We start from the raw sequence: 230686 nt of genomic DNA, 5'->3' as shown, positions 1-230686 counted from the left end.
CACGGACCAACTGGATGCTGTTTTAGGACAGCCAGGCTTTTGGAAAGCGACGGTGTTCGTGTTGTAACTACAGGGATGTCTGAAAACGATTTCATATTAGGTGCAGGTGAAAAATTAGTCGATACATTAATTGAAGCTTATGAGTTGTTTCATCCAAAACTAATGGGTATTGCAGGCACCTGTGCAAGCATGATTATTGGTGAAGACTTAAAAGAGGCAATAGCAACTGCAGATTTGCCATGCACAGTTATTCCGGTCGAATCTCATGGAGGATCTGGTGAAGGTGACAATACTGTTGGGGCAATTATGGTTTTAGATGCGGCAGTTGAATGTGGTGTAATACCTCGTGAAGAAGCAGACCGCCAAATTGAAATGCTTGAAAAAGCAACAGAAGTCGAAAAAACCCGTGGAATGGCCCAAGGTAAATACATTAAACCTGATTTTGGAGATTCAAAGGAAAATGTTGCTAAAACTGTTGTCAATGCCCTGAAAGACAATAAGAAAGTTGCTTTTGTATTGAACGTTAAGAAAGAAACATCATATTTATTTGCTGATATCATAAATTTCGATTATGAAAAAATCAATCCTGATAATAAGCCTATTTTTGTGGCTAATTTGGATGAAAACATTGGTTTGCCTAGAATCAGGCAGCATGCGGTGAATATTAAAAATCAGCTTGACATGGAACCTGATTTCATCACCGGAGGTCTTGATGAATATCCAATCACAGCCAATAATGCAGCAGAATACTTGAGAGATAAAGATTTGGACTTAATTGTCGTATTTGGTGTTCCTCATGCATTCCCGATTGAAGATTTTGATGCAGAATCAGTTGCCGTAACTGATGGGCCTCGTTTGGTTCAGCCGTTAAAAGAGCTTGGATACACTCATGTTGTTGCAGAGCTTGACGCCCACTCAAAAACTTTAGGAACAGATGAAATAGTATTTTCAGACTTTGGCGGAATGATTAGATCAGCTATTGGATGGTTAGATGAATGATTACGATTATTGATTATAAAAGTGGAAACTTAAAAAGCATTTCAAATGGATTTAAAAAAATCGGTGTTGACTATCAAATCACTGATGATAAGGAAATCATTGCAAATAGTGATTATCTGGTCCTGCCTGGTGTTGGTGCATTTGGAAGTGCAATGGAGAATTTAAAACCATTTGAAGATGTAATTCATGAACATGTTGGTGATGATAAGCCATTTTTAGGAATTTGTCTTGGCCAACAGGTTTTAATGAGTTCAAGTGATGAATCGCCGGGGGTTAAAGGTTTGGACCTATTTAATGGACATGTGGAAATCTTGCCTGAAGGCGTTAAAATACCTCATATGGGATGGAACAAGTTAAATGTAGTAAACGATTCACCGATTTTAGAGGGCATTGATGGAGAATTCTTCTATTTTGTACACTCTTATCATGTAGTGCCTGATGATGAAAGCATTATTGCAGGCATTTGTGAGTATGGCGGTGATGTTGTAGCTAGTTTAAGTCAAAATAATTTATTTTCAACACAGTTTCACCCGGAAAAAAGCGGTGTTGCAGGATTAAAAATATTGAAAAATTTCACTAATTTGGAGATTTAACTATGGATATTGAAGGATTTGTAAGGGCTAGAATTGATGATTATGATTATAATGAACTAGCAGAAATTTTAGCTGTAAGGATTAGAGAATATAAGAAAATTTCTGAAGAAAACTCAGTTGAAATGGCAAAAGCGGTAATTGATGAAGTTTCAACAACTCTTAAATTACAGGAAAGCGATGATGAATTTTTAAAAGAAATTGCCAATGTCAACAAAGCTGATGTCTTAATGGGCGAAATGGGAGTCGGTTCCCGTGGAGCCGGAGACTTCTTTGTTCACAGAAAAATAGCAGAAATCGTTTCATCAACAAACACTGCATCATTGGTCAATCCATCTGAACAGGATGATGGGGGAGTTGTTAAAGCAAAAGCGAACAATGATGAAGTATATATTACAACAGCAGTTGATGGAATCCATTCACGTTTAAGCGAATATCCGTTTTTAGGTGGTTTTCATGTAACTCGTGCTACCTTAAGGGATGTTTGTGTAATGGGGGCTGATCCTGTAGCTATTTTAAGTGATGTTCACCTTGCAGATGACGGTGATGTCGCTAAAATATTTGACTTTACCGCAGGTGTTGCAGCAGTTTCCGAACTTGTCGATGTTCCAATCGTTGCTGGAAGTACCCTTCGTGTTGGAGGGGACATGGTTTTAGGTGATAGATTTGTTTCAGCTGTTGGAAGCGTTGGTGTATCCAATCATCCTCCAACTGCAAGAAAAGGAGCTACAGAAGGGGATATAATCCTTTTGACTGAAGGTTCTGGTGGAGGAACTATTACCACAACCGCTTTATACAACGGATTCTTTGATGTTGTATGGGATACAATGAATGTAAACTTTGTTCAAGCATCACATGCCTTGTTTGAAGCAGATCTTGTAAAAGACATTCATGCAATGACTGATGTAACCAATGGAGGTCTTAGAGGAGATGCTCATGAAATATCAAATACAACTGGCGTTGGTTTAGAGTTCCATGAAGAAGAAATCAGAAAAATGGTCGCTCCAAATGTGTTGAACATGCTTGAATCATTAAATATCGACCCGTTAGGAGTTTCAACCGATTCATTAATGCTGATTGCACCTCCTGAAATTGTTGGTGACATTAAAAAAGCGGTTGCTAAATATGATGTTGCAATATCTGAAATTGGAGAAGTAAACAATTCAGGCAAGCCGATTTTAATTAAAGAGGATTCATCTGAAGAACTGTTAGTTCCATTATTCAGGGAAGCAGCATATACCAAAATTAAAAAATTGGTCGGTGAAACAACCCCTGAAGACTTTGAAGAAATGAAAGAAAAAGTTCAAAGGGCTTCAGATGCGGCAATCGCCAAAAAAGATAAAGTCATCGATTATATTAAAGGAAATTAAATCTAAAAATTGTATGAAGAAAAATTGTGAATTTTTCTTCTTTTATTAATTAATGTTTGTGAAGTGGGATTTTTCACAAAATCACGCTTTCACACTTTGCTATTTTTTATAAATTTTAACATCTAACTCTTGAACATGTTAGATGAAAAAGGATATTTTTACATTATTGATGCAATTCTTGCAGTGGTTTTACTTTTAATCGTATTTTTTGCCGTCAATACGGCTATTTCAATTTCGAGTCCTGATTATTCATATGACTCTCAAGAAATCAAGATAGCTCAGGATACAATGGAAATTCTAACTGGAAAGGTGAATTTCACTGATGAAACGTTTCTGGGTGAGATTTCTAAAATTTTAAGGGAAAATGAAAATTCAAAAGAATCAATTGACAATGTTTCAAGAATCTGCAAAAACAAGTTCAAAAGCATGAATCTTGATAACTATCGTTTTAGCGAAAACAATATTTTAAATGAAAAAGTATTGGCATCATCAGGGGATTATTCAAAAGCCCGTAATGTTTCGGTAGCAACAAGAAGTTATGGCGATTACTCTTATACATTGTCTGTATGGCAATAATTAAATACTATTAAAATCATAATACTATATGTTATCTTATTTTGTTGGCCCTGATGGTGTAGTTTGGATAACACATGGGACTGCGGATCCCATTCCCCGGGTTCAAATCCCGGTCAGGGCATTATATTTCCGTGATTATTATGTTAAATGCTAATACATATGTTACAACTCAAGAAGGTATTGGTGGAACAATAAGAAACCAATATGAAGATTTTTATGTTGAAGAAATTCCTGAAGTCATCCCGGAGGGTGAAGGACCTAACGTTTATGTATGGATTGAAAAATTAGGAAGAACCACCTTGGATGTTGTTTTGGATATCGCTCGTGATTTGCATATTTCAAGAAAGAGAATGGGCTTTGCAGGAATGAAAGATAAAAAGGCAATCACTCGCCAATGGATATGCATTGCCAACATGGACTCAGAGGAGCAATTCAAGCAGGTTGAAAACCTGGATATCTATAAGACTGATTTTTTAAAAATAGTTCGTGGCCGCAAAAAGCTTAGAATGGGCCAGCTTAAGGGAAACAAATTCAAGATTCTTATTAGGGATTTGGATGATATTGAAAAAAGTGCAGATATAGCAAACGATGTTTTAAAGGAATTGGAAGTCACAGGAGTTCCTAACTATTTCGGTTGGCAAAGGTTTGGAAAACCAAGAACAATAACTCATTTGGTCGGTGAAGCGCTTGTTGAAAATAATCTTGAAAAGGCTGTTCAAGTTTATATTGGCAATCCCCAAAGCGATGAGGGTGAAGACAATCAGATGGCAAGACAGGCATTTGATGACGGAAACCTTGAAGAAGCCCTTAATTTAATGGGTAAGGGAATGCGTTATGAAAAAATGATGGTTAAAGAATTGATTAGGGATTCTAAAAAAGGAGAATTAACTGACAAATCTTATATGAATGCATTGCATGCACTTCCTAAGCCACTTCAAAGAATGTTTGTCCACGCTTATCAATCATATTTGTTCAATGAGGCTGTAAGCAAAAGGGTTGAAATGGGAATAAACAAGTATATTGAAGGGGATATCGTAATTGATTCAGAAGAGCATATTGTTCGCGATAAGACTCCTGAAGAATTTCAGGAATTGATTGATAACTTCCAAGCCAGTCCAACATGCCCGTTATATGGTACAAAAGTCCCATTTGCAGGAGGGGTTGTTGGTGAAATGGAAGAAAACATTTTAAAGAATTATAATATTACAAGAGAAGATTTTGAAGTTCCAAAAATGCCTCGTTTGGGAAGTCATGGCCTTAGACGTTCAATGCGATTCCAAATTTGGGATGCATCAGCAAATGCAACAGATGATGGCGTTTTATGTGAATTTTCAATAAATAAGGGATCTTATGCAACTGCTGTTTTAAGAGAAATAATGAAAAAAGATGTGATTTAATTTTTATATAGTTAATAATAAATTAATATATGGTGTTAAAAATGGTTATTTGTCCAGATTGTGGAAAAGATGTGAAAGAAGCAAAATTCTGTTCAAATTGTGGTTCTCGTCTTCCTGATGCAGAACCTGTTGAAGAGGAGCCTGTTGTTGAAGAGGTTGCTGAAGAGGTTGTTGAGGGGCCTGTTGAAGAGGAAGAGGTTGCTGAAGAGGTTGTTGATGAACCTGTTGTTGAAGAGGTTGTTGAGGGGCCTGTTGAAGAGGAAGAGGTTGCTGAAGAGGTTGTTGATGAACCTGTTGTTGAAGAGGTTGTTGAGGGGCCTGTTGAAGAGGAAGAGGTTGCTGAAGAGGTTGTTGATGAACCTGTTGTTGAAGAGGCTGCTGAAGTCATAGATGATACTGCTTCACAAGAGTCTGAAGAAGAAACTGAAAAATCTGAAACTGAAGAAGATACTGTTAAAAAATCTAAATTCTGCAGTAATTGCGGAACAGAAGTTAGTATAGGAACAACTTTTTGCCCTCAATGTGGTTTTAAATTTATTCAAGAAGAAGAACAGAAAACAAAATTCTGCCAATCATGCGGTGAAAAAATCAATATAAATGCTGAAATTTGTCCGCATTGTGGAGTAAGGGTAGCTAATATCAGGTCTTCTGAAGAAAAAAATGTAATATTATCTGCAATTTTAAGTATCATATTCCCTGGTTTAGGACAGTTATATCTTGGTTTGAATAAAAAAGGAATCATATTTATACTTGGTTATATAATTTCATTTATTCTTGTATTTTTACTCATAGGTTTTATTTTAATGCCAATTATTTGGATTTGGGCTTTAATTGACTCTATTAGATCAACAGAAGCTATCAATAGAGGAGAACATGTTGAGGATGAATTATTCTAAGTGATTTTAATGATTAAATGTAGAAATATTGCAAAAGGAAAAGGAAAGGGTGAATTAATTGTTTCATCAGAACCTATTAGCTTTCTTGGTGGGGTTAATCCAGAGACTGGTGTAATAATTGACCCTAATCATGAATTAAAAGGTGAATGCATAAAAGACAAGGTTCTGTTTATCCCTGGTGGAAAAGGTTCTACTGTGGGTTCTTATGTTATTTTCCAAATGATGAAGAACAATACAGCTCCTAATGCGATAATCTGTCTTAATGCAGAGCCAATTATAGCAACTGGAGCTATAATGTCTGATATTCCAATGGTGGACTCACCGGCCCAAACTAAAGATTTGACTACTGGAACTTTAGTTGAAGTTGATGGGGACAATGGAACAATTGAAATATTATAAAAGGAGATAATATGCAAACTCTAATTGAAAATGTAAATGTTATCAATCCACAGGAAGATTTAAAAACTCATCAAAATGTATTGATTGAAGATAATTTTATTAAGGAAATTTCTTCAGATAAAATATCTACAAAAAGCAAGGTTGATGTCATTGATGGGGAAGACAATTATTTGCTTCCAGGATTTATTGATTGTCACACTCACATTTTTGCAAAAGGTTTCCACAAGGAAGAGAATATGGCAAATCCATTAGGAATTCATTTTTATAATGCTGTTCCTCATTCACTACAGACAATCAATGCAGGTGTAACAACAATTAGGGATTGCGGATCTGCTGATTTGGGCTTTAAATTAGCTCAACAGAGAAAATTATTCACTGCTCCTAAAATCCATTTATCCATAACACCTCTTGTCATGACTGGAGGGCATTTTGACTTGCTCCTACCTTCCGGATGGGATATGGAGATAATGTACCCTGGTTTTCCAAAGGGAAGATGTGATGGTATTGAAGAAGTCTTAAAAAAGACTCGTGAAGTTAAAAGAGCAGGTGCTGATTTTATTAAGGTAATGTGCAGTGGAGGAGTTTTAACAACCAATACTTCACCGGAATTTCCACAATTCAATAAGAAAGAACTAAAAACCATTGTATGTGAAGCTAATGCAAGTAATATGAAAGTTTCAGCTCATTGTCATAGTTTAAAAGGGATGAACAACTGTATTGATGCAGGTTTTTCATCAATTGAACACGGAACATTCATTGATAAAAAAACAGCTTGTAAAATGGTTAAAAATAACGTTAGTTTAGTTCCGACCTTATTGGTTCATCAATTTTTATATAAGAATGGGTTCCCTGCTTGGGATAGCTATGCCGATGAAAAGACAGCTAAATTAAAGGAAATAGTTAAGGTTCACAAAGAAAATATTGCTGCTGCTTATCAGGAAGGTGTTAATATTTTAATGGGCACTGATAGTGGTGTTATTCCTCATGGACATAATCTGGAAGAATTGGTTCATTTAACCGACATTGGAATGAGTGAAGCTGAAGCAATGGCTTGCGGAACCATAAAGGCAGCGGAATTTTTAGGTCAAAACAATCTAGGTCAAGTAAAAGAAAATTGTGTGGCTGATTTGATTTTGGTTAATTCCAATCCTTTAGATGATGTTTCCATTTTAAGTGATAATGATAATGTTTTAAATGTTTTCCAAGATGGTGAATTGATTAAATGAAGCTAATAATTGATGAGGAGTTATGTGTTGCATGCAAACAATGCATGCAAGTTTGTATTCGTGACAATATCATTGTAGAAGATTTTGCAGTGGAAACTGGGGGCAATTGCTTCGAATGCGGACATTGTATGGCGATTTGCAAACAAAAAGCCATTACACTTAAGTCTTTTGAAGGTAAGCAAGACAGAATTCAAGATTATAATCCTCGTGAAATCCCTGTTGAATATGAGGAATTACTTCAATTTTTAAAACAGAGAAGGTCTGTGCGTTGGTTTAAAAATAAAAAAATTGATAAGGAAACATTTGATAAATTATTTGAAGGGGCTTATTACTCTCCTTCTGCTCAAAACCAGCAAGATGTTGAATTTGTAGTTTTGGATGAGAAACTTGACGATTTTATGAATCTTGTTTATGAAATCATTAAAGTTAAAGAAGATGAATTTTTTAGAATTAAAGAATTTGGCGATTATTTAAAAGATAACACTACAAAAGAATTCCATCCTTTATTATGGGAAGGAAAACAACTTATTTTAACATTTTCAACCGATAAAACAAGTGCGGTTATTGCAAATGCTCGTTTGGAATTACTTGCTTATTCATTGGGCTTAGGTGGATTTTATTCATTGTTTATTCTCAAAGCTGATGAAATTAATCATGATAAACTAATGGAATTTTTCCCAAAAATCAATAAAAATAAACATATGTATTCTGCTTTTATTATTGGATATCCTAAACTGAGATTTAGAAGAACAATCCCTCACAAGGACATAAATGTTACTTATTTTTAGCATTGCCTAAACTTTTATATTGTTTGAAAGCAATATATTGTTTCATATAATAGAAACGGTTGTGATTCTGGTGAAACATAAACATATGGATTTGCCAATTGAGGGAATGCATTGTGCTTCTTGTGTTTTAAGCGTAAATAAAACGTTTGGTAAGATTGAAGGTGTTGAAGAAGTTGATGCGGACCTTGCAGCAAACAAATTACATATTACGGTCGATACTAAAAAGATTTCCTATGAAGAAATGGAAAAGTTGGTAAAAAACCTTGGTTTTGATCTTCACACTGATGAAATGACAATAAGAATTCAAGGAATGCATTGTGCTTCATGTACAATGAATGTTGAGAATTTTCTAATTAGATTGGACGGTATTTTTGACGTAAAAGCGGATTTGACTTCCCAATCTGCAAGAATTAGATATGATTCATCAAAAGTTACATTGGATGAAATCGATGAGGTAATCACTTCTTTAGGTTTTGAGCTTTTAGGCGTTGAAGGACAAACTGAAATTGATGAAGAGGAAATTTACCAGCAGGATTTAAGAGAAAAACGCAACAGGATTATTGTTGGTTTATTCTTTTCAGTTATCTTAGTCATTTTAATGTTCAGCGGATGGGACCCATTATCAGGAGTAGTTCAATCTTTAAATCAGGCCACTGGTCTGGATATAAGTTCAAAAGGATTACTTTCATTACTCGTAAGTATTATTCCATTTTTATATGTTTCATTACCTATCTTAAAAGCAGGAATCAACGGATTAATGCATAAGAACTTGAATATGGATGTAATGTATTCAATGGGTATTTTGGTTGCATATATTTCAAGTATTTTCGGAACATTCCACATCGTATTGGACCATACTTTCATGTTTTATGATTCAGCAGTAATGCTTCCGTCATTTTTAATGATTGGAAGATATCTTGAAGCAAGAGCCAAGAAAAGAACTTCTGATTCAATCCGTGAATTAATCGGCCTTCAGCCGACTGTCGCAACAGCTATCGAAATCGATGAAAATGGCGAAATAATCTCTCAAAAGGAAGTTTCCATTTCCGATATTGTTTTGGATGATTTGCTACTGGTCAAACCTGGTGAAAAGATTCCTGTTGACGGTGATGTTGTCGGCGGAGAATCTTATGTTGATGAATCAATGATTAATGGTGAGCCGATTCCTAAAGTTAAAAAAGATGGTGAGGAAGTATTTGCAGGAACAATTAATCAGGATGGAGTATTGCATATCAAAGCTAAAAAGATTGGTAAAGAGACAGTATTGTCAAATATCATCCGTTTGGTTGAAAAAGCACAGTCTTCAAGACCTCCAGTTCAAAAATTTGCAAATACAATCGTGTCATACTTTATTCCAGTCATTTTAACAATAGCAATTGTCGTATTCTTAATCTGGTACTTTGTATTGGGAGCTTCTTTACTGTTCTCACTCACATGTTTGATTTCAATTTTGGTAGTCGCATGTCCATGTGCATTGGGTCTTGCTACTCCAACAGCTGTTACTGTAGGTGTTGGAAGGGCTGCAGAATACGGAATTTTAATCAAGAATGGGGATACCCTTGAAAATGCGGGACAAATTGATGTAGCCGCATTTGATAAAACAGGAACAATCACTGAAGGAAAACCGGAAGTCGATGATGTTATTGCATATGGAGTTTCTGATGAAGAATTAATTAGGCTTGCAGCCAGTGTTGAACAGAATTCCAATCATCCAATCGCTAAAGCCATTGTGAACAAATCTAAGGAATTGAATATTGGTTTGGAATCAACAGAAACTTTTGAAAACATCACGGGTAAAGGTTTAAAGGCCGTATTAAATGGCAGTGAAGTTTTGGCAGGTAATTTGGCTTTAATGCAATCCGAAGAAGTTGAAGTTTCCGATGACTTGATTGATAAGTATCATGAACTTGAAAAATTATCTAAAACAATCATATTTTTAGCTCAGGATAAATCCATAAAAGGCATCTTAAGCTTGTCCGATAAGATTAAACCAACATCCAAAAGGACAATTGATGAACTGCACAAGATGGGCGTTGAAACTTACATGTTAACAGGAGACAATGAATCCACTGCACTTAATGTTGCCCGTGAAGTCGGTATTGACAATGTGAAGGCGGGGGTTCTTCCTGAAAACAAATTAGATATTGTTAAACAGGCTCAAGCAAATCATACTAAAAAAGTTTTATTCGTTGGAGATGGTATTAACGATGCCCCTGCTCTTACTCAGGCAGACATTGGGGTAGCTATGGGTAACGGTACTGATATTGCTATGGAAAGCGGTGATATTGTTGTTATGGAAGGAGATTTGGAAAATGTGGTTGCTGCCGTTCAATTTTCTAAAAAAGTGATGCGCAGGATTAAAGAAAACATTTTCTGGGCATTCGCATATAACACAATATTGATTCCTATTGCTGCAGGTGTCTTATATCCTACTTTCGGAATCACATTTGAACCGGCATTGGCAGGTCTTGCTATGGCAATGAGTTCAGTAACAGTCATAACTCTTTCATTAATGCTTAAGAGATATGTTCCAGAAATAAAAAGAAAAAATAGTAAAAATTAATTGATTTAATCAATTAATTCTTTTTTAAATTTTAAAACCAACTTTCTGATTTTTCAAGCAATTCATCGATAATTGCAGGTATAGATCCTGTGTAGGTGTGAGGATCCATTATTTTGTCAACATCTTCTTGAGTTAAGTATTTTTGAACTTCTTCGTCTTCCAGGATTAACTCGCCGAGCAATAGTTTTTCTTTATTTGCTTTAATAGCATTTTTTCTTACAATTCCATATGCGGTTTGTTTTCCCATTCCTGCACGGGTAAGTTCTGCCATTAATCTTTCAGCCATAATTAAACCGTTAGTTAAGTTCAAGTTTCTTTCGATGTTTTCATCATAGAATACGAGATTTGACATTAATTTTATTGTTAAGTTTAAAATATAATCAGTTAAGATACAGCTTTCTGGAAACATAATTCTTTCACAGGAGGAATTGGTTAAATCCCTTTCGTGCCAAAGAGGGTTGTTGTCCAATGCCGCATTAACATATGATTTTACAATTCTTGCAACACCGCAAATTCTTTCAGCAGTGATTGGATTCATTTTGTGAGGCATGGTGCTGCTTCCAACTTGTTTTTCAGGATCGAAGTACTCGCCCACTTCCATAATCTCAGTTCTTTGCAAACTTCTGATTTCAAGTGCAATTTTATCTAAGGTACTTGCGATATTGGCCAGTACACTAATGAATTCTACATGGTTGTCCCTTTGAACCACTTGGTTGGTAATTGTTGCTGCAGGCAGGCCTAATATTTCTGCTACGCTTTTGTGAATTTCCCATCCTTGTTCTCCTAAAGCTGCAGTAGTGCCCACTGCTCCATCCATCATTCCAATACAAACATTTGATTCTGCATGTTCTAATCTGTCATATTGTCTGTGGAGTTCATCAGCCCATAAACCAAATTTCATTCCATATGTTGTTGGGAGTGCATGTTGACCGTGTGTACGGCCGATACAAACCTTCATTTTGTGTTCTTTTGTCAATTCAAGCATGATTTTTGTTAATCTTTCTAGCTTTTCTTTTAGTACTGTAATGGAGTCTTTAATTAGTAATGAATTTGAACTGTCTACAATGTCGTTGGATGTTGCTCCAAAGTGCACATACTCGCCGGCACCGTTTTCGCATACTTCTGTAATTCCTTTAGATAAAGCAGCAATATCGTGGTTTGTTTCAGCTTCAATAGCTTTAACTCTTTCTAATTTTACATATTTTGTGTTTGCTTTTGCAGCGATTTCATCAGCGACTTCCTGTGGTATTATGCCAAGTTTTCCTTCAGCTTGAGCCAATGCAGATTCAACATCTAACATTCTTTGTAATTTATTTTCTTCTTCCCATATATTTTTCATTTCAGGTGTCCCATATCTAAATTCAATAGGGTGTATTGCCATTTTTTATCAACTCTCATAAATTATTAACTTAACATTATACTATTTAATTTTCAATTATTTTATAGTTTAGGTAATTTTGGCAAACATTTATATTGTTTTATATAAAGATTTAATAACGCTATTATAATTTATAATAGGTGATTATTTGGAAACTATGATAAGGCCGTTACGCCAAGAAAAAGGCATAACCCAACAACAACTAGCCGATTTGGTTGGTGTAACACGCCAAACAATAAATGCTTTAGAAAATGCTCGCTATAACCCTTCCTTATTATTGGCCTATCACATTACTAAGACATTGGGTAAAAATGCTATAGAAGATGTTTTTATCTTCAAAGAAGATGATTAAATGAATTGGGAAATATAATTAATTATGAACTCAGTCTTGATTAGTTATTTTTAATTCACTATTTAGTGTATCCTATCTAAAATTTAATCTTTAAATTTAACTTTACTTTAATTAAAACCTTTTTTGATAAAATGTCAATTTTTAACGAAAAAATTAAACAGATTAGTTTAAAAGAGGTATTATTTTTAATACTTATTCTATATTTTTCCTATTTTTTATTAACATATTTCAATATTGACATTGGAGGGCCCTGGATCAATCTGTTTATAATCGCATATTTCATTTATAGAATAGGAGATTTTTCAGGGCTAAAAGAAGACATTTTTAAGGCGGTTTCAAAAGATTCGATGAAATCCATTTTGATAGTTGTCCTTCTAAACATTTTCATCTCTTATGGGCTCCTGTATTTGTCCCAATTCCTGTTAAAAACATTTCCTTCACTGGATTTTTTAGTCAGTTTTCATTTGTCTTCTATGTATTTGATTAATTCAATCATTTCTGTTAGTTTCATTTCCACAGTTTTTATCTCCCCTGTTGTTGAGGAGCTGATTTTTAGGGGCGTTCTAATAAATAAATTGAATTTAATAGTTCCTACAACCTTTTCTATACTCATCACTTCATTGATGTTTGCTTCATTGCATAGCTTTGGAAGCATTATAGCGGCATTTGTTTTTGCAGTCTGTATGGGGATTTTATATGTAAAAACAGAAAATATTGTCGTTGTAATTTTGGCTCATTTTTTAAATAACCTGATTGCCGAAAGCATAGTTATTTGTGATGTAAACAATGTCCTATTTACAAATGGCATTGTTGTTTTAATCATGTCTGTTCTGGCAATTGTTTCAGCTGTTCTGATTGCAGTTTCGATTATTGAGGAATTACATAATCTTAAATAAAATAAGATATAGATATCTTTTAAGGAGTTTTAAAATGGATTTAAGAAAAATTGGAATTGCATTAATATTTATTGGAATTGTCCTTACTGTCGTTTTCATAGATAATGATAAGGTTTTTGTTCCAGCTTTAACAATCACTGTTTTAGGGTTTTTCATTACTGTCGTTGGTTTTGTCATTGAAATCAGAAAGCAGAAAATTGTCAATGACAGATTGGATGAGGACATAGGCAAAATACTTCAACCGTTAATCACCAAATATTCAAACTTGAATAAGCAGTATCGCAGTGAGTTTGAAGGCCAGGAATATGTTGAGAAAAGACTCCAGTTAAACAAGGATTTGGAAAGGGAAATTTCAGAAAAACTCCCTTATTTGGATAGCAGGTCTATTAAAAAAATTGTTATCCAGTTCAGCAAAGAACAGGATAAGATTAATTAAATTTTTTTTATTTTTTCCAATAATGTACAAATTATGACAACAAGGTTTTAAATAGTGCATTATACTAAGTATATTATGAAAAAGGATAAAATGTGATAAGATGTTTTCCCCAAGTTTAGATGAAGTTAAAAAAATTGCAGAAAATAAAGAATATAAGCGAATACCCATATCTTATGAGTTATTCTCAGATATGGTTACTCCAATAGAAGTTTTAAGGATTTTAAAGTCTACTAGTAAGCATACATACATGTTGGAAAGTGTTGAGGATTCACAGAAATGGGGAAGATACAGCTTTTTAGGTTTTAATCCTATATTGGAGTTCACATGTCAGGACGGTGTTGTATGCATTAGGGGCGATGAAGAGTTCAACGGATTGAATGATGATGAAAAAGTAATCAAAACCGATAATCCCAGTGAAATCATAAAAAGTCTGGTAAATGAAAACAGATCTCCAAAATTTGATTATTTGCCACCATTTACCGGAGGTTTTGTTGGTTATTTTGCATACGATTATATAAAATATGTAGAGCCGTCACTTAATTTAGATGCTGAAAATCAAGACTGCTTTAAGGATATTGATTTGATGCTGTTTGATAAGGTCATTGCCTTTGACAATTTTAAACAGAAGCTCATTCTAATTTCTAATATCAAAACTGATAATTTGGAGATTAATTATGAAAAGGCATGTAAGGAGTTGAAAGACATTGCTGAATTAATCAAAAACGGTAAAAAATCTAAAATTATACCACTCAGCTTACAATCAGATTTTAAACCTGTTTTTTCACGCGAGGAATATTGTGAAATGGTTGAAAAGGCAAAAAATTATATTTATGAGGGGGATATATTTCAAGTTGTGCTTTCGAATAGAATTGAAGCAGACATTTCCGGAAGCCTATTTGATACATATAGGGTTTTAAGAACCACCAACCCTTCTCCTTACATGTTTTATTTCTCAAGCGATGATATTGAGATTGCTGGAGCATCACCGGAAACCTTAGTTAAGTTGAATGGAGATAAGCTGTATACATTCCCGCTAGCCGGAACCAGACCTCGCGGAGAGAGCGAAGAGGAAGATTTGAAATTACAGGAAGAATTGCTGGCTGATGAAAAGGAATTGGCGGAACATAATATGCTTGTTGATTTGGGGCGCAACGATATCGGAAGGATATCAGAAATAGGCTCTGTAAGTGTGGAGAAGTATTTGTCAATTGAAAAGTTTTCCCATGTAATGCATATTGGATCTACTGTAACAGGAACATTAAGAAGCGATTTGGATTCGCTTTCAGCTATCGATTCAATATTGCCTGCAGGAACATTGTCCGGTGCTCCAAAAATAAGAGCATGCGAAATAATCAATGAACTTGAAAACAACAAAAGAGGAATTTACGGCGGAGCTATTGGATATATAGATTTAAGCGGAAATATTGATACTTGCATTTCAATAAGAATAGCGTTTGCCAGAAATAATAAGGTATTCATCCGTTCAGGAGCGGGAATCGTTGCCGACAGCGTTCCGGACAAGGAATTTGATGAATGCTTGAATAAGGCCAAAGCGGTTATCAATGCATTAAATATTGCAGATGGAGGTATTGAATGATTCTTTTAATTGACAATTATGATAGTTTTTCATATAATTTATTTCAGCTGATAGGTGAGGTGAATTCAGATATTTTGGTCTATAGGAACGATAAGATAACTATAGAAGAGATAAGGGATTTAAATCCGGAATGCATCATATTGTCTCCGGGGCCTGGAAAGCCTGAAAATGCGGGGATGTGCGTTGATATTGTAAAGGAGTTCCATGACAGCATTCCTATTTTGGGAGTTTGCTTGGGCCATCAAGCGATTTGCACAGCCTTCGGCGGCAGGATATCCCATGCCAAAAGATTGATGCACGGAAAATCTTCAAACATTTCACTGGATTATGATTATATTTTCAAAGGCTTGCCGAGTGAGATTACTGTCGGCAGGTATCATTCACTGAGTTTAGTCAAAGATACTCTTCCGGACTGTCTTGAAGTCATTTCAAAATCATTGGATGACGGCGAAATCATGGCTGTAAAGCATCAGGACTTTAATGTATATGGCCTTCAATTTCATCCGGAATCAATTTTGACACCTGATGGGTTGACAATTATTAAGAATTTTATAGAAAAAACTGATAAAGGGATTTTATGATTAAAGAAGCTATTTTAAAAGTATATAAACATGAAGATTTAACTTATGATGAAGCATATCAGACCATGGATGAAATCATGAGCGGTGAAGCAAGTGAAGTTCAAATGAGTGCCTATTTAACCGCAATGTCCATGAAAGGAGAGACAATAGATGAAATCACAGCATCTGCAGAAGCTATGAGGGCTCATTGTGTAAGGTTATTGAACGACAAGGAAGTTTTGGAAATAGTCGGAACCGGAGGAGACGGTTCAAACACATTCAACATATCAACCACTTCATCAATTGTCATTTCGGCTGCAGGTGTTCCCGTTGCAAAACACGGAAATCGTTCAGCATCCAGCAAATGTGGGGCGGCAGACGTTTTGGAACAACTTGGAGTAAACATTTACATTGAACCAGAAAAAAGCTTGAAATGTCTAGATGAAATTAATCTGTGTTTCTTATTCGCTCAAAATTATCACTTGTCCATGAAATATGTGGCAAATGTTAGAAAAGAGCTTTCAATCAGAACAATCTTTAACATTTTAGGCCCGCTAACAAATCCTGCCGGGGCTACAATGCAGGTTCTCGGTGTTTATGAAAAAGAATTAGTAGAACCTTTAATCAATGTATTAAATAATCTGGGTGTAAAATCTGCAGTATCCGTATACGGTATGGACGGCATGGATGAAATTTCAGTCAGTGATAAAACATTTGTATGTGAACTTAAAGATGGTAAAACAATGTCTTATGAAATTTCACCGGAACTTTTCGGAATGGAGTTGGCATCCAAAGAGGATATTGTCGGTGGGGACGCAAAAGAGAATGCTGAAATTACTCTGTCAATATTGAATGGTGAAAAAGGTCCGAGAAGGAATGCTGTTCTCTTGAATTCCGCTGCAGGATTGTATGTTGCAGGAAAAGTCGATTCATTAAGGGAAGGTGTTGATTTGGCTAGTGAAATAATTGACTCCGGTAAGGCTTTAGAGCAACTTGAAAAATTTATTGAATTTACAAATAGCTGATTATTATGTTGGATGAAATAGTGGAAAAAACAAAAGAAAGAGTAGAGGCTGCTAAAAACATTTTGCCGTTGGACGAACTTAAAAAGGAAGTTTCAGCAATGGATATTTCTGATGAATTTCCATTTAAGAGGGCATTGTCAGATCCTGAAATAGCAATCATCGCTGAAGTTAAGAAAGCTTCACCTTCTAAAGGTGTAATTGCTGAAGATTTTGATTACATAGCCATTGCAAAGGAATATGAGGAAGCAGGAGCCAATGCAATTTCTGTTTTGACTGAACCATACTTTTTTAAGGGTGATGATTCCTATCTGAAGGAAATTGCCGAAACAGTCGATATCCCGATTTTGAGAAAGGACTTTATCGTCGATGAATATATGATTTGGGAAGCTAAACTGCTTGGGGCATCAGCTATTTTACTTATAGTATCCATTTTGGATATTGTTCAGCTTAAGAAATATCTGGATTTGGCCCATGACCTGGGGCTTTCTGCAATTGTTGAAACTCATGACGGGGATGAGATTATGCGCGCTATGACTGTCGGCGCAGAAATCGTCGGTGTAAATAACAGAAATCTGAATGATTTTACAGTAGATATCGATAATAGTATCAGTTTACGTAGATGTGTTAGTAGTGATGTAATATTTATTTCAGAAAGCGGCATTAAAACAAAGGAAGATGTTGCCAGATTAAAAGAAAACGATGTTGATGCAGTTTTAATAGGCGAAACTTTAATGAAAAGTGATGATAAGAAGGCTATGATTTCGGAGTTGAAGAATGGTTAAAATCAAAATCTGTGGACTCAGGAGATTGGAGGATATAAAAATTGTAAACAAATACAAACCCGATTATGTTGGTTTCGTATTTGCAGAAAGCAAAAGGAAAGTATCCCATTCATTGGCTGCAGATTTAAAGAATTATCTTGATTCCGATATAGTTTCAGTAGGGGTTTTTGTCGATGCTCCCAAAGATGAAATAATAAACTTATTCAATGATAAAATAATTGAGGTTGCACAGCTTCACGGAAATGAAAGTGAAGAATTTATCCAAGAATTAAAAGAAAAAACTGATAACAATTTAAAGATTATTAAAGCCATTGAAATGTCGAAAGACACTAATTTAAATGATTATGAACGTTCTCAAGCCGATTTTTTACTTTTGGATAGTGGCAAGGGAAGCGGAAAAACTTTTGACTGGCGGCTGATTAGAAAAAATTTAAAAAAGGAATTTTTCCTAGCAGGGGGATTGAATAGTTCAAATATTAAGGAGGCTATCCTTGAATTTGACCCTTATGCTGTTGACTTAAGTTCAGGTCTTGAAACTGACGGATTTAAAGATGAAAATAAAATTAAAGAGATTATGGAGGTTATAAATTGAATAACGGGAGATATGGTGAATATGGTGGCCAGTACATATCTGAAACATTAATGAATGAGCTGCTCTATTTGGAAGAGCAATACAATCATTATATGAATGATCCTGAGTTTGTAGAAGAGCTCAATACACTATTGAAAGAGTATGCTGGAAGGCCATCCTTATTGTATTATGCTAAAAGAATGACAGAAGACCTTGGCGGGGCTAAAATATATTTGAAGCGTGAAGATTTAAATCACACGGGAGCTCACAAAATCAACAATGTTTTAGGCCAGGTTTTGCTTGCTAAAAAAATGGGAAAAACAAGAGTAATTGCCGAAACAGGTGCGGGACAACACGGAGTTGCAACTGCTACTGCTGCAGCGCTTTTGGACATGGAATGTGAAGTGTTCATGGGAGAAGTTGATACCAAAAGGCAGGCATTGAATGTTTATAGGATGGAATTGCTGGGCGCTAAAGTCCACACTGTAAAATCAGGAACTAAGACATTAAAGGATGCGGTAAATGATGCTTTCAGAGATTGGATTGCGCGCGTTCATGATACCAATTATGTAATCGGTTCCACAATGGGACCTCATCCGTTCCCGATGATTGTCCGTGATTTCCAGGCGGTCATCAGTGCAGAAGCACGTGAACAGTTCCTTGAAAAAGAGGGAAAATTGCCTGATGCAGTCATTGCCTGTGTTGGAGGGGGAAGTAATGCAATGGGTGCATTCTATAACTTCATTGATGATGAAGATGTTAAATTAATAGGTTGTGAAGCCGGAGGAAAAGGTGTGGATACACCATATAATGCGGCTGCATTGACAAACGGTAAAATCGGAATATTCCATGGAATGAAATCAATCTTCAATCAAGGTGATTACGGCCAGATTGCACCGGTTTATTCCGTTTCAGCAGGCCTGGACTATCCTGGTGTAGGTCCGGAACATGCATATTTAAGGGATATTGGAAGGGCAGAATATGTCCCGGTAAACGATGAGGAGGCTGTTGAAGCATTTGAATACTTGTCAAAGATGGAAGGAATCATACCCGCTATCGAAAGTGCACATGCCGTTGCTTATGCGATGAAATTGGCTCCGGAAATGGATAAGGATGAGATTATAATGATATGTCTTTCCGGAAGGGGAGACAAGGATGTCAGATCAATTGCAGAATACAGGGGAGTTGATTTAAATGAGTAAAATTGCTAATGCTTTTAAGGATGGAACAGCATTTATAGGATTTTTGACTGCAGGAGACCCTACAATAGACAAAACCGTAGAATACATTCTGACCATGGAAGAGGCAGGATGCGATTTGATTGAGATAGGCATTCCGTTTTCAGATCCTATGGCTGAAGGAGTCGTAATTCAGGATGCTAACGTAAGGGCTTTAAAGCACAATACAACTACTGACGATGTGTTTGACATTGTGGCAAGAGTCCGAGAAAAGACAGATATCCCCTTAGTGTTTTTAACTTATATCAATCCTGTGTTCTTTTACGGATATGAGAAATTCTTTGAAAGATGCGCGGAATTGGGAATTGATGGAATCATATCTCCCGATTTGCCTTATGAAGAAAAAGGCGAAATTTCAGAAATTGCCAAATCCAATGGTGTTGACGTAATCTCTTTAATCGCTCCAACTTCAAGTGAGAGAATCAAAAAGATAGCCCGTGATGCAACAGGTTTCATTTATGTAGTTTCTTCACTGGGGGTTACCGGAATGCGTTCTGAAATAAAAACAGATTTGAAATCAATCTTATCAGACATTCGTGAAGTCACTGATTTGCCGTTGGCAGTTGGTTTTGGTATCAATACTCCAGAGCAGGCTTCGGATATTTCCAAAATCGCTGACGGGGTCATTGTTGGCAGCGCCATTGTTAAAATAATTGAAGAGCATGGTGAAAACGCTAGCGAGGCCTTAAAAGAATATGTTTCAAGCATGAAAAATGCATGCTTGTAGTTAAAACACACATTTTAGGGAAATCCATATTCGGATATTGAGAATGGAGTGTGGTGGGGTAAGTTTAGGATGATATTATGAAAGATAAGAAAAGGTGTTCTAAATGCCTTAGACTAAATGACATAAATAAGTTCTGCATTTATTGCGGGAACCAGTTGTTCAGTGATGATGAGTTAAAACTGATTACTGATACTCCTAAACCATACTGTCTTAATTGCGGAAGGCCTGTTGAAATAGGCCAGGAAAAATGCGACTGCGGATATGAATTTAGAGATATTAAATGTCCGGAATGTGGAACTGAAAATGCATATGCAAATAGGTTTTGCACTTCATGTGGAGAAAAGCTTTGGAGGTCCAATGTCTATGACTATGTATATGACAAAGAACTTTTTAGACGTCACTTTCTGGAAAAGAGGTTGCCGTCTGATTTACGCAATATTTCAGTATACCTTATTTACAAATTAGGCTTCGCTAAATATGATTCAAGCACCATCAGGAATAGTGTAGGTAGGAGTTTAGAAGAACTCGAATCTGAAGAGTATAAAACCTATAAGAGGTTGGATGAAATATGTTCAAGATGGATGATTGTATCACCTAATTATTGCATAAATTGTCTTAGCATATTAAAACCATATGAAATAAATCCGCAATTATGTTCATGCCCGAAATGCGGAGTCAAATTTATGCGGATGACAAAGAGAGTAGAATACTTGAAGAGCGAAAAAAATAATTATGTCCAACCCCCATTTGATATGGCAGAATCAAAATGGACTTCCAAAAGAGATGACCAGCGTTATCTCAATTCTTTAGCTCCTTCAATCGGAGAAACTCAATTTGAATACAGAGAGAGGCTTAAGTGGGAATTTGCAGAAAACACTTATCGTAAGGAGCTTATAAATAGAGAAAAGGCCTATGCACTCCATAATTCCTATTTTGAAGAATCCAAAAAGACTGAACCCAAAAGGACTGAAAGAAAAGCAAGTGGTGGAGGAATTTGTGGTTCTTCTTGTAGACATTATTGCGAAGAAATTATAGATAGTGAAGGATCTATAGTTGGTGAGTATTCCGACGGAGGGTATGTTGAGGATTATTGTTCTTTAGGTCATTCTATATCCTATGGAGGTTTTTGTAAAGATTATGAATTTTAAATACTTTAGCCATGTTTAAAACAATGTTTGAGTGGAATTGATTGAAGAAATTTCTATGGTAATTTTCATGAAAAATTAAGTATCAAAAAGTGATGTTCAATTATACTTTTGAATGATTTTTTATTGAAAAGATAAACTTATAATATATAAAAAACAAATATAATCACATTATTAATAAGAGGATTATTTATGTTTAAAGCAGAATTAAGTGATTCTAGTATACTAAAAACCAGTTTTGATGCTATTTCATCTATTGTTGATGAAGTACAAATTCAAACTGATAGTGAGGGCATGAGATTAGATGCCTTAGACCGTAGTCACATAACTTTCGTACATTTAGAGCTTAAAGCTAGCTTATTTGATGAATATATTTGTGATGTTCCTGAAAAAATTAATATTGATACTGATGAATTTATGAGAGTTCTCAAAAGGGCAAAATCTCAAGACAGAGTATTGATGACCGTTGATGAAGGTAATTTCATTATTACATTTGAAGGAGATGCTACTAGAACTTTCAAAATAAGATTAATTGATATGGAATATGATAATCCTGTTCCTCCTCAAATTAATCATCCAACCACATTCAAAGTTCGTTTCTCAATCTTAAAAGATTGTATCAATGATATTGACATATTTTCAGACAAAATCGCTTTGCAAGTTGATGAAGATTACTTCATCGCATCTGCTGATGGTGAGTTTGGTGATGCAAGCATCAAATATCTCCACGGTGAAAATATTCAAGAGCATGCAAAATCTTTATTCTCATTAGATAAGATTAGGGAAATGCTTAAAGCAGATAAATTTTCAGAGGAAGCTGAAATTAGTTTAGGTACTGACATGCCATTAAGTCTAACCCTTAATATGGTTACTGGCGACGGTAAGCTCAGTTTCTTGCTTGCTCCTAGATTAGAAACAGATGAATAATTCTTTTCATTTGTTTAACTTTTTTTATTTTTAAAAATTATTTTAGAGATGGTATTAAGTGGATCAATTTTATCAGGAATTGCGCAGAGTTCAGAAAAAAGAACGTAATAATGGTACTTTAGCTCGTGTAGAAGAGGATTTCTACAATAAGATTCATCAGTATTTGGATGAGCTTAAGGAAGAGGCAATGAGGGATCCATTTTCAAATGTTTCAGGGATGCTTAAGCAGGCCCAGATTATTGCTACCGAAATTTGTGAAAGGCGTGAGAAAAAGATTTCCGAAGCCGCTGTAGTCAATATTCAAAGGTCCTATCACTTGTTCACCGGAAAACCTCAATTTGATTTAGTTGATACCACTCCATTGAACTTAACTCCCGAAGAGGAAAAGTTCTATTTTTCATTGATTGACACTTTGAGAAATCATAGGGGAAATATCTCCCTGGAAAAATTATCCGATGATGATAATGAAACTGAAAAGATTGTCAAATCTAAAGAAACCCAATCAAATACTTTAATTCCACCTGCTCCCGAAGATAAGGATGATGAAGTTTTAAAAAGATTGGATGAAATCAATAAAGCGGAAATCATCACCGATGATTCACAAAAACCTGCTGAAAAGGAAATTCCTAAAACTCCTGTTAAAAAAGAGGTTAAGCCTCAAGTAAATTCAGCTATTGAAGACAATCCCAACGTATTGGACAATCAGGATGAATTTTTTGATTTCGAATCAAAAAGGGTAGCTAAGGACACAGAATTGGTTACCATGCTGGTGTTTGATGAAGTGGGGCCTATTGTAGGCGTTGATGAAAAGGTTTACGGTCCGTTCAGGCCGCAGGATTTAGTGACTCTACCTTTGGTTAATGCAAAGATATTTTTCAAAAATCGAAAAGGCCGCCAGGTAAAAATTTAACTATTTTTCCATTACATTTAAATAACTTGATAAATAGATATACTAATCGTATCTATTTGTGATAATAAAAAATTATATTTTATTATAATTTGGATTTTTGCTGTGTGTAGACTTGATGCGTTACAATACAGTTTCAATCTCTACGTTTTTTGATAGAAATTAGATTTAGATAAATTCATAGATAGATTTACAATGATTTATTAATTACGGTGAAAAATATGAAAATACCAAAAGAAAAAAGAACATACTGTCCTCACTGTAAAAGACACACAGTTCACGAAGTACATACTGCAAAGAAAAGAAAAGCAAGTGAATTGACCTGGGGACAAAGACAATTTAGACGTGTAACTGCTGGATATAGAGGTTACCCAAGACCTTTACCTGCTGGAAATAAACCAGTTAAAAAATTAGATTTAAGACTTAAATGTAAAGAATGTGGTAAATCTCACATCAAACAATCTTTCAGAACAGGAAAACCTGAATTCGTATCTAAATAGGTGATTAACATGGTTAGTAAAGGTAGAGGAAACTTTTTAAAAGTTAAATGTTTAGATTGTGATAATGAACAAGTGATTTTTGATCGTGCAGCATCTGATGTTAAATGTATCATCTGTGGTAAAACACTCGTTAAATCTCGTGGTGCAAAAGCTAAAATCACAGCACACATTGAAAAAGTTTTAAACTAGATTTTCTAGTTTTCAACTTATTTACTATTTTTTATAATTTTTATTGATGTTGGTGAGAATATGGTAAGAAAAAGTCAAGAATGGCCTGATGAAGGAGAACTTATTGTTGGTACCGTTTACAAAGTTCTTAATTATGGGGCTTTTGCTAAATTAGAAGAATATCAGGGCAAAGAAGCTTTTATTCACATTTCTGAAGTATCTTCTGGTTGGGTTAAAAATATCAGAGATCATGTGAGGGAAAATCAAAAAATCGTTTGTCGTGTTCTCAGAGTAAATCCTAAAAAGGGGCATGTTGATGCTTCCTTAAAAAGAATCCGTGAAGACCAAAGAACTAAAAAAATCCAACATTGGAAAATTGAACAAAAAGCTGAGAAATTCTTAGAATTATCTGCAAAATCATTAGATAAAACTTTAGATGAGGCTTATGATGAAGTAGGTTATGAGCTTATGGATATCTTCGGTGATGTTTATGGCGCTTTTGAAACCGCTTCTGATGAAGGTGCTGAATCTCTTACCGAAGAAGGCATCCCTCAAGAATGGGCAGATGCTATTACCGAAGTGGCTAAGAAGAACATCACTCCTCCGGAAGTTCACATCAGCGGGTATGTTGATATTGAAACTTTTGTTCCGAATGGTGTTGAAATCATTATTGCTGCTCTTAAAGCTGCTGAAGATAACGGTGATGCTGAAGAAGAGATTAAAGTCCAATGCGTTGGTGCACCAAGATACAGAATCACAGTCAAATCAACTGATTATATATTAGCTGAAAAAGCTCTTAAGGCAGCAGCTGATAGGTGTATTGCAGTTGTTGAGGAATCTAATGGTAATGGTTCTTTTCTAAGAGAGTTAGATAATAATTAGATTCTTATGAAAATGAAAATGAATAAATGTCCTGAATGTGGGATTTATACTTTAAAGGATGCCTGCCCTAAATGTGGCGGCGAACTTAAGGTAATCTATCCTCCCAAATTTTCAGTTGAGGATAAATACGGTAAATACCGTAGGATATTAAAAAAAGAATCAATGAAGGAGTAATACACATTGAATGCTGCTGAAATAAACATTTTAGAAGAAATTGAGCTGGAAAACCCTATTTTCATTGAAGCATTACCTGGTCTTGGACATGTTGGTAAATTGGCCGCCGATCATATGATTGATGAATTGGAAGCTACTAAATTTGCTGAAATTTATTCTCCAACTTTCCCTCCTCAAGTCATTATCAAAGAGGATGGAATAATTAAGAATATGCTTAATGAGTTATATTATTTGAAGGATGTTGGTGAAGACAATTTGGATTTAATTATTCTTGTCGGCAATACTCAGGCATTATCTCCTGAAGGCCAATATCTGATTTGCAAGGATATATTGGAATTCGTTAAAGGATTTGGCATTACTAGAATCTTCACACTTGGTGGAATGGCTATTCCACAGCCTGTTGAAAATCCTAGGGTTTTTGGTGCCGCTACAGATGAAGCCAATATTGAACTGCTAAAAGAAGCTGATATTGAAATCAGGTCCAATGATGGTGGAATCGTGGGTGCTTCAGGACTCTTTTTAGGCTTAGGGGTTCGTCAAGGAATTCAAGGGTCTTGCCTTATGGGTGAAACTCCAGGTTATTTCATTGATGCAGAATCTGCCGAAGCCATATTGAAAAAGTTATCATTATTGCTTAATTTTGAAATCAATACTGATAAATTGGATGAAAGGGCTGAAGAAACCAGACAAATGATTGCAAAAGCTCAACAAATGGAACAGGATTTGATTAATAAAGCTAATGCAGGAAATGCAGATGATTTAAGGTATATTGGTTAAATTCCAATATATTATTTTTTTTATTTTCATGAACGTTATAGTAGTGCCCGACGCTTCAATGATTGTAATTCCATTAATCGAAAAGAATGGACATACTTACTTATCCCCTTCAAATTTTTCCAGATATGACAATATGGATATATGTGAGGGCAATTTTACTTTTGATAATTTAATTACCAAATATTCTTCAAGCGAACTTCCTTCAGGTGTTAGGGGAAGACTTTTTTTATTTTCAAAAATAATACCTGATGCCGATGCGGCCATAATTATCGGAAAAAGGCCTAGATATCGTGAAAGGATGTATGATTCTTTGAATGATTTGATTCTGTTTGGGGGAAATGCCTGCAATAATGCCCATAGTCTTGAAGTTAAAATAGTCGAAGATTTAAATATTCCCACTTTAAAATTGGCTTTTCCAACAAATCAAAAGGAATTGATAGATCTAATAGATAAAACAAATCATTTTTTGAAAAATTTAGAAAACATCCAGGGAACTGTTAATTGTGATAATTTAAGTGCAGATTTATCTGTTAAAAAACAGAAAGCATCTGTTATCGATGTTAAAAAGACATTGGATAATTTAATATAATTTTAGTTTCTAACAATAATATATGTTAGTAAATGCAGATTTTCATGTTCACAGCTGCTTTTCAATGGCATCCTCAAAGGATATGCTGATAAAAAACATGGCTCCAAAATCCAAATTGAAGGGATTGCAGCTTTTAGGCACAGGAGATGCCTTCCATCCTGGATGGCTGGATATTATTGATGAAACAACAGAATATTCGGGAGATGGAATCTACACATTTGATGACATGGATTTTGTTTTGACAACCGAAGTGGAAGGAAAAAACAGGATTCATCATGTAATTATCATTCCGGATATGGATATTGCCCGCGAACTGTCACAAAAATTGCCTTCTAAAAACAAGGACATTGATGGAAGACCTAAAACAAGATTGGATGGTGCTGAACTTTTTGAGCTTGTTAAGGAATATGATTGTCTAATAGGTCCTGCACATGCATTCACTCCATGGACTGGAATGTATAAGTCATATGACAGCATTTATGACTGCTATGAAAAAAAGGTCGACTTTGTTGAATTGGGTCTGTCCGCCGATACGTTCATGGCGGATTGTGTCGAAGAACTTAAGGACTTCCCATTTTTGACTAATTCTGATGCACATTCCCCCTGGCCGCATAGATTGGGAAGGGAATTCAACCAAATAGAACTTGAAGACATGTCCTTTTCTTCAATTAAGAAAGCATTTAAGCATAAGGATATTAAAGCAAACTATGGACTAATACCTAATTTGGGAAAGTATCACATGACTGCATGCACTAAATGCTATAAATTAATTGATCCGTTGCTGGCCAAGGAAAACAGGATGAAATGCAGTTGCGGAGGAACAATCAAAAAAGGTGTGGATTTTAGAATTTCTGAAATTGCCGATTTCAATGAACCTCATCATCCGGATTTCAGACCGAAATATGTTCACTTAATGCCGTTAGCCGAACTGATATCAACTGTTTATGATAAGGGGGTAACAACCAAAACGGTTCAAGGCAAATGGCAAAGGCTGGTCGATGAATTTGGAACAGAAATCGATGTTTTAATAAATGTTTCATTGGACAGTATAAAAAGAATTGACCAGAATATAGCTTCAGTCATCGAATCATTTAGAAATAATTCTATTGATGTCATTCCCGGTGGAGGGGGTCAATACGGGAAAATATTGTTTGATAATGAATTGAACGATAAAAAAGCAGAAAAAATCACAACTTTGGATAATTTTTAAAAACGGACTTGGAGGGATTTGAACCCTCGATCTTAAGATTAGGAGTCTTACGCCCTTCCAGACTAGGCTACAAGCCCATAAACATTTTAAATTTTATAAAAATATTAATAAAAAAAGTCAGTATATTGAGAGCGGACCCGCCGGGATTTGAACCCGGGGTCTTCGGATTAGAAGTCCGACGCCCTATCCAGCTAGGCTACGGGCCCTCGTATACAACAATAATAATTATATTTTTCGTATTATATATATTTATCTATTATTTGATAAAAATAAAAAAAGGATTGAAGAGAAAATTTATCCTCTTCCAGTAGCGCCTGTAGCGTCATCAACACTAATGGTATCTACATTTTCGCCATCTGCATTATAAACTATGAAATACCAAACTCCTCCGGAGTAGTATCCGCTTCCGATATAACATCCTGATTGGGAGATTGCACTACTTGCAATACTTTGTGCAGTTGAATAGGATAAGTGTGTACCTGATCCACCGCCATCTGATCCACCGCCAGATCCGCCGCCGGAACCTGATCCACTTCCGGATCCTGAGTCAGAACTTCCTGAACCACTTCCTGATCCGGAGCCTGATCCTCCTGAACCGCCAGAATTTACAGACATTCCAGAATGATTGCCATGGGTTGTATTGTTTCCAGGGCCGTGTCCTGTAGGATTTGCAGACATACTTGATAAATCAGAGAATATTGGATTGTTACTATTTGTAAGACCATATGCAGCAACAGCTGCGGCAACACATAAAACGATTATAATTGAAATAATTATGTTTGATTTATCCATGTTTTATCCTCCTGTAAATTATTATTTAATTATAATAATATAACTTAGTTTTTTATAGCTTATATATATTTCTATATGAATTTTTACAGTATTACTTATTAATGTTTAGAAATATATAATATAACGTTAGTTTCTAATTTCTTAATTGAGGTGACATATTTGAAAGATAGAGTAGTTATATCTCCTACCACTCGTCAAGAAGGCCATGCCGAACTCGTCATGGAAGTTGATGATGAAGGGATAGTTACAAAAGGTATGTATTTTAGTATAACTCCTGTTAGGGGTTTAGAAAAGATGGTTCTTAACAAAGCTCCTGAAACAGCACCTGTTTTATGTCAAAGAATTTGTGGAGTATGTCCAATTCCACACACTTTAGCATCTGCAGAAGCTATGGACATGGCATTAGGAATTGAAATTCCTAAAGCTGGTAAATTGTTAAGAAAAGCTGTCGCTGCAGCACACGGTATTAACAGTGCAGCAATTCACCACTTCTTAGTTGCTCCGGATGTTGTCCCTGAGGACAAATTCGTAGATGCAGTTAACAGTGTAAGTGAAGTAAGAAAAAATGTTCAATATGTTGTAGACATGATTGCCGGTGAAGGTATCCACCCATCCGATATTAGGGTTGGAGGAATGGCAAGAAACATTACACCATTCACCAAAGAAAGATTAGTTGAAAGAATGACTGCTTTAAAACCAAAACTTGAAGCACATGTTGAATTTATTAAAAACTGTGTTCTTGAAGCTGGTTTACCTAAAGATTTAGGTGTTGTTAATCAACCATTAATGGCAGTTGATGCAACTTATGGTAGCAACGATTTCGATATGGACAAATTCTCAGAAGTATTACCTGAAGCATGGTATGATGACCCAGAAATAGGTAAAAGAGGATGTTCAGTAATTCCATTATGGGAAGGTACTAATGTCGAAACTGGTCCAAGAGCAAGAATGGAAAAATTCTCTGGATTTAAAGACAAAGGTGTAGTTGCTCAACACGCAGCTCGTGCTGACGAAATGTTGAAAAACTTTGATGCTTGTATGGAAGCATTAGATGCAATTGATCCTGCAGCACCTGCAAATGTATCTTACGATAAAAGAGGAACTGGTGAACTTGGATTTGGTGTCATTGAAGGTCCTAGAGGAACTGATGTACATATGGCAAAAGTTGTTGAAGGAAAAACTCAATTCTACTCAGCAATTGTACCAACTACTTGGAATATTCCAACCATGGGTCCTGCAACTGAAGGATTCCACCATGAGTTAGGTCCACATGTAATCAGAGCTTACGATCCATGTTTATCCTGTGCAACTCATGTAATGGTAGTTGACGATGAAGACAAATCCATTCTCAAAAATGAAATGGTGAGAATCTAAGTAGTGAGGGTTAAATAATGCCTTATAATTCGGATATAATCGTAATTGGATGTGGAAATATCTTATTTAAAGATGATGGTTTCGGTCCAATAATTATTAATCTCTTACAAAAATATGCAGATGATAAAAACGATTATTATGATCCGGCTGTTACCGCTTATGTTGAAGATGAATTTAATAAGGATATTTTAGATGATATTAAAGGGAAATTTGAAAATATCACCTTACCTGACAGTGTTCAATTTATAGATGGAGGTACAGCAGCTCCTACCAATTTCTTCCCGTTGTATTCAGAATATGATTGGAAAAAATTGATTGTTGTTGATGTTGTAGAATTCAACGCAGAACCTGGAACTGTTGACACATTTAATCCTAATATTATGAAAATAGGAAAATATGACAATCCCCATGGAATGACTGTCGAAGAACCTCTTCAAAAAATTTCAGAAAAATGTGAAGTGGTTGTTGTTGGTTGTAAACCAGCTGAGATTCCAACTCCGGATGTGGATATGGGTTTAACAGAACCCGTAGAAAAGGCAATTCCTGAAGCTATAGATATTATTTTAAATGAAATCGGGGTAAAATAATGTTTGAAAAATTGAAAAAAGCTTTTGGCGGCTCCAAAGACGAAGCTGCACCAAAAGTAGAAGAAAAAGTTGAAGCAGCTGTAGAAACACCTGTAGAAGCTGCTCCTGAAGCTGCTCCTGAAGCTGCTCCTGCAAAACCACGTATTGGTTACATACACTTAAGTGGTTGTACTGGGGATGCAATGTCTTTAACTGAAAACTACGACATTTTATCCACTGTTTTAACTGATATGATTGATATTGTTTACGGACAAACTTTGGTAGATAAATGGATTCACGGTACTTACGCTGAAGAAATGCCAGAAATGGACTTATGTTTAATTGAAGGTTCAGTTTGTTTACAAGATGAACACAGTGTTCACGAACTCTTAGAAGCAAGGAAAAAATCCGGTTTAATCGCCGCATTTGGTTCTTGTGCTGTAACCGGTTGTTTCACTACCTTTGCTCGTGGTGGACAACAAGCTCAACCTAAACACGAATCTTTCTTACCAATTAGTTCTTTAGTCAAAGTGGATTTAGCACTTCCTGGTTGTCCTGTAGCTCCTGAAGTTATCGCAAAAGCAGTTGTTGCATTATGCGAAGGAGACTTAGATTACTTAAAACCAGCAATGGATTGGGCTGCATGTGATAAAGGCTGTGGCTGTGATGTATTAACTAACGTAATCCGCCAAGGATTATGTACTGGTTGTGGAACTTGTGCTCTTGCTTGTCCAACTAGAGCAATGGGCTTTTCCGAAGGTAGACCTAGCTGTGATAGAGACAGATGTATTAAATGTGGATCTTGTTATATGATGTGTCCAAGGTCATGGTTACCTGAAGGAAGAATTAAAAAGGAAACAGGACTTTAGGAGGAATGAATATGGTATTAGGTACTTATAAAGAAGCAGTATCTGCAAGATCTACTGATAGTAAAATATTAGATGTATCACAAGATGGTGGTATTGTATCTGCATTACTCTGTTACGCACTCGATGAAGGTATCATTGAAGGTGCTGTTGTAGCTGGAACTCCTGATGAAGACTGGAGACCTGTTCCTACTGTAGTAACTTCCGCTGATGAAGTAATTGCAGCTGCAGGAACTAAATACTCCATGTCCCCAACTTTATCTGCATTAAAAGAAGCAACACGTCAATACGGATTAGAAAAAGTTGGTGTAGTAGCAACTCCATGTCAAACCCAAGGTTTAAGAAAAGCACAAGCATATCCATTTACTAGATTCGTCGCTGAAAAAGTTAAATTAATCATCGGTATCTACTGTATGGAAAACTTCCCTATGGCTTCTCTTGATACCTTTGCAACAGCTAAATTAGGATTTGACAGCTTACAAGATGCAACTAAAATGGACATTGGTAAAGGTAAATTCTGGTTAACCAAAGATGGCGAAGACAACGGTTTAGCTATTAAAGAAACCCACGGTTACGAACAAGCTGGATGTAACATCTGTAATGATTACGTTTGTGAATGGGCTGACGTATCCACTGGTTCTGTAGGATCTCCTGACGGTTGGTCTACTGTTTTAACCAGAACCGACGATGGTGCTAGTGTATTCAATGCTGCTGTTGAAGCAGGTTTAATTGAAACCAAACCAATGGACGAAGTAAAACCTGGTCTTCCTTTACTTGAAAAATTAGCTAAAGGTAAAAAAGACAAAAACAATGCAGAACGTGAAAGAAGAGCTAAAATGGGAGTTAAAGTCCCTACAATCTACTAATCTTCTTTCTTTTTTTCTTTTTTTTTTTAAAAAATAGTTATTCTTATTTTATTTGATAGTTTTATAAAAAAATAGTTTTGAAGAGATTGCTCTCTTCTAAATGGTTGTAACTGTACAGCCTTCTTTTTCAACAATGACTGTATGTTCCTTTTGACTTACAAAATAATCCTGTTTTTCACGAAGTGGAGCATAAGGATAGATAGCCATCGCTTCGGACAATTGTTTTAAAGCTATTGCACCTTTCCTTTCGCCGAATTCATCTGTAATCCATCTTCCGGAAAATGGAACATATGTGTGATTGTGCTGTATATATTTCAAAATCCTTTGTGTGCTTTTCATTCTAAATGGTTTGTTTGCCATGTATGAAAAGATATAATGTCCTGGGGCATCATTTACAAGACCTTCTCCATTGGTTGCAAATGGTTCGATTGCAATGGCCTGGCCTTCTTCCAAAACATAATTGTCATGATTGTCATAGTTTGGAATGGAAATTCCAGCATGCAAGTTGTATTGTTCTAGGCTGTGGCCTGTTAAATTGAATATTGGGTTTAAATGATATTCGGATATGGCTTCATGAACTGCAGCTCCTATTTTTGAAACTTCGATTCCCGCCCTGACAGTGGCTATTGCCGCTTCAAGGCCTGCTGCTGATGCCTCTTTGATTTCTTCATGTAAGTTGATTTCATCCTGTGTGTAATATTCATCCATGTTTCCATCAGCTATTACGGTAACGGCGGTATCTGCAATATATCCGTCAACCATTGCACCTAAATCTAATTTTACCATATCGCCTGCCCTAATAGGGGTTTTATCTCCTGCAGGGGATGTGTAATGTGCAGCTATTTCATTCAATGATACATTGCAAGGAAAGGCAATTTCAGCTCCGCTTTTTAAAATTTCGCTTTCTACATACTCAACCAAATCAATAACTAAAGTTCCATCTTTAATCATCTTTGAAGCTTCTTCACGAATCTTTGAAGCGATTTTTCCAGATTTTATATATGATTCCATCATAAATATATACCTTCTAATAATAATATAATTAATTTTATATTTGATTAAATTTAATAATATTATATATTGATTTACTCTATAAATATAATTGGAGGTTAATAAAAATGGAAGTTCCTACAATGGAGGCCACATCATTATCAAGTGATGTAATGCTATTGCTAATTGTTATAATTATTGCAATTGTGTTAATTATAATTGTTTATCAATGGAGAAAAGTTGTACAATCCAAAAATTCAATTTTAATCCTTGAAAAAGAAATTGAACTTAAAAAAATGTCAATGGTTGAAAAAGACATTGAATCTAAAAGATTAATGGACAATCCAATTCCATTACCACAAGAGCAACAAGACAGCCTTTCAGCTATCAGGCAATCTACTACTGAAGTAAGAAGTAATGTAGGTTATCTTCATTCTGAAATCAATGAAAGGTTAGCTAGACTTGAGGCCGAAACCGAACAAAGAAAATTAGAGAAAATGCTTAAGGAAATTGAAGCAAAAGAGAACAAACTCAAAAAAATGAAATAGTAGGGTGGTAATATGGATGCTATGGAAGCAATTGCAATTTTAATCTTGATTGTCGCGATTGTTATTTTAGTATATTATTATTTATTGAATAGTCCTCAAACTATGGATAAAATACGCAATTATGTTCCAACTAGTGGCGATGCTCACATGGATGAGGTATTGAAAAATTCTGAACCTGCGTATGATTTAACTAAAGATGATGTTTCTGAAGTTGAAGATTCTGAATCTATGGGCAAAAGAATCAAAGTCAAATTAAGTGATATTGACATGTCTAGTTTAAATACCGATGCATTTTCCAATAAGATTGATGCATTTTTAGACCAAAAAAGCGATCAGTTAATTAAAGACTGGTCTTTGGCCACCACTGATGATTTGGATGAACTTCAAGCCAAGTTTTCTGAGACCACTAGCAATGTAGATAATTTGGAGAAAAATTTAGAGGAATTTAGAAAATCATCTGAAGAATTCCAAAAAGTCACTGAAGAAAAATTAGATGATTTAGATAAAAGAATAGAATCTTTAGAAAATAATTAAGTTATTTTCTTTGATTTTTTCTCTTTTATAGAAAGATTTATATATAATCTTTAATATAATTATATAAATAGTGTAATACTATTTTTGTTCGTATAGCAGGGTGGGGTAGTCTGGTGATCCCGCGGGGCTCATAACCCCGAGATCCCTAGTTCAAATCTAGGCCCTGCTACTTTTAATTAATTTTTCATGGCAAGTTAAAGACAGCTGCTGGTTTTTTATTAAACTAAGGAAACTCCGCCCATCAAACAAGACTATGGCGTTGAAAAACGTATACTGAGAAGTATGACTCTGGAGCAGAAACGACACGGCTTTTAATGGTTGACGATGATATTTAATTGAGGACATTAAAAGAATCGGTGAAACGGCCATTCCATAGGATGCAAGAGCAAAGCTGCCGATAATCGCTTGTGTAGGCAAGGTAGTTCGCTAAGATGAATGCTGTTAAACAGAAGGTGGGTTACTCTTAACAGGCCATGAATATTAATTATTTTCTTGTTTTTACTTATTTTCAGTTTTTCATCCATTCTGTCACATATTGCCAGATATATATTACATTAACGATGATGTTTTTTTGGATAAATGCCATAAATTCAATTTCCTATGGAAAAAAATTTAATATATTGAAAATATAATTAATATTATGTTTGAATATACAAGAAGGGAAATAATTGGTTTAACAATTGCATTTGTCGTACTTTCATTTTGTTTTGCAATATCAGTTGTTAAACTAGATCTTCATGGAATCATTTCAATTTTACCTATTGTTATGGTTGGTGTAGGAATAGGAGTTATATTGCGTGAAATCGCACAGAAATACATGGCAATGAAATATGGCTGCGAGGCGGAATTTAGATTATGGCCTATTGGATTATTGTTTGCGTTTGCAACATCATTTTTCGGTTTTGTATTTGCAATGCCTGGGGAAATCAGAACCAATCCTGATGAGGTTACCGATGAAATAGATGGTAAAATTGGAATTTCCGGGCCGATGTCTAATATGGTCCTTGCATTAGTGTTTATAGGAATTGCAGCTTTAGTATATCCTTTTTCATTACACTCAAAAATTCTTGAATTAATATATTTAATTTGTACTGTAGGATTTTCTGTCAATAGCTTTTTAGCAGCATTTAACCTATTGCCTCTTTATAGTTTGGACGGAATTAAAGTTTTAAAATGGAATCCAAAATATTGGATTGTTATATTTGTCATTGCTGTAGCTATGATGTTGCTGTCCATTACTATTGGCGCTGAAAATATGGTTACAATGCTTATAGGAGCATAATCTGCCTGTTTTTGCAGGTTGCTCTTAACAGCCTATTTAATAATTTAATATTTTCAGGTAATCTTCAATCAAATCGTACAGTTCTTCTTTTGTGGTTGTTTTAAATAGTTTGGGTTTTATTTCCACGCTTCTATATAATCCCTTTAAGTAGTATGCAGCATGAACTCTCATTTTGGAAATGGCCACCTTTTCGGGTTTTCTTTCAAAAAGCAATTCCGTATGCCTTTTTATCATTTCAAACCTTTCTTCCTTTGTTACCTTTTTAGGTTCTGTTCCATTGTCCAGGTATTCAACGCACTGTTTGATGAGCCATGGATTTCCAAGTGTAGCCCTTCCAATCATTATTGCATCGCATGATGTTTCATCAAGCATTCTTTTTGCATCAAAACAGGTTCTGATGTCACCATTTCCAATGACTGGGATAGAAACTTCATTTTTAACGTCTTTGATTATTGACCAATCGGCATCAACACAATAACTTTGCTCTTTGGTACGTGGATGGACTGTAATGGCTGATGCGCCGGCATCTTCAATAAGCCTGGCCATCTCTAAAGCGTTTATCTTGTCCCATCCGCTTCTGATTTTTACTGTAACTGGTACTGGAACCGTATCTACTACTTCACATACTATTTTATATGCTTTGTCAGGGTCTTTTAAAAGTGCGCTTCCGGATTGGCCTTTTATGGCGACTTTTCGAACGGGACATCCCATGTTGATGTCGATGATGTCCGGATGCATATGCTCGTAGATGTAGGCCGATGCGTTTTTCATTGTCTCGGGAGTCGATCCGAATATCTGCTGGGAAATTGGCCTTTCGTAATCTGTCATCTGCAGCATGTCCTGTGTTCTGGTATTGTCATATATGAGGCCCCTGTCGGATACCATTTCAGTACATATGAGTCCACAGCCCATTGATTTGGCGATGGTTCTAAATGGGGAATCGCATATTCCAGCCATTGGCGCTAAAACAACCTGATTATCTATTTCAACAGTTCCGATATTCCACTTCATAAAAATCACTATATAAAAATAATATGTCTTTTGGGAAATATATTATTAATTAAAAAAAAGTATAAAATGGATTATTATCCGAATAATCCATCTAAAAGTCCTTTTGCAGAGTTAACCTCGCTGCTGTTTAAAACATTGTTTACTTCTGTTTCATAATTGTTGATGTCTCCTTGAACGTTTTGTATTTGTTCAATGGAGCTTGCGAGGTTTTCAATATCATTGTTTGTGATATTTATATTGTTCACAACAGTGTAATTGTAAATTATGTTTACAATTGTTGTGTGGTCTGTAACGTTTTCTTTTTGTACTGTTTCTTTCACGTCATCCACTAATTTGGATAAGTCATCTGCGCTAACATTTGAATTTTCAACGATTTCAGCTTCAGTATAAATTTCATTGTTAGCTGCTTCTTTCACGGTATCTGGAATTTCAACATTGGTAGCAACTTCATATGAATTCATGATTCCGGCTAAAGCTGATTCACCGGTTGCTACAACAGGGCTTGTTACATATACGTGTCCGCTTGTAATTCCAGAGGATTTTAATGCTGATAGGTACATATCCCCAGTTATTGTTGTGATTGTTGATTTGTCAACACTAACTTCCAGTTTGTCATTATCGTTTAAGTCAACTAATGCTGAGGAGAAAATTTGGCTTGAACTGTAAGTCTTTCCAGTTATTGAGCTTGAAATTTTGTTCACGTCATCAGCAGTTATTATTTTTGAGTTTGCTTTGCTTAAATCTGCATTTGATTGAGTTTTAAAGAAATTATCTACAGTGGCTTTGTATTCATGATTTGCATGTGTGGTCTCGCCGTAGGTTATTACAACCGGATCGACTTGACCTGAAAAGCCTACCGGGATAAGCATTCCTATAATGATTATTGATAAAATAATCATACCAATACTAATCTTGCGCATCAATCTCACCTCTATTATATTAGTACATTTTATTTAGTCAAATGATTATTTAAATCTATCTTATTAATTTTAAGATTGCTTGAAAATTAGTATATTACAAAAAAATTTAGTAAGTTTTATAAGTTGTCAAATATAACTTAAATATCATAGTATGAATTGCTATGTTTCACATGATTAATTTGAAAGGAGGTGAAAATACGGTAAAAATTAATAAAAGGTTATTATTCGCATTAATTATATCTATATTGCTTATATTTTCTGTAAACGGAGTATTTGCAGGAGATAGTAAAACAATATCTGATGTAGTGGGTACTCCAATAGAACAGGATGGATTGACGCAGAATCATCTAATTCCAAAAGTTATAGGCTCTCAATCAGATGAGGGGAATTTAACAGCAGGCAGTAATGTAATTAATGTTCATGTAACTGACTCTTATAACGAAACAGGCAAAACTTGGGATGAAGACGGATTTGATCTGGCCGGAGCTACAGTCAAGGTATTCGACTCTTCAAATAAATTGATTTCAACACATAAAACCGATTCAAAGGGTAATGTTGCAATTAAAAATTTGGGATCAAGCAAATATTATTTAGAGGTTAGCTATTTAACTTATGAACCAATCAAATTGGATGAGATTGATTTTACTCATAAAAGCGGAACTGTTAATATTGACGATGTAATGTTTGTTCCCGACATATTGCTATTGGTAGATTATAATTCCCACAATGAGAAGGTTGATGTATTAATGAATATGTCCAGAAGAGTTGCTTTTATCAGTACAACTGATTTTGATACATCTAGATCCTGGTTAGTTGAATATGCAAAGTTTATGCACATTGACATGTTCTCTGAATCCGCATACAGCGTTCTGACAGCCAAATATTTAAAGGAATTGTTAGCAAGGTCACCAGCCAATGCCGAGTATAATGTCGCATATACATTCAGTGTTTATTCAAAGCAGATTTTAGACAATACCGGTTTGCATGTTGTCGGTGCTTCTGCAAAAAACAATACCTTTGACACTATTGAAAATACGTACATAGGTTCTTATTTCCAAGCCCGTGATATTGCAGAGTCTGATATTCTAATAAGTAACATGAAGAATTATTTAGCTTATGTCTGCTATTTGATTAATCCTCAAAAGTATTCTGATCCGACTTTAGATGAGAATAATGCTCCTTTAATGTCTCCTGAATGTGGATTTTACCATCCGGATTTAGGTTTGTACAGTTTAACACCTAACGGAACATTGATTAATTCATGGATTCATGAAAATCCCGGTTACACTCATAGTTCTGATGGTAGTCTAAATTGGATGACAGAAAATTATGTGGACTGGTTAACAGAGGAATTGGATCCAACCGGTTTATTTAAAACATTTGAGCACGATTATATTGAAATGTTCCATCCTGATAAGCCATTCATAGCCATAGCTTCTTACTATGGTGGTGAAGAAGTAAGCGAAGCATTAATTAGAGGCTATGAAGCTAAAGGCAGACCTGCTTTTAACGTATTTAAAACAGGAACTCAGCCTCCTATGTCAGAGATTATAAATAAGATTAATAATATTTCAACAGTAGGCATATCTGCGATAAACTCATTATGCAGCTGGTCTTTAGATTACGCTAATGGTACTGCAGAACCGGATTTAACTGACATTGATTTGCATGTATTGAAAGGTATTGTTGAGATTTCAGAATACAGTTACAATAGTGATTTAGGTCCTCAAGCTGAATGGACATTCATGGTTACTTATCCAAGTTTTGAGGGTGTTTTTGGCCAAGTTGCATTAACTTATGTTGACGTCTATGGTAAAACTCATGTTATCCAGGAAGGTGTCGATAAGATGGTGCAATTAAATTGTAAATGGGCCGATTTGCATGATTTAAATAATTCTGATAAGAATATTTCCATAATGTTGTATAATTATCCGCCGGGTAAGGCAGAAATCGGTGCTTCATATTTGGATGTATTTAGCAGTACTTTTGATTTGCTTTTAAAGTTATATGCTCAGGGATATGATATTGGCGGAACTGTAGAATATTCTGATGATTACAATGAGTTTATTATAAATTCAAATGAAGGATTTAAGATAAACGGAACTACAATTAATAAAATAACATTACAAAATTTAACCGATTTAATTTTTGACATGAACAACAAAGGGTCTTGGGCATCAGGATTGCTTGAAAAATATGTTGAAGATAATTGGGATTATTTAATGAAACATCATCAATTGATTTCTCTTAAAGAATTTGAACAATTGACTGCTGATGTTAGAGATGAATTATATAACGAAATGATTAGCTATTGGGGGGATAACCTAGGCCCTGCAATGGTTTATAAAGATAAGTATATTGTAATCCCTGGAATCTGGTTCGGTAATGTATTCATAACCTTCCAGCCAAGTAGAGGTTGGGAAGAAGTTAAGGATTATCACAGTTTAACCATTCCTCCACACCAGCAATATGTGACATTTTACGAGTGGATGGAAAAAACCGCTAATATGAACGCTATTGTTAGTATGGGAACTCACGGAACAGTGGAGTGGTTGCCTGGTGTAAACTTAGGTGCATTCCCTGGAGATTGGACTTTTGAATTGTCTTTAATCCCTACTGTATATCCTTATATTGTATCCAACCCCGGTGAAGCAATGGTTGCAAGAGACAGAAGTTCTGCTTTAGTAATTACCCACATGACTCCAGCAATGGTTTCATCTGAATTATACGGTAATTATACTGTATTGAAAAATTATATTAATTACTATAAAGAACAGTTAAGTCTTAATGTAACTTCAAATGCGGAATCTTACAGGGATAAGATTTTAAAATTAGCTCCGGAGTTAGGTTTCAGAAACCTTTCCGAAAATGAATCTTTTTCCGATTGGATAGATGAACTACACATTTATTTAGATGCTATGGAAGACGATTTCAATACGTATGGTCTCCATACAATAGGTAAAATCTTATCCGGTTATGAACTCTCTGAAGAGGTCGTTACAATTGTTACTTCCCAAACTAGGATTTATGATCAATTAACTGAATTCTTATATCCTGATTTAAAAGGCTTGAAATTCTATGATGACTTGCAGGGCAATCTTAAATATGATAATGAAGTTAGAGCTATTAAATCCTTCTTGAAAGATTATGCAGTCCGTCTTGTTAATGGAACTAGTGTAGAAGAATTAAATAAAGAATTGGATATTAAAGAAGGCACTGCTTTATATAATTCAACAGTATATTGTCGAAGCATTATTGAAAACATTCAAAGAAATAATGAATGGAATGCAATTTTGCTCGCATTATCCGGACGTTATGTAAAAGCAGGATTGTTCGCTGACCCGTCTTATGGTGATTCTATACCTGTTGGTTATGACGGTTATGCTTCTGACCCAACAAGGATGCCATCTCATGCGGCTTATGAATCTGCTGTTAAAATTGTAGATTTGCTTTTAGCAGATTACTTTGAAAAACACGGCAAATGGCCGGAATTGACTTCATTAATCTTATGGGGTACAGAAATCTCCAGAACAGAAGGTATTGGTGTTGCTGAATTCATGTATTTATTAGGTTGTAAACCAGTATGGGCGGATAACGGAAAAGTTCTAGGTGTTGAACAGCTTCCATTAGAAAATCTAACTGTAAAATTGAATAATGGCAGTGTTGTAAACAGGCCTAGAGTTGACGTATTTGCTAGTATGGTTACAAATAATAAGGATTGGATTACTTGGATGTTGACTTCAGTCAACTTAGCTTTAAATGCTACCGGCGAAGATGAAACTAACAATTATGTCATAAAACATTATGCAGAAAACCCAATGTTGGATAGGTTGTTTGGTCTTCCGGGTAATGTATTGGAAGGAACTGGTATGTCCACTTTCATTCCAAATACTGCAGACTGGAACATATCCACTGTAAATGAAGTTGCATCAGATATCTATCTAAATAAGGTATCCTACTCCTGGACATTGGATGAAAAAGGCAATATTGTTATCAATAAGCAAAAGGAAAACTATAAACATTTACTTGATAATGTTGATTTGATTTCCCAAAACTTTGACAGTTCATGGAGATTATTTGACTCTGATGATTACTATGACTGGTTTGGTGGATTGTATAATGCAGCTAATATCTTGAAGGAAAAATCCGGTAAGGATAAACCAGACACTGCATTCGTCGATATTAGGAATAAGAACAATTACGTTTCAAGAAATTATAATGAAGAAGTCGAATTTGAGATTCGTAGCATGTTGTTGAATCCTAATTATTTCAATTCATTAGTCGGTACTGCTGCAGGTAGTAATTCTCTTGCAGCCAGATATCAGAATATGTATGTTACCCAAGTTTTAAGTGGTGAAAAGCTAAACAGCGAGTTAGGTAATCAATTGGCGGATGTAATAACTGGTATCGCCAGCGGAGTGACAGGTTCTTCCACAGCGGCAGGTGCACAATCTTCCACTGCATGGTTAATTTATATGGCTCAACAAGGACTCTGTGACATTGATGCGTCTAGGGTTCAGAAATTAGTAGACACCTATATAGATAATGTTATTGACTATGGTGTTGCATGTTGTCACCACACATGTAAGAATTTGGCTTTCAATTCACAGCTTATTCAAATGAGCTCTTTGACTGCAGCTCAAAAGCAAAAATTCGCCGAAATTCTTGCTCAGGCTACAAATACTAACCCACTATTCGTTATGGATGATAATGGGGACAGTCAAGGTGAAGCCAATGACAATGGAAATGATGATGCAACCGAAGAGATACTTGTTAATGGAACCACTCAGGAACAATCTGACGGTTCAAGTGAAGGGGGCAAAACTGCTTTCGGAGCAGATCAAGGTGAAACAGGTGATGCAAAAGTTGCAGACCCTCAAACTTCACAGGATTCATCTGGTGCTAGTGCCAGTGCTAAAGCCTATGAACTTTCACAAAAATCAGCATCCAAATCCGCTGCAGCTCCAACAGAGTCAAGCATGCCTATATTCGTAATTATTGCAGTTATCATTCTAATTGCAATTTTCTTGGTTGGATATGCTAAAACTGACGATGATGATTATGATGATTACTAGTTAGTCATCATATATTTTTTACTTTTTTTAGAAATTTTTAAATATTGTATTTTATCAAAACTAATAATATATTAGAAAATTTTTAAAGTATATTTTAATTAAACTTTAAAATATTTTTATAAATTCAATTTGATGAGGTATAATATGAGCAAAAAGATTAAGATTTTTGTTTTATTGCTACTTATATTATTATCTATTGGTGCAGTCAGCGCTGCTGATGATATAAATACGACATTAAGTAGTGATAATTCTATTTCAGATACGTTGGAGATATCTGACAATAACGATAACGTTTTAGAACAAAGTTCGGATGAGGTGGTCTTGTCTGCTCCGAAAACTTACACGGTCAGTTCAAGCAATTATGCAAGTAATTTCGATAATGAAGGTAATTTTATAAGAGAAGGTGTAAATCCTGGAGATACTATTAAATTAAGTGGTGCTTTTTCCGATTGCAACTTTATTTTTGATAAGTCTCTAAATATCATTGGAGTCTCATCCAATTTAAAAAATTCAAAGATTACTCTGCTTAGTGGAGCTTCAGGAAGTACAGTATCCAATTTGAATATTCAGAATAACGGTCAAAGGGCTGTAGGAATATTTTTAAATTCAGCTTCAAACTGTGTAATAAGCAATTGTGTAATTAAAAATACAGGAGAAGCCGCATATTGTATTTGTTTAGCCAACAACTCCAATTACAATAACGTAACAAACAATGAGTTGACTGCATATGGGGTGACTTATGGTCATGGATCCAGGTCAACTACTCCATTGCTTGTTACAGGTTCTCACCACAATAATTTGATAAGCAATAATGTTGAAGCTGACGATGCAAACGGTATTTATTTATCAAACTTTGGTACTTCCCCAATGGGTGGAAATTCAAATTACAATACCATTATGAGAAACACAGTCCACATTAACGTAATCCCTACATCATGGTGTTATGGAATTCAGGTTATGGGTGATAGGAATACAATTAAATACAATACTGTAATCGGTGCTTATAGAGGAATATCAACCGATGGTACTGCTAATAAAATATTTTACAATACAATTGTTAATCTCACAGGTGCTGATTACAATAATCTTAATGTGGTAACCGGTGGAGAATTTGGTATTGTAGGTAGTTATGAGTCACAGATTGTTGGTAATGAAATCATCAACTCTAAAGTCATTAATACAGGTGCTGGAATTTCAGGTACTGACAATACCATTATAAACAATAATAAAGTTACAATAACCGGTGACGGTAGAGGTATTTTTGCTCCAGGTGCTAATGTTACTATCAAAAATAATGTCATTGTCACAGAATATGGTTCCGGTATCAACCAGAAAATGGAAGTGGCTGGTCTTTATGTTACAAAAAACAATATTACTTCAGTCAGCGGTGTCGGAGTCTTAGTTGAAAAGCTAAGTTCAAAAAGAATGCCTTCCTATGTTACAGTTATTGGAAACACAATCAAAACAGGAAATAAATATGCAATAGATGTAAGTGGTGTTCAGGCTGACACATGTACAATCGGTCCTAAGGACAATACCATCATCGGCAATGGATTAATCAGTTTGCCGGCTGGAGTTTATGATGGTTCAAAACCAAGTTACATTTTCAACGGAAATACATTTGTTATCACTGCCAGTAATTATGCTAAATATATCGATGCTAACGGTGGTTTGACTTCCGAGGTAAAAGATGGGGATATTTTAGATTTCAGAGGCAATTTCCAAAACAAAATCATCCTTGTGAACAAAGCTGTCAAAATCACAAGTAACAAGAAAAATGCATTGTTCTCAAATTCCACCTTTAAGGTGACTTCCGGAAATGTTTTGATTGAAAACTTGAAAATAGTTAATGACGCTACCAATAGGGTAAATGCTTGGGGTATCTATGTAAATCAGGCTCCGGGTGTCAGAATAGTTAATAATGATATTTCAGTAAAAGATTCAAAAGCGGCTTATGCGATTTATATCTTGGAATCAACCTTTGTGGATGTATTTAATAATAAGCTTAGCTCTGACGGTGATTATTTAACTTATACATTACTTTCATATGCTTCCGAGGATTGTAATTTTGCAAACAACACAATTACCACCAGTGGTACCGGGGAAGTTTATAGCTTTAGGCCTGAAGTATGCATTGACGGTAATGAAGTTGTTATAGACGGTAAAAGATACTGTATTGATGGTAATGAGATAACTATTGACGGTAAATCTTATTGTATTGACGGCAATGAGATTGTAATCGGGGGCACTAGATATTGTATTGATGGTAATGAGCTTGTAATCGATGGTAAAAGATACTGTATTGATGGTAATGAGATAACTATTGATGGTAAATCTTATTGTATTGACGGCAATGAAATTGTCATTGACGGTACCAGATATTGTATTGATGGTAATGAGCTTGTAATCGATGGTAAATCTTACTGTGTAGATGGTGGAGAGCTTTGTATTGATGGAAAAGCTTATAATATGGGAACTGCACATGTCGTTTCAGAAATTTATAGAACATACGGAATTTTATTATTATACTCATCAAACAACAATGTTTCTGGCAATGATGTTAAAGTGACTTCCAAATTGGCTAAAAAATACAGTCCAACATCTTCAACTAATTCCTTGGTTGGAATTGACGTATACTTTAACTCCCATAACAACACATTATCCAACAATAATGTTTTCGTAAGCGGTAAGGATAATTATATTTATGGTATGGGTGTTTTAGGATATAATACTGGACACAGCGCTCCAGAAGGCCAAGGTGCAACCAACACAGTCTTTGACGGTAACAAGATAACTATCAATTGTACTTCATATTGTCAGGAAGGTATTATTGTAGGTCATGAATCATGGAATACAATTATCAAAAATAATGTAATTGATGATAATGGTATTGTCGTATATGGAATCTACTTAGAAACCTGCAGCAACTCTACAATCGATAATAATACAGTCATTATAAAAGGACAGGCTGTTTACGGTATTGAAGGATATATGTCTGACAATAATATAGTATCCAACAATGTCGTTAATGCAAACGGAAGACAAACCTATGCTGTCATATTCTGCAATGGTAACAACAATAGGATTATATCAAATAAGATTAATTCAAATGGTGATGGTAGAGATTTAACAATCACTGTTCTGGATTCTATCGGCACTGGAAATGCTGGAATTCATCTCAAATCAAATTCTTGCAATAACTACATAGAAGATAATGAAGTTTATTCTAAAAAAGGATATGCAGTACTTCAAAACACTATTGCTGTTAATAATGTAATTTCAAATAATCTTTTGGATTCTGAAAAAGGAATCGGGGACAAAGCTGTAAATAATGCTAAAAACAATAATGTCTCTGGTAATTACAAATATGTTGTCAATCCAACAACCAATAATGTCAGAGTTCCATATTTGGGAACAGGCAATTTTGAGGTAACTTTTGGTAGTCAAGCAAATGGTGGATTCCTAAAAGTTTATGATATTGAAGGTAATTTGATAACCAATACAAAAGTCAGATATGGTGTAGCTAATTTCGATTATAAATTTGACGAATCTTACATTCCTGCTACTTATACATTTACTGGAGTATTTACTAAAAATAATTACAAAACTACTACATTTGACATTTTATCCACAATAGTCAAAGGAAATCTTGTCGTATCCGTTCCTGCACTTTCAGGATTCCAAGGTGAAACTGCCAAATTCACTGCAACTGTAAAAGATGAATTAGGAAATCCGATTAAAGGTGCTACTGTCGAATTTAACAGGAAAAATTCCGTAGGCAGATTGACTCTTATGGGTTCTGCTACAACCAATAAAGATGGTTTGGCTACTTTTGGTTATGATGTGACAAACGCATTGGATTTAGGTGAGTATGATGTTGTCGCAAGTGTCAAACAGGTGCCTTATTATAAAGATGCTGAAACCACTTCCAAATTGTCTGTAATTTCAGGCACAGGTGTTATAATAAGTATTTTTGATTATGTTGGGCCTGGTGGTATTTTAGCCATGATAAAATATTCAAATGGTGTTGTTATTAAAAATAAAGCAGTAGATGTTAAAATTGGTAAAAATTGGCATTCTCTTGTTTCTGATAAAAATGGTTATATCTACTTGCCAAGTTCTGTTACAAATGGTGTGTATTCGATAAAAATCTACACCAATGGCCAAAACAATTATAATGTGGCAACTGCTATTAAGACAATTACTGTAAAACCATTGATTGAGGGTAGCAAGGATTTATCCGCAAGTGTAGGATCTGCTGTAACACATAAGGTGCGTATTGTTGGCACTGATGGAAAATATGTTGGTGCAGGCAAAGTAATCACATTTGTTGTTAATGGAGTATCCTCTACTGCTAAGACAGACAGTAATGGTTATGTAACATACACTGCTAAATTCAATACTGCAGGCACCTACAAAATCATTACAAAATGGAAGGGCACACAAGTGACTAATAAAATCGTTGTTAAATAATTGGAATGAGCACATTTTAAGCAAATTAAATAATGCTTAATGTGTTGCTTTTTTAATATTTTTTTCCAATTTTTTTTAATTTTATAAACAGATTTTCAATTAAATTGTATTTTATAATCTTTGTTTTATTTTTTATTCAATTTTTCTTTAATTATCTTTAAATATTTTTAAATCATATACTATTAAATAATAGTCAAGTATTTTATTTTCATAGGCTATGATAATTTTTGATATTTATTAAAACGAGGTGTAATTATTAAGGCAAAAGGTTTTATTATTCCATTCATCATGCTTTGTGTTTTGATGTTGTCATTGAGCGCTTCTTTTGCTGCTGATGATAATACAGATGTCATTGCTTTAGATGATGGAGTAATGGATGTTGAAACTCTTGCTATTGATGATAATCAGGTAGTAAGTGTAAATAGTGCCAATGTCGTAACTAATGATACCTTTTACAACTATTTCGATAGTACAGGATCATTGTTATCAAATGTCACTTCAAATGAATTGACTTTTAAAGGAGATATTTCCGGCGTTGGTGTTGATACAATTGTGGTTGACCGTCCAATAAAATTCGTCGGTAATAATGCTACAATTGAAAATATTGCTATTGATATTGAATCTGATGATGTAATCATCACTGATTTTACTATTAATCAAAATAATGGTGAATACGCTATTTCCATTTTAGATGCATCTGATGTTCAAATAGAAAATACAATTATTAATTTTAAGGCTATAACTGATTCTTATGGTTATGCAATAGATGCAGACTCCTCAAAAGGAATAAAACTTATTAATAATGAAATTAATTATGTCGGTACAACCCAAGGTGCTGGTATTAATAATGGAATTCGTGTTTATAATTCCAGCGGTGCACAAATCAATGGAAACAAATTTAATTTAAAATTAGTTTCTAGTTATGTCCCTTGGATGGAAATTCCGCCGGGTTCCAGTAATTGGGTGATGTTCCCTGTTTCTGAAGGTATTGTTGTGGATTCTTCAGATGATGTTGAATTTGCGGATAATAATGTAAATGTTACTTATACAGACATTTGTGGATCTTATGATACAATCTATGCTGTAGATTTCAAGAATTCTGATAATGCCGTGATTTCTGGTAATAATATTGATGCTAAAGGTCACTCCTACATTTACGGTTTAATTATTTCCGGTGATAACTTCAATATAACAGGCAATAATATTGATTCAGAGTCTGATGTGTATTATGCTAATGGTATTGATATTGAAGGTCCTGCTACCGGTGTAGTTGAGAATAATGCCATTAATGTTTATGGTGTCACTTCCGCTTATGGTATCTATTCAGGTATGAACGGTGCTGCTGTTAAAGCAAATTATAATGAAAACAAAATTTATGCTGAAGCTTATTCTGCTTTCGGTATGAGTCTTGGTGATGTTGAAAGCACTATCTTAAACAATGATATCGTTCTTAAAGCTAATTATACTACTGGTATTGCTTCTAAAGTTAATAAGTTGACTGCTAAGTATAATGAGATTACCATGACTTCCTCTGAAGTTGGTAATGAGTCCATTTGGGAAGAGTTCGGAATTGAAACCGTTGGTATTAAAGTCGTTTCTGGAAATGCTAATTTGGCATATAATAAAATCACTGGCCCTGGTGTAGGTATTGCTGTTTCCGGTAAAAGCATGGCGGTTTCACGTAATGTAATCAGATTAACCGCTAATAAGGATAAAGATGCTTATGCTATTGTTGTTGATGGAGTAACCAAATTGAACATGCTTAGAAATAATGTTAGGTATGTTGGTGCTACTGAAGGTACTGGTATTAACAATGCGGTTTTAATTTCCAATGCTAAAAAAGCAACTGTTAGTGGCAACACTATCAAGGCTGATTTGGTTTCCTGTTATGTTCCTTGGGCTGAAATTCCGTCTGGATCTGGTAATTGGGTAAGTTTCCCTGTTTCTGAAGGTGTTGTAGTATCAGATTCTGATAATCTTGTATTTGACTCTAACATAATTAATATTAAATATAATAATGTTTGCGGTAGTTATGATACTATTTACGCTGTTGATTTCAAGAATTCTGACAATGTTGTGATTTCTGGTAATACTATTGATGCTAAAGGTCACTCCTACATTTACGGCTTAATCATTTCCGGTGACAATTTCAATGTTACCGGCAATAATATCGATTCCGAGTCTGATGTGTATTATGCTAATGGTATTGATATTGAAGGTCCTGCCACTGGTGTAATTGAGCTTAATGCAATCAAAGCTTGCGCTGTCACTTCCGCTTATGGCATTTACTCTGGTATGAATGGTGCTGACGTTAAGGTTACCTATACTGACAATGTCATCAATGCTGAAGCTTATTCTGCTTTCGGTATGAGTCTTGGTGATGTTGAAAGCACTATCTTAAACAATGATATCGTTCTTAAAGCTAATTATACTACTGGTATTGCTTCTAAAGTTAATAAGTTGACTGCTAAGTATAATGAGATTACCATGACTTCCTCTGAAGTTGGTAATGAGTCCATTTGGGAAGAGTTCGGAATTGAAACCGTTGGTATTAAAGTCGTTTCTGGAAATGCTAATTTGGCATATAATAAAATCACTGGCCCTGGTGTAGGTATTGCTGTTTCCGGTAAAAGCATGGCGGTTTCACGTAATGTAATCAGATTAACCGCTAATAAGGATAAAGATGCTTATGCTATTGTTGTTGATGGAGTAACCAAATTGAACATGCTTAGAAATAATGTTAGGTATGTTGGTGCTACTGAAGGTACTGGTATTAACAATGCGGTTTTAATTTCCAATGCTAAAAAAGCAACTGTTAGTGGCAACACTATCAAGGCTGATTTGGTTTCCTGTTATGTTCCTTGGGCTGAAATTCCGTCTGGATCTGGTAATTGGGTAAGTTTCCCTGTTTCTGAAGGTGTTGTAGTATCAGATTCTGATAATCTTGTATTTGACTCTAACATAATTAATATTAAATATATTAATGTTTGCGGTAGTTATGATACTATTTACGCTGTTGATTTCAAGAATTCTGATAATGTTGTGATTTCTGGTAATAATATTGATGCTAAAGGTCACTCCTACATTTACGGCTTAATCATTTCCGGTGACAATTTCAATGTTACCGGTAATAATATTGATTCCGAGTCTGATGTGTATTATGCTAACGGTATTGATATTGAAGGTCCTGCTACTGGTGTAGTTGAGAATAATGCTATTAATGTTTATGGTGTCACTTCTGCTTATGGTATCTATTCAGGTATGAATGGTGCTGACGTTAAAGCAAATTATACTCAAAACAAAATTTATGCTGAAGCTTATTCTGCTTTCGGTATGAGTCTTGGTGATGTTGAAAGCACTATCTTAAACAACGAGATTATTCTTAAAGCTAATTATACTACTGGTATTGCTTCTAAAGTTAATAAGTTGACTGCTAAGTATAATGAGATTACCATGACTTCCTCTGAAGTTGGTAATGAGTCCATTTGGGAAGAGTTCGGAATTGAAACCGTTGGTATTAAAGTCGTTTCAGGTAATGCTAATTTGGCATATAATAAAATCACTGGCCCTGGTGTAGGTATTGCTGTTTCCGGTAGAAATATGGCAGTTTCACGTAATGTTGTTAAACTCACTGGAAATAAGGATAAGGATGCATATGCTATTGCTATTGAAGGTGTTAAAAAATTGAACATGCTTAAGAACAATGTTAAGTATGTTGGTGCTACTAAAGGTACTGCTATAAATAATGCGGTTTTAATTTCCAATGCTAAAAAAGCAACTGTTAGTGGCAACACCATAACAGCTAAGTTGGTTTCCTGTTATGTTCCTTGGGCTGAAATTCCTGAAGGATCTGGTAATTGGGTAAGCTTCCCTGTTTCTGAAGGTGTTGTAGTGCAAGACTCCGATGATATCCAATTCGATGCTAATTTAATCACCGTTAACTATAAGGGTGTTTGCGGTAGTTATGATACCATCTATGCTGTAGACTTTAAGAATTCTGCTAATGCTAGGATTTCAAACAACGATATTGCAGCCAATGGCCATACCTACATTTATGGTATTATAATTTCAGGTGATGATTTCACAATTACCAATAATAATTTGGATATCGTCTCTGATGTTTATTATGCAGATGGTATTGATGTTGAAGGTCCTGCTACCGGTGTAATCAGTGGCAATACATTAAATATCTATGGTGTCACTTCCGCTTATGGTATCTATTCAGGTATGAACGGTGCTGATGTTAAAGCCGATTACATAGACAATATTATTTATGCTGAAGCTTACTCCACTTTCGGTATGTCCCTTGGTGATGTTGAAAGCAAGGTTTCCGGAAATAATATTGATCTTAAGGGTAATTACACAACAGGTATTGCTTCAAGAGCATCTAAATTAGCTGTATATAGTTGTAATATTAATGCTAAAGGTTCTAATATTGGTAATGAATCCATTTGGGAGGAATTTGGTATAGAAACTATTGGTATTAAAGTTGTTGCCGGTGTTGCAACTATCAAGGATAACACTGTAAATACTACAGGTAAATATTCTGTTGATTTGAAAAATACTAAGTCTTCAGTGACTTACAACACTTTATATGCTAAAAAATTATCTGGAAATAAAAGTGTTAGCTTCACTGGTAGTGCGACAGTTAAAAACAACAGCCCATAGCTGTGGAAAATCATGTTGAAATAGAGATTTTTCAATCTCTATACTTTTTTTATTTTTTCATCTACATTTCTAAATTAATATTTTTGCATTTTCTCAATATTAATCAGTATTGATGATGTTTCATCGTTTATTTTAGTGAATTGTATTTAAAATTTAATTTAATTAACTGTTGTTTAAATTATTTTGATACTTTTTTCTCTCGCCAATATGTAATTAATATTTTAAATATGAGTTCCAACATAACTTATTAATGTAAATTTTATTTTTATTAAGTTTTACTTTATAAAATAAATCATGTGATTATATGAAGAAGGTTATTTTTACAATGCTGCTTGTATTGATGGTTGTATCATGCATTAATACATGCAGTGCTGAAGATTCATTTAATGAAACATTGGGAACAGATACAATTGATGAGGTGGATGTATATGATGTTCCCGGTGGGGACAATTTTATTGTTGAGGCGAATGGGTGCGAAGATTATGATGCAATTTCTTCTGCTGTTAGTGCCGCTACTGGTGGAGGAACAGTCTTCGTCAAGAACGGTGAGTACGCCTTAAGTGCAGGAGAGGTTTTGGAAAAAACTGTTCCTGAACGAACTGGTGATGGGGAATCTGTTGTTCTTCCTGAAGGAACAATTTATTTATCTGACTCTGGTAATGATGAAAATGACGGTTTGTCTGAAGAAAATGCAATTGCTACTTTTTCACATGCAGTTGACATGGTTAAGGCTAGGGAAAACAAAACTGCTACCGTTTATGTGTTGAATGGTGATTATACAACTGGTGCCATTGATATAGGTGATGATGAGGGAGTATCATTATCTATCGTTGGTCAGGAAAAAGACGGAGTTATCATTCATGGAACCGGTGCATATGTCTTTGACATTTATGGAGACAATCTGGTATGGAACTTCAAAAACCTTGTTTTTGACGGCCTTGATTCTACAGCCAGAACTTCTGCCGCTTTGGTATTGTACAGCAAAGACGGCAATTTCACTATCGATAACTGTAACTTCAGAAACATAAATTCCAAATTAGGCGCTATTGCAATAGGAAATGAAAATGGAAATACAAATGTTACAAATTGTATCATTGAGGATGTAACCGGTTCCACTTCAAATACAGTAATTTTAACTGTTAATGATGATGGTAAACTTATTTTGGACAATATTGAAATTAAAAACTGTAAACTGGATGAAAGTGTTGCTGTTTCAACAACTGCTTCATATCTAAGGACAATTCTCTATGTAAACACTTATGGTGCGGATATCACATTGTCCAACTCTAAAATTATTGATAATAATGGACCTATGATGAGTTTAATAGAATCCAGGTCTAAATTAACTATTGTAAACACTACAATTTCTGATAATGTTGTGAATGCTTCTCTCAACGGTGCAAATGGGGGAGACAATTTAATTTGGGCTAACAACGATAATTCAAATATCAATATAACTCAATGTATAATTACAGGAAACACAATTGTCAAATCAGGTAAAGGTCTATTCTACAACCAGAGAGGAAGTATCAATGTGGAATACTCAGACCTCAGTAAAAACAGTGTGGACAAGTTCATAGGTTCAACAGGAACAATAACCGCCAACAACAATTGGTGGGCAACCAATGACCAACCGGATGCCAATGTTGACAAATGGGTCATAATGAATGTTGAGGTGGATGACTCTGAGTTATCTGAAAAAAATGAAATAACTTTAACAATTGACTTTAATCATGTCAAAACATCTTCCGGAAATATCGAAGTGTTGGCCGGTGGAGAAATTCATAAAGATTATTATGTTGTTGAAGTATCTGCCCAAAACGGTGAAATAACTCCTGCAAGCATAGTTGTTAACAAAAGTCAAGTCAAATCACAGACTTTCACAGTAACTAATGTAAATGATGTAATCACTGTAACTTGCGACGGTGATAATGTAGAGATTGGAATTGAAGGCGAGGACCCTTCTTCCTATGATGGAATTGTTTATGTTAATAAAACAGGTGATGACAATAATGAAGGAACAATTGATGCTCCCGTAGCAAGTTTAGCAAAGGCTATTGAAATTGCAAGTGCAGGATCCGGCCGGATTTTCATTGATGAAGGCACTTACATAGGATACGGCTATCAAGTAACTAATGATTTGAACATTACAGGTGTAGGTAAAGTTACACTTGATGCAGATGGCCAAGGAGGATTGTTCGCTACAGGTTATCCTTCTGGAGCTAGCAAAATCATATTGAATAATTTGATTCTCGCTGGTGCAGATGCCAACTATGGTCAGGCAATCAACAGTTATGCAAGTGAATTGATCTTAAACAATGTATCAATTACCGACAACCCTGGAAGCGGTAGCCTCATCATCCAGTCAGGCAAGCTTACCATGAACGACTGCGTAATCGCAAACCATAACGGGGCAACCGTAATTGACTTTTCAGGAAATGGGGACTTGATAATAAACAATACTCTGTTTGAAAACAACACCGTAACCAATAATGCTATTGTTTATTCCAGTTCATATGATAGTAGAAGCGCAATTGTCGAAAATACTGCATTCATAAACAACACAGGACAATTGGGAATATTCAAAGTAAACAAAAGGACAACTATTAAAGACTCTAAATTCATCAATAATACAAATAAATTAGGTTATGGTGGTGCAATCAGCGATTCTGATTCATTGACTGTAACAAACACTACATTCATTAACAACAAAGCAAATAAGGACGCAGGTGCCATTAGTGTAGGATATAATAGGGTTGCAACCATTACAAAATCCACATTCATCAACAACACAGCCAACCTTGAACAAGGCGATAATCATGGTGATGCAATATACAACAAGGGCAGGCTCACTCTTAACTACTGCGTATTGTTGACAAATGCTGAAAATTCACTTGTTTACTCAGAAAGTGAAAATGATGTGAATGCACAATACAACTGGTGGGGAACAAATGAAGATCCTTCATCCTTGAATGGTGTCGGAACCTACGAAGACGACTGGGGTGATGATGCGGACTGCGTAATAGACTCATCAAATTGGGTCTACATGAATGTTACAACCGATATGGTTGATGATACCGTATTGGTGGGTGACAGTGTAGAGATTACTGTTGACTTCACTAATTATATCGATTCAGACAATGCTTTGAAGCCTTTATCTGAAAGAATTCCTGAAGTAGATGTGTCTGCAAGTGCAATTTATGGTGATTTGGATAGTTCTCTTAAAACAACATCTGGTAACGTTGCAGAGTTTGTTTATGGTGCAGCAGTTTCAGCAGAAGACATTGTTAACATCACTTCTTCAGACGCTACTGCTTTAATCCCTATAAATGTTGATGTATCCCCTGAAGAAGGAATAATTTATGTATCACCAAATGGTGATGATTCCAACGATGGTTTGACCAAGAAAAACGCTGTCAAAACAATTGCCCATGCTATGGAAATAGCTACCAAAGGCCAAATAGTTCTTTTAAACGGTGTCCACACAACAGGTGATTTGGGAAGTGTTTATGAAGATTTAAACATTACTGGTCAAGGTAAGGCAGTAATTGATGCTAACAATAATAATAGAATTCTCTATGTCGGCTCTGAAGCAAGTGTTGTAATTAAAAACGTTATCATGATTAATGGTTACACTGCTGATGAAAGCGGTGCGCTTTTAGGAAATAGCAATCGATTGACATTGATTAATTGTACATTAGCCAATTCCTCTGCCGGCACAAACAATGGTGGGGCAATTTTCAATGTAGGTAAATTGACTATAATCAACACCACTATTGCAAACTGTTCTGCAAAACAGGGTGGAGCAATCTTCTCTCAATGCGATAGTGATATTACAAGTTTGGAAGTGATAAATTCAACATTTGAAAATAACATTGCTACTGGTTATGACATGAATGGTGGTGGAGCAATCTATACTCAACGCAACAGCGCATTTTATGAGTTTACTTTAAATGTTGACAATTCAACATTCATAAACAATAGGGCAGAAGGCACATCTTCAGGTGGTGCAATCGCTCTTGTACAATTGGATGCCACTGCTAAAATATCCAACTCCAAATTCATTGCAAACCATGCTAATGGAAAAGAGGGCTATGGTGGTGGAGCGATTTATGTTTCAAGTGCAAGCAACTACTATAAATACGGTACAATGACCATTACAGGTAGTTTATTTGAAAACAACACATGCGGTGCAAACGGTGGAGCAATCTATGGAAGGGTCACTACCATAACAGTTTCAAGCTCAGTATTGATTGATAATGCTGATGCCAACGGTTTGGCGGTCTATGGTTATAAAACAGATTCAGCATCTCCTTCGATCACATTGAATGACAACTGGTGGGGTTCAAATGACAGTCCGAAAGACCTTACAGGTGGAAACAACAGGTACAAGCCAACTCTTAACAGATGGGCTATTTTAACTGCCAATAATGATTCCGCCATTCAGGATGGAAACACCATTAGGTTAACAGCAAGCATCAACAATTACACCACAGGTACTGTAAATGGTACAATGTCCAAACCGATAACAGTCAAACGTGATGTAACTATTAAAACAACAGCCGGAAACATTAATGGGACTTTAGAAAACGGTGAATTCGCATATGATTATGAAGTACCTGAAAATATCAGATATGTGGCAATCAATGTTGATGATGAAACTGTTGAATTACTTGTCATTTCTTCAAAAGTGAAAGTTGAAGTCAACAACATCACCGCTAGAAAATATGATATGGTGAATGTTGTTATCAATGTGACTGCCGAAAGTGAAGTGAACAGTGGAGTAGTGGAATTATACGCGGATGATACTTTACTCGACACCATCCCGGTCAGCCAAGGAAAAGCGATTAAGGATGTTGTCATACCAACTGATATTGGAATTTATGATTTAATTGCCAAATTTGTCGATGAATCCGGTTTATTTGATGGTAATGAAAGTCATGCTACATTGAATGTCACTGGAATATGTGAATTATGGAATTCAACATTCTTCAACTTCTTTGATGATACAGGTGTTTTAAGAAACGCTATTGGTGAGGAAGAGCTTGTGTTCCATGGTGAATTTTCCGGAATTGATGTTAATGTTATAAGTATCCCTAAAAGTATTTCTATTAGTGGAGATAATGCTAAAATTTATGACATTGCATTTAAGCTTCTGGCTGATGATATTAAAGTAAGTAACATATCTTTCGTTGCCGATAAGGCTTCATTTGCCGAAAATTCAGGTGCACTTATTCTAGTTAGTGCAAATGCTGTGGAATTAAATAACATTGCAGTCAATTATACCACTCCAAAGGCTGTTGATGCATTTGCCGTTTTGGTTACTTCAGACGAATTCAATCTAATCAATTCAACTATAATCTTTGATTCCAATAATGATGATGGATCTATTGTCAATCAACATGCACTGCAGATTCGTGATTCCAATGACTTTTTAGTTAGTGGAAATGTAATCAATGCCACTTTGCCTGCAAGGGATGTTGCTTATACCTATTATTATTCTGAAAGAGTGGGAATTGATCAGGATTTAGTATTGGCTATTGGTATTCAAAATGGTGATAATGGCAAATTGACTCAAAACGAAATCAATGTTTTAACAAAATCCGCTGTAGGTGATTTCCCAACAATCGATTCCATTATGGTTGATGGAGTTAATAATTTGGAGATTAGCTACAACAACATCACTCATCTTGACACCGTAAATGCGGGAAATGCGGGTTACTCCAATGCCATTGACTTATACAATTTTGATGGTATAACTGTCATGAACAATAATGTGCTAATTAATTCTACCGCAGGTATTGAAGCTAAAGGAACTGCTTATCCAGTTCAGGCTACTGGACCATACAATGGTCTTTTAATTGACAATAACAATTTAACTTCAGTTTCCAATGGTCCTGCATTAGGTATCTACTCACAAAACTATGAAGGCGGAACTGACATTGTTGTAACAAATAACTGCATTAATGTTACAGGTTTGGCTACACCAGACGTTTATGCTTTAGTATCAGGTATTGAACTTCAGGATACCTATGCAAAAATATACAACAATACAATTTACACAGATAGTGTAGGGGCATATTCCGATAAAAATGCATTATATGGTATTAGTTATGCTCAGGATATCGGCAGTACACATATGTTTGACATAAGGGACAATACCGTTTATACTGACGGTAAATATGCCGTATATTTATTGGAGGCAGTAAACTCTAATGTGACCGATAATACATTATATGCACATGAATTGTTAGCTGACGATGCAGTTCATATTGCTGGTGACAATAATGTTGTTAAAGATAATAAGCCGCTCTTTAATGTTATAATTAATGCTAGTGCAAATAACACTAAAGTTGATGTGAATGCTACGGTGGAAGTTATTTTATCTCAAAGCGATGCTGCCGGTAATGTGTCAATTACAATTGATGGTACAGAATACATTGCTCCTGTTGTTGGGGGCAGTGCAACTATCGTTCTTCCATTGTTGCCTGCAGGTAATTACACATTTGATGTTGTCTATAGTGGTGATGATAGATACGGGTCTAATACTACTGCTGTTTCATTTGCTGTTGACAAATATGCTGTAGAATTTAACAAAGTTAAAGGACACTCTGGAAGGGTTGATCAAAACGCTACTGTTGATGTAATCTTATCTGAAAGTGATGCTGCCGGTACTGTTTACATAACTGTCGATGGTACTGACTATTCTGCCGAACTCGTTGACGGTGCTGCCGTAATTTACGCACCATTATTGCCTGCAGGTTCATACAACTTTGATGTAATCTACAGCGGTGATGATAGATACGAATCTAATACTGCTGCTGTTTCATTTGCTGTTGACAAATATGCTGTAGAATTTAACAAAGCTAAGGGACACCCTGGTAGGGTTGATAAAAATGCTACTGTTGATGTGATCTTATCTGAAAGTGATGCTACTGGAACTGTTTCAATCAATGTTAACGGCATTGAATATTCAGCTGAGTTGGTTGATGGTGCTGCAGTTATCTATGCTCCATTGTTACCTGCTGGTACATACAACTTTGATGTGATCTACAGTGGTGATGCTAAATATGAAAACAACACTGCTCCAATTACTTTCAACGTAAACAAATATTACCCAACTATGAAGGCAACTGCTGCTGATGTGCATGTTGATGAGAATGCTGTTGTAAATGTTGTTTTACCTAGTGATGCAACAGGTACTGTAACCATTACTGTCGACGGCGTGGATTATACTGATGATGTTGTTGACGGATCTGCAACTGTTGAGCTTCCAGTGATTTCACAAGCAGGAGCACAATCATTCACTGTATCATACAGTGGAGATGACAAATACAGAGCACTGTCCACTACTGTTAAATTCAATACTCTTAAAGTTGATGCTACTATTAAGGCTACTGCACCTTCAGTTAAAGTAGGAAATGATGTAACTGTTAATGTTGTATTGCCTAAAGATGCAACTGGTGAAGCATCCATTTCTGTTAATGGTAATGTTTATACTGGTATTGTCAAAAATGGTGCTGCAACTATTGTTATTCCAGATTTGGTTGTTGGTGAATATTCTGCTGATGTAATTTATGCTGGTGATGAGAAATACAATGATGCTGTTGCTAGTGTTTCATTTGCTGTTGAAAAGAATGCTGTGGAATTCACTAAAGCTAAAGGACACCCTGGTAGGGTTGATAAAAATGCTACTGTTGATGTGGTCTTATCTGAAAGTGATGCTACTGGTACTGTTTACATTACTGTTGATGGTGTTGACTATTCTGCTGAGCTTGTTAACGGTAAAGCAGTTATCTATGCTCCATTGTTACCTGCTGGTACATACAACTTTGATGTAATCTACAGCGGTGATGCTAAATATGAAAACAACACTGCTCCAATTACTTTCAACGTAAACAAATATTATCCAACTATGAAGGCAACTGCTGCTGATGTGCATGTTGATGAGAGTGCTGTTGTAAATGTTGTTTTACCTAGTGATGCAACAGGTACTGTAACCATTACTGTCGACGGCGTGGATTATACTGGTGATGTAGTTGACGGAACTGCAACTGTTGAACTTCCAATAATGTCAGAGGCAGGTGAACATACATTTGAGATTGTATACAGTGGAGACGACAAATACAGACCATATACTACTGAAGTAACATTCAGTGTTATCAAAAACAGTGTTGATATGAAAGCTACCGCCCGTACAGTAAGGGTGGGTGATGAAGTAACAGTTAATGTAGTATTATCCAGTGATGCAACTGGTTCTGTTTCAATCGTATATGGTGATAATCTTTATTCAGCTGAAATTGAAGACGGAACTGCAAGCATTGTCATTCCAGACTTGCCGATTGGGCAATATGCTTTAACAGTTGAATACAGTGGAGATGATACATATAAAGCCAAAAACACTATTGTAACATTCAACGTGAACAAACAGAACTCAGCTCTAAAAGCTACTGCACGCACAGTTCATGTAGGTGATGATGTTATCGTAAATGTTGCCTTATCAAGCGATGCTACCGGAAATGTAACAATCAATGTTGATGATGTTGAATATACTGCAGAAGTGACTGGAGGCGCCGCTAGAATCACAATTCCTGATTTGACTGTCGGTAAATATGCTTTGAAAGTACAATACAGTGGTGACGATAAGTATAAGGCTAGAAACACTACTGTCACATTCAATGTCAACAAGGCAAGCACAAGAATGAAGGCAACAGCCCGTACAGTTAAAGTTGAAGACAATGTAACAGTCAATGTTGCCTTGGCAAGTGACGCAACAGGTGAAGTAATTATTACTGTAAATGGTGCAGATTACACCGCTGCAGTTGAAGATGGTGTTGCAAGCATTGTCATTCCAGAATTGCCTGCAGGTCAATATGCATTGGATGTAAAATACGGTGGTGATGACAAGTATAAGAACCAATCAACATATGTCAAATTTAATGTCAACAAACACAATGTAAGAATGAAAGTTACAGCTAATTACAATTATAAGGATGACTTTGCAATGATCAGTACAATCCTGTCTGATGATGCAACAGGAACTATTGCAGTAGAAATTAATTCTAATGAATATGCTGCTGAAATTGTCGATGGCAGTGCATTGATTGCAGTTCCTAAATTGCCGACTGGAGACTACACATTGGACATTAGATATAGTGGTGATGACAAATACAAAAACTACACTGTTACAAAAACTCTTAAAGTGGATAAATAAACTTTAAATGATAAAAGGATAGATTTTTATCCTTTTATTCAATTCTTTTTTTATCAATTCAAAATTTATTATATAAAAAATTTAATCATATACAATTTATTTTTTATCAAATTATGTGGATTTATATAGTAGATATTATATAATTTATTAATGTAAAGTTGTATAATTTTAAACTTAACTTTATAACACAAAAATCGAGTGGTTAAATGAAATTTAATAAGAAGATTTTTATATGTGCATTACTCGTGTTAATGATTATTTGTTGCATTAATGCGGCTAGTGCGGCAGAACCACTTAATGACACGTTGGAAACATCTGATGCAGGGATAATAGCATTGGATGGGGAATCTGATGATGCATTAAGTGCGAGTGGAGACACATTTGTTGTCGATGCGAATGGGGGTGGAGATTATACGACAATTTCATCCGCTGTTAGCGCTGCTACTGGTGGTGAAACAATCTTCATCAAGAACGGTGAATACACCGAAACTGCAAAAATTGATATCGGTGCAAAACAGTTAAAATTCATTGGTGAAAGCCAAGAGGGTGTAATAATTAAATCTGCTGACAATGATTTATTCTATACAACCACTTCTGGCTATTCTTCATTGGTCATTAGCGGTTTAACCTTTAAAGATATCTCAATGACTGGTGCAAAAACTCCAATATTCATCGGTGGAGACGGAAATGTAAATATAACTGACTGTACCTTTGATAATTGTGCTTCCAGATATGGTGCAATACGTATCTATACTTCTGGAACCGTAACAATTGATAACTGTAAACTATTAGATACAAAATCTTCTAATGGTGCTTATTCCAGTGCTATTGATTTTGGTGGTAGTTCTACTAGTGAATGGACTATAAAAAATACTGTCATTGACGGTTCATCAATTTCAAGTGCAAGCACTGCATCATACATCTTCGGTGCAATTTACAATGAAAGAACTAGTGGTACTGTTACTTTAGATAATGTGACTATTTGCAATTGTAATTTAGATAAATCAAGTGGTCTCATCGCCACTAAAGGAAACATGAATATTAAAAGATCCAAATTAGTAGACAATTATGTCTACAGGGATCTTGCAATAGCAGGTTTCATATTTGTCAATGGTGCAAAAACAGTGACCATTGAATCAAGTCTCATTGCTAACAATACTCAGCCAAATCACATTTTGACTGCTAATAGTGCAAGTGCTACTTTTGATTTAAATTATAACAATATTCAAAATAATGCTTTCAATACTGCATTTACTAATGCTGACAATGGAGTTTACACTTTAGATGCAAACTACTGGGGTTCAAATACATTACCTGAAGGCATTACTGCAAACACTTGGATAATTGAAAACAATGGTGAATACACATTAAATAATGGTGACGCTTTAGAAAAAGAAGTTCCAGGTCTTACTCCTGAAGAAGGATCTGATTATGTTTATGCTTCACCGGACGGTACTGGTGACGGTTCATCCAAAGACACTCCAACCACTTTGGAAAATGCTTTAGCAATTGTACCTGAAGGAGGAACCATTTTCCTTTGCAATGGAGAATATACTCTTCTTGATGCAATAATGGTTGGTAAATCTGTTAATTTCATTGGTGAGAGCCGTGATGGTGCAATAATTAATGCGGTCAATGGTGCTTTCCTTATTACAAATCCTACAGAACCGATGGATGATACTTATTTTGTTGATTCTGTTTCATTTTCAAAATTAACATTCACCGGCGATCCAACTTCCTTTATTCAAGTTCCAATAAGTATGAATGAACTAAGCATAACCGATTGTATGATGGCTCCAAGCAATAATTTTGTAGCTGTCGGCGTTAACTTATTGGGCGAACCTATACAAACATCAGGTACTTTAAACTTCAAGAAAAATATCTTGACTTCTAATATGGATCCTATTTTAGTTGTAGGCAGTTGGAATGCAGTCATCAATGATAATCTGTTCATAACCCTTGATGCTGGTGCAGATGTAGTTGCTGCCGAAACCGAGGGTGTTATTGATGCTAATTACAACTACTGGGGATCCAGTACTCCTGCTACCTCATTAGAAATTGACAATTGGGTCATATTCGATGCAACCGCTGATGCTTCTGAAATTTACACTGACGAATCTGCTAAAATTACAATGAAAGCTACCTTAAATGACGGTAGTGATGCAAGCAGCCATCTTCCAGCTTATCCAATTGAAGTGATGTTAACTGCTGATGGTGATTTAAGCCAAACTCAATTGGCTCTTCAAAACGGATTTGCTCAAGTAACTTACACAAGCGATGTTGCTCGCAATGACAGAGTTAAAGTTTACATAATTGCTGAAGAATTTGTAATTCCTATTACTGTTAAAGAAAGATACACTGGAATTATTTATGTAAGCACTGCAGGTAGCGATGACAATGTCGGTTCCATTGATGCTCCTGTGGCAACTATAGGCAAAGCTGTTGAACTTGCTGAGATGGGATCTCATGAAATTATAATTAATGAAGGAACTTATACTGGAAACGGTTACCATGTATCTGGTGATTTAACCGTCACTGGTGAAGGTAAAGTTACTCTTGATGCCAATAATGAAGGAAGATTATTCTTCATGGAATATGGTGATACCGCAAGTAAAATTGAATTGTCTAATTTAATTTTAACAAATGCAAACGGTTACGGAGCTGCTGTCTACAGTTTCGCTAATGAATTGATTTTAGATAATGTAACTATCGTCAACAACCAAGCTGACGGATATCTCATAAAAAGCAATGGTAAATTAACCATCAAAGACTCAAACATTACAAACAGTATGAGTGGAAATGTAATTCAACAAGATGCTTCTGGAGACATCTTAATCAATAATACAGTATTTGTAAACAACTCCATTGTTGATACAACCTCTGTAATGGCTGTTGTCAACATCAACTCCGGAAGCGGAAACATGGTTATTGAAGATTCCAAATTCATCAACAACACCGCAAGACAAGGTGTCATCAAAGGCAACTTCAATTATAATATTGATGTAAAAGGAAGCGAATTTATTGATAACACCAACACTGTTGCATATGGTGGTGCAATCTTTTCTTCCGGCGGTACTATGACTGTGGTTGATTCCATATTCGTCAACAACAAAGCCTATAGAAGCGGTGGTGCTATTTATCTAGGCTATCGCGTAACCGCAAATGTTGATAAATGTATGTTCATAAACAACACCGCTAACACTATGGATGATGACTATTACGGTGATGCAATATACAACGGAAACAAACTCACTGTAAACAACTCCGTATTATTAGGTGATGCTAAGAACTATCTCATTTACAATGATGGTGAAGACAATGTTGTAACTGCTCAAAACTGCTGGTGGGGAACTAACGATAACCCTAAAGATTTAAACGGTGTCGGATACTATGAAGATGATGAGTGGGAAGAATATGACTGTCCTGAAGTTGACGTATCCAATTGGGTAACAATGGACGCAAGTTTCGCACCTGATGATGCTCAAGCTGGCGATGAAGTAACCGTGACTGCTGTATTCAGTAACGCTAACTTACCTGATGGAATTGAAGTAACATTCGGTTCTACCAGCGGTTTAAACACTGTTGTTTCAACTGTGGATGCACAAGCAAGCACAACCTACACAATTGACGCTAACGATGAGGCTATCACTGCAACTTCCGGCGAAGCAACTATTGTAATGCCTATCACTAGTCCGGTTACAACCAATATTGTAACCAACGATACATTCTATAACTTCTTCGATGAAAGCGGTTTCTTATTGGATACTGTTACATTCGATGAATTGATATTCCAAGGAGAATTCTCTGATTTGGCAGCTGGTTATATAATTATCAACAGACCTATCACTATCACTGGTGAAGGGGCTGTTTTAAATGATCTTGGTATCATGATTGATTCTGAAGATGTTGCAATAGATAACTTGACCTTAATTGCCACTACTTCATTAGGCGATTTAATTAATGTCGGTGCTTCAAATGTTGATTTGACCAACTTAATAATCTCATACATAGTTGATGATGAAAGTGCAAATGTAATTAATGTTGCAGGTGACGAAAATAAGGTTATTACTGATGTAAATATCTTAAACAACAGAATTTACTTCGAAAACCATGTAACTGATGATGAAAATTTAGTCACTGTAATCAACTTGAATAATGTTGAAGATGTAATCGTAGACGGCAACAACATAACCGCAGATTATCCAAGTTTATTAGTTGGAACTTATGACTATGATTACTTCATGATGGGATTATGCTATGTAAACCCAATCAGAGTATATGAAGCTTATACTGTTGAATTAACCAACAACAATATAGATGTATCAGTTAATTCATATGATGCAAGTTTCCCTACTGTTCAAGCATTATACATCGTAGGAAGTGAAGATATCTTGGTTCAAGGAAACAACTTCACTATGGTTGATGAGCTTACCCCTGCTGGAACTGCAATCTACTTATACGCTATTGAATGCGGATTCAGTGAAGGAGTAGAATTCATTGATAATAACTTCAACATTTCAACAACTGGTGGTCAATCCGGTTCTGGTTCAGCATATGCTATACAAACCGCTACCTCTGAGGCTACTTTCATTGGAAACAACATTACCTGTGAATCCAACGGCCCTAACTTAGGTATCGCTTCAATGTATGGTTTCGGACCAGCTAAAGATTTAGTAATTAAAGACAACTTCATTAATGTAACTGGTTTAGCAACCGGATCAAATGACTTTGCATTAATTTCAGGTATTGAAATACAAACTGGTTATGCTACTATTTACAACAACACAATCTACGTACAAAATAAAGGCGGATATGCTGATAATTATCCTGTTTCTGGTGTAAGCGCAATCCAATACAGTGCACCAACTTTAACTTTCGATGTAAAAGATAATGAAATATATGTTCCTGATGGAAAATATGCTGTAGAATTCCTTTACGCTCCAAGTGAATCAACTGTAACTGGAAACTACTTAATTGCTCACGAATTGAAAGGTGACGAAGCAGTATCTGCTGCTGGTGACAATAATGTTGTACAAGACAACCTTCCAGCTGAAGAGTTAACCAATATTGTGACTAATGATACATTCTATAACTTCTTCGATGCAAATGGAATATTATTAGATAGCATTACATTCGATGAGTTAATCTTTGAAGGTCCATTCTCTGATTTAGTGGATGTCATTACCTTTAACAGGCCAATCAATGTAACATCCGATAAAGCTGTATTAGAAAACATTGCTGTTAAACTCGCTGCTGACGATGTGAAATTATCCGGTTTCACCATTTATGCAGACAAAGAGTTTGCAGACAATGATGGTGCGGCAATCTATGCAACCGGTTCAGACATTGAAATCAGCGATGTATTTGTTGATTACGCTGCTCCTAGTGAAGTAGAAGCAATCGGAATTTATGCAAATGCTGCAAACAACTTCAAATTAACCAATTCTACAATTAGTTATGTAAGTACCAATCCTGGAACTAAACTCAATTATGGTTTGAGAGTATGCGACAGTGAAAATGCTTTAATTGAGAATAACACTATTGACGCTACTTTCCCTGCTGTTGATGTTGTATATGATGGTTCTAATAGTATTGATTTAGTATTGGGTGTCCATATTAAAGGCGGAAACAATGTTACCTTCACCCTAAATACTGTAACTGTAAACACTAATGGTGCTATTGGCGGTTATCCTACTATTGATGCTGTAATGGTTCAAAATGTTGATAATGCTTTAGTAAACTTAAATAACATTACTCTCACTGATGAAACAACATCAAATGAAGCAAGATACTACTACGCTCTTGATATTTACACATCAACTGGTATTGTTGAAGAAAACAACATCATTGTAAACACTACTTCTGGTATTGACCGTACAGGCGCTGCATATCCTATCCAATTAACCGGTCCTTTCACCGTTACTGTTTCAAATAACAATTTGACTGCTATTTCCAAAGGTCCTACTTGCGGTATTTATGCATCTAATTGGGGCGGATACGGTGATTTAACTGTAACAGACAACACAATTGATATTACTGGTTCTGCTACTGCTGGCGGCTATGCATTGGTTGCGGGTATTGAAACCGAAATAGACATGACAAGAGTTTACAACAACACAATTAATGTTGCAAACTTTGCAACCTATGATGATAGCAATCCAGTTTACGGTGTAAGTATGTCCTCTGATTACATGTCTGGAGATGTTGCTGCCGATATTAAAGGCAATACTATTACCGTTGACGGTAAATACGCTGTCTACTATGTAAATGCAGTAAACACCAATGTAACCGGAAACACATTATATGCTCATGAATTAGAAGGTGATGAAGCAGCTGTAATTGCTGCAGGTCAAAACAACATTATACAAGACAACCTTCCAGCTAAAGCATATGACGGTATTATTTATGTAAACTTGACTGGTGACGATAACAATAATGGTGCTATTGACACTCCTGTCGCTACTATTGCAAAAGCAGTAGAATTGGCACAAGCTGGATCTGGCATAATTATTATCGATGAAGGTACTTATGATTCTCCTCAAATTGAAATTACTTCCGATTTAAACATTAGTACTGTTGGCGAAGTTATATTGAAAGCTCAAGATGCAACCAAAAAAGCATTCTGGATTAAATCCGGAGATGTAAGCATTTCCAACTTAACATTCACCAACTTCAATGCAAGCTACACTGGATCTGTTATCCGTGTTGCTGGTGGTAGCTTAACTCTTGACGGTACTAAATTTATTAAAAATGGTGGAGAATTTAGAGATTCAATTGTTTATGTAAGGAACGCTGATTTGACTATAACCAACTCTGAATTTAAAGGAAACACAGGTCATAAAACTTCTACTAGCAATGGTATTATTAATGTAGGTACAGGTACTTTATATGTAGATAATTGTAACTTTACAGACAATCATAATAAGTATGGTGTATTGTACTTGTCCAGTTCTATTGCTACTGTTTATAACTCTTCATTCATAGGAAACAATGCAACTTCCTCAAGCGGAGGTTCCGGTGCAGCTATTTATGTTTCAGGTACTGCAACATCCGTTAGCAGCTACAGCGGAAACCAAATAAATGGTTCTGCTTCTTATGTATTGGTTGAAGGATGTTCATTCATCAACAACTCTGCTTTAGGAGCCAGATTATACGCGGGTCAAGGTGGTGCAATCTACGTAAACAACAACGTGACAATGTTCATCAACGATTGTATATTTGAAAACAACACATGTACTGACAATACTGGCGATGACTACAAACCTTCTCAAGGTGGTGCAATCTACGCTTCAGCTGGTAAAGTCATAATCAATAAATCAATCTTTAAAAACAACAGTGCTACACAAGGTCCTGAAATCTACATGAGATACTACAACAGTCAATTACACCCTGAAGAAGTAAATACCTTAGAAATCAGTAATTCCATCATCTTAAACGATGGTGTCGCAATTATCGCTGATTCTACTAACGGTACTTATGTCGCTAATGACAACTGGTGGGGTACTAATGACGAACCTGCTGACAAAGCAGTTAACGTCACTGTCGATTCTTGGGCTAAAATGGATGCTTCCTACACTCCTGAAGGTGCATATGAAGGTGAAATTAATGTAACTGCTACATTTGATAATCCTAACTTGCCTGATGGTATTAATGTGACTTTCACATCCACTAGTGGCAATTTAAATACTGTTGTTGGTACTGTAGGAGCTCAAGCAAGCACTACTTACACTATTGATGCTAATGATAAAGAAATTACCGCAACTTCAACCGATGCCAGTGTTGTAATGCCAATCGTAAGGGCTGCTGAAGTCATTATAACTGCTGATCCTGTTTGGATTGGTTCCGATGGCACTGTCAGTGTGGCTGTTCCTAATGCAACCGGTACTGTAACTATTGAAGTAAACGGCAAATCTTATGATGTTGAGTTAGTCGATGGCGTTGCTGCAAAAGAGATTCCTGCTGAAGACTTAGTCAACGGCGAAAATATCATCACTGCTACCTATAACGGTCCTGACTTTGCTTCTAATAATGCTACTGCCGTATTGTTCGTTGCTGATGGTGTTGTAACTCAAGATACATACATGTACTACTTCAACCAAGCTGATTCCGGAAAATTCTTTGATTACATCCCTGAAGGAGCTACTTTAGACTTCCAAGGTTCAATCATAAATCCTGATCAAAGTGTAAAAATCTGGTTGAATGTAAACAAACCTGTAAACATTGTATCAACTACTAAAGATGCTTACATTGATTTGAACACAACTGCTGGTTCACTCTCTGGTGAAAACCCAGGTAACCGCTTCACTGTAAGCTACGGAGGTTCCGGATCAAATATTACTGGTATTAACTTCCACAACACTCAATTATGGATTGCTAATACTCATCATGTTGTTCTAGACAACATCAGTAATGTGATTGAAGACCAAAGGGTAGGTTCCGGTGTTGGAGCTACAAGTGTAAGGGAAAACTGTACCTATGTTACAGTCAAAAACAGTTACTTCTACACAAGAAACAATGGTGGTTCCTCTTCATTAGTAATGGCTTGGGCTGATTACTGCACATTTGACAACAATACTATAGTTGCAGAAGGAAATGTTGGAAACATGATTTACTTAACCACTTTCAATGTAAATGTTCCTTCTGGTGTTACTGCAAACGTTTACAATAATATAACAAACAATAAGATTAAAGGCCCTGCTTCATCTTCAGCAATCTGCTGGGGTCTTGTACTTTCAGGAAACAACAACTTAATTGAAAATAACACTGTTGATTATAAAGGTGTTGGAATTACTGTTCAATCTGGTACATCCGTTTCACCAAATAACACTTACATAAACAATGTAATCATTAATGGTGGATCCATGAATGTTTTACCGGACTCAACTGCATACAACAATAATGTATCCGGTGCTTTAACTCTTGGAGCAAGAGTAGTAGCTTATAACAACACTGTTGGCGGTAAATTAAATATTAATGGTGCTGATGCTGTTGTCGAAAACAACACTGTTGCTGGTGCTGTTACTATTGCTAAAGCTGCAACCAACATTACTTTCGTTGGAAATGATGTTGCTAATGCTGTAACTGTCAACTCCAATAATAATGTAATTAAAGAAAACAACATTACTACTACCGGCACTTATGCTGTAGATTTAAAATCCACTACAGGCAACAATGTCACTGGAAACTACTTGATTGCTAACGTATATAAAGGTGATTTAGCTGTTAAATCTGCTAGTGAAACCAACATTGTAGAAAACAACTTGCCTAAAGCTGAAATAAGTATTGTGGCCGAATCTGTCTGGATTGGTTCTGATGCTACTGTTAATATTGCTGTTCCTAATGCCACAGGTCCTGTAACTGTTGAAATCAATGGTAAATCATACACTGTTGAATTAACTGAGGGTAATGGTTCTGTTGTGATTCCTGCTGAAGATTTAGTTGCTGGTGAAAATGTCATCACTGCTGCTTACGCAGGCCCTGACTTTGCATCTGAAACCGCAACCGGAGTATTATATGTTGCTGATGGTGTTGTAACTCAAGATACTTACTTATATTACTTCAATCAAGCTGATAATGGTAAATTATTTGATTACATCCCTGATGGAGCTACTTTAGACTTCCAAGGAAGCATAATCAATCCTGATACTAATATTATTGTTCAAATGAATGTCAACAAGCCTGTAAACATCATTTCAACTACTCATGATGCTTATGTTGACTTGAACACTACTGCGGGTAGTTTACTTGGTGAAAGTCCGGGTAACAGTTTTGCTGTAACTACTGGTGGTTCAGGATCCAATGTAACCGGTATCTACTTCCACAACACTCAAGTATGGATTGCAAATACTCATGATGTTGTTTTAGACAACATCAGTGTAGTTGTTGAAGACCAAAGAGTAGGTTCCGGAGTAGGAGCAACCAGTATCAGAGAAAATTCAACCAATGTAATCCTTAAAAACAGTTACTTGTACACAAGAAACAACGGTGGATCAACCACTTTCACAATGTCTTGGACAACCAACTGTACTATTGACAATTGTACTGTTAAAGCTGAAGGAAACGTTGGAAACTTGATTTACTTAAACATCTTCAATATTCCTGGCGCTCCAAGTGGTGTACCTTTAAACAATTACAACAAAGTTACTAACAATAGGATTTATGGTAAAGAAGGTTCTGCTATTTCTGTAGGTCTTATGGTAGAAGGTCAAAACAACTTAATTGAAAACAATACATTGTATAAATCTTCAATCAGTACCTCATTCGGTGGTGTAAATCCATACAACAACACTTATGTTGGAAACACCATGACTGATGGTTCTGGTTTGACTGCTCAAGCTGGTTCAATTATCTACAATAACAATGTAACTGGTGCTTTGTCTACTGGTAAAGAGTCAGTCGCTTATGATAACATTGTTGGAAAAGCAATTACTGTTGGTGCAAGTGCTGTTGCTTATAACAACACTGCTGCTTCCGCTACTATCAGCGGCGCTGGTGCTATTGCTTATGACAACACTATTGCTACTACCGCTACTATCAGTGGTAAAAATGCTGTTGTTGAAAACAACACTTTCGGTGGTGCAGTAACTATCAGTGGTGCTGGTGTTACTTTCATCGGCAATGATGTGAACGCTACCGTAACTGTTAACTCAAATGACAATGTAATTAAAGCAAACAACATTACCACTACTGGCGATTATGCTGTGGACTTGAAAACAAAAACAGGAAACAACGTAACCGATAACTTATTAATTGCTAGTGAGTTAAAAGGTGACAGCGCTGTTAAATCTGCTAGTGAAACTAATATTGTAGAAAACAACTATCCAGTTACCTCTGATTTAGCAATCACCGTAGAAAATATCACTTATGGTGAAGATGCTGTTGTAAATGTTGAATTCAATCCTAAAGCAACTGGTACAATCGTTGTATCCATTGATGGTACTGATTACACAGTAAACATTACTTCCGAAGGTCAAAGCAGTGCAATCATCCCTGGTTTAGCTGCTAAAGATTACGAAGTAACTGCTACTTTCACACCTGACAGCATTTACAGCTTAGATAGTAATGCTAATGCTTCATTCACTGTATTTAAAGCAAACACTACTATGGAAGCTGCTGCAGAGTCTGTGGTAGTTGATGATGATGTAATTGTCAATGTAACATTTGATAAAGTGGATGTTACTGGTGATGTGTCCATCACTATTGATGGCAATAATTATACTGCTGCTATTGAAGACGGTGCTGCAAGTATTGTTGTTCCTGGTTTAGTTGCTGGTGAATATTCTGCTGATGTAGTCTATGCTGGTGATGGAAACTACAATGATGCTGTTGCTAGTGTTTCATTTACTGTATTTAAAGCAAACGTTACTATGGATGCTGCTGCAGAGTCTGTTATTGTTGGTGATGATGTAATCGTTAATGTAACATTTGATAGGGATGATGTTACTGGTGATGTGTCCATCACTGTTGATGGTAATAGTTATACTGCTGCTATTGAGAATGGTGCTGCAAGTATTGTTGTTCCTGGTTTAGTTGTTGGTGAATATTCTGCTGATGTAGTCTATGCTGGTGATGAGAAATACAATGATGCTGTTGCTAGTGTTTCATTTGCTGTATTTAAAGCAAACGTTACTATGGATGCTGCTGCAGAGTCTGTTATTGTTGGTGATGATGTAATCGTTAATGTAACATTTGATAGGGATGATGTTACTGGTGATGTGTCCATCACTGTTGATGGTAATAGTTATGCTGCTGCTATTGAGAATGGTGCTGCTACTATTGTTGTTCCTGGTTTAGTTGTTGGTGAATATTCTGCTGATGTAGTCTATGCTGGTGATGAGAAATACAATGATGCTGTTGCTAGTGTTTCATTTGCTGTATTTAAAGCAAACGTTACTATGGATGCTGCTGCAGAGTCTGTTATTGTTGGTGATGATGTAATCGTTAATGTAACATTTGATAAAGTGGATGTTACTGGTGATGTGTCCATCACTGTTGATGGTAATAGTTATGCTGCTGCTATTGAGAATGGTGCTGCTACTATTGTTGTTCCTGGTTTAGTTGTTGGTGAATATTCTGCTGATGTAGTCTATGCTGGTGATGAGAAATACAATGATGCTGTTGCTAGTGTTTCATTTGCTGTATTTAAAGCAAATACTACTATGGATGCTGCTGCAGAGTCTGTTATTGTTGGTGATGATGTAATCGTTAATGTAACATTTGATAAAGTGGATGTTACTGGTGATGTGTCCATCACTGTTGATGGTAATAGTTATGCTGCTGCTATTGAGAATGGTGTTGCAAGTATTGTTGTTCCTGGTTTAGTTGCTGGTGAATATTCTGCTGATGTAGTCTATGCTGGTGATGAGAAATACAATGAGGCTGTTGCTAGTGTTTCATTTGCTGTTGAGAAGAATGCTATAGAATTCACTAAAGCTAAAGGACACCCTGGTAGGGTTGATCAAAACGCTACTATTGATGTGGTCTTATCTGAAAGTGATGCTACTGGTACTGTTTACATTACTGTTGATGGTGTTGACTATTCTGCTGAGCTTGTTAACGGTAAAGCAGTTATCTATGCTCCATTGTTACCTGCTGGTACATACAACTTTGATGTAATCTACAGCGGTGATGCTAAATATGAAAACAACACCGCTCCAATTACTTTCAATATAAACAAATATTACCCAACTATGAAGGCAACTGCTGCCGATGTGCATGTTGATGAGAATGCTGTTGTAAATGTTGTTTTACCTAGTGATGCAACAGGTACTGTAACCATTACTGTCGACGGCGTGGATTATACTGGTGATGTAGTTGACGGAACTGCAACTGTTGAACTTCCGGTGATTTCACAAGCAGGAGCACAATCATTCACTGTATCATACAGTGGAGATGACAAATACAGAGCACTATCCACTACTGTTAAATTCAATACTCTTAAAGTTGATGCTACTATGGAAGCTGCTGCAGAGTCTGTTATTGTTGGTGATGATGTTATCGTTAATGTAACATTTGATAAAGTGGATGTTACTGGTGATGTGTCCATCACTATTGATGGCAATAGTTATACTGCTGCAATTGAGGATGGTGCTGCTACTATTGTTGTTCCTGGTTTAGTTGCTGGTGAATATTCTGCTGATGTAGTCTATGCTGGTGATGAGAAATACAATGAGGCTGTTGCTAGTGTTTCATTTGCTGTTGAGAAGAATGCTATAGAATTCACTAAAGCTAAAGGACACCCTGGTAGGGTTGATCAAAACGCTACTATTGATGTGGTCTTATCTGAAAGTGATGCAACTGGTACTGTTTACATAACTGTCAATGGTGTTGACTATTCTGCCGAACTCGTTGACGGTGCTGCTGTAATTTACGCACCATTGTTACCTGCTGGTACATACAACTTTGATGTGATCTACAGTGGTGATGCTAAATATGAAAACAACACTGCTCCAATTACTTTCAACGTAAACAAATATTATCCAACAATGAAGGCAACTGCTGCTGATGTGCATGTTGATGAGAATGCTGTTGTAAATGTTGTTTTACCTAGTGATGCAACAGGTACTGTAACCATTACTGTCGACGGCGTTGATTATACTGGTGATGTAGTTGATGGAACTGCAACTGTTGAGCTTCCAGTGATTTCACAAGCAGGAGCACAATCATTCACAGTATCCTACAGTGGAGATGACAAATACAGAGTATTATCTACTACTGTTAAATTCAATACTCTTAAAGTTGATGCTACTATTAAGGCTACTGCAAGTACAGTTAAAGTAGGAAATGATGTAACAGTTAATGTTGTATTGCCTAAAGATGCAACTGGTGAAGCATCAATTTCTATTAATGGCAATGTTTATACTGGTATTGTCAAAAATGGTGCTGCAACTATTGTTATTCCAGATTTGGTTGCTGGTGAATATTCTGCTGATGTAATTTATGCTGGTGATGAGAAATACAATGAGGCTGTTGCTAGTGTTTCATTTGCTGTTGAGAAGAATGCTATAGAATTCACTAAAGCTAAAGGACACCCTGGTAGGGTTGATCAAAACGCTACTATTGATGTGGTCTTATCTGAAAGTGATGCTACTGGTACTGTTTACATTACTGTTGATGGTGTTGACTATTCTGCTGAGCTTGTTAACGGTAAAGCAGTTATCTATGCTCCATTGTTACCTGCTGGCACATACAACTTTGATGTAATCTACAGTGGTGATGCTAAATATGAAAACAACACTGCTCCAATTACTTTCAACGTAAACAAATATTACCCAAGTATAAAAGCAACTGCTGATGATGTGCATGTTAATGAGAATGCTGTTGTAAATGTTGTTTTACCTAGTGATGCAACAGGTACTGCAAGCATTACTGTCAACGGTGTTGATTATACTGGTGATGTAGTTGATGGAACTGCAACTGTTGAGCTTCCAGTGATTTCAAAAGCAGGAGCACAATCATTCACTGTATCATACAGTGGAGATGACAAATACAGAGCACTGTCCACTACTGTTAAATTCAATACTCTTAAAGTTGATGCTACTATTAAGGCAACCGCACGTACAGTTAAATTAGGAAATAATGTAACAGTTAATGTTGTATTGCCTAAAGATGCAACTGGTGAGGCGTCCATTTCTGTTAATGGTAATGTTTATACTGGTGCTGTTTCAAAAGGTGCTGCAACTATTGTTATTCCAGACTTAGGTGTTGGTCAATATGCATTGCCTGTTGAATACAGCGGAGATGGCAAATACAATTCAGGTAATACAACCGTAACATTCAATGTCAATAAACAGACCACTACAATTAAAGCGACTGCTCGTACTGTTAAAGTCGGTGATGATGTGACTGTTAATGTTGTGCTTGCTAGTGATGCTTCTGGTGAGGTTTCCATTGATGTTAATGGTGTTGTTTATACTGGTGCTGTTGTTGATGGTGCTGCAAGCGTTATCATTCCAGACTTGCCATATGGTAGTTATGAGTTTGATGTTGTATATAGTGGAGATGACAAGTATAAAACCAGAACCACTACAGTAACATTTAATGTAAACAAACAATCCACAACTATGAAGGCGACTGCTCGTACTGTTAAAGTCGGTGATGATGCAACTGTCAATGTTGTTTTAGCAAGTGATGCTTCTGGTGAAGTTGTTATTACTATTGATGGTGTTGATTACTCTGGTATTGTTGTTGATGGTGTTGCAAGTATTGTTATTCCTGACTTGCCTGCTGGTCAATATTCATTTGCTGTAAAATACAGTGGTGACGACAAGTACAAAAACCAATCCACAACTGTAAAATTCAACGTCAACAAGTACAACGTCAGAATGAAAGCAACAGCTAAATACTACTCAGATAAAGATTACTCAATTGTCAGTGTAACCTTATCTGATGATGCAACAGGTACAGTTTCTACTTCAGTGAATGGCAATAATTACAAGGCTAATATTGTAGGTGGAAGTGCTTCAATTACTATTTCTAAATTGCCTGCTGGTAGTTACTCATTGGATGTTGCATACAGTGGAGATGCAAAATACAAGAACTACACTGCTACCACAACACTTAAGGTTGTAAAATAAGCATAAAATATTATTTAAAACAATAAAAGGGTATTTTTATCCTTTTATTAACTTCTTTTTTTTAAAAAATTTATAATTAATATCATCTGATGTAGATAATCAAATCCATTTATCTTATTTTTAAAATATCCATTAACTATAATCAAAGTTACTTTATTTATTATAATGTTTCACCAAAACAAGTACAATTTAATTTATGCATCTTTCAATTATTTGATAGGGTATTTGCCCTGTAAAAAATAGTGTTTATTTCAAAAAATAAGTTGGAAAGTAAATTAGTATTTCAACTAATCTACTTCATCGCATCTTTTACCCTGTCGAAAAGTCCTTTTTCAACATGTTTGATTTCATCGCCGCTGATTTCAGCGAACTGTTTAAGTAAATCTTTTTGTTTTGTATTTAATTTTTTAGGAACGACAACTTTAACGGTTACATACATATTTCCTCTGCCGTTATGTCTAACAGAGTTCATACCTTGTCCTCTTAATTTGTAAACAGTTTCGCTTTGTGTTCCAGGAGCAATTTTAAATTCAACCTCTTTTCCTTCAATGGTTGGAATACTGATTAAGTCTCCTAGCGCTGCTTGAGGGAAACTAATTTGCTGATCTAAATACAAATGATCTCCTTCACGCACGAACCTCTTGTGTTTTTTGATATGGACTGTAACAATTAAATCACCTTCAAGTCCAGCCGCATCTCCACAGTTTCCTTCACCTGAAACTCTTAGGTGGTTGCCTTCATTAACTCCTTCCGGAATTTCAATCTTAATGGTTTTTGTTTTTCTTACACTACCTCTGCCATGACAGTTATCACATGGATCAGTAATGATTTTACCGGTACCGCCACATTCTCTACATGCTCTTACATTAACCATTTGGCCTAAGAATGTATTGCTGACTTCTTTGATTTGGCCAGTACCTCCACATGTCCTACATGTTTCAGGTTCGACGCCCGGTTTTGATTTGGATCCTTTACATACAGGGCATAGCTCGCTTCTTGTGATTTTAATTTCTTTTTCACATCCGTTAAATGCTTCTTCCAATGTAATTGGAACTTCAGTATAAATGTCTGAACCTCTTTGAGGCCCGGTTCTGCCTCTGCTACGGCTTCCTCCACCAAAACCGAATATATCAAAGATGTTTCCTATATCGAATCCTTGGAATATGTCTTCAAAGTTTACGTTTTGATAGAAGTCTTCTGCAGTGAATCCATCCATTCCGGCATGACCAAATTTATCGTATCTTTGACGTTTTTCATCATCAGACAAGACGGCATAAGCTTCACTAACCTCTTTGAACTTTTCTTCCGCATCTGGTTCATCACAAACATCTGGATGGTATTTTCTAGCTAAGTTACGATAAGCTTTTTTAATTGTCTTTTCATCAGCAGATTTATCTACTCCAAGAACTTCATAATAATCTCGCTTGTCTGCCATTTATTCACCTTAATAAATAATTTTAAAAAAATAGATAGAAAAAATAATAGTTTTATATTATTGTCAGTTTATATGCTTTTTGATTCTGATTCTGATTTTGTTTTAACCTAACAATATAATAAAACTTTATTATTTAATCTAATCGTCTTTTACTTCATAGTCTGCATCAATTGTGTCATCATCGTTGTTGTCTTGTGCACCAGCATTTGGGTCAGCTCCAGCTTGTTGTTGAGCTTGAGCTTCAGCTTGTGCTTGTTGGTAAATTTTAGCACCAATCTCTTGAATTACGTTAGATAATTCATCAGACTTTTCTTTAATGGCAGCAACATCATCGCCAGCTATAAGTTCTCTTAATTCAGCTACAAGTCCTTCGACTTTTGTTTTTTCATCTTCAGATACTTGATCTTTGAGTTCATCTAAGGTTTTTTCTGAAGTGTAAATTAAGGAGTCTGCGTTGTTTCTGATTTCTATTTCTTCTTGTCTTTTTGCATCTGCTTCAGCATTCATTTCTGCTTCTTTGATTTTTTGTTCAATCTCTTCATCAGATAACTTAGTTGAGGAAGTAATGGTAATTGCTTGTTCTTTACCGGTTCCTTTATCTTTAGCAGTTACATTAATAATACCGTTAGCGTCAATATCGAAGGTTACTTCAATTTGTGGAACGCCTCTAGGAGCAGGTGGGATACCTACAAGTTGGAAACGACCTAATGAGGTGTTGTCTGCAGCCATTTTTCTTTCCCCTTGTAAAACATTAATGTCTACAGATGGTTGGTTATCTGCAGCTGTGGAGAATATTTGGCTTTTCTTGGTAGGGATAGTAGTGTTTCTTTCGATTAAGGTAGTTGATACTCCACCTAATGTTTCGATACCTAATGATAATGGAGTTACATCTAAAAGAACGATGTCTTTAATTTCACCAGCTAATACTCCTCCTTGAATAGCAGCACCCATGGATACACATTCCATTGGGTCGATACCACGTTCAACAGGTTTTCCTATGAATTTTTCAACGAATTGTTGTACGATTGGCATTCTGGTAGGTCCACCGACTAAGATGATTTTGTCAATTTCAGATTTACTCATTTTAGCATCATCTAATGCTTGTTGCATTGGTTTACCGGATTTTTCTACAATTGAATCAACTAATTCTTCTAATTTTGCCCTGGTAAGTGTTTGGATTAAGTTTTTAGGGGTTCCATCACTGCCCATTGCGATAAATGGTAAGTTAACTTCGGTTGTTGTGGTTGTGGATAATTCGATTTTTGCTTTTTCAGCAGCTTCTCTTAATCTTTGAACTGCTTGATCGTTATCCATTAAATCTACGCCTTCTTTTGCTTTGAATTCATCAGCCAAGTATTTGATTAATACGTTGTCCATATCGGTACCACCAAGTTGGGTGTCTCCACTGGTAGATCTTACTTCAAATACTCCACCACCGAATTCCATAATGGTTACATCTAAGGTACCTCCACCTAAATCGTAAACCATAATGTTCATGTCGTCTTCATCAGCTTTATCAAGACCATATGCGAGGCTTGCTGCGGTTGGTTCGTTTACAAGTCTTACAACATCAAGTCCAGCAATGGTTCCTGCGTCTTTGGTTGCAGTCCTTTGGTTGTCGTCAAAGTAAGCAGGCACGGTGATTACTGCTTTTTCAATTGGTTCACCTAAGAAGCTTTCAGCATCTTTTTTAATTTTTTGTAAGATAAATGCGGAAATTTCTTGTGGGGAATATTGTTTTCCGTTTACAGTAACTTTGTGATTGGTACCCATGCTTCTTTTGATTGCACTGATAGTGTTTTCTGGGTTGGTTACTGCTTGTCTTCTTGCTGGTTCACCTACTAACATTTGACCATCGTCGGTAAATGCAACGTAACTTGGGAAGGATTTACCATATTGGCTTGCTCCTTCTGCAGATGGAATTGTGGTTGGTTTACCTCCGACAAGTACGGATGCTGCGGAGTTACTTGTTCCTAAGTCAATTCCAATAATTTTTTCTTTTTTAGTATCAGACATAATTATCACCTATTTTTTTAATAAATTATTTAATAAACATTATTTTTTACAAACTATAACTTTTGAGTATTTAAGGACTTTATCTTTGTACATGTAACCTTTCATCAACTCTTCTATAATATACCCGTTTTCAACATCATCTGATTCCTGAACCATTAATGCTTCATGTTTGTTCAAATCAAATTTTTCTCCTTTTGCAGGAATTTCTTCAATACCTTCTTTGGTTAAAACATCTTTGAATTTATTATAGATGAGTTCTACACCTTCTCTTAAATCTTCATCATTTTCGATTTCTAAAGCCCTGCCAAAGTCTTCATAACAATCTAAAAACTCTTTTATAAGATTTTCATTAGCAAATTTGACAAGTTCCTTGTTTCTTTTATCGGTTATTTTTTTGAAATTTTCGAAATCTGCTTGAAGTCTTTGTGATAATGAAATGTATTCTTGAGTTTCACTTTCTTGTTTTTCAAGATCTTCTTTAACTTTTGCTAATTCTTCATCTTTTAGAGCTAACTCTTCGAGAAGTTCATCATACTTTTCTTGAATTTCTTGAGTTTCAACTTCAGTTTCGCTCTTATTTTCATCAGTCATATTTGCACCTTTTTTAGGTTTTTTGAAAAACTTTTGTAATAACTCTCGGCAGAGAATCAAAACTTTTGAGTGTTTAATATAGGTTTTTGGGAATTTATGGACATATAGGAAAATGGTTCATCAATTAAGAGTTATTACTTTAAGTTTTTCTTAACCGAATATTAAAGTAACCAAAAGTTATCTTTCTCCTACATTATTATAGTAACAAAAAGTTATATAAAGGTTTCGATATAATGTATAATCATGAATGATACAAACGACATTGAGAAAAATGAAAAACCACACAGAAATGTTAATATGCCTAAGGGACATATAGAACTTCGTACTGATTATAATAACCCTGCTGATGACATTGATGTGGAAGATATCCTTGATGTAATGGGTTGTAAGACTAGAAGAGATATAATAAATCTTTTAAGGGAAGAACCTATGTTTGTAAGTGAAATTTCAAATGAGCTGGATATTGGTCAAAAAGCAATTATTGCTCATTTACGTGCTATGGAAGATATAGGTATTCTAAATTCTTCTTATAAAAAGATTTTAAGAGGTCGTCCACGTAAATACTATGATTTGCAGAATGAAGTGAATATCCATATTACTATTAACAGGAATAATTTTGATGTTCAGTTCACAGACGACATGCTCAATACATTGCAATTACCATCAGGGGATGAATGGTCAAAACTTTTAGATATTGAAAAAAGAATTGATGATGGTCAACTTGAAGCAATTGATGAGTTGAAAAATCAAATAAGATTGTATGGAAATCTTTTAGAAAGAGCAGAATATATTCTTGAAAGAACTCTTAAAAATAGATAGCCATCATGTTTGAATTTAATTCAAACTATTCTTTTTCACTTTTTTTTTACTACAATAGCCTGTCCAAGAGATACTGATCCGTCTCCAGCGCAGGTGTTTTTGTGCTGTATAAAGTTAAATCCAGCATTTTCGATATAATTCTTAACGGTATCCGTAATGGCTTCGTTGTAGAATACTCCGCCTGTTGCCCCTATGTTAGATAATCCTTTTTTATCGGCCGCTCTTAAGGCAAGTTCACTTAAACCACTTGCCACAGCAATTTGACCTGCAGCAGCAACATCCGATTTCTTTTCACCATTTTGATAAAGCTTTACAACTTCCCGTAATATTTCTGTGGTGTTCAATACATCATTTTCAACAATCACTGGAAGTTCCAACTGTTTAGTTGAATAATAAGCGGAAGATTCAAGCTTCATGGAACATTCCCCTTCATATGTTCTTTCATGACAGATTTCCAAAGCAACAGCCATCGAATCAAGAACTCTGCCAGTACTTGTTGTTTTCCCAACATTTATTCCGGCTTCAATCTGTTTGAAGATATTTTTTATTTCAATTTCACCATATTTGAAGTAATCCGCATAGTTTTTAATCAAGTCTTCATCTTTCAGGATGCTTGCAAGCATTCTTGCAGGATATCTTGTTGCAACGTCTCCTCCAGGCATTAGCTGGCTTTCCAAATGCCCCATTCTTTCGAAGTTTTTAACATCAGTATAGAGGATTTCTCCTCCCCAACTAGTTCCATCACTTCCATATCCCACTCCATCAGCTGCAATAACAATCATCTCATCGATTGAACTGTCATTTGCAAGAGCAATGGAGTGCGCATGATGGTGTTGTACTGGCATTACTTCAGCGCCATATTTTTCAGCCAGTTCATAGGCGAGTCTTGTTGTGAAAAAGTGAGGGTGCATATCACATGCAATCACATCAAATTCATCAATTTTTGTAATTCTTTCCATGTTCTTGATTGCTTCCCGTAAAAACTTCAATGTTTTTGGCTTATTTGTATTTCCGATGTGCTGTGATGGATATACGATGTTGTCTTTTGCGATGGAAAAGGTTACATCAAGTTCCGGACCCAATGCAAGCACATTCAGGTCATTTACATCGTAATTTATTGTATACGGTTCGGGAGTATAGCCTCTTGACCTTCTGATGAATGACAGTTCATTGTTTCTAAACCTGATTACGGAATCATCGCATCGATTTAGAATCTGACGGTTATGAACCAGCGAATAGTCATTGATGCCATTGATTATTTCTTCATTTGTAATCATCATTGGTTCACCGGGAATGTTTGCCGAAGTCATTACATAGGTGTCTATGTCTCCTTCATCAAAAAGCAGGTAATGCATTGGTGAATATGGCAGCATAACCCCAATATTGTGAAGTCCTGGAGATAGACTATCCGGGAATGGATAATTATCCTTTTTCTTTAAAATGACAATCGGCCTTTTGTTTGAGGTGATTGTTTTGATTTCTTTTTCTGACAATTGAGCATAGTTTTGAAGACTTTCCAAATCCTTGCACATTACAGCAAAAGCCTGATTTGGTCTATTCAAACGTTTTCTAAGTTCTTTGATTGCCCTGTCATTATATGCATCAACAACCAAATGGGTTCCGCCAATTCCCTTGATGGCCAATATTTTTCCTTCTTTTAATGTTTCAGCACCCAGTTTTATAGGATTTTCAGTGTCTATTCTATTTTCATCTTTATAGATTTCCATTTGAGGTCCGCATTCGCTGCAGCAAATGGCTTCTCCATGGTAGCGTCTGTTCAAAGGGTCCTTGTATTCAACAAGACATTCATCGCATAGCGGAAACTCATCCATTGATGTTCGAATCCGGTCATAGGGGACGCTTTCAATTACAGTAAATCTAGGTCCGCAATCGGTACACGCATTAAATGCATATTTGTAACGCCTGTCATTTGGATTTCTGATTTCTTCAAGACATTTGTCGCAGATTGCTATGTCTGGCGGAATTACACTAATTCCTGAGTAGGAACTGTCACTTTCAATTATATCAAAATCAGCATAATTGCTGCTTTCAATAGCTTCAACTTCCATGGAATTGATTTTGGCTATTGGAGGCAGCTCTTTTGGAAGCCTTTCAGTAAACAATTCAGTATTTTCACCTTCGATAATGATTTCAACTACATTTCCAAGGTTTCTGACATATCCTTTTAGGTTTAAATCACAGGCTAATCTATAAACATATGGTCTAAATCCTACACCCTGGACTATTCCTTGAGTTAAAATCTTTAAAGCTTTCATTAAGTTATAATATTGTAAGTTAAATTTTATATAATTTTATCCTAAATATTATATTATGAAAGATATTCTTGAAAGATTGGTTAATGGGCAAATCAGTATAGAGGAAGCTGAAAATCTCATTAATTCAAATAACATTTTAGAATTTGATGAAATTGCAAAAATGGATATGGAAAGAAACCAGAGAACAGGCTTTCCAGAGGCAGTTTTTGCACCCAGCAAAGATTATGAAGATCTGCTTTTAATAATTAAAAGATACATTGAAAATAATAATGATAACCTAATTATAACTAAATTATCCGAAGATAGATATGAAAGATTACTAAATGATTTGGAAAATATTTCAGCGATTTTTGATTATAATAAAAGAGCTCGAATATTGATTATAAGACAAAAAATTGAAAAAACAGACTCGATTGCCAAAATTGGAATTATTACTGCAGGAACATCCGATATCAACATTGCTGAAGAAGCTCGCGTAATTGTTGAAGAAGGTGGTTGTGAAGCAATTACTTCCTATGACATTGGTGTTGCCGGAATTCATAGGCTGTTTCCTCAGATTGCACATATGGTAAGTGAAGGCGTAAGGGCATTCATTGTTTGTGCAGGAATGGAAGGGGCTCTGCCTTCAGTTGTTGCAGGTCTTGTTGACGTGCCCGTAATCGGTGTTCCGACTTCAGTTGGCTATGGAGTTGGTGAAGGAGGAAGGGTGGCTTTGGATGCCATGTTACAATCCTGTGCTCCGGGGATTGCTGTCGTGAATATTGATAATGGATTTGGCGCAGGCGTATTTGCATTAACTATTGTTAAAAGTGATTAGATTGATTTATGAGAATTTCAATCCGAAAATTCATGATGCACATAAAGTAGCCAAATTGGTTTATGATGTTGACTTTAGAACTTTTGATTTGCTATTTAAAAATCAATCAAAAGCCATTTCAACTATTGAAAATGATTTAAAAAAGCATGAACCTACCAGTTCTTTTAAAGTAATTTTAGATGATAATAATGAAGTGATTGGGATGCTGGTGGCATATGTCTCTAAAATGCCTCGTGATTTAAGAGTCAAATCATTAAAGTTAATTGTCGTTGATATTTTAGATTATTTTGTTTTATGCGATATTAAAAAAGATGATTTATACCTTGCAGAAATAGCCATCGATTCATCTTTAAGGGGAAATGGTTTGGGTGAACAAGTTTTAAATGATGTAATAGCTTATGCTCAATCTAAAAAATTGAATCGCATAATTTTAGACGCTGATTTCAGAAATGCTGGTGCAAAACATCTTTATGAGAAAATGGGATTTAAGGTATTCAATAAAAAAAGGCTTAAATTTGGAAATTTTGAAAGGGGAATGTACAATATGGAATTAATCCTTTAAAGGAATCTCCTTAATGGCTTCATAAACTCTTTTACAGTTGTTCTTATCGATATATATAAAGAAGTCATCAACTCTTTTGGAGTATTCATCTTTCATCTTACAATCGTTTTTGATATATCCGACAATCAAGTCAACCAATTCCTCTTCATCTCTGCAAACTTCACCGAAACCCATGGTTTCATATTTGAAGTAAGCGTTTTTGACATCAAAATGATAATCGTCACCATATTGATAATACATTACCGGTTTGTGGAGATATGCAAAATCGAATGCTACTGATGAATAGTCTGTTATTAATAATGATCCTTCATTGAATAAGGTTTGGTATTTAACCTGTTTTAAGTCTATTTCAACGAAATCATTCCTATTGAACAAGTCAATGTATTTGTAGATATTGGGGTGTGGTCTGAATATTATTTCATAACCGTATTCCTTGGCTGTATTGATTAGTTTTTCATTGTTGATTAATGAATTGAATCTTTGGAAGTATTCTGTTTTGGCGATGAATTGCTTGGAGTTGTTGTCAAAATATCGTCTCCATGAAGGCATAATGAGGATTTGTTTTTTATTGTCTATGTTTTCGAGGCCATCGAATCTAGGCAACCCAAGTAATTTAATGATGTCTTTAGGGTAGTTATAAGGATTTTCGAATACTGATTCACGTTCTTTGGTGGAACTTACAACGAATAAGGATAAATTCATGTTGAACCTATTTAACCAACCTGAAATGTCATCTTTAATTATCCCATGCTGCAGGAATGTTGTGTTGGATTTCAATAAACCTGCTAAATGAGGGTAACTTCCCCAAAATGGGTAAATAATCTGATTATCAGGATGGGAAGTTATGATGTGTTCTGCAAATAATCCCAAATATCGGTGTCTAAGAGATTTGTAAGGCAATATTTCACCAATTCTTTTGATTTCAGAATATCCGTTCCCGTTTTTCTCTAAAATAAAGTATTTATCAATGCCATCATCTTTTCCCATTGCATATTTAAACATATGTGACGCATTATCATCACCGGAATCTGGCCTGTCCATAAAGAGCCATATGTGTTTATCTTTTAAAAACGGATATCCAATCATATAGGCTATTCTGAATGGTATTCCCACTTTATAGCCTGGTTCACGTTCTTTTAACATATGAATAAGTGATTTTATTTCTTGTTTAATCCAGTTTAATTTGGTTTTCCTTTTAATTAAGATTTTGTCATCTTTCAAGATACTGATATACTTTCTTGTTTTTGCATAACCGACTGTCTTTGAAAAATTACATGGTCTTGAGAAATCGATGCCTAATTTTTCTCCGTCGGCTCTGAATTCAATTTCATATTTTCCACCAGGTAATAGGGGTAGCGCAAATTCAAATGTATAATCTGTATAATATGTGTAATCGAAATAAGTTTTATTTCTTTGAGGGAAGTTCAGCACGGTTTTTTGAAGGGGATAACCATTGACAAATATTTCAATGTCCCGGTTGTTTATTTTTGCAATATTCGCCATTACATATAATGTATTATTTATTATATCATAATTGTCGATATAAACGGTATTTAAATCAAAAAGCGTAAGGAATATTGGATCCAATTTTCCATATTTTAATATGAATGCATTCAATTTGACAGTTTCTTCAATAATCGGATAATTTATGATAATATCATCATCAATGAAATTTAAAACGTAATTCAAATCGGATTTTAGTGTCTGAATTTCTTCCGCATTCAGAATCTTTTTGGTATCATCTACATTTAACATTATGGCCAGATGGTACATTATTGCATTTTGGACAAATCTCGGAACATAGTTAAATTTATCTAGACTCTTTTTAATCAGACGTTTGAAATTTCTTTCGCATAATCCCAAATAGTACTCTTTTGTCAATACGGCATCATCGAGATATATGTTTTTTTCCAAGTCTATTTCTGAATTGCAGTATCCATTATTGCAAAGTCCAATTTGAGGGTTGTTAATCAATACTTCATTTATAAAAACAGTATTTTCCGAAAATATAAGGTTCTGATATTCAATGTTTTGCAGTGCAGATTTTCTAATAAAGCTAGATGATGTAAAAATTTGATAATACTCAGGATTCTTAATCAGGTTTGCAATCTGATTTTTTTCAAATCTAGCATTGGACCAATGGTCTTTATTTTTTTTATTAACAAAGTATATAGGCACTGATGCAACATCCACATGGGGATTTTTTTTAAAAAAAAGTGAAATGGATCCTAATGTTTTTCTGGATAGTGAACTTTCACTCATCAATATGTTAACATATTTTCCCTCAACATATTTAAGGGCGATATTTCTCGCATCAGAAATGTTTTCAGCATTATTACTGAGCAATTTAAAATTATAAGGGTACTTCCTAGTGTATTCAATGCAAATTTGGCGGGTATTGTCATTACTGTAATGGTCGACAATTATAATTTCAACATTTTCTTCAAAATTCAATTCCTGGTTAATAATTGAATCAATAGTATTTTTTATCCATTTTTCAGAATTGTATGTTGTAATTATCACTGAAAATTCCAAAAGGCATCCCCTTGTTAATCTTGTGATTTCTTATAATCAGGCACTAGTGTATTTACAATGAAAGTTAAATCTTTATCTAATTCATTAATGTTTTCATATCCTGACATTTTTATGTAAAATGTGTGGTTATGTGAGTATAGATAAGAAATTGACCTGTTACTTACAGTTTCATCACTTGCATTTTGATAATAGATGGTATATAAACTCTTGTCTTTGGTAATGTTGCTTGAATTTTTGATTATTTCTATTTCTCCGCTGGCTTTCAAACTTTTAAGTTTGCTGGTGAATTGCTCATATGAAGAGTTTACTTTGCCCAAATCTTTTATATAAATATCTTCATTAGTATTTTCATTAACCAATTCAAGGCTTGAACTATCGGATTCAGCTTTTGAAAAACCGTCCGGCAATGTTACAATAGAAGTGTTAACATCTGCAATTGCACTGCCTACAGTGTTTGACGAATCAACAATTAAATACATGCAGCTTATTCCAATAATCATTATTATTATAATCAATATCCATCGTTTATCCATATTAAAACCTTAAATTATTTTTTTGAACTTTCTACGTAGGCATTACATACTTCTTCAGTCGGCCCTTCCATTACGATTTTACCGTTTTCAAGCCATACACACCTATCACAAATCTTTTTGACTTGTGCTATTGAATGTGAAACTAGCAATACGGTAACGCCTTCTTCCATCATGGAATAGATTTTATCTGAACTTTTCTTTCTGAATTTAATATCTCCAACAGATAAGATTTCATCAATAATCAGTATATCCGGTTTTACGAGTGTAGCTATTGAAAAACCTAATTTGGCAGACATACCTCTTGAATAATTTTTAACAGGGTAATTGATGTATTCTCCAAGTTCTGAAAATTCAACGATTTCATCATATTTTTCATCGATGAAGTCCTCTTCCATACTTAAAAAAGCACCATTCAGGTAAATGTTATTCTTTCCAGTGTAATTTTTATCAAAACCCGCACTGATTGCTAATAAAGGAGCGAGTTTGCCGTTTATTGTAACTTTACCTTCTGTAGGCTCATAGATACCGGAGATAATTCTTAACAATGTACTTTTCCCAGCACCATTAAATCCAAGAAGGCCAACCCTTTCTCCTCTGTGCACCTTAAAAGAAACTCCGTCTAAAACTCTTATTTTTCTTTTTTCTTTTTTGTTTCTTTTTAAGGTTCTAATAACATATTCTTTAAGAGTATCAATTTTATCTTTAGTAACCTTGAATTCCATTACTAAATCTTCAATTTCAATTGCAATATCCGAATCACCATTACTTAATTCGGGAACATCTTTTTTCCCACGAATATTGCCTAATTTTTCTGTTAAACTCATGATTATTACCCTTATATCTCTAATGCTAATTTTTTATCATAAATATTAAATAATAGAATTCCAATTCCCAGTACTGTTAATGAAAATGCCGCTAAATAGGATAATGTGCTTAAGTTAGGTGTTATTCCATAAACTACACATTCCCTAAAGCAGGTGATTGCTGAATAAACAGGATTTAATGTAAATATTTTTTGAACAAGCGCTGGGACGATTTCCATCGGATAAAATAATGCTGAAGCATACATCAATACTAAAGTGAAAACATTGTATAAATGACCTATATCGGAGAAATATGTGTTGCAAACAGCCAATATCAATCCTATTCCGAATATTAAGCAAACTAAAAACATTATTGGTATGATTGCAAATATTATTGTAGGATGGAATTTTGCGCCGGTAATTAACATAACTCCAAATAGGATTACGAAAGATATTAAAAAATTAACGAATTCATAGCATATGGCACTAATTGAGAACATATGCTTTGGAACATAAATCTTTTTAAGTAATGCTGCGTTCCGTTTTATAGACCTCATAGCTCCTTTGGTCCCAGCATTATAAAAATCATAAATTAATCTTCCTGATAAGAAGTAAACAGGATAATTCTCAATTTGTCGACCAAACAACATGGAAAAAATTGCAGTAAAAACCAGCATGATTAAAAGAGGATTAAAGAAACTCCAAAGTATTCCTAAAACTGAATCTTTGTATTTTGAGGTTAAATCCCTTTTAACCAATTGTTTTAATAGAAACTTTTTTTCTGAGAATGTATCAAACATTTTTCCAACCAATTTTTGATTATTTATTAAATTAATTTAATGAAGCTATTTTCTCCTTCTTGCGAACTCTTCGAAAACTTCATCGATTTCCACTCCCTTATATGCCAATATTAGCAATGTGTGGAAAATCAAATCAACAGATTCATATACTAAATTTTCATCATTTTTAGAAGCAATAATTACTTCTCCCGCCTCTTCAGCTATTTTTTCAAGAATCTTGTCTTCTGCTTTTTTATCATTATCCTGCATGATGTTTGATGTGTATGAATCAATAGGATTATCACGTCTGGATTCTAAAACGGAATAAACTTCCCTAATGATTTCGTCATTCATTTGAAATCACCTTTGGAAGCTTGATCTTGCATGCTTTCTGTAAGTGCTATTAGTGGGTGTTTATCATAATCGATAATCTCGATATCACTGAAATTGTAAATTCCGGCATTGTCTGCTGTTTTTTCCATACCTAATTTGATGTCCTGGCCCAAATCGATAACATATGAATCAACAGTTTCATAACCTTGTTGTACTGAAGCAACTGCCCTGTGGTGTCCATCAACTAAAATCCACCTATCGCCTGTCTTGACAACAATTGCAGGTTCTGCTAATCCTCGTTTTAGTTCATATGTTCTTCCTTCAAGTTCGTCTGCGTAAACCCTGTCTTGTGTTGGGCGTAATTTGTGTGTATCAACTTTCATATGCCTTAAGGTAGTTTTAATGCCATATAATTGTTCTAATGTACTTTTAAAGTATTCGACTTTATTTGGTGTTGATCTTTCAATATGGGATCTGACCATATCAGTATTGGTAATAATTCCAACCAGCTTTCCCTTTTCGTCAACAACAGGCATTCTTGATATTCCTCGTCTAAACATTACTCTAGAAGCATCATTGATAGATAAATTTTGGTTTGCAACAACCAGTTTTGTACTCATTATGCCTCTAACGGTATCTGCCCATTCTTTAACTATAATATCGAATGCAGTCACCATTCCAACAAGCTTGTCATTTTCAACAACAGGATAACTGTTGTGGTGACTTTCTCTCATTAATTCAATAAGATCTTCAGTTTGAGTTTCTGGAGAAACATTAATAACATTTTTTGTCATGTAATCTTTTACAAAAGATTTTTTTTCTGTCATTTCAGTTTCCCCCATCATTCAATATTTTCTTTTAATAATTTTACGGTTTCTCCAGGGTCTGCTTTTCCGCGGGTTATTCTCATTACTTGACCAACTAAGAAGTTAAGGGAAGCTTTTTGACCAGCTAAATAATCGTCTACAGCTTTTGGATTTTCTTCAATAGCTTGTTTAACAGCAGCCAATACTTCATCATCTTTAACAACACCAAGCAATCCTAATTCTTCTGCAATAGCTTTAGGTGATTTATCGTTGTTTGGCATTTGTTCAATAATTCTTTGGCCTGCTTTTGTTGTAATTTCTTTATCTTGAAGCATATTGAATAATTCAACTAAATTTTCAACAGTGATTCCACTATCTGCGTAATCTAATTTATTGTAAGATAAGACTCTTTTAAGTTCATCTCTCATCCATTTGGCTGCAAATTTAGGATCAATTTCTTTTGCAACTTCTTCATATGCGATAGCCAAATCAAGTTCTGAAGTTAAAACTTTTGCGGATTCTTCATCAATGCCATAATCCTCAACGAATCTTTTTACCTTATTGTGAGGTGCTTCAGGCATAGTGTCTAAAACTCTTTGGATAAATTCATCGCTAATTTGCATTGGAGGCAAATCAGGGTCGGTAATGAATCTGTAATCATCAGCATCTTCTTTTAATCTCATTCCAACAGTAATCATTTGAGATTCGAGGTATGCACGAGTTTCCTGTTTAACTTCAACTCCTCTTTTCATAAGGTTTTTCTGTCTTACAAGTTCAAATTTCAATGCTTTGTATGCACCTTTAATGGAGTTTATGTTTTTCATTTCTACCCTGTTACCACCATTGATAGAAATGTTTACGTCAGCTCTCATGGTTCCTTCACCACGGCCTCCTCCACTATATTGTATAACACGGATTAATTCTTTTAGGAAGTTTCTTGCTTCTTCAGGGGATTTGATGTCCGGTTCTGTAACGATTTCCACTAATGGAATTCCAGAACGGTTGAAGTTTACAGTACCTCTGTCAGGTTTAAATTGGCCTGGGTCTTCTTCAACGTGAATTTCCCTAATTCGGATTCCGTTTAATTCTCCATTAAATCCAATAGGTACGGAAGTTCTTTGATAACCGGATGGTAAATCCGGATAATCATAATGTTTTCTCATAAAGTATGTGACGCCTTGATCAATCTCACAGTTGAGCATTAAAGAAATCATTAATGCGTTTTCCAATGCTTTTTCATTGGTTGGATGTGGTTTTGCACCTGGTTGGTTTAAACAAACTGGGCAGATGTTTGAATTAATAGGTGCCTCTTGATAATTTGTAGGGCAATCACAGAATAATTTTGATTCGGTTTCCAGTTGTACGTGGATTTCAAGTCCACACATCATATCGACATCATCACTAATAATAATTCCTCCATTTAGGATAATTTTTTAATAATTTATATTATATTTATATTTATTACATTAGATTTATAAAGATTGTTAAAAATAGCATTATTTTAGGACTTTATTTTCTTAAAATTAATATTTATTTTTTAAAGATTCATTAACGTATCTTTTAATAAACTTATCTAGTTCGGGATTGATTTCGCTTTGTTTTTGTCCTAATTGATTTTTATCTGTGAAAGTTCCTTTGAGTTGGCGTCCCGCCCATTTAACCTCTTCTTCGACACGTTTTCCGTATTTTGTTCCAAACATTTTGAATAATGGGAATTTGGTAATTCCATTTGCTCCGCTTAGAATCAATATTCCGATGTTTGCCAGGTTATCGATCCATGTTCCGCAAATAATTTCAATATCTGGAAATGCCAATCTGACTTGTGCAACAACCTGGGCATAATAAAGGGATGCCGGTTGTGAGGAATTTGCATAGATTGTCTCTTTATGAGGATTCAGTGAATAAAAGATAACTCTATCAATCTTATGGTCCTTTATGTAGTCAATTATATAATCAACATCGGACAATGTTTCTCCAAGCCCCAATATTATTGTTATGGCCTTTTTAAATCCTAAATCTCCGGAAACGTCTAACATGTGACTTATATCTTCTAATTTTTTTGAAGGACATACCTTTTCATGAATTCTTGGGTTTGCTACTTCAACAGCTCCAGTAATTCCTTTGATTTCGGAACCATATTCTTCCAGTTCATCAGTAATTCCAGTGTTTAGCCAGACGCCATCACCGGTTATGTCCTTGATTGTGGTGGCTATCTGCTTAATTTCTTGGGTGGTGAATGATTCGTATCCTCCTGATAAAAATTCAATATTCCAATCCAGTCGCTTACACATTTCAGCTTCAGCATATATGTTATTGATATTTCTCCTGGCCTTTTTTGGATCTTTAATTTTCTGTTTTTGTGTAGACATATAACAGAAAGCACAGTCTCCCTTATCACACCACCATGACAAAAATATGGCCCTTTCAAGAGTTATTAAATCACCATGTTTTTTCAATGTGATGTCATTTGCTTTTTGTATTAAGTCAAAAATGTTAGAGTCCATGTATTTATATTTGTGTTTAAGCTTTATATAGTAGATACAATTAATTATTTTATGGATTTGCGTATTTTTCCATTAAAATCACAAATTACCAAAACCTTTATATAGTATAGAGATAAAAGTTATTATTACTGTTTAAAGTCTTTTGATTTTTAAACATGGGTTTTATTTGGTTAAGTGAGATGGGTGTCATATGCCATCGTAGCTCAGTAGGTAGAGCGTTCGGCTGTTAACCGATTGGTCACAGGTTCGAGCCCTGTCGATGGCGCTAGGGCCCATAGCTTAGCCAGGTAGAGCGTCCGGCTCATAACCGGAAGGCCATGGGTTCGAACCCCATTGGGCCCATGTTAAATAAAACTTTGTTTGTATAAGTATGCTCCGGTGGTGTAGTCCGGCCAATCATTTCGGCCTTTCGAGCCGAAGACTCGGGTTCGAATCCCGGCCGGAGCATTTAAAAAATTTGTTAAGATTTTTAATGGTTTCTATGTATCCTTTGTTTTTTATAAGCGGGGGTGCCCGAGAGGCCAAAGGGGACAGGCTTAGGACCTGTTGACGCAGGTCTACCAGGGTTCAAATCCCTGCTCCCGCATTTTAACATTTTTTTCATTGGATTTTTCTGCCGGGGTAGGGTAGGTGGTCATCCTCCGGGACTGTGGATCCCGGGACTCGGGTTCGAATCTCGGCCCCGGCCCCATTTATAAAACTATTTTTTTTAGATTACTTTTCAACTGCTCTCGCATTTTTATTATATACTTGTTGGAACAATATTATTTATTATAGAAATATTTTTTGATTTTGTGTGTTATTATGGCTAAGAAAGGATCAGCTGAAGAAAGGGATTTGGTGCATAAGCTTTGGGAAAGGAATTTTGCCGCTATGAGAGCACCTGCTTCTGGTGGGGCTACAAAAAATCCATTGCCTGATGTTGTTGCAGGAAATGGCAAATTGTATTTGGCTATTGAAGTGAAAACCACTACAAAAGATAAGGTTTATATTGAAGCTCCCCAAATCGAAGCGCTATGTGAATTTTCAAAAATATTTGGTGCAAAACCCTATATTGGAGTCAAATTCAAATATACCAAATGGCTTTTTTTAGAACCTCAAAATACTCCTAGAACTAAAAACGGAAATTATAAGGTTGAAAAGGATAATCTGCTGGAAAAAGGCTTGGAATTAGATGAAATTGCAGGTATCGATAAGCAAATGAAATTTTAGTAAATGGCAATGTTTATATATTATTAAAATAAATTTATTATTGTATGTTATGTATGGGGTTATGGTGTAACCTGGCATCATCTGGGACTCCAGTTGTCTTTGAAGAAATATACGCGTAACTGAACAGTATCCGTTGTGATGATCAATTGGAGTACTGAGGCAAGAGAAATCCCAGGATCGGGGTTCAAATCCCTGTGACCCCATTTTCTATAAAACTTTTTTTCAAAACTTTTAATTACTTTTGTATTTATATTATTTTTCATGTCAGATATTGTGTTTATTTTAGGATTCAACTATGATTCAAATTGTTATTTGATTGATGAAAATACTTTAGTTGATACTGGTGCCGGTCAAAATAAGGATTATTTGTTCTCAAAACTTCGTGAAAATGGTGTTGAGCCTGATGATATAGAATTAGTAATCAACACTCACTGCCATTTTGACCATATTGGTGGAAATCATTTCTTCCCAAACGCCAAAATTGCCGTTCACAAACTGGATGCGATTCCTATTAGAAATGAGGATACCTTAGGTACAGCAGGTTCTGCTTTTGGATTTGATGGGGTAAATAATTCAAGGGTGGATATTGAACTTGAAGAAGGCGATGAAATTGCCGGTTTTAAAGTAATTCATACTCCTGGCCACACTAAAGGCGGAATTTGCCTGTGGGATGGTGAAAATTTGATATCAGGTGATACAATATTTGCCGGTGGTGGTGTTGGCAGAATGGATATTGGTGGAGATTACCATGACATGAAAAATAGTGTGGAAAGATTAATGGAATTAGATGTTGTTAACATCTATCCGGGTCATGGGCCAATTGTAGAAAAAAATGGGAAAGAACATATTAGATTGTCTTATTCCTATTTATAATTAATTTTCTAATTTTTTAGCTACTTTATTAAAGGTTCCTCTCCTAACAAGGACAGAAACTTTTTCGCCACGGGATACGGTACTGTCTGGTTGAGGGATAACCAAATTTCCATTGTGGTATGTAGCTATGATGATGTAATCTTTTGTCGGAGATATGTCTTTAAATCTTTTTCCGATTATTTTATCATTGGTTATTGTCATATCGAGAATTTCGGCATCTCCTTCACCGAGAGTCATTAATTCAGCGGCGTTTGGTCTTGTGACTACTTTTTGCAATTGTGCTGCCGCTGCCCTTTCAGGTGAAATTACTTGTTCTATTCCTACTTCTTTAAATGCTTCTTCGTGTTCAGGGTTACTTACACGAGCAATAATATGGGGAACATTGTATTTTCTAACCAATATGCATGAAAGAAGGTTTGCTTCATCACTTCCGGTTGTTGCAATGAAATATTCTGCTTCTTCAATGTTTACTTCTTCAAGCAATTTAGAGCTTGTACCATTTCCATAAATAACTAATGCATCAAGTTCTGCTGCAACTTCTGCACATAATGCTTCATCATTTTCGATTAAAGTAATGTCTTCACCGTCATCAATTAACAAATTTGCAAGGGAAAGTCCAACACGACCTCCGCCCATAATAATTACATACATTAAATCCCCTCTTTAAACATTAGATAATCAATATTTAGTTTAATATATTATAAAGGTTATCTTTTGAAAATCTCAAACATTGCTCTTAATGTAATTAACACAGGATATATTTCTAGTCTTCCAGTCCACATATTGAATATGCCTACCAGTTTTAAAGGCATTTCCAGATTGGAGGTGATAACTCCAGTTGAAAAACCTACATTACTTTGAATTGAAATGGTATCAAAAAGGCTATTGAATGGGTCATGGCCATATAAACAGAATAATGCCCAGGTTATCATTATGCAAATTAAGTAAAGGGTAATATAACTTCCGCTATCTGAAACGGCTTTTTCAGAGATTCTTGTATTTGCTATTTTTATTGGCACAACACGGCCTTTTGGAGACATGATTTCTCGGATATGTTTATAGATTCCTTTGAAGAATATTATGACTCTTGTTAACTTGATTGCACCTACAGTTGACCCGCTAGACCCACCGATTAACATTAGGCACATCAAACATATGAGTACAAAGGAAGGGTATCCTGCCAGTGCTGCTGAACTTTGAACACTCGCTCCTGTGGTTGTAATTGCTGAGACAACGGTAAACAGTATTTCAATCGGTACGATATTGGATGCAAAATAAAGTATTAGGGTAACAATAGCTATTATACTGATCATTACTTTGAATTGCAAATCTTGAAGTAATGATTTTCCTCTGGTTTTTATAACTTTATAGTGGACTAAAAAGCTTGTTGCTCCCAGAATCATCAATATGATTGTAATGAAATAGATTACATCATTTTGGTAATATCCAATATTTGCATTTTTGATGCTCATTCCTCCAGTGGATATGATGCTGAATGTGTTGCATATTGCATCGAAAAGGGGCATTCCTGCAATCAGATATAAAACAATTCCAAAAATAGTATAAATCAGATATATTTTTATAGTTTGCTCTAATGTGGCTTTTACACTTGGTTTTAATTTTTCTTCACGGGCTTCAGATTGGTATAATCTTGAAGAGATTGTTCCGGGTCTTGTTAAAATAGCGATAATCATAACAATAATTCCTAAACCGCCAATCCATTGTTGAAATGCTCTAAAAAATAGTATGCTGTGAGGTAATATTTCCACATCAGAATATAAGGTTATTCCACTGCCTGTTAATGCAGACATGCTCTCAAATGTCCCATCAATAAAGCTATGTTGGGTAATCAGGAACATTACACATCCACAAATAATGGCTGCCCATAGCCATGCAAGAGCTGAAATAATCATCCCATGTTTAAGGTGCATTCGTTTATGGGTGTAATCTTTAAGCAAATAGCTGAATGTAAACCCTAATCCAATTGAAATTAAACTTGGGATTAAAAAACCGATTAAATTAAATTCGAGATATATTAAATCAATGATAATTGGAATTAAGCACATCACTCCTATTCCTATCATGATTCTGCTTAGATTCCTAGCAACAATAAGTAAGTCGGTTTTGTTAATATATCTCATTATTCTAATAATTTGAATAAATTTCTATATAAATTTATAAGTATGGAAAATAAAAATCTATAATGGATATGGATAAGAAAACAATTTTATTAATGGTAATTAGTGTCCTTATATTGCTCATAATGTTGTGGTTTGTAGGGATCGATAAGGTTATATCTGCTTTAAAGGTAGCAAATTTGAGTTTGATAGGTTTAGCTATTGTTACTCAAGTTTTTACTTATTTTTTATATACGCTCCGTTGGCAAATTCTTAATAAAATTGCAGACATGGACGTGAGTATAAAGAAACTGCTTCCAATGGTTCTTGTTGGGCTTGCCATCAACAATATCACTCCATCAGGACGTGGTGGCGGAGAACCGGTAAGGGCATATCTTTTATATAGGGATAATAAGGAATATACATTCGATGAGACATTAGCCACTGTTGTTGCAGACAGGGCATTGGACACATTTCCGTTTGTCATATTGGCTGCAATTACAATTGCGTCAATGGCCCTGTTTTTCGATTTTGATGTATGGCTGCTTGTTGTAATGGTTTTGTCTGTAATAGTCATTCTTACAATATTGATAGTTCTTATCTATATGTGTATCAATCCAGTCTTTGGAGAAAGAGTTGATAATTGGATTATTGGGCTTGTAAGGAGATTTTATAAGAAAAATTCCGAAGATTTGGAAAATAAAATTCATAATGCAATTGTTGGTTTTCAAGGCACTATGAGAATGTTAATTTCAAATAAGAAAGGTTTGGTTTATACTATTACATTATCATTCATAATTTGGATTTTTGAAATTATAAGAGTATATCTTGTATTTTTAGCATTTGGAGCAAATGTGAATTTGATTATTGTCGGTGAAGTATTTATCGTGGCCTGTTTGGTAGGTATGATTCCTCTGCTTCCAGGTGGTTTGGGAGCGGTTGATGGGTTAATGATTCTCTTTTACTCAGCAGCAGGAGTATCTACATCAGTTAGTGCAGCTGCAACCGTTATTGAAAGGTTGATTTCATTTTGGATGGCTACAATATTGGGTATGGTTATTTTGCCGTATTATGGATCATCTGTTTTGGATAAAATTTCATTTTCATCTTCTCCTGATGAGATTGAAGAAGCTATTGAAAATGAAACAGATGATTAAATAGAAAACTTTATTTTAATTTATAATCATAAATTTTATTATCACAAAAAATTATTTTTTAAAAAAAATTTTGGTGAAATTATGGAAATAAATGGCGTAGAAATTAAAGAAACTTATGCAGAAGGTTTTGGAATTAAAGTAACTAGAATTTTAGTTACCGCATTAACTCAAGAATTAGCAAAAATCGCAGCAACTGAAGCAACTGGTTACGGAACTTCTGTTATCGGATGTCCTGCTGAAGCAGGTATTGATTGCTTTGTACCAGCAGAAGACACTCCTGATGGAAGACCAGGTTATGCAATTATGATTTGTCACGCTGGTAAAAAAGCACTTGATCATGAATTAATGGAAAGAATCGGAATGTGTATCTTAACATCCCCTACTGCAGCAGCATTTAACTTACTTGAATCAGAAGATGTTTTAAAAACTGGTTTCAAACTTAAATACTTCGGTGACGGTTTTGAAAAAGATTGTTGCATTGATGGCAGAACTGTACACTCTATCCCTATTATGTCTGGTGACTTCTTAGTAGAATCAACATTTGGATTTAAAGATGGTGTAGCTGGAGGAAACTTCTTTATTTTAGCAAAAGACCAAATCACTGGTGTTAAAGCAGCTCAATTAGCTGTAGCAGCTATTTCAAATGTTGAAGGTACAATCACCCCATTCCCTGGTGGTATGGTTGCATCTGGTTCTAAAGTAGGTTCCAACGAATATTCATTCTTGCCTGCATCCACTAATGAAAAAATGTGTGTAACTTTAAAAAATGAAGTTGACTCTGACATTAGAGAAGATGCTGACGGTGTATTTGAAATTGTTATTGATGGTGTAGACGAAGAATCTGTTAAAGCAGCTATGAAAGCAGGTATTCAAGCAGCTTGTGCTGTTGATGGAGTACTTGAAATTTCAGCAGGTAACTTCGACGGTAAATTAGGTTCTTACATCATGAACTTACACGACTTATTCTAGAGAGTTTTACTCTCTTCTTTTTTTATTATTTTAAATTCTTTAGTAGAATTCTAATTATTCAATTTCTTTTTCAGTAATTTTAGCTATTTTTTCATTTGTTAAATTTATTCCAATGACTTCTTCAATTTTTCCTAAATCTTCAACTAATTTGTCAAAGGCAGCCCTGTCTTGCCCTGAAATTAAGTGTGAATGGGTGTTGTTGGTGATTTTATATAAATTATTTAAGGCACGTTTTTGGTCATCATGTGTGTTTAGATAGTTTTGGAATTTTTTACCGTCTAACAGATTCATTGTTTTTATTTCACGGGTAAGCGGCGCTTCGATTCCTGGAAGGTGGTAATCAATACTTTCCAATGTGCATCCATGTTTTGCAATTATTTCAAATTCATCATAGATTTCATCAGTGGCATGTCTAACAGTTATTCTTAATAGATGTGGTTTTGTAGATTCGAAATACAAATCTTTTCCACCGATTATTTCCGGTGACACGATTTTATCAGCACCTGCTTTTTTAAGGCGGGAAATGTTTTCAATTTTACTTGCCCTTGTAACAATCCATGCGTCCGGATTTGTTTCACGTATTGTCAAAACAATAAAGAGGTTGCTTACATCATCACCGGTACTGATTATAACGCTATTACATTTATCTCCGGCCAATTTTGCTATAAAATCATCTTCAGTCGCATCTTTGTGGATTGAAACTACAGATTCGTTTTCTTCAATGCTTTCATATATGTCTTCATTTTTTTCAATTACAATAACATTTTGATTTCTTTGTCTTAATTCGTTGAATACGACCTTTCCAACCCTTCCGTATCCGCAAAGAATATAATAATCATCCATATCATTAATCGCTTTCATTTTTCTGGCCCCCTTTGAATATTTACTCATTTTTTCTTGGAAACTTGTTAACAATGTGTTGAAAACATAAGCGAGCAATGCAACACCTGCAAGAGCTAGGGTTGTTGCAAAAATCTTTTGAATTCCAGTATGAGGGAAATAATCTCCATAACCTACAGTTGACATTGTAATAACTGCATAATAAATAGAATCAATTAAATTTAGCCCCATTATAAAATAGGAACCGACAATTCCATAAATAAATAATGCAACAATTAATATCAGTCCTGTTGTTGCATATTTTGATGGCAATCTTGTTAAAATTTTAAATGTAATCTTTCTCATAGAATGTTTCCTTAATATTAAGATAATTATATTTATATTAAATAGTTATATTTTAATTTAAGGTGATTTTTTTGAATCCTATTGATATGATGGTAACAGACTATAATTGTGAATATTTGGGTTTGTCTAGATTATGTTTGATGGAATCGGCGGGAAAGTCCTTAGCTGAAGAAATAGGTAAAATTGCAGTTTATACATTTTCTAAACCAGTTAAAGTTGTTATTTTTACAGGTTCTGGTGGAAATGGTGGTGACGGTTTTGTTGCTGCAAGGTACTTGTTAAATCGAGGATATAATGTTGATATTTATATGTTAAAGGAGAATATTCACTCAAAAGACGCGGAAACTAATTTTAAGATATTGAAAAATATGAAACCGAGATTGTCTCGATTGAAAATATTCAACTTAAAAACGCTAGATGATATCAACGCTTGTGAAGTTGCAAAAAGCAAGGACTCAGAATACATCATTGTCGATGGGCTTTTGGGTACTGGAATAAAAGGAAAATTACAGACAAATATTAAAAGAGCCATTGAAATAATCAATGAATCAAAAGGAATCAAAATAAGTGTTGATGTGCCTTCAGGAATGGATCCGTTAACTGGAGATATTGATGATTTGGCAGTTATACCTGATTATACAATCAGTTTTCATAAAATCAAAATCGGAGTTAGAAATGCTGAAGAGGAAGTGGTTGGGGGTCTTGTTATAGCAGACATAGGCATTCCACTTGAAGCAGAATATTTTGTAAATTATGGAGACTTTTTAAGACTTAAAAATAGGAATCCAAAATCACATAAGGGAAATAATGGAAAATTGCTTGTAATCGGAGGTTCAAAAGACTATTCGGGAGCTCCGGCAATTGCGGGCATGGCAGCTATTGGGGCAGGTGCGGATTTGGTTCATGTTGCAGCACCTTCAAAAGCCGCTGAAGCCATTAAGTCAACATCCCCCGATTTAATTGTAAAGTCATTGGATGGAGATAAGCTATCTTTAAACCATGCTGAAGAGATTCTGGAAATTGTTGAAAATGTTGATGCTGTATTGATTGGTCCTGGTGCAGGAATTGATGAAGACATTTCTAAATTATTCAATGTTCTAGTTTCAAAAATTAAAAAGCCAATAGTTTTGGATGCCGATGCTTTAAAACAGGTTGAACTTAATTTAATTAAGAATCGTGAAGATATTATATTAACGCCTCATATTTCTGAATTCAAGTCATTTTTCAATATCAATGATGATTTAAGGCTTGATATAGATTCATATGATTTTAAAAAGGTCGATGAGAACATCACGGAATTCCAAAAAATCACTCGTCAAATAAAAGGAACAGTAATTGTTAAAGGGCAATACGATTTAATTTTATCCGAAACCAAATTTAAAATTAACAGAACAGGAAATGCTGGAATGACTGTTGGTGGAACTGGCGATGCACTCTCAGGTATTGCCGCCAGTTTATTTGCTCAGGATTTAAATGGTTTTGATTGTGCATCACTGGCGGTCTTTATCAATGGCCTTGCAGGCGACGAAGCATTTAAAAATAAAGGAAACGGATTTTCTGCATCAGATTTGGTTTCATATATTGGTAGTGTGATTAAAAATGGGTTATGTTAAGGGAATTTTTAAAAACCGTCCTAACAGATTCATTGCCGAAGTTGAAGTCGATGGAAAATTGGAAATAGCTCACGTGCCAAATACTGGAAGGTGTAAAGAACTTTTAGTTGATGGTGCAATCGTATGGCTTAAACCTTCAGACAATCCAAATAGGAAAACCAAATATTCACTTCATTTCGTAGAAAACAAAGGTTTCTTAGTATCTCTCTATTCACAGCAAGCGAACAGTATTGTATTTGATGCAATTGCAAACAATAAAATAATAGAACTTTCTGGTTATTCTTATCATCAGAGGGAAAAAACAGTCGATAATTCAAGAATAGACATATATTTGGCTAATGAGGAAGATGACTGTTGTGGAATGAGTTTTTTAACTGAGCCCTGTTTTGTTGAAGTGAAGGGCGTCACCTTGATTGTAGACGGTGAAGCCAGATTTCCCGATGCCCCAACCGAACGCGGTGCAAAGCATCTAAAGGAATTAATAAAACTTAAAAAAGAGGGTAATCGTTGTGTTGTATTCTTTTTGATTCAACATCCTGCCGGTAATTCCTTTAGGCCAAATTGGGATAATGATCCAATATTTTCACAAACTTTAAATGAAGCTTATGCTGAAGGTGTTGAAATCCTTGTTTATAAATGTGATAATCAGTTGGATGGGATTACATTAATTCCGGAATCATTAGATTTTGATTTGGGACAGAACCTCTCCAATGGCATCGTTAATGACAAGTGATGCAAGATTGTCATATGGTGTTTCACTTTTATTGATTAATACAAGATTTTTGCCGTTAAAGTAGTTTATAAGTCCTGCTGCAGGATAAACCACAAGAGATGTTCCTCCAATTATTAAGGTATCTGCATGTGAGATGTAATCCACTGAAAAATTTAAAACCGCATTGTTCAGGGGTTCTTCGTATAAAACAACATCCGGTTTAACAATGCCTCCACATTCACATCTCGGAATTCCATCACTTTCTAAAATATAATTTAAATCATATTCTTTTGAGCAAATCTGACAATAATTTCTATGAATGCTGCCGTGAAGTTCCAATACGTTTTTGCTTCCTGCTTTTTGATGTAATCCGTCGATATTTTGAGTAATGACTGCTTTTAGTTTCCCAGATTTTTCAAGCTCGGCGAGCTTTAAATGAGCGGGATTGGGTTGCGCATCTTTAAAAACAAGGTTTTCTTTGTAATAATTGAAAAATTCTTCTGTGTGATCTAAATAATAACTATGTGAAACCAGATTTTCAGGTGTATCCCCATATTTTTCTAAACTTTTAAAAATTCCACTTTCAGATCTGAAATCTGGAATGCCGCTTTCTGTTGATACTCCAGCCCCTCCAAAAAATACGATATTGTCTGAAGAGTCAATTATTTCTTGTAGTTGTTTAATTTTTGTCATAAAAATAAGAAAATGATAGCGTTAAAGCTATCTGTTTAGTTTTTGGTAATTTGCTGCTTGAAGACCGTGGTATTTAATCATACCTTCAACTTCGCTTTGTTCGGTTTCTTTGTCTTCAAAGGTAATTTGTTCAATGCTGTGTAAGCTGAATGGAGATTTTCTGATGATTGGTTGTATTGAACCTTTGAAAAGTTTCATTACAACTTCTCCACTTACTCTTTCTTGCATTTTATCAATTGCTTGGTCAAGGTCTTCTCTTAAAGGTTCTTGCCAGAGTGCTCTGTATACTAAGTCAGCATAAAGTGTTGACATGTATTCGGCAAATCTTAACTCGTCGGTGGTTAAGACCAATTCCTCTAAAGCTTGGTGGGCAGCGATTAATAATTTTGCACCAGGGGTTTCATAGATTTCCCTACTTTTAAGACCAATCATTCTGTTTTCGATGGTATCTACTCTACCGATAGCGTTGTTTCCAGCAATTTCATTTGCTTTTTTAATTAATTCGGTTAATGGCATCATTTCGCCATTTATAGCTACTGGAACACCTTCTTCAAATTCAATAGATACTTTTTCCGGTTCATCATTTGCATCTTGCCATGATTTGGTCCATTCATAAATGTCTTCTGGAGGTTCGTTTGCAGGGTCTTCTAATACGTCTCCTTCAATTGCTCTTCCCCAGAGGTTTTCATCAATACTGTAAATTTTATCGTAGCTTAATTCAATACCTTTAGATTCGGCATATGCTTTTTCTTCGGTTCTTGTTAGATTCATTTCTCTGATTGGTGCGATAATGTCTAAGTCGGACATTGCAAGGATAACCGCTTCAAATCTAAATTGATCATTTCCTTTTCCAGTACAACCGTGTGCAATAGCTGTTGCTCCTTCTTTTTCAGCTACTTCAATGATTTTTTGTGCGATTAATGGTCTTGCAAGTGCAGTACTTAATGGATATCCTTCATATTCGGCATTTGCTTTAATTCCACGTGAGATGTATTCGTTGGCAAACTCTTCTTTGGCATCAATGTTGTAATGTTTTAATCCACCAATTTTAGCAGCCATTGTTTTTGCTTTTTCCATTTCTTCTTCGCCTTGTCCAACATCCACACATGCAGTAATAACTTCTACATCATATTTTTCTTCTAATAATTTAACACAAACAGAGGTATCAAGCCCTCCACTAAATGCTAAAACTACTTTTTCAGTCATAATCAATCACCGTTAAATAATCTTAAAAAGAATAAGTATTCAGTAAATAGTTTTATTATTAATAGTATTTAATAATTTTTAAAAATAGATGACAGAAGAAAAACTCTTAATTGAGGGTTAAATTGAGGTTGAAAAGTTATATGCGCTTTTGAAATGTGTAACCTCAATTAAGAGTTATGGTAAAAGAAGTTTTTTTAAAAACTTCCTATCCCTTGATATGATATTAATATGTAATGATATATAAAAGTTTAGGTTTACCTAAATTTCTATTAATAAATTTTCATCTTCTATAAATTTGATTAGCCTATAATATGTCGGATTGGATTTTAACGTATTTTTATTTCCAATAATTATCAGTTTTCGTTTAGCTCTTGTTATTGCAACATTCAATCTTCTTAAATCACTCAAAAATCCTATATTCCCAAAATCATTGCTTCGGACTGTAGAAATGATGATGATTTCCTTTTCTCTTCCTTGAAATCCGTCAACCGTTTTCACTTCAACAGGGGTCTTGTCCTGAATTGTTTTCACCTGGTCTGCATAAGGGCTTATAATCCCTATATCCTCCACATCAATTCCAGCATTCAAATAATCATTAGCTATGCTCACAGCAATGTCTCCTTCCAACATGTTTACAATTGATTTTGAGTCTTTCAAGTGTTTTTCTTTATTTTCTTCAATGTTTGATGTATCAATGAATAATAGGGCTTCTTCATCATAGCCTGAATCCAGGATATCATTAATTGTAATATCGTCAACGCTCGAATCACTTTTTAAGCCATTGTTGTAAAATTCACTATTTGGAAATTTCATCAGCAAGCTATTCATTCTGTATTGAACATTCAAAAGCTGTGATTTGAAAGGATACATTCTGATTAGCTCTTCAAACAGGGTTTTTTCCAACTCCCCTGCTTTTTCACTAATGATTGTTGGAGGCAACTGTTTATGGTCTCCCGCCAGGATAAATCTATGGGCTTTGGCAATTGGGATTAGAATGCTTGGAATTGTTGCCTGTGAAGCTTCATCAATGATGGCAACATCGAATTTGGTCCGCGCTATTGATTCCAGTGCCGCTGATGAATTTGTGGCAAGAATGACATTGCTCTTTTCAATAATGTCTTTAATCATTTTATTTTCAATTCTTTTTATTTCATCATGAGCTTCATCAATTTCCTGATTTATTTCAATCCACTGTGCCATTGATTTCATTTTATCGGGACTGATGCCTCTTCCCCCTTTCCCCTTTGAAGCGTTATGCAGGATATCATAGTCTCCATAGCCTCTGCGATATTGTGGAGTAGGTTTTGTAAAATTGCTTCTCTTACCAATCAGTTTATCGATTTTTTTGTGGATTTTTTTAATTTTTTTGTTTAAATCGTGATTTTCAACTTTATATGCCAATGTTTGGGTGATATTGTGTTTCGAAACTCTTTGAGGATGACCTAATCTTGTTAATTCAAGTTTTTTATTTTCCATTAGTCTTTCTAGGATGTTGTCTACAGCGGCATTGCTTTCAGCTGTAGCTAATACCTTGTGGTTTTGCCTGGTTTCTTGTGAAATCAGTTCCACTAGAGTTCTTGTTTTTCCTGTTCCAAAAGGACCATGTATCAAAAAGAAGTTTTCACATGATAGTGCATTTTCAATAGCTGATTTTTGAGATTTATTCAATGACTTGTCGATATAATTAATATAAGGCACTGCCCTATTCTTTTTTGGCTTTCTCTGATTTAAAATATATTCCAGTGCATTTTTTCCTTTTAAACTTAAATGGTTAAGATTGTCCTCCATTCTTCTAAATGTAACGTCGTTTGCATATAAATCAAGGCGAACTTTCTTTTTCAAGGCCCATTTTGGGATTCTTTTATCAAAAGCCACTTTAATAAACCTAGCTCCTTTTTCTGTAACTGTACCTGTCAAATCACTTCGCAAAGGGTTATCTGTACTTACTAAAACCATGTCTCCAACAGCTATTTCAGTATCAATAGGTTCGGATCTTCCAAACTGGACTATCTGCAGACCAAGTTCTTTTCCTAAATATTTTCCCTTTACCTTATTGACTGCTCTTCCTAACTCTTCTCGTTTAGCTCCGGACATGGTGCTGATTTCATGGGTCATTAAGTCTATTTCAGCATCTCTTTCATAATTTACGAGCCTTATTAAATTTTTGATATATTTCTTGATTTTCATACTTATTTTTAAATAAGAGTTTTAATCTATAATTAATTATGGATTTTAGAAAAATTGAGGGGTTTGAAAATTTGGAAATGTGCTATATTTCAAACTTTTCAAGAGGATTTATTTCAAGAAATAAAAATTTGCTTGAACGTTTAACATGGACTCCCTTGACTCAATTTATTTTAGAAAAATCTGTTTATGGAACACCAATCTTTAAATTGGGGGATGGCGGAAATAAGATATTGGTTTTATCAGGCATTCATGGAAATGAATTGCCTCCCCAGATTGCTAATGTCAAGCTATTGAATGAATTTATTAACAACGATTTGAATCACACTTTATATTTTATTCCATTTGCATCTCCAAAATCAACAATGTATAATGAACGGACATTTAATTCTATGGATTTAAATAGGTCATCTCACATTAACAACTCTTTAAGCAATTTAATTATCAAGGCAATTGTTGAAGAGGGAATTGATTTTGTGGGGGATTTTCACTCTACTAGTTATAATTCAAATCCGGGATTCGAATCAATTTTTTCATCAAAATCCCCAAGTCCTGAAAGCTTTTTAATTGCAAATTATATCTCACAGGATGTGGGCTCTGACATGATATCCTTTGATTATGCGGGATCATCTTATAAGGGGGCTGTTGAGGATGTCTGTAATCTGAAAAAAATCCCCGCCATAACGGGTGAGGTGTTATGCCCATTCGGTAATGTGGTTGGTGGCAGTGTTGAAAAGTCTTTATCTCAAATGAAAAGCTTTTTGTCTTATTTTGGAATTTAGTTTTAAGCAGGGCATTTACAATATTATGGTTAAGTTTCATCAATATTTTTCGAGGATTACTTTTCAAATGCTCTTGGATTACCTATTTTTAATAATAGGGTATAATGTTTAACTAAGGTGATTTAAGTGTCTTCTTATAAGGGACATTCAATATTTGCAGTTATACTCGCATGTATGTTTTTTCACAGTCCTCTGTTAATTGCTTTAACATTCATTGGTGCAAATATTCCTGACTTTGATCATAAATTCAAAAAGGAAAATGTCTATAAGATGATTATTTTGGGATTAGTAGTATTTATTTCACTTTACATGCTTAAATTGCCTGTTCTCTTGGGATTGATTATTGTATTTGTAGGTGTTACATTTTATTTTTCGGAACATCGCAGTTTCACACATTCACTTTTTGGGGTTTTAACGTTAACTTCGGCCGTTAGTCTGATACTGATTTCGGCATTGGAGTTAGTTATTAAAGTAACACCTCTCAATAATCATTATTTGATTTTGGGTGTTTTAATTGCACTTTTAAGCTTTTTGTTTTTAAATAAAAAACTTTTAATGATATTTTTACCCTTGTTCTTTTTGAGTTTATTCATTATTCCAGATGGGGAAGTTTCATATATAGAAATTGTCTTAGGTTTGCTATTGGGGATATTTTCCCATGTGGTTCTTGATTCTTTCACTCCGGCTGGAATTAAATTATTTGCACCATTATCTTCAAAAAAGGTTTACAGAAATTTCGGATTAATTAGTATTTTTATATTGGCAGTACTCTCTTTATTGTATCATGCACCTGTTTTGTTTAGACTTTTTGAGATGTATGTTATCAATTAAGCCGATTATTTTTTAAAAATAGCATATTTTTGCTTTTTATGCAAATCGGAGGGTAATTATGTAAAGTTGAAATCCTTATTATTTTACTTTAGTCATAGTTAAATTGTATATGGAGGTATATAATTTTTTTATTTATTGACATTTTTTCTTAATTTTGATTTTGAGTGGGATTTTTTTCTTATTTTTTCAATTTAATACATATGTTGTTCATTTAATTTTTTAATAAATTTATTACACATGTTATTCATTTTTTAAATGGATTTTTTGTAAAAAGCATACATTTATAATAAATAATCATGATAAATAATAATATTATTAATTAATGTCAATTTATTGACTTTTATCATATAATGAAATGGAGCTTGTTTAATGTTTTTGACTAGAATTGGTTATGGAATTATTTATTTCTTAGACCTTATTTATGAAATCATTAAATCAACAATAGATGTTGCGTTTAATGGAATTTTAAGGAGGAATATTGATCCTGTAATTGTCGATGTAGAAACAGTTTTGGAGAGACCTGTTTCCCAGACAATTTTAGCAAATAGTATTTCTTTGACTCCTGGTACTTTGTCTGTTGATTTAGACAGTGAAAATAACATTATCAAAGTAGCTACTATTTCTCCAAGAAAAAAAGAGGATATCATTCCTTTTGAACCATATATAAAGAAAATGTTGGAATAAAAGGACATTTTCTTATTAAAGAAACGAGTGAGATAGTATGGATATATTATTTATTTCAAAATATATTGTGGTTATTGCATTAATTATAATGATGTTTGCCGCTTTAAGAGCAAGTGCTTATAAATCCACTTCAATGGGTCTTCTTGGAAGTTCTGTTGTGGTTAATGCCTTTGCAGTAGCTTTACTCATTGTTGGTGATTTATATAATCTTGGTTTCTTTAGAGATATATCATTAGCTTTAATATTCTTTGGTTTTGTAGGTACTGTTGCCTTCGCTGTAGTTTTGGGAGGTGATGATGAATGATAGAATATATTCAATCAGTCCTTCTTGTTATAGCGGCAGTTTTAATTATAATATCTGCTGTGGGCTTTCTTAGTTTAGGCAAAAATACAAAGAATGTTGTTTATGCAAGAATTCACATTATAGGTATTTTTGATGTTGCATGTATCATTGCCATGATTGCCATTGGCCAATATTTGCTTGCTGGAATCTACTTTATTCTAGCGCCATTTATAGCACATGCAATAGCTAATGCTTATTGGAAAAAAGAAGATAGAGAAAATAACGTAGATTTACAGAATGTTGAAGTTGAAGTAGATGAAAATCATCCATTTTTCCATCCTAAAGAAAAAATGCAAGCTTTAGAGAGTGAAAATTCAGAGAAACTTAAAGCTGATGATAGATTTTCTGTTACTACATTAGAAATTGAAGAGGATGAGTAAGATGTTAGAGTTTGTATTATGTATTATTATTGTTTTAAGTGCAATCCTTGCTCTTATTCAGGAAGATTTATTGAAAGCAGCAATTCTAACAGGATTTTCAGGAGGGGCTCTTGCAGTTCTTTTCCAAATTTTATTGGCACCTGATGTTGCTTTAACTCAAGCAATTGTGGGCGCAGCGATTATTCCTGTATTTATTGCTTTGGCTGTTAAAAAAACTCAAAGGGAGGATAGCTAATGGCACAGACTCAACTTGCGATATTATTAACATCAATTGCTTTGATTGTTGTCGGACTTTACTCAGCAATTTTCATTGATAATATCATAAAAAAGATAATTGGTATTAGTTTTATTGAAGAAGGTGCTAATCTGTTTATTGTTGCTATTGGTTATAAAGCAGGTGGTGTTGTACCTATTTTGATGCCTGGAATGGATACATCATGGTTTGCATCTAATGCTGCTTATCCATTGCCTTTTGGTTTAGTACTTACCAGTATTGTAATCGGTGCAAGTACCTTGGCCGTAATGTTGGCTTTAGTAATGGTTCTTTATAGGAAATATGGTACTTTAAGCACAAAAGTAATGTTGGCTGACACATCAAAACAGGAGGAATACAATGAATGAATTAATCCCACTTATGGTTATTGTTCCTTTGATGGCTGCATTAATTATTAGTGCTTTTTCAAAATTCAATAAGGCCACTAAGATTTTTGCATTCATTGTTGCGATTTGTCTTCCTCTGATTCCATTGTTGTCTAATTATGGATTGCATTACTTTGGAGGTTATTCACCGATTTTAGATAATGTGACAAATGTAGTATATCATCCAGCAATCACATATTCATTCACTTTCTTGCAACAGATATTCATTGCAATGATAGGAATCTTAACATTCTTGGTTGTTTTCATTTACCTAGCTAATTATAGGAAAGTCTCAGGACCTTATTTATTCTTATTATTCTTAGGTACTGCAGCAGTTACAGCAATGTTGTTGACAGATGATATTTTCCACATGTTTGTATTCTTTGAAATACTAGCACTTGCACAGGTGGGTATTGTTGCAGCATCTTCAATTGACTACAGTTACGAAATGGCTTTAAAGTATATGATTTTAGGATCAATTGGAAGTCCAATAATGCTTTTAGGAATTGGATTCCTGCTAGCAATGACAGGTAGTGTAAATGTTACAGATATTGCAGCAGCTGTTCATAAAGGTTTAGTTGATGCTACTTCTCCAGTATTTTTATCCTCACTCGGATTAATCTTCTTTGGTTGGTTATACGCATCCGGTTTACCACCATTCCATACTATAAAATCTGGAATTTATTCAAAAGCAGAACCTCATGGAGCAGCATTGCTTCAATCATTTACAGTTATTTCAATGATTTCAATTGTCTTAATCATGCATAGAATCTATTCCACATTACCAATCTTTGAAGTTCTCATAGTGTTCTTCTCTATCTTAGCTATGATATTGGGCGTCTCTCTTGCGCTTACCCAAACGGACTTCAGAAGAATGATTGGATTTTTGGCTGTAGGTGAACTTGGTTTCATTGGATTAGGTATTGGTCTTGGAACTAATTATGCAATTACTGCAGGTTTGTTCCAGGCTTTAAACGAAATTATTATTACTGCATTATTATTCATAGGATTTGGCGCAATTGTCAATGCAACAAATGAGGTAGATACTCGTAAACTCGGAGGGCTTCTGGCATACCATCCAAAAGTAAGCTTAATGCTTTTAATCGGTGGTTTAGCAATGGCGGGCGTACCTCCTTTAAGCGGTTTCCAATCTAAATTAATGCTGGTTCAGGCTTCTTTAAGTTGCGGATTCCCTGAGATATCTATTTTAGCTATTATGGTAAGTATAGCCACATTTGTAGTATTTGTAAAAACATATTATGTGATGTTTTTAAGACCAAAACCAGCTGAATTAGAAGTTGAAAATAAGGAAGTTCCACGCACAATGGTGTTTGCAATGGGAATATTATTAATAATCATTATTGCATTAGGTTTCTTCCCTGATGTTGTTGTCAATGGAATTTCTAACTTTGTAGGAGGGATATTATGAAACTATATGATCAAATATTTGATGTTGTAAAGCAATTCAAAAAATTGTTTTCACCAGGCCCTGTAACTAATGCAGATGTTTCTGGAAGTTTAACAGCAGAAATATTCTTAATTGTTTCATTGTTATTGTCAGCAATATTGTTAAGGCATGTAAATGTTTTGCTTGCAGGTATAGTTACATTATTACTGGCCTTTGTATTGATTTCAAATATTCCGCTTATTCCTAAGTTTAAAATCGAGCAAGATGATTCTCTAGAGAAGATGATATTCTATGCAATAATAACACTTTCAATTATTGTCGTATGTATGTACTGGGGTGGTAATTTTGTCTAAAACAACAGTTCGTAATTTAATCGCAGCAGTAATGACAGCAGTACTTTCTGTTACATTATTTGATGCAGTATTCCACTTAAGTAACATGATTAACCCTGGTGTAAGTAATATTTACAACGCTTTAGGAACTCAAATAGCACCAAACCTTGTAACTGTTGTTATATTTGATTTTAGAGCTTACGATACATTAGGAGAATCAATTATATTGCTTACTGCGGGTCTTGTGGTATTGCTTATATTTGGTAAAGGATTATTGGGGGATAAACGATGAGTCAAAGTAGTGTCATTTTAAAAATAATATCTTTGCCAATTTCAATCATATTAATTTGTTTAGGTATAATGACCATTCTCGGAGGGCACATCACTCCTGGTGGTGGTTTCCAAGGTGGTGCAATGATTGCTAGTGGAATCATATTATCTGTCCTGGTTTATGGCATAGGCAATTCTCCAATAGAATTGTCACACACATATATTGAAGTTTTAGAATCTATCGGCGCATTAGGATTTGTTATCTTTGGTCTGATTGGATTGTTACTTGGTGGATTTTACTTATACAACTTTGGAACTGATTTGCTTAATGTAGTTCCAGCAGCCACTCAAGCCATATTCCACTATCCTGATGTGACTAATGCTGGTATCATTCCATATCTCAATATATTTGTAGGTTTGAAAGTATTTGCAGGTCTATCAGCAATTGTTATTGCATTTGCAGGATTTAAGAAGTTTGTAGAGGAGGGTGAATGATGTTAAGTTTAGGACCAATAATATTTGGATTGCTATTAGGTTTAATTATTGGATCTCAAATTAAGCTTAATGTTAGTGATGCACAATTCACTAAAGCATCATTTGCCGTGATACTTATTGCAGGAATTGGTGTAGCATGGCAATCAGGTAATTTTCCGTTTTACACAGATTTACCGATTTCAACTGCATTTTTAGCTGCTTTAATAGGAATGTTTGTAGGTAGACTACTATTTGCAAGGAGTAAATAAGGAGTTTTTATAATGTTTTTAACAACTAATACATGTGAAGGAAAAAGAGATTGTATTAATCAATGTCCTACAAAAGCTATTAAATTCATTAACGGCAGAGCTTTCAGTTGTCTTACTTGTGGAATATGTTATAAAAACTGTCCAAATGGAGCAATATTCCAAAACAGCTATGGAGGATATGTTGTAGACAGAGCCAAATGTAATGGTTGTGGAATGTGCATGTACAATTGTCCTACAAACAATATTACTATTGAGGATGGAATTGTATATGGAATCTGTTCACGCTGTGGCGTATGTCAAGAGGTCTGCTGCAATCGTGTTGATGGATTTGAACTTGAAAAAGAAAAGCAACTTAATTTCATAGAGTCATTAAAAATATTATATCCTTCATTGGAGGATGTTCCTGAAAAAGTCGAATCAAAAGCCAAAGAAGTTTCAAGAAGCTACTTTGGCACAGACACAGAAAAATGTATCTTATGCGGAAGATGTCAGGAATATTGTCCAACTGGAGCCATTCATGTTAAAATTGATAGAGATGAGGGAATTTGTAGAGAATGTAGGCTTTGTGCAGATGTTTGTCCAAATGATTCAATGAATAAACATCAGATTGTTAGCAACTCATCTTGTACACTTTGTCTTAATTGTATGAAATCCTGTCCTAACAATGCGATTTCTGTTGACGAATCCAAGATTGTCGTTAATAAGATAAATCAAAAACCGTCCGGTTCCATCATATCCTGTCTTAACTGCGGATTATGTGCTGATTTATGTGAAAATGAATCTCATAAGTTTGAAGACGGCAAATTAAGATATGACCCGACTATGGATACGGAAAATGTAACTCATGAAATTGCAATTGAGGCATGTCCGATTCACACATTGCATGAAGATGAAGAAATGTTCATTTATGATGAGTTTAATGATGAAGAGCTGCCGACATTGGCTGGATTCTGTGTATCCTGTGGTAAATGTGTGCAAGTTTGTGATGAAGCTGGCGCACGTCAATACATGACACACACATGGGATGGAAGTGTTTCACAAGATTGCATCTCCTGTGGAATCTGTGTTGAAGTATGCCAAGAAGACGCAATTACTTTAAACAGGGGCTCAATTTCAGTTAACTTAGACAAATGTATATTATGTGAAAATTGTGCCGTTCACTGTCCGGTTGATGCTATTCCAAAATCTACAATGTATAAGAATGAAATTAAAAATGGATTTAACTTCATTGAGCAAAAATTATGTATGCATTGTGGATTATGTCATAAGATTTGTTCATATGACGCAATTGAGGAAATTGACGGTAACTTTGTAGTAAATGATGAGAAATGTACTTATTGCGGCGCATGTAAAAATGCATGTCCTGCAAGAGCATTCTTGTTCGAAAGAAATTTTAAAGATTCAATAGAGGGTATTTAAATGAGAAATTTAATTAGAATAGCTTTTGAAGGGGCTTTTACCAACTTTAAAAGAATCTTTTTTGCAGCTGATAGAGTTACGGATATGGAGTTAAGAAGACAGATATCTACACTTTCAGTTGAAGTAGATGATAGAGTTGATGAAAAAGCTTGTATTGGATGTTCTGGTTGTGCTAATGTTTGTCCAACAGGTGCAATTGAAATGAAACCCTTAGCAAATCCTGTTAAATTAACTGATGATTGGACAAAAAATAAAGTACCTGAAATTAATCTTGAAAAATGTGTGGTATGTTATTATTGTCATGATTTCTGTCCAATATTTTCATTATATGGACAAAAAGGAACCGTACATCCGAGTTGTGTTGGTGATCAAGAAGTTGACATCGAAAATTGTCTTGAACAACCATTCAAAATATCTGAAGATAAGCTTAATGTTATTGCACAGTATTTGTCAGATAATACTGTATTAAGAAACAGGGAGGAAGGTGATTAGATGGGAATTAAATCATTTTCAAGAGCAAGAGCAATACATGTCATGTTGGTTTATACTGGTGGATGTAATGGATGCGATATTGAAATTGTAAACTCCATATTATCACCTAGATTTGATGCTGAGCAATACAATGTGTTCTTAACTTGGAATCCTCGTGAAGCAGATGTGCTTGTTGTTACAGGACCTGTTACACACTTGAATAGGAAACCATTAGAGAAAATCTATGAAGCTATACCTAATCCAAAATTGGTTGTAGCTGCAGGAAGTTGTGCTCTAATGGGTGGTGTTTATAAGAATTGTTATGGTGATATCCAATCTGAAGAAATTGAAGGACCAGTTGAAAACGTTATTCCTGTGAGTGCAAAAATTCCGGGATGTGCCGTAAGGCCTCAAGATGTTTTAGCTGGTGTCGTATCACTTTTACCTATATTATTAGATGCGGACTGAGAGGGGATTAAATGGATAAAAAAGTACCAAGAAGTAATATAATTGAAACTGAAATTCCAATGGGTACAGTTCACCCCGCTGCATTGGAACCATATAGAGTAAGGTTTTTTGTAGAAGATGAGATAGTTCAAGAAGCCGAAATAACTATTGGTGTTAATCATAGGGGTATCGAAAGAATCATGGAAGGGCTGCCTGTTCAAAAAGCAAATGCACTTACAGAAAAAATCTGTGGAATTTGTTCTAATTCACATATATGGAATTCATGCAGAACAGCTGAAATTGGTTTAGGCATTGAAATTCCTGAAAGGGCAGAATATATTCGTGTAATTATGAGCGAACTTGAACGTTTGCATTCACATTTCTTGTATCTGGCTCACGGTTGTGAAGTACTTTCTCATGAAACATTTTCCATGAGAGTATTCTATTTAAGGGAAATTATCATGGAATTGCTTGCAATGATTGGTGGAAACAGAGTTCAATACGGCTGTTCTGTTTTAGGAGGAGTAAGGCCAAGATGTGAATTAGATGAAGCAAAAATATTAAGGCTTAAAGAAGACATGGATAAAGTGGAAGAAGGCCTTACAGATTTTGCTAAAAGATTCACTGCCGATCCAATCGTAATGTCAAGGATTGAGGGAATCGGAGTCTTGCCACAAAAGCAAGCTATTGAGTTAGCAGTTACCGGACCGACCTTAAGAGCTACTGGTGTTGCAAGAGATTTAAGAACAACCATGTTCGAATACGATAATTTTGACTTTAATGTAGTCACCCAACCTGATGGTGATGTAAAATCTAATCTGTTAATGAGAGCATTGGAGTCTTTTGAATCAATAAAAATCATAAGGCAAGCTATTGCAAATATCCCTGAAGGCAAATTAGTTAATCATGATTGGGAAATGGTCGACACAGACTTAACTGAAAGTTACATTGAAGTTCCAAGAGGAACTTTATATCATTCTTATGCACTTGAAAGTGGAAGAGTAAGGCACTGCGTGATTAGAACTCCATCAATGGCAAACATTGGTGCAATGCAATATGCATGTATTGGAGACCAAATCACAGATGCCCAATTATGTATTGTACAATGTGACCCTTGTTTCACTTGTACAGATAGAGCAATTGAAATAATCAGGAGGTAGACCATGTTTGAAAGTACAGTAATAAATTCAGTTCTTGCAGTAGTTCTTACAGTACTAGTTTGTTTTGTAATTTCAACATTACTTCCGGGAATTGAGAGAAAATATATTCATGCAAGAATTCAGCAAAGAATAGGGCCACTTGTAATTGCTCCAGGAATTATGGCACCATTGAAATTCATGTTCAAGGAAAATGTGGAGATTTCATCCCCTGTTCCTAGACTATACAAAGCATTGCCGATAATCTGCTTTATCGTGGTTTTATGTGTATTTATTACATTAACTCCACAAGCTTATCAAATTCCGGCACTTTCAAGTTTAGTGGCTATTGTTGGATTTTTAAAAGTAGAGGAAATATGTTATGTATTGATGGGAGCATTGTCCAAATCTGTAATGTCTCTTAGAATGCCTTTCCCAGATATTGTAAAAGGGGGAGCACATCTTAATGTTCAAAGGTCATTTGTTGAAGATATCAGTGCAAAAAGATCTCTTAGAATGATTACTTATGGGTCTTTCCCATTGTATTTATCTTTATTCGCTCCAGTAACTGCCGCTAGAAGTATTTTCTTAAAAGATATTGTGGCTTATCAACAATTGCATGGACCATTCTTATTCACTGTTGCCGGTGGGATTGCAGCCATAGTATTTTTCATTGGATACATGATTATATTGAATGAATATCCATTTTCAATAATTAAAGCCAAATCAGATGTTATTGAAGGACCATACATGGAATATGCTGCTAAATACAGATCAATTGTTTATCTAACAAGAGGATTCTTCATGTTTGTTCTTGGATGTATCTTTTCAGTATTGTTTATTGGAATTCCACCAACAATATTCTCATGGGGAATTTTAGTAAATATTGCTGTAGCTTTAATATTTGTATTTATGATGGGAATTTTATCTGCATTCAGCCCAGTATTTACAAATAGGCAATTGTTACCAACAATATTGGGAGCAACTTTACTTGGAGTATTGGCTATTGTGCTTGGATTATTATAGGAGGAATTATTTATGAAATTTGTTATGAGGCCATATCATATGGTAAGTCTTGGAGGATACATTGTTGAATGGGATTTTCCTTACAGAAATTTAATAGTGGTAAATAAAACCTCCGAACCAATAAAAATCGAAATACCGGTTTTCCATGAAGAATGGATTCAAGAACATAAGGATTTGGGTCTTGATGTAATTCCGGTTAATAAAGAGGATAATTATTTGAGCATGTGGAAAAGAGCGCATGCTGAATTAGATAAAGTAAGGCCAAAAAATGAGTGATTATACATTAACTATTAAATCTCAAGAAAGAAAAGGCGTATTGGATGACATTACTGATGTTATCACGGACCATGGTGCTAATATTAGCTATGTCAATCTTTTCGTTGAAAATAATAATATGGGTTCCATCAATTTAGAATTGGAGCATGTTAAAGATATTGATAAGTTAGTGTCAGATTTAAAAAGCATTCCTGAAGTAGAATCTGTTGAATTGCATGGTTCACAGTTGGACATATATGGAAAACGTATAATCATCGTTGGTGGTGGAGCTCAAGTGGCTCAAGTAGCTATGGGTGCTATTACAGAAGCAGATAGGCATAATATACGTGGGGAACGTATAAGTATCGATACTATTCCATTGGTAGGTGAAAAAAATCTAGCGGAAGCTATTGAAGCTATTTCAAGATTGCCTCGTGTTAGAGCATTAGTTCTTGCAGGATCCCTTATGGGCGGTGAGATAACTAAAGCCGTTAAGAAGGTAAAGGATGAAAGTAATTTGATTGTAATTTCACTGAATATGCCGGGTAGTGTCACACAGCATGCTGATTTAATCATCACTGATCCGATTCAAGCTGGTGTTTTAGCTGTAATGTCAATAGCAGATACTGCTGCATTTAGTATTGAGCGTTTAGGTGGCAATATTAAGTTTTAATCATATTTATGGACATATAGGGGAGTTATTTTTATAACTCCCTTTTTTGATTTTATTTTTTCATACAGATATTTTTGTATTCGCATTTTCCACATTTTTTTGAGTTTTTTTTAACATTTGGGTTTTTTTTATTATCCTTTATTTCCTTAACTTCCCGTATCACTTCGAACAATGCTTTTCTAAGGTTAACGTCCATCACCACAGGACGCCGATCTCCAATTTTTTCATAATCAATAAATCCTACATAAACATCCGTGTCGAATTCTTCCTCTAGAAGTATTGCATGGGCGACCAATTCTATTGCATCCTGGTCCCATACTCCCTTTATTGGAGGATTTGAACTTTTAATACTTATGGGATAATATTTGCCGTCGATTATTTCTATTTTATCGCACATTCCTATCAATTCAAGTTGTGGGTCTTTCAATAGATAGGAATACATGCAGTTTGGGAAAAACATGTCTATTATTTCAAATGCGTGTTTGTCAAGTATGTTCATTGCCTGTTTTATTTTTAAAGCCTTAATTTTTATATTAAAATAGGAATCGTCAATTATCTCTTCTATTTGTTTGGGTTCAATAAGCAAATCCATGGATTTTATGGCATTTGTTGTATTTTCAATATATGAATTGATATTTTCAGATAAAATGTTTTCAATTTCAATCAGATTCATTTCTTTTTTTATTTTGCGCATATTTTTTTGAATTAAGTCCTGTATGTCAATTTTTAATTTTTTTATTTCGATTGCAAGCTGATAGTCATCACTTGGATTCATATCGACATGATTTTGGATATATAGTTTCATCGGACAGTACATATGCGTTTTTATTGAAGATATAGTAATCATTTATTAACCTCTTGAATTGTGTAATAATACTTAGATTTTAGTAATATAAATAATAAGAAGTTATTTTTGACTATAATTTGTTTTAAAAAAGTAAAAAAAGTAAATAGCTATTAATATAGCTATTTTAATTCAATTTTACACATTATAGTAATCTTTGTTGATTGCAGGCAATTTTGAAAGAATAAATGGAACCACAATCAATGTTACTGTTAATATTGTTATGATTGTTGTGCTTATAGGATTGATGTCAGTTACAGTGTAGTATATTCCTTGTGCCCAAAGACAGAATATACAAATCGGTAAAATGAATTTGATAACTGTTTTCCATAATTTGCCCACTTTAATTGTTGAATTTTCATTTAATGTTTCAATCAAATCATCAAATTTGTAAATCCAACCAAAGATTAAACATTCAAGAAGTATTCCTAATAATAATGCGAAATTATTCAAATAGGAATCGAATACTCCGAGTATTGTGCTTCCAAGACCTGTTGCAAATATTGTTGAAATACAAAATCCTACAATACAAACTGCTGTAGCTGTTTTTTTACGTTCAATGAGGAATTTTTCGGAAATTGAATAACAAACTCCTTCAAGAAGAGCTATTACTGATGTGATTCCAGCAAATAATATGCATAAAAAGAATAATGGTCCGATAATATATGAGACAGATCCCATAGTATTAAATACTTGTGGAAAAACAACGAATGCAAGACCAGTTCCTTCAGTTACAAGTTCATTGAAAGGAATTCCGCTTGTTAATGCCATAAATCCTAAAATTGAAAATATTCCAATTGAGTTAAATACTTCAAAACCGGAATTTGAAAATGCAACAATTACTGCATTATCCACTAATTTCGAACCTTCTGGAAGGTAACTTGCGTAGGTCATGGCAATTGCCATACCTAAACTCAATGAAAATACTATTTGTCCAAAAGCAGCTAGCCAAACCTCTGAATTTCCTAATGCGCTCCAATCCGGTTTAAAAATTTGGCTATATCCGATTGATGCTCCAGGCAATGTTAGAGAGAATGCAACTATAGCTAAAACCATTATACAAAGTAGGGGGAGTAAAATTTTACTTACTTTACCGATTCCCTCATTCAAATCTCTTTTATTAATAAGCCATGCTATAAACCAGATGACAAATATTGATATGAGTACATTTGGAACGATTGTGAATATTCCGGAAACGGAATCTGTTGCATGCAAAACATTATTTGCAAAGTATAAATCCGGGTTTGCACCCCAACCTTTCGTAAAGCTTAAAACCACATAAATTAAATCCCATCCAACAACACAAACGTAATATGTTGTTATTAAAAATACTACTAATAATATAAACCAGGCCACTGGTTCTAGTTTTTTACTAACCGTGAATAATATTCTTGCTAATGACTTTTTAAACTTATATCCAACAGCATATTCCACTAAGACGAATGAAATTCCAAGCAGGAATATTGAAACGATATAAGGAATCATAAATGATCCTCCACCATTGGAGTATAAAACATTAGGGAAACGCCAAATATTTCCAAGACCAACAGCAGAACCAATCATTGCCAGCACAAAGGCAAGATTACTATTCCATTCTGATTTTACTTCTGTCATTTTATCACATAAATTTGAATAGTATAATTTATGTTACGGGTTAGTATATACTATTTTTCACAAATGCATATTGCTTCAGATAACTTGTTCTAAAACATTTGATATTTAGAGTATTAAATTTTAAAATTAAGCTTTCTTCATTTGTTATTTTTAAAATAATCTTTAATTAATCATTTTTTTATATTTTAACGATGTAAGTGAGCACTTACAGTCGCAAAACTATTTATAACGACTCTGATAAATTAATAACTAAGTCTGATATAATTTAAAAAAATTTTAAAGCACGATTCATAATTATAAAAAATATATGAGGTGAAAACATGAAAATTCGAAAAATCTTTGGAAAAAACGTTTTTGGCAAAATGAATGATAGTTATGTTTATTTAAATAAGTATTGGTCGATTTAATTAAATTTCAATTCACAGATTCATGATGAAAAAACTCTGCCATAGTTGACCGATACAAAAAATAACCTATCTTGAACAAATGATGTTAATGAGATTATAAGCAATTATTTTCTCATTAACATATCACACTACTTCTTTTTTTTTAAAAATTATATATTTTTTAAGCAGGGCTTTCCTTAAGTTTTAAATACTCGTCAATTGCTTCACGGGTAGTTCCAACAACAAGCCTGTAATGGTCTTCCACGCCATTAATAATGACTTTTTCTACTTTTCCCTTAGCTATTACATGCTCGCCGTCAATTACTTCACCAGCATAAGTGTGTGTGAAAGACACGATTTCAACTAAAGGTGCTTCAACGCCATCTAATACCTTTACGTTTTCAATTGTGTATAATGAAGGATTGTCGAATGCTCCGAGTGCACTTACAATATCTGCTTCAATTTGAGCGATTCCTTGAGGTTCATAAACGGTATCTCCCCAGGTTCCTTCAATTTCATCATAGTCTTTGGTAGCTAAAATATCAAATAAGGTTCCATTTATTGTTCCCCTATTTGCTTTTCTATTTTCATACCATCTGAATTCTTCTTTTGTCAGGCTTTCATCAAACATTCTTTTATCGTATACGAAATCCCAGTAGTCATTTGTGATGCCTTCAACGGTAATGTGCTTGTCCACTTCTTCAATGTAAACCTCTTTTCCGCGATGTTCTTTAAATGCAGCTATTGCTCTTCTGTGGTTGTCAAGGCCATATACTACAAAGTCCAAATCGCTTACATCGCTTTTCTGAAGGCCAGGCAAGATTGAACCTGAAATTCCAAGATGGTCATATGGAATGTCTGCCATGAAATGGAAAAAGTCAGCAACATCCATCAATTTCGCAATCAATTCTGGATTTTTAACTTCTCCACCACTTTCAAAAGTCTTTTTCAAACCCAATAATCTCATTTCAGGTTTAATTACTCTTACAACTTTATCTAATGGCACGCCCATCATTTCAACATTAGTGACATCACTGAAATATAAATAATCAGGATAATTTTCTCTTAAATATGAATAAGCTTCTTCAGATCCCACTTTCCTGTATCTTTTGCCGTCTTTTTCCCTGTCCCCTTCAGGGTCCGGCACATATCTTAAAAATGAAATCACTCTGTTTTCAGGGTGAATGTAATTGGTTGATGCAAAATATAAATCATCGCTTGTGTAAATAAAATCTCTTGTTCTTACTTGTTCCATAGTATTATCTCCTTGAATATTTATTTAATTTACATCTTAAATTAGTTTTTGATTTGAACCTGATATTTATATAAAAATATGGCCTGGTAATTTATGGCTATCACTCGCGGTGATGGAAGTTTAACATTATTTTATTAGTGGGCAGTATAATCTTTTGATTTTTATTGGAAATTTTTGTTGAGATTTGATTACTTCACTTTAGGGCATACGATAATTTTTTTAATACCTTTAACTAAATATAAATAAGTATTTGTAAGGAATTTTTAGTGAAACGAAAACACTAGAAAAATATTGCAAAATTTTGATTTAAATTACATATAGGTTTTATCATGACTATTACTCACAAACATGTTGATGAAATATTTGAATATGATGGTAGCCAAATCAATCCGTCATGGGCTTTCCAGGAGTTTGGAATTTATGGATCCTCAATTATAACTTGGATTGGGCCAGTCAATATAACTCCCGACAATTTGAAGGATTTTGCGGATGTTGGTTTGGAAATTAAATCCAATTATATGGCTAATTTCATTTGCGAGTTTTTTGACCAACAGCCACCAAATATGAGGGTTGCTTATTTAAGACAAAGGCTTCTTGTAATGATTTTTAGAGAGATTCTTTCAGAATATGGTATCGCTACAAAAAGAGAAGGTGATGATATTTTTGTAGATGAAAGAAAGCTATCAATCTCAATAGCCAGCGTCTCATTAAGCTCTGCAAAAATACATTTCGCCCTTAATCTGGAGGATAAAGGAACTCCTGATGATGTTGATACAATTGGTTTGTATGATATTAAAGATAATAACAATAATCAAATATTTAATGAAGATAATTTAGTTGATTTAATTAATAAGACAGTTGATAGGTTCATTGATGAGATAGAAACAATTGAAAAAGATATTAGTAAAACTAAGGTGTTATTATGAAAATTTTAGTTAATGGTATCCAATCAAATTTAAGATTTTCATCTGCTCATGTAATTCCGGGCCATGAATCTTGTGGATTTATTCATGGACATTCCTACTTTGTGGATGTTGAAATTGAAGGTGTAAGGGCAGGCGAATTTGAATTTGTAGTTGATTTTAAAGATGTTAAAGGATATACTAAAGCAATTTGTGATGAACTTGACCACAGATTATTGATTCCAGTATACAATAAACTAATCGATTTTAAAGATTTTGATAAAAAGACAGATTCAATATTTGATTTGCAAAAGCAGAATTCAGTTCGCTTTAAAATTGATGGAAAAGGATATTCTGTACCAAGTGTCGATTGTGTATTCTTACCACTTCCCTACACTTCAGCTGAAGAGCTATCAAAATTCTTTGCTGAAACTTTAGCTAAAAAGCTTTCCGAAACTTATGACAATTTGGAATATGTTTCTGTTTGTGTTAATGAAGGAATTGGTCAGGGAGCGGCGTATAGGAAAGATTTATAATGAAAGCTCCAATTATAGAAATATTTTCAAGTTTCCAAGGCGAAGGTCTTTTAATAGGTCAAAGGCAGATATTCGTTAGATTTGCAGGTTGCAATCTTAATTGCAATTATTGCGATACTGGAGATAGCAAATCTGAAAAATCAGGCGAATTGATGACTCCTGAAGAGGTTGCTGCTAAAATCAAGGAAATCAGGACTGCCGATTGCAATACTGTTTCTTTTACTGGCGGTGAACCTAGCTTGTATCCCGAATTCATTTCAGAGGTTTCAACCCTTGTGGATATGGATATCATGCTTGAGACAAATGGGACTTTGCCGGATAATATTGATTTAATTAAAAAGTTAGACATTGTTTCACTCGATATCAAATTACCCGAACATTTTGACGGTGATTTTGATGAACAAATTTTTCTAAATGAGATTAAATCACTAAATTTATTAATAGAGAAATCCATAAATGTATATTGTAAAGTAGTTATATTGCCATCAACAAAAATAAAGTCATTTAAAGGGGTAGTTGAAAAATTATCTGAAAATATTTCAAGCAAAAGCAACCTTAAAATAATTATCCAACCTTCTAGTCCGTTAGGAGAATGGAAAGACATTAATTTTAAATTATTTGAATTTTCCGAAGTTGTTGGGCAATATTTTGAAGTTTCCACCATTCCTCAAATCCATAAGATATTGGATATTGAGTGAATTTTTTTGTTTTTAATATTTTGGTTTTATTTTTATGATGTGTGATTGTGAATTGAGGTGTATAAATGAAAGATAAAACATCCATTAATAGAAAATCAAATACAGGCGCAGTTGAACATGAAACAAAAGTTCACGATAGAGAAGGAGACATAATGGCTATTGCAACCAAAGATGTTATTTCAATTCCACCTACTAAATCTATCAAAGACACTGCTAAAGTAATGATGGAACATGAATTTAGGAGATTACCAATCTCTGATCCTGGTTCTGGCAAATTGTTAGGTATTGTAACCGTAATGGATATATTAGATTTCTTTGGTGGAGGAAAAAAATTCAACATTATTGAAAAAAAATATGAGGACAACTTCTTAGCTGCAATTAATGAACCGGTTAAAGAAATTATGACCCGTGATTTGATTACTTTATCTAATAAAGCTTCCATTGGTGAAACTATTCAAACCATGTTAGACAACCAATTAGGAGCTATTCCTCTTGTTGATGCTGATGACAAACTTGTAGGTATTGTAACAGAAAGGGATATTGCTTTATCTTTAGCAGGAATGGCTGGTAAAGAAACAGTACAAGATTATATGAGCCCTAAAGTATTTACAACAACCCCAGGTACTCCTCTTGAAAGCGCATGTAAAATCATGGTTAGGAATGGTTTAAGAAGAATTCCTATTGTCGGTGGGGAAGCAGATATTTCTAAAGCTGCTAAAAAATTATTAGGTATATTAACTTCTACCGATGTAATAAGATTTTTAAATGCTAAAGAATTATTTGATAATTTAAACTCAAACTTAGCAACTGACGTATTGCAGACAAATATCTCTGAAATAATGGCTAAAGAACCTATTACAGTTGAACCAACAATGACAATCGGTGAATTGTGCGAACTGTTTGCTGAAAAAAATATTGGTGGAGTTCCAATTGTTAAAGATGATAAAGTAATGGGTATTATTACTGAAAGAGATATTTTAAACGCTGTTAAAAGAGCATAAATAGAAAATAGGAGATGATAATATGCAAATTAAGAATTTGATGTCTGAAGAGGTTATCACTGTAGACAAAGATCAAAATCTTTCTGATGCTTTAAAATTGTTCCGTAAACACAATGTTTCTCGTTTACCTGTAACTAATCATAAAGAGCTAGTCGGCATTATTTCCGAAAGGGATATTGCAAACAAGCTAGGTTCTTCAAAATATGAAAGTATGCCTGCATCAAGACTTCATATTTCATCTGTAATGGTTAAAGATGTAATTACAGTTCCTGAAACAATGCAATTAGGTGAAGTTGCAAGTATCATGCTTGAAAATGGTATTGGTTCCGTTCCAGTTATGTGTGAAGATAAAATGGTTGGAATTGTATCAAAAGCAGATTTTGTAACACTTGCTGTTGGAATTGCATTTGATAAGATTGCTGTAAAAGAGATAATGTCAAAAGAGTTGGTTGCCGTTTCTTCCAATGACAGGCTCGTTCATGCAAGAAGACAAATGATTGAAGCCAATATTGGAAGATTACCTGTTGTTGACGATGGAAAACTTGTAGGAATGATCACTTCTAAAGATTTGATGAGAGCATTCATTGATTTTAGAAAAAATGTCCCGGAAAAACACCAAAAATCTCAAATCAAAGAGGTTTTTGTTGAAGAAATCATGTCAACCAATCCATGTTTTGTTTCAAAAGATATGTCAATATCTGAAGTTTCTAAAATCATGATGGATACAGGATACAACGGATTGCCTGTTGTTGAAGATGGTGATGTCATAGGCATTATAACACAAACTGATATATTAAGACTAATTGAAAAATTAGAATCTTAATATTCTTTTTTTTATTTTTTTTACTTTTCGGGGGTATTAACATATCATTAATTTCATTTTTAGGACCTAAAGGAACTTTCACCCACGAAGTAGCTAATATGCTTGGAGATGACCTGATTCCTTATTGTACGATTCCTGCAGTAATGGAAAGCGTTGCTAATGGAGAATCAACTTACGGAATCGTTCCAATAGAAAACTCAATTGAAGGCCCAGTAGGGGTTACCTTAGATTCTCTAGCTCATAAATACGATTTAAAAATATATAAAGAAATCATTATTTCAATTAATCAGAATCTTATTGTAAATCCCGGAACTCGCATGGAAGATATTGAAGATGTTTATTCTCATGCTCAAGCTATTGCTCAATGTCAGGAATTCATTAGTAAAAATAAGATTCAGCCCCATTATGCAATAAGTACGGCAAATGCCGCTAAAAATATTGTTGGATATAGGAATAAGGCGGCTATAGGAAATTCAAAAGCTGCAGAGTTATATAATCTGGAAATTCTTGTAAGCAATATCCAGGATAACGACAATAATGAAACCAGATTCGTGGTGCTTTCAAAAGATGACCATGAACCTACAGGCTGTGACAAAACTTCCATAATCTTTTCAATTTATGAAGATAGACCCGGAGGGTTATATAAAATCTTGGGCATATTTCAAAAAGAAAACATTAACCTGACTAAAATTGAATCCAGACCTTCCAAAAAGGGATTGGGCAAATATTTATTCTTCGTAGATTTCAATGGCCATAGGGATGATGAAGTCATAAAAAACATCATCGAAGAAATAAAAAGTAATACTTATTTTTTAAAAGTTTTAGGCTCTTACCCTGAATTTAGGTAAACTATAAATTATTGTTTAAATATAGTAATATTATAATAATATCCGGGAGGGTAGGAATGTCAAGTGATAGAGATAAACTTCTTGCAATCATGAGTAGTTTGGAAGCAGATTACAAAGCAGGTAAAATATCTGCAGAAAAGTACAGTTACTTCCGTTCTAAATACGAAGATAAACTCAATGCCATTGATGCAAAAGACGCTACTAAAAGAATAAGATCAATGCAAGGCAAACCTCAAGCTGCCAGTACTCTTGAAAGAAGAAGTAAAAAACCTACCAGAAATAGAAAGGATGAAAAACAAGATTTAGTTCAAAAATATATTATTAATCCTAAAAAAGACGATGCTAAATATAATAAAAAGAAAAAAGCACCTATGGATAGTGGTACCTTTAAATTATTGCTTTTATTAGTCTTAGTTTTAGGTTTCACCGTCGGTGTAGGTTATGGTGTTTTTAGTTTTGATTTCGATTCAATCTCCGAAACCAATTCTGTAGCTATCGTTAAAGATACCGCATTCCCTGATATTATACATAACATTACTGCCAATACTACTAGTGTTGATACTTATGAATATGTAGTCGAGAATACTACTGATACTTCTCAACAGGATTATGTCCCAGATTCTTCAGTTGATCCGGTTAATCCGGATAGTGGCGGTGACCAGCAAGGTGGCGGTGACCAGCAAGGTGGTGGAGATAATCAAAATCCTTAAATTGGAGGATAACTAGGTGATTTTATGAAAAATAATGTTAAAAAGAGTATTTTAATCATCCTTATTTCATTATTCATTATTTCCGCAGCTTCATGTGTAAGTGCAGAAAATGAAGATAATTCAGATATTTCCATGTTAACTTTATCAAAAGGAGGTTTAGTTATTCATTATCCTTCTAGCTGGGGATATTCCGAATCAGATTCCGAACATTCAATCATGGCGATTTCCAAATTGGATTCAATTGATTCTGCCGGTGTTGGTCAGGTTAATATTAACATTGAAAAGAAACCTGTTGAAGGTGAATTCTATTCATTTGTTAACAGCACTTATGAGGATATGAAATATGATTCTTCATATAAGCTGGTTTCTTCTGGTGGAGTTATGGTTGGAAATATCGCTGCTGTTGAGTATATCTATACTTCTAACCATGATGGTGTTGAAAAAGAACATAAAGCTGTTTGGTTCGAAAAAGGTGGGCAAGCTTATGTAATGTTATACAGCGCACCTATAAATGAATTCGAAGAAAGTTTATACATATTTGATTACATGTTAAATGATATTCAAATTACTTAATTTTTCTTTTTTTTATTATGAGGGATTTAAATGATTATTTTATGTGTTACAGGCAGTATTGCAGCTACCGAATCTATTAAATTAGCTCGTGAACTTAGGCGTAATGATGTTGAAGTTAAGTGTTTTATGAGTGAAGCCGCTTGTGAAATAATTCACCCTAACGCTATGGAATTTGCAACAGGCAAGGAAGTTGTAACCAAATTGACCGGTAAAATCGAGCACGTCAAATATTCTCAAGAGGATTTAATTTTGGTTGCTCCGGCTACCGCTAATACGATTTCTAAATTTGCACATAAGATTGCTGATGATGCAATTTCCACTCTTTTGATTACTGCATATGGCCATGACACTCCGATTATTTTTGTTCCGTCTATGCATGATTCAATGTATAAGGCAATTAAGGAAAACATTGAAAAAATCAAAAAAGAGGATTCTGCAATATTCATTAAACCAAGAATGGATGAGGGAAAAGCCAAATTCCCATCAAAAGAAGACATTGTTTTGGAATCTTTAAGAACAATTAACTTAAATAAGAAGGATTGATTTTATTAAAGGCAAAAAAGTTTTAATAAGTCTTGGAGGGACATATGAACCTATTGATTCTGTCAGGGGAATTACCAATAAATCCTCTGGAAAAATGGGTTTGGCACTTGCAAAAGAAGCATATATCCGTGGTGCTGATTTAACATTGGTTGTTGCAAATGTCAGTGTTGAAATTCCTTCAGTTTTTGATGTAATACATGTGGAAACTAGTAGTGAAATGAATGAGGTTGTTTTAAGATTGGTTCCTGATTTTGATATTTTCATTTCTACCGCTGCAGTTTCTGACTTTGAATTTAAGAAAAAGGACGATAAAAAGATCAATTCAGACAGTTCCCTATTTTTAAACCTGAAACCAACTACTAAAATCATTCGTCAGGTTAAAAAAATCAATCCTGACATATTTCTTGTAGGGTTTAAGGCGGAGTTTAATATTTCAAAAGATGAAATTATCTGTTGTGCAAGAAAGCAGATTGAATCTGCAGGGACTGATTTGGTAATTGCTAATGATATTTCTAAAAGCGAATGTAATTTCGGATCAGATAACAATGAGGTCCTGATTGTTGATGATGATGTTTTGGCTGTGCCTCTTGCTTCCAAAAGAGAAATTGCAAAAACAATTTTTGATGTAATTTCTAAAAAAATGGAAATGCATGTACATTAGCTTGTATTTTATCTATTTTTTAAGAAGTGCTTGTTATAATTATGGAATATCAATTCATAATTTGAGTGAGGTTACTAACAACTTTTTATTTCCTTGACTGTTTATTCTATTATTCGATATGTTATTTTCTTAGTCAATTCTAAATCATGCAAAAAATTTAGGCAAAACTAAATTAACTTCTATGATGTTAATTTCACTAATAGATTTTAACTTTAATTCAATTTCTTAGTTATAAATTTATATTTTATTGAAAATTAATTTTGGTCTTGTCAGTCAAACCTTTTGAATTTTTGATTTGATAAGTAAATTTATAGGAAAATATAAGCTCATTAAAGTAATACTTTTTTGAATAAATTATGTAAAATCGTCTTTGAAAAAAAATCGTCTAAAAATAAGTATTTCAATAAAATAAGTTCATGCCTTTAGGTTTCAGTTAAATGGAGTGATTAATAGAGTGAATCTACCTAAAGGACGCTTAAATGAACTTTTATTTTATTTGCATTAGCATATTTTATATTTTATTTTCTAGTATAAAAAGGTATCTAAGTAATACTTTTTTGGCGTTTTTGTAGTAATTTTTTATAGTTTTCAGAGGTATTTTTTTCCCGTTTATTTGATTGAAATTTGTTGTTTTTTTTTAAAAATTTTTTTCTACTAACAATGCAATATGGTCTTTTTCGTAAGGTTCCAGTTTTACTTTTTCAATAATTTTAAAACCTTTTTCAATCAATTTCTTCTCTTGTTCCTTGAATATCTTTTTAGGCTTTTGTACCACGTCAATACTTCTAGCTTTTATCATTAAAATTCCAACACCGCCATCTTTTAAAAACAGGTTCATATTTTTCATAAACAATTCGGTCTGTGTTGGTTGGGCTACATCACAGTACACTAGGTCCACTTTTTCGACTATATTCAAATATCCTTTAGGTTTGGTTGCATCACCTAAAATCGGAGCAATATTAAGTCTTTGATGGGAAAGTTGAACTAATTTTTTTGCTGTTGTTGGTGAAAATTCAACCGCATATATTCTTCCATTGATTACAATATCTGAAATGTGTGAAACTGTTGTTCCGGTTGATGCACCAAGGTATAGCACTTTTGAAGTCTCGTCAAGCTCTAAATTTTCTAATCCATTTAAAAGAGCTGCAGATAATTTTGAACGTCTAGGATTCCATATTCTATATTCACAATCCTCTTGAATTAATTCTTCACCGTACACTGATGTTCCAGGGTTTAAATTTTTAGTAGCTATGTTTCCATCCTTAAAATAAACATTCATGCTCTATCTCCTTTTTTTACTTTTTTTACCTTTTTTCTTACGTTTTTTGGATTTGCCCAGTTCTTCTTTCCTTTTTTTAGTTGTCTTTGTTGGAAACGGATTATTTTTCTCAATTTCTTCTACTTTTAATTTAAATTCATCTGCAACATTTTCATCAAATGTTTTAGTAAAAACATCTCTTCTAACGGCAAGGGATATTCTTCCGGCAAGCATCCTTGCGATTTTTCCACGATTCCACCATTTAGCGCCTCTTACTTGGGGGTGTTGGTAGATCAATCCATATTTTGGAGGTCTGTCTCCGCTTTTCAAATGTCTAAACAATGCTTTTTCAGCACCCATTATTTGTATTGTACTTGAAGGATACATTGCAAGTCTTTTAAGCCCTCCTGCATGTGAAATTAACTTGGCACCTAATGTCGGGCCGATAAGAAGCCTTAAATTCGGAGCTATTGACTCCATTTTTTTATCAATATAGTTTTCAAGATTTTTTCTGGATTTCTGAAGTTCATAAATCGAATTGGCATAATTGTTCATTATTTCCAAATCAACAGGATTGATGTCCTCATCAATATCAATAATTTCGGATGGGAAAGCGTCAGGTTTGGCTTCGATTATTTTTTCCTTTGTTTTGTTTTGAGAAACCAGTTTGATATATGTCTCATTATTTTTTATGATTTCCATTTCAGGGAAATATAACGCGTACCATTCCCTGATTCTCTCAATCAATTTTGAAATACTTTCATCAATTTCATCAATAGAATTTATGGCCTGAATTAGGTGTTTATCTTCTGATGCTGATTCTTTTTTGATTCTGTATATTGCCAAATTTTGATAAATTCTGGTAATGTCTTCTTGATTCAAATCAAACTTGGCATAATTGTTTCTTAAATACTCTCCAGCCTTATTCGGATTTTTAATTATTATCTTATCATTATCATAGTCAGACAAACGCTTGTTTGATTCGATAATTATTTCATCGAAATCTTTTGAAACTTCTTCAATAATTTCCAATTCTTCCTTGACTATCTGTTTATTGTCAATTTCGGATAATCTATTAATTATTTCATCATCAGGAAATAACTTTTCAGCAATTAATTCATTTTCACTATTAAAAGCCAAATATCCTTTAATACAGTAAGTTATATAACATTCCATAAAGTTAAATATTTTTTTTATTTTTAATAAGTATTTTCATGCCTATAAAAAGATTTAATTTATTTAAAAATTATAATCTTTATAGGATTATACTATTTTTTTGGATTTGTAATTATGTCACAGCAAAGTTTGAAGGATTTGGAATATGAGCTTGAACTCAAAAATGCCGAAATTGATGAGTTGAACATGGAATTGGAAAATAAAAAGGAAGAAATCAACAAGTTGAAATTGTATTCTACTAGATTGAAGTATCAAAACAAAAATTTAGAAGATAAACTGGACACAAAAATAGATTATGATAAGGCAAGAATAAAAGAGCTTGATGATTTGTCCCAAAAAATTAAAGAAAAGGAATCAATCATTGAAGACAAGCAGGATCAGGTCAAATATTTGAGGTCCCTGATTGATGACTATAAAAATCAGTTAAATGCAAACACAGAAAACTTGGATGCTCAGCTTAAAAGAATTTCTAAAACATATGAAGATTTGCTCAAACAGAAAGATTTAATAATTGAAAAACAGGAAGAGCAAATTGCAAACCTAATGAAATCAAATGATGAAATCGTTAAATCCAATAAAACCAATATAATTAGCTTAAAATTACAAAATGAAAAATACCAAGAGATTATCGAAAAATTAACAAAAACTAATTAAATAATTAATTACAAAGTTGATATCATGTTGAAAACAAATGTTTGTGGAGTCGAATTCAGAAATCCATTGATGTTGGCGGCAGGAATTATGGGAAGCAATGCTTCATCAATGAATTGGATTTTAAAGTCAGGTGCCGGTGGGGTAGTTTCCAAATCATTTTCACTAAAGCCTCACCCAGGTTATGTTAATCCTACAACTGTGGCTGTTGAAGGGGGCATAATAAATGCAATCGGCCTTTCAAATCCGGGTGTAGATAACTTTAAAGAAGAATTGAAAAAAATTGACCATGAAAATAATGTGGTAATAGCTTCAATATATGGCGCTACTCCTGATGAATTTTCCCAATTGGTTGGTGAAGTTCAGGAATTCGTTGACATGATTGAATTGAATATATCATGTCCTCATGCAATGGATGGTTACGGTGCCTCAATCGGACAAAGTTGTGATTTAAGCAATACCATTGTTTCAGCTTCCTGTGATGTTGCTGAAGTCCCAGTTATTGCAAAATTAACCCCTAATGTGACTGACATCACTGAAATTGCAAAAACCTGTGAGGATGCAGGTGCAGATGCCTTATCATTAATCAACACTTTGGGGCCTGGAATGAAAATCAATATTGATGTTGCCCGTCCTGTCTTATCAAATAAATTTGGCGGAATGAGCGGCCGTGCAATAAAGCCGATAGCTATCAGTAATGTTTATTCAGTTTATGAAGCAGTTGATATTCCATTGATTGGAGTTGGTGGAATTTACAGCTGGGAAGATGTTGTGGAATTTATTTATGCAGGTGCAAGGGCTGTTCAAATAGGAACTGCCATCATGGATGAGGGTGTTGAAGTTTTTGCCAAAATCAATGAAGGTTTGGAAAAATTCATGGCTGAAAAAGGATTTTCATCCATTGATGAGATGGTTGGGCTTGCACATAGGGAGTTGTAAACATGATTAACGAACCGAAAATTGTTGAAATTAAGGAAATTATTGATGAAACTCCTACAATTAAAACTTTCAAATTTGACTGGGACATGGAAACATTGGGCAAGCCAAATCCTGGAGAGTTTGTGATGATTTGGAACTTTAAAAATGAAAAACCAATGTCCATAGCTCAAATTAATGATAATGAATTAGCCATTACAGTAAAAAATATCGGTGAATTTACTTCACAATTGCATGACTTGAAAACTGGCGATAAGATAGGCGTTAGGGGCAGTTATGGTAATGGCTTTAACAATTCCTTTGAGGGTAAAAATATCCTGGCTATTGGCGGGGGTGTCGGAATGGCTCCTATTCATTCTATAGTCAGCGATTTAATTAAAAAAGGAAATAATGTTGATGTTGTAGCCGCTGCAGTTACTAAAGATGAATTGCTGTATGCCGATTCCTTGGATAAATTGGGTGCAAACATACATTATTGTACCGATGATGGAAGTTTCGGATTTAAGGGATTTGCAACTGACTGCACTAAAGGTTTGCTTGAAGATTCGACTTATGATTATGCATTTGTTTGCGGTCCTGAAATAATGATGAAAGGAATTTTCGACATTCTAGAAGATGCAAATATTCCCGCACAGTATTCTCTTGAAAGATACATGAAATGCGCTTTAGGCGTATGCGGACAATGTTGCGTCGATAGTGAAGGTTGGAGAATCTGCGTTGAAGGGCCTGTTTTTGAAAATGATAAGATTTATCAGATTACTGAATTTGGAAAATACAGAAGAGACGCATCCGGTGTGAAATTTTAGTTTTATGGTGATTGCATGGAAATAAACATTAAAAAATACTTGACTCCTCAAATATTAATAATCATATTCCTGTTATTGATTTCGCTCATGTTTATTTTCCCTGTTTTGAACATGATTATTTTAGGTGCCATTTTGGCTTATGGAATAAGGCCTCTAGCTTTTAAAATTCAATCTAAACTTAAATACTCTTCAGTTTCCATTTTACTTGCGATGGTCCTTGTTTTAATTCCATTAATTCTGCTGGTGGGATACATCACTTTTGAAGTTTCATCCTTTACCGCATCATTTCTGGCAAGTAATTCTTATGTAGATCTTCAAGATGCTACCACAAGATTAATTAATTATTTGCCTATAGGATCCAATTCAGGTTCTTTTGATTCATATATTCATTCAGCGTTTGAACATGGTTTATCCTATTTATTGAATTATTCAGCCAAGTTCTTTAGTAAATTTCTCAATATTACATTAGACTTATTTATTCTAATCTGTTCAATATTTTACTTTGTCCGTGACGGAGACAAATGCTTGGACTTTATTAGGGATTTTGTTCCTGATGATTCAAAAGATTTCTTTGATGGCACTATGGAAGAAGTAAAGGATGTTTTAAGAAGCATATTTTACGGGCATTTTTTAACATCCGTAATTATTGGAATTTTTGGATGTATAGGTTACTCTATTTTAGGATATCCGTATGGTATATTTTTAGGGATAATTACAGGAATCTTACAGTTGATTCCAATATTCGGGCCTTGGCCAATATATTGGGCATTATTCTTCATAGATGTGGTATCCGGCAATTATCCTCGTGCAATAATAGTATTGCTATTCGGATTCTTCTTAAGCACTATAGACATGTACATTAGACCGGCATTATCCAGCCATTATGCAGAAATACATCCTTTAATCCTGCTTATAGGATTCTTGTCAGGTCCTCTAGTATATGGAATTGTAGGTTTCATTGTCGGACCTTTAATTTTAGGAGTAACTTACGCTGTTTTGGACAGTTACAGAAAAGAATACTTGATTGGGGATAAATAAATGAAGAGAAATGTTGTTATTCTAGACATTGATTATGTTACCTATGAGGATAAGCCTGTAATAAGGTTATTTTCAAAAGATGGTGATAAGAATGTTGTTCTAATCGATGACACATTCGAACCTTATCTTTATGTTGTCTCTGATGATTTGGATAATTGTATAAATGAAATTCAGGATAATCTAGATGTTACTCGTATTGAAAAAGTCATCAAAAAGGATTTCCAAATCGAAAACGAATTTTTGAAGGTTACTTTTAAACATCCTCAGGAGCTTGCAAAAAATAGGGATGCCCTAAGGGATCTTGATAATGTGCTTCAGATAAGGGAATTTGACATTCCGTTTTATAGAAGATACCTGATGGACCGTGATGTAATACCAATGACCGAAGTAACGGCAGTCGGTGAAAAGATTGATTCATTTTTGGATTTAGATTGTGAAAAACATGATGTGGAAATAATTAAATTAACTGAAGATTTAAAACGCGTTAAGGAATATCCTCAGGATTTCCGCATTTTGAGCTTTGATTTGGAAGTTAGAAATCCTCATGGGATGCCTAACTCCGAAGAAGATGAAATCATCATGATTGGTGTTGCAAGTAATTTCGGTGTTAATCAGGTAATTTCCACCAAAACAAATTCGGCCGATAGGGATGATTTTGTAAATCAATTGAGCTCAGAAAGGGAAATGATTGAGGAATTTGTAAACATAATCAAGGAGAATAATGTTGATATCATTGTAGGATACAATTCAGATAATTTTGATTTCCCATATCTTAAAGACAGGGCCAAAATATTGGGTGTTGATTTGGATATTGGAATGGACGGCTCTGACGTTAGATTCATTAGAAGAGGATATGCAAATGCAGCATCATTTAAAGGATTAATTCACGTTGATGTGTACTTGGTCATGAGAAGGTACATGACTCTTGAAAGGTATACTCTGGAAAGGGTTTATTATGAATTGTTCGGCGAAGAAAAAATAGATGTTCCCGGAGATAGGATTTGGGAATTCTGGGACAATGGCGGTGAAGAATTAGACAATTTGTTTGATTATTCTCTTGATGATGTTATTTCAACATTAAAAATTGCAGAGCAAACATTGCCTCTTAATTTAGAACTTACCCGTATAATAGGCCAACCCTTGTTTGATGTTTCCCGTATGGCAACAGGCCAGCAGGCCGAATGGTTTTTAGTAAAACAAGCTTATTTTGATGATGAAGTTGTTCCAAATAAACAGGGAGCTAATTTTGCAAATAGGGCGGCAGCTGAAGATAATGAAGGCGGTTATGTTAGGGAACCTGAAAAGGGACTGCATGAAAATTTAGTCCAATTCGACTTTAGAAGCCTATATCCAAGCATTATCATTTCAAAAAATATATCTCCTGATGTCATGGTTTTGGGTGATATTGAAAACGAGGAAGATTATAATATTTCTCCAGAACATGGAATCAAATTTAAAAAAGAGCCTCAAGGTTTCATTCCTTCAGTCATTGATAAAATTTTACAGGAACGTTTCAGAATCAAACGTGAAATGAAAGCATCAGACGATGAAACTGAGAAAAAAGCGCTCGATGTTCAACAACAAGCTATAAAAAGACTGGCCAATACAATGTATGGGATTTATGGCTTTCCTAGATTTAGATGGTATTCATTTGAATGTGCAAAGGCAATTACTTCCTGGGGAAGGCAGTATATTAAATCATCTATTAAAATGGCAGAAGAATACGGATTTTACACAATATATGCCGATACTGATGGTTTTTATGCCAAATATCAAAAAAAAGAATAGGTGAAGAATAAAATTATTCTTCTAAGTAAGAATCAAGGTCGACATCCAAATCGTCACAGATTCCTTTTAATTGTTCGTATAATTTTTCATCAATTGCAACACCATTAGCTTCAGCTTCAGCAATTCTTTTAACTTCTAAATCACCTGGTATTGCAACAGTTTCACCGGTAGCTCTGACTTGTGAAATAAAGTCTTCAGTGTCTGCTTTGAATTCATCAAAGTCACCAAATTTGGAAGGGTCAATTACAACATATAAATCTCCTTTTGTACAGTCTTTATCTGGAGATGCTGTACCAGTTACGCCATGACCGTATCCGGCTTTTACTAATGGTCCGGTTAAGATTTCAATTAATAATGATAATGCATATCCTTTAAATCCACCAAATGGCAAGATTGATCCTTCGAGTGCAGCTTCAGGGTCATTGGTTGGGTTTCCATCTTTATCTAAAGCCCATCCGTCCGGCAAGTCTAAACCTTTTCTTTTTGATTCAATGATTTTTCCACGTGCAGTAACTGAAGTTGCCATGTCCACGGTAATGTATGAATCAGATGGGATACCTAATGCAAGAGGGTTTGTTCCAATTAATGGTTCTTTACCACCTAATGGTGCAATTGCAGGATCGGTATTTGCAAGGACTAATCCGATACAATTTTCTCTTAATGCCAAATCGGAGTAAAATCCAGTAACTCCGAAGTGATTGGTATTGTGAACACCTACACATGCAATACCTACTTCTTTAGCTTTTTTAATGGCAATTTGCATTGCTTTATAGGATACTGCTTGTCCAAATCCGCTGTTACCATTAATTAATGCTATTGCAGGTGTTTCCTTTTCAATAGTAATGTTATCTTTTAAGTTGATTGTTCCTGATTTAATGCTAATTAAATATTGTGGGAATCTACCAAGCCCATGAGATGTAAATCCTTTTAGATCTGCATCAATAGTGGCTTCCGCTACTAATTCTTGATCTTCTTCACTAGCTCCCAGTTTCTTTAATATTTCCTTTACAAGAGCTATTTCTTTATCTTTCATTATTTTCATTAATTTTTCCCCCTTCTATTTATCAGTTAAATCAGTATTCAATTTCAGACCCTTCAAAAGCTTTTACAGTAATTTTTTCATCATCAGTTACTTTACCAATGATTTGGCAATTACAGTATTCTTTCAAAGTAGCCATAATTTTTTCAGCTTCTTTTTCATCACAGATTACGACAAAACCGACACCCATATTGAAAACTCTGTACATTTCTTTGATGTCAACATTTTGTTCGTAGATAAGTTTAAATATTTCCGGAACTTCTGGAAGGTCGTTAATATCATATCCAACTCCTTTTTTCAAACGTCTAAGGTTGGTGAATCCCCCTCCAGTAATATGGGCAAGTCCATTAATATCATATTCTTTTTCAAATAATGCTACAATAGGTTTAACGTAAAGTTCAGTTGGCCTAATCAATTCTTCACCGAGGGTTGTTTCTCCATTAGGCATTTTATCATCAACAGTATAGCCAGCATCATCAAATAATGCTTTTCTAGCTAAACTATATCCATTAGAGTGAATACCATTACTTTCGATACCAATCAAGACATTTCCAGGTTGGATATTTTCACCGGTAATGATTTTATCGATATCTACAAATCCAATACCAGTTCCTGCTAAATCAAAGTCTTTGATAATTCCTGGAAGTGAAGCAGTTTCTCCACCGATAATTGCAATTTTTGATTCAATTGCTCCTTTAACAAGACCTTCAGCAATTTCAGCAGCCCTTTCAGGATCAGGTTTTTCAACCGCAAGGTAATCTACTAATGCAATTGGTTCTGCTCCAACACATAAAATGTCGTTGACAACCATAGCAATACAGTCAATACCAACTGTATCGTATTTGTTCATCATTTCAGCAATTAAAATTTTACTTCCAACACCGTCAGTACTCATTGCAATAGCTTTATCACCTAATTTTACTAAAGCAGCATAATGACCACTGTCAGTAATGATATCTCTGCATGCTAATGTTGATTTTAATTTATCAGCTAATTTTGAAACAGTGACAGCTTCTAAATCTATATCAACACCGGATTCTGAATATGTAACCATGTTTTACACCTATTGTTTTAAAAATAAATATGATGTTGTAAGTATTTTACAACATTTTCCATATTATATCTTTGTTTTAATTAGTATTTAATTATTAATGTATTCTCACACAATCTAAATTAATTGGGGTTTTAGTTTCAATTTTATAACTTCTATGAATGGAAGATGCCAAGTCAACAGTTTTATAAGGGTCACCGTGACAGGTAATAACTTTTTCAGGTCTAGGATTAAGTCTTTTTACATATTCCATCAATTGTCTTCTATTTGAATGTCCACTAAATCCATTGATTGTTTTAATTTCCATTTTAACATGGAATTCTCTTGTTCTACCATCGTCATCTTCAAGAGGTATTTCTTTCCATCCTTTTTGGACTCTTCTACCCATTGAACCTTCAGATTGATATCCTACGAAGATTAAAGTGTTTCTTCCATCTTCACATAACCATTTGAAGTATTCTACTGAGTTTCCTCCAGTCAGCATACCTGATGTGGATAGTATGATTGCAGGTTGCCTGCTTTCAACAATCTCTTTTCTTTGGTCATGATTTTGAACTTTTTTGAACATGTCTGAAACGAATGGATTTCTGCCCATGTGGAAAATTTGGTCTCGTAAATCTTTACTTAAGTACTCTGGTCTTGCGGTATGGATTGCAGTAGCTTCCCAAATCATTCCATCAATGTAAATTGGCACTTCTTCAATCAAACCATGTCTCATGTATTCTTCTAGAACAACCATAAGCTCTTGTGCCCTTCCTACAGCAAATACTGGCACTAAGATTTTTCCGCCACGTTTAAGTGTTTTGTAGATGGTTTTCATCATTTCTTTTTCAGCATTGTTTCTTGAAGGTTGGACATCTTCTCTTCCACCATAAGTACTTTCCATGATAACGGTTTCAGCTCTAGGGAATCTGATTGTAGCAGGTTCCAATAATCTTGAAGGTTCATATTTGAAATCTCCAGTATATACTAGATTGTGAGCTCCGTCTCCAATATGCATATGGGAGATTGCTGAACCTAAAATATGTCCTGCATTATGTAAAGTTAATCTGATGTCTGGTGAGATATCGGTCACTTCCCCATAGTCCAAGGTAATTGTATTTTTGATTTGTTGTTTAACATGTTTTGAAGTGAATGGTAAAGGATTGCCCTCTCTGTGAGCGATATCCAAGTGATCAAATTGTAATAATGTTGTTAAGTCTCTGGTTGGGGTTGTACAGTAAACCGGCCCATCATATCCATAATGGTAAAGGTAAGGTACAAATCCGCAATGATCTAAGTGAGCGTGAGATATGATGACTGCATCCAATTCTTCAATTGAAAATTCAGGAGCATTTAAAAAAGGAAATGCGTTTTTATTGTCTGATGCAGCAACATTAACACCACAATCTAATAGTACACGACTGTTTGGTGTTTGTAAAAGCATTGATGAACGTCCAACTTCTTTGAATCCTCCCATTGAAGTAACTCTTGCCCAATCATTTGGGTATTTACTTCCTTGGTGAATTTGGCGTCCAAGACGTTGCAATAATTTTTTCCTGTCTTTACTGCTGTTTTTCTGTATGGTTCTAATTTTACCGATAATGTCTGAACTAATTGGAGGTGTTCTTAAAATCTTAGGTGCCCATCCGGTATTTTTAACAATATTTCTTGAGGTAACACCATATTTTCCAATTACAAGACCTGGTTTTTTAGCAGTAATTACAACTTCGCAGGTAACTGTATCAAAATAAATGTCTGTAATTTCAGCACCTTCAGGAACTATTTCATGAATTTTTTCAATTGTCTGTTCAGGTTCAAGCAAGGCGCTTTTATCAGATCTAATGATAATTCTTTTTCTAAGTTCTTTAGCAAGTGACCTGATAAGATCACCATTTTCAGTTATAATTTCCGGATTTTTAGTATAAACTACCACTTCAGGACCTTCAAATTCCACTTTGGAAACCTGAATTTCATTAGGTAGCTTTTGCAAAATCTCTTTTTTAATATCTTCTAAAATATCTGAAGTCATATAATCCCTTCAAAAAAAGTTAGTGTATATATAGTTTATGAAAAGCTTTAAGCTATAATTAGTTAAATTTCACAAACTAGTACACCATTTATATAAAAAAATAGTTAGTTATGAAAAATTAGTCTGCCTATAACTTATCTAAAATTTCTTTAATTTTTTCATTACCTAACATTTCAAAGCCGTCTTTATCTACTTTAGCGACTAAATATCCGTTTCCAGAATAGGTGTCACGTTCAGCGGCAGCTCTGATAGCTCTTATGGCTATTTCAATTCCTTCATCAGTTGTCAAATCATCTCTGAATCTGTCTTCAAGAACTCCGTAAGCTACGATGGATCCGGATCCAGTTGAGATGTAAGTGTCTTCAATCATACCGCCTGCTGGGTCTAATGAGTATAATGATGGTTTGTCCCCATCCATTCCACCAAGTAATGTTTGAACATACATTGGTCCTGAGCGTAAAATGTTTGCAGTTAAGGATGCTGCAGCTTTAACACTAATTGAATCGTTGTTTCTCATTTGATATAATGATACTTCAGCTTCAATGACTTTCATTAAACTTTGAGCATCACCAACAGAACCAGCAATGGTTGTTACAATGTGATCGTCAATTTTAAATATTTTTTCTGCTACTTTGTGAGCTACTAAGTTTCCCATACTAGCTCTTCTTTCGCTTGCAAATACAACTCCATCTTTACAAGTAATTCCGACGGTTGTTGTACCTTCTAGTATTTTATCATCCATTTAAATACACCTCATATAAGTATTTAAAATATCTTATTTCAACTACTCATAGGTTAATATAACAAAATATAAATTAATTTAGTTAAATTAATTTTATTTAAAATCAGAATCAATAATTAGTATAAACTAACAATATTAATATTAGCTATTTGAATATATAAAGTTTTCTTTCAAAAGGTGAATAGATGAAATACAAAAAGATTGGCGACATTCTAATTTTAGACAATAGTTATTCAAACGATGATTTTGAAAGCTTATCCGAAAGGCATAATGTAAAAACCATCATGAAAATTAACCATATCCAAGGAACCAAAAGGGAACCAATTTATAAAATTCTTTTTGGAAATGAGACTGAAACAATAAATAAGGAAAATGGCTGCTTGTTTAAACTAGATTTGTCAAAAGTGATGTGGTCTAAAGGGAATAACAATGAAAGGTTGCGGATAGCTAAGTTAGTTGAGGATGATGAAACTGTCATTGATATGTTTGCAGGAATTGGTTATTTTACAATTCCAATAGGCGTTCACTCTAATGCAAAGGAGATTTTTGCCATTGAAATTAATCCGAACTCATATCATTATCTATGTGAAAATATCAAACTGAATAATTTGGATAATGTCACTCCAATATTGGGCGATTGTAAAGCAGAAACACCAAAATATAAGGCGGACCGTATTGTAATGGGTTATGTCAAAACCACTCATCATTATCTGAAGGTCGCAATTGACAGTTTAAACGAAGGCGGTGTTTTACACTATCATGAAACAGTCCCTGAAAAGTTGATGGATACAAGACCTATTGAAAGAATAGTCTCTCAGGCAGGGGATAGGGATGTTGAGCTACTAAAGCTAAATAAAATTAAGAAATATTCTCCTGGAGTAGAGCATGTCGTGTTGGATGTTAGGATATATTAGCTATTTTATTTAGGAGGCATTCATTTAACCATTCCTCGTTCATGTATTTTTCATAAACGCACAGTCTTTCAGTTAGTTCAAATCCTGCATCTTCAGTCAATTTTCTAAGTTCATCGATTCCCGGCCATGGGGATGTAATGTTTACAAAATCAGGACTTACGGGTGAGACTCCTCCCCAGTCATCTGCTCCGCATAATAAGAATATCTGTGCAGTTTCATTGTTCAGGTTAGGTGGAACTTGAATGCTGACATCAGTATCTTTAAATAAGAGAGTTCCTGCAATGACTGTTCTAACCATATCCAGAAAAGTAGGTTCCGGCCAGTCTTCCATTTCAATTCCAGGTATTGGTGTGAAATTTTGGATAATCACCTCTTGTATATGACCATATTCGTCATAAAGTTCCTTAATGGCCAGCAGTGATTCGGCAATTTCTTCTTTTGTTTCGCCAATCCCTATTAAAATGCCTGTAGTGTAAGGGATTTTAAGCTTTCCTGCATTGGATATTGTTTCCAACCTTAATTTAGGGTCTTTACCGGGACTTTTTGCATGTGCCGGCAATTCCATTAAACGGTCAGATGAATTTTCAAGCATCAATCCCAATGATGCATTCACTTCTTTTAGTCTTTTCAAATCTTCAAAACTGAAATTTCCTCCATTTGTATGGGGGAGCAGTTTTGTTTCATTTAAAGTCATTTGGCATACATCAATGATGTAATCAATCATTTTGTCATAACCGTATTCCTTTAATTTTAACTGGACTATTTCCTCTTCATCTGCATCTTCACCAAATGTAAAAAGAGCTTCTTTGCATCCGTATTCTTCAGCTTCTTTCAAGCTTTCCAATATCTCTTCTTTGGTTTTAAGAATTATGGCTTTTGGATCATTCGGGTCTTTTTTGAAATTACAATAGCCACAATCATTTCTGCAGATTTCAGTCAATGGTATAAAAATATTTTTAGAATAAGTAATAAGATTATTCTCCCTATATTTTGCAGTTTCTGCCATATAATTAATTATGTCTCTGTCAGTTGCATTTAATATTTGGAGAATATCTTCTTTATTTAAATTTGAGTGCATTATTTAGCCTTCACGTTTTGAGACAGTAACCTCTACATAAAGTGGAGGTATCTCATTTTTATCTTCCCAAATAGCGATAACAGCATCATAAGAAGGTAATTCGAATACTTTGTATCCAACTACAAGTCCCATTGATTCTAATTCTTCCTTCATTCTAATGAATCCCTGTTCATCAACAGAAGTTGTACTTCTTTCACTTTCTTTGATGTGTTTATCTCCAGATTTTAGGATTTCTCCCATTTTTTCTGAATTTGGTTCTATTTCGGTTCCTCCTAGAATTTCCCCAATTTCAGTTAATTTGGATTCGAATTCATCTAAAGGGATAACCTTTCTGGATCTGCCTCTTACAATCAGTATTTTATCATTATTTATTGCAGGTCTTGATCCTTTGAATGAGTCAAAAAATCCCATTACCTGTCCTGCAATTTCATAAGTCTGTTTCATTAAATCAATTCCTATTGAATGTCCAATTCTTCTTTCAATTCACCAAATGTTGTTACTTTTTCTGCAAAAGCGTTGTGTCTATGGATACTTTCTTGATTTTCTTGACGAGCAGTAATTAAAGTGTCATCAGGGAAATCAGAATATTTGTTAGCAATCTTTTCCATCATATTTCTGACACAATCTTCAACAAAAACAGGGCTCCTGTGAGCATTCATCACGGTTGCATTTTCATCAGGTCTTTTAAGTAATTCACAGACTGGTGAACTCATGGAACTTTCGATAATTTCAATTAAATCTTCAGCTTTAATGACTTTATCTTCAGGAACTTCAATTAATAAGGTTCCAACTCCTCTTTGGTTGTGTGAAGCAAAAGTAACTGTGTCTAATACTTTTTGAGTGGTTTCCTCATCTAAGAATTCTAATAATTTAATTTTATCGGATTCTCTTACGGATTCCTGTGCGCATGGGCAAACAGTCATTCCAATAACTTCAGCACCAATACTTTTTCTAATTTCAACGTTACCGTTGTCATCTCTGAATCCCACAGCTTTGGCTTTCAGTTTTGCCATTTCTTGGGTTTTGTTTTTAGTCACAGGTGACTCTCTCATGAACATGAAATCTGTTGTCATTGATATTTCGACACGTTTTGCATATTCATGTTTGGTCATCATTTTGTCAACAATTTGTGCACACAATGATTCAACATCCACTGTGGAATCTTCAGCAACAGTTTCGAGAACTTCACTTATTGCTTCCGGGTTCCTAGACATGTGGACACCTTTTTGATCATTCGGTAAATCTACGAATGCATCAAATGTAGGTAATAAAATTATTGGTCTTTTATGTGTTCTTTCTAATTGTAATAATTTTTTTACTCCGGTTACACCTACTCTGGTTAGTTTTATAGGTATGCTTGGAGTGTCGTCTTGAGTATCGGGTAAGCAAACTGCCAATTTAATAACCTCTGATAATTAGTTAAATATATATATTTTAGTTGCTTTTCATTTATATATTTAAATGGTTTTTTATGATAAGCAGTGGAATTTGTATTACTTTGTAATATATATTTTACATAATATTGAAAATAATTGTATTTTTAAAAAAAATATTGGTCAAAATAAAAATTAATTAAAAGCAGTTTAATTTATAAACCACTTTTTTAAAAAATTTATAAAATGTTTGAAGATCCCATGTCTTCTTTAATAACATCTAAAACAGTTTGGGTATAGGTCCTTTCTATAATTGGGTCTTTTAATAATTCTTTAATAAATGCATTTAATTCGTTGGTGTTTCTGAATTTAGCGATTAAAAATGCGTCATATTCTCCAGTAACATCATAAATTCCTACAACATTTTTGTTAAAGAATGTTTTTTCTTCCCAATTTTTGAGTTTTCCACCTTTTACTCTTACACCAATGATGGTGGTTAAGACAAAACCTAACTTTTCATGGTCAATAACCGGTGAAAATTTCTTAATAACTCCGGATTTTACCATTTTATCGATACGGTTATGAACAGTTCCTACAGAAACATCTAAACTACGGGATATTTGCCTATAAGAAGTTCTAACATCTTCATTGATTATTTTAAGAATGTTGATGTCTGTATCGTCTAATTTTATAACATTATCTTTAGTTTTTACCATATAATAACTCCCTTTAAACAATATTTATTTTTTAATTGATTGAAATATAAATGTTTATATTTATATTTAATATTTGTTATAATATTTAAAAGTTTTTGAAATTTTTTTTATATTTTAGCGACTCTTTTTAAATATTTACTGTTTAGGGATTATTTTATTAAATTTTTTTTAGAATAATCTTAATAAAATTAATACTTATTTTTTAATTGGAATGTAATTTTGATAACTTAATCAAAATTTTTTTAACATCTTCGATTGTGGCATCACTTTTAATTCCAAGTGGGTTGTAATGTGTTTTCACTGCTGTAAAACCCTGATTTTTTAATTCGGTGAAAACTAATTCCAATTTCGGAGCGCTGATTTTCAATGATTTGCAAATTGTGTGAACATCATAAAATGTTGCAGGTGCTTCGGACTCTATAAGGCAGCTATTTAATAATTTCAAGGCTTGCTTTTCACTGTTGATTTTTTTATTTTCGGATTCCCTTATCATTTTTTCAATGAATTCCTTATTTTGTATTGGTCCTAACCATAATGGGCCTGCCTGAGTTAATCTTTCACCACAAATTGGACAGGTATCTTCAATAGGGCTGGCCAATCCATAACTTAATTGCCTGTGCAGACAATGTTTGCAGTGGCTAATATATCCTATATTGTTCAATGTTTCATCAGTTTTTTTAGAGCCTTTGTTGACTTCAATGTATAATCTCATATAATGTTCAGTACTATGAGACATTTTTATTTCAATATATTTTTGATATTTGGCAAGAGTGAGTGCTACAAAACCGGCCAATATCCTAATGCCTGTCTCATGACAATATTCGCTTTTGTATGGTTTGGAGTTATACTTGCGTATACAAGGCTCCTGGTATGTTCCGCATAGTGCAGATGTATCGGTTGCAGTAACGCATAAAAGGGAATCTCTACGGGCACAATATCCTGCAGAGTCTAAAAATGGAGAAGGTGTTCCAAACGGATCAATATCAATCACATCGAATTTTCCGCGTTTCATTCTTAAGAACATGCTGGCATCATGCTGATAAACATTAACGTCATCCAAATTATTCAATTCAATGTTGTGCCTTTCGTAATGGTTGGCCACATCGCTTATATCGTTAATTGAAACTTCATTAACTCCATCAATTTCGTTCTTATAACGAATGCCTCTAATGCCGCTGCCTCCAAACAGGTCGCATATGTCAATCTCTCTTTCTTGTTCCTTTTGAAATACTTGAATCGCTAATATTGATAGGTCTCTGTTAAGTTCCATGTGAGGGTTATAAAAAACGGGTGCATCAGATGAAATTTTATCAAATTCCGGAAATTCTATTTTTGTCAATCCTTCTTCAATGCATTTAATTTTATATTCGTCCATCAGTTCTCACTCTTTTGTTTTCTTGATTAAGTAATGTTTTAAATATTATTAGATTTAAATATTAGTATAGAAATTTAATCTAATTTTATAAAATTGGTGATTATTGTGTCAAATATTAAAGTTCCTATTGCAAAACCCATAATTGGAGATAAAGAAATAGAAAATGTAGTTGAAGTTTTAAAATCTGGAATGATTGCTCAAGGCCCTAAAGTCGAAGAGTTCGAAAAGAAATTCGCTGAATGGGTTGGAGCAAAATATGGTATTGCTGTAAATTCCGGAACAGCTGCATTGCATGTTGCTTTACTTTCCTGCGGTATTGGCGAAGGAGATGAGGTAATCACAACCCCATTTACTTTTATTGCAAGTGGAAACTCAATTTTATACACTGGTGCTAAACCTGTATTTGCAGACATTGATTTGAAAACATATACCATGAATCCTGATTCAATCGAGCCATTAATAACCGAAAATACCAAGGCTATTTTACCTGTTCAACTATATGGACAATCTGCAAATATGGACAAAATAAATGAAATCGCTGAAAAATATGGGTTAATTGTAATTGAAGATGCAGCACAGGCTCATGGTGCAACTTGCAATGGGGGAAAAGTAGGTAGCTTAGGGGACATGTCCTGTTTCAGTTTTTATCCTACTAAAAACATGACAACCTCTGAAGGAGGAATAATCACCACTGACGATGAAGATCTTGCTGAAAATGCAAAAATATTTAGGGCACATGGGGCAAGCGTGAGATATCACCACGACGAAGTTGGATATAACTTTAGGATGACAGATATTTCCGCTGCGATAGGTCTTGCCCAATTAGAAAAAATTGATGAATTCAATGATAAAAGAATTGAAAATGCAGCGTATTTGAATGAAGGATTGAAAGATGTTGACGGCGTTATAACTCCTTATTGTGCATATGACTCAAAACATGTATATCACCAGTACACAATTAGGATTGAAAAAGGAAATAGGGATGATTGGGTAGATATCATTAATGAATGTGGTGTAGGAACCGGTATCCATTATCCAATTCCATTGTACAATCAACCGATTTATAAAGCATTGGGCGTCTCTGGAAACTGTCCTAATGCGGAAATCGCCGCAGACAATGTAATTTCCCTTCCAGTTCACCCGTCATTAACAAAAGAAGATTTGGATTTAGTCATCGGAGCTGTTAAAAAGGCTTCTGATGAATTAAATTAAATTTTCACTTTTTTTATTATTATTTTAACATTTCATTTACTGTATCGACTTTGGCATCAAGGGTTCTGTTTTCCAAGTCTCTTCTGTCATCTACTTTTATAACAGTGTAGACTCTTCCAATGCCAAGTTTAAAAATAGCTTCTTGAGCTTCAGCTATTGCTTTGTATAGCTCTTCTAGATTATCCGCTTCTATTTGTGTTCCCATTCCTGTTAATTGGTAGTTGAGTCCAGAATCTTTAATTGACTGGACGGCTGCTGTTACATAATCTTTACATTCGGTAGTTTCTGTTCCAACAGGCAATATTGCAAAATCACATGTAATCATTGTTTCACCTTGTAAAATTATTTATTTATCCTTTTATAAATTATTTTAGTAATGGTCAAATTAGATAAAGATGAATTCAATGAAAAGATTTTTACAAGAATAAATAATTTAATTCGCGATTATGAATTAATTAGGGAAGGGGAACTAATAGCTGTAGCGCTATCCGGTGGAAAGGATAGTGTTTTGACACTTCACGCATTAAAAAATTATCAGGATTATCTTGATTTTGATTTGGTGGCTATCAGCGTTGATGAAGGAATTGCAGGTTATAGACAGCACGGTGTTGATTCAGCTATTAACAATGCCAAGGATTTAAATGTTGAACTTGTTCTGAAATCTTTTAAAGTCGAAGAAGGCTTTGCCTTAGATGATATTTATCAGGATTTTAAAAGTGCATGTATTCCATGTGGTGTTTTTAGAAGGAATATCCTAAATAAGACCGCATATGAATTGGGTGCTGCAAAAATAGCAACTGGCCATAATCTGGATGATGAAATACAATCTTTTTTAATGAGTTTTGCTAGAGGAGACACCATAAAGTTCTCCAAATTTGGTCCAGAATTGGATGTAATTCATCCTAAGCTTGTTCCAAGGATTAAGCCTTTATGGAATACTCCAGAAAAGGAAGTTGGAATGTGGGCTGTAATCAATGATATTGATATTCATTTAGATGAATGTCCCTATTCTCATTTGTCACTAAGAGCTAAAATCAAGGAATTTCTTAATGTTAGTGAAGATAAATATCCTGGTGTAAAAAATAATGTGATGGAATCATTCCAAAAAATCTTGACATTTGAAAATGATATATCCACAAACCTTAATGAATGTGAAGTGTGCGGTGAGCCGACTTCATCCAACATTTGCAAGGCTTGTGAACTGAAAGAATTAATTTCTCAAAATTGCGAAGGCCATATAAACGAAAAATAATGCAACTAATATAAATCCTTCTCTTTTATCATATTTTTCTTGTGTTTTACCAAATATGAAACATAATACTGTAACGAACAGCATGAAGATAACATCTATTAGCAAACTTGAATCAAGAGGTATTGCACTTATGGCACTACTTGCACCTAATACAAACAATATGTTAAAGATGTTTGATCCAATAACATTACCTATTACTAACTGATTTTCTCCTTTCTTTAAAGCAGTAATTGATGTTACAAGTTCTGGTAAAGAGGTACCTATTGCCACAATGGTTAAACCTACCAAGGTTTCACTCATTCCAAGCGCAATTGCTATAGCTGAAGCACTGTCTACAACTAAGTCTCCACCAATAATGATACCTGCAAGCCCAACAATAATGAAAATTATACTTTTTTGAAGTGTTAATTTCGGTTTTTCAACAGTAGTTCCCTCACTGGATTTTCTAGCGTCACGAACCAAATAGAAAATATATGCAATTAAAATTATGAGTAAGATGATTCCTTCAATGTTGGTTATGTCCCAGCCAATAATAATGAATATTGCCCATAATATAGTAATTCCTACAAGAAATGGCAAATCTTTATCTAAAACTTTTTTTTCCATTAACAGGTCGCCCATTAATGCAGAAATTCCAATAACCATCAATATGTTAAACAGATTACTTCCGATAACGTTACTCACTGCCATCGCATTGCTTCCGGTAAGTGAGGAGGTAATTGAAACTGCAGCTTCGGGAGCGCTTGTTCCTAATGCCACAATAGTCAAACCCACAATTATTGTAGGTATTTTTAAAAGTGAAGCGATACTGCTGGCGCCGTCTACAAAAAAGTCAGACCCTTTAATTAAAAATACAAATCCTACAAGTAATAAAACAACTTGAATTATGATTCCAGCATCCATATTATTCCTCTACAATTTCTTCTTCAGGACCTAAATCGGTTACAAGAACTTTATCGATTTGGTGTCCGTCAATATCAATGATTTCAAAGATAAATCTTCCACATTCATACTTGTCCTCTTCATTGGGAATTGTTCCGCTGATACTGAGGATAAATCCTGCTAAAGTAGTATAGTTATCCTCTTCTTCATCAGGCAAGGAATCCTTAAAGTCGAATAATTTTTTGAATTTGTCAATAGGATATCTTCCATCGATTAACCAGGTTCCATCGTCTCTTTGGATGGCTTCAGGTTCATCTTCCTCATCAATACCCGGGATATCTCCGACAATACCTTCAAGCAAATCGTTTAAGGTGATTAAACCTTCAACACTTCCGAATTCATCAACAACAAGGGACATGTGCACATATTCCTGATTTTCCTTAAATTCCTTAAGCAATTCCAGTGTTTCCAAATGCTCAGAAACCACCAAAGGCTCTTTCACGATTTTGTAAACATCAAACTCGTCTTCACTAAACATTGCAGATAGAATATCCTTTGCCTGCACAACTCCAATGAAGTCATCCAATTCTCCTTTAGCTATTGGAAAAATTGATCTTCTACTTTCAATAATCTTAACTTTGTTTACTTCTCTTTCATCATCAAGGTCAATCCAAATAATCTCATTACGCGGGGTCATTATGCTTTCAACTTTCTGGTCATCAAGTTTGAAAACTCTTTTGATGATGTCTTCTTCTTCTTTTTCAATAGTACCGTCTTCTCTTCCTTCTTTAATCATTAATTCAATTTCTTCTTCGGTAACTACTTCATCACTCTTATTTTCAATTCTCATTAACCATAAAAGAAAACTGCTGGATTTTGCAAGAATAAAACTAACAGGTTTTGAAATTTTGGAAAGAATAACCATACTTTTGGCAACTTTAAGGGATATTCTTTCAGGATCATTTAATGCAATTACTTTTGGCACGATTTCCCCTATCACTAATGTTAAATAGGTGGTTACGATAACGACTATTGCCACACTTATCATATCGCTGTATGGTATAAAAGAGATTAATTTGGCAAGAGGTTCTGCTAAAGTTATTCCACCAAATGCCCCAGTTAAAACACCGATTAATGAAATTCCAATTTGAACTGTAGATAAAAATTCATTAGGATCTTCTAATAAATCAAAAACAATTTGTGCGTTCTTATTTCCTTCTTCTAAGTATTTTTGCATTTTTGCTTTCCTTATAGATACAACAGCAAGTTCCGCCATTGATAAATAACCTGTAAGGATTATTAAAATTAATATTATAATTATCTTAAGTATCGTTCCAATCATTTTTAACAAACCATTAAAAATATTATAAGTCACTGGCTCTCATAAAGCCGGTGTTTCCATATATCTTATCTTGCATTTCTTGAACGGCCTCAGATGCTTCTTCTCTTGTTGCCACTTTTTTAAAAATGCGTCTTGATTTAACTTTTAGGGTTTTTCCGCAAACGCATTTACGTGTAGCAACTCCCTCTTTTGCATAGAGTGCACGTCCACAATCGCAACGAATTATAAAATACATGATTTTTTCCATTTAAAATTAATAGTAATAATAATATTATTAATATATTATTTAAAATTAATTATTATCCTCCAAATATTTTCATGAATAATGGTATGAAAACCTGTGAAGGCAAAATTACTAGAGTAGCTATGCTGACTCCAAGATTAGTCCCAACTACTACCAATAATATCCTAAATATGTTATTTCCCCATAAATCTCTTAAACTTTCAATATTGGCTAAATTCTGAACATCGCTTTGTCTTACTTTCCTATATCTTGCTTCTGTTAAGCCAGAAAACCATCCTGCAGCAAGCAATGGGTGTATAATTGTTAAAGGAGCGGTTACTCCTCCGACTATTGCGGATTGTATTTTTGAACCTGAAAGAATGGATCCAATAAATCCCATACCTACGCTGATTGCGACAAATTCATAGATGTTCCAAGTGATATTTATCCCATTAAAATATGCCAGAAAAAATATCGCAATAAACAATATAGGAATCAGTGCTAAGAATATTTTAAGCCATGGAATTCCTTTTTTATCATTAATTTTTTCCAGTTCATTCAAATCTGGCAATGTTTCGGGATTATCTAAAAACTTTTCTATTCCAGGTTTATGTCCCGCACCAACTACTGCAATAACATGGTCTTGAGGAATCTGCATAATTTTTCCTGCAAGATATGCATCTCTTTCGTGCACAAGAACTTCATGAACGCTTGGCGCTTCATCTTTAAACATTTCCATTAAATCATCAAGATTATCCGGATTTTTCAAATCTTCAATGTCTATTTCCTCATCTTCATCATCAAATCCAAAGACTGAAGCTAATAATCCGTATAGAAATTTAATTTTTTCCCTAAAGCCCATTTTGTTCAAGGCTCTTTGCAAGGTTGTGTTGATTTCTCTGTCTATTAATGCAATTGGTATTCCTAAATCTTCACTTGCTTCAATTGCACCTATCATCTCAGAACCGGGTGCTACATCAACATCTGCTCCAATTTTTGATTGAAAATATCCGAGAAGAGTGCTTGTAACAAATAATCCTACTTTATTTTCTTTAATAATATCTGTAACTGAGATTGTGTCATCTTCTTCAATGCCCATCATCTGTTTTTTTAATTTAGTATATCGGCCTCGATCAAGTTCAATTGCAACAACCTCTGGGTGTTGTTCATATATAGCGTCTTTTACTTCATTGACACTTTCTTCAGATACATGGGCAGTACCAATTATTGTTAAACATTCTCTTTTCATTAAAAAAACACATCTTGTAAATTTTTATTCATCTTATACTTATGAAATTTAAATATATAAAGTTAATTCATTATTTTCATATATGGCGACGTTGTCTGTAACATTTTTCATACAACAAAATTCAACATCTTTCTGATAGCCAAGTTCCATTAGCTTTTTTGATGTTCTGGAATTCATAAATGATTTTTTAGCCAAATCACAATCGCTGCTTGCCAGTATTGCAGCTTCACCATATTCGCTTAATTCACAATCATCAATAAATTGTGTAATCCAGTACAATATTTCTCCGGATGCAAGGAAATCTTCAATTGCAAATCTTCCTTTAACGCCTGCCATAACCACATCAATATGCTCTCTCGCCAGGTCTATACTTTTTAGGGCAACAGATTTTGCATTTACCATAGAACCCACAAGAACTTTTGAGTCCATATTTTCAAGTATTCTAGTGCCGTTGCTTGTGGTTAATATGAGAAGATTTTCATCGGTTTTATAATCTTTGAGGGCTGTAGGGGAGTTTCCAAGGTCAAACCCTTCAATTTTTGCACCATTTCTTTCACCAGCAATAACTCCGCCCAATTCTTTTTTTAATTCGATTGCTTCTTCAGGACTGAAGCAGGGTATTATTTTTTCAAATGAATTCAAAGCCATAGTTATGGTGGTGCTTGCTCTAAGTGCATCAACCATTATTGAAACGTCGCAGCTACTGCTTTTTTCAAAACTTAATGTTACTTTCATGAATTAATTTATATTGAATGTTCATATATAATTATGATTATGAAAATTATCACAACCCCTATGTGTGAAGAGATTGTTAAATTGGCAGGCATTACAGAATATGCCGTAAATAAAAATCCTGATGAAGAAGATGGTGATTTGGCCATATTGCTATCTGAAAGCAAAGTAAAAATGGATTCGTTGCCTATAAAGCTCAATACTCCTTCACAAATATTTGAAAGTATCAAAAAAGTTTCCAAAGTCGCTTCAAACGAGCTATCTGATGATGAAATCATTGAATTTTTCAATGATTATGAGCTTTGCAAGAAGTATTTGAATTCAAGTTTCAAAAGCAATATTAAGGTTAAAGTATATTCCGAATTTCTAAAGGATATCATTAAGGATTTCGGTTTCGATTCAACTGATGAAAACTTTGATTATGTGATTTATCCGGATTATTTAAAGGAAAAAGTCATGGAACAGGATAATCTGGTGGAAATACCTTCCCATAAGAATATTTCTAAAAATCCTTTTGAAAGAGTTGAAGTGAGATATTCCATTTTAGAAAATTTAATATAATATAGAAATTAATATTTTACTATATATTTATTTATTATACTATTGCATTTTTTTGAGAGTTGTTAATATGTATGAAACATTAACATTTACTGGTGGAGTTCACAAAAGTGAAGAAATTAAAGAATTAATTGAAGATTTGGGAGGATTTATTCTTCAAGAAAGCATCCAACAGATGGAACTAGTTCTAAATATGGCAGTTCCAATTGAAGACGTGGATAAAGTTGAAGCCAAATCTAATGAACTTTTAGCAAAAATATCCGTTGCTCCTATGGCAGGTTCTGAAATAGCAATTATTTCCCCAACACTTGCAAGACACCATTTGCCTCATGCGGCATGTGACATTTCAGAGTATTTAAGGGAATATGGTGCTAAGGATAACATGATCGGTCTTGCTAGAGGTGATGGTAAAGGCACTTCAGGAATCACTGAAGAAGAAAAAAGCCTAATTGAAGAGCATGATATTGCCGTTTTTGCTTTAGGCAGTTTTGAAAACTGTATTAAAGAAAAAGCATTCTTATATGATGATATTGATATTCCAGTAATTGTTACAGGTTCTCCTTATATGGATGTTGATGAACTTCCTGGAGCTGATGCGTATGTTGGCGGACTTGGAAGAATCCCAAGGAGGCTTAGGAGAGGTCCTGATATACGTGCTTTAGATAACCTGGTTGAAACTATAGAAAGGATTTTAAACGAAAGAAAACATGAAATGACTCTTGATGCACCGTTAGTACCTTCCATTGTTGTAAAAAATGCAATTGAAAATCAAGTTAGGGAGATTAAGGATGTTATTTCTCCAACACCGGTAACTTCACAATTGGATGGTGTACGTGTAAAGTTGGATTATGATAAATACGCCGATGTAATCGCTGATGTGGTTATTGACGGCAAAAAGTTATCAGAAATTGCTGAAATTAAAAAATCATTCATGTATGATTATATTTTAGTTAAAATCAATAGTGAGAGTTCTCTTGTTGAGGATTCAAACTAATCTTCTTTTTTTTAAAGTATTCGCATTCCGAAGAAATTGATTGCATCCACCAAATCGTTGAAATCTTCTAATTCTCTTTCGATGACATTTTCATCAGTCATGTCTATGCTTAGTTCCCCATCAACTGTTAAGGTGTCTGGGCCACGGCCAACGATTCTTTCCAGACCGTCTGCACTTAATATTCTTTCTGCATCCAGTTGATGAACGAATGATCTTCCAGGGATGATTACGGCTTGTTTTATTTCACTCAAGTCAAGTTTTTCCAGGTCTTCCTTTGTAATCAAGCAAGCTATTTCCTTTTCAACCGCAACAACATTGACGCTATCAACTTCTAACTTATCAAATATTTTAGCAATGAATGGTGCGGCGATTTTGGAAGTTATGATTGTTGCTTCACCTGTCACCGGTTTAATAAACTGTAAGAATATCTCATTTTCATCTTTTGCAATTGCAAATGGTCCGCCGGTTTCGGGGTCGCATAATGGTGTGCCGCTTACTCTGAACTTGTATTCTGAATTGATCTGTTTGACTAATTCTGCAAAGTCTTCAACCGGCTGTGATTCGATTCCTTTAATGATAGGTTCATTTCCTAATATCAATCCTTCGTTGAATGTATTTGCAAATCTCATTAATAACATTCCTTTTGCACCCCATTCTTCAAGGGTATTGCAGGTCTGGCGCAATACGTCCCCATCATTTACTCCGGGAATGATTACTGCAGCACCGGTCAGTTTAATATTTTCACAGAAAGTTTTGCATGCTTTAAGGGCTTCTTCAGGATTTGGATCTTTCACCCATTCTTTTCTGAGTTTCGGGTCTGATGAAAAAATAGTAAATGAAACTTCTTCAACACCATTATTTATTAATCTGGAAGCAATTTCTCCATCGGTTATGCCTTTTCCACAGGTATAACCTAATACTGATGGTATTGAATATTGATTTAAACCTGCAGTCAATGTTTCAAGATGAGGATAGCAGCTAATGTCTCCGCCGCCACTGATATTGGCTGTAACTTTCCCAGGTCTCATATTCATCATTAATGCAGTTTGAACTTCGTTCATTACTTGGAATGGTGGTTTGAATTCACTTTGTGTTTCACTAATTCCTTTACTGCATCTTTCACAGCCTATTTTATTAGGTAAACAATGAGCACAGCCAAAACTTTTAACTTCTTTTACCTTTCTGAAGTAACAGTATTTACAAAAACCGTTACAGTCTTTACCAGGTATTCCTCCAACATCTGCTACAAGTTGCATAATTTATTATTTTTTATTTCATTTTATTTATAAATTGAGTGTAATTTTTAAAATCAATTTTTGTATTACTTTTAGTATTATTTATTACTCTGAAGCTCAAAAGTAATAATTTGTTATTTTGCTTTATTTCATAAAAAAAGTATTTAATAATTATTTTTTTTAAATTAAATTTAATTAATGTTTTAAATTCAATATTTATTTTGTTTTAATTAAATTTTTTAATTTTAAATCAATTTAAAGAATTTTAAAAAGTATTACTTTTAGCAGTATTTTTCTTAAATAAAAAATGTTTTATTATACTTTATAAACTTTTCTAAAATATTCCATAGGTAATCTTTATATTATATCTTTTATAAAATAAAATTTGTATACCATATGGCTGGCTATTGCAAAGATTTGCTTTGTAGCTATATGCTCGATTTGGTAAAAAAGTTACCATTGAGAGCGGTATATTAGTTAAACTCTATTTATTTAGGAGGGAAAAAATGGCAAAGTTTGATGATAAAATCGATTTATTCGATGATAGAGGCAACGAAATTGCATCTGACGTACCAATCGAAGCTATTAGTCCACTTAGGAACCCTGCAATTCAAAAAATTGTTAAAGGTGTTAAAAGAACCGTTGCAGTAAACTTAGAAGGACTCGAAAAATCCGTTAAAACCGGTGCTGTTGGTGGAGACAAATCCAGAATTTTAGGAAGAGAATTAGATCTCGCTATTGTCGACAACGCAGAAGCAATCGCAGACAAAATGAAAGGTATTATCCAAGTTTCTGAAGACGATGATACTGTTGTAACACCTATTTCCGGAGGAAAAAGGTTATTAGTACAAGTACCAACTAAAAGAATCGATGTTGGTGCTGAATACTCCGCAGCTCCATTATCAACTGCTTCAGCTTTAGTCCAATCTGTTATTGACATCTGTGATGTTGATATTTACGATGCAAACTTCGTAAAAGCTGCAGTATTAGGTAGATACCCACAATCTGTAGACTACAAAGGATCTAACATTGCAACCATGTTAGACATTCCACAAAAACTTGAAGGTGCAGGTTATGGTTTAAGAAATGTAAAAGCAAACGACTTCGCTGCTGCTACCTTGAAAAACACTTTCCAAGCTACTGCATTATCCGCAATCTTCGAACAAACTGCAATGTTTGAAATGGCTGATGCTTTAGGTTCATTTGAAAGATTACACTTATTAGGTTTAGCTTACCAAGGTTTAAACGCTGATAACATGGTATATGACTTAGTAAAAGAAAACGGTGCAGAAGGTACTGTTGGTAGTGTTGTACAAGGAACCATTGCACGTGCTGAAGCTGATGGCGTAATTGCTCCTCAAAAAGAATTAACCGATTTCGCTATTTACAACACTGATGACGCAGCTAAATGGAACGCATATGCTGCTGCTGGTGCTGTAGCTGCTACTATGGTTAACGTAGGTGCTGCTCGTGCTGCTCAAGGTATTCCATCTACTTTATTATACTTCAACGACAACCTTGAATTCGCTACTGGTTTACCTGGTCTTGACTTCGGTAGAGCAGAAGGTGTAGCTGTAGGATTCTCCTTCTTCAGTCACTCCATTTACGGTGGTGGAGGTCCTGGTCTCTTCAACGGTAACCACGTTGTAACTAGACACAGTAAAGGATTCTGTATCCCTTGTGTAGCTGCTGCTATGGCATTAGATGCAGGAACACAACTCTTTTCACCAGAAGCAACTTCTGGTTTAATTAAAGAAGTATACAGTCAAATTGATGAATTCAGAGAACCTATTAACGCTGTTGCAATTGCAGCTGACGAAATTAAAGGTGACATCTAATTAATTTGAATATATCTAATTTTCGAAGGTTAGAATATGGATATTGAGATTTTCCCTTACAGAGTTCTTGGAAGTGATACAACAGAAAAGTTGTTGAATGAACTAGAATCTCTAGAAGATGTAAGAAGAACTGTTATCCACGGTCCAAGGTTCCCAAAAGGTGAAGCTACTTTACCTCCAAAATACAGGGAACGTAGGGTTATTAATATCAATGGTGAGGATGTTGTTCTACAAGTTAAAACTGCTAGAATATTCCTCGAAATAACAATGGAATCAACAATTAAGGAAATCGAAAAAATCTGTGAAACTTACATTCCATATGGTTTTGATATTAATCAAGATAGGTCTAATTATATCAGAAAAGAAAAAACTGTTACTGATAGGATTAAATATGGAAATTCAGATTTGCCAGATGAATTAATTGGAATGACAGATCAATATTCATCATTTGATGACCATGTGAAAATTATTAAAAAGGATGACTTAGATTAATATGATAGGACGCTGTACTCACGTAGTAGATTGTAGGGAAGCAAGTGGTATGGGTAAAGGTGGAAGCCTTGCTCAAAGAGGCACTTTCGCTGAATGCGGTACTGATGTATGCGCAGTAGCAATGTCTCCAGGACGCAGACACATTACCAAGCCGGTTTGCGAAATTACTTTTGGATTACGTGAAGCAAATGTTTTAACAAGTACTATGGTTTTAAATGCCGGTGCTGGTGTTCCTCATGACGCTCCTGCTGCAGGGGGTACCTTATTTGGTCTCACTGATAAAGAAGTTGAACAATTACGTAATTTTAAACTAATTGTGATTCATTTAGGAGGAGTTGCAAATCATTTAATTTACAAAGCAAGATTAATTCTAAGGAATGTCAATAAACACTGTATAATTATATGCGAATCACCAGTAGATTGTGAAGATTTTGCTAAAATTGGTGTAAAAACTTCCAAAGTAATGCCTGCAGATGAAGATATTAAAACCGAAGGTACTATTGATGATATTGTTACAGGAGTTATCCGTGGTGAAACAATTTCACAAGAAAAATTAGATGAAATAATTAGAAAAGTTAAATTAGCATTAGGAGATGCATAATTATGGTACAAATTTATCCAGGTACTTCTCAGGTTGCTCAAAACAGAAGAAACTTCACTAACCCTGAATATGAGTTAGAAAAGTTAAGAGAAATTTCTGACGAAGACGTAGTAAAAATATTAGGTCATAAAGCTCCAGGTGAAGAATACAAATCAGTTCACCCACCATTAGACGAAATGGACGAGCCAGATGACAGTGTAAGAGAATTAGTAGCACCAATCGACGGTGCAAAAGCAGGAGACAGAATTAGATACATCCAATTCGTAGACTCCATGTACTTCGCTCCAGCTCAACCTTTCATCAGAGCTAGATCTTACTTATGCAGATTTAGAGGAATCGATACTGGTACATTATCCGGAAGACAAGTAGTTGAAGCAAGAGAAAGAGACATCGAAAGAATCTCCAAATACCTCTTAGAAACCGAATACTTTGATACCGCAAGAACCGGTATTAGAGGTGGAAGTGTACACGGTCACTCCTTAAGATTAGATGAAAACGGTTTAATGTTCGACATGCTCAGAAGACAAGTATTCAACAAAGAAACCGGTAAAGTCGAAATGGTAAAAGACCAAATTGGTAAAGAATTAGACGAACCTGTAATTTTAGGTGAACCATTAGACGAAGAAACTTTAAGAGCAAAAACCACTATTTACAGAATAGATGGTGAAGCATACAAAGACGACGTAGAAGCTGTGGAAGTTTGTCAAAGAATTCACGTTTCCAGATCCTTTGGTGCATTCAATCCAGAAGCAGGATGGTAGATTAACATGGCTGATAAAAAATTCTTAGATGCAATGAAAAAGAAATTCGTTGAAGATCCAACCGAAAAAACAACCCAATTCTATAACATGGGTGGTTGGACCCAATCCGAAAGAAAAACTGCATTCGTAAACGAAGGTAAAGAAATTGCAGAAAAAAGAGGAATCCCAATGTACAACCCAGACATTGGTTCTCCTTTAGGTCAAAGAGCTTTAATGTCCTACCAATTATCCACTACCGATACTTTCGTTGAAGGTGACGATTTACACTACATCAACAACGCAGCTATCCAACAAGCTTGGGATGATATTAGAAGAACTGTAATTGTAGGATTAAACACTGCACACAACGTTCTCGAAAAAAGATTAGGTATTGAAGTTACTCCTGAAACCATTACAAACTACTTAGAAACTGTAAACCACGCTATGCCTGGTGCAGCAGTAGTTCAAGAACACATGGTAGAAACTGACCCATTAGTAGTAGCTGACTCATACGTAAAAGTATTTACTGGTGACGACGAATTAGCAGACGAAATTGACTCTGCATTCGTATTAGACATCAACAAAGAGTTCCCTGAAGACCAAGCTGAAGCTTTAAAAGCTGAAGTTGGAGGAGCTATTTGGCAAGCTGTAAGAATCCCATCCATCGTAGGAAGAGTCTGTGACGGTGGTAACACCTCCAGATGGTCTGCTATGCAAATTGGTATGTCAATGATTTCTGCATACAACCAATGTGCTGGTGAAGGAGCTACTGGTGACTTCGCATACGCATCCAAACACGCAGAAGTTGTTCACATGGGTACTTACTTACCTGTAAGAAGAGCAAGAGCAGAAAACGAACTTGGTGGAGTTCCATTCGGATTCATGGCAGATATCTGTCAAGGTTCCAGAGCTTACCCAGATGACCCTGTAAGATCAACCTTAGAAGTAGTAGCTTTAGGTGCTGCTTTATACGACCAAATTTGGTTAGGTTCTTACATGTCTGGTGGTGTAGGATTTACCCAATATGCTACCGCAGCATACACCGATAACGTATTAGACGACTTCACCTACTACGGTAAAGACTACGTCGAAGACAAATACGGAGACTTATGCTCCGCACCTAACAACATGGACACTGTTCTTGATGTAGGTAGTGAAGTAGCATTCTACGCATTAGAACAATACGAATCTTACCCAGCTTTACTCGAAACTCACTTCGGTGGATCTCAAAGAGCATCCGTTATTTCCGCAGCTGCTGGTTGTTCCACTGCATTCGCTACTGGTAATGCACAAACTGGTTTAAGCGCATGGTACTTATCCATGTACTTACACAAAGAACAACACTCCAGATTAGGATTCTACGGTTTCGATTTACAAGATCAATGTGGTGCAGCTAACGTATTCTCCATCAGAAACGATGAAGGTTTACCACTCGAAATGAGAGGACCTAACTACCCTAACTACGCAATGAACGTAGGACACCAAGGTGAATACGCTGGTATCTCACAAGCACCTCACTCCGCTCGTGGAGACGCTTGGGCTTTCAACCCATTAGTAAAAATCGCATTTGCTGACAAAAACTTATGTTTCGACTTCAGTCAAGTACGTGCTCAATTTGCTAAAGGTGCATTAAGAGAATTCGAACCTGCTGGTGAAAGAACTGCTATTACTCCAGCAAAATAGATAGATAAACACATAGATAGGTGTCTTTTCACCTATCTATTTTTTTATAAAAATTTAAGCGAACCTAAATAAGTATTCACAAAGCTTTTATATTAATAATTTAAAGAAATATATACTAAGCAATAATTACTTGACATTATTGCAATTATAAATGATTTTTGTAAGGAACAAAAATCAAGGTTGTTTCACGTTTATTAAATGATCAATTTAATAAAAAATATGGAGGAAAAAAATTATGGACCCTGTAACATTAGGTGTAGTTGCATTAATGGGTGCAGTTGCTACTATTGGAGGGGCTGCAGAGGACTTAGAATCTGATATTGGTTCTCAAAGTAACCCTAACTCCCAAGTTCAACTTGCTCCACAAATGGGACATTTACACCGTATGATAAACAAGGCGACTTCTGGTGAACCAGTCGCTTATGGTGTTTGGTGTGGTGTTGCTGGTGCTGTTGCATACATCATTATGTCTTTAGGTATGTTACCTATCGTAGCTATTGCAATTGGTGCTTGTATCGCTGCTTTTGTTCACGCTATTTATACTGTTACATCCCACATGGGAAGGATTGTCGGACAATCTCAATTCGAACAACCATTATTTATGGATGTTTTAACTCAATCTTTAGGACCTATCGCAGGTCACGGATTTATAACTACTTTTTGTATAGTTGGAATTTCATACTTAATGACTATTCCAATTAATGGTACTGCATTACACGTATTCCCATTACCACTCTTAGCAATGCTTTGGGGTATTGCTCTTGGAGCTATCGGTTCTTCAACTGGGGACGTTCACTATGGTGCAGAAAGTGAATATCAAAAATTTGAATTTGGTGGAGGAACCCCTGTAGCTATTCAAGGGGATATTGTTACTAAAGCTCCAATGGGTGCTAAAAACTCTATGGATGTAGTAAACTTCTGTGCTAAATTTGGTGGACCATTAACTGGTTTCTGTTTCGGTCTCGTTGTATTCTTTAGTTTCTGGAATACAGTAGTATTTGGAGTATATGGTGGTATTATTGTAGGTATTATCATTGTTATCTTATTAGTTATAATGGATAACTACTTAGAAGTATTTGCAAGAACCAAATATGGACCATATGAGGAAGAATAAGGAGGTTTCGATTATGGATCCAATTAGTTTAATTTTATTCATCGCAATAGGCGGTATTATGATTGGTGCAGGTGTGCACTTTATTCCTGTAGGAGGAGCTCCTGCGGCTATGGCAACAGCTACTGGTGTAGGTACAGGTACTGCTATGTTAGCTGCTGGTGCTGGTTTAACAGGACTTATTACTGCTGCAACTATGACAGGTGAACCATTCTATATAGTAGGTATAGGTGGAGCAATAGGTGCTATGATCATGATGGGTATTACCATGCTCATTGCTAACTTAATTTACATCTTTGGTGTAGGTATTGTTCCTGCAGCATCCAAAGTACCTGTTGACTGGATTACCAAACGTAACCAAGAAGCATACAAAACCCCTGGTACCGAAGGTCACGGTGTACCAGTAACTTCATTTGTAAGTGGTCTTATTGGAGGACTTCTTGGTGGATTCGGTGGTGGATTAGTCTACTACGGTATTTATGATTCTGTAAAAGCTTCTTTTGACCCTGCTACTGCTGTTGGTTTAGCTGCTATTTTAGGTGTAGGTGTGTTCTTTATTAACTCTGTAATTGCTTCTTATAACATCGGTGGTACCATTGAAGGTATGCACGATCCAAAATTCAAAAGAATTGGAACTGGAGCACTTGCATGTGCAATCGCATCTATTGTTGTTGGAATCTTTTGTATTATTTTAACTGGAGGTATCTAAATGTCTGCTGGTGGAAGTGCTGACGGTGCAGCTGCAGGTGCAGTTGACTCAATGCATTTATTAATTTTAGGTATTGTTGGTGGATTACTTGGTATCTATTTATCTAGTTTCTTAGGTGATGTCATCGGACCAGTATTAGCTGGTCTTGGTGCTGTATGTGCTATTGTATGGGGTGCTGACGCAATCCGTAGAGTAGCAAGTTACGGTTTAGGTACTGGTGTACCATCTATTGGTTATATGTCTTTATCTGTTGGTGTTATTTCTGCATTAGCAGGTCTTAGTTTAGCAGCAATGTTAAAAATCGCATTAATTGGACCTATTGCAGCATTAGTTATTGCATGTATCATTGGTGCAGTTATTGCTGTAGTTGCAATTAAAATTGTAGGTATGAAAATCCCTATTATGATTCAATGTACTATTGAAATTGCTGGTGCAGCTGCTTTAGCTATTTTAGGATTTGCTGTCGCAATTGCAGGCAGTTTTGAAATAGCAGCTATTATGAAAAGTGTTGTTGCAACTGGTTTTATTGCTGTATTATTTATTATGTGTACTATGGCTATCCAACACCCATTCAACGCATGTTTAGGACCTAACGAAGATCAACTAAGAACTCTCAAATGTGCATGTTCTACTGCATTCTTAGCTATGACTATTACTGGTATCATGTCCATCACTACTGGTGGATTAGGTTGGTTTGTCGTATTCATCGTTGGTTTAATTGGTTGGGTAATTTCATTCAGAGCATTCGTATTAGCTTCCATGAATGACGCAGCATCAACCAAATGGGCTGGATTATGGCCTAAAGTGGAGCAATAGATTAGGAGGAATTAAATATGGCTCAAATGTTACCTATGATACAAATTATACCTGAAATGAACTTCGCATTAGACCCTGCAACTGGGGTTATTGGTTCATCTTTAGGTTCCGGAGTTGTACTCTTATCTATGGACGAAGTGGAAGAACAAGTAGCAAAAGTTGAATTGGCTGCTGATGAATTAATGGCTTCATTAGATCCATACACAAGTCCTGTAGGATCATTCCCAGGAAGGGAAGGTTCATATGTAACTGCAGGATTATTAACTAACATGGTATATGGTTTCTTATTAGCATCATTCATTATATTTGCTGCATTACCAATCTTACAAGCGATGGGGGTTTTATAGATGGCTGATAAAAAAGCTCCTGCAGATGGCTGGCCGGTTATTAGTGGGGATTACATTGTAGGTGATCCTGAAAGCCCTGTTGCAGTAACAACTTTAGCTTCACACATTGAAGCTGAACTTTCTGGAGCAGCTATTGCAGGTCCATGTAAAACAGAAAACTTAGGAATAGAAAAAGTTGTCGCAAATATTATTTCAAACCCTAATATTCGTTTCTTAATATTAGCTGGTGCTGAAGTACAAGGACACATTACTGGTCAAAGTATCCAAGCATTATACGACAACGGTGCAGACCCAGATAAAAAGAAAATTATCGGTGCAACCGGTGCTATTCCTTTCGTAGAAAATGTTCCTCTCGAAGGTATTGAAAGATTCCAGCAACAATTAGAAATTGTTGACTTAATCGATACTGAAGATATCGGAGCAATTCAATCAAAAATTAATGAATGTGTAGAAAAAGATCCAGGTGCTTTTGAAGAAGAAGCTATGGTTATTTCTGTTGACGACGACGGTGGAGATGAGGAAGAAGGTGAAGCAATTAGAGTTATTTCTGCTGAAACCGGACTCATTGAAGCAAGGATTAGGGATATTAACACTAAAATCGATATGGTCGGAGCTATTCAAAGAAATATGGCCGGTAATTATGCTGGTAAAGTCCAAGGTATAATGATCGGATTAGCTTTCACTTTAATCATTGGAGTTTTATTCTTGATGTTCTAAGGAGGATAAATTATGGTACAAATTTCAAATAAACCAAATATAGGCGGAATGAGAACTGCAGCTGATGATGCTGAATACAGTTCAAAACTCCTTGCAAGAGAAGGTAAATTATTCGCTGGTTTACTCGCAACCAGATTTAAAGGATTTGCTATCGGTGCTTGTATAGCAACACTCTTTATTGTAATTATTCCTTTCATTGCAAAAGCATTAGGATTATAGAGGTGTTATTATGAGTGATGAATCAGTACCTTCAGTAATGGTTTCCCCTGATGATTTCAATGCTCTCGTTGCTAAATTAGATGAAGCAGAAGAAAAAGTTGATTTCACTGTTGGGGAATATTATCAACGTTTAGGCCAACAAACTGGTAGAGATGTTGGTATATTGTATGGTATTATACTTGGATTAATTATTTTAGTTGTAGCTATTAAATTTGGAATAACTACAATGCTATCTACCTTATTATAGGAGGTTTATACTTATGTTTAGATTTGATAAAGAACAACTCGTAATTGATATTGCTGGAGTTAAAATGGGTGGGCAACCTGGTGAATACCCAACCGTTTTAGCAGGAACAATCTTTTACGGTGGACACAAAATTATTAGTGATGAAAAAGCAGGTGACTTTGATAAAGATGCTGCTGACGGATTAATTAAAACTATGGAAGAAATGTCTGATGTAACCGGAAACCCTTGTGTTGTACAAACTTTCGGTGCTACTGCAGATGCTATGGTAAAATACTTAGAATTTGTAGGAGACGTCTGTGACAAACCTTTCCTTATCGACTCAACTGCAGCAGCTGCAAAAATTGCAGGTGTAGAATACGTTCAAGATGCAGGATTAGCTGACAGAGCTGTTTACAACTCTATAAGTATGGCTGCAGAACCTGGTGAAATTGAAGCTATTAAAAACTCAGACATCGATGCATCCATTCTCTTAGGTTTCAACCCAATGACTCCTGGTGTAGAAGGAAAAATCGAAATCTGGGAAACTGGTGGAGCTGTAATCGACAAAGGTATTCTTGAAATGGCAGATGAATGTGGAATTACCAAACCATGGATGGACGTAGCTGTAACTCCATTAGGTCAAGGTGCAGGACCTGCTGTAAGAACCGCTTACGCAGTAAAAGCTAAATGGGGATACCCAGTAGGATCCGGTATTCACAACGTACCTTCCGCATGGGACTGGTTAAGACAATACAAAAAAGAACACAAAGAAGCATGGCCTGTTTGTGACATTGGTTCAAACATTGTTCAACAAATGGCTGGAGGAGACTTCGTTCTTTACGGACCTATTGAAAACTCCAGACTCGCATTCCCTGCATGTGGTATGGCTGATATTATGATTGCTGAAGCAGCAAAAGATATCGGTACCGAACCTGTAGAAGACCACCCTATTAACAACTTATTATAGATAAAAGGGTCCCGATTAGATGATTACTTTCATCTAATCATTTTTTTCTATTTTTTACTTTTTTTTAATTAACTTTTCAGTACTTTTTCTCAAGATTTTTTAATAAAATTTATATTATTATAAAAAGATATTTATAATCAAGTTTTAATTGAGGTTATAAAATGTCTTTTCTAAGTAGAATTTTTAATAAAGGTCCTAAACCTATTATTGCTCATTCTAAAACCGGCAATTTAGGTACTTTAAGAGCTCAAAAGGCAGGTCCTGCAAGTCCTGGCGCTGTTCAAAAGCCAGATACTTTTTATGTAACTGCTTCTGTTGAATTAGGTAACACTACTACAAAATCCATTGTAATGGCTACCAATTTAAACACTAGTGAATCTTATCTATTAAACAAAACAGTTAAAATGACTCGTGATATACGCCCACCTAAAGCTAATGAAGAGGTGTTCGGTAAGACTGTTTGGGGTATCGAGCTTTCTAAGGAATCTGTAACTGAACTCATTAAAGATACTGTTTTAGAATCCTTAAGAAAATGTAATGTTGATAAGGATGAAGATTTGGATTTTGTTGTAAGATCCACAGGGGTAACCGCAGGTTTTGCAACTGCTGAAGAAGCTGGTCAATTAATCATCGCTCTTGCTGATGGTTGTCTTGAAGCGGATATTCCTCCAAGGAAAATGTCTCCTGCAATGACTATTTCTCAACTTCCAGAAAGATTGCAAAAGCATTCCCTTTTAGAAAATATCATGTTTGATGGGGCTGTTGTAAGTGTAGTTCCTCCTCAAGGTAAAGAAACCGTTGCAAACGAAATGGAAGGGGAACTTGTTACTGCTGGAATCAAATTAGGTGCTAAATGGACTGAAGTGGATTATAGAAACCCTTGTGTTTCTTTGGACTTTGGTTCAACATTGGCCGGACGTATTGTTAATGACAATGAGCCTTATGCAAATACTGTAGGTAACTTTTTAGGTCTTGCAGGGGTTGTCAGTGACTCTTTAGCTAGAGGTTCCGGCATGATTGATAAGAAAAATGGTGCAGCTTTAGATTTATATTCAGATAAAGCAATGAAAAAGGCTGACCATAAACAGGCTGAAGCCAATGCCCTTGAAGCCCATAAGTTAGTCAATATTACTAAAGTGCCAATGGATGTTGAAAGGTTCGGAACCGTACCTGTTAATCCGGAAGCTGCTGAAAAAGCAGGTACCACATTAATTGGTTGTGATGTTGGATTCAATGGTGATAAACTCGATGATTTAATGGAATTGGGAGCACAATTCTATGATGCCGATGGTCTTCCAACTTTACTTTCAACTTTGGATTATGTAAGTACCAATATTGTAAAAAGAGTATTGGATGTGGCATTCAAAGAAAATGTCATTGTTCCAGGTTCAGCTTTAGGTATTACTGGAAGGGCTGGAATTACAGGACGCAAACCACAGCTTATATTGGAAGCTGTTCAAGATAAATTTGAAAATGTTGTTTTTGTTGAAGATGGTCTTGCTTTAGGTTCTGCGATTATGGCACGTTGTATGAATTCAATGGGTACTCCTAAAGTTCCTATTGGAGGAAAACAAGGTGGTAGATGTATTCTTAAAGATCGTATGAAAATGATGGGCGGAAAATTCGCTTAAACAATTGTGGTTTATCATGATTTATGCAATTTTGATGGCAGGAGGTAAGGGAACCAGGCTTAAGGTTCCCCAAGAAAAGCCTCTTTTCAAATTACGTGATAAACCCTTAATCAGTTTTGTGCTTGAAAATTTAAAGGAATCTAAACTGATAGATGAAATAGTTGTTGCTGTCAGTCCGAATACTATTGAAACAACTGAATATCTAAACAGCATTAATGGCGATTATACTATTCTGGATACTTCAGGAGATGATTATCTTACTGATCTGTCTTATATTTTGGAATATTTCGAAAAAAAATCTAAAGAAGATATTTTACTATTCATTAATGCGGATTTACCATTCATATCTACGAAAACAATTGATTATGTTTTGGATTATTATTTAAAATCTCCTAAAGACGCATTATCGGTTGTTGTCCCTGTTGAAATTTATGAAGACTTAGGCCTCGATTACTCCTATGAGTTTAATGGTAATGTCCCATCAGGACTGAATGTATTGAGAAGCATCAATATTGTTCAAGATGAAGACCAGTTGATTTGTCCAAAAGTAGAACTGGCTTTAAATATTAATACTATTCCGGATAGTAAAATTGCTGAAAAATTATATAATGAATATTATGTTTAAATATGATGAAGTTAAATATTTATATAACTAATATTAATTTTTATCAGGTGATTTAATGGAAAATAAACAAGTTCCTAGAAGAGAAGAAAAATTATGGAGTGAAATCAAAAACTATCAAGTAGCTACCAACAATGCACGTATTCTTGGTGTGTTAGATGAATTAATTATCAACGAAAAAACCGGTAAAATCGTGGATATTGCAATTAGAGTTGAAAGCGATCGTAATATTCATGTTAAAGGAGCTAAAAGAAATGGTGACTTATTGTTAGTTCCTTTCGCTAAAGTCGAAAAAGTCGGCGAATTCATTATTGTAACTGAATAATTTCAGTTATTCTCTTTTTTTATTTATTCAATTTTAACTGTCTTTTTGATATTTTTTATGTTATGTGTTAACTATTTATATTTAGTAAATTAATATTTATATTAGTATAAAAAATTCATATTTATTAAAAAGGTGATTACATGTTACTTGAAATTGAAAATTTGGCTGTGGAAGTAGCCGGTAAAAGAGTTTTAAAAGGCGTAAATCTTTCAATTGCCGAAGGGGAGACTCATGTTCTTTTAGGGCCTAACGGTGCAGGTAAAAGTACATTATTTTTAACAATTTTAGGTTTCCCGAATTATGAAGTTGTTGAAGGTTCTATAAAATTTAAAGGTCAGGACATAACTAAGTTAACTACTGCTGAAAGAGTTCAGTTAGGTATTGGTGTTAGTTTCCAGACTCCTCCATCAATTAGGGGAGTTTCAGTTGGGGATTTATTAAAAATCATATCTAACCAAGATGTAAATGAGGAATTGAATCCTAGAATGAAAGGTTTAGCTAGTCAACTCAAGTTTAGCGATGAGTTTTTAGATAGGGATGTTAATTTAGGATTTTCAGGTGGTGAAGTAAAACGTTCTGAAATTTTGCAGTTATTGGCTCAAATGCCTGATTTCACCATGTTCGATGAACCTGATTCAGGAGTGGATATTGAAAATGTAGAGTTATTGGCTTCTGAAATCGGAACTTTATTGGATAAGGATAAACCACAACGCAGTAGAAAAAGAAGCGGACTTTTAATTACTCATTTAGGTTATATTTTAAATTTTGTCAGTGCAGATAAAGCGCATGTTTTAATCGATGGTGTGATTTCTTGTTCTGGAAACCCTAGTGAAATTCTTGAAGATATTAGAAAAAATGGTTTTAATGGATGTGTTGAGTGTGCGCAATGTTTATGAAGATGCTGAAAGGGCAATAAATAAAAAAGCAGCTCTTGGAGCTGATGTTACTATTGAAAATTTTAGTGATGAAACAGTCAATGCTTTAGATATGATTGATGATTTAGATGATTTGAATAAACAGACCAAAGAGGATTTATTGAAAGTGGGTGTTGACACTGAAGAGAAAAATAGGTCTGGATCATTTTTACAAGTTGACCAAAGTAATATTTTTACCAATAATTCAATGTCTGATTCAATTGAAGTAATGAATATGGCTATTGCAATGGAAAAATATAGTTGGTTAGATGATTATTTATGGAATGTCGTAAAGCCTGATGCTGATAAGTACACTGCTAAAACTGCATTAAATGAAAAAGAAAATGGTGTTTTAAGCGGTTATTTTGTAAGATCATTGCCTGGAACTAAGGAAGTTATGCCTGTGCAAGCCTGTATGTTCATTAGTGATGAAGATGTTATGCAAACAGCTCATAATGTAATTATTGCTGAGGAAAATTCAGAATTGCATTTGATTACCGGATGTGCAACTGGTGATGATGTTGCTTCTGCAATGCATGTAGGTGTTTCTGAGATGTATTTAAAGCCGGGTTCCAAAATCACATTTACTATGGTTCATAATTGGGCTGAACAGGTTGAAGTGCGTCCAAGAACTGGTGTTAAGTTAATGGATGATACTACTTATATAAATAATTATATCTTAACCAGTCCGGTTAGCACCATTCAATCATTCCCTACTGCATATTGTGATGGGAAAAACTCCAGGGCAATTTTCCAAAGTATTCAAGGAGGTAAAAAAGACTCAATTATTGATGTCGGATCAAGAGTTTTGTTGAATGCTGAAGGCGCTAGGGGAGAAGTTATCTCTAGAGCCGTTGCTCAGGATGAATCCCAAATATATGCTAGAGGACATCTTGCAGGTACTGTCCCTGATGTTAAAGGTCATTTGGAATGTCATGGGCTGGTATTGTCTGATGATAGTTTTATTTATGCAGTTCCAGAGCTTGAAGCAAGTTCAGCTAACTTAGAAATGTCTCACGAAGCTGCTGTGGGTAAAATTTCCGAAGATGAAATCAATTATTTGACTTCTCGTGGAATAGCTGAAGAGGATGCGGAATCCATGATTGTTAGAGGATTTTTAAACATGGATATCACTGGGCTTCCTGATGATTTAGCCGAGCAAACTCAAAGAATGATTGATATGAGTCTTGATGGAATGTAATTCCATCTATTTTTTCTTTTTTTCTAATTTTAAAATGTATAATTTAGTTTTCAAAAATCTTGTTTCATAGTATATAAACCTTTTGACTTTAATCTCCGAGTAACCTTTATATTAATTATTAATGAAATATATTAATCAGTACATAATGTATTGCTGAGCTAGCTCATTACGTACAGAAATTGTGTTTTTAAGGTATGCCTAAACAGTATTCCTTAAAAAAAGATTTTAAAATTTTTTAAAAAACTTTAAAATTGAATTTGGAAAAACTGATGTTTTTCTAAATCGGAAAAATATTTATAGAGGAGGAGAAACTCTATGGCTGATGATGTAAAAATTGTAATGTTTTGTTGCAACTGGTGTTCCTATGGAGGAGCGGACACAGCTGGTACTGCACGTATGCAATACCCACCGAATATTAGAGTTATTCGTGTAATGTGTTCTGGAAGAATTGACCCACAATTTATTTTAAAAGCATTCAAAGAAGGTGCTGATGGGGTATTTGTAGCTGGATGTCACATGGGTGACTGCCACTATGATGCTGGTAACTACAAATTAGATCGTAGAATGAGATTAATCTACAAATTAGTTGATGATATGGGAATTGGAAAAGAAAGAGTTCACCACGATTGGATTTCCGCATCCGAAGGTGAAAAATTCTCTGAATCTGTTAAAATGATGGTTAACAGAATCAAAGAATTAGGTCCAGCTCCATTAAAACAACAATTAGATGCTGAAGAATAGATTGGAGGAATGAATATGGCAGATAAAGTAAAAATAGGAACTATGTGGTTTAGTGGATGTTCCGGTTGCCACTTATCCATTGCGGATTTCCACGAATCTTTAATTGATGTTATGGAATTTGCAGACTTTGAATTCTCCCCTGTACTCATGGATACTAAATACGATGAAGTACCTGATTTAGATATTATCATCGTAGAAGGTGGAGTAAGAAACGATGAAAACAGAGAATTAGCTGAAATGTTAAACGAAAAAGCTAACATGGTTATTTCTTACGGAACTTGTGCATGTTATGGTGGTATTCCAGGTCTTGGAAACTTATGGACTGTAGAAGAATTAGAAGAAGAAGGATACATTAACTCTGTATCTACCGTAAACCCTGAAGGAATTATTCCTCACGAAGAGGTACCTCACCTCGAAAGCAGAGTAAGACCTATCAGTGAATCTATGGATATTGATTTAATGATTCCAGGTTGTCCACCTCGTTCTGATGTTGTAGCAGAAGCTGTTTTAGCATTATTAAGAGGAGACACAATCGAATTACCTGCTACCAACCTTTGTGAAGTATGTCCTAGAGAAAAACCACCTGCTGGTTTAGCTATGGACTTCATTAAAAGACAATTTGAATTAGGTCTTCCTGAACCTGATTTATGTTTAATTAGCCAAGGTTTAGTATGTATGGGTCCTGCTACCGTATCTTTATGTGGTGCAGAATGTCCTTCCATTGGTATCCAATGTAGAGGATGTTACGGTCCTACTGCAAAAGTATTAGACCAAGGTGCAAAAATGATCAGTGCGATTGCTTCTGACTACGGTGTACAAGAAGATAAAACTGTTGATCCTGAAACTGTAGCTGAGCAATTAGACGATATTGTAGGTACTTTCTACACTTACACATTACCTGCTGCTTTAGTACCAATGAAAATGCAGAAAGGAGGAGAATAAAATGGTTAAACTTACTATGGAGCCTGTTACTCGTATTGAAGGACACGCTAAAATTACCGTGCATCTTGACGATGCTGGAAATGTTGAAGAAACAAGATTACATGTTATGGAATTCAGAGGATTCGAAAAATTCTTACAAGGTCGTCCTGTAGAAGAATTACCAAGAATCGTACCTAGAATCTGTGGTATTTGTGATGTACAACACCACTTAGCAGCTGCAAAAGCAGTTGACCAAATTTTCGGTTTCGATGATTATGAAATCTTACCTACTGCATACAGAATGAGAGAAATTATGAACTGGGGTTCATACATGCACTCCCACGCACTTCATTTCTACTTCTTAGCAGCACCAGATTTAATCATTCCTAACGGAACCAGAAAAACTAGGAATGTTTTCCAAGTTATTAAAGATATGCCTGAAATTGCACTTCAAGCAATTAACATCAGAAGAAACGGTTTAGAAATGGTTAGAAAAATAGGTGGTCGTCCTATTCACCCTACCTCATCCACTCCTGGTGGTATTTCTACCGAATTAGATGCTGATACTCAAAAAGATTTACTTGAAAGAGCAAAACAAAATGTAGAATTAGCACAAGCTACTTTAGACTTAGCTATTCCTGTATTTGAAGAAAACATCGACTTAGTAGCTTCATTAGGTAACTTCGGTGACACTAGACACTGTGGTACTGTAAAACCTGATGGAACTTGGGATGTATATAATGGTAACATTAGATTCAGAGACAAAGACGGAAGTGACATGTTCGAATACAGAAACGAAGAGTACACCGACTATGTTGCTGAACACGTAAAACCTTACTCCTGGTTAAAATTCCCTTACATTAAAGAAATGGGATACCCAGAAGGTATTTACAGAGTTGCACCATTATCCAGGATTAACGTTTGTGATCAAATGCCTAAAGAAGCACCTCTTGCTCAAGAAGCTCTTAATGCTTTCCGTGATGCATTTGGATACGCTCAAGCACCATTATTATTCAACTATGCTAGACTCATCGAATTGTTAGCATCAGCTGAATGTGCTGCAGCAGCTTTAGAAGAAGATTTATCTGGTAAAAAATTCCCTGATGAATTAGAAAGAACTGAAGGTGAAGGTGTAGGTATTGTTGAAGCACCTCGTGGTACTTTAATCCACCATTATAAATCTGATGATAATGGACAAACTTCTTATGCTAACATTGTTGTAGCTACAATCCAAAACAACCCAGCTATGGAAATGGGTATTCACCAAGTAGCTAAAGATTACATCAAACCTGGTGTAGAAGTTGATGATAAAATCTTTAACTTAATGGAAATGGTTATCAGAGCATACGACCCATGTTTATCTTGTGCTACCCACTCAATGGATAGTCAAATGAGATTAGCTGAAGTAGATATTGTAGACAGTGAAGGAAACCTCATTAAAAAATTCTAAATTTAAGGGGGTTTTTATAAATGATTGTATTTAACGAAGATGGCTGTATAAAATGTGGTGCATGTGAAGGTACTTGTCCTACATCAGCTATTGAAGTAACACCTAACGCTATTATTCACTGTGACACTTGTGGCGAAGAACCAAAATGTGCTGACGTTTGTCCTAACGGAGCATTAAAAGTAGAAGAATACGAAATTGCTGACGGATTTACCCAAGCAAGATTAGTATTTAACTCTATTTTATGTGACTCCTGTGGTAAATGTGAAGAAGTATGTCCACAAGAAACTCTCAAAGTCACTGGTGAAAAATTAAAAGAAGTTGAAGGTTTCTGTGTAATGTGTCAAAAATGTGTTGACATTTGCCCAGTAGATGTAATCGGTATTCCAGGTCTTAAAGAACCTGCAGTATGCGAATTAGATCTTAAAGGAAAAGGACCTGTTTACATCGACGGTTGTGTTGGATGTGGAACTTGTGTCGACGATTGTCCTGTAAGTGCTATTACTCTTGATGAAGTAGGAAGCCCAGTTACTGTAAACGATGATTGTATCAGATGCGGTTTATGTTCCCAAACTTGTCCTTGGAATGCAATTTTCATTGCTGAGAAAAAACCTATCAAACGTACAAAAGAAATCAAATCATTTACTTTCGATTCAGCTAAATGTATTGGATGTAACACTTGTGTAGAAGCATGTCCTGGTGATTTCATTGCTGCAAACAGTGCTAGTTTAACTGTTGCTATTCCTAGTGTCTGTGCTGCATGTGGTTTATGTGTAAAACTTTGTCCTGTTGACGCATTAGAAATTGATGTTGAATGGGGTGAAGGTTCACCTGTAGATGCAGAAGGTATTGGAAGAGACGCAGAAAAATGTGACTTTATTGGTGCATGTGCTAACAAATGTCCTACACAAGCTATTCGTGTAGTTACTAAAACAGGCATGTTATGCCCAGCTTTAGAAGAAACTGATGCAGAACCATCTTTCACTAGTTGTATTAGATGTGGAGCTTGTGCATCTGTATGTTCTAACGATGCATTAAAAGTCGAACAATATGAAATTACTATTGACGGCGAACCAGTTGCTAGAGATAGGATTGCATTTAACCCATCTAAATGTGATCAATGTGGTGACTGTATCGAAGCTTGTCCTTATGACATGATTCATAAAACTGACAATCCTAAATTACCAATTGCAGGATTCTGTACTTTATGTGGTCAATGTCTTGAGGCTTGTCCGGAAGATGCATTATGCTACAAATAGGTGTGTTAACACACCTTATTTTTTTCTTTTTTTAAAATTAGTTATAATTTATTCATTACTGTTTTTCCATTTACTATTGTCATTACCGGTTTTCCGATATAATTCCAACTATCAAATGGAGAATATTCTGCTTTTGTTTCAAATTCATCGATATTGAATTTTCCTTCTTGTTTTAGGTCTATTATTGTGAAATCGGCATCTTTCCCTATTGCTATTTTGCCTTTATTCTCAAGACCATAAACTTTAGCGGCATTTTCAGAAAAGATTTTTGGAATGATTTTCAAATCAAGATTTCCATTATTCACTTCAGTTAACATTAGCGGAACTACTGTTTCTAAATTCGGAATTCCCGGTGATGATGCCCAGACACCTTTTGTTTTATCTTCCATGGTATGTGGTGCATGGTCAGTTCCTATAATGGAATGCTCATCTAGACAGGTTATGTCCACACTTTCGTTTTTTGGTCTTAATGGGGGATTGGTTTTTATGAATGTACCATATATATTGTATGCAGTATTGTCTAACAGCAAATGGTGCGGTGTAAATTCCCATGATACCTGCATATTTTTGCTTGCGTTTTTAGCCATTTCCAGTGATTTAATAGAGCTCAAATGACAGATATGCAATCTTAATCCGTTCTTTCTTGCAAGTTCAATGGCTTGTTTCACTGATTCGTCTTCGCTTTGTGAAGGTCTAGCATATGTGTAGTCAATTGCATCATTTTCCTTTTTTTCTTTCAATTTGGCGGTTTTGCTTTCGACAATGGATTTTTTTTCACAATGTGTTGCAACAAGACCGTTATATTGTGTTGTTTCTTTTAATGTGGACAGGTCTTTAAATATTTTCTCCAAACTTTCATCATCTTCCAAGTCCATGAATATTTTAAAGGATATTGGGTTTAATTCAACCATCCTCTTCATTTCTTCAAGGTCATTATGGCCTGCCTGAAGTTCAAAATTAACAACGGATTTATTTTTGGCAATTTTGATTTTTTCTTTTAGCGCATCATAGGTATTTGTTTTCGGAAGGGTATTCGGCATATCGATTACTGTTGCAAAACCTCCATTTGCAGCACTCAAACTTCCGGTTTTAAAGTCTTCCTTTTGAGTTAATCCAGGATCTCTAAAATGTATGTGGGGATCGATGAAGCCGGGCATTACATAGTTGTTTTTAGCATCTATTGTTTCATCACCTTTAAGAGGTGTTTTTGAGATGTCTGCTATTTTTCCGTTTTCTACTTTGATGTGATATTCGCCAAGTTCATCAACCAATCTGCAATTTTTAATTACTAAATCCATTGTCAGTCCCCTATGTTTATACTTCCATATTTGTTTTTTTATATTCTTAAATCATAAGCTTTTTTTAAGTTAAGATTTATATTTATTTTCATGTCTAAAGTTTTGGATATTCTTAGAAGAGATAAAAAATTATTTTTCAATGATTTGGATATGGAATCTGTAAATTCCACAGGCACTTCAGATGTTAATTTGGTTGCAGATTTTACAGAGTATAATCCTTTGCATAACGGTCATTTTCATTGCATGAAAACTGCAAAGCATATGTTTCCTGAGTCATTATTTGTAGCTATTGTACCGGGTCTTTTTGAAAGAAGCGGTAGGGGTATTCCATATATATTGCCAAGGGAACTTAGGGCAGAAATGGCAATTTCTGTTGGGGCTGATGTTGTTGTTGAAGGTCCTCCAATGGGAATAATGGGATCCGGCCAATATTCCCTATGCCTTTGTAAGATGTTTAAATCTCTAAATACGGACCATATTCCTCGCGGATATAAACCCATGCCAGGTTTTGAAGAAATCTTAAAAAGAATAAATTTAGGCCACCATATCGCGCCAAAACCTTATAAAATCGTAGACAAAACAACCAATGAAATTATTTTGAAAAACAAACTTGAAGAGGATAATTATGTCATCACTTCTTTTTCAAATTCCTTAAGCAAAATCGGCTTTGATTATACGAATAAATTCATATTTGTAGAAAGAATCGGTGGAGTGAGCGGAACTCTGATTCGTGAAAGCATTATTAATGACGATTTTGATGGTGTAATGGACATGATGCCTTCTTCTACTATTGAAATTTTAAAAAGGGAAATTCAAAACGAATCGATAATTTATGGAATCAGGGACGTCGAGTCAATTTTAGATGCTGCAAACAATTATTCCTTTGAAGAGTTGTCATCCCTGAATTTGTTCAATGACAAATTAGCCGAAAACATTATTGGCAATAGGCCTTACACCAATTTAGATGAATTGGAAAAATCAATTTTACATGGATTTTCATCACATTTCCGCCAAAGAATCTTAAGCATCTTAGAAAATCCTATACAAAAACAGACCATCTCACATTATATTGATAAATATCCATCCAATCTAAGAATATTGGGCTATAAAAATGAGGAGATATTGGAAAAATTTATAAAAAAAGTAAATAATGAAAATATTTCATTATTTTAACGTGCTAAAATATTATTTATAACATTTTGAGGATTTTTAAGAGCAAATAGTGCATCTAAAAATGTTGGGTAACTTGTATTCAATATGAATAAATAAATCAAGTAGTATACAACAATCAAAATGACTATAATCAATATTATTGTTAATAGTATGTCAATGACACCCATAGGTTCTTTACCAGAGTTATAGTTTAGATTATGGATATTTTTATCATCTTCTGCAATGATATTCTTTTCATCATCTAATATTTCTGGTTTGAGTTTAGTTTCCATCTCTTTAGGAATTTCCTCTTTTGGAGCTTTCTTTTGACCAGGTTCTCTTTGTTCAACTGGTGCTTCTTTTTTAGGTTCATATTCTCTTCTGGTTAAAGATCCGTATTGAGCTTCATCTTTTGCCAGCTGTTCATTTAATGGAACATCAACTTCATCGAAATATAAATCATCAAGGTATCTTGCATATTTATCCTCCAAACTTTCCTCTTCATTTATCAATGGAGGTTCGTAGTCATGGTCTGGATAAATAGCATCATCTTCAGCTTCTTGGGCAGGGATTTCATTAGGAACATTAATTTCATCTGGTGTAACTTGTGCTGGTTCTTCAACTTTTTCATAAAGTTCATCTGGATAGGAAGATTCGAGACCCCCGCTATATTCGATATTGCTTCTGATGTTGTATGGGGAATCTTCACTGATTCCACTAAAGCTTTTTGATGGAACGTCCTCTTGAGGAGCATATGGTTCTTCAAAATCGATGTCTTCACTTTGTGGTTGGTAAATGTTATCATCTAAATCTTGAAGAGTTACATCAGGTTCTTCTGTTTGTATTGAATCTTGTGAAATTGTTTCATCGGTTTGGCTTTTATCTATTTCGAGACCAATGATTTTTTCTAGACATTCTTTACAGTAAACTTTTTTTGAGATTTCTAATCCACATTCTTTACAAATAGATTTTCCACATATAGCACATTTATCTGTACTTTCCCTATCGGGATGATAATAGCATTCCATAATTACACCATCTAATGATTTAATTAATATTTTAAGTTAATATATCTTTTTTTATTTATATAAAACTTTTTCTTTATCAGTATGTTCAATAATTTTTTCTACAACTATTTCTGATGCAATTAAGTCATCAACAGTTGATAGAAATGTGCCTAATTTTTCATTATTAATTTCATAGATGATTTTATTTTCTTTTAGTTCTGATTGTAGGTAATTTTCATTGTCTATTTCTAATGAATCATGCACCAATTTGGCAGATTCGGCGTTTTTATAATCCAAATATATTTTCCCTTTGATTTTCATTATTTCACTTTTTTTATTTTTAGTATTTTTTTCCATATTTTTTTTCCAGATTATGGTAACCTTTATTAATAACTTAATTAATATATTTAAGTATTCTATCTATTACGATATATAATTTTTATATAGCTATTGTAGGAAATTAAATTATTTATAGCTATTTTTAATTAAAACATGAATTTTCATGTTATCTTTATTTCGGAGGAATAATAATGGTTCGTGCTTATACAAGAAGAGATTATATTAGAAAAACCCCAAATTCAAGAATCGTACAATACGATATGGGTAACTTAAGAGATGAATTCCCTGTGGCTGTGAGTTTAGCTGTCAAAAAACCAGCTCAAATCAGACATAACTCTTTAGAAGCTGCAAGGATTGCTTCTAACAGATTAATGCAAAGGGCTGCTGGTAGAATGGGTTACCACTTAAAATTAAGAGTTTACCCTCACCAAATTGTAAGAGAAAACCCAATGGCAACTGGTGCAGGAGCAGATAGGGTACAAAGTGGTATGAGAAACGCTTTCGGTAAGCCTATTAGTGTTGAAGCTATTGTTAAAAAAGATCAAAGAATAATCACTATCGACTGTCAAGAAAGACATTTCGAACAAGCTAAAGTTGCATTGAAAAGAGCAGGTATGAAATTACCAGTTCCATGCAAAATAGTTGTTGACAAAGGCGAAGAATTAATTAAATAATTTTTTAATTGATTTTCTTTTGCTTCTTTTACTTTTTTTCTAATTTTCTATTTTTTTTCTGATTTTTTACTTTTATATAATTAAATATTTAAACATTGAAATTCATATTAAAATATAATATTGACTAGTTTTTTCTTCTATACTATGGTCAATGTATTTATATTTTCAAAACCAAGAGGTTATATTTCATGTATGTTGTAAAATTTGAGGATTTAAGTAAATCCGATATCGGAATTGCAGGTGGAAAAGGTGCTAATTTGGGTGAATTAACCCAAGCGGGCATTCCAGTACCACCAGGTTTTGTAGTAACTGCTCAAGCTTATGAGAAATTTATGGATGATGCAGGAATTAATAGCCAAGTCATGAATATTCTTGATGAAATTGACATTAATGATACTAAAGCTCTTCAAGAAGCTTCTGAAGAAATCAAAGCGATAATCAATGAGGCTCCTATTCCTGAAGAATTAATCTTATTTATTACTGAAGCTTACAATCAACTTTGCCAAAGAGTTGGTGAAGACGATACTGACGTAGCTATTAGATCTTCCGCTACTGCTGAAGACTTGCCTGAAGCTTCTTTTGCAGGTCAACAAGATACTTTTTTACATGTTTCTGGTAATGATTCTGTAATTGAGTATATCAGAAAATGTTGGGCTTCTTTATTTGAAGCTAGGGCTATTTTCTACAGAGAAGAAAATAATTTTGAACATTCCAAAGTATATATTGCTGTTGTTGTTCAAAAAATGGCTAATGCTGATAAAGCTGGAGTAATGTTTACAGTTAACCCATCCACTGGTGAAGAAATAGCTTTAATTGAAGGATCATGGGGTCTTGGTGAATCTGTTGTGTCCGGTGATGTAACTCCAGATAATTATCAAGTTGATAAAAAGAATAATGAAATTATCAATGTGACTGTTAGTGATAAAAAGGTCATGTATACCAATGATGAAAATGGAACCAGTGTAAAAGTTGATGTTCCTGATGAATTAAGAAATGAAAGAGTTTTATCTGATGAAGAACTCATTGAATTAACTGAAATGGGTAAAACCGTTCAAGCTCATTACGGAGAACCTATGGATACAGAATGGGCCTTTGAAAAAGGCACTCTATTCTTATTGCAAGCAAGACCTATTACCACATTAGGTGATGCTGTAGAAGAATCCGGCGACTCATCTGCAGATGTCGGTGATGTTTTAGTCAGAGGTCTTGGAGCAAGCCCAGGTATGGCTTCCGGTAAAGTCAAAATAGTTTTAGACATTGATGAATTGGATAAAATTGAAGATGGTGACATAATGGTTACCACAATGACCACTCCTGATATGGTTCCGGCCATGAGAAGGGCAAGCGGAATTGTCACTGACGAAGGAGGGGTTACTTGCCACGCATCAATTATTTCCCGTGAACTCGGTATTCCTTGTGTTGTAGGAACCGGTGATGCAACAACCACTTTAAAAGAAAATGATGGTGTTACTTTAGACGGTAAAAAAGGTTTGGTATTTGAAGGTATTTCTGAAACTAAAGAGGAAGCGGCTACTGTTGTCGCTACTGCTGAAGCAGCTCCAATAATTACTGTAACTGAAGTTAAAGCTAATGTAAGTATGCCTGAAGCAGCTGAAAGAGCAGCTGCAACCGGTGCTGATGGTGTCGGTCTTTTAAGAACAGAACATTTAATGTTGACATCAGGTATTCACCCAGGCAAATTCATTGCTGATGGAAAAGAAGATGAATTGATTGATACAATTGCTGACAATGTTATGATTGTAGCAGATGCATTCTATCCAAAACCAGTATGGTACAGAACTTTGGATGCACCAACAGATGAATTCATTACATTGGAAGGTGGAGAAAACGAACCTAGGGAACACAACCCAATGCTTGGTTGGAGAGGTATCAGAAGAGAACTTGACCAACCTGAAATCCTTAAATGTGAATTTAAAGCTATTAAAAAGTTACATGAAAAAGGATACACAAACATCGGTATTATGATTCCTTTATCCCAAAGTCCTGAAGAGCTTAAAAAAGCTAAGGAGCTTTGTTCTGAAGTTGGTTTTGAACCACACAAAGATGTTGAATTTGGAATGATGGTTGAAATTCCAGCAGCTGCAATAATGATTGATGAGTATATTAAAGTTGGAATAGACTTTGTAAGTTTAGGAACTAACGATTTGACTCAATACACCCTTGCAGTTGATAGGAACAATGAGTTTGTAGCAAAACACTACTCAGAAGAACACCCTGCAGTAATGAAATTGATTGAAAGAACAATTAGAAAATGTGCTGAAGCAGGTGTCAAATGTAGTATCTGCGGTCAAGCAGGTAGTGTGCCTCACATTGTTGAAAAACTTGTTGAGTTTGGAATTACAAGCGTATCTTCAAACACTGATGCTATCGCTGATGTAAGAAAAACTGTTGCTCGTGCTGAGCAAAAAATTATTCTTGACGCTGCTCGTAAACGTATAGAATAATTTTTATTCTTTCTTTTTTCTTTTTTATTTTTATTAAATTATGTTGAATTAGGTTATTTTATGGATGATAAACCCGTTGATAAAGAAAAAATTCTAAAGGAACTGTCAGAGTTTCACAAATTAGATTATGATTATTCCGATGGAAGGATTTTAGGATCAATGTGCACTGAAGCACATCCTTTTGCAAAGGAAGTTTATTTTAAATTTTTAGATACCAATTTAGGTGACCCGGGACTTTTTAAAGGAACTAAATTAATTGAATGTGAAGTTATAAAGTCTATTGGTGAACTGTTGTCTATTGATAATCCTTATGGGCATATTGTAACCGGGGGCACTGAAGCTAATTTAATGGCAATTCGTGCTGCAAGAAATCATGCCAGAAAATATAAGGGTATTATTGATGGAGAGATTATTGTCCCGGAATCTGCTCATTTTTCATTTAAGAAGGCTGCAGACATGCTGAACCTCAAAATTGTAGAGGCAGAATTGGATGAAAATTATAAGACTGATGTTGAATCTGTCAAGAAATTAATTTCTGATAAAACTGTAGCTATTGTAGCAATTGCGGGCACTACTGAACTGGGGTTGGTTGATCCGATTGATGAAATCTCCAAAATTGCTCTTGAGAATAATATTTATTTCCATGTTGATGCCGCTTTTGGTGGTTTTTCCATTCCATTTTTAAGAAAAATCGGTTTTGATTTGCCTGTTTTTGATTTTTCTCTTCCGGGTGTTTGCTCTATTACTGTGGATCCTCATAAAATGGGTTTGGCACCAATTCCTGCTGGAGGTATTCTTTTTAGAAAAGAAGAATATCTGGAAGTGATGGCTGTTGATTCACCATATCTGACTGTCAAAACACAATCTACAATCGTAGGTACTCGTCTAGGTGCTTCATCAGCAGCAACATATGCTATAATGAAATATTTTGGAAAAGAAGGCTATTGTAATATTATTAGGAATTTAATGGACAATACAATATTCTTTAAGGAAGAACTGGAAAAATTAGGTTATGAGGTTATCTGCGAGCCGGAATTAAACATCGTTGCTTTTAACCATCCAAGTATTGAAACTAATGAACTGGCGGAAAAATTAGGAGCACGTGGTTGGAAAGTTTCTGTTGCTAAATGTCCGGTGGCTATACGCATTGTTTTAATGAATCATATAAAATTAAATCATTTAAAAGAATTATTAGAAGATTTAAAAGAAATATTTTAACTTCTAATCTTCTATATTTTCAACATACATTAAAGGATAATTGAGTTCTTCAATGAACTCTATCCGTATTACTGCTTTTATGTTATCTACTTTTGTATGGATTTTAACATCCAGCATATCTCCGTTAAGGGAGGTGTAGTCAAATTCGGTCATTGACTCTTCTAGTTTATCAAATCTGATTTTAACTTCCACATTTTCAATTGCTGGCTGTAGTTTTAGAGATTCTTCCATACATCTCTCTAGGCTATTTTTGGAATCTTTGTTAACTGGTGTTCCGACAAATTGGTGAAAAAGAGCGCCCATGCTTATTGCACCTTCAAATATCGCCCTTTCTCTTGAAGTTATGTTTGAAAAGTATTTTTCATCAACGTCCAATTATAATCCTCCGTTTAAGAATATTATCTTATCATAAATCAGTTCAGATGGGATTGGACTAAAGCAGAAGAAGAATAACAAAGCAGAAACTAATATCACTGTAATAAAGATATATGCCCTGTTGTCCTTAGGATAAATAAAAGTGAGGATAAGTCCAAGGATAAGGAATGCAGCTGATATTAAAAATGCATTTGATTCTTGAGGATTATCTTTAATAATTTCCTCATTTATGGGATTTTGTTCCACCATGTCCCCTTCGATAATCAGCCTGTTTTCTGTTGAACCGATTGGATCACATGTGATTAAGAATACTTTATTTCCACTAAATTCTGCAGAATATGATGCAGGAACAATATAACTGTCTGAAACAGCATATTTTATTTCGCCAACACCGGGCCATTCTAATAGTATGGTATCTCCGCTCTTAAGTTCATTTAATCTCAGGAATGGTGATCCTTGCAAAGTCCTATGCCCATATAATACGATGGCGCCGTCTCCAGGGGTAACTCCCGCAGGATCTTGTAAAACGCCTTGATTTAGTGATTCCGTATTGATTTTTTCATTCACTCCAATAGAAGGTATTACAACGGTTGGTGCTTCAATATTGTTCTCAATATGAATTTTTGAAGCAAAATAATTGACTTCCCCCATTGCATATAAACCTGCTATTAATATACAAATAATAATGATTATTGTTGAAATTCTCGGTTTGTTCATACTATCAATTTTGTATTATACATATATAATAATTTTTCTTAATTATTGTATGTTGAATTAATTTCTAAAATCATCCAATCAGGCGCATTTGATGTAGGTATTGTCAATACGATGTTATCCATATTGTTCAATAGATAATCAACTTTATCCTGTGGTGTTTCAATTAAAAGCATATATTGAGCATTTAAATCTCCTAAATTTATCTGCCGTTCATAATTGGATAATTTTATACCGTAATCCTTGAGTAGCCCAAATGTTTCTTCTTCATCATAGCCGTTTATTATTGATGCCTTTATAAGCTCCAAAACATCTGACGAGAATTTTTTCGTATTCTCATTGGGATTTGTGTTATTGCCTTTAACTATTGTATTTGATTTAGAATATTCTGAATCAATTTCCCCGTTTTCTTCATATCTCATTATAGATAATACTGTACAACCGCTTATGTCTGGGCTGGAATTGGTCAGATTGCTTTGATTAGTGTAATTGTTGTTCGTATAAATGTCTACAATGCTGCCTACATTAATGAGCCCTGCCCCTGCCTGCAGTCTTGAAATTAAGATTGGCACGGAAACTGTGTTAGGTTCTTCAAAACGTATTTTTGATAGTATTTCAGCATTATTTTCATTTACAATCTTTATTGCTTTGTTCATAGGCAGAATAATGTTTTTACTTTCATTTGAATAAATAGCCATTGTTCTATTGTATTTGTCGTGGTTTGAATAGATTGATTTTTTATGAAATGTTTTCCAGTCTTTGGTTGCGGGTGTCAAAATGTTTATCTGTTCAACTTCATGGGGGTCATTAGCATCCTTTATTTTCTTTTCCAGATAATATTCATTGGGGGATGATGTTAATGCTCCACAGTATAACTCATGTAATTCATTGAGTTTTGTTGTCTTTTTAAGTGTCAATTCCTCTTGTGCGGGTTCATAGATTAAGAAATAATAAGCTGAACTGATGATTGTTATTAGGATTAATGTTGTAATTAAAACGCCAATCTTCTTCTTTTTTTCATCATCAGTTATCTCAACGGAATTTGGAGTCAAATATACTCCGATTTTATGGTTCAGTTTCTTCAATAGATTAAGTTCGTCATCTTTTTTATTAGGTTTTGGATAATTTTCACTAATCTGTTTTTTCAGTTCTTTTGTTTCTTCAAAACCTTTGGGGTATAATGGATCTCTTGGTTTTTTATTATTCATTATTCATACTCCTAATATTCAATGGGTATAGATGGCAATTTAATTAATAGGAGTATTGATTGCTCAATTATTTAATTAAATTAATTATTAGGTAGTATAGACAGAATAACAGTAATATTAATGCAGGAATGTTGATATTAAATAAGATAATGTCAATTGGGAGAATTAATATCAGGATTAATATGCAAGAAATGGCTATTAATGGCATGTTATCAAATTTAGGATATTTGATGTTACTTATCATAATCAGTGAAACTATGATGCTTAATATTATTGCAATATAGGGATTGAACAATCCGCTTAGATAAAATGAAGCAATGATTAAGGATATTCCAGGGATTGGAAATCCGATGAATCCGCTGGTTTTAATCTTATCTGATATTACATTGTAGCGTGTCAATCTTAAAACTCCACAGATTACAATAAATAAGCTAGTTAATATTACTACTATTTGAAAAATGCTTGGGGTGGTGTTAATGCAAGTATAAAGAAATATTGCTGGAGCAACTCCAAATGAAACGATATCTGACAATGAATCGATATTTTTCCCGAAACCTAATTCATCATGTCTATTGGTTTTACGTGCTACCCAACCATCTGATGAGTCGAATATGATTGCAATTATCATTAGGATAGCTGCCAAATGGAAATTTTGATTTATAGAACAAATTATGGATAAAAATCCTGAACTCATATTTAATAATGAAATAATGTCTGATATTGCTATAAATTCTTTCATTCTAGTGTCTTTAATTTCCATATTCAAACTCCAGTAATACTTTTCATCTCACTTCTTATTAATTTTATCTTTTTTTTGTTTTATTTTTAATGCATTTCCTTATTTATTAATTAAAACATGTTATTTTTATTCTAATTAATAAATTATTTTATCTTTTAACAATTCAGTTCTATTAATAATTATGTTTTTATTTTTTATTTATTTTTTTTCTTTTTTTTCTTTTTTAAGTAACTATTTGCATATTATTTTAAAAAATCACAATAAACGATAAAATATATATAATAATGTTTTTAATAAATATTAATTGTTAGACTTTATCGTGCATTTAATTATTTATTTAATTTTAAATGTTAGATTTAATAGTGATTTTATTAAATTTGATATTTTTAAATAAATATTATGCTCGTTTTAGTTAAATAAACTTAAATTAATATTGATGCGAGTAATTAAATGATAGAAGAGAATATACGTGTTCTTATGCAGGCGGCAAGGGTTTCTCATGATGGTCTAAATACCATCGAAAAAACCTGGTGTGTAATTGCAGGAAATTCAGATTTAATAGATGAAATGGCTTATAAGGCTATTGCATCCAATCATAGTGTTAAAATCTTATTTAGGGAACATGTAATATTAACTGAGGGTAATTTGGATAAAAAATTTGATTTTATCATGCTTTACGGTAATTCCATCCTTATTAATGAGTTCAAAACATTTTCAAAACAATGTGGCGGAGCTTATGTTAGGATTTTAAGAGGATACCTGTCTGATGAATCAAATTTGATGGTATTCATAGCACCAGAAGATGCAATTAAAGATTCTGTATCTAAAATAGAAAAATCAAGAATACCTTTTGCAATTTTACAAGAATCACAAACTACTGGTTTCATCGATATGGATTTAAGTAACCAAGTCAAACTACCAAACTTCATCAAATCTGCTTTAAAACCATTTTATACTGCAAATGAAGTAGTTTTATCAACAATTTTAATTTCTGTTGATAACGATGAAGATATTAGAAAAGTTCAAAGTATAGCTACATCTAACCGAATTTTCGTTATAGATTTTAAAGATATTGTAACGGAGGATTAATCATGAATATTTTTGGAAGAGAAGAGGAAGAACCACAAGTTAGTGACACTAAAGTTATTAGCAATAGTTTAGGAATCGATTTAGGAACTTTAAACACAGTAATTGCAAAGCCTGCAGGCGATAAATTTGATTTATATCAAATTCCTTCTGTTGTCGCAGTTAAAAAAGACGACCCTTCAGAAGTTTTGGCTGTAGGTGAAGAAGCTAAAAGAATGCTAGGTAGAACTCCTGAAGATATTCTCGCAGTAAGGCCTTTGAAAAAAGGTGTTATTGAAAATGTTGTTCAAGCACAAGCATTGTTAATTAAAGCTATGCAAATAGGCATTAATGAAGGAGAACGTGTTGGAAGAATTGTCATTGGTATTCCAGGGGATGCTTCCGAAGTAGAAAAGAATGCTGCTGAAGAGATTGGTAGAAAAGCTGGCGCACAAAATATCTTAGTAATTAGTGAAGGATTAGCAGCCGCTATTGGTGCAGGTTTACCTATTGCAGAACCTAACGGAACTATGGTTGTGGATATAGGTGCCGGATCAACTGATATTGTAATTATTTCTCTTGGTGGTATTAATGATATTGAAACTGTTAGATGTGGTGGAGACGATGTTGATAATAGAATCGTCGAACTTGTAGCAGAGAAATATGATGTAGCTATTGGTATTCATGATGCTGAATCCGCGAAAATTGAAGTGGGTATGGTGCACAGTTCAGAACAACTTGAAAACTTAAGTGTTGAAGTAATCGGTAAATCCTTAGAGACTAACAGACCTAAAAAAGTTATAATTGATTCCATGCTTGTTGCAGATGCTGTAGAACCGTTCATGCAACAAATTGTTGTTGGATTGAACTTAATCTTAGAAAGATTATCTCCAGAATTGATGATGGGAGTATATAATAACGCTGTTGCTGTAGGCGGATCTTCCAGACTTCGCGGTATGAAAACTAGGATTTTCGATGAGATTTCCATTCCTATTGAAGTTTCCGATGATCCTATGACTGTTGTAGCAAAAGGTACAGCTATTGTTGCTGCTGAACCTCTCGCTTTAGAACCTGAAGTTCGTTTAAAAGCTATGAAATAAATAATCTTATTTATTTCTTTTCTTTTCTTTTTTTACTGATTTTTATGGACATTTTGGGCATTGATGAAGCTGGTAGAGGATCTGTTTTAGGGCCTATGGTTATTGCAGGGGTCATTGTTCCTGAAAAAATGGATAAGGTCCTTGAAAGAATGGGTGTTAAAGATTCTAAAAGACTTACTCCAAACAGACGAACTATTCTATCTAGAAAGTTACGAAAAATGTTTGAGTATGAAATTGTTGTAATTTCAGCCCGTGAAATCGATGAGTTAAGGGCTGATGGCGTGAATCTTAATGAAATTGAGAAAAATGCTATGGAGAGTATTCTTTTAAAATTAAAACCCGAAAAAGCTATTGTTGATGCTGTAGATGTAAAAGCAGAAAGATTTCAAGAAAATTTACGTAATGACACTGGTCTAAATGTTATAGCTGAACATAAGGCTGATGATAAATATATTGAGGTGAGTGCTGCTTCAATTATTGCTAAAGCTGAAAGGGATTCCTATATTTCTGAACTTAATAAGGAATACATTAAATCCGGTGGAATAGGTTCGGGCTATCCTTCAGATCCAACAACAAAAAAATTTTTATCAAATTACACTTATGATGAAATGCCTGATTTTGTAAGAAGGTCTTGGGCAACCGTTTCTAAAATGAAATAATTCTTTTCTTTTTTAAATAATTTTAAGTATGGGAATTAATAAATCTATTTTCATAAATGGTTTTTCAATGTAATTTTATATAGAGGATTAAAATGATTATTGAGTTTATTATGCCTATTATTGATGGAATAGTGGAGATTTTTACCCAAGGTGGAATAATTACATATATAATTTTATTCGTTGGTATATATGGTCTCATTATTGCATTAAGAAAGATTGCATATCTTAGAAAAATTAGTAAAGTGGATACAACTGAAATATTTGGTGTAGTTACAGCCTCAATGGAAAGGGGTGGTGCTGTTGAAGCTTTAAAACAAATTAATGGTTTTAAGAATCCTATTTCTAGGATTATTTCCGAAACTTTAAAAATCGGTTATAAAAACAAAACCGAAGTGGAAGAGAGTATGGAGCAAATCTTCATTGTTGAAGTTGCTAAAATGACTAAAGGAATGAGTACAATAAAAACTTTAACCGAATTGGCTCCTTTTTTAGGTTTAATCGGTACTGTTATTGGTATTTGGATGACTTTTAAATCTTTAGGCGTTCATCCTGATTCTGCTGCAATGGCGGAAGGTATTTATGTGGCTTTAACAACCACCATTATGGGTCTTTTAGTTGCTATTGTATTATTGCCGTTGTATACATATATCCAAGGGCTTATTGAAGCAGAGATGGATAAGATTGAGCTTGCTACAAAAATGACCAACTGGGGTTACGCGGTTGTTAAAGTTAGGGTGGATTCTAATGTCGAATGCGCTCTTGATGCATTGCAGGAAGCTGAAGGTGTTGTTAACACAAGGTTAATTTCCGATCCTTATGCGAATATAAAAGTTTCCTTTAAGCCAAGTATGCTTGATAAAAGTATATCAAATATTATATTAGAAAAATGTAATGTTAATGCTGAAATTACCGAAAGTAAACTAAAACAATAGGTGATAAGATGGCAATTGATGTTGGAAAACATAAAAAGAAAATTTCAGATCAAACCCCAAGTATCAATTTAGTCCCGTTTATTGATATTCTATTCACAATAATGATATTTTTAGTTGTAACTAGTAATTTTTCAGCTACAGATGTTCAAACAAATGATGCTTCTGATGTTGCGCAAGATGCAAGTGGAAAACCTAATGTGACTGATGTTTCAGGTGATCAAGAATATTATATAGTGCCTGTAGCCAATTTGCATAAAGTGACCGTTAACGGTCAAGACCGTTCCGATGCAATATCGGGCAGTGCCGTTGGAGTGCAAGCAAAAGTAATGGATGAAGGTCAAATAATCATTAAACCTGGAGAAATTAATATTATCACACCTAATGGAATTTCACCGGAAAAGGCAGTTCAAAAGCCGCAACTTTAATCGAGGGATGAAAATGTATACTGGAAGAATTTTATCAACAGGAATGAATAGTGAAGGCAAACCTTTTGTCGCATACAGAGTTTCAAGCAGGTCATTTCCTAATAGGCAATGTCTAAAATTTGATGAACGTGCAGCTGTTGTGCCAAAAGAAGGATTTGAGAAAGATTTTTATGTGAATACTTATATCGCTTACAATTGTATTCGCATTGTAGAAAATATGGCTATCGTATCCAACGGTTCTCAAACTGATGTTATAGCAGATAAACTTGCTTTAGGAATGAATATTAAAGATGCACTTGCATATTCATTACTTACAATGGATTACGAGAAAGATGATTATAATACTCCTAGAATCGCAGCCGTTGTCAAATATGCCGACAATGAAGAAGACTATGAGTGTTATATTGGAATTGTCAACGATAATAAGATTTTAGTTGAACAAGTCCCATACGGTAAGGCAGGATTTATTTCAACATATGGTAGTCAAGTATATGATGTTGTTGAATTTGATGCGAAAACATCTGCTGATGCAGCCAAATTTATTTTTGATGAAGGTACTTTTGCAGAATATGAAAAGCCTGTAACTTCTTCAGCAGCTGTTTTTGATGGAGAATGGACTATTGATGTCTATAATCCATAATTTTTTCTTTTTTTTAATTTTTTCAGATGGTTATTATGAGAATTGAATTATTTGGTTTAGAGAATATTCCTATTGTTGATGGCAGCAGCGATATTTCAAAAATTATTAAAGAAGCAATTGAAGAACAAGGTTGTGGCCTTAATCATGGGGATATTGTATTGATTGCTGAAACTTTAATTTCAAAAGCTGAAGAGAACTTCATAAAATTAAATGAATTAGTTCCATCACAACAAGCTATTGAATTAGCTGAAAAATCCGGAAAAGACCCTAAATTAGTTGAAGCTATTATTCAACAGTCCAATGAAATTGTTGAAGTGGGGCCAAGTTTCATCATTACCGAAACAATTCAAGGTTTTGTTTGCGCTAATGCAGGTATTGATGAATCCAATGTGGGTGATGGTTTAGCTACTCCAATGCCTAAAGATGCGGATAAATCAGCATCTCAAATTCGCGAATTCTTAGAAAAGGAATTTGGCGAAGAAATTGCAGTTATTATTACAGATACTCAGGGAAGAGCATTCAGATTCGGTGCAATAGGTACTGCAATTGGATGTTCTGGAATATCTCCTATTTGGAGAAGAGTTGGTGAAAAGGATTTATATGGTAGGGAGCTTGAAACTACCGAAATTGCAACATGTGATGAACTGTCTTCTGCAGCATCTCTTATAATGGGTCAAGCTGATGAAGGTCTCCCGGTAGTTATTATTAGAGGATTTGATAGTTTTGATAAATTAAGGGATGTAAATTCAAATATCAAACCTGTCCTCATGCCAAAGGAATTCGATGTATTTAGGAAATGAGTGATATTATGATTACTGTTTTTTCTGGCGGAACTGGTACTCCTAAGTTGTTGCAAGGTTTAAAAGAGATTATCGATCCTGCAAATTTGACTATAGTTGTAAATACCTTGGAAAACGATTATTTTTCCGGTGTTTATGTTTCTGCAGATATTGATACTGTATTATACACAATGTCTGACTTGATTAATGATGAATTGTGGTATGGTGTTAAGGGCGATACCTTTATCACTCATGAAAGACTTGAAGAGATCGGATGTCCGGAATTACTTAGGATTGGTGATATTGACCGTGCAACCAAAATACAAAAGACACAATTAATGAAAAAGTATGGTTTAAGCAAGGCATGTGAGATTCAATCAAAAAATATGGGCATTGCTTCAAGAATCATTCCAATGAGTGAAGAGAATTCTGATATAAAAATCTTCACAGATATCGGTGAATTGGAATTTCATGATTTTTTAATTAAACATCAATCTCAGCCTGAAGTATTGGACATCAAATTTTCTGATGTCAATCCAACAGATGGAATTATTGACGCTATAAAAAATTCTCAGGCGGTGATTATCGGTCCGTCAAATCCAATTACTTCAATTTCACCTATTTTATCATTAGAGGGTGTTCGTGAGGCTCTAAAAGACACTCATGTAATTGCTGTATCTCCAATTATTGGTTCGGACTCTGTTTCAGGTCCTGCCAGCAAATTTATGAAAGCGTTAGGTATTGATGTTTCATCAGTAGGTGTCGCATCATTGTATGAGGATTTCTTAGACACAATAGTAATCGATAATAAAGATGAGGATAAAAAAGTTTTGGTAAACCAAATAATTAATAAGGTAATAGTTACAAATACTATAATGAATAATTTAGATGCTAAGAAAAATTTAGCTAAAATTATTATTGATGATATTCCTTAATAGGAAGAGGCGGTTATTCAATGATACAAATGACTTTAATACAAATTGACAATTATGGTCCTTGGACTGTTACTCCAAGGCCAAGAACTGAATCTGATTTGCAAATGCTTCAAGCGAGTTTGTTCGCTGATTTAAATAATCATTTTGGAAATAAAAAAGGTTTAGTTTTCTTTACCAGATTTGATAACTTACTTGCAATTTCAAATGGTCTTAATGAAGAGGACCATTTAAGAATTCAAAGATCTATTAGAAACAGATATCCAATAACTATAAGTATGGGTGTAGGTGCTGCTGAAACACCTCATGAAGCTCAAAAACTAGCAACAATAGCATTACAAAAGGCGGGAAGTGCTCAATCTGGAGAAAGAAAAGAGATATTGGCTGTAGATAGTTTAGTAAGTGAAGAAGATAGTTTTGTCCAAGCAGCTCACATTGATATTAATAGTGTTACAGAAACCTTAACTGATATAGAATCTGCTTTTGATACAAGCTTCATGGTAAATAAAGCTCAACATTATTTAATGACTAAATTAATCAAAAAAGGAGCATTATTGTTCTTCATTGGTGGAGATAATTTCATGTCTCCATGTAACGGGTTATCCGAAAAAGAAATCGAAGATATAATGGTCGAAATTGATAATGAGATAGGTATCAAACTCAAAGCTGGAATCGGTAGAGGTAAAAATGCTGAAGATGCCGCATATATGGCTGATATCGGGCTTGAAGAAATCCGCGCTCACAATAATGAAATGTGGACATGGGTCATTGAAAAAGAATATTGAGGATAATCATGCTTAAAGTAGTTGCCCCAATGGCGGGAATAACTGACGCTGATTTTTTAAATAAAGTTATTCCCTATGGTTTTAATGTAGCTACTTTGGGTGGATACAGTTTAGACCGCCCCACAATTGAAGCAAGCAAAAAAATCATTGAAAGAGGAAGAAAAGAATTCCATTTTCCTGAGGATGTGATTTTTAATCATATAGAAAATGAAGTTGCTTCAATCAAAAAAGTTCACAGCAATGTGAAAGTTTCAGCAAATGTTAGATCAACAACTCCGCAACCAATTATTGAAATAGGCAATATTAAAGATTTAGATATTGTTGAGATTAACTGTCATTGTCGCCAAAACGAAATTTTAGATATAGGTTGTGGCCAGGAAATGTTGAAAAGAGATGATTTAAGTGATTTCATCTCTCAAATTGTTGATAATGTTGATAGTGAAGTTTCAGTTAAAATCAGAGCAAATGTCGAGGGTATTGATACTCTAAATATTGCTAATCTGATTGAAGATGCCGGTGCTGATTATTTGCATATTGATGCAATGAAGAAAGGTGTCTTTGAAGCTGACTGGGAACTTTTGAGAGAAATTTGTAATAATGTTTCAATTAAAGTTATTGGAAATAATTCTGTAAACTCACAGGAAAACGTCAAAAAAATGATTGATACAGGAGTTTATGGTTTTTCAATAGCACGTTCAATTATTTCAGGCAATTTGGATTTTAATATTACTAATTTTTAATTTTTTAAAACAATTGTTATTAGAAACTTATATTAATAGTTTAAAATATAAATTATTTCAATAGGTGATTTCATGGATTTTATAACACTTAAGAATATTAGAAAAACTTTTGATGGTGTTGATATTCTTAAAGATATTAATTTGAAGATTAGTGAAGGAGAGACTTTAGGTATTTTGGGACGTAGTGGAAGTGGAAAATCTGTTTTAATCAACATGTTAAGAGGTACATTGGATTATAAGCCTGATGATGGTCAGATTATATTCAATGTGGCCGTTTGTCCTAAATGTTTGGCAGTGGATTCCCCATCACATGCAGGCGAAAAATGTAATTGTGGGGGAACTTTAGAACTTAGAGAAGTAGATTTCTTTAATGCTGAAAGAAAATTATTTGCAAGTATTAAAAGAAGAATTTCCATCATGTTACAACGTAACTTCGCATTATATGATGAAGAAACCGTAATTGAAAATGTAATGAGGGCAATGCCTGAAGGTAAAGAATATGAAGAAGGCATTTATGATGCTTTAGAATTATTAGAAATGGTTCAGATGAACCATAGGGTTACTCACATTGCTCGTGATTTAAGTGGTGGTGAAAAACAGAGAGTCGTACTTGCAAGACAATTAGCTAAATCTCCTATGATGTTCCTAGCTGATGAACCTACCGGTACTTTAGATCCACAAACTGCAGTAAAACTTCACAATACCTTAAAAGAAGGTGTTAAAGATGAAGGAATCACCATGTTAATCACTTCTCATTGGCCTGAAGTAATGACTGAACTTGCCGATAATGTTATTTGGTTAGAGGATGGCCAAATTAAAGAAGAAGGAGATCCTCATAAAGTAGTTGAAGAATTCATGGCTACTGTTCCTGTTCCTAAAAAACCTGAAATTCCTGAATTCGGAGAACCGGAAGTTGTTCTTGAAGATGTTAAAAAACACTATTATTCCATTGAACGTGGGGTAGTTAAAGCTGTAGACGGTGTTAACTTAACAATTAATAAAGAAGAAATCTTCGGTATTGTAGGGTTAAGCGGTTCTGGTAAGACAACCACTACCCGGATGTTAATTGGTTTAACAGAACCAAGTGGAGGTAATATCCAAATCAAGCTTGGTGACGAATGGATTGACATGACTAAAGTAGGTCCTCTTAATCGTGGACGTATCATGCCTTATATCGGTTTATTGCACCAAGAATATTCATTATATCCTCACAGAACTATCCTTGGAAATTTAACTGATGCAATCAGTTTAAATTTACCTGCGGAATTTGGTAAAATTAAGGCTATTCATGCATTGACTACTGTTGGATTTAGTGATGATGTTGCAGTAAGTATCCTTGACAAATACCCTGACCAATTAAGTGTGGGTGAAAAACATAGGGTCGCTTTGGCACAAGTTTTAATTAAAGAACCTAATTTGATTCTTTTAGATGAACCAACAGGTACTATGGATCCTGTTACTCGTGTTATCGTATCAGATTCTATATTAAAAGCTCGTACTGAATTAGAACAAACATTTATCATAGTTTCCCACGATATGGACTTCGTTTTAGATGTTTGTGACAGGGCTGCTTTAATGAGAGGAGGTAAACTCCTTGATATTGGTACTCCTGAAGAGATCGTTGAAAAATTAACAGTAGATGAAAAAGAAGACATGCTTAAAGACAATAGATAATTCTTCTTATTCATTTAATATTTTTTTTATTTCTTTCCAATTTGGACAAAACTTGTCCATTAATTTTTTAAATTTTTTTCCATGATTAAATTCTATCAGATGACATAATTCATGTATCATGACATATTCCAAACATATTGGGTCTTTTTTTGCCAAATTCAAATTTAGTGTTATTATCTTATCCTGCCATCTGCAATTACCCCAATTTTTCATTTTTCTAACTTTAACTTCTGAAGGGGTTTTTCCAACAATTTTGCAGCATTTATCTAAAACTGGAGGAATCGCCTTTTGAAGTTCTGTTCTATAAAAATCAGTTATTATTTTCTCTCTTTTTTCGATTGTACTTCTTTTTGGCACCGGCAAGTAAATAATTGATTTATCTTCATCAATAAATACGCGCTTTATCTTGTCATTTTGAATCAATTGTAATCTGTATGCTTTTCCCCATAAGTAATGAGTTTCTCCACTTTTGTATTTCAATGGCATTTTGATGTCATTTTCCAAAATTAGCTTTTGCTTTTCTAAAATCCAATCTTTACGGGATTTTATGAAATTTTGGATATCTTTATCGGATATGAATAATGGGGCTGATACTTTTATATCTCCATTCGGTGGTAAAACGCGAAGATACATGTTTTTAATGTTTTTTCTCTCTAGGATAATTGTCAAATCTTCAATTATTATTTTTTCCGGTGTCATGATTTTCTATATAAAAATTGTATAGGAGCTTTTAAAAATATTTTCATCAATTATTTGGATTATATATCTTTTATAAAAAAGATTATATATTCATTCTTCAAATAAATTATATTATTATTTTATAATTAATGATTATTAATTCACATAGATGAATGAATTTGGAGGTTTATTATGACTTGGGAAGATGCACCATCTCACATTTGTAGAGGAGGAGACGTCAGGGGACTTGCTTTTTGTTGTCCTCCAGTAAAACCATGTCCAGTGTTAAATGCATTACAAGAAGTTAATTTAACTCCTCAAGAGTTTATTAACATTAAAATTCAATTTGGGAAAGAAACTAGATTAGGTGAAGGAGCAGGAACTTGTTTTGGATCACTTGTATGGTGTTGTAAACCATCTAAACCTTGCCCATTAAGAGACATGACTTTAAGGAATATGGGAATGAGTCATGAAGAGTATTTAGACTTAAAAAAAGAATTATCAGAAAGGTTAGTTGGTGTTAATAAACCTAATCCTGATGAAAGAGCTGAAGCATTGGCTGAAACATTCCATGTTACAAAACTAGAAGCGATGAATGTTTTAACTGAATGTGATAATGATTTGAGAGCTGCTGTAAAAGTTTTACATGCCAGATCTCTTGAAAATTCTGATTAAAATGGATTGGACTTCTCTTTATTTAAAAACAACTGATTTGAATGTTTTTATTTTAGGCACCGGCGAAGTTGCAACTAGAAGAGCGAATAAATTTTTAACTCATGGAGCTAATGTAAAATTAGCTGGAAATCATTTAACAGATGAATTGGAATGTAAGGGGGCTGTCTTATGTTCCACTGATGATGTTGATGAGTTGGTTAAGTGGGCTGATTTGGTTGTTGTAGCCAGTGGCGATGAAGAGTTGTCAGAATATGTTTGTGGAATTGCTCAAGATAAATTGGTTAATAGGGCAGATTTTCCACAAAAAGGGGATATAATTGTTCCTACAAGCTTTAATATTGGAGAAATTGAAATATCTATTTTTACAAATGGAAAAAGTCCATTAATGGCTCGCCAACTTAGAAAAAAAATTCAATCAATTATTACTGAAGAGGATATTTTAGAAATCGAACTTCAAGATTATGCTCGCAATAAATTAAAAGAAATTGTTGAAGACCAAAAGGACCGTAGAAACTTTCTTTATGAGATTTTTGAAGATGACAATGTCAATAATTTCATTAAAAAGGGTGATATTGGCGGAGCTAAAAATTATATTGATAACTTAATAAGGGGATTAATGTGATACTTAATTTAAGAGTTGACCATAAAATTGCAGATATTCAGTCAATGGAAATTATTTCAAAGGATATAGATGAACTATTCTGGAAATTGCAGGAAAAATATTCAATAGGAGAATATATTGAGATTTCTACTTGCAATAGGAAAGAGTATTATATTAATAATGATTATATTCCTGAAGATGAGGAATTACTTTCCCATGAAAACCAAAGCATTGTAATTGAATATGGCCAGTCTGCTATAATGCATTTGTTGAGAATGACATCCGGATTGGAATCCATGATTGTTGGTGAAGACCAGATTCTAGGCCAAGTCAAGGATGCAAAAAACAAAGCAATGAAAAATCATCATTGCGGAAAGGTTTTGGATGCTGTTTTTACAAAAGCAATTCATGTTGGACAGGTTGTCAGAAATAAAACAAACATTAATAAGGGATCTGTTTCTATCGGCTCTGCAGCAATTGATTTGGCTGAAAAGCACATAGGCAGTCTTGATGATAAATCCGTTCTGGTAATTGGCGCTGGAAAAATGGGTAAATTGGTTGCTAAGGCGCTTGCAGAAAAAGATTTGAATGCTATTTTTGTTGCAAACAGGACATATTATGTTGCTGTTGACCTTGCAAAGGATTTGGGTGGAGAAGCAATCCTTTTCAACGATTTAGAAAAATATCTGGCTACTGCTGATGTGGTGATTAGTGCAACTAGTGCTCCTCATGCCATAATAACAAAAGAACGTCTTTTAGGCATCGATATGGATTATGAAAATTTAATGATGGTAGACATTGCTAATCCTCGTGACATTTCTGATGATGTTCGTGAACTTGGTGTCAAATCATTTAATATTGACGATTTAAGGGAAATTGCCGAAATTAATACAAATCTCAGAAAAAAAGAATTTGGCGAGGCAGAAAATATCATCAATGATGAGTTCATTTTACTTAAAGAATCCTTTAAGATAATGGAAGTTGATGAATTACTTGGTAATTTAAGAGCATCTATGGAAGAGATAAGGCAACGTGAAACTCAAAAAGCTAGTGTTAAGTTGGCTGATGTAGATGGTAGCGTAAAAATATTGGATAATTTAACAAATTCCATTGTAAATAAAATATTTTATGATATTTCTAAAAAAGTTAAAAAGGCTGCAAAAGAAGACAATGAGGATATAATTGCAGCTTGTGAGTATATTTTTAATTCAGATAAGTAGGATGTTTGTTTTATTCAAACATTCCTTTAACATCTTTATTTTTGATTTTTGTTGATTTGATTGCATAATCTATATTTTGCATTGTGATTATTTCATTATCATTAGCAATTGCATTGTGAAGGGCAGTCTTAAGTATCTTTTCTTTAATGTCCCTTCCAGTCAATCCTTTGCTGAGTTTAACAATTTTTGCCAAATCCAAATCATAATCTAATGGCATGGTTTTCAGATTATTTTCTAAAATGGCTAATCTTTCTTCATCATTAGGTAATTTAAATTCTATTTCTTCTTCGAATCTGCTTCTTACTGCATAATCTAAACTACCGGGGTTGTTGGTTGCACCAATTGTTATCACTGATTCATTTTCACTGATTCCATCCATTTCTGTTAAAAGTGAATTTACGATTTCGGAAACATCTCCCCTAAGTGATTGGAAAGATCTGTGAAGTGCAATGGCATCAATCTCATCAATAAATATTATTGATGGTGAATTTTCACTGGCCTTTTTGAACAAATCATGTATTTTAGATGCACCATCTCCGACATGGTCGCCAATTAATGATGTTGCTTTAACTAAATATAATGGAACTTCAAGTTCATTGGAAATTGCTTTAACAAGCATGGTTTTACCAGTACCTGGAAGACCGTAAAATAGGATGTTCTTTGGTGCCCATGGCCCAAATTTTTCAGGATTGTCCAGATATTTGGTTATGACTTTAACTTTATTTTTTGCATTTTCTTGTCCAACAATATCTGAAATGAGTATATCTGATTTGAGGGCATATTCTTTCTTCTTATTTTTTAATTCATCAGTAATGAGTTTGATTTTTGTATTTTCAGATATTATTGAGTTGTCTGGTTTTGCTTTTATAATTTCAAAACCGTAATCTGGTATGATTTTTTGATCGAATAAATGTGAATTTTCTTTAACAACTAAGCCAAGCCATTGTTCGCGTGCATATTCTTCAAACAGTTCTTTATTGTTTATTTCTATATCTTCATCCATTAAATTAAACTCGAATGGATAACCAACAGGTTTTAAAACAACACATTCGGCATATTCTTTGGTTTCTGTTTCTTTTATAGTTTGTTTTTGGTTAGTTGTTTTAATTTCTTGCTTTTTATTATCACTTTTCATACCACTCACCTCCGATATTTTTTACACATCTAACATTTGTTTTAATAATTTAAATATTTGTTGAAATATAATAATGTTAAGAGGTTCATTTATGAGTTTTAGAACAAGAAGAGTATTGTCCATTACACCATTATACATGATATTTCAGTACTTTCTGTTGAAATACCTGTTTTTATTATTCGGTGGATTGGATGATGCATATTTGATATTAATTGCCGTTCTGTTAGGTTTGATCCATTGTGGTCCGGTCCTTTTTGAAACTAAAAAATCAACAGTCCTCGGCAGGTTCTTATCCACTATAAACGGCATTTGGATGTGGGCATCAGTAATGTTTTTAATTGATATCTTAGTTATTTATGTTATTGGAATGTTTGTGGATTTCCCTTTAGAAGTGATTGCATTAATGATAGTGATTGTTCCTATTTTAGCAATCTATAACTTTTATAAAGCTCATAAATTAGTTGTCAATGAAAAGACAATAAAATTGGATAATCTATCTCAGGAAATTAATATTGCCCATTTGTCTGATGTTCATTTCGGATCTGTTCGCCATAATGAGGTTATTCGCAAAATTGCAGATAAGCTGATTGAACTTGAAGATACATGTGATCTGGCAATTATTTCAGGTGATTTGGCTGACGGGTCTTGCGTGGTTAATGAAAACGATTTTGATTATTTTAAAAATGTGGATATGCCTATAGTTTTCACACCTGGAAATCATGATTTCTATCCTGGAATTGATAATGTTGTTCAGGCCTGTAAAAATGCAGACATCATAGTTCTGGATAATGAAAGAATGGAATTTAAAAATTTAAGCATTTATGGTTTAACTTTTAGTTTTGAAGATAGGAAATCTCCCAAAATCAATAAAGATATTTTAAATCCTGATTTAACCAATATTATCAATTATCATGTTCCATATTATTGGGAGGAATTTTCTGAGTTGGGTTTCGATATACAATTATCCGGCCACACTCATGGGGGCCAGTTCTATCCGGTTGTCTGGTTTGCTAATTTGATGTTTAAATACAATAAAGGTTTATTTAGAAATAAATTGGGAAAATATTTGCATGTTACGACTGGTGTAGGTTCAATGGATACTCCAATGAGGTGGGGAACAGATTCTGAGATTGTAATCTTAAAATTAAGAAAATCATAGCATTTATTAAACTTGATGTCAAAATATTAATTATATGACTATTGAGGATAATCACAATCATTTTTGCATTTACTGTGGGGCTAAATTGGATTATGGCCAACACTTCTGTTCACAATGCGGAAAAGAGGTTTATCATGATGAGGCTCCTGTAACTCCAGTTCGTTCTAAATATGATGATATAATCAATGATATTGAACATGAATATGACCTTAAGCAAAAAAGAGCTAAGGAATTGGTCGACAAACTGTTTGACCCGACTCATATGGCATATAGCAGATTTTCGAATTCCATCAACAAATCCAATCAATTGTTTAACAACCAATTGGAGGTTACAAAAAAGATGATTGAATTGGATGTTGAAGGCAATGACTTTGTGGAAAAGGAAATAGACAATAAGATTATAACATTAAATACCTTCATTGACAAAATGGAAGATTTGATTAATGAATTGGTTATTAATTTAAGCTCAAATAAAAAAGATAATGATGATATAAACAATCTTTTCAATGATATGGATGATTTAATCCATTCCGTAAAAGACTATTAAATCATTTCTTCATATAATTTTTTCATTTTCAGTGAATCAATGTCCCTAAGGGGAGTTTCACATATTATATTTGCATTCCATCCATTGTCAATCAGATTGGAAAGCAAATCTTCAATGTTAGGCCCATATTCATCACTTTCATCTAATGTATGGTGCTTTACTTCACCACCCCTCCCATATTCGATTGTTGTAAAATGGCAGTGGAGGATATCAATATCCAAATGATTTTCAATTGTTGAAAAAATACAATTGTAATCCTCTTTTTTAGTTAAAAACCCTCTGCCTCTTGCATGAACATGTGCAAAATCAATTGTTGGTTCAAAATGATCAAAACTGGCACATAATTCAACTACTTCTCCAACATTTCCAAGCTGTGTTCTTTTCCCAGTAGTTTCTGGGGCAAATGTGAAGTCTTTAATGCCTTCAGATTCTAACTCTTCGAACAATCGGTTAATAGTATTTTTTGATATTTCCATCGCTTTTTCAGGCTTCCTATTCAGATAAGCTCCAGGGTGGAAAACCAGCCTATAAGCGCCCATCCATTCGCCTGCACGAGCGGCGGCTATTAAATGTCCAATGCTTTTGTCAAGTTTTTCATCTTCTTTGGCACATAAGTTGATGTAGTATGGTGCGTGCATTGAAACTAGGATATCATGTTTTTTTGATTCATCTTTTAAAGTTGTTGCAGCCTTTTCACCAATTCTCACTCCATAGGGGGATTGGTATTCATATGAATCAAGCCCTTCTTCATTAATGTATTTGGGAGCTTTGTAAGCTGCACCTTTATAGTCAACGGGACTTCCAGCAGGTCCAAAAAGTACTCTGTTTTTCATTTAAATCAGTAAAAAAATAGTAAAAAAAGAGGGAATTTATAATATTCCCATAGCTTCATTAGTTTTTGCAATTGATTTTTCGTTGTCACTTTCCATTTCTAAAAGAGCACGAATAGCATCAATGTTTTCAGGAATTACATCTGATTCCTGATGCACTGCTTGCATGTAGAATAATTCATTTCCCACAACATTAATGGATTCCTTCCAAACAGGAATTTCATATAAATCATTTCTGTTTCTTCCAAGCTCTTTAGCATATTCCATTAATTCTGCAGTAGATCCTAATCCTTCTTCAGCAGAAACAATAATTACTCTGGAACGTTTTTCTAAAGCTGCGATAATGTCTTCGGTTTCAACATCATTGTTGATTTCAACCATAATATTGTGTTGGTGCATTAAGGTAGTTGGAACAAGCAATGCCATGGTTGTCACATCAATACCTTTCATAACAGTTTTTACGTCAGGTCCGTGGTGGGAAGGTACTTTTGGAGGATTTGGCACAATTGCGTTAATAGGTCCTTTTTTAATTTCGGATGGGTCTGATCCTCTTCTTACCATCACTGCTCTAACTTTCTTAATATCTGCAATTGCATCAATTGTAGATAATGTACGAGTTAAACCTGTGGTATTACAGGAAACAACTCTTGTGTAATCTGCACCGTAAGAGTCATCGTAATTAGAAATAGCGTTAAATGAAAGACCTGTCAATTCATGGTCTTCTCCACCTTGGTAAATGGCTTTTACACCTGCTTTTTTATACATTTCAAGGTTTTGTGGTCCGATACTTCCAGGAGTACAGTCAACGACCACGTCTGCTTCTTGAATCATGTCTTCAACGGTACCTGCTATTTCAATTCCAGCATCTTTGAACATTTGTTCTCTTTCTGGAATTCCAATGTATAATGGATAGCCTTTTTCTTCAACAGCGGTTCTTGCTTCATAATTTGGTCTAGTTTTACTTACACCAACTATTTTCATATCATCTTGAGCGGCTACAGCATCAGCCACTCTTTTACCGATGGTTCCATAACCATTAATAGCAACAGTTTTCATTTCAATCCCTTTTTTATTTATAATAATTTTTTTTAAAATATTATATGGATTAAGATTTGTTATTTAACTTATTTAAAATTTGATGATTAATTATCGAATTACTTAACTTATTTAAGTTATTAATTACTTAAAGAGAAACATGAATTATAAATTAGAAGGTGCCGGTGAGACTTTAGTCTTTATTCATGGACTTTCAGATGATTTGCTTTATTGGGAATATATGGCAACCTATCTTAAGGATGATTATCAGGTTTTAAGAATTGATTTGAGGGGTCATGGAGAGTCTGAATTAGGAAATGATAAAATAACAATAGGCACTTATGCCGATGATTTGTATAATCTTTTGGAAGATTTAAATATAGCTAATGTTAATTTGATTGGTTTTTCATTAGGAGGTGCCGTTGCACTTGATTTTGCTGTCAGGTACCCTCAAATGGTATCCTCATTGGTGCTGATGTCCACTTTTTGTAAAGAGGATAATCATTTAGAACCTTTTTTTGTCAAATTCAAAGATGCTCTTGAAAGCAGTTTTGAGGAGTTCTTTGATTTGATTTTACCGATGGTTTTGTGTCCGGATGTTATTGAGGGTAATGAGGCGGAAATTGAAATGTTAAAGAAATTCGCTTCACAAAATGCTAATCCTCAGGCTTATATCAAAGCAATTGATGCATGTGCGGATTTCAATGTTGAAGATAAGCTGTCTCAAATCAGCATTCCTACATTGATTCTAGTGGGTAAATATGATGAACTTACTTTGCCGGATACGCAAATGGAGTTAAAAAATAAGATAAAAGATTCTAAAGTAATTGTTTTTGATAATGTTAGGCATAATCTTTTGGTTGGCAAAAACAATAGTGAAATATTAAATATTTTGAAAAAGTTCTATAAAAAAATAAAAAGTAAGTAGAATGATTATTCTACTTTGAATCCAGCTTCTTCAACTGCTTCGTTAATGTCTGCATCACTTACGTCACTGGACATTGTAATTGTGGTGATTCCAGAATCGAGGTCAGCTTTTGCATCTTCGATTCCATCAACATCTTTTAGACATAATTCTACAGCATTTACGCATGATGGGCAGTGCATGCCCACAACTTTAATTTCTTTTTCAGCCATAATAATTCACCATATTATCGATAGTTAATATTATGTAATCGGTTTATTTAAACTTTTAGTTACACCTAACTTTTTAGATTTTTCAAAATCTTTTTTTGATAGTTTATAGTTAACTAGAGTGGCGGAGTATATGATTACAAAAACAGATCCGATATTGTGAATCAATGCTCCTTCGATTGGATTTATAAGTCCTAAAATTGCTAATCCAATAGCAATTATATTCAGAGTTAATGCAAATCCTATGCCTATATTTATAATGCGAATTGTTTTTCTTGCAATTCCAATTAAATGGGGAATGTCTTCTATGTTGTCATTAATTAAAGCAATGTTTGCAGCTTCAACACTAATGTCACTTCCAATATCACCCATTGCTATTCCAACATTTGCTTTTCTTAAAGATGGGGCATCATTTATCCCATCCCCTATCATCGCAACTTTATGCTTTAATATTTGTTCTCGAGCGATATATTCAGTTTTATCCTCCGGCAAGCAGTTAAATTTAACATTTCTAATTTTTAATTTATTTGCAATGAATCTTGCTGTTTTTTCATTGTCTCCTGTAAGCAATGTAGTTTTTATTTTCAGTCCTTTTAATTTCCAGATTGTTTCTTTGGAATTTTTGCGTATGGTGTCTGCAAGCAATACTTTCCCAATAATTTCCTCATCCTTGGATACATAAATTGCAATTTCACCGTTTTTAGATTCGTCATCACATTTTAAAAGTATATTTTCTTCTTTTAAGAGTTTTTTATTTCCAGCTATTATTCTTGAACCGTTGATAGTTCCACTAACTCCTTTTCCAATATGCATTTTAAAGTTGTTAACTTCCAGGAAATCATTTTTATTGTAGTATTTCACAATTGATTTGGCTAATGGATGTTCTGATTGTGATTCTAGGGAAGCGAGTAATTGCATCATTTCTTTAGGATTGTCGGATACTACTTCAACGACTTTTGGAGTACCGTATGTCAATGTTCCGGTTTTGTCAAAGACTAGTTCATCTACATGAGCTAATTCTTCCAGAGATTCTCCATCTTTTACTAAAATTCCGTACTTTGTTAAATTTCCAATTGATGCCATGATTGCAGTTGGTGTGGCAAGAACTAATGCACATGGGCAGAATACTACCAATATTGTAACGGATCGGGTTATTTCGAATGTGAATAGGTAGGTTAATATTGCTGCTGTAAAAGCTATTACAACAATCATTGTGGCCCATTTATCTGCTGTTCTGACAATTTTCGCATTTTCTGGTTTGGAGGATTCGACCAATCTTATTAATTTCTGAAGAGAACTTTCTTGGCTGATTTTTGTTGTCTTCATTAAAAATGTTCCATAAAGATTGATTGTTCCGCTGTATACTTCATCATTTTCTTTTTTATCGACAGGTAATGATTCTCCGGTTAGAGTTGATTGATCGATACTGGTTTCGCCTTTGATGATAATTCCATCAGTTGGGATGCTTTCACCTGGAAGTATTTTTAAGATATCTCCGACTTGTACATTTTCGACAGATATTTTTTCTTCTATGTTATTTTTTATTCTTGTTGCAACTTGAGGTGACATATTTATCAGTTGCTCTATTCTTCCATGTGTTTTCGCTACAGTATATTCTTCTAGAAATCCTCCAATCGCCATGATTGTTGCAATTTCACCTGCTGCAAAAATTTCACCAATAATGATTGATGCAATAATGGCTAATGAAACAAGCAGGTCAGCTTTTATGTCAAACTCGGTAATTAATCCTTCTGCACATTCTTTAAATATTGGGATTCCGCATAATATTACGGAAATCCATGAGAGATAGTCAATAGATAGTATAAATCCTACAATTAGGCTCATTGCAGAGATAAATATCAGTAGGATGTCAATTTTTTGTTCTTTGCTAAATGTTAAATTCATATTAAACAACTCCTCCCAATTGTATACTATACCCCATAGGGTATAAACCTAGATTAAAAAAAATTAAAGTCTAGAGTAATATTCTAAAATTGATGAAATGTCACTTAAAGCTTCATCTGCATCGCCATCTTTTATGGCATCTTTTACGCAGTGTTCCAAATGTCCTTCAACTATAATGTGTCCCACCTTATGTAATGCTGATTTAGATGCATTTACTTGCATTAATATCTGTTCACAAGGAATATCGTCTTCAATCATACGATCAATTGCATTTACTTGACCAATGATTTTTTTAAGTCTCCTATGTAAATTTTCAGTATCCATGCATTCTTTCATTGATATCACGTCCTATACCTATTGGGGTATATATTAAAAATAGTATATAAACATTTGCATTTTATAGTCTAAAAATAAAAAAAATAGGAGGAAAATTATTTTATTTAATTTTCCAATTCCTCAAGTTTTTGAGGGAAATATGTGTCTACAACATATTCAAGCCCATATTTGGAAAAAGATTGCTGTTCTGCTTTTTTACCAATTTTGAGCATCTTTTTAATTTCAGTTTGCCAGAAATCGTTTTTATACCTTGGGTCTTTTGCAAGCTCTTTAAGTCTCATGACGTCAACATCTTTAAGTTTATCGGTTGGTAAGTCATAGTTGATAATGTCGGATGCAGTTACGCCCATAAATTTAGCATCAGGAGTTGCTAAATCATGATTAACGTGAGCTAATTTTGCACTTCCAGAAATAATTACTTGTGCAATGTGGAATCCCCAAGGGTCTCCGTCGTTACATATGTATACTGGTAAGCCCAATTCTTCATTAACCCTTTTAATGAATCTTCTTGTAGCACGAGCAGCCTGTCCTTTAAGCCCAACAATTAAAGTGTTGAATCTTTTATTTGCATTTTCTTGAACCATCCTGTGGAACATTCCCATGGTTTCCACAGCGATAACTCTTTCAACACCACAGTCTAAAAATTCAACTTGGTCAATTGTTGGTGAGATAGTATAACCTGATTTTCCTGCTCTTGCTGCATTGATTTCGACATCATCATCTAATAGAGTAATGTCTCCATAAACTGATGCTCCGTCTTCTTCAGGCATTAAACCTAAATCTTCACGTGTAGTTCCAAGAGTTACCTCTAAGTCTTCTCCTACGATGTTTGATTCCTGTTGTGTTTTGAAACTTATTCCCCAACCTTCGGAAACGTAATACATTTCCCTGATTGTAGCGGTTTTTTCACGAGCAACTAAATCTTTACAGAAATTAGCAACATAAACCATTTGACCTAATTTTCTGATTTGTTTCACATTTCCTAAGGATCTTCTACCGTACCTATCCCCTAATACGTAGTATCTTTTAGCATCATCATAAACAATGTTCCCGGTACCTCTGGATGGGACTCTTATTGAAGGAACTTTTTGTTTTTCAATTTCTTCAATGATTTCTTGCCCTAATCCTTTTAATTTGTTGTAGGTGTATTCTTTTCTTAGTTCTTTATGGGATTTACCTTCTTGTTCAACTTTAACCATTTAAATCACCTATTCATCAAATTCCTCTTCTTCCTCTTCTTGGAATGTGTCTAATGAAGATTGGCCCTCTTCAACAACGTGTCCAAATTCATCAACTTCTTCCATGATGAGTGCATCAAGTTCTTCTTCTTCCTCTTCTTCCTCAACTGTTTCACCAAGCAATTCTGCAAGAGCTCTTTTTGTAACTTTTGCTAAAACGTCCTGATATTCAGGAACTCCAGTTTCACCAAGTTTTGCAGCTTCTTCGATAATTACAGGAACATATTCTTCGAATACTTTTGAACGTTTTTCCTTTTCTTTTGCTGCTTTTTTAGCTCTGATATGTTTTTGAAGTTTACGAGCTAATTTCATTGTGGCCTGTCTGATTTCTTGAACAATCTCAGGTTCTGGAGATACACTTTGTTTACCAGTTGAAAGATAAGGTACCTGTGTTGAGATAATGTTTACAAATAATGTTAATGGAGTGTTATCTAAGTCTTTAAGACCGTAACGTTTCCAATCAATACTTTTGAGTGCTTCTGTAATAGCACAGCTTCCTGCATCGAATGTTAAAGGAACTCTATTAGCAAATCTCATAATTTCAGATTTTCTTTGTTCGTTTACAACCCTACCTGCATTTCCACCATAAGCAAGACCTGCTTCAATAATGAATGAAACACCACCTTGGTAGGTTACAGGTTTTCTTGTAATTGTTGCTACAAATTCTGGCTGAAGGATTTGTTTCATACCTTTTTCGATTTGGTCAGACCCGATTGGTATAAGTCCATCTGTTGGCGGAGCCATGAATTTCATTTTCTTAAAGCAGTGAACAATAGCTTCTGCTTCTTGGAAAGTCATGTCCTTTGGACGTTTGTTCATGTCGATTCCAGTAACTTCGGAAATTTCATCAACTCTTTTATTTGACATCCTAGATAATGATGAAGTCAACATGCTTTTGTATCTTCTGCTGTCAGTATTTTGTGCCATTGTCATTATGTCATCAGCACTTACACCTTTTGGGTGAGGTAATACTTCTTTTGGAAGTACTGGAACGATATCTGCCGCTCTTTTGAAAATGTATTTGTGTCCAGATGGGTCTCTGAATGTAATTTTTGCATGAGGGTTTCCAATCATGGTTCTTCTGATGTATTCAAAAGCACCTTGTTCAGCTAAGGAGTAGGAAACTTCTTTAAATTGCAATTCAATACATACTCCTGTACTTTCGGCAGGATAATCTTCCCTTTCCATTAAAATTCCACGGTTGTTTTTAACATCCATTTGGAATTTCATTTTTACTCCTTTAATTTCACCGTTTTCTTTGTAACATGAAATTACGCGAGCTGGTTTACCTGTAGTCATTTGTGAAAGCAGTACACAACCACTACAACCCAGTCCTTGTTGCCCTCTGGATTGTATGTTTCTGAATTTGGATCCCGCAAACATACTACAGTATACTCTCATTACATAATCTTCAGGAATACCCGGACCGTTATCTTTGTGTCTGAGAATATAGTGTTCCTTGTCTATTCTTTTTAATTCAATGTCAATTTCTGGTAAAATACCCGCTTCTTCAGCTGCATCGAAACTGTTTGTAATCAATTCGTGGAATACGATTGTTAATGAACGGATTTTACCAGTAAACCCTAACATCTGTTTATTTTTTCTAAAGAACTCTGATGGAGTCAAGTTCTTAAAATCATTTCTCCAATCAAGTCCCGGTTCGTTTTCTGGCAAAAATTTTCCTCCTAAAATTATTATGTTTTAGATTATTATATGATGTTATATTTAAATCAAGTCAGAGAGCATTTGAAAAGTAATATTTTTACATTACCCTATCTGACCCTCATAAATATATGGTAAAATAATAATTTTAAAACATGTAGAAAATATAGTATTTACACTATGTTATCTATATATATTTGTTAAAGTATATAATAGTTTGCTATTATCCACATAATTTTTATAGTAATCTTCGATTAAAATGTAGGCGATATTGTAAAATTTCTTTGATAGTGAAATTTCAATCCAACATATCAATTATTTCAAAATAAATAAAAGTCATGTGAACTTAAAATATCTTTTCAGGTATAGTTATAAAAAAAATAGTGAGGAGTATTTAACTCCTAATAATCTTTTTCATCGAAGTCGATTCCATCTTTAAATTCGATTTTATCCTCTTCGATTCCAACAAGATCCTTGAATTCTTTCATTTTCAGGTCTTCTTTTTTGTGTTCTAAAAATCCATAAACTGATTTGTGTCTAGAACCATTTATAATCATCTCAATAGCTTCTTTAGCAACCATTATATTGTCCATTTCCCCAATCAATGACACAGTCTTACCATAAATCGCCATATCAACTTCAGCCATTTCCATGATTATTTCACGTGTTTTACCATCTTTTCCAATAATTCTACCTTTGTGTCTTGCAAGGGCTTTCTTTGACTTGCCTATGTATAATGGCAAACTGATTACTTCTAAATAAATGTCATCACTAATTAATTTGAGTGCAACTTCAGGATTAAATCCTCGTGCTACTGCTTTAACAATATGATTAGCGTTCCAGACCCCTAACGGATCTTCCATATCTTCTCTAGGTGTGATGTAAACTGTTCCGTCCTCGCTGTCTATGTCAAGGATGGTTCCAGTTGCATTTTCAATGGACTTCTTAACTTTTCCATTGCTTCCAATTAATGCCCCTACTCTATTTTGAGGTATTTTCAAATAATCTGTTTCCGGCATAATTTCACCTTTTTTCTTTAAATTACAATTAATACTTATTTACTCAAAGTTATTTAAAATTTAGGATTAATATATTTTTTGTAAAAGGAGATGTTATTTTTATTTCTTCTAAAATTAAAAAGATTTCTGTTTTTAAAAAATGAGTAATGAAAGGATTTGTTTATTCCTTTCAAAAAAGTTAGTCAAATCTATTGCGTGTTATAAAGATTGTGAATAATGCTAATAGGATTAATACGATTGGATTTCCAGTCACATGAGCTGTAAGTGCTTTTGCTGTAAAATCGTTGTCATCATCGTCATCATCTTCTAGAACATCAATCTCTTCTTCCTCATAACTTCCATTTTCATTTAAATTCGGTGTATCACTAGTTAGAGTTGCTTTGTTGACCTTTTCACCGGCAGTCAATGCTTTAGTGACAATATCTAAAAATACTTCACCATCATTTATGGATAAATCGCCAATATCCCATATTCCAGTTTCGGGGTTGAAAACACCTTTTGTTGTAGTATGTTTGGTGTATTCTAAACCATCTGGTAGCTGATCAGTTACTTTTACATTTTTAGCGGTGTCAGGTCCTAAATTTAAGACACTAAGTATCCAAGTAACATAATCGCCAATGTAGATATTTTCTTTATCCGCATCATTATCCAAGATTAAAAAGGCCCCAGTTGAATTATCTGATGTGTTTTCATTGGCCTCTTGGGATGAAATGTCATTTGAAGCTTCATTAACTTTCAAATCTTGGCTCTGGTCCTGATTCAAATCTGCGCCAGATGTGTCTGAATCGGCTGCACCAACACAAGTCAAACAAGATAGTGATATTAGGAAAATTAGTATTATTAACACTTTTTTTCTAATTTTAAACACTCCTTTACTGATATTGTGAGTTTTGTCTCACTAAATTTAATTTTTGATAATTATTTTATAAAAACTTTTGTTAAATATCATTCAATTTTTCTAATTAATAATAAACAAATATTAATATAAAAAAATTAAATATAATATCATGGAAATTGAATTGGATACTACTGGTGAAAAAATTGTAAAGGCAACATTTAAGGTTCTTCAAAAGGAAGGTTTTGAAAAAGCAACAACTAAAAAAATAGCATCTGAAGCTGAAGTCAATGAAGTTACTATTTTCAGAAAGTTTGATAATAAGCAGAATTTAATTGAAATTACAAAAGCTTATCATCTCCAAATATTAATCAATACCTTGGAAGAAATCTTTGAGTATGATGAAGATGAAGGAATCGAAGAATACCTTAGGATTAGCTTTTTTGGTATTTTAAATCTTTCAGATGAAGATTTTAGTATTCTTAGGGTGGCTATGGAAGAAGTTAGAGGTCTTCCTGAAAAAACACTTTTAATTTCAGAAATTACTGATTCTATTCTTAATAAACTGGAAGAATTTTTCAAACTGCAGATAGAAAAAGGAATAATTAGGGATATTAATCCTAAATCAATATCTGTAATGTGTTTCAGTGTTTTATTCCAGTCTGTTATATTGTGGAAAGTCTACAATAAAAGTCTTGGTTTTGAAACAAATCGTTATGGTGATGACATATTCGATATCTTATTTAACGGTATGATGGCTTAATTGAAGTTATTTTTTCAAATATCTTCTTATTTAGAACAAGATTCAGATTATAATCACATCATTCACTACGAGGGACGTGAATAATTAGTCGTTGATGATGATATGATAATTGGCAAAAACGAAGATAACACAGTAAACCTTACTGACTAAGAGCACTGTAACAATGTATTGTATTAGTTGTAAAATCCAGTAATGAAGAATATTTGTTGTATTCATGGCAAAAATAATAGTAATGTATCCAATCTGACTTAATGCCATTATTAAACAGTTTTAATAAAGATGATAATGTGAATGCAGTTGCATTCTAATTTCTTTCTTTTTTTAATTTTTTTTTATTAAAATTTAGGATTAACATATTCTAAAAAAGAAATTTTACTTACGCAATTTTGGATAAAATTTTTTTCTTAAATTTATGCATATATTGTAAAAATAATTCCTTCCTTAAAATGTAAAAAACTTAAAAGTTAGATTATGCAAATTACATTATATCCATGACATGAGATTGTTTAAATGATTAAAAAGGAATATCTGATAATTGCAATATTGCTGGTTATTATTTTTGCCGTAAGTATGGCAATCGTTAATCAAACTTCCTCAGATGATAATATTGTCACTCATGAGATTCTAGCAAATGACACTTCCCATGATCCAGGTTCTGTTGAAATCATAAGGAACATAGGTAATCCAAATTCCAAAAAGATTGCTTATGTTGTTGGTGTTCATCCGTTGGAGTATCAAACACATGAGACTTTGCTTAAGATATTGCCGACACTGACTGATTTGAACTATTGCTATGACATTTACGTAATCAATGTCACTCAAGATAAGGGCCATTATGGAGATGGATATTCTGACAGTGAAGATCCTGGCCGACAGAACGGGCAGAATTTGGCACTTAAATATGTATATCCTGAAATAGTTGACGGGAATTATGAATTGGCTATCGATGTCCATTCAAATATCGGTGCATATGATTACAAGACATTTGTCTTCAGTCCGGTCAAGGATTCAGCAAGCGTAAAATATGCCGAAGATGTTGCATTCAACTCCCCGAATATTTTTTATTATGCTCCTGACTCAACAACAAGCGGACCCTACTTGACAATACCCTTGAATGAAAATGGGGTGCCTGCATTTTACTTTGAGGAGTATAGCTTCGCACCTCAGGATGTAAAGGATGCGCACATGCTGGAACTTATCCGTGCAGTCGATAATTTAGATTTTAAGTAAAAAAAGAAATCGGGCTAGAATTAAATCTTTTTTTTATTTTTAAAAATAAGACTTGTATGTTTAATCTTTTAGACGTATTCTTTTAGAAGTATGCATTTTGGATGTTTTCAAGGGATGTTTAAAACTTTGGACAGCATATTCCTAAAAAAGAACTTCTAATTCTTCCATTAATGATAATAGTTCCGTAATAGAATTTAAGCTGCATGAAGTTAAGGGGATGGAATTTCATAGAGATTTACTTTTGGCAAGATGCTCAAAATAGTTGAACATGCTTTTTGCATTTTTAATATTCTCCTCATCCTTAATTAAGAGCATTTCAGAGTCATCAAATAACATTTTATCATAAAATAAAAATAAAGAACTGAAGTTATCGCAGCTGGTGAAAAACATTTCCAAATCAGAATCTATCAATGTTATCTGTATTTTATTTTCTTTTATTAAAGAATTAAAAACATTATCTGCATCGTTTTCATAAATTAAATCTAAAATGGTGTTGTTTGTTATAATATTTAGAGTAGAATCATTTTCAATTAAAGATTCTAAAACAGTATCAATATGCATTTTTGAAAAAATAGGTAGAATCATATTGATTTCTCTAGATTCATGCAAATTTTCAAAGTAAACTCTGAAGGTTTTATCAAATTCAATAGTGTTGGACTCTATTAATTCGGCATTTTCCCAAATATATATTTTTTTTATGAATTGGGATGTAAAAGAGTTAATGGAATGTTTTTGCCAGAAATCAAAATGATTATCAATAGAATTCCAATTATCAAATAAGTTAATGATGTTCATAGCCAATAGATAACCGGTTGAAGATAAGGAATATTTTTTATCTGATTTTATTACTAATTTTCTATCAATTAATTCATTCAAACTCCTTAATATGTTTCCGGGTTTTTTATTTAAGGCTGATTTGATTTCGTCCAAAACTTTGGATTCACCATAGAGATTTAAAAGCAGGTCTAATCTAATTTCAGATGTTAAAATATAACGTGTCAAATCAAAGGCATCTTCACTAAAATCCAATTCATCAAATAAACAATGGTTCATTTTAACACTTACTCCTTCAAATAAATATATTCTGGAGCTATGTTTTCATATTCTTCATAAATATCTCTGCCCCAGAGAATAGCTTCCTTTTCTTTTGAAATATAAACTGCATTCTGGTCAAATTTCCCATCATTTTTATAAAAGCCTAGAATAATAACTTCATCTGTAACAAACAATGCAAAATCCAATCCCTTTTCAATAGTTTTCACTGAAATCTTACTGTCGGATTCTTTATCAAATTTATAATTATTAAATGATTCAATGAATGCATCAGAAACATTTTTTTCTAAAATAAGTTTAATTTCAACATCATTTTCAAACCAATCGGTAAATATTTCATTTATTTGAGGGTACATAAATGGAAATATTGTTCTTATGGATTTTGATCTAAATCCGAATTCTTTATATAACTTCACGGTTTTAAAAATATCAAATGGGGTTGATTCTATTAATTCGGAACTTTCTAAAGATGATATATCTTTTAATGCATTGAATTTAAGGTTGTCTAACTTATGCATGTTGAAAAAATTTGCATTTTTATCTAAGAAGTTTATGGATTTATTTAGATAAAAAATATTGGTTAAAATCAGTTTAGAAGCATTGGTTAAATAGAACATGTCATTTGTATTTACAACATACCCCTTACTTTCTAAACTTGAAACATTAATGGAAATAGAACTATTATTAAGTCCAGTTTTTTCATGAATTCCTTTTAAAGTTTGGGGTGAATTCAAAAGACAATATAAGATTTTCAAACGATTATCTGAATTTGTTAAAAATTTTATTTCTTTTTGAATGTTCTTAAAATCATTTAATTCATTTTTAAACAATTAAATTCCTCTAATTAGTTGAAAATATTATTAACTAAATCAGTATTATTTATATTTAATTGTATATAAAAAATTTTTGACATGCACACTGGCAATGTCTTAAAAAAATAATGAAAAAAGTTAAAAAATTAGAAAAAATTAGGGAGGCTTTTGCCCTGATTTTCTAATAATTTAACTTATAATGAAAAACTTTTCGATATCAAAATCATTCATCTAATTTTGGAATTCCAGTAATCCTCAAACCGCCGTAATGGGATTTATACTTAATGTTTAATCCAATCAGTAATGGGGTAATTTTTTCAATGATTCTGGATTTTTCTAGAATACCAACATCAATTGTTCTTATGCCTGGAATCTTATTAATAATTTCGCTTGCAACTTCTTTAGCTTCAACATCATCACCTGCAATCAAACAATCGCAGTCAATGTCTTCTGGGATGTTTGCAAGATGGGAATTACTAATATTACAAAATGCACAAATTACTTTTGCACCGGTTCCATCTAAAATTGAGGCTGTTCTTTCTGCAGCGGATCCTTCCATCAAATCAATGAATCTGAAAGGTTTTCCACCGATTGCAGTTTCTAATGGTACGGTTGCATCTAAGATAATTTTATCGGCGCAGAATTCCTTAATGCCTTCAAGAGTTGGTTTTTGAGCTGCTAAAGGAACAGTAATGATTAATACATCTCCTTCTTTTGCCGCATCTTCATTGGACATGCCTTTGATTTCAGCAATAGCATAATCTTTTAACTCTTCTATGGTTTCTTCTACAACTTTTAATGCTTTTTCTTCCTTACGGGATCCGATAATGACTGGTTCGCCTGCAATTGCTAATCTTTTAGCAATTCCTAAGCCTTGAGGTCCGGTTCCACCAATTACGCTAATCATGTTATCACTTTCTTCAAAAAGATTTTTAATTTAATCTAAATCGTCGATATATACGATAGGTTTGATTAAGTCTCTTGGTTTTTCATCCATGAGTATGAATGCATCTTTGATTTTGTCAAATCCATGGAATTCGTAGTTGAATGTTTTACCAGGTTTAATTCTGTCGTATTGGATGAGTTTTAATAATTTTTCTGCTCTTAAAGCTCCTCCTGGACAGAATCCGCCACGAATTGTGACGTCTGCCATACCAAGTCCCCATTCGAAAGCAGGAACTGTGAAGACATCTTCAAGGTCATAGAAGTTGATACTTCCGATTGATCCGTTAGGTTTTACTAACTGCAATGCTTCGTTCATGGATGCGCAGTTACCACCTGCGATAATTACAGCATCAACTTTGTTTCCGCCTTCTTTTTCAAGGATTTGTTCTACTGTGTTTCCGTCTTTGTAACTAATGATTTCGGTTGCACCATATTCCAATGCTAAATCTGCACAGTTTTTCCTTGTTCCTGTAGCATAGATTTTTCCAGCACCAAGGAGTTTTGCACCGGCAACTGCCATTAAACCTACTGGACCTATACCAAATACGACTACGGTATCTCCGAGTTTGACGTTTGCCATTTCAGCACCGTAGAATCCAGTGGACATCATGTCGGTTACCATCAATGCGTCTGCAAGATCCATTCCTTCAGGAAGAAGAACCATGTTGTTGTCAGCATTGTTTACTTTGAAACGTTCTGCAAATACTCCGTCTTCTTGAATCAGGAATTTGAAACTTGTCATTACGTCAAAGTCGTGTGCATTGTTGGTTCCTTTTTCTTGTAGGTTTGGTTGACTTGCCCAGTCAGGGGTAGTACATGGAATTACTACTTTGTCTCCAGGTTTGAATCTTGTTACTAGTTCTCCAACTTCGACAACTTCACCAATGGCTTCGTGACCCATAATTCTGTTTATGAGTGGTCCTGCTGGCCCCATTCCAGCATGCATTGCATGAGTGTCTGAAGAACAAGGTGCAACTGCAAGAGGTTTACAAATTGCATCTAAAGGGCCTGCAACAGGTTCGTCAACATCTATCCATCCGTGTTCACCGGTTTTAATTATAGCGTATCCTTTCATAGAAATCACCAATATTGTATATATTGAATATTTTATATAAAATTTTCTTTTTTGTTAAATAAAATGACTATTTTAATAAAATTTTCTAAATATAATGATAATAATTACAAATAAAGATAAAAATTTTACTATTTGATAAAATTTTCATGTAATGATAAAAATAGCATTATGATGTTCAGTATGGAAAGATGTTTTACTCGCAATGTTTTCTGTAACACTGCTATTGAAACTTCTACTGGGATTTTTTGGTTGAAAAAATAAAAAAAGGTTTGTGAAATCAAATTTCACAAATTAAATACATCAAGCTAAGCAGGCACTTCAATATTTTTAATAGCGTCCATTATTGCTATAAAATACTCGAAAAAGTCATGTTCTTGAACTATTTTTACGGTGATTCTATTGCTTGCTGCTGATGCAATGTAATAATCGTCTGCAAAATTTTCTTCACAGATTGCGTAAATGACATATTCTCCAGCTGGCAATTTAGCCATATCGGATGATATTTCATGAGCAGCATAATCAAAATTGCATCCGTAAATATAGCACATATTGTTGTCAACGCCTTCTATTTTAATGTTTATGTGTGATGAGCCTATTTTATAATCCAATTTATCAAATGTAACGAATAGTGATTCACCTTCTTTAATTACAATTGTTCCATTATTGGCTTCACGACCTTCACGATCCCTTACAGATATTTTGAAATTATTTGTGTTTATTGTATGGAAAAGAAAAGAATGATCTTCAGTATATTTGATATCATTCTTATAATCGTTCATTTCAAAAGTATAATAAATTGGTATACACATTGAGGAAACATTATCACTACACTCAGGGACCTGAAAATCAAAGGATGTGGCATCATAAAGACTGACTCCACCAAGGTACTTAGTATGTTTATAATCACTGTAAAGGTTTAAATAACCTTTAGTAATGACATTGCCGTCTTTATCAAGAACGGTAGGTGTCATCTTTACAATTGAATTTTCCACACCATGAGTTACATCGAAAATGACAGTAACAGTTTCTTCAGTAAGTTCATCATCTGTTTTGGCTGAAATAAAAGAAGACATTGCTTCTAACTTGTTGCCATCTAAAAAATGATTAATAGGTTCAGGAAGAGCTGGTACAGGTATAATGTCTGAATCTTTTGGTGCAACTTTAACTTTAATTATGTTACTTTTTGCTGGAGCGAAATATCTTCCGCCGTTAAAGTGGATGTCGTAGACGTATCCGTCATAAACAGCATAAATTTTATATTCGCCAATAGGCAAATCCTTTATTTCGCATACTTTATTCCAGTGGTTAAAAGAGGCAATACTTTTATCAATGCCTTCAATGAAAATTTTTATATCGGAAAAAGTAGTATCCCAAAAGTCAATATTGTCCAAAGAAACTTTCAAAGTGTCTCCTTCACGGATATAGACGACTCCGTCTATAACTTTATAGTTTTTATTGCCTTTGCCGGAAATTTTCAAATTGTTGGTTTTCATTGAATTAAAATTAGTGCTGTCTCCGCAATAGTAGATAACATCGTTTTCCTTATCGTATTTTTCATATACATACCAGATAGAATACTCATTTGAGCGAAGACCATCAGGACATTCCGGAACTTTATAATCAAAAGAAGAATCGTTGCTTAAATCAACAGTAGCGATTAAATTAGATTTTTGATAATCACTGTAAACATATACTGTACCGTCGGAAACGGCATTGTGATCTTTATCCAAAACTGTAAGATTAATTTTTGCACTTGAATTTTCAATACCTGATTTGGTATCTGCATTGATGTAAAAGACTTTAAATTCCCTGCTAGGTCCATTAACATTGATTGTTGATACGAAATTGCAGGTCATCACATCTGAAAAAGAAACAGTATTCAAAATTGGAGTAACTATTGAAGCAGCTACAGAATCAACAGGATTTACTTTAACAGTAATCTTGTTACTTACGCCAGGAGCGAAATATCTTCCGCCGTTAAAGTAGTCTTTGTAGACGTATCCGGCATAAACAGCATAGATATTATATTCGCCAACAGATAAATCTTTTATTTCACGAGCCATATTCCATTGATCAAAAGTAGAAATTTTATCGTCGACGCCTTCAATGAAAATTTTTATATCAGAAAAAGTAGTATCCCAAAAGTCAATATTGTCTAAAGAAACAATCAGAGATTGTCCTTCATAAATGTTTATTGTTCCATTTATAACATTATAATTTTTATTTCCTTTACCGGAAATGTTCAGATTATTGGTTTTCATGGTATAGAATGGAAGACTTCCTATTGAGTAATATAGGATATTATTTTCATCATCCAATTTTTCATAAGAATACCAAATTGGTATACATAAAGATCGAAGGTCGTCAGGACATTGTGGGACTTTAAAATCAAAGGAAGAATTGTTTCCAGGTTCGACACTTGCAATTAAATCAGTTTTATTATAATCGCTGAATATATTTAAAGTTCCTCCGGTAACAGGTTTGCCATTTCTGTCAAAGATTAGGGGAGTTAATGTGGCTGTTGAATTTTCAATACCTGATTCCAAATCGGTATATACACGAACGACTTCTTTTTCAGGGTCTTTTCTGCCATTATTGTTAATTAAAGCCACGACATCATTATTTAAATATTCAACATAAGCAAAATTGGTTTCATCTTCATTAAAATTAGTATTATCATCAATATCTTTTACTGAAATTATTTTTGCATTATAAATTGGAGTATCTGCAGATTCTGAAGTGTAATCTACAATTGTGTCATCAAAATTCTTTGCCAGTTCAAATGTAACAGGTATATTTATAGGTACTGAAATGCCGATATTATCAATTGGAATATTCATTATTCCACAATCAGCATCCGGTTCTACAATTAAAGTATTCCCAACATTTACATCGCTTTCAACACTAACATCACTAATATCTTCCATAGAATTAGCGTCATCAGCATTTAATATATAACTTTCGTCAAGTACAACCTTTTCCAATTGTACATCATTAACAGTATCTACAGTAGAATTAAATTGACTTTCTTCTGTTGCAGAAACAGAGCCTAAACATATTAGGACTATACAAATAGCCAATATAGACATAGTTAATATATTTTTTCGCATATTAATTCACCTACAAAATTCCATTGCTATAGGTAATAGTTTTTATAACGGTAAAATTATTTTGGCGTGCCTAATATATAAATATTCACGCGTGTAAGCACTTGCTTACATCGTTAAAATTGAAAATAAAGAGTGGATTGTTTCTTTTAATAAATGAAGTGAATATCCATAAAGCAATTATCACTATGGCTTGCCAGTAATATGATTTAGATAAAATAGAATATTTAAAATGAATTCGATTTTACTTGCATAAAAATAGAAAAACTAGTCAGAATCTTTTAAAACTCAGTATAATTGATTTAAAAAGCAATATCTGGAGTGTAATGATTTAAATCTGGTTTTTGGATTGTTGAAATGAGTTTTATATTTTTTTTTGTTCGTTGTATAAAACATTTCTTTTTTAGATTTTTCTTATCAAAATTAAAAGTCGAAATCTATGTTGATTTCAAATAAATTATCGGTTTTCGCCAGTGCATTTATTAGTCTTTCATCTAAATCAACATTATTATCTTTGTAATCAATTTCACCAAATTCTTCACTAACTTGAAAAGCTAATTGATCTTTATCCAAACTAAACTTTGTATTTAGATTTCCAGCATTTCCCCGAGCATCTAACCTAATCCATTTTTTTGAATCTTTAACATATACTGTATTTAAGGCATGGATAATGTGTCCTTCACTGTCATCTTCTGCTATTGTTAGAAGCTGATAACTTATTCCTGAGGGAATTCCATTTGCTCTTAGAAGTGCTGCAAGAAGACATGATTTTGCCCAACAGATTCCTGTCTTATTTTTAAGTGCTTCACTGGCTGTTCTTGAAACGGTAGTTGTTCCAATATCCCATGAATGAGGGATTTCATCTCTAACAAACAGGTAACTCTGTTCGATATAATTTAAATCGTCACTTGATTTATTCCTTAATTCTTGAACTTTTTCTTGTATGAGTGGATTCATGTAATCAATACTTGGGGTCTCCATTAAGTATTCTTTCATTGAATATCCCTCCTCGCTTAATTCCACGTTATTTATATCAACGTATATAATTCAATGTTTAAATGGACAATATTCAGAACACCGGTGCAACATATTCCCAAATTTCCTCAAAACTAGTTTTAACGCCAAGTTTGGTGTATTCTCTTACGAGTGTGTTAATGTCTCTTTCAAGAAGCTCTTTTGATATGGGATTATCTAAAACAACGGACTGTGAAACATCAATTATTACAGGTTCTTCATCCTTATTTAAAATATTATAATTTGACAAATCCCCATGCACAAGTTTTGCTTCGTTAACAAATAATTTTAGATTCACAAGCAGCTTATTGAAGAATTCATCTGGATTTTCAGGTGGTTGGTTTTTAACAGGCTGTGCAGGGTTTCCGTCTTCATCTCCAATGAATTCGATAATTAACACGTTATTGGAACTTGTTATAGGTTCAGGAACATTCACTCCAGCAGTATGCAGTCTAGTTAAATTTTTAAATTCTTTTGTAACCCAGGAATAAATGATTTTTCTTTTGTTTTTAGTTTTGATGTTAAATCTTGGATCGCCTTTGAGGTAATAATCCATTTTCTTAAAATCAGATGTAGCAATCCTATAAATTTTCACTGCTACAAATTTTTCATCATCTGTAATGCCTGTAAGCACATTGGCTTCTTTGCCGGTACTTATGGCACCATTTAAAATATCAATGTATCCTTGATTAGCTAGTTTATATAATGTTTCAAGTGTTAGTTTGTCGAAAATTTCATTTCCCACTTTTCTATCGGAACTGTCCTTTTTTCTTTTTCGGGAATGAATTTTTTCGTGTTTTGCATCTGCTTTAGCTATTTTAGAATCCATTAAAATCAAAAAAATAAGTAGTTAGACTACATTTTTAAGTAGCCTTTTCTTTCAAGCCAATTAGATTCGGTTTTTGTGTATCTCCAGATTACGTCAGCTTTCTCATCAGCTTGAAAATCCCATGGTTTAACAAGGATTACGTCTCCTTCACGAATCCAAATACGTTTTTTCATTTTTCCAGGGATTCTAGTCATTCTTATATTGCCATCGGCACAGCGGACTTTTAATTTTCCATGTCCCATAATTTGTTCAACTACTCCAGGGATTTCTCCTTTTTTAGGAGTTCTTACTCTTCTGTATTCTTGTTGTTGATTTTGATTAGGTTTAGACAAATACTCTCCTCCAAATTATAATAGATTTCTCTATAAGATTAAATTATTTATATATTTATCAATATATTATATATTAATTTATTGTATTTTTATATAAGTGGTGATTATGGGAACTGAATTTTTAAAAATTAAGGAATGTGATGAAGCTATTGATATTATTCAAAAATTATTCGATGATAATTTAAAACCCCAAAGTGAAGAAATTCTCGTCACTGAATCCTATGGAAGGATTTTATTTGAAGATGTTTATTCAAGAATGGATTTTCCACCTTTTAACAAGGCTTTAAAAGATGGTTTTGCAATTCTGGCTGAAGATAGTTTTGGTGCTTCAGAGGAAAATCCAAATACTTTAGATGTCATTGATTTTTTAGAAGCAGGTTCAACAACTGATAAGAAAGTAGAAAAAGGAAAATGTATTGAGATAAGTACTGGTGCTGCAATGCCTGAAGGTGCTGAATCTGTTGTCATGGTTGAATATGCAGAAAAATTAGACGGTAAAGTTAATTTATTAACAACAGCCACTCCTTCTCAAGACGTTGCCAAAAAAGGCTCTGACATCGAAGAAGGAAAACTGATTCTTGAAAAGGGAGACTTTTTAAATCCGGGTAAAATCGGAGTTTTACTTTCACAAGGTTTTGAGACAATTGAAGTATATAAAAAGCCTACTTTGGGAGTGGTGTCTTCTGGAAATGAAATCACCCTTCAGGGCGAGGAATTAACCTATGGTAAAATCTATGATGTAAATGGTGGTATGATTAAGAACGCAGCATTTTCTTGCGGTGCTGATGCGCACTTTTTAGGCATCATGAGAGATAACTATGATGAAGTAAAAGAAAAGATTACGGAATCTCTAAAAGAAGTTGATATCTTACTTTGTTCTGGAGGAACCTCTGCAGGTCTTGGAGATGTCTTGAAACATGTTTTGGATGAATTGGGTGAGGTTTACATTCATGGAATATCAGTTCAGCCAGGAAAACCTACAATCGTTGGCGTAATTGATGGTAAAATTGTCATCGGTCTTCCAGGAAATCCTGTTTCTGCATTAATGATATTTAACGCTTTTGTTGCAGAGCCGTTAACCAAATTGGCCGGAATCGATAAGGATTTCGAGCTTGAAACAGTTAAAGGCAAAATGACTAGAAGAATTCACTCTCCAGTTGGGAGGATGCAATATCAGCTTGTTAAAGTTGATGGTGAAGACATTCATCCAATCTTTAAAGATTCTGGAGCAATTTTCTCATTATCCAGTGCTGATGGTTATGTTAAAGTTCCAAAATCTGTTGAACTTTTAGATGAGGGTGAGGAAGTAGAAGTTTATTTATTTAATTAGGATTATAATTTTAAGTAAGGTGTAATTATGGATTATGAAGTAAAAGTAATTCCAGAACAAAAATTGGCAGTTATTAATTGTAAAACTCCAATTGAAGATTTAGATATTTTTCTTTCCATGTTGATGGGTTGGGTTGAAGCAAAAGAAATAGAAACTGATGGTGAACCGTTCATTGTTTATTTCTCACCAAGACATGAAGCTAATCAAGGTGATGTTGTTTATGATGTAAGCATTCCAATCAAGGATGATGCTGATGAAACTGATAGGATTCGTGTCGTTGACATGATTGAAAACAAAGTTTTATCTGGAAAACATTTTGGTCCGACTGACAATATTCTAGATACTTATGCTGAGTTAGTTGATGTTGCCCAATCTAATCATTATGACATTATCGGATCACCTAAAGAAGTTTTAATTAAGGGTCTCCACAATTGCGATAATGAAAATGATTTTATAACTGAAATTCAATTACCTATTATTGAAATGTAGGTGTGTTTTTATGTCTAAAGAAAAAGTTGATATTGATAAAGAAGTTGAAAAACTTTCTCGTAAAACAAATATAAATATGAGAAAATCAGAAAATTCTTTTGAAAATCGAATAAAGAAATTAGATAAGGAAATTAACAACCTGGCGGATAGAAAAATAAAAGAATTTGATGATAACAAAAAGTTAACATCAGAATATTTAAGCATTGATTATAAACAAGATACAATTGACAGATATAGAGAAAAATTAAAAAAGATTTAATTTTCTCTTTTTTTCTAATTTTGACCGACAACTCTTAAATTATGGACTAATAATTTAGGAATTATAAATGACCCATATTGTTTTATTTCTGATTTTAAACCTTCCACGTTTTTCATGATTTCAAATATGTTTCCTGAAATCATTGCTTTGTTGATTGGGTCTGTTAATTCACCATTTTCAATTTTAAATGCATTACTTGCCTCAACCGAGAAGTCTCCGGAAATTGGATTTGCGGTATGTGAACCTAAAACGCTTGTTGTTAAAACGCCTTTGCCTATTTCAGATAAATCCTTCATTTCACTAAATTTAAACTCAAGATTTGTTGGAGCAATCATCGGTGTTGTTAAATATGATCCTCTTAGTCCATTTGATGTTGTTTTGACATTCTCTTTGTTTGCGGTGTAAATGTCATAGATAAATGAGTTTAAAACACCTTCTTTTATTAAATCAGTTTTTTGACTTACGCTTCCTTCCCCATCACATTTTGCACTATATATTCCTTTTTCAAGAAGTGGATTGTCAGTAAGGGTTAAATTAGGGTTTGCTATTTCAGTCCCGATTTTATCTTTTAAAATGGACCGTCCCCTCATGACATTTTCACCGTTAAATGCTCCTATAAATGTTTGTAGGAGTCCGGTGGCGGCAAAATAATCAAGTACAACATTATAATCGTTTGTTTCAATAGGTTTTGTATCTAATGAACTTTTTGCCAGACTACATACTTCATTAGCTAATTTTTCACCATCCAAATCAAAGAATCTTGAAGATTGTGAATCATATGCTGTTGCAATCTCGCCATCCTTTTGTATAGTCACGGATAAAGCCAAACCGAATCCGGTTCCTTCATCTTCGATTGACACTCCATTTGAGTTGAGAATTAATGATCTTCCTTCACTTGCTGAAAAACCAGAGCCTGTCACGTCACAGCCGCTGTCAACAGCAGTATCAATTGTAGTTTTTAAGAATTCGATGGATTCATCAAGTGACAATTCCCCGAACTTTTTATCATAAACTTTTTCAACTTGGGGGACTGTGTCAACTTCTGCAAAGGTATAATTTTTGTCAACTTTGTTCAGTTTGGTGTTTTCGATGGACTGTCTTGCCGCTTCAGCTATTTTGTCCATGTTTGAAGTAAATGCAAAACCTACTTTGTCATCTTTAATTACTCGAATTCCAACTCCTCGTTCTATTTCTTCTTTTACAAAATTAAGCTCTTCCTTTCTTGAATCAAGTTCAATGGATTTAGATTCATCAATGTAAATTTCATAAGCATCACAATCATTTTCGATTGCTTTTTGTGCTTTTTGTGCAATTTCATATATCATTTTATCACTATAATGCAAATTTTTCAATAGCTTCAGCCACTCCGTCACCGAACATTTTTTCGCAGGTGTATGTGCTTATCTGTTTTAACTCATCTTCTGCATTTCCAACAGCAATTTTATAACCTGCTTCTTTTAAGAAATCTTCATCGTTTTGACTATCTCCTATAGCCATCACATTTTCCATATTTATGCCATTCCTTTCACATAAATACCTTAGTGAAGTTCCTTTGTTTACTCTTTTATCGGTTACATGAAGTGCAAAACCGCTATCGTAGATTTCAAGCTGGTCAATATATTTAAAATCTGATAATGCTTCTTCTAATTCTTTTCTTTCAAGAGTTTTATAAAATACGGTTTCTGTTGATCTGTACATGTTGTCATGGGAAGCATGAATGTTGAATTTTTCACCTAATTTTTCTTTTAAGTGAGATTCAGCTGAATTTACGAATTCTTTTTCGACTAATATTTCAACTGCATTGTCGTTTTCCCCTTCTTTAAAGACAACTCCTCCATTTTCACAGACAATTCCGCCACTGCATCCAATCAGCACTTCTGTTGCATATGCATAATTTACAACATTTCCGGTTACAATTATTGTGGGGATTCCTGCAGCTTCTGCTTTCCTTAATGCTTCAATAGCGGAAATACAAATTTGCCTTTTCTCATCTGTTATTGTTCCATCGATATCTACTGCAATTGCTTCTATAGTCATTTTTATCCTCTTGAATATCTGTGTGCTATGTTACAAGTTCCTTCTTTACTAACCATACATGCTCCAATTGGATGTAATGGGTTGCATTCTTTTCTGAATAGTTTACAGTCTTCAGGTCTTGCAAGCCCCCTTAAGATAGGTCCGCAAATGCATCCTTTTGGTGCTTCATTAACGTCTTTTACTTCAATGTCATATTTTTCACGTGCATTGAAATCACTGAATTCATCTTTCACTTCCAATATTGAGTTTGGTATTTTTGGAAATCCTCTCCATTCCCTAGAATCAACATAAAATACTTGATCAATCATTTCCTGAGCTATTTCGTTTCCTTCTTCCCTAACGGCTCTGTTGTATTCATTTTCTATTTTCGGTGTTTCGTTGTGAATTTGTCTTAAAATCATGTATACTGACATTAATATGTCTAATGGATTGAATCCTGCTACTGCCTGAGGTATTCCATAATCTGTTGAGAAGTATTCGAATGGTTTGGTTCCAATAATTGTACATACGTGTCCCGGTTGTATTAATGCATTGAGGCTTGTTTGCCCGGAATTAATTAAAAAGTCAATTGCCGGTGGGATTAATCTGTGACATGAAAGCACTGAAAAGTTTTCCGGAGGTGTTGATAGTAGTTCGGCTGCGGTTGTTGGGGCAGTTGTTTCAAAGCCTGCTGCAATGAATACAACATCATTTTCCTCTTTTTCAGCTATTTCAATAGCTCTGTTGATTCCATAAACTACCCTTACATCTCCACCTTCAGATTTTGCATCAGCAAGTGATCCATTTGATCCTGGAACTCTTAGCATATCTCCAAAGGTTGTTACTGTAACGCCTTTTTCTATAAGTTCTAAACTTTCATCAATTTCACGAGATGGAACTACACACACTGGACAACCTGGACCTGCAACAATTTCTACTTCGTCAGGCAATAAACTTCTTATCCCATTTTCCATTATTGTGTG

211 protein-coding genes, 10 tRNA genes and 1 other RNA gene (2 of these 222 only partly in view) are annotated in these 230686 nt (G+C 34.3%); 147 read left to right on the top strand and 75 right to left on the bottom strand.

Annotated elements, in window-relative coordinates; all coding sequences use genetic code 11:
* The 11 genes from cfbD to TL18_RS09990 form a co-directional block, all read left to right on the top strand.
* Nucleotides 1-999 carry the 3' portion of a Ni-sirohydrochlorin a,c-diamide reductive cyclase catalytic subunit gene (cfbD, locus tag TL18_RS10040; RefSeq protein WP_067045555.1) on the top strand. Its footprint begins 75 nt before the window's first position, so 999 of the gene's 1074 nt are visible here — the last part of the coding sequence; its start codon lies off the left edge, out of view; it ends in the stop codon at nt 997-999.
* Nucleotides 996-1592 carry an imidazole glycerol phosphate synthase subunit HisH gene (gene hisH / locus TL18_RS10035; protein ID WP_067045037.1) on the top strand — a complete coding sequence of 199 codons (597 nt, stop codon included), beginning with the start codon at nt 996-998 and terminating at the stop codon, nt 1590-1592. Before cfbD ends, hisH begins: the two co-directional genes overlap by 4 nt.
* 2 nt (nt 1593-1594) lie before the next feature.
* Nucleotides 1595-2959 (top strand): AIR synthase-related protein, encoded by a 1365-nt coding sequence (locus tag TL18_RS10030; protein ID WP_067045034.1) that lies wholly within the window; start codon nt 1595-1597, stop codon nt 2957-2959.
* A 135-nt stretch (nt 2960-3094) separates the two neighbouring features.
* Nucleotides 3095-3535 carry a hypothetical protein gene (locus TL18_RS10025; protein ID WP_067045030.1) on the top strand — a complete coding sequence of 147 codons (441 nt, stop codon included), beginning with the start codon at nt 3095-3097 and terminating at the stop codon, nt 3533-3535.
* 47 nt (nt 3536-3582) lie between these two features.
* Nucleotides 3583-3656: transfer RNA gene (locus tag TL18_RS10020), tRNA-Arg, on the top strand.
* A gap of 19 nt (nt 3657-3675) precedes the next feature.
* Entirely contained in the window at nt 3676-4932 is a 1257-nt protein-coding gene (gene truD, locus TL18_RS10015; protein WP_067045027.1) for a tRNA pseudouridine(13) synthase TruD, read from the top strand.
* A 41-nt stretch (nt 4933-4973) separates the two neighbouring features.
* Nucleotides 4974-5828, top strand: a complete 855-nt coding sequence (locus tag TL18_RS10785) for a zinc-ribbon domain-containing protein (RefSeq protein ID WP_082706467.1) — start codon at nt 4974-4976, stop codon at nt 5826-5828.
* Between the two features lie 9 nt (nt 5829-5837).
* The gene (locus TL18_RS10005; RefSeq protein WP_067045024.1) at nt 5838-6227 is read left to right on the top strand and encodes a DUF126 domain-containing protein; all 390 of its coding nucleotides are present in this window, start codon (nt 5838-5840) and stop codon (nt 6225-6227) included.
* 11 nt (nt 6228-6238) lie between these two features.
* Entirely contained in the window at nt 6239-7453 is a 1215-nt protein-coding gene (locus tag TL18_RS10000) for an amidohydrolase family protein (protein ID WP_067045020.1), read from the top strand.
* A complete protein-coding gene (locus TL18_RS09995) occupies nt 7450-8241 on the top strand; it encodes a nitroreductase family protein (protein ID WP_067045017.1) in 792 nt (263 codons plus the stop codon). Before TL18_RS10000 ends, TL18_RS09995 begins: the two co-directional genes overlap by 4 nt.
* A 67-nt stretch (nt 8242-8308) precedes the next feature.
* On the top strand, nt 8309-10804 hold the full coding sequence (locus TL18_RS09990) for a heavy metal translocating P-type ATPase (protein WP_067045549.1): 2496 nt from the start codon (nt 8309-8311) through the stop codon (nt 10802-10804).
* A 31-nt stretch (nt 10805-10835) separates the two neighbouring features.
* Here TL18_RS09990 and purB read toward each other — a convergent pair whose 3' ends face one another.
* Nucleotides 10836-12185, bottom strand: a complete 1350-nt coding sequence (gene purB, locus TL18_RS09985; RefSeq protein ID WP_067045014.1) for an adenylosuccinate lyase — start codon at nt 12183-12185, stop codon at nt 10836-10838.
* 145 nt (nt 12186-12330) lie between these two features.
* On the opposite strand from purB, the gene TL18_RS09980 reads away from it, so the two are divergent.
* The 20 genes from TL18_RS09980 to TL18_RS09885 all read left to right on the top strand — a co-directional run bounded on the left by TL18_RS09980 (nt 12331) and on the right by TL18_RS09885 (nt 27645).
* Complete coding sequence (locus TL18_RS09980) at nt 12331-12534, top strand: helix-turn-helix transcriptional regulator (protein ID WP_067045011.1); 204 nt, start codon at nt 12331-12333, stop codon at nt 12532-12534.
* Between the two features lie 131 nt (nt 12535-12665).
* Entirely contained in the window at nt 12666-13430 is a 765-nt protein-coding gene (locus TL18_RS09975; protein ID WP_067045008.1) for a CPBP family intramembrane glutamic endopeptidase, read from the top strand.
* Nucleotides 13431-13464: 34 nt separating this feature from the next.
* On the top strand, nt 13465-13866 hold the full coding sequence (locus TL18_RS09970; protein ID WP_067045005.1) for a hypothetical protein: 402 nt from the start codon (nt 13465-13467) through the stop codon (nt 13864-13866).
* Between the two features lie 100 nt (nt 13867-13966).
* The gene (gene trpE / locus TL18_RS09965; protein WP_067045002.1) at nt 13967-15463 is read left to right on the top strand and encodes an anthranilate synthase component I; all 1497 of its coding nucleotides are present in this window, start codon (nt 13967-13969) and stop codon (nt 15461-15463) included.
* Complete coding sequence (locus TL18_RS09960) at nt 15460-16044, top strand: aminodeoxychorismate/anthranilate synthase component II (RefSeq protein WP_067044999.1); 585 nt, start codon at nt 15460-15462, stop codon at nt 16042-16044. The genes trpE and TL18_RS09960 overlap by 4 nt, the downstream gene beginning before the upstream one ends.
* Nucleotides 16041-17048: an anthranilate phosphoribosyltransferase gene (gene trpD, locus TL18_RS09955; RefSeq protein WP_067044995.1), complete on the top strand. Its 1008-nt coding sequence runs from the start codon at nt 16041-16043 to the stop codon at nt 17046-17048. Before TL18_RS09960 ends, trpD begins: the two co-directional genes overlap by 4 nt.
* Before the next feature lie 5 nt (nt 17049-17053).
* Nucleotides 17054-17830 carry an indole-3-glycerol phosphate synthase TrpC gene (gene trpC, locus TL18_RS09950; protein ID WP_082706466.1) on the top strand — a complete coding sequence of 259 codons (777 nt, stop codon included), beginning with the start codon at nt 17054-17056 and terminating at the stop codon, nt 17828-17830.
* Entirely contained in the window at nt 17823-18422 is a 600-nt protein-coding gene (locus tag TL18_RS11240) for a phosphoribosylanthranilate isomerase (protein WP_067044989.1), read from the top strand. Before trpC ends, TL18_RS11240 begins: the two co-directional genes overlap by 8 nt.
* Nucleotides 18419-19603: a tryptophan synthase subunit beta gene (gene trpB / locus TL18_RS09940; RefSeq protein WP_082706464.1), complete on the top strand. Its 1185-nt coding sequence runs from the start codon at nt 18419-18421 to the stop codon at nt 19601-19603. The genes TL18_RS11240 and trpB overlap by 4 nt, the downstream gene beginning before the upstream one ends.
* Nucleotides 19596-20366 carry a tryptophan synthase subunit alpha gene (gene trpA / locus TL18_RS09935; RefSeq protein ID WP_067044986.1) on the top strand — a complete coding sequence of 257 codons (771 nt, stop codon included), beginning with the start codon at nt 19596-19598 and terminating at the stop codon, nt 20364-20366. The genes trpB and trpA overlap by 8 nt, the downstream gene beginning before the upstream one ends.
* A 77-nt stretch (nt 20367-20443) precedes the next feature.
* Nucleotides 20444-21514 (top strand): hypothetical protein, encoded by a 1071-nt coding sequence (locus TL18_RS09930; RefSeq protein ID WP_067044983.1) that lies wholly within the window; start codon nt 20444-20446, stop codon nt 21512-21514.
* A gap of 189 nt (nt 21515-21703) precedes the next feature.
* Entirely contained in the window at nt 21704-22438 is a 735-nt protein-coding gene (gene pcn / locus TL18_RS09925; RefSeq protein WP_067044980.1) for a proliferating cell nuclear antigen (pcna), read from the top strand.
* 58 nt (nt 22439-22496) lie between these two features.
* Nucleotides 22497-23348 carry a hypothetical protein gene (locus TL18_RS09920; RefSeq protein ID WP_067044977.1) on the top strand — a complete coding sequence of 284 codons (852 nt, stop codon included), beginning with the start codon at nt 22497-22499 and terminating at the stop codon, nt 23346-23348.
* Nucleotides 23349-23566: 218 nt separating this feature from the next.
* On the top strand, nt 23567-23845 hold the full coding sequence (locus tag TL18_RS09915) for a 50S ribosomal protein L44e (RefSeq protein WP_067044974.1): 279 nt from the start codon (nt 23567-23569) through the stop codon (nt 23843-23845).
* 9 nt (nt 23846-23854) lie between these two features.
* Nucleotides 23855-24034, top strand: coding sequence for a 30S ribosomal protein S27e (locus TL18_RS09910; protein ID WP_067044971.1), 180 nt, complete (start codon nt 23855-23857; stop codon nt 24032-24034).
* A gap of 60 nt (nt 24035-24094) precedes the next feature.
* Complete coding sequence (locus tag TL18_RS09905; protein ID WP_067044968.1) at nt 24095-24895, top strand: translation initiation factor IF-2 subunit alpha; 801 nt, start codon at nt 24095-24097, stop codon at nt 24893-24895.
* A gap of 6 nt (nt 24896-24901) precedes the next feature.
* On the top strand, nt 24902-25069 hold the full coding sequence (locus TL18_RS09900; RefSeq protein ID WP_067044965.1) for an RNA-protein complex protein Nop10: 168 nt from the start codon (nt 24902-24904) through the stop codon (nt 25067-25069).
* Nucleotides 25070-25075: 6 nt separating this feature from the next.
* The gene (locus tag TL18_RS09895) at nt 25076-25846 is read left to right on the top strand and encodes a proteasome assembly chaperone family protein (RefSeq protein WP_067044963.1); all 771 of its coding nucleotides are present in this window, start codon (nt 25076-25078) and stop codon (nt 25844-25846) included.
* Nucleotides 25847-25874: 28 nt separating this feature from the next.
* Nucleotides 25875-26435 (top strand): DUF2112 family protein, encoded by a 561-nt coding sequence (locus TL18_RS09890; RefSeq protein ID WP_067045542.1) that lies wholly within the window; start codon nt 25875-25877, stop codon nt 26433-26435.
* A gap of 22 nt (nt 26436-26457) precedes the next feature.
* Nucleotides 26458-27645: a TIGR00375 family protein gene (locus tag TL18_RS09885; RefSeq protein ID WP_067044960.1), complete on the top strand. Its 1188-nt coding sequence runs from the start codon at nt 26458-26460 to the stop codon at nt 27643-27645.
* A gap of 3 nt (nt 27646-27648) precedes the next feature.
* On the opposite strand, the gene TL18_RS09880 is transcribed toward TL18_RS09885, so the two are convergent.
* The 3 genes from TL18_RS09880 to TL18_RS09870 all read right to left on the bottom strand — a co-directional run bounded on the left by TL18_RS09880 (nt 27649) and on the right by TL18_RS09870 (nt 28437).
* A tRNA-Arg gene (locus TL18_RS09880) sits at nt 27649-27722 on the bottom strand.
* A 55-nt stretch (nt 27723-27777) separates the two neighbouring features.
* Nucleotides 27778-27851, bottom strand: a tRNA-Arg gene (locus tag TL18_RS09875).
* Between the two features lie 88 nt (nt 27852-27939).
* On the bottom strand, nt 27940-28437 hold the full coding sequence (locus TL18_RS09870; protein ID WP_067044956.1) for a hypothetical protein: 498 nt from the start codon (nt 28435-28437) through the stop codon (nt 27940-27942).
* A 159-nt stretch (nt 28438-28596) separates the two neighbouring features.
* Here TL18_RS09870 and frhA point away from each other — a divergent pair, with 159 nt between their 5' ends.
* The 4 genes from frhA to frhB are packed head-to-tail and all read left to right on the top strand — an operon-like array spanning nt 28597 to nt 32109.
* Nucleotides 28597-29811 (top strand): coenzyme F420 hydrogenase subunit alpha, encoded by a 1215-nt coding sequence (gene frhA / locus TL18_RS09865; protein WP_067044954.1) that lies wholly within the window; start codon nt 28597-28599, stop codon nt 29809-29811.
* A 17-nt stretch (nt 29812-29828) separates the two neighbouring features.
* A complete protein-coding gene (frhD, locus tag TL18_RS09860; protein WP_067044951.1) occupies nt 29829-30398 on the top strand; it encodes a coenzyme F420-reducing hydrogenase, FrhD protein in 570 nt (189 codons plus the stop codon).
* Nucleotides 30398-31246, top strand: a complete 849-nt coding sequence (gene frhG, locus TL18_RS09855; RefSeq protein ID WP_067044948.1) for a coenzyme F420 hydrogenase subunit gamma — start codon at nt 30398-30400, stop codon at nt 31244-31246. The genes frhD and frhG overlap by 1 nt, the downstream gene beginning before the upstream one ends.
* A gap of 11 nt (nt 31247-31257) precedes the next feature.
* Nucleotides 31258-32109: a coenzyme F420 hydrogenase subunit beta gene (gene frhB, locus TL18_RS09850; RefSeq protein WP_067044945.1), complete on the top strand. Its 852-nt coding sequence runs from the start codon at nt 31258-31260 to the stop codon at nt 32107-32109.
* A 96-nt stretch (nt 32110-32205) separates the two neighbouring features.
* Here frhB and map read toward each other — a convergent pair whose 3' ends face one another.
* Nucleotides 32206-33123, bottom strand: a complete 918-nt coding sequence (gene map, locus TL18_RS09845) for a type II methionyl aminopeptidase (protein ID WP_067044942.1) — start codon at nt 33121-33123, stop codon at nt 32206-32208.
* 119 nt (nt 33124-33242) lie between these two features.
* Between map and TL18_RS09840 the strand changes: the two genes are divergently transcribed.
* The 5 genes from TL18_RS09840 to TL18_RS09820 all read left to right on the top strand — a co-directional run bounded on the left by TL18_RS09840 (nt 33243) and on the right by TL18_RS09820 (nt 35463).
* Complete coding sequence (locus TL18_RS09840; RefSeq protein WP_067045538.1) at nt 33243-33647, top strand: hypothetical protein; 405 nt, start codon at nt 33243-33245, stop codon at nt 33645-33647.
* Nucleotides 33648-33659: 12 nt separating this feature from the next.
* The gene (locus tag TL18_RS09835; RefSeq protein WP_067044939.1) at nt 33660-34181 is read left to right on the top strand and encodes a hypothetical protein; all 522 of its coding nucleotides are present in this window, start codon (nt 33660-33662) and stop codon (nt 34179-34181) included.
* Between the two features lie 94 nt (nt 34182-34275).
* A tRNA-Met gene (locus tag TL18_RS09830) sits at nt 34276-34350 on the top strand.
* A 20-nt stretch (nt 34351-34370) separates the two neighbouring features.
* Nucleotides 34371-34653, top strand: an RNA gene (gene rnpB, locus TL18_RS09825) — RNase P RNA component.
* Between the two features lie 168 nt (nt 34654-34821).
* Nucleotides 34822-35463, top strand: a complete 642-nt coding sequence (locus TL18_RS09820; RefSeq protein WP_067044937.1) for a metalloprotease — start codon at nt 34822-34824, stop codon at nt 35461-35463.
* Nucleotides 35464-35499: 36 nt separating this feature from the next.
* On the opposite strand, the gene dusB is transcribed toward TL18_RS09820, so the two are convergent.
* A complete protein-coding gene (dusB, locus tag TL18_RS09815; protein ID WP_067044934.1) occupies nt 35500-36474 on the bottom strand; it encodes a tRNA dihydrouridine synthase DusB in 975 nt (324 codons plus the stop codon).
* Nucleotides 36475-36548: 74 nt separating this feature from the next.
* Nucleotides 36549-37394: a DUF1002 domain-containing protein gene (locus TL18_RS09810; RefSeq protein WP_067044930.1), complete on the bottom strand. Its 846-nt coding sequence runs from the start codon at nt 37392-37394 to the stop codon at nt 36549-36551.
* A 170-nt stretch (nt 37395-37564) separates the two neighbouring features.
* Here TL18_RS09810 and TL18_RS09805 point away from each other — a divergent pair, with 170 nt between their 5' ends.
* The 5 genes from TL18_RS09805 to TL18_RS09785 all read left to right on the top strand — a co-directional run bounded on the left by TL18_RS09805 (nt 37565) and on the right by TL18_RS09785 (nt 76399).
* Nucleotides 37565-42469 carry a cobaltochelatase subunit CobN gene (locus TL18_RS09805; RefSeq protein WP_082706461.1) on the top strand — a complete coding sequence of 1635 codons (4905 nt, stop codon included), beginning with the start codon at nt 37565-37567 and terminating at the stop codon, nt 42467-42469.
* Between the two features lie 144 nt (nt 42470-42613).
* On the top strand, nt 42614-46942 hold the full coding sequence (locus tag TL18_RS09800) for a right-handed parallel beta-helix repeat-containing protein (protein ID WP_067044927.1): 4329 nt from the start codon (nt 42614-42616) through the stop codon (nt 46940-46942).
* 303 nt (nt 46943-47245) lie between these two features.
* Nucleotides 47246-51610, top strand: a complete 4365-nt coding sequence (locus TL18_RS09795) for a hypothetical protein (protein WP_067044924.1) — start codon at nt 47246-47248, stop codon at nt 51608-51610.
* 304 nt (nt 51611-51914) lie between these two features.
* Complete coding sequence (locus TL18_RS09790) at nt 51915-60824, top strand: Ig-like domain repeat protein (RefSeq protein ID WP_067044921.1); 8910 nt, start codon at nt 51915-51917, stop codon at nt 60822-60824.
* Between the two features lie 206 nt (nt 60825-61030).
* The gene (locus TL18_RS09785) at nt 61031-76399 is read left to right on the top strand and encodes an Ig-like domain repeat protein (protein WP_067044919.1); all 15369 of its coding nucleotides are present in this window, start codon (nt 61031-61033) and stop codon (nt 76397-76399) included.
* 292 nt (nt 76400-76691) lie between these two features.
* On the opposite strand, the gene dnaJ is transcribed toward TL18_RS09785, so the two are convergent.
* The 3 genes from dnaJ to grpE form a co-directional block, all read right to left on the bottom strand.
* Entirely contained in the window at nt 76692-77834 is a 1143-nt protein-coding gene (gene dnaJ, locus TL18_RS09780; protein ID WP_067044916.1) for a molecular chaperone DnaJ, read from the bottom strand.
* Between the two features lie 138 nt (nt 77835-77972).
* A complete protein-coding gene (gene dnaK, locus TL18_RS09775) occupies nt 77973-79850 on the bottom strand; it encodes a molecular chaperone DnaK (protein ID WP_067044913.1) in 1878 nt (625 codons plus the stop codon).
* A 39-nt stretch (nt 79851-79889) separates the two neighbouring features.
* Nucleotides 79890-80441: a nucleotide exchange factor GrpE gene (gene grpE, locus TL18_RS09770; protein WP_067044910.1), complete on the bottom strand. Its 552-nt coding sequence runs from the start codon at nt 80439-80441 to the stop codon at nt 79890-79892.
* Between the two features lie 297 nt (nt 80442-80738).
* Between grpE and TL18_RS09765 the strand changes: the two genes are divergently transcribed.
* The gene (locus TL18_RS09765) at nt 80739-81260 is read left to right on the top strand and encodes an ArsR/SmtB family transcription factor (protein ID WP_369814546.1); all 522 of its coding nucleotides are present in this window, start codon (nt 80739-80741) and stop codon (nt 81258-81260) included.
* Nucleotides 81261-81295: 35 nt separating this feature from the next.
* Here the strand turns inward: TL18_RS09765 and hypF are convergent, their stop codons facing one another.
* A complete protein-coding gene (hypF, locus tag TL18_RS09760) occupies nt 81296-83536 on the bottom strand; it encodes a carbamoyltransferase HypF (RefSeq protein ID WP_067044907.1) in 2241 nt (746 codons plus the stop codon).
* 55 nt (nt 83537-83591) lie between these two features.
* On the opposite strand from hypF, the gene larB reads away from it, so the two are divergent.
* On the top strand, nt 83592-84353 hold the full coding sequence (gene larB, locus TL18_RS09755) for a nickel pincer cofactor biosynthesis protein LarB (RefSeq protein ID WP_067044904.1): 762 nt from the start codon (nt 83592-83594) through the stop codon (nt 84351-84353).
* Nucleotide 84354: 1 nt separating this feature from the next.
* Nucleotides 84355-84915, top strand: coding sequence for a GNAT family N-acetyltransferase (locus tag TL18_RS09750; protein WP_067044902.1), 561 nt, complete (start codon nt 84355-84357; stop codon nt 84913-84915).
* Here the strand turns inward: TL18_RS09750 and TL18_RS09745 are convergent.
* From TL18_RS09745 to TL18_RS09710, 8 genes are all read right to left on the bottom strand, one after another.
* Nucleotides 84904-87450, bottom strand: a complete 2547-nt coding sequence (locus tag TL18_RS09745; RefSeq protein ID WP_067044898.1) for a CDP-glycerol glycerophosphotransferase family protein — start codon at nt 87448-87450, stop codon at nt 84904-84906. The genes TL18_RS09750 and TL18_RS09745 overlap by 12 nt on opposite strands.
* Before the next feature lie 14 nt (nt 87451-87464).
* Nucleotides 87465-87983: a hypothetical protein gene (locus tag TL18_RS09740; protein WP_067044895.1), complete on the bottom strand. Its 519-nt coding sequence runs from the start codon at nt 87981-87983 to the stop codon at nt 87465-87467.
* A gap of 14 nt (nt 87984-87997) precedes the next feature.
* The gene (locus TL18_RS09735) at nt 87998-88807 is read right to left on the bottom strand and encodes an ABC transporter ATP-binding protein (RefSeq protein ID WP_082706458.1); all 810 of its coding nucleotides are present in this window, start codon (nt 88805-88807) and stop codon (nt 87998-88000) included.
* Nucleotides 88808-88818: 11 nt separating this feature from the next.
* The gene (locus TL18_RS09730; protein ID WP_067044891.1) at nt 88819-89586 is read right to left on the bottom strand and encodes an ABC transporter permease; all 768 of its coding nucleotides are present in this window, start codon (nt 89584-89586) and stop codon (nt 88819-88821) included.
* Between the two features lie 45 nt (nt 89587-89631).
* Nucleotides 89632-89919 carry a phosphoribosyl-ATP diphosphatase gene (gene hisE, locus TL18_RS09725; protein ID WP_067044888.1) on the bottom strand — a complete coding sequence of 96 codons (288 nt, stop codon included), beginning with the start codon at nt 89917-89919 and terminating at the stop codon, nt 89632-89634.
* Nucleotides 89916-90725: a CBS domain-containing protein gene (locus tag TL18_RS09720; RefSeq protein ID WP_067045526.1), complete on the bottom strand. Its 810-nt coding sequence runs from the start codon at nt 90723-90725 to the stop codon at nt 89916-89918. The genes hisE and TL18_RS09720 overlap by 4 nt, the downstream gene beginning before the upstream one ends.
* Nucleotides 90726-90739: 14 nt before the next feature.
* Nucleotides 90740-92092, bottom strand: a complete 1353-nt coding sequence (gene gatB / locus TL18_RS09715; RefSeq protein WP_067044885.1) for an Asp-tRNA(Asn)/Glu-tRNA(Gln) amidotransferase subunit GatB — start codon at nt 92090-92092, stop codon at nt 90740-90742.
* Nucleotides 92093-92227: 135 nt separating this feature from the next.
* Complete coding sequence (locus tag TL18_RS09710) at nt 92228-93208, bottom strand: radical SAM protein (RefSeq protein WP_067044883.1); 981 nt, start codon at nt 93206-93208, stop codon at nt 92228-92230.
* Between the two features lie 192 nt (nt 93209-93400).
* Between TL18_RS09710 and TL18_RS09705 the strand changes: the two genes are divergently transcribed.
* The 8 genes from TL18_RS09705 (at nt 93401) to TL18_RS09675 (ending at nt 95293) form a co-directional block, all read left to right on the top strand.
* A tRNA-Asn gene (locus TL18_RS09705) sits at nt 93401-93473 on the top strand.
* A 3-nt stretch (nt 93474-93476) separates the two neighbouring features.
* A tRNA-Ile gene (locus TL18_RS09700) sits at nt 93477-93550 on the top strand.
* A gap of 30 nt (nt 93551-93580) precedes the next feature.
* Nucleotides 93581-93655: transfer RNA gene (locus tag TL18_RS09695), tRNA-Glu, on the top strand.
* Nucleotides 93656-93711: 56 nt separating this feature from the next.
* Nucleotides 93712-93794 (top strand) — tRNA-Leu (locus TL18_RS09690).
* Between the two features lie 29 nt (nt 93795-93823).
* Nucleotides 93824-93899: transfer RNA gene (locus tag TL18_RS09685), tRNA-His, on the top strand.
* 113 nt (nt 93900-94012) lie between these two features.
* Nucleotides 94013-94420, top strand: a complete 408-nt coding sequence (gene hjc / locus TL18_RS09680) for a Holliday junction resolvase Hjc (protein WP_067044880.1) — start codon at nt 94013-94015, stop codon at nt 94418-94420.
* Between the two features lie 55 nt (nt 94421-94475).
* A tRNA-Trp gene (locus TL18_RS11045) sits at nt 94476-94623 on the top strand.
* Between the two features lie 58 nt (nt 94624-94681).
* Entirely contained in the window at nt 94682-95293 is a 612-nt protein-coding gene (locus TL18_RS09675; RefSeq protein WP_067044876.1) for an MBL fold metallo-hydrolase, read from the top strand.
* Here the strand turns inward: TL18_RS09675 and TL18_RS09670 are convergent, their stop codons facing one another.
* The gene (locus TL18_RS09670) at nt 95294-95944 is read right to left on the bottom strand and encodes a TrkA family potassium uptake protein (protein WP_067044873.1); all 651 of its coding nucleotides are present in this window, start codon (nt 95942-95944) and stop codon (nt 95294-95296) included. It lies immediately after the preceding gene.
* A 56-nt stretch (nt 95945-96000) separates the two neighbouring features.
* Nucleotides 96001-97377 carry a TrkH family potassium uptake protein gene (locus tag TL18_RS09665; RefSeq protein ID WP_231483613.1) on the bottom strand — a complete coding sequence of 459 codons (1377 nt, stop codon included), beginning with the start codon at nt 97375-97377 and terminating at the stop codon, nt 96001-96003.
* A 125-nt stretch (nt 97378-97502) separates the two neighbouring features.
* On the opposite strand from TL18_RS09665, the gene TL18_RS09660 reads away from it, so the two are divergent.
* The gene (locus TL18_RS09660; protein WP_067045523.1) at nt 97503-98567 is read left to right on the top strand and encodes a UPF0104 family protein; all 1065 of its coding nucleotides are present in this window, start codon (nt 97503-97505) and stop codon (nt 98565-98567) included.
* Between the two features lie 81 nt (nt 98568-98648).
* The gene (gene fhcD / locus TL18_RS09655; RefSeq protein ID WP_067044868.1) at nt 98649-99536 is read left to right on the top strand and encodes a formylmethanofuran--tetrahydromethanopterin N-formyltransferase; all 888 of its coding nucleotides are present in this window, start codon (nt 98649-98651) and stop codon (nt 99534-99536) included.
* Between the two features lie 54 nt (nt 99537-99590).
* Here fhcD and TL18_RS09650 read toward each other — a convergent pair whose 3' ends face one another.
* A complete protein-coding gene (locus TL18_RS09650; protein WP_067044865.1) occupies nt 99591-100721 on the bottom strand; it encodes an NAD-binding protein in 1131 nt (376 codons plus the stop codon).
* A 71-nt stretch (nt 100722-100792) separates the two neighbouring features.
* On the opposite strand from TL18_RS09650, the gene TL18_RS09645 reads away from it, so the two are divergent.
* Together TL18_RS09645 and sfsA are read left to right on the top strand one after the other, a co-directional pair.
* Nucleotides 100793-102334 (top strand): bifunctional ADP-dependent NAD(P)H-hydrate dehydratase/NAD(P)H-hydrate epimerase, encoded by a 1542-nt coding sequence (locus tag TL18_RS09645; protein WP_067044862.1) that lies wholly within the window; start codon nt 100793-100795, stop codon nt 102332-102334.
* Nucleotides 102321-103067 carry a DNA/RNA nuclease SfsA gene (sfsA, locus tag TL18_RS09640; protein WP_067044859.1) on the top strand — a complete coding sequence of 249 codons (747 nt, stop codon included), beginning with the start codon at nt 102321-102323 and terminating at the stop codon, nt 103065-103067. The genes TL18_RS09645 and sfsA overlap by 14 nt, the downstream gene beginning before the upstream one ends.
* Here sfsA and TL18_RS09635 read toward each other — a convergent pair.
* From TL18_RS09635 to TL18_RS09625, 3 genes are all read right to left on the bottom strand, one after another.
* Complete coding sequence (locus TL18_RS09635) at nt 103014-103739, bottom strand: NAD-dependent protein deacylase (RefSeq protein WP_067044856.1); 726 nt, start codon at nt 103737-103739, stop codon at nt 103014-103016. The two genes, sfsA and TL18_RS09635, sit on opposite strands and share 54 nt — an antisense overlap.
* A 27-nt stretch (nt 103740-103766) precedes the next feature.
* Nucleotides 103767-104945, bottom strand: a complete 1179-nt coding sequence (locus TL18_RS09630) for an argininosuccinate synthase (RefSeq protein WP_067044853.1) — start codon at nt 104943-104945, stop codon at nt 103767-103769.
* Between the two features lie 258 nt (nt 104946-105203).
* On the bottom strand, nt 105204-107126 hold the full coding sequence (locus TL18_RS09625) for an IGHMBP2 family helicase (protein WP_082706486.1): 1923 nt from the start codon (nt 107124-107126) through the stop codon (nt 105204-105206).
* Nucleotides 107127-107170: 44 nt separating this feature from the next.
* Here TL18_RS09625 and TL18_RS09620 point away from each other — a divergent pair, with 44 nt between their 5' ends.
* The 19 genes from TL18_RS09620 to TL18_RS09530 all read left to right on the top strand — a co-directional run bounded on the left by TL18_RS09620 (nt 107171) and on the right by TL18_RS09530 (nt 118968).
* Nucleotides 107171-107911 (top strand): succinylglutamate desuccinylase/aspartoacylase family protein, encoded by a 741-nt coding sequence (locus TL18_RS09620; protein ID WP_067044847.1) that lies wholly within the window; start codon nt 107171-107173, stop codon nt 107909-107911.
* Nucleotides 107912-108037: 126 nt separating this feature from the next.
* Nucleotides 108038-108742, top strand: a complete 705-nt coding sequence (locus TL18_RS09615; protein WP_067044843.1) for a metal-dependent hydrolase — start codon at nt 108038-108040, stop codon at nt 108740-108742.
* Between the two features lie 369 nt (nt 108743-109111).
* On the top strand, nt 109112-109426 hold the full coding sequence (locus TL18_RS09610) for a monovalent cation/H+ antiporter subunit E (RefSeq protein ID WP_067044840.1): 315 nt from the start codon (nt 109112-109114) through the stop codon (nt 109424-109426).
* 37 nt (nt 109427-109463) lie between these two features.
* A complete protein-coding gene (locus tag TL18_RS09605; RefSeq protein WP_067044837.1) occupies nt 109464-109730 on the top strand; it encodes a hypothetical protein in 267 nt (88 codons plus the stop codon).
* Between the two features lie 59 nt (nt 109731-109789).
* A complete protein-coding gene (locus TL18_RS09600; RefSeq protein ID WP_231483612.1) occupies nt 109790-110149 on the top strand; it encodes a cation:proton antiporter in 360 nt (119 codons plus the stop codon).
* Nucleotides 110142-110384 (top strand): DUF4040 domain-containing protein, encoded by a 243-nt coding sequence (locus tag TL18_RS09595; protein WP_082706457.1) that lies wholly within the window; start codon nt 110142-110144, stop codon nt 110382-110384. The genes TL18_RS09600 and TL18_RS09595 overlap by 8 nt, the downstream gene beginning before the upstream one ends.
* Entirely contained in the window at nt 110384-110770 is a 387-nt protein-coding gene (locus tag TL18_RS09590) for a cation:proton antiporter subunit C (RefSeq protein WP_067044828.1), read from the top strand. The genes TL18_RS09595 and TL18_RS09590 overlap by 1 nt, the downstream gene beginning before the upstream one ends.
* Entirely contained in the window at nt 110763-112217 is a 1455-nt protein-coding gene (ehbF, locus tag TL18_RS09585) for an energy conserving hydrogenase EhbF (protein WP_067044825.1), read from the top strand. Before TL18_RS09590 ends, ehbF begins: the two co-directional genes overlap by 8 nt.
* Nucleotides 112214-112549, top strand: a complete 336-nt coding sequence (locus TL18_RS09580) for a hydrogenase (protein WP_067044822.1) — start codon at nt 112214-112216, stop codon at nt 112547-112549. The genes ehbF and TL18_RS09580 overlap by 4 nt, the downstream gene beginning before the upstream one ends.
* Before the next feature lie 31 nt (nt 112550-112580).
* The gene (locus tag TL18_RS09575; protein WP_067045520.1) at nt 112581-112820 is read left to right on the top strand and encodes a hydrogen gas-evolving membrane-bound hydrogenase subunit E; all 240 of its coding nucleotides are present in this window, start codon (nt 112581-112583) and stop codon (nt 112818-112820) included.
* The gene (locus TL18_RS09570; RefSeq protein ID WP_067044819.1) at nt 112817-113293 is read left to right on the top strand and encodes an MnhB domain-containing protein; all 477 of its coding nucleotides are present in this window, start codon (nt 112817-112819) and stop codon (nt 113291-113293) included. Before TL18_RS09575 ends, TL18_RS09570 begins: the two co-directional genes overlap by 4 nt.
* Nucleotides 113290-113541 carry an energy-converting hydrogenase B subunit J gene (locus TL18_RS09565; RefSeq protein ID WP_231483611.1) on the top strand — a complete coding sequence of 84 codons (252 nt, stop codon included), beginning with the start codon at nt 113290-113292 and terminating at the stop codon, nt 113539-113541. The genes TL18_RS09570 and TL18_RS09565 overlap by 4 nt, the downstream gene beginning before the upstream one ends.
* Before the next feature lie 12 nt (nt 113542-113553).
* On the top strand, nt 113554-114960 hold the full coding sequence (locus TL18_RS09560; RefSeq protein ID WP_067044816.1) for a 4Fe-4S binding protein: 1407 nt from the start codon (nt 113554-113556) through the stop codon (nt 114958-114960).
* Complete coding sequence (locus tag TL18_RS09555; RefSeq protein ID WP_067044813.1) at nt 114961-115452, top strand: 4Fe-4S binding protein; 492 nt, start codon at nt 114961-114963, stop codon at nt 115450-115452. It abuts the gene before it with no gap.
* A complete protein-coding gene (locus TL18_RS09550) occupies nt 115453-115899 on the top strand; it encodes an NADH-quinone oxidoreductase subunit B family protein (RefSeq protein ID WP_067044810.1) in 447 nt (148 codons plus the stop codon).
* A gap of 11 nt (nt 115900-115910) precedes the next feature.
* On the top strand, nt 115911-117038 hold the full coding sequence (locus TL18_RS09545) for a nickel-dependent hydrogenase large subunit (protein ID WP_067044806.1): 1128 nt from the start codon (nt 115911-115913) through the stop codon (nt 117036-117038).
* A gap of 3 nt (nt 117039-117041) precedes the next feature.
* Nucleotides 117042-118040: a respiratory chain complex I subunit 1 family protein gene (locus TL18_RS09540; protein ID WP_067044803.1), complete on the top strand. Its 999-nt coding sequence runs from the start codon at nt 117042-117044 to the stop codon at nt 118038-118040.
* Between the two features lie 12 nt (nt 118041-118052).
* Nucleotides 118053-118316, top strand: coding sequence for an energy-converting hydrogenase B subunit P (locus TL18_RS09535; RefSeq protein ID WP_067044800.1), 264 nt, complete (start codon nt 118053-118055; stop codon nt 118314-118316).
* A complete protein-coding gene (locus TL18_RS09530; RefSeq protein WP_067044797.1) occupies nt 118309-118968 on the top strand; it encodes a DUF5612 domain-containing protein in 660 nt (219 codons plus the stop codon). Before TL18_RS09535 ends, TL18_RS09530 begins: the two co-directional genes overlap by 8 nt.
* 52 nt (nt 118969-119020) lie before the next feature.
* Here TL18_RS09530 and cas4 read toward each other — a convergent pair whose 3' ends face one another.
* The 3 genes from cas4 to TL18_RS09515 form a co-directional block, all read right to left on the bottom strand.
* The gene (cas4, locus tag TL18_RS09525; RefSeq protein WP_067044794.1) at nt 119021-119815 is read right to left on the bottom strand and encodes a CRISPR-associated protein Cas4; all 795 of its coding nucleotides are present in this window, start codon (nt 119813-119815) and stop codon (nt 119021-119023) included.
* 135 nt (nt 119816-119950) lie between these two features.
* Nucleotides 119951-121426 (bottom strand): sodium-dependent transporter, encoded by a 1476-nt coding sequence (locus TL18_RS09520; RefSeq protein WP_067044790.1) that lies wholly within the window; start codon nt 121424-121426, stop codon nt 119951-119953.
* 567 nt (nt 121427-121993) lie between these two features.
* Complete coding sequence (locus TL18_RS09515; RefSeq protein WP_067044787.1) at nt 121994-123067, bottom strand: DNA polymerase subunit beta; 1074 nt, start codon at nt 123065-123067, stop codon at nt 121994-121996.
* A 329-nt stretch (nt 123068-123396) separates the two neighbouring features.
* Between TL18_RS09515 and TL18_RS09510 the strand changes: the two genes are divergently transcribed.
* The 10 genes from TL18_RS09510 to TL18_RS09465 all read left to right on the top strand — a co-directional run bounded on the left by TL18_RS09510 (nt 123397) and on the right by TL18_RS09465 (nt 130362).
* Complete coding sequence (locus TL18_RS09510; RefSeq protein ID WP_067044784.1) at nt 123397-123993, top strand: DUF366 family protein; 597 nt, start codon at nt 123397-123399, stop codon at nt 123991-123993.
* Nucleotides 123990-124505 carry a 6-pyruvoyl tetrahydropterin synthase family protein gene (locus TL18_RS09505; RefSeq protein ID WP_067044779.1) on the top strand — a complete coding sequence of 172 codons (516 nt, stop codon included), beginning with the start codon at nt 123990-123992 and terminating at the stop codon, nt 124503-124505. Before TL18_RS09510 ends, TL18_RS09505 begins: the two co-directional genes overlap by 4 nt.
* Nucleotides 124505-125203, top strand: coding sequence for a 7-carboxy-7-deazaguanine synthase QueE (locus TL18_RS09500; RefSeq protein ID WP_067044775.1), 699 nt, complete (start codon nt 124505-124507; stop codon nt 125201-125203). The genes TL18_RS09505 and TL18_RS09500 overlap by 1 nt, the downstream gene beginning before the upstream one ends.
* A 65-nt stretch (nt 125204-125268) precedes the next feature.
* Nucleotides 125269-126204: a CBS domain-containing protein gene (locus TL18_RS09495; protein WP_067044772.1), complete on the top strand. Its 936-nt coding sequence runs from the start codon at nt 125269-125271 to the stop codon at nt 126202-126204.
* 22 nt (nt 126205-126226) lie between these two features.
* Nucleotides 126227-127027 carry a CBS domain-containing protein gene (locus TL18_RS09490; protein ID WP_067044769.1) on the top strand — a complete coding sequence of 267 codons (801 nt, stop codon included), beginning with the start codon at nt 126227-126229 and terminating at the stop codon, nt 127025-127027.
* Between the two features lie 41 nt (nt 127028-127068).
* The gene (gene pheA / locus TL18_RS09485; protein ID WP_082706456.1) at nt 127069-127875 is read left to right on the top strand and encodes a prephenate dehydratase; all 807 of its coding nucleotides are present in this window, start codon (nt 127069-127071) and stop codon (nt 127873-127875) included.
* Nucleotides 127876-127931: 56 nt separating this feature from the next.
* Complete coding sequence (locus TL18_RS09480) at nt 127932-128585, top strand: hypothetical protein (protein WP_067044763.1); 654 nt, start codon at nt 127932-127934, stop codon at nt 128583-128585.
* A 24-nt stretch (nt 128586-128609) separates the two neighbouring features.
* Nucleotides 128610-129158, top strand: coding sequence for a hypothetical protein (locus tag TL18_RS09475; protein WP_082706455.1), 549 nt, complete (start codon nt 128610-128612; stop codon nt 129156-129158).
* Nucleotides 129159-129188: 30 nt separating this feature from the next.
* The gene (locus TL18_RS09470) at nt 129189-129701 is read left to right on the top strand and encodes a flavoprotein (protein WP_067044760.1); all 513 of its coding nucleotides are present in this window, start codon (nt 129189-129191) and stop codon (nt 129699-129701) included.
* A 25-nt stretch (nt 129702-129726) separates the two neighbouring features.
* Nucleotides 129727-130362, top strand: coding sequence for a phosphopantothenoylcysteine decarboxylase (locus tag TL18_RS09465; protein ID WP_067044757.1), 636 nt, complete (start codon nt 129727-129729; stop codon nt 130360-130362).
* Between the two features lie 637 nt (nt 130363-130999).
* On the opposite strand, the gene TL18_RS09460 is transcribed toward TL18_RS09465, so the two are convergent.
* Both TL18_RS09460 and TL18_RS09455 read right to left on the bottom strand, forming a co-directional pair.
* The gene (locus tag TL18_RS09460) at nt 131000-131641 is read right to left on the bottom strand and encodes a fibrillarin-like rRNA/tRNA 2'-O-methyltransferase (RefSeq protein WP_067044754.1); all 642 of its coding nucleotides are present in this window, start codon (nt 131639-131641) and stop codon (nt 131000-131002) included.
* Between the two features lie 3 nt (nt 131642-131644).
* A complete protein-coding gene (locus tag TL18_RS09455) occupies nt 131645-132796 on the bottom strand; it encodes an NOP5/NOP56 family protein (protein WP_067044751.1) in 1152 nt (383 codons plus the stop codon).
* Between the two features lie 114 nt (nt 132797-132910).
* On the opposite strand from TL18_RS09455, the gene TL18_RS09450 reads away from it, so the two are divergent.
* Genes TL18_RS09450 through TL18_RS09430 form a run of 5 tightly spaced genes read left to right on the top strand, consistent with a single transcriptional unit; the run spans nt 132911 to nt 138015 of the window.
* A complete protein-coding gene (locus TL18_RS09450; RefSeq protein WP_067044748.1) occupies nt 132911-133450 on the top strand; it encodes a glycosyl transferase in 540 nt (179 codons plus the stop codon).
* 24 nt (nt 133451-133474) lie between these two features.
* Nucleotides 133475-134386 carry a dihydroorotate dehydrogenase gene (locus tag TL18_RS09445; RefSeq protein ID WP_067044745.1) on the top strand — a complete coding sequence of 304 codons (912 nt, stop codon included), beginning with the start codon at nt 133475-133477 and terminating at the stop codon, nt 134384-134386.
* Between the two features lie 2 nt (nt 134387-134388).
* Entirely contained in the window at nt 134389-135189 is an 801-nt protein-coding gene (locus TL18_RS09440; protein ID WP_067044742.1) for a dihydroorotate dehydrogenase electron transfer subunit, read from the top strand.
* Between the two features lie 15 nt (nt 135190-135204).
* Complete coding sequence (locus tag TL18_RS09435) at nt 135205-136227, top strand: AI-2E family transporter (RefSeq protein ID WP_067044739.1); 1023 nt, start codon at nt 135205-135207, stop codon at nt 136225-136227.
* On the top strand, nt 136228-138015 hold the full coding sequence (locus TL18_RS09430) for a DNA-directed DNA polymerase (RefSeq protein ID WP_067044736.1): 1788 nt from the start codon (nt 136228-136230) through the stop codon (nt 138013-138015).
* Nucleotides 138016-138028: 13 nt separating this feature from the next.
* Here TL18_RS09430 and comC read toward each other — a convergent pair whose 3' ends face one another.
* From comC to psmB, 4 genes are all read right to left on the bottom strand, one after another.
* On the bottom strand, nt 138029-139057 hold the full coding sequence (gene comC, locus TL18_RS09425; RefSeq protein WP_067044733.1) for an L-sulfolactate dehydrogenase: 1029 nt from the start codon (nt 139055-139057) through the stop codon (nt 138029-138031).
* Between the two features lie 31 nt (nt 139058-139088).
* On the bottom strand, nt 139089-140108 hold the full coding sequence (gene purM / locus TL18_RS09420) for a phosphoribosylformylglycinamidine cyclo-ligase (protein ID WP_067044730.1): 1020 nt from the start codon (nt 140106-140108) through the stop codon (nt 139089-139091).
* A 94-nt stretch (nt 140109-140202) separates the two neighbouring features.
* Nucleotides 140203-142116 (bottom strand): beta-CASP ribonuclease aCPSF1, encoded by a 1914-nt coding sequence (locus TL18_RS09415; protein ID WP_067044726.1) that lies wholly within the window; start codon nt 142114-142116, stop codon nt 140203-140205.
* Between the two features lie 127 nt (nt 142117-142243).
* Nucleotides 142244-142858, bottom strand: coding sequence for an archaeal proteasome endopeptidase complex subunit beta (psmB, locus tag TL18_RS09410; RefSeq protein ID WP_067044723.1), 615 nt, complete (start codon nt 142856-142858; stop codon nt 142244-142246).
* Nucleotides 142859-143043: 185 nt separating this feature from the next.
* Between psmB and TL18_RS09405 the strand changes: the two genes are divergently transcribed.
* Nucleotides 143044-143772, top strand: coding sequence for a class I SAM-dependent methyltransferase family protein (locus TL18_RS09405; protein ID WP_067044720.1), 729 nt, complete (start codon nt 143044-143046; stop codon nt 143770-143772).
* On the opposite strand, the gene cofG is transcribed toward TL18_RS09405, so the two are convergent.
* From cofG to TL18_RS09380, 5 genes are all read right to left on the bottom strand, one after another.
* Nucleotides 143759-144850 carry a 7,8-didemethyl-8-hydroxy-5-deazariboflavin synthase subunit CofG gene (cofG, locus tag TL18_RS09400; RefSeq protein WP_067044717.1) on the bottom strand — a complete coding sequence of 364 codons (1092 nt, stop codon included), beginning with the start codon at nt 144848-144850 and terminating at the stop codon, nt 143759-143761. The genes TL18_RS09405 and cofG overlap by 14 nt on opposite strands.
* Before the next feature lie 3 nt (nt 144851-144853).
* Complete coding sequence (locus TL18_RS09395) at nt 144854-145294, bottom strand: DUF2120 family protein (protein ID WP_067044714.1); 441 nt, start codon at nt 145292-145294, stop codon at nt 144854-144856.
* Nucleotides 145295-145305: 11 nt separating this feature from the next.
* The gene (gene mptA / locus TL18_RS09390) at nt 145306-146247 is read right to left on the bottom strand and encodes a GTP cyclohydrolase MptA (protein ID WP_067044709.1); all 942 of its coding nucleotides are present in this window, start codon (nt 146245-146247) and stop codon (nt 145306-145308) included.
* A gap of 215 nt (nt 146248-146462) precedes the next feature.
* Nucleotides 146463-146939 carry an Lrp/AsnC family transcriptional regulator gene (locus TL18_RS09385; protein WP_067044706.1) on the bottom strand — a complete coding sequence of 159 codons (477 nt, stop codon included), beginning with the start codon at nt 146937-146939 and terminating at the stop codon, nt 146463-146465.
* A 202-nt stretch (nt 146940-147141) separates the two neighbouring features.
* Nucleotides 147142-148314 (bottom strand): tRNA (guanine(10)-N(2))-dimethyltransferase, encoded by a 1173-nt coding sequence (locus TL18_RS09380; protein WP_067044703.1) that lies wholly within the window; start codon nt 148312-148314, stop codon nt 147142-147144.
* A 105-nt stretch (nt 148315-148419) separates the two neighbouring features.
* Here TL18_RS09380 and TL18_RS09375 point away from each other — a divergent pair, with 105 nt between their 5' ends.
* Nucleotides 148420-149526, top strand: coding sequence for a DegT/DnrJ/EryC1/StrS aminotransferase family protein (locus TL18_RS09375; protein WP_067044700.1), 1107 nt, complete (start codon nt 148420-148422; stop codon nt 149524-149526).
* Nucleotides 149527-149545: 19 nt separating this feature from the next.
* On the opposite strand, the gene TL18_RS09370 is transcribed toward TL18_RS09375, so the two are convergent.
* Entirely contained in the window at nt 149546-149851 is a 306-nt protein-coding gene (locus TL18_RS09370; protein ID WP_067044698.1) for an MTH1187 family thiamine-binding protein, read from the bottom strand.
* A gap of 51 nt (nt 149852-149902) precedes the next feature.
* Between TL18_RS09370 and TL18_RS09365 the strand changes: the two genes are divergently transcribed.
* A complete protein-coding gene (locus tag TL18_RS09365) occupies nt 149903-150778 on the top strand; it encodes a TIGR00269 family protein (RefSeq protein ID WP_067044695.1) in 876 nt (291 codons plus the stop codon).
* On the opposite strand, the gene TL18_RS09360 is transcribed toward TL18_RS09365, so the two are convergent.
* The 5 genes from TL18_RS09360 to comB form a co-directional block, all read right to left on the bottom strand.
* The gene (locus TL18_RS09360) at nt 150737-151681 is read right to left on the bottom strand and encodes a calcium/sodium antiporter (RefSeq protein ID WP_067044692.1); all 945 of its coding nucleotides are present in this window, start codon (nt 151679-151681) and stop codon (nt 150737-150739) included. The genes TL18_RS09365 and TL18_RS09360 overlap by 42 nt on opposite strands.
* A gap of 1 nt (nt 151682) precedes the next feature.
* Nucleotides 151683-153002, bottom strand: a complete 1320-nt coding sequence (locus TL18_RS09355; protein ID WP_067045512.1) for a hemolysin family protein — start codon at nt 153000-153002, stop codon at nt 151683-151685.
* A gap of 22 nt (nt 153003-153024) precedes the next feature.
* Nucleotides 153025-153237, bottom strand: a complete 213-nt coding sequence (locus TL18_RS09350; protein WP_067044689.1) for a DUF1922 domain-containing protein — start codon at nt 153235-153237, stop codon at nt 153025-153027.
* A 64-nt stretch (nt 153238-153301) separates the two neighbouring features.
* Complete coding sequence (locus tag TL18_RS09345) at nt 153302-154474, bottom strand: TraB/GumN family protein (protein ID WP_067044686.1); 1173 nt, start codon at nt 154472-154474, stop codon at nt 153302-153304.
* A 48-nt stretch (nt 154475-154522) separates the two neighbouring features.
* On the bottom strand, nt 154523-155209 hold the full coding sequence (gene comB, locus TL18_RS09340; protein WP_067044683.1) for a 2-phosphosulfolactate phosphatase: 687 nt from the start codon (nt 155207-155209) through the stop codon (nt 154523-154525).
* A gap of 39 nt (nt 155210-155248) precedes the next feature.
* Between comB and TL18_RS09335 the strand changes: the two genes are divergently transcribed.
* A complete protein-coding gene (locus TL18_RS09335) occupies nt 155249-155767 on the top strand; it encodes a hypothetical protein (protein WP_067044679.1) in 519 nt (172 codons plus the stop codon).
* 67 nt (nt 155768-155834) lie between these two features.
* Complete coding sequence (locus TL18_RS09330) at nt 155835-156758, top strand: methanogenesis marker 7 protein (RefSeq protein ID WP_067044675.1); 924 nt, start codon at nt 155835-155837, stop codon at nt 156756-156758.
* Nucleotides 156759-156769: 11 nt separating this feature from the next.
* On the opposite strand, the gene mmp10 is transcribed toward TL18_RS09330, so the two are convergent.
* Nucleotides 156770-158014, bottom strand: a complete 1245-nt coding sequence (gene mmp10 / locus TL18_RS09325) for a methyl coenzyme M reductase-arginine methyltransferase Mmp10 (RefSeq protein WP_067044672.1) — start codon at nt 158012-158014, stop codon at nt 156770-156772.
* A 485-nt stretch (nt 158015-158499) separates the two neighbouring features.
* Here mmp10 and mcrB point away from each other — a divergent pair, with 485 nt between their 5' ends.
* The 22 genes from mcrB to TL18_RS09215 all read left to right on the top strand — a co-directional run bounded on the left by mcrB (nt 158500) and on the right by TL18_RS09215 (nt 177520).
* The gene (gene mcrB / locus TL18_RS09320) at nt 158500-159831 is read left to right on the top strand and encodes a coenzyme-B sulfoethylthiotransferase subunit beta (protein ID WP_067044669.1); all 1332 of its coding nucleotides are present in this window, start codon (nt 158500-158502) and stop codon (nt 159829-159831) included.
* Between the two features lie 36 nt (nt 159832-159867).
* Nucleotides 159868-160323 (top strand): methyl-coenzyme M reductase operon protein D, encoded by a 456-nt coding sequence (gene mcrD, locus TL18_RS09315; RefSeq protein WP_067044667.1) that lies wholly within the window; start codon nt 159868-159870, stop codon nt 160321-160323.
* Between the two features lies 1 nt (nt 160324).
* Nucleotides 160325-160924 carry a methyl-coenzyme M reductase I operon protein C gene (mcrC, locus tag TL18_RS09310; protein WP_067044664.1) on the top strand — a complete coding sequence of 200 codons (600 nt, stop codon included), beginning with the start codon at nt 160325-160327 and terminating at the stop codon, nt 160922-160924.
* Between the two features lie 2 nt (nt 160925-160926).
* Complete coding sequence (gene mcrG, locus TL18_RS09305; protein ID WP_067044661.1) at nt 160927-161685, top strand: coenzyme-B sulfoethylthiotransferase subunit gamma; 759 nt, start codon at nt 160927-160929, stop codon at nt 161683-161685.
* Nucleotides 161686-161691: 6 nt separating this feature from the next.
* Nucleotides 161692-163347, top strand: a complete 1656-nt coding sequence (gene mcrA / locus TL18_RS09300; protein WP_067044659.1) for a coenzyme-B sulfoethylthiotransferase subunit alpha — start codon at nt 161692-161694, stop codon at nt 163345-163347.
* A 235-nt stretch (nt 163348-163582) separates the two neighbouring features.
* Nucleotides 163583-164461, top strand: a complete 879-nt coding sequence (gene mtrE / locus TL18_RS09295) for a tetrahydromethanopterin S-methyltransferase subunit E (RefSeq protein WP_067044656.1) — start codon at nt 163583-163585, stop codon at nt 164459-164461.
* Nucleotides 164462-164474: 13 nt separating this feature from the next.
* Complete coding sequence (mtrD, locus tag TL18_RS09290; protein ID WP_067044653.1) at nt 164475-165167, top strand: tetrahydromethanopterin S-methyltransferase subunit D; 693 nt, start codon at nt 164475-164477, stop codon at nt 165165-165167.
* Entirely contained in the window at nt 165168-165983 is an 816-nt protein-coding gene (gene mtrC / locus TL18_RS09285; protein ID WP_082706454.1) for a tetrahydromethanopterin S-methyltransferase subunit MtrC, read from the top strand.
* A 17-nt stretch (nt 165984-166000) separates the two neighbouring features.
* Nucleotides 166001-166330: a tetrahydromethanopterin S-methyltransferase subunit B gene (locus TL18_RS09280; RefSeq protein ID WP_067044650.1), complete on the top strand. Its 330-nt coding sequence runs from the start codon at nt 166001-166003 to the stop codon at nt 166328-166330.
* Entirely contained in the window at nt 166331-167047 is a 717-nt protein-coding gene (gene mtrA / locus TL18_RS09275; RefSeq protein WP_067044647.1) for a tetrahydromethanopterin S-methyltransferase subunit A, read from the top strand.
* 12 nt (nt 167048-167059) lie between these two features.
* Nucleotides 167060-167266, top strand: coding sequence for a tetrahydromethanopterin S-methyltransferase subunit F (locus TL18_RS09270; RefSeq protein ID WP_067044643.1), 207 nt, complete (start codon nt 167060-167062; stop codon nt 167264-167266).
* Nucleotides 167267-167276: 10 nt separating this feature from the next.
* Complete coding sequence (mtrG, locus tag TL18_RS09265) at nt 167277-167513, top strand: tetrahydromethanopterin S-methyltransferase subunit MtrG (protein ID WP_067044639.1); 237 nt, start codon at nt 167277-167279, stop codon at nt 167511-167513.
* A 13-nt stretch (nt 167514-167526) separates the two neighbouring features.
* Nucleotides 167527-168459: a tetrahydromethanopterin S-methyltransferase subunit H gene (gene mtrH, locus TL18_RS09260; RefSeq protein ID WP_067044636.1), complete on the top strand. Its 933-nt coding sequence runs from the start codon at nt 167527-167529 to the stop codon at nt 168457-168459.
* A 161-nt stretch (nt 168460-168620) separates the two neighbouring features.
* The gene (locus TL18_RS09255) at nt 168621-170090 is read left to right on the top strand and encodes a methanogenesis marker 14 protein (protein ID WP_067044632.1); all 1470 of its coding nucleotides are present in this window, start codon (nt 168621-168623) and stop codon (nt 170088-170090) included.
* Between the two features lie 16 nt (nt 170091-170106).
* Nucleotides 170107-170715, top strand: coding sequence for an NTP transferase domain-containing protein (locus tag TL18_RS09250; RefSeq protein WP_067044629.1), 609 nt, complete (start codon nt 170107-170109; stop codon nt 170713-170715).
* A 55-nt stretch (nt 170716-170770) separates the two neighbouring features.
* Entirely contained in the window at nt 170771-171037 is a 267-nt protein-coding gene (locus TL18_RS09245) for a PRC-barrel domain-containing protein (RefSeq protein ID WP_067044625.1), read from the top strand.
* 140 nt (nt 171038-171177) lie between these two features.
* Complete coding sequence (locus TL18_RS09240) at nt 171178-171933, top strand: ABC transporter ATP-binding protein (RefSeq protein ID WP_067044622.1); 756 nt, start codon at nt 171178-171180, stop codon at nt 171931-171933.
* Nucleotides 171902-173152: a SufD family Fe-S cluster assembly protein gene (locus tag TL18_RS09235; RefSeq protein WP_067045505.1), complete on the top strand. Its 1251-nt coding sequence runs from the start codon at nt 171902-171904 to the stop codon at nt 173150-173152. Before TL18_RS09240 ends, TL18_RS09235 begins: the two co-directional genes overlap by 32 nt.
* A gap of 315 nt (nt 173153-173467) precedes the next feature.
* Nucleotides 173468-173893 carry a hydrogenase iron-sulfur subunit gene (locus tag TL18_RS09230; RefSeq protein ID WP_067044618.1) on the top strand — a complete coding sequence of 142 codons (426 nt, stop codon included), beginning with the start codon at nt 173468-173470 and terminating at the stop codon, nt 173891-173893.
* Nucleotides 173894-173908: 15 nt separating this feature from the next.
* Entirely contained in the window at nt 173909-174835 is a 927-nt protein-coding gene (locus tag TL18_RS09225) for a F420-nonreducing hydrogenase (RefSeq protein WP_067044615.1), read from the top strand.
* Nucleotide 174836: 1 nt separating this feature from the next.
* Nucleotides 174837-176264, top strand: coding sequence for a Ni/Fe hydrogenase subunit alpha (locus tag TL18_RS09220; RefSeq protein ID WP_067044611.1), 1428 nt, complete (start codon nt 174837-174839; stop codon nt 176262-176264).
* A gap of 20 nt (nt 176265-176284) precedes the next feature.
* Entirely contained in the window at nt 176285-177520 is a 1236-nt protein-coding gene (locus TL18_RS09215) for a 4Fe-4S binding protein (protein ID WP_067044608.1), read from the top strand.
* 41 nt (nt 177521-177561) lie between these two features.
* Here the strand turns inward: TL18_RS09215 and TL18_RS09210 are convergent, their stop codons facing one another.
* Nucleotides 177562-178818 (bottom strand): dihydroorotase family protein, encoded by a 1257-nt coding sequence (locus TL18_RS09210; protein ID WP_067044605.1) that lies wholly within the window; start codon nt 178816-178818, stop codon nt 177562-177564.
* A 90-nt stretch (nt 178819-178908) separates the two neighbouring features.
* On the opposite strand from TL18_RS09210, the gene TL18_RS09205 reads away from it, so the two are divergent.
* Nucleotides 178909-179991, top strand: coding sequence for a nucleotidyltransferase family protein (locus tag TL18_RS09205; RefSeq protein WP_067044601.1), 1083 nt, complete (start codon nt 178909-178911; stop codon nt 179989-179991).
* Here the strand turns inward: TL18_RS09205 and TL18_RS09200 are convergent.
* Complete coding sequence (locus tag TL18_RS09200) at nt 179988-180998, bottom strand: hypothetical protein (protein WP_067044597.1); 1011 nt, start codon at nt 180996-180998, stop codon at nt 179988-179990. The two genes, TL18_RS09205 and TL18_RS09200, sit on opposite strands and share 4 nt — an antisense overlap.
* 51 nt (nt 180999-181049) lie before the next feature.
* Nucleotides 181050-181334, bottom strand: a complete 285-nt coding sequence (locus tag TL18_RS09195; protein WP_231483610.1) for a KEOPS complex subunit Pcc1 — start codon at nt 181332-181334, stop codon at nt 181050-181052.
* Between the two features lie 173 nt (nt 181335-181507).
* Here TL18_RS09195 and rplJ point away from each other — a divergent pair, with 173 nt between their 5' ends.
* The 3 genes from rplJ to mfnA all read left to right on the top strand — a co-directional run bounded on the left by rplJ (nt 181508) and on the right by mfnA (nt 185673).
* Nucleotides 181508-181990, top strand: coding sequence for a 50S ribosomal protein L16 (gene rplJ, locus TL18_RS09190; RefSeq protein WP_067044594.1), 483 nt, complete (start codon nt 181508-181510; stop codon nt 181988-181990).
* A gap of 188 nt (nt 181991-182178) precedes the next feature.
* Complete coding sequence (ppsA, locus tag TL18_RS09185; RefSeq protein ID WP_067044591.1) at nt 182179-184455, top strand: phosphoenolpyruvate synthase; 2277 nt, start codon at nt 182179-182181, stop codon at nt 184453-184455.
* A gap of 60 nt (nt 184456-184515) precedes the next feature.
* Nucleotides 184516-185673, top strand: a complete 1158-nt coding sequence (gene mfnA / locus TL18_RS09180; protein WP_067044588.1) for a tyrosine decarboxylase MfnA — start codon at nt 184516-184518, stop codon at nt 185671-185673.
* A gap of 3 nt (nt 185674-185676) precedes the next feature.
* Here mfnA and TL18_RS09175 read toward each other — a convergent pair whose 3' ends face one another.
* The 4 genes from TL18_RS09175 to TL18_RS09160 all read right to left on the bottom strand — a co-directional run bounded on the left by TL18_RS09175 (nt 185677) and on the right by TL18_RS09160 (nt 188730).
* Nucleotides 185677-186048, bottom strand: a complete 372-nt coding sequence (locus TL18_RS09175; protein WP_067044585.1) for a dihydroneopterin aldolase family protein — start codon at nt 186046-186048, stop codon at nt 185677-185679.
* Nucleotides 186049-186765, bottom strand: a complete 717-nt coding sequence (locus TL18_RS09170) for a class E sortase (RefSeq protein WP_067044583.1) — start codon at nt 186763-186765, stop codon at nt 186049-186051.
* A 38-nt stretch (nt 186766-186803) separates the two neighbouring features.
* On the bottom strand, nt 186804-187970 hold the full coding sequence (locus tag TL18_RS09165) for a DUF515 domain-containing protein (RefSeq protein ID WP_067044580.1): 1167 nt from the start codon (nt 187968-187970) through the stop codon (nt 186804-186806).
* Nucleotides 187971-188037: 67 nt separating this feature from the next.
* Nucleotides 188038-188730 carry an archaetidylserine synthase gene (locus TL18_RS09160; protein WP_067044577.1) on the bottom strand — a complete coding sequence of 231 codons (693 nt, stop codon included), beginning with the start codon at nt 188728-188730 and terminating at the stop codon, nt 188038-188040.
* A gap of 429 nt (nt 188731-189159) precedes the next feature.
* Here TL18_RS09160 and TL18_RS09155 point away from each other — a divergent pair, with 429 nt between their 5' ends.
* The 11 genes from TL18_RS09155 (at nt 189160) to atwA (ending at nt 198440) form a co-directional block, all read left to right on the top strand.
* Complete coding sequence (locus TL18_RS09155; protein ID WP_067044575.1) at nt 189160-189798, top strand: hypothetical protein; 639 nt, start codon at nt 189160-189162, stop codon at nt 189796-189798.
* A 2-nt stretch (nt 189799-189800) separates the two neighbouring features.
* Nucleotides 189801-190874 carry a rod shape-determining protein gene (locus TL18_RS09150; protein ID WP_067044572.1) on the top strand — a complete coding sequence of 358 codons (1074 nt, stop codon included), beginning with the start codon at nt 189801-189803 and terminating at the stop codon, nt 190872-190874.
* 44 nt (nt 190875-190918) lie between these two features.
* On the top strand, nt 190919-191533 hold the full coding sequence (gene rnhB, locus TL18_RS09145) for a ribonuclease HII (protein ID WP_067044567.1): 615 nt from the start codon (nt 190919-190921) through the stop codon (nt 191531-191533).
* Nucleotides 191534-191625: 92 nt separating this feature from the next.
* Nucleotides 191626-192465 (top strand): MotA/TolQ/ExbB proton channel family protein, encoded by an 840-nt coding sequence (locus TL18_RS09140; protein WP_067044564.1) that lies wholly within the window; start codon nt 191626-191628, stop codon nt 192463-192465.
* Nucleotides 192466-192473: 8 nt separating this feature from the next.
* Nucleotides 192474-192890 carry a biopolymer transporter ExbD gene (locus TL18_RS09135; RefSeq protein ID WP_067044561.1) on the top strand — a complete coding sequence of 139 codons (417 nt, stop codon included), beginning with the start codon at nt 192474-192476 and terminating at the stop codon, nt 192888-192890.
* 13 nt (nt 192891-192903) lie between these two features.
* Nucleotides 192904-193530 carry an IMP cyclohydrolase gene (locus tag TL18_RS09130; protein ID WP_067044558.1) on the top strand — a complete coding sequence of 209 codons (627 nt, stop codon included), beginning with the start codon at nt 192904-192906 and terminating at the stop codon, nt 193528-193530.
* Nucleotides 193531-193556: 26 nt separating this feature from the next.
* Nucleotides 193557-194330 carry a coenzyme F420-0:L-glutamate ligase gene (locus tag TL18_RS09125; protein WP_067044555.1) on the top strand — a complete coding sequence of 258 codons (774 nt, stop codon included), beginning with the start codon at nt 193557-193559 and terminating at the stop codon, nt 194328-194330.
* Nucleotides 194331-194338: 8 nt separating this feature from the next.
* On the top strand, nt 194339-195244 hold the full coding sequence (cofD, locus tag TL18_RS09120) for a 2-phospho-L-lactate transferase (protein WP_067044553.1): 906 nt from the start codon (nt 194339-194341) through the stop codon (nt 195242-195244).
* A gap of 20 nt (nt 195245-195264) precedes the next feature.
* A complete protein-coding gene (locus TL18_RS09115; protein ID WP_067044551.1) occupies nt 195265-196026 on the top strand; it encodes a GTP cyclohydrolase III in 762 nt (253 codons plus the stop codon).
* Nucleotides 196027-196055: 29 nt separating this feature from the next.
* The gene (locus tag TL18_RS09110; RefSeq protein WP_067045499.1) at nt 196056-196766 is read left to right on the top strand and encodes a tRNA-dihydrouridine synthase; all 711 of its coding nucleotides are present in this window, start codon (nt 196056-196058) and stop codon (nt 196764-196766) included.
* Between the two features lie 72 nt (nt 196767-196838).
* Complete coding sequence (gene atwA, locus TL18_RS09105; protein WP_067044548.1) at nt 196839-198440, top strand: methyl coenzyme M reductase system, component A2; 1602 nt, start codon at nt 196839-196841, stop codon at nt 198438-198440.
* Nucleotides 198441-198446: 6 nt separating this feature from the next.
* On the opposite strand, the gene TL18_RS09100 is transcribed toward atwA, so the two are convergent.
* A complete protein-coding gene (locus TL18_RS09100) occupies nt 198447-199139 on the bottom strand; it encodes a M48 family metallopeptidase (RefSeq protein WP_067044545.1) in 693 nt (230 codons plus the stop codon).
* A 171-nt stretch (nt 199140-199310) separates the two neighbouring features.
* Here TL18_RS09100 and TL18_RS09095 point away from each other — a divergent pair, with 171 nt between their 5' ends.
* From TL18_RS09095 to hemA, 3 genes are read left to right on the top strand one after another with little or no spacing between them, the layout of a single operon-like run.
* Nucleotides 199311-199793: a methanogenesis marker 9 domain-containing protein gene (locus tag TL18_RS09095; RefSeq protein ID WP_067044542.1), complete on the top strand. Its 483-nt coding sequence runs from the start codon at nt 199311-199313 to the stop codon at nt 199791-199793.
* Nucleotide 199794: 1 nt separating this feature from the next.
* Nucleotides 199795-200415 carry a bifunctional precorrin-2 dehydrogenase/sirohydrochlorin ferrochelatase gene (locus TL18_RS09090; RefSeq protein WP_067045495.1) on the top strand — a complete coding sequence of 207 codons (621 nt, stop codon included), beginning with the start codon at nt 199795-199797 and terminating at the stop codon, nt 200413-200415.
* A complete protein-coding gene (gene hemA / locus TL18_RS09085; RefSeq protein WP_067044539.1) occupies nt 200412-201614 on the top strand; it encodes a glutamyl-tRNA reductase in 1203 nt (400 codons plus the stop codon). The genes TL18_RS09090 and hemA overlap by 4 nt, the downstream gene beginning before the upstream one ends.
* A 10-nt stretch (nt 201615-201624) precedes the next feature.
* Here the strand turns inward: hemA and TL18_RS09080 are convergent, their stop codons facing one another.
* Nucleotides 201625-202749, bottom strand: a complete 1125-nt coding sequence (locus tag TL18_RS09080; protein ID WP_067044536.1) for an AAA family ATPase — start codon at nt 202747-202749, stop codon at nt 201625-201627.
* A gap of 91 nt (nt 202750-202840) precedes the next feature.
* Between TL18_RS09080 and TL18_RS09075 the strand changes: the two genes are divergently transcribed.
* Together TL18_RS09075 and TL18_RS09070 are read left to right on the top strand one after the other, a co-directional pair.
* Nucleotides 202841-203908 (top strand): metallophosphoesterase, encoded by a 1068-nt coding sequence (locus tag TL18_RS09075; protein WP_067044533.1) that lies wholly within the window; start codon nt 202841-202843, stop codon nt 203906-203908.
* A 34-nt stretch (nt 203909-203942) separates the two neighbouring features.
* Nucleotides 203943-204455 (top strand): zinc ribbon domain-containing protein, encoded by a 513-nt coding sequence (locus TL18_RS09070; protein WP_156064674.1) that lies wholly within the window; start codon nt 203943-203945, stop codon nt 204453-204455.
* Here the strand turns inward: TL18_RS09070 and TL18_RS09065 are convergent.
* Nucleotides 204452-205288 (bottom strand): TIM barrel protein, encoded by an 837-nt coding sequence (locus TL18_RS09065; protein ID WP_067044528.1) that lies wholly within the window; start codon nt 205286-205288, stop codon nt 204452-204454. The two genes, TL18_RS09070 and TL18_RS09065, sit on opposite strands and share 4 nt — an antisense overlap.
* A gap of 36 nt (nt 205289-205324) precedes the next feature.
* Nucleotides 205325-206341 carry a phosphorylating glyceraldehyde-3-phosphate dehydrogenase gene (locus TL18_RS09060; RefSeq protein WP_067044526.1) on the bottom strand — a complete coding sequence of 339 codons (1017 nt, stop codon included), beginning with the start codon at nt 206339-206341 and terminating at the stop codon, nt 205325-205327.
* Nucleotides 206342-206480: 139 nt separating this feature from the next.
* Here TL18_RS09060 and TL18_RS09055 point away from each other — a divergent pair, with 139 nt between their 5' ends.
* Entirely contained in the window at nt 206481-207248 is a 768-nt protein-coding gene (locus TL18_RS09055) for an alpha/beta fold hydrolase (RefSeq protein ID WP_067044523.1), read from the top strand.
* Between the two features lie 5 nt (nt 207249-207253).
* Here TL18_RS09055 and TL18_RS09050 read toward each other — a convergent pair whose 3' ends face one another.
* The 7 genes from TL18_RS09050 to TL18_RS09020 all read right to left on the bottom strand — a co-directional run bounded on the left by TL18_RS09050 (nt 207254) and on the right by TL18_RS09020 (nt 214422).
* Nucleotides 207254-207457 carry a heavy-metal-associated domain-containing protein gene (locus TL18_RS09050; protein ID WP_067044520.1) on the bottom strand — a complete coding sequence of 68 codons (204 nt, stop codon included), beginning with the start codon at nt 207455-207457 and terminating at the stop codon, nt 207254-207256.
* A gap of 30 nt (nt 207458-207487) precedes the next feature.
* A complete protein-coding gene (locus TL18_RS09045; protein ID WP_067044517.1) occupies nt 207488-209359 on the bottom strand; it encodes a cation-translocating P-type ATPase in 1872 nt (623 codons plus the stop codon).
* A gap of 63 nt (nt 209360-209422) precedes the next feature.
* Nucleotides 209423-209695 carry a metal-sensing transcriptional repressor gene (locus TL18_RS09040; RefSeq protein WP_067044515.1) on the bottom strand — a complete coding sequence of 91 codons (273 nt, stop codon included), beginning with the start codon at nt 209693-209695 and terminating at the stop codon, nt 209423-209425.
* Nucleotides 209696-209799: 104 nt separating this feature from the next.
* Entirely contained in the window at nt 209800-210894 is a 1095-nt protein-coding gene (locus TL18_RS09035; protein ID WP_067044513.1) for a DNA topoisomerase IV subunit A, read from the bottom strand.
* A 9-nt stretch (nt 210895-210903) separates the two neighbouring features.
* Nucleotides 210904-212607 (bottom strand): DNA topoisomerase VI subunit B, encoded by a 1704-nt coding sequence (gene top6B, locus TL18_RS09030; RefSeq protein WP_067044508.1) that lies wholly within the window; start codon nt 212605-212607, stop codon nt 210904-210906.
* Nucleotides 212608-212996: 389 nt separating this feature from the next.
* Entirely contained in the window at nt 212997-213614 is a 618-nt protein-coding gene (locus tag TL18_RS09025) for a KH domain-containing protein (protein WP_067044506.1), read from the bottom strand.
* A gap of 178 nt (nt 213615-213792) precedes the next feature.
* Nucleotides 213793-214422, bottom strand: a complete 630-nt coding sequence (locus TL18_RS09020) for a DUF11 domain-containing protein (RefSeq protein WP_067044503.1) — start codon at nt 214420-214422, stop codon at nt 213793-213795.
* 199 nt (nt 214423-214621) lie between these two features.
* On the opposite strand from TL18_RS09020, the gene TL18_RS09015 reads away from it, so the two are divergent.
* Nucleotides 214622-215212, top strand: a complete 591-nt coding sequence (locus TL18_RS09015) for a TetR/AcrR family transcriptional regulator (protein ID WP_067044498.1) — start codon at nt 214622-214624, stop codon at nt 215210-215212.
* 510 nt (nt 215213-215722) lie between these two features.
* On the top strand, nt 215723-216442 hold the full coding sequence (locus TL18_RS09010; RefSeq protein ID WP_067044496.1) for a hypothetical protein: 720 nt from the start codon (nt 215723-215725) through the stop codon (nt 216440-216442).
* Nucleotides 216443-216667: 225 nt separating this feature from the next.
* On the opposite strand, the gene TL18_RS09005 is transcribed toward TL18_RS09010, so the two are convergent.
* The 8 genes from TL18_RS09005 to eif1A all read right to left on the bottom strand — a co-directional run bounded on the left by TL18_RS09005 (nt 216668) and on the right by eif1A (nt 225609).
* Nucleotides 216668-217495, bottom strand: coding sequence for a winged helix-turn-helix domain-containing protein (locus TL18_RS09005; RefSeq protein ID WP_067044494.1), 828 nt, complete (start codon nt 217493-217495; stop codon nt 216668-216670).
* 8 nt (nt 217496-217503) lie between these two features.
* Nucleotides 217504-218325: a winged helix-turn-helix domain-containing protein gene (locus TL18_RS09000; RefSeq protein ID WP_067044490.1), complete on the bottom strand. Its 822-nt coding sequence runs from the start codon at nt 218323-218325 to the stop codon at nt 217504-217506.
* Nucleotides 218326-218530: 205 nt separating this feature from the next.
* Entirely contained in the window at nt 218531-219214 is a 684-nt protein-coding gene (gene npdG / locus TL18_RS08995; RefSeq protein ID WP_067044486.1) for an NADPH-dependent F420 reductase, read from the bottom strand.
* A gap of 30 nt (nt 219215-219244) precedes the next feature.
* Nucleotides 219245-220327, bottom strand: coding sequence for a zinc-binding dehydrogenase (locus TL18_RS08990; RefSeq protein WP_067044485.1), 1083 nt, complete (start codon nt 220325-220327; stop codon nt 219245-219247).
* Between the two features lie 305 nt (nt 220328-220632).
* Nucleotides 220633-223437, bottom strand: a complete 2805-nt coding sequence (locus TL18_RS08985; protein ID WP_067044483.1) for a hypothetical protein — start codon at nt 223435-223437, stop codon at nt 220633-220635.
* Nucleotides 223438-223857: 420 nt separating this feature from the next.
* Nucleotides 223858-224415, bottom strand: a complete 558-nt coding sequence (locus tag TL18_RS08980; protein WP_231483608.1) for a transglutaminase family protein — start codon at nt 224413-224415, stop codon at nt 223858-223860.
* A gap of 88 nt (nt 224416-224503) precedes the next feature.
* Nucleotides 224504-225277, bottom strand: coding sequence for a serine protein kinase RIO (locus tag TL18_RS08975; protein WP_067044470.1), 774 nt, complete (start codon nt 225275-225277; stop codon nt 224504-224506).
* A 26-nt stretch (nt 225278-225303) separates the two neighbouring features.
* Nucleotides 225304-225609, bottom strand: coding sequence for a translation initiation factor eIF-1A (gene eif1A, locus TL18_RS08970; protein WP_067044464.1), 306 nt, complete (start codon nt 225607-225609; stop codon nt 225304-225306).
* A 106-nt stretch (nt 225610-225715) separates the two neighbouring features.
* Between eif1A and glp the strand changes: the two genes are divergently transcribed.
* The 3 genes from glp to TL18_RS08955 are packed head-to-tail and all read left to right on the top strand — an operon-like array spanning nt 225716 to nt 227687.
* Nucleotides 225716-226939: a gephyrin-like molybdotransferase Glp gene (gene glp, locus TL18_RS08965; protein ID WP_067044461.1), complete on the top strand. Its 1224-nt coding sequence runs from the start codon at nt 225716-225718 to the stop codon at nt 226937-226939.
* 27 nt (nt 226940-226966) lie between these two features.
* Complete coding sequence (locus TL18_RS08960) at nt 226967-227428, top strand: GyrI-like domain-containing protein (protein ID WP_067044458.1); 462 nt, start codon at nt 226967-226969, stop codon at nt 227426-227428.
* A 10-nt stretch (nt 227429-227438) separates the two neighbouring features.
* Nucleotides 227439-227687 carry a hypothetical protein gene (locus TL18_RS08955; RefSeq protein WP_067044455.1) on the top strand — a complete coding sequence of 83 codons (249 nt, stop codon included), beginning with the start codon at nt 227439-227441 and terminating at the stop codon, nt 227685-227687.
* A 14-nt stretch (nt 227688-227701) separates the two neighbouring features.
* On the opposite strand, the gene TL18_RS08950 is transcribed toward TL18_RS08955, so the two are convergent.
* The 3 genes in view from TL18_RS08950 to hypD are tightly spaced (at most 7 nt apart) and all read right to left on the bottom strand, a layout consistent with a single transcriptional unit that may run on beyond the window.
* Nucleotides 227702-229012, bottom strand: coding sequence for a TldD/PmbA family protein (locus TL18_RS08950; protein ID WP_067044453.1), 1311 nt, complete (start codon nt 229010-229012; stop codon nt 227702-227704).
* 7 nt (nt 229013-229019) lie between these two features.
* A complete protein-coding gene (locus TL18_RS08945; protein WP_067044451.1) occupies nt 229020-229724 on the bottom strand; it encodes a phosphoglycolate phosphatase in 705 nt (234 codons plus the stop codon).
* Between the two features lie 2 nt (nt 229725-229726).
* Nucleotides 229727-230686: the 3' portion of a hydrogenase formation protein HypD gene (hypD, locus tag TL18_RS08940; RefSeq protein ID WP_067045492.1), read on the bottom strand. It continues 87 nt past the right edge of the window; the window shows 960 of its 1047 coding nt (coding positions 88-1047); its start codon lies off the right edge, out of view — the gene reads right to left on this strand; its stop codon occupies nt 229727-229729.

Origin of the sequence: Methanobrevibacter sp. YE315, from assembly GCF_001548675.1 — an archaeon.
Lineage (GTDB): Archaea > Methanobacteriota > Methanobacteria > Methanobacteriales > Methanobacteriaceae > Methanocatella.
Note: the sequence above shows the minus strand (reverse complement) of the source record. Positions and strands in the feature narration are given on the sequence as shown.

Bases quoted from the DNA above. Each gene is read 5' to 3' on its own strand.
- TL18_RS09010 (WP_067044496.1), top strand. From the start codon at position 215,723: ATGATTAAAAAGGAATATCTGATAATTGCAATATTGCTGGTTATTATT.
- TL18_RS09765 (WP_369814546.1), top strand. From the start codon at position 80,739: ATGCCTAAGGGACATATAGAACTTCGTACTGATTATAATAACCCTGCT.
- mcrC (WP_067044664.1), top strand. From the start codon at position 160,325: ATGATAGGACGCTGTACTCACGTAGTAGATTGTAGGGAAGCAAGTGGT.
- TL18_RS09660 (WP_067045523.1), top strand. From the start codon at position 97,503: ATGGATAAGAAAACAATTTTATTAATGGTAATTAGTGTCCTTATATTG.
- TL18_RS09005 (WP_067044494.1), bottom strand. From the start codon at position 217,495: ATGAACCATTGTTTATTTGATGAATTGGATTTTAGTGAAGATGCCTTT.
- TL18_RS09330 (WP_067044675.1), top strand. From the start codon at position 155,835: ATGTATGAAACATTAACATTTACTGGTGGAGTTCACAAAAGTGAAGAA.
- TL18_RS09110 (WP_067045499.1), top strand. From the start codon at position 196,056: ATGGCGGGAATAACTGACGCTGATTTTTTAAATAAAGTTATTCCCTAT.
- TL18_RS09270 (WP_067044643.1), top strand. From the start codon at position 167,060: ATGGTACAAATTTCAAATAAACCAAATATAGGCGGAATGAGAACTGCA.
- TL18_RS09580 (WP_067044822.1), top strand. From the start codon at position 112,214: ATGAAACTATATGATCAAATATTTGATGTTGTAAAGCAATTCAAAAAA.
- TL18_RS09230 (WP_067044618.1), top strand. From the start codon at position 173,468: ATGGCTGATGATGTAAAAATTGTAATGTTTTGTTGCAACTGGTGTTCC.
- TL18_RS09130 (WP_067044558.1), top strand. From the start codon at position 192,904: ATGTATACTGGAAGAATTTTATCAACAGGAATGAATAGTGAAGGCAAA.
- TL18_RS09335 (WP_067044679.1), top strand. From the start codon at position 155,249: ATGAAAATTATCACAACCCCTATGTGTGAAGAGATTGTTAAATTGGCA.
- TL18_RS09800 (WP_067044927.1), top strand. From the start codon at position 42,614: ATGAGCAAAAAGATTAAGATTTTTGTTTTATTGCTACTTATATTATTA.
- TL18_RS09960 (WP_067044999.1), top strand. From the start codon at position 15,460: ATGATTCTTTTAATTGACAATTATGATAGTTTTTCATATAATTTATTT.
- TL18_RS11240 (WP_067044989.1), top strand. From the start codon at position 17,823: ATGGTTAAAATCAAAATCTGTGGACTCAGGAGATTGGAGGATATAAAA.
- TL18_RS09440 (WP_067044742.1), top strand. From the start codon at position 134,389: ATGATTAACGAACCGAAAATTGTTGAAATTAAGGAAATTATTGATGAA.
- cofD (WP_067044553.1), top strand. From the start codon at position 194,339: ATGATTACTGTTTTTTCTGGCGGAACTGGTACTCCTAAGTTGTTGCAA.
- TL18_RS09100 (WP_067044545.1), bottom strand. From the start codon at position 199,139: ATGACACCGGAAAAAATAATAATTGAAGATTTGACAATTATCCTAGAG.
- TL18_RS09385 (WP_067044706.1), bottom strand. From the start codon at position 146,939: ATGGTAAAAACTAAAGATAATGTTATAAAATTAGACGATACAGACATC.
- TL18_RS08975 (WP_067044470.1), bottom strand. From the start codon at position 225,277: ATGGATTCTAAAATAGCTAAAGCAGATGCAAAACACGAAAAAATTCAT.
- TL18_RS09205 (WP_067044601.1), top strand. From the start codon at position 178,909: ATGTCTAAAGTTTTGGATATTCTTAGAAGAGATAAAAAATTATTTTTC.
- gatB (WP_067044885.1), bottom strand. From the start codon at position 92,092: ATGATGTGTGGACTTGAAATCCACGTACAACTGGAAACCGAATCAAAA.
- TL18_RS09170 (WP_067044583.1), bottom strand. From the start codon at position 186,765: ATGAACAAACCGAGAATTTCAACAATAATCATTATTATTTGTATATTA.
- TL18_RS09395 (WP_067044714.1), bottom strand. From the start codon at position 145,294: ATGAAACAGACTTATGAAATTGCAGGACAGGTAATGGGATTTTTTGAC.
- TL18_RS09530 (WP_067044797.1), top strand. From the start codon at position 118,309: ATGAGTGATTATACATTAACTATTAAATCTCAAGAAAGAAAAGGCGTA.
- mtrA (WP_067044647.1), top strand. From the start codon at position 166,331: ATGGCTGATAAAAAAGCTCCTGCAGATGGCTGGCCGGTTATTAGTGGG.
- dnaK (WP_067044913.1), bottom strand. From the start codon at position 79,850: ATGTCTGATACTAAAAAAGAAAAAATTATTGGAATTGACTTAGGAACA.
- TL18_RS09045 (WP_067044517.1), bottom strand. From the start codon at position 209,359: ATGAATTTAACATTTAGCAAAGAACAAAAAATTGACATCCTACTGATA.
- frhD (WP_067044951.1), top strand. From the start codon at position 29,829: ATGCCTTATAATTCGGATATAATCGTAATTGGATGTGGAAATATCTTA.
- TL18_RS09445 (WP_067044745.1), top strand. From the start codon at position 133,475: ATGTTGAAAACAAATGTTTGTGGAGTCGAATTCAGAAATCCATTGATG.
- grpE (WP_067044910.1), bottom strand. From the start codon at position 80,441: ATGACTGATGAAAATAAGAGCGAAACTGAAGTTGAAACTCAAGAAATT.
- TL18_RS09165 (WP_067044580.1), bottom strand. From the start codon at position 187,970: ATGAATAATAAAAAACCAAGAGATCCATTATACCCCAAAGGTTTTGAA.
- TL18_RS09610 (WP_067044840.1), top strand. From the start codon at position 109,112: ATGTTTTTGACTAGAATTGGTTATGGAATTATTTATTTCTTAGACCTT.
- TL18_RS09210 (WP_067044605.1), bottom strand. From the start codon at position 178,818: ATGGATTTAGTAATTAAAAATTGCAGATTGGTTGATGAACTTGGCGAA.
- mcrG (WP_067044661.1), top strand. From the start codon at position 160,927: ATGGTACAAATTTATCCAGGTACTTCTCAGGTTGCTCAAAACAGAAGA.
- TL18_RS09735 (WP_082706458.1), bottom strand. From the start codon at position 88,807: ATGAGTTTAACAGAAAAATTAGGCAATATTCGTGGGAAAAAAGATGTT.
- TL18_RS09475 (WP_082706455.1), top strand. From the start codon at position 128,610: ATGAAAAATAATGTTAAAAAGAGTATTTTAATCATCCTTATTTCATTA.
- TL18_RS09235 (WP_067045505.1), top strand. From the start codon at position 171,902: ATGGATGTGTTGAGTGTGCGCAATGTTTATGAAGATGCTGAAAGGGCA.
- TL18_RS09550 (WP_067044810.1), top strand. From the start codon at position 115,453: ATGGGAATTAAATCATTTTCAAGAGCAAGAGCAATACATGTCATGTTG.
- mcrB (WP_067044669.1), top strand. From the start codon at position 158,500: ATGGCAAAGTTTGATGATAAAATCGATTTATTCGATGATAGAGGCAAC.
- TL18_RS09510 (WP_067044784.1), top strand. From the start codon at position 123,397: ATGACTATTACTCACAAACATGTTGATGAAATATTTGAATATGATGGT.
- TL18_RS09140 (WP_067044564.1), top strand. From the start codon at position 191,626: ATGATTATTGAGTTTATTATGCCTATTATTGATGGAATAGTGGAGATT.
- dusB (WP_067044934.1), bottom strand. From the start codon at position 36,474: ATGAAGTGGAATATCGGAACTGTTGAAATAGATAATCAGGTTGTTTTA.
- npdG (WP_067044486.1), bottom strand. From the start codon at position 219,214: ATGATTAGCGTAATTGGTGGAACCGGACCTCAAGGCTTAGGAATTGCT.
- ehbF (WP_067044825.1), top strand. From the start codon at position 110,763: ATGAATGAATTAATCCCACTTATGGTTATTGTTCCTTTGATGGCTGCA.
- mtrC (WP_082706454.1), top strand. From the start codon at position 165,168: ATGTCTGCTGGTGGAAGTGCTGACGGTGCAGCTGCAGGTGCAGTTGAC.
- pcn (WP_067044980.1), top strand. From the start codon at position 21,704: ATGTTTAAAGCAGAATTAAGTGATTCTAGTATACTAAAAACCAGTTTT.
- TL18_RS09810 (WP_067044930.1), bottom strand. From the start codon at position 37,394: ATGCGCAAGATTAGTATTGGTATGATTATTTTATCAATAATCATTATA.
- TL18_RS09095 (WP_067044542.1), top strand. From the start codon at position 199,311: ATGACTTGGGAAGATGCACCATCTCACATTTGTAGAGGAGGAGACGTC.
- TL18_RS09155 (WP_067044575.1), top strand. From the start codon at position 189,160: ATGATAGAAGAGAATATACGTGTTCTTATGCAGGCGGCAAGGGTTTCT.
- TL18_RS09975 (WP_067045008.1), top strand. From the start codon at position 12,666: ATGTCAATTTTTAACGAAAAAATTAAACAGATTAGTTTAAAAGAGGTA.
- TL18_RS09495 (WP_067044772.1), top strand. From the start codon at position 125,269: ATGAAAGATAAAACATCCATTAATAGAAAATCAAATACAGGCGCAGTT.
- TL18_RS09790 (WP_067044921.1), top strand. From the start codon at position 51,915: ATGAAGAAGGTTATTTTTACAATGCTGCTTGTATTGATGGTTGTATCA.
- TL18_RS09890 (WP_067045542.1), top strand. From the start codon at position 25,875: ATGAACGTTATAGTAGTGCCCGACGCTTCAATGATTGTAATTCCATTA.
- mtrD (WP_067044653.1), top strand. From the start codon at position 164,475: ATGGATCCAATTAGTTTAATTTTATTCATCGCAATAGGCGGTATTATG.
- mfnA (WP_067044588.1), top strand. From the start codon at position 184,516: ATGGATGATAAACCCGTTGATAAAGAAAAAATTCTAAAGGAACTGTCA.
- TL18_RS09065 (WP_067044528.1), bottom strand. From the start codon at position 205,288: ATGAAAAACAGAGTACTTTTTGGACCTGCTGGAAGTCCCGTTGACTAT.
- cofG (WP_067044717.1), bottom strand. From the start codon at position 144,850: ATGCACTCAAATTTAAATAAAGAAGATATTCTCCAAATATTAAATGCA.
- atwA (WP_067044548.1), top strand. From the start codon at position 196,839: ATGGATTTTATAACACTTAAGAATATTAGAAAAACTTTTGATGGTGTT.
- mtrE (WP_067044656.1), top strand. From the start codon at position 163,583: ATGGACCCTGTAACATTAGGTGTAGTTGCATTAATGGGTGCAGTTGCT.
- rplJ (WP_067044594.1), top strand. From the start codon at position 181,508: ATGGTTCGTGCTTATACAAGAAGAGATTATATTAGAAAAACCCCAAAT.
- TL18_RS09730 (WP_067044891.1), bottom strand. From the start codon at position 89,586: ATGTTTGATACATTCTCAGAAAAAAAGTTTCTATTAAAACAATTGGTT.
- TL18_RS09840 (WP_067045538.1), top strand. From the start codon at position 33,243: ATGGAGGCCACATCATTATCAAGTGATGTAATGCTATTGCTAATTGTT.
- TL18_RS09415 (WP_067044726.1), bottom strand. From the start codon at position 142,116: ATGACTTCAGATATTTTAGAAGATATTAAAAAAGAGATTTTGCAAAAG.
- TL18_RS08955 (WP_067044455.1), top strand. From the start codon at position 227,439: ATGTCTAAAGAAAAAGTTGATATTGATAAAGAAGTTGAAAAACTTTCT.
- TL18_RS09380 (WP_067044703.1), bottom strand. From the start codon at position 148,314: ATGGACGAATATAAAATTAAATGCATTGAAGAAGGATTGACAAAAATA.
- TL18_RS09055 (WP_067044523.1), top strand. From the start codon at position 206,481: ATGAATTATAAATTAGAAGGTGCCGGTGAGACTTTAGTCTTTATTCAT.
- TL18_RS09565 (WP_231483611.1), top strand. From the start codon at position 113,290: ATGATGTTAAGTTTAGGACCAATAATATTTGGATTGCTATTAGGTTTA.
- TL18_RS09370 (WP_067044698.1), bottom strand. From the start codon at position 149,851: ATGATTACATGTGATTTTGCAATATTGCCTGTTGGAACAGAAACTACC.
- mmp10 (WP_067044672.1), bottom strand. From the start codon at position 158,014: ATGCAACTTGTAGCAGATGTTGGAGGAATACCTGGTAAAGACTGTAAC.
- mcrD (WP_067044667.1), top strand. From the start codon at position 159,868: ATGGATATTGAGATTTTCCCTTACAGAGTTCTTGGAAGTGATACAACA.
- TL18_RS10000 (WP_067045020.1), top strand. From the start codon at position 6,239: ATGCAAACTCTAATTGAAAATGTAAATGTTATCAATCCACAGGAAGAT.
- TL18_RS09225 (WP_067044615.1), top strand. From the start codon at position 173,909: ATGGCAGATAAAGTAAAAATAGGAACTATGTGGTTTAGTGGATGTTCC.
- TL18_RS09050 (WP_067044520.1), bottom strand. From the start codon at position 207,457: ATGGCTGAAAAAGAAATTAAAGTTGTGGGCATGCACTGCCCATCATGC.
- comB (WP_067044683.1), bottom strand. From the start codon at position 155,209: ATGAAAGTAACATTAAGTTTTGAAAAAAGCAGTAGCTGCGACGTTTCA.
- comC (WP_067044733.1), bottom strand. From the start codon at position 139,057: ATGAAAATAATGAAAGATAAAGAAATAGCTCTTGTAAAGGAAATATTA.
- trpA (WP_067044986.1), top strand. From the start codon at position 19,596: ATGAGTAAAATTGCTAATGCTTTTAAGGATGGAACAGCATTTATAGGA.
- TL18_RS09405 (WP_067044720.1), top strand. From the start codon at position 143,044: ATGAAATACAAAAAGATTGGCGACATTCTAATTTTAGACAATAGTTAT.
- TL18_RS09995 (WP_067045017.1), top strand. From the start codon at position 7,450: ATGAAGCTAATAATTGATGAGGAGTTATGTGTTGCATGCAAACAATGC.
- TL18_RS08985 (WP_067044483.1), bottom strand. From the start codon at position 223,437: ATGCGAAAAAATATATTAACTATGTCTATATTGGCTATTTGTATAGTC.
- dnaJ (WP_067044916.1), bottom strand. From the start codon at position 77,834: ATGGCAGACAAGCGAGATTATTATGAAGTTCTTGGAGTAGATAAATCT.
- TL18_RS09240 (WP_067044622.1), top strand. From the start codon at position 171,178: ATGTTACTTGAAATTGAAAATTTGGCTGTGGAAGTAGCCGGTAAAAGA.
- TL18_RS09025 (WP_067044506.1), bottom strand. From the start codon at position 213,614: ATGCCGGAAACAGATTATTTGAAAATACCTCAAAATAGAGTAGGGGCA.
- hisE (WP_067044888.1), bottom strand. From the start codon at position 89,919: ATGAATGACGAAATCATTAGGGAAGTTTATTCCGTTTTAGAATCCAGA.
- hypF (WP_067044907.1), bottom strand. From the start codon at position 83,536: ATGAAAGCTTTAAAGATTTTAACTCAAGGAATAGTCCAGGGTGTAGGA.
- TL18_RS09430 (WP_067044736.1), top strand. From the start codon at position 136,228: ATGAAGAGAAATGTTGTTATTCTAGACATTGATTATGTTACCTATGAG.
- TL18_RS09480 (WP_067044763.1), top strand. From the start codon at position 127,932: ATGTCAAGTGATAGAGATAAACTTCTTGCAATCATGAGTAGTTTGGAA.
- trpD (WP_067044995.1), top strand. From the start codon at position 16,041: ATGATTAAAGAAGCTATTTTAAAAGTATATAAACATGAAGATTTAACT.
- TL18_RS09365 (WP_067044695.1), top strand. From the start codon at position 149,903: ATGGTCAAATTAGATAAAGATGAATTCAATGAAAAGATTTTTACAAGA.
- TL18_RS09090 (WP_067045495.1), top strand. From the start codon at position 199,795: ATGGATTGGACTTCTCTTTATTTAAAAACAACTGATTTGAATGTTTTT.
- TL18_RS09135 (WP_067044561.1), top strand. From the start codon at position 192,474: ATGGCAATTGATGTTGGAAAACATAAAAAGAAAATTTCAGATCAAACC.
- trpE (WP_067045002.1), top strand. From the start codon at position 13,967: ATGTTTTCCCCAAGTTTAGATGAAGTTAAAAAAATTGCAGAAAATAAA.
- TL18_RS09355 (WP_067045512.1), bottom strand. From the start codon at position 153,002: ATGATTGGAACGATACTTAAGATAATTATAATATTAATTTTAATAATC.
- TL18_RS10025 (WP_067045030.1), top strand. From the start codon at position 3,095: ATGTTAGATGAAAAAGGATATTTTTACATTATTGATGCAATTCTTGCA.
- hisH (WP_067045037.1), top strand. From the start codon at position 996: ATGATTACGATTATTGATTATAAAAGTGGAAACTTAAAAAGCATTTCA.
- mtrH (WP_067044636.1), top strand. From the start codon at position 167,527: ATGTTTAGATTTGATAAAGAACAACTCGTAATTGATATTGCTGGAGTT.
- TL18_RS09820 (WP_067044937.1), top strand. From the start codon at position 34,822: ATGTTTGAATATACAAGAAGGGAAATAATTGGTTTAACAATTGCATTT.
- TL18_RS08950 (WP_067044453.1), bottom strand. From the start codon at position 229,012: ATGATATATGAAATTGCACAAAAAGCACAAAAAGCAATCGAAAATGAT.
- TL18_RS09245 (WP_067044625.1), top strand. From the start codon at position 170,771: ATGGAAAATAAACAAGTTCCTAGAAGAGAAGAAAAATTATGGAGTGAA.
- TL18_RS09675 (WP_067044876.1), top strand. From the start codon at position 94,682: ATGTCAGATATTGTGTTTATTTTAGGATTCAACTATGATTCAAATTGT.
- TL18_RS09350 (WP_067044689.1), bottom strand. From the start codon at position 153,237: ATGTATTTTATAATTCGTTGCGATTGTGGACGTGCACTCTATGCAAAA.
- TL18_RS09870 (WP_067044956.1), bottom strand. From the start codon at position 28,437: ATGGATAAATCAAACATAATTATTTCAATTATAATCGTTTTATGTGTT.
- TL18_RS09250 (WP_067044629.1), top strand. From the start codon at position 170,107: ATGATTTATGCAATTTTGATGGCAGGAGGTAAGGGAACCAGGCTTAAG.
- TL18_RS09595 (WP_082706457.1), top strand. From the start codon at position 110,142: ATGAGTAAGATGTTAGAGTTTGTATTATGTATTATTATTGTTTTAAGT.
- truD (WP_067045027.1), top strand. From the start codon at position 3,676: ATGTTAAATGCTAATACATATGTTACAACTCAAGAAGGTATTGGTGGA.
- TL18_RS09575 (WP_067045520.1), top strand. From the start codon at position 112,581: ATGACAGCAGTACTTTCTGTTACATTATTTGATGCAGTATTCCACTTA.
- TL18_RS09460 (WP_067044754.1), bottom strand. From the start codon at position 131,641: ATGAATGTTTATTTTAAGGATGGAAACATAGCTACTAAAAATTTAAAC.
- TL18_RS10785 (WP_082706467.1), top strand. From the start codon at position 4,974: ATGGTTATTTGTCCAGATTGTGGAAAAGATGTGAAAGAAGCAAAATTC.
- TL18_RS09150 (WP_067044572.1), top strand. From the start codon at position 189,801: ATGAATATTTTTGGAAGAGAAGAGGAAGAACCACAAGTTAGTGACACT.
- TL18_RS09435 (WP_067044739.1), top strand. From the start codon at position 135,205: ATGGAAATAAACATTAAAAAATACTTGACTCCTCAAATATTAATAATC.
- TL18_RS09200 (WP_067044597.1), bottom strand. From the start codon at position 180,998: ATGGAATGCTATTATCATCCCGATAGGGAAAGTACAGATAAATGTGCT.
- TL18_RS09255 (WP_067044632.1), top strand. From the start codon at position 168,621: ATGTCTTTTCTAAGTAGAATTTTTAATAAAGGTCCTAAACCTATTATT.
- TL18_RS09740 (WP_067044895.1), bottom strand. From the start codon at position 87,983: ATGGATAAACGATGGATATTGATTATAATAATAATGATTATTGGAATA.
- TL18_RS09560 (WP_067044816.1), top strand. From the start codon at position 113,554: ATGTTTTTAACAACTAATACATGTGAAGGAAAAAGAGATTGTATTAAT.
- trpC (WP_082706466.1), top strand. From the start codon at position 17,054: ATGTTGGATGAAATAGTGGAAAAAACAAAAGAAAGAGTAGAGGCTGCT.
- larB (WP_067044904.1), top strand. From the start codon at position 83,592: ATGAAAGATATTCTTGAAAGATTGGTTAATGGGCAAATCAGTATAGAG.
- hjc (WP_067044880.1), top strand. From the start codon at position 94,013: ATGGCTAAGAAAGGATCAGCTGAAGAAAGGGATTTGGTGCATAAGCTT.
- mcrA (WP_067044659.1), top strand. From the start codon at position 161,692: ATGGCTGATAAAAAATTCTTAGATGCAATGAAAAAGAAATTCGTTGAA.
- TL18_RS09060 (WP_067044526.1), bottom strand. From the start codon at position 206,341: ATGAAAACTGTTGCTATTAATGGTTATGGAACCATCGGTAAAAGAGTG.
- TL18_RS09455 (WP_067044751.1), bottom strand. From the start codon at position 132,796: ATGGAATGTTATATAACTTACTGTATTAAAGGATATTTGGCTTTTAAT.
- TL18_RS09505 (WP_067044779.1), top strand. From the start codon at position 123,990: ATGAAAATTTTAGTTAATGGTATCCAATCAAATTTAAGATTTTCATCT.
- TL18_RS09785 (WP_067044919.1), top strand. From the start codon at position 61,031: ATGAAATTTAATAAGAAGATTTTTATATGTGCATTACTCGTGTTAATG.
- fhcD (WP_067044868.1), top strand. From the start codon at position 98,649: ATGGAAATAAATGGCGTAGAAATTAAAGAAACTTATGCAGAAGGTTTT.
- sfsA (WP_067044859.1), top strand. From the start codon at position 102,321: ATGGGTTATGTTAAGGGAATTTTTAAAAACCGTCCTAACAGATTCATT.
- TL18_RS09650 (WP_067044865.1), bottom strand. From the start codon at position 100,721: ATGAGAAAGATTACATTTAAAATTTTAACAAGATTGCCATCAAAATAT.
- frhB (WP_067044945.1), top strand. From the start codon at position 31,258: ATGGTATTAGGTACTTATAAAGAAGCAGTATCTGCAAGATCTACTGAT.
- TL18_RS09520 (WP_067044790.1), bottom strand. From the start codon at position 121,426: ATGACAGAAGTAAAATCAGAATGGAATAGTAATCTTGCCTTTGTGCTG.
- purB (WP_067045014.1), bottom strand. From the start codon at position 12,185: ATGGCAATACACCCTATTGAATTTAGATATGGGACACCTGAAATGAAA.
- TL18_RS08960 (WP_067044458.1), top strand. From the start codon at position 226,967: ATGGATTATGAAGTAAAAGTAATTCCAGAACAAAAATTGGCAGTTATT.
- TL18_RS09795 (WP_067044924.1), top strand. From the start codon at position 47,246: ATGTTGTCATTGAGCGCTTCTTTTGCTGCTGATGATAATACAGATGTC.
- TL18_RS09490 (WP_067044769.1), top strand. From the start codon at position 126,227: ATGCAAATTAAGAATTTGATGTCTGAAGAGGTTATCACTGTAGACAAA.
- TL18_RS10030 (WP_067045034.1), top strand. From the start codon at position 1,595: ATGGATATTGAAGGATTTGTAAGGGCTAGAATTGATGATTATGATTAT.
- TL18_RS09905 (WP_067044968.1), top strand. From the start codon at position 24,095: ATGGTAAGAAAAAGTCAAGAATGGCCTGATGAAGGAGAACTTATTGTT.
- TL18_RS09080 (WP_067044536.1), bottom strand. From the start codon at position 202,749: ATGAAAAGTGATAATAAAAAGCAAGAAATTAAAACAACTAACCAAAAA.
- TL18_RS09535 (WP_067044800.1), top strand. From the start codon at position 118,053: ATGAAATTTGTTATGAGGCCATATCATATGGTAAGTCTTGGAGGATAC.
- TL18_RS09710 (WP_067044883.1), bottom strand. From the start codon at position 93,208: ATGGACTCTAACATTTTTGACTTAATACAAAAAGCAAATGACATCACA.
- TL18_RS09040 (WP_067044515.1), bottom strand. From the start codon at position 209,695: ATGAAAGAATGCATGGATACTGAAAATTTACATAGGAGACTTAAAAAA.
- glp (WP_067044461.1), top strand. From the start codon at position 225,716: ATGGGAACTGAATTTTTAAAAATTAAGGAATGTGATGAAGCTATTGAT.
- TL18_RS09620 (WP_067044847.1), top strand. From the start codon at position 107,171: ATGGATTTTAGAAAAATTGAGGGGTTTGAAAATTTGGAAATGTGCTAT.
- TL18_RS09885 (WP_067044960.1), top strand. From the start codon at position 26,458: ATGTTAGTAAATGCAGATTTTCATGTTCACAGCTGCTTTTCAATGGCA.
- TL18_RS09515 (WP_067044787.1), bottom strand. From the start codon at position 123,067: ATGGAACAAGTAAGAACAAGAGATTTTATTTACACAAGCGATGATTTA.
- cas4 (WP_067044794.1), bottom strand. From the start codon at position 119,815: ATGATTACTATATCTTCAATAAAAACGCATATGTACTGTCCGATGAAA.
- TL18_RS09555 (WP_067044813.1), top strand. From the start codon at position 114,961: ATGAGAAATTTAATTAGAATAGCTTTTGAAGGGGCTTTTACCAACTTT.
- TL18_RS09630 (WP_067044853.1), bottom strand. From the start codon at position 104,945: ATGACTGAAAAAGTAGTTTTAGCATTTAGTGGAGGGCTTGATACCTCT.
- TL18_RS09070 (WP_156064674.1), top strand. From the start codon at position 203,943: ATGACTATTGAGGATAATCACAATCATTTTTGCATTTACTGTGGGGCT.
- TL18_RS09500 (WP_067044775.1), top strand. From the start codon at position 124,505: ATGAAAGCTCCAATTATAGAAATATTTTCAAGTTTCCAAGGCGAAGGT.
- purM (WP_067044730.1), bottom strand. From the start codon at position 140,108: ATGGTTACATATTCAGAATCCGGTGTTGATATAGATTTAGAAGCTGTC.
- TL18_RS09570 (WP_067044819.1), top strand. From the start codon at position 112,817: ATGAGTCAAAGTAGTGTCATTTTAAAAATAATATCTTTGCCAATTTCA.
- TL18_RS08990 (WP_067044485.1), bottom strand. From the start codon at position 220,327: ATGAAAGGATACGCTATAATTAAAACCGGTGAACACGGATGGATAGAT.
- TL18_RS09215 (WP_067044608.1), top strand. From the start codon at position 176,285: ATGATTGTATTTAACGAAGATGGCTGTATAAAATGTGGTGCATGTGAA.
- TL18_RS09670 (WP_067044873.1), bottom strand. From the start codon at position 95,944: ATGTATGTAATTATTATGGGCGGAGGTCGTGTTGGACTTTCCCTTGCA.
- TL18_RS09280 (WP_067044650.1), top strand. From the start codon at position 166,001: ATGGCTCAAATGTTACCTATGATACAAATTATACCTGAAATGAACTTC.
- TL18_RS09540 (WP_067044803.1), top strand. From the start codon at position 117,042: ATGTTTGAAAGTACAGTAATAAATTCAGTTCTTGCAGTAGTTCTTACA.
- TL18_RS09125 (WP_067044555.1), top strand. From the start codon at position 193,557: ATGGTTATTATGAGAATTGAATTATTTGGTTTAGAGAATATTCCTATT.
- TL18_RS09075 (WP_067044533.1), top strand. From the start codon at position 202,841: ATGAGTTTTAGAACAAGAAGAGTATTGTCCATTACACCATTATACATG.
- TL18_RS09665 (WP_231483613.1), bottom strand. From the start codon at position 97,377: ATGATAGGAATAGGAGTGATGTGCTTAATTCCAATTATCATTGATTTA.
- TL18_RS09195 (WP_231483610.1), bottom strand. From the start codon at position 181,334: ATGGAAAAAAATACTAAAAATAAAAAAAGTGAAATAATGAAAATCAAA.
- TL18_RS09910 (WP_067044971.1), top strand. From the start codon at position 23,855: ATGGTTAGTAAAGGTAGAGGAAACTTTTTAAAAGTTAAATGTTTAGAT.
- TL18_RS10005 (WP_067045024.1), top strand. From the start codon at position 5,838: ATGATTAAATGTAGAAATATTGCAAAAGGAAAAGGAAAGGGTGAATTA.
- psmB (WP_067044723.1), bottom strand. From the start codon at position 142,858: ATGGATGATAAAATACTAGAAGGTACAACAACCGTCGGAATTACTTGT.
- mtrG (WP_067044639.1), top strand. From the start codon at position 167,277: ATGAGTGATGAATCAGTACCTTCAGTAATGGTTTCCCCTGATGATTTC.
- TL18_RS09545 (WP_067044806.1), top strand. From the start codon at position 115,911: ATGGATAAAAAAGTACCAAGAAGTAATATAATTGAAACTGAAATTCCA.
- TL18_RS08945 (WP_067044451.1), bottom strand. From the start codon at position 229,724: ATGACTATAGAAGCAATTGCAGTAGATATCGATGGAACAATAACAGAT.
- TL18_RS09805 (WP_082706461.1), top strand. From the start codon at position 37,565: ATGATTAATTTGAAAGGAGGTGAAAATACGGTAAAAATTAATAAAAGG.
- TL18_RS09720 (WP_067045526.1), bottom strand. From the start codon at position 90,725: ATGACAGAAAAAAAATCTTTTGTAAAAGATTACATGACAAAAAATGTT.
- ppsA (WP_067044591.1), top strand. From the start codon at position 182,179: ATGTATGTTGTAAAATTTGAGGATTTAAGTAAATCCGATATCGGAATT.
- TL18_RS09605 (WP_067044837.1), top strand. From the start codon at position 109,464: ATGGATATATTATTTATTTCAAAATATATTGTGGTTATTGCATTAATT.
- TL18_RS09450 (WP_067044748.1), top strand. From the start codon at position 132,911: ATGTCACAGCAAAGTTTGAAGGATTTGGAATATGAGCTTGAACTCAAA.
- frhG (WP_067044948.1), top strand. From the start codon at position 30,398: ATGTTTGAAAAATTGAAAAAAGCTTTTGGCGGCTCCAAAGACGAAGCT.
- TL18_RS09345 (WP_067044686.1), bottom strand. From the start codon at position 154,474: ATGAAAAGAGAATGTTTAACAATAATTGGTACTGCCCATGTATCTGAA.
- TL18_RS09590 (WP_067044828.1), top strand. From the start codon at position 110,384: ATGGCACAGACTCAACTTGCGATATTATTAACATCAATTGCTTTGATT.
- TL18_RS09835 (WP_067044939.1), top strand. From the start codon at position 33,660: ATGGATGCTATGGAAGCAATTGCAATTTTAATCTTGATTGTCGCGATT.
- TL18_RS08980 (WP_231483608.1), bottom strand. From the start codon at position 224,415: ATGGAGACCCCAAGTATTGATTACATGAATCCACTCATACAAGAAAAA.
- TL18_RS09220 (WP_067044611.1), top strand. From the start codon at position 174,837: ATGGTTAAACTTACTATGGAGCCTGTTACTCGTATTGAAGGACACGCT.
- rnhB (WP_067044567.1), top strand. From the start codon at position 190,919: ATGGACATTTTGGGCATTGATGAAGCTGGTAGAGGATCTGTTTTAGGG.
- TL18_RS09035 (WP_067044513.1), bottom strand. From the start codon at position 210,894: ATGGTTAAAGTTGAACAAGAAGGTAAATCCCATAAAGAACTAAGAAAA.
- TL18_RS09635 (WP_067044856.1), bottom strand. From the start codon at position 103,739: ATGACAAAAATTAAACAACTACAAGAAATAATTGACTCTTCAGACAAT.
- TL18_RS09915 (WP_067044974.1), top strand. From the start codon at position 23,567: ATGAAAATACCAAAAGAAAAAAGAACATACTGTCCTCACTGTAAAAGA.
- TL18_RS09970 (WP_067045005.1), top strand. From the start codon at position 13,465: ATGGATTTAAGAAAAATTGGAATTGCATTAATATTTATTGGAATTGTC.
- TL18_RS09900 (WP_067044965.1), top strand. From the start codon at position 24,902: ATGAAAATGAAAATGAATAAATGTCCTGAATGTGGGATTTATACTTTA.
- TL18_RS09360 (WP_067044692.1), bottom strand. From the start codon at position 151,681: ATGGATGCTGGAATCATAATTCAAGTTGTTTTATTACTTGTAGGATTT.
- TL18_RS09470 (WP_067044760.1), top strand. From the start codon at position 129,189: ATGATTATTTTATGTGTTACAGGCAGTATTGCAGCTACCGAATCTATT.
- TL18_RS09115 (WP_067044551.1), top strand. From the start codon at position 195,265: ATGATACAAATGACTTTAATACAAATTGACAATTATGGTCCTTGGACT.
- TL18_RS09015 (WP_067044498.1), top strand. From the start codon at position 214,622: ATGGAAATTGAATTGGATACTACTGGTGAAAAAATTGTAAAGGCAACA.
- map (WP_067044942.1), bottom strand. From the start codon at position 33,123: ATGATGGAATCATATATAAAATCTGGAAAAATCGCTTCAAAGATTCGT.
- TL18_RS09930 (WP_067044983.1), top strand. From the start codon at position 20,444: ATGAAAGATAAGAAAAGGTGTTCTAAATGCCTTAGACTAAATGACATA.
- TL18_RS09160 (WP_067044577.1), bottom strand. From the start codon at position 188,730: ATGGAAATTAAAGACACTAGAATGAAAGAATTTATAGCAATATCAGAC.